The organism is Micromonospora sp. U21 (assembly GCF_018070045.1).
Taxonomy (GTDB): domain Bacteria; phylum Actinomycetota; class Actinomycetes; order Mycobacteriales; family Micromonosporaceae; genus Micromonospora.
Map to the genome: position 1 here is coordinate 1 of NZ_JAGPYK010000004.1, position 229686 is coordinate 229686.

Consider the following 229686-nt stretch of genomic DNA (forward strand, 5'->3'; position numbering starts at 1 on the left):
CTTCATGATCGACGGAGCTGGTGGGGTGGGGTGGGTCGGTCGGGGCCTGGTGGGGTGGGTGGGGTGTCGTATGGGCGTGATGGGATGAGCTGATGCAGGCGTACCGGTTGGTGCGGCGGTCCGGAGGGCCGGCGCGGGGGGACGGGGGCGTGCCTGCCGGCGGCACCGTGCCCGCCGGTAGCGGCGCGGCCGAGGGCGACACCGTGCCCGCCGGTGGGGGTGCGCTGTCCGGGGCGGTCAGTCGGGACGGGCACGAGCGAGCCGCCGGGCCCGGTGCCGCCGGGGCCGGCCGGCGGGTCGATCCGGTGCAGGCGGAGGTGGTCGCGCACACCGACGGGCCGATGCTGGTGCTCGGCGGGCCGGGCACCGGCAAGACCAGCACCCTGGTCGAGGCGGTCGCCGCCCGGGTGACCGAGGGGGTCGATCCCGAAGGGATCCTGGTGCTGACCTTCGGCCGTCGAGGCGCCACCGCACTACGCCAGCGCATCGAGGCCCGGGTGGCGCAGGACGGCCACCGGGTGCTGCGTGAGCCCCTGGTGCGCACCTTCCCGGCGTACGCCTTCGGGCTGCTCCGCCGGGCCGCCGCCGAACGGGGCGAGCCGTCCCCCCGGCTGCTCACCGGCCCCGAGCAGGATCTGATCATCCGCGAGCTGCTGGACGTGGTGGGCGAGGAGCCCGAGGACGACCCGGTCGGCTGGCCGACGGATCTGCGGCCGGCCCTGCGGACCCGAGCCTTCGCCGGCCAGCTGCGCGACCTGCTCATGCGTGCCGCCGAGCGCGGCATCGGCCCGGCCGACCTGGCCCGGCTCGGCGAGAAGCTCGGCCGTGCCGACTGGCCGGCCGCCGCGCGCTTCCTGCGGGAGTACGTCGCGGTGCTCGCGCTGCGCGACGTCAGCAACCGGGGCTCGATCGCGTACGACCCGGCCGAGCTGGTCCGGGCGGCCACCGGGTTGCTGCGCGACGACGAGGAGCTGCTGGCCGCCGAGCGCCGCCGGCTCGCTCACGTGTACGTCGACGAGCTGGCCGACACCGACCCCGCCCAGCTCGACCTGCTCTCGGTGATCGCCGGCGGCGGCAAGCCGCTGGTCGCCTTCGCCGACCCGGATTCGTCCACGTACGCCTTCCGCGGCGCCGACCCGGCCGGGGTGACCACCTTCCCGCACCGGTTCCGGACCGCCTCGGGCGCGCCGGCCGCGCAGGTGCTGCTGACCACGTCCTACCGGGCCGGGCCGGGCCTGCTCGCGGCGATCGCCCGGCTGGGCCGCCGGCTGCGGGGTCCGGCGGCGCACCGCCGGCTGCATCCGCTGCCGGACGCCCCGGCCGGCGTGGTCGAGGTGCACACGTTCCGCTCGGCGACCAGCGAGGCCGCCTGGCTGGCGCACGCGCTGCGCTCCGCCCACCTGCTCGACGGCGTGCCCTGGTCACGGATGGCGGTGCTGGTGCGGTCGACCGCGTTGCAGCTGCCCACCCTGCAACGGGCGCTGCACGCCGCCGGCGTACCCACCGTGGTGCACGGCGAGGACCTGCCGCTGCACCTGCAACCGGCGGTGGCCCCGCTGCTGCTTCTGCTGCGTTGCGCGCTGGAGCCGGACCGCCTGGACGAGGAGGCGGCGGTCGCGCTGCTGCACTCGCCGTTGGGCGGGGCGGACCCTCTGGCCGAGCGGCGGCTGCGGCAGGGCCTGCGCGCTCTGGCCCTGGCCGGCGGAGACCGGCGCCCGTCCGGGGAGCTGATCGTCGAGGCGTTGCGTGACCCGGCCGAGTTGGCCGGCATCGAGCGGCGGTGGGCGGAGCCGGCGCAGGCGGTGGCCGGGCTGCTGGCCACCGTACGGGCCGCCGCCGCCCGGCCCGGCGCGACCGCCGAGGACGTGCTCTGGGCCGTCTGGCACGCGAGCGGGCTGGCCGAACGCTGGGCGGGCGCGATCGGCCAGGGCCAACCGGCGGCCGGCGAGGGGGACCTGGCGCGGCGGCGGCGGGCCGAGGCGGCCGACCGGGATCTGGACGCCGTGCTGGTGCTCTTCGACGCGGCGGCCCGGTTCACCGACCGGCTTCCCGGCGCCCGCGCCGAGGTCTTCCTCGACCATGTGCTCGGTCAGGACCTGCCGGCGGACACCATCGCCCCGACCGCCGACCGGGGTGCGGCCGTCCGGCTCCTCACCGCGCACGCCGCCAAGGGCCTGGAGTGGGACCTGGTCGCGGTGGCCGGGGTGCAGGAGGGCATCTGGCCGGACCTGCGCCTGCGCGGCAGCCTGCTCGGCTCGGAGCGACTGGTCGACGTGCTGGCCGGTCGGTCCGTCGGCGGCGCCACCCTGGCGAACGTGGTGGGTCAGACCTCGGCGTTGCTGGACGAGGAACGCCGGCTCTTCCACGTCGCCGTCAGCCGGGCCCGATACCGGCTGCTGGTCACCGCCGTGGCGTCGGCCGCGGTGGGCGGCGACGACCACGAGGAGCAGCCGAGCCGGTTCCTGCACGAGCTGGGTCCCACCGCGCCGCCCACCCCGCCGGACGGCGCCGGGCCCGTCGACCCGCCCGCACCGCCCGGTCCGCGTACCGGCCCGCCGACCAGCGGTCCCACCGGCGGCGGCACCCCGAACGCCGCACCCACCGGCGACGGGGCCGGCACCGCGGGGGAGGACGGCGACGGGGAGCCGGACCGGCCCGGCGCGCTGCCGGTCACCCGGCCACCCCGGGCGCTCACCCTGCCGGCGCTGGTCGCCGAGCTGCGTACGGCGATCACCGACCCGGCCGCGCCGGCGTTCCGGCAGCGTGCCGCGGCGGCCGAGCTCGCCCGGCTCGCCGCGGCCGGTGTGCCCGGTGCGCATCCGGACGACTGGTGGGGGCTGCGCGCCCTCTCCGACGACCGGCCGCTGGTCGATGACGGCGAGCCGGTGCGGGTCACCCCGTCGGCGATGGAGAGCGCGTTGCGGTGCAGCCTGCGCTGGCTGCTGGAACGGCACGGCGGCAGCGGTCCGACCAGCACCGCCCAGGGCGTGGGCAACCTGGTGCACGCCGCCGCGATGCTCGCCGAGGACGCCAGCGCCGACCGGGGCGCCCTGCTCGACTACGTGGCCGCCCGGTTCGACGCGATCGAGTTGGCCGCCCGGTGGATGGCCGGCCCGGAGCGGGAGCGCGCCGAGGCGATGGTCGACAAGTTGCTGCGCTGGCTGGCCACCAACCCGCGCCGGCTGCTCGCCATCGAGCACGAGTTCGCGGTCCGCCTGGACGACCCGCACCGGCCGGTCGACCTGACCGGCCGGGTCGATCGGCTGGAAATCGACGAGGACGGGCGGCTCGTGGTGATCGACCTGAAGACCGGCAAGTCCACCGCGGTCACCGGCACCGACCTGGCCGAGCATCCGCAGCTCGGCGCCTACCAGGCGGCGGTGGAGGCGGGGGCGTTCGCCGAGTTCGGCGAGGAGTCCGGGGGTGCCGCGCTGGTGCAGCTCGGCACCTCCGCCAAGGACGCCAGGGAACAGAACCAGCCGGCGGTCGGCGAAGGCCCGGCGGCTGGCTGGGCGACCGCGCTGGTCCGACGGACCGCCGATGCGATGGCCGCTGCCACGTTCGCCGCGGTGGCCAACTCGAAGTGCCGGGTCTGCCCGGTGCGCACCAGCTGCCCGGTCTCCGGGCAGGGGCGCCAGGTCGTCGAACCGCCGACCACCCGGAGCACCCGTGAGGGCGAGGAGTGAGCGTAGCCCCGTGACCCAGCCCGCCCTGTTCGGCGCCGGTCCGGCGCCGGCGCCCCGACTCGCCGACGCCGGCCCCCGGTACACCCCGGTGGAGCTGGCCAAGCTGCTGCGGCTGCCGGCGCCCACCCGGGAGCAGGCCGCGATCATCGCCGCCCCGGTGGAGCCGCTGCTGGTGGTCGCCGGTGCCGGGTCCGGCAAGACCGAGACGATGGCCTCGCGGGTGGTCTGGCTGGTGGCCAATTCGTACGTGCGGCCGGAGCAGATCCTCGGGCTGACCTTCACCCGTAAGGCGGCCGGCGAGTTGGCCCACCGGGTACGAACCCGGCTCGACCAGCTGATTCGCCGGCTCGGTCGGCAGGGCCGGGACCCGCTGGACGACCCGCTCGCCGGCGAGCCCACCGTCTCCACGTACCACTCGTACGCCGGGCGGATCGTCACCGAGCACGGCCTGCGGGCCGGCTACGAGCCGTCCACCCGGCTGCTCACCGAGGCGTCCCGTTGGCAGCTGGTCGACCTGCTGGTGCGCAACTACGACGGCGACATGTCCGAGGTGGACCGGATGCCGAGCACCATCACCGACGCGGTGCTGGCCCTCGCCGGGGAGCTGGACGAGCACCTGGTCGCCCCGGACGAGCTGGCCGCCTGGACCGGGCGGTTCTTCGCCGAGGTGCAGTCCCGGCCGGGCCGGGTCTACGCCGACGTGCGCAAGGCGCTCGCCCTCCAGCAGACCCGGCTGCGTCTGTTGCCGCTGGTGCGGGCGTACGCCCGGCGCAAGGCGGACTTCGAGGCGATGGACTTCGCCGACCAGCTCGCCCGGGCGGCCCGGGTGGCCCGGGACCACCCGGGGGTCGGCGAGATCGAGCGGGACCGCTACCGGGTGGTGCTGCTGGACGAGTACCAGGACACCAGCCACGCCCAGGTGGTGCTGCTCAACGCGCTGTTCGGCGGCGGGCACCCGGTGACCGCGGTGGGTGACCCGTGCCAGTCGATCTACGGCTGGCGGGGGGCCAGCGCGGGCACCCTGGACCGGTTCCCCACCGAGTTCGCCCGGGCCGGCGGCCGGCCGGCCGAGGCGCTCGGGCTCACCACCAGCTGGCGCAACCGCCCGGAGATCCTCCGGGTCGCGAACGCGCTGTCCACCCCGCTGCGCGCGGCCGGCGCCCGGGTGCCGGAGCTGCGCTCCGCGCTGACCGTCCGGGACCCGATCCCGCACCGCAGTCCCGGTGGGGCGGCCGGCGGCACGGTGCACTGCGCGCTGTTGCCGACGTACGCCGACGAGGCGGGCTGGATCGCGGACAGCGTGCTCGCCGCCTGGCGCGGCGCGGCGCGGATGCTCGGCGCGGTGCCCGAGCACATCCCGGTGGCGCAGCGGCCGACCACGGCCGTGCTTGTCCGGGTCCGCAGCCAGATCCCGGCGATCGAGTCGGCGCTGCGCGAGCGCGGCCTTCCGGTCGAGGTGGTCGGGCTGGGCGGCCTGCTGGACACCCCCGAGGTACGCGACGTGGTCTGCACGCTGCGGGTGCTGGCCGACCCGACCGACGGGGCCGCGCTGCTGCGGCTGCTCACCGGCGCCCGCTGGCGGATCGGGCCGCGCGATCTGGTGGCACTGCACCGGCGGGCCCGGTCCATCGCCAACGCCCGGCGACAGGCAGCTGCCGACGACACCCCGGAGATCAGCCCCGACCTGCTGGACGAGGCGACCCTGGTGGAGGCGCTGGCCGACCTCGGCCCGGCGCAGGCGTACTCGGCGGAGGGCTTCGCGCGGCTGCGCGCGTACGGCCGGGAGTTGGCGCTGCTGCGTTACCGGCTGGACCAGGCACTACCGGACCTGATCGCGGACATCGAGCGGACCATCGGCCTGGACGTGGAGGTCGCGGTGCGGGCCGGCCGGGACGGCGCCGGCGACGCCGGCCTGGCCCGGGGGCACCTGGACGCCCTCGGCGACGTGGCGGCCCGGTTCAGCGGGGAGACGCCGGGCGCGACGCTCGCCGGCTTCCTGTCCTACCTGGCCGCCGCCGAGGATGAGGAGCGCGGTCTCGCCCCGGGCGAGGTCGAGGTGGTGGAGGGCGCGGTGCAGGTGGTCACGGCGCACGCCGCCAAGGGCCTGGAGTGGGACGTGGTGGCGGTGGCCGGGCTGAGCCGAGGGCTGTGGCCCGGGCCGGTGCGCAACTCCGACCACTGGCTGGGCGGGCTGGGTGTGCTGCCGTTCCCGCTGCGCGGCGACGCGGACGGGTTGCCCGAGCTGGCGCTGGACGAGGCGGCGGACCAGCGGGCCGTGGCCCGGGCGGTGAGCGACTTCACCGACGCGTGGCGGGCCCACGACGAGCGGGAGGAGCGGCGGCTGACGTACGTGGCCGTCACCCGGCCGCGTCGGCTGCTGCTCTGCTCCGGTTACTGGTGGGGCGAGGGGACCAAGCGCCCGCGCGGGCCGTCGGTCTTCCTGCGCGAGGTGTACGACGCCTGCCTGGACGGCGGCCCGGGGCACCTGGTCGACGCGTGGGCGCCGGAGCCGACTCCGGACGCGACCAACCCGACCGCCGAGGTGGTGCTCCGCGCGGAGTGGCCGGCAGATCCGCTGGGCGGCCGCCGGCCGGCTCTGGCCGAGGCGGCCGCGCTGGTTCGCCGCCTGATGACCGACGGCCCGGCGGACGTGGTGGTCGCCGGTGGGCCGGGCGAGCCGGAGGTCGATCCGGAGGTGGCGCGCTGGCGGCGCGAGGCGGACCTGCTGCTGGCCGAGCGGGCCGAAGTGACCCGGCTCTCCGGCGCGGTCGAGGTGGCCCTGCCCGGGCAGTTGAGCGTCACCCAGTTGGTCGCGTTGCGCCGTGATCCGGCGGCCCTGGCCCGCGCGCTGCGCCGCCCGGTGCCCACCGAGCCCAACCCGTACGCCCGCCGCGGCACCGCCTTCCACGCCTGGCTGGAACAGCGCTTCGGCGCCGACCGGTTGCTCGACGTGGACGAGCTGCCCGGCGCGGCCGACGCGGACGCGGCGCCGGACGAGGCGCTCGTCGAGCTGCAGGAGCGCTTCCTGGCCAGCGAGTGGGCCGACCGGGTGCCGGTGGAGGTGGAGGTGCCGTTCGCCACGGTGATCGCCGGGGTGGTGGTGCGGGGGCGGATGGACGCGGTCTTCGCCCGGCCGGGCGGCCGGTTCGACGTGGTGGACTGGAAGACCGGGGCGCAACCGACCGGCCCGGCGGCGGAGGTGGCCGCGGTGCAGTTGGCCGTCTACCGGCTGGCCTGGGCGGAGCTGGCCGGCGTGCCGGTCGACCGGGTGGGAGCGGCGTTCCACTACGTCCGGCACGGGGTGACGGTTCGCCCCGCCGACCTGCTGGACGTGACCGGGCTCACGGCCCTGATCGCCAAGCTGCCGGAAGATTCCGTCCAACATTGACCACGGCGCGAAAATCCGTGGTAGGTTGAACGGGTTGCAGTTTTGGTTACCAGAGACTCTGTGTGCGCCTGGCGGGATTGTGGCCCCAGGCGCTCTTTGTTGTGTCCGGAGTTCTCCGGGCGGGGCGACCAGAAGCGACAGGCGATTCGCGCATTCCCGCGCGGAGCGCTCCTCTTCGGGCTCGCAACAAGTGCGAGTCCGACGTTCCGTCAAGGAGACGAAACACATGGCTATTGGCACCGTGAAGTGGTTCAACGCTGACAAGGGCTTCGGCTTCATCACCCCGGACGGCGGCGGCGCTGACGTCTTCGCCCACTTCTCGGCGATCCAGTCCTCCGGCTACCGGAGCCTGGACGAGAACCAGCGGGTCGAGTTCGAGGTGACCCAGGGCCAGAAGGGCCCGCAGGCGGAGAACATCCGCCCGCTCTGATCTTCGGATCGGCCAGCATTACCTGTCGCGCCCTCCGGGCGTGGCGGTGACGGGACCGGCCCGCCCCGTCGTCGACCTGCGTACGCAGGCGGCGGCCCGGCGGCGGGCCGGCCCGTACCCCCTTCGGTTCGTGCTTGTGAGTCCTGGCGGCCTTTTCCGCTGGCGACAGCGCCGTCTTCGGCGCCCTCCCTCGACACGTGCCGCGTCGAGGAAGGCTTCTGCGTGACCTCTGTTATTCCTTCGTTCGCCCATACCGGTCTGGCGCCGGCGCTGCTCACCGCGCTGACCGCGCAGGGCATCACCGAGCCGTTCCCGATCCAGTCGGCCACGCTGCCCGACTCGCTCGCCGGCCGGGACGTGCTCGGCCGGGGTCGCACCGGCTCCGGCAAGACCCTCGCCTTCGGGCTTCCGCTGCTCTCCCGCACCGCCGGCCGCAAGGCCCGGCCGGGTCGCCCGCTGGCCCTGGTGCTGGTGCCGACCCGGGAGTTGGCCCAGCAGGTGACCACCGCGCTGTCCCCGTACGCCCGCGCCGTCGGGCTGCGCTGCGCCACCGTCGTCGGCGGGTTGTCGTTGCAGCGCCAGGCGGACGCCCTGCGCGCCGGCGCCGAGGTGGTCGTGGCCACCCCCGGTCGGCTGCACGACCTGATCAACCGCGGCGACGCCCGGCTCGACCAGGTCGAGATCACCGTGCTGGACGAGGCCGACCAGATGGCCGACATGGGCTTCCTTCCGCAGGTCACCAAGCTGCTGGAGCAGGTCGCGCCGCAGGGGCAGCGAATGCTCTTCTCGGCGACCCTGGACGGCGGCGTGGACCGGCTGGTCCGCCGCTTCCTGAGCAGCCCGGTGACCCACTCGGTCGACCCGGGCACCGCCACGGTCACCGCCATGACCCACCACGTGCTGCACGTCGACGCGGTGGACAAGCCCGACGCGTTGACCCGGATCGCCGCCCGCGACGGCCGCACCATCCTGTTCATGGGTACGAAGCACCGCGCCGACCGGCTCGCTCGTCAGTTGCTCTCCAAGGGGGTACGCGCGGCCGCGCTGCACGGCGGCAAGTCCCAGCCGCAGCGCACCCGGATCCTGGAGCAGTTCCGCAACGGCCAGGTGACCGCCCTGGTCGCCACGGACGTGGCGGCCCGCGGCATCCACGTCGACGGCCTGGACATGGTGGTCAACGTGGACCCGCCGACCGAGGCGAAGGACTACCTGCACCGGGGTGGCCGGACCGCCCGGGCCGGCGAGTCCGGCTCCGTGGTCACCCTGGTCCTGCCGGAGCAGCGCCGGGATGTGTCCCGGCTGATGGCCACCGCGGGCATCCGGCCCGAGTCGGTCCAGGTCCGTCCGGGTGACGGGTCGCTGGCCCGGGTGACCGGTGCCCGCGAGCCCTCCGGCGTGCCGGTGACCATCGCGGGCCCGCCGGCGTCCGCTGGTCGGGGACGCACCGCCGGTGGATCCGGCGGCTCGGTCGCCGACGGTGCCGCCCGGCCGGCGCACCGCGCGTCGGGCCGGTCCCGCCGCCCGCGCCGCCCCCGCATCGCCTGACCCGTACACAACGACCGACCCGCCCCGCTCCGGCTGGGCGGGTCGGTCTGTCTGCGGCGCGGCGCGGGCCTGGCTGCGGGGACGGGCCTTGGCCGCACGGGGTCTGACCGCACGGGCCAGGCATACGCCGGGGGCTGGTCGCGTGGGGCACCGACTCCTCGTGACGACCTTTGCTCTGCTTCAACCCACGCAACGGACACTGTCCGGATAGCGGACACCGGCTGTTGCGCCGGTTGAAGCAGAGCAAAGGCGGCCGTGTGAGCCCTCGGCCCCCGGCCTGTCGCCACGATGGCCAGGAAACCCGGGGGCGCGTTGGAGCGACGTGCGGAGACGAGGCGCCGGCCGGTCGTTACGACGTCCGGCTGCTCGTCTGAGTCGGTAATCAGCCTCGGCTGGGTCGGCTGGCCGACTGTGTTCCGACGAGCCGTGGTCGAAGCTGACCACCGGGGGGACGCCGGGCGGGGGACCCGGCACGGAAGGGGTGACCATGGCGGGCGAAGCCGGCTCGGGTGCGCTGCGCGAACTGATCCTGGTGGTCGCGGTCGCGGTCGCCGGGCTGTTGCTCGCCATGGTTGCGGCCTTCGCGCCCTGGCACGCCACCCCGGTGGGTAATGCTCCCGCCGGCCTGGTGGAGCTGCACAGCCCCGGCGACCCGGGCTCCGGCCCGACGGTCGCACACGTGGGCTGAGCAGCGGCCGGACCGACCGGTGCCGGCGGAGGGGCAGGCCCGGTCAGGATCGGTACGAGGCGTGGTCGGGTCGGCGGGGCACCGGCCCGACCACGCCGCCACCGCCCTCGCATGGCGCGGAGCGCGTAACCGCTGCGTGCGGAGACGTACACCTCACTGACCAGCCTGGTCCAGCACACCCCAGCGGCGCCGGATCGCCTTGTCCGCCGCGCCGAAGGCGGCATCCACGACCAGGCCGAGCACCAGAATGACGATCATGGTGGAGAGCAGCCAGGGCGCGTCGGACAGCTCGCGGGAGTAGGTGAGCTGGGCGCCGAGGGAGGTCTGCGAGATGCCGACCACGATCAGCTCACCAGCCATCAGGCTGCGCCACGAGAACGCCCAGCCCTGCTTGAGCCCGGCGACGATCGCCGGCAGCGCGGCCGGTGCGATCACGTACCGGTAGAGGTTGAGCCCTCGGGCGCCCAGGTTGCGGCCCGCGCGCAGGAGCAGCGGCGGCACGTAGTCCACACCGGAGATCACGCCGTTGGCGATGGACGGTGCCGCGCCGAGCACCACCACGAAGAAGATCGCCTTCTCGCTCAGCTCGAACAGCAGGATGGCCAGCGGGAACCAGGCGATCGACGGCATCGTCTGCAACGCGGTGATCATCGACCCGATGGCGGCCCGGAGCACCGTGGACCGGGCCACCGCCAGGCCGAGGAGCAGGCCGACCGCGACCGAGAAGACGTACCCGACGGCGGCCCGGCGCAGCGTGGTGAGCAGGCCCTCCCAGAGCTGTGGGCCCTGGGCCTGGGTCAGCAGCTCGCGGCCGACGACCAGCGGCCCCGGCAGCGAGTACGGCGGCTTCCAGCCCGACCAGACCACCAACTGCCAGGCCGCGATGACGATGGCCAGCGCGGCCAGCTTGGGCCAGGTGGCCGCCCACACCCGGGTGCCCCCGGAGATCTCCTTCTCGCGGCCGGCGATCTCCAGCGCGTCCAGGCCGGAGATCTGTGCGTCGGTGCGCGCCGTGCTGGTGAGGGTGTCACTCGGCATGGCGGCCCACCTCCGTACGGAGCCGCTCGGTGACCTCGGCGGCGATGGCGGCGACCTCGGGGGAGTCGATCCGCCGCGGGCGCGGGATGTCCACCGTCGTGGAGTAGATGATCCGGCCGGGTCGGCTGGAAAGCAGGATGACCCGGTCGGCCAGCCGGGCCGCCTCGCGGACGTTGTGGGTCACGAAGAGCACCGAGAGCTTGCGCTCGGACCAGATCCGTTCCAGCTCGTCGTGCAGGATGTCCCGGGTCATCGCGTCGAGTGCGCCGAACGGTTCGTCCATCAGCAGCACCGGGGTGTCCAGGGCCAGCGTGCGGGCCAGCGCGACCCGCTGCCGCATTCCGCCGGAGAGCTCGTGCGGTCGCGTACGGCCGAAGTCGGCCAGGTGCACGGTGCGCAGCAGCTCCGCCACCCGCGCGCGCCGCTCGGCCCGGGGCAGCCCGCGCAGCTTCAACGGGACCTCCACGTTCCCGTCGACGGTCAGCCAGGGAAAGAGTGCCGGCTCCTGGAACATCAGGCCGGGGCTGGCGTCGCCGGCGAGGGCGATCTGCCCACCGTTGGGCCGGTCCAGCCCGGCGACCAGGTTGAGCAGGGTGCTCTTGCCGCAGCCGGAGGCACCGACCAGGCAGACGAACTCGCCCGGCGCCACGTCCAGGGACACGCCGTCCAGGGCCAGGACGGCGTTCGCCCCGCGTCCGTACACCTTGGTCACGTCGGAGAGCGCGACCGCGGTGGTCGCGCTCCCCGGCGTCGTCGTGGTCGACGTCACGGCTGGACGACCTCGGGCTTGCCCTGGGCCCTGAGCGCGTTGTTCAGGTACGTCAGGTCGTACAGGCCCTTGAGGTCCACCGGGTCGGTCAGCTTCACCTCGACGGCGTGGTCGAGCCCGGCCTTGAGGGAGCCGGGAATCGGGTCGTTGGTGAACTCCAAGGTCGGCCACGCCTGCTTGATCAGCTTCAGGTCCAGCGGCTTGCCGGTGATCTTGCCAATTGCCGCGGAGATGGTCTGCTGGGCCTCGTCCGGCCTGCTGTTGACGAACTCGTTCGCGGCCACCTGGCCGTCGACCAGCTTCTGCACCACGTCCGGGTGTGCCTTGAGGAACTTCGTGCTGACCAGCAGGTTCGTGATGACGAACTTCCTGTCCGGCCACAGGTCCCGCTCGTCGACCAGCACCTTGCCGCCGACGTTGACCAACCGGGACACGAACGGCTCGGGCACCCAGGCGGCGTCGATCGCGCCGCTGCTGAAGGTCTCCACCGTCTGGGCGTTCTCCTGCGGCACGATCTTGACGTCGCCGCCACCCTCCTTGGTGGTGGTCAGCCCCTGCCGCCTGAGCCAGTAGCGGACCGCCACGTCCTGGGTGTTGCCCAGCTGCGGGGTGGCGACCTTCCTGCCCTTCAGGTCCTGCGGGCCGTTGATGCCCGGCTTGACGACCAGCGCCACGCCACCGGAGGCGGCGCCGGAGACGACCCGGACCGCTGCGCCCCTGGACTTGGAGAACGCGTTCACGGTCGGGTTCGGGCCGATGTAGGTGGCGTCCAGCGCACCGGAGAAGACCGCCTCGATGGCGGCCGGGCCGGCGTTGAACGTCTTCGGGTCCAGCTTCACGTTGGCGCCGAGCTTCTCGGCGAAGATGCCCTTCTCCACACCGACGACCGCCGGCGCGTGGGTGATGTTGGGGAAGTAGCCGAGGCGCAGCGTCACCGGGCCGGAGCTGCCGCCGGCGGCCTCGCTGTCGTCGCCGCACGCGGCGGTGCTGCCCAGGGTCGCCGCGCCGACCACGGCGAGGGTGGCCAGGGTGACCAACCGGCGCAGGTGGAGCCGTCTCATCGTCCATCCAATCCGCAGTATTCCTACTTACTTGGTAGGAAGAGTGGGGCAGGTCGGATGCAGCGTCAAGGCTCATCCACATGCCGGGACGTCGTGCCCCGGTGGCCGACCCGGTGGCGGCGGCTCCGCGGAGGTCGCCGTTGGTGGAGGTGCCGACGCGCTAGGGTCGATCCCGTGGCGGCGCGGAGATCCAGAATTCCAGCGACGAAGTACCCGGTCGAGCGGTTCACCCTCGACAACGGCCTGCGGGTGGTGCTCACCCCCGACCGTAGTGCCCCGGTGATCGGGGTGGCGGTGGTCTACGACGTCGGCATCCGTTCCGAGCCGGAGGGGCGCACCGGCTTCGCCCACCTCTTCGAGCACCTGATGTTCCAGGGCTCGGAGAACCTGGAGAAGCTGGCCCACTTCCGGCACGTGCAGGGCGCGGGCGGCACCTTCAACGGCTCCACCCACCTGGACTACACCGACTACTTCGAAACGCTGCCGAGCAACGCGCTGGAACGCGCGCTGTTCCTGGAGGCGGACCGGATGCGCGGCCCCCGGCTGACCGAGGAGAACCTGCGTAACCAGGTCGACGTGGTCAAGGAGGAGATCCGGGTCAACGTGCTCAACCGGCCGTACGGTGGCTTCCCCTGGCTGACCCTGCCGCCGGTCATGTTCGACACCTTCCCGAACGCGCACGACGGCTACGGCTCCTTCGACGACCTGGAGTCGGCGACCGTCGCCGACGCTGCGGACTTCTTCCGCCGCTACTACGCCAGCGGCAACGCGGTGCTGGCCGTCAGCGGCGACATCGACGTGGCGGAGGCGACCGAGCTTGTCACCCGCCACTTCGGTGACGTGCCGGCCCGCCCGGCGCCACGGCGGCCCGCCTTCACCGAGCCCGACCTGACCGCCGAGCGGCGCACCTCGTACACCGACGCGCTGGCGCCGCTGCCGGCGGTGGCCGGCGCCTGGCGGGTGCCCGACCCGGTCACCGACTTCGCCGCCTACCTGCCGTACGTGGTGCTGGCCGAGGTGCTCACCGACGGCGACGCGTCGCGGCTCGTCGAGCGGCTGGTCCAGCGCGACCGGACGGTGACCAGCCTCGGCGGGTACCTCGGCTTCATGGGTGACCCGTTCGACGTGCGTGACCCGACGGCGCTGCTGCTCCAGGCGCACCTGCCGCCCGGTGGCGACGTGGACAAGGTGCTGCGCACCATGGACGAGGAACTGGACCGGCTGGCCACCGACGGGCTGACCGAGGGGGAGCTGGCCCGGACCCAGGCCCGGATGGCGACCCACCTGCTGCGGGACACCGACGCGGTGCTCGGCCGGGCGCTGCGGATGGCGGTGCTGGAACAGCAACGCGGCGAGCCGGGCCTGCTCAACGATCTGCCCCGGCTGGTCGGCGAGGTCACCGAGGAGCAGGTGCGATCCGCCGCCGCCACCCTGCGCCCGGAGCGGCGCGCCGCCGTCGAGGTCATCGCCGGAGGTGCCCGATGACCACCACCGTCCCCACCGGCCCCCGCACGCTGCCCCCGCTCGGCCCCACCCGCAAGCTCAAGGTGCCCAAGCAGGCCGAACGCACGCTGCGCAACGGCCTCACCGTGATCGCCGTACGCCGGCCCGCAGTGCCCCTGGTCGAGCTGCGGCTCTGGGTCCCGTTCGGGCGGGCGCACCTGGCCCGCGGCGCCATGCTCTCGCAGACCATGCTCTCCGGCACCGAGTCGATGACCAGCGTGCAGATCGCCGCCGAGCTGCAGAAGGTGGGCGGCGGGCTCTCGGCCGGCGTCGACCCGGACCGGCTGATGCTCTCCGGCGCCGGCCTGGTCACCGGCCTGGACCGGATGCTGGAGTTGCTGGCCGAGGTGCTGACCGGGGCCAGCTACCCCAGCGACGACGTGGCCACCGAGCGGGACCGGCTGGTCGACCGGATCCAGGTGGCGCAGAGTCAACCGGCGCACCTGGCCCGGGAAGCGCTGCTGAAGCGGATCTACGGCCGCCACCCGTACGCGACGCAGACCCCGGAGCCCGGCCAGATCCGCGCCGTCCGGCCGGCAGCGCTGCGCACCCTGCACGCCGAGCGTGTGCATCCGGCCGGCGCGCAATTGGTGCTGGTCGGCGACGTGCAGCCGGAGAAGGCCCTGGACGCCGCCGAGCGGGCGCTCGGCGGCTGGGCCGGCGCCGGGCGCGTCGCCGAGCTACCGGGCACCCCGCCGCTGGAGCCGGGGCCGCTGCTGCTCGTCGACCGACCGGGCTCGGTCCAGTCCTCGTTGCGGATCGCGCTGCCGGCCGTGCCGCGCACGGATCCCGACCACGCGCCGCTGCAACTGGCCAACCTGATCTTCGGTGGCTACTTCTCCTCCCGCTGGGTGGAGAACATCCGCGAGGACAAGGGCTACACGTACGGCCCGCACTCGGTGATCGAGCACTCGGTGGCCGGGTCGGTGCTGGTCGCCGCCGCCGAGGTGGCCACCGAGGTCACCGGCCCGGCGTTGCTGGAGACGACGTACGAGCTGGGCCGGCTGGCGTCGCTGCCGCCGAAGCCCGAGGAGCTGGAGCAGGCCCGCCAGTACGCCCTCGGCACTCTCCAGCTCGGCATGTCCACCCAGGCCGGGCTGGCCGCGTTGACCAGCGCGTACGCCGGCAACGGCCTGCGCCTGGACTTCCTCGCCGAGTACGCGGTCCGGCTGGCGAAGGCGACCACCGACGACGTCGCGCGGGTGGCGGCCCACTACCTCGCGCCGGCCCGGGCGGCGGTCGTGGTGCTCGGCGACGCCGAGCGGGTCAGCCCGGGGTTGGCCGCGCTGACCGCGGTTCGGACCGAGCCGGTGCAGCGGTGAGCCGGAGGCCCGCGCCGGCTGCGGAGGGCGCGGCGTGAGTGGGGAGATGGCGCCACCGCTGGCCCGGTCCACGCTGGACCGGGCCGCGCACCGGCGGGGCGATGCGCAGTGGCTGACCGAGGCGTGGATGCGCGCCCGGGTGCTGCTGCTCGACTCGACCGACGAGGGGCGGACGCTGGCGCGTACCGACGCGGCACCTCCGGCGCTGGTGCTGTTCGGGGCGGCGGACGTGCCGGCCGGGTCGGAGTCGATCGCGATGTTCCTCGGTGTCGAACCGGACGGGGTGCCGGTCTTCGCGGTCGACACGCCGCTGCCGGTGCTGCCGGGCACCCGGGCGGTCAACCTGCGCGAGGTGGGCCACCTGCTCGGCGACCGGGAGGCCGGCATATTCACCACCGCGTTGGCACTGGTCAACTGGCACACCCGGCACGGCTACTCGGCGGCCACCGGAGCGCCGACCGTGATGGACGAGGCCGGTTGGTCCCGGGTGGACCGCAACGGCGGGCGGATCTGGCCGCGCACCGACCCGGCGATGATCGTTCTGGTGCACGACGGCGTCGACGGCCCGGACGGGCGCTGCCTGCTCGGCAACAACGCCGGCTGGCCGGGGACCCCGGGCGGCCGGCGCTACTCCTGCCTGGCCGGCTACGTGGAGCCGGGGGAGTCGGCGGAGGCCGCCGTGCTGCGCGAGGTCCGCGAGGAGGTGGGTATCGGGGTCGAGCGGGTCCGGTACGCGGGCAGCCAGGCGTGGCCGTTCCCCGGCTCGCTGATGCTGGGCTTCCTGGCCACCGCCGACCCGACCGATCCGGTGGAGGTCGACCCGTCCGAGATCGCGTACGCCCGCTGGTTCACCCGGCGGGAGATCGGGGCGGCGCTGGCCGGGAGGACCGTGGACGTGGGCGACGGGGCCCAGCTGATCCTGCCGCCGCCGTCGTCGATCGCGCTGTTCCTCATCCACCGCTGGCTCGACGGCTGGGTGGACGCCGACCGGTGAGCACGGTCCCGGCCCGTGGCCGCCGTTGCCGCGGCGGTCACGGGCCGGGAACACGGGCCGTCGTGGTCGGCTGGGGCGAAAACGCGGCGGGGGAGCCGGTCCGACCACGACGGACGTCTCGTGGGTCAGGTGACGGTGCGGCCGGGTCTGTGCCGGAACGCGGGTCGGGCTTCGCTCAGCGGCAGGACCTTGACCCGTTGCTTGCCGGCGCGGACCGCACCGACCGTGGCGAGTGCCCGGGCGAGCAGCAGCGCGGCGTCCCGGTCCTCGGCGTGCACGATCTGCCGGCGCGGCTCGGGGGCAGTCGTTTCGTCGCGGAGTCGATGGCCGTCCGCCCAGGCGGCGGCGATGTCCCCGTCGGCGACGGCGCGGATGTCGGTGCGAACGATCAGGAACCGCATGAGGGTCTCCGGATGAACCGCGACGGATGAGCCAGTGTGGAAGTTCCACGTATCTCGATGGCCATGTTACGCCGCGTGTTCGTCCCAGCAACTGAAACGCGCCTATTGGTTTTGAGCCTCGTCCGATCGGCGGATGGCTGCTCAGCGGGGTCGGCGGTGGGTAACGCGACGGGGCCGCCGGCAGCGCGCCGACGGCCCCGTCCCGGTCACCGGATCAGTTCAGATCGAACTGGCCCTTCTTCGCTCCGGCGATGAAGCCGAGCCAACCCGCCCGGTTGAACAGCAGCACCGGGCCACCCCGGTCCTTGCTGTCGCGCAGAGCGACCGCCGATGGGCCGGTGCCCAGCGGAGCGACCTCCACGCAGTTGGAGGTCTGGCTGCGCGTGCTGGTACGCCACGGGGCGTCCGACAGCCGGTGAGCGGGGACGGACGGCGTGTTGCGGATGTCGTTCATGGTTCTGCTCCTGATGTGAACCGCTCCGATGGGACGAGTGGTGCCGCACGCCCCGACGGAGGGTCCCCCGTGGATCACCGTTCCGTCAGCCGCCCCGAGGCCCGGCGGCGTTGGGTCGGCGCCGTTGCCGGCCCGAACGCCACTGTGGAAGGGGGCGCCGCCTCGGTCGGCCGTCCCGTCGCCTCGATCAGCCAGGAGAGGGTGTCCGAGGCGGTAAGTGCCGCCGTGCATAGCCACTCGAACACCACTTTATAGCGATTTAGTGCGATTGCCTCGGTCGACATGACGTCGGTGAACCCCCCTTCGATGGCCAGCGTCTCCGGATCGAGCGGATCGGCGAACCGGTAGAGGGAGAACGCGGTCGGCGGAAGGTACCAATTGCCGATCTGGGTGTCCCGCAGCAGCACGTGCAGCGTCACGTTGGGCAGCAGGGCCAGCTCGCAGAGCTGGCGAAGTTGCTCGTGCAGCACCTCGGGCGGGCCGGCCCGGCGGCCGAGGGCCGCCTCCTCCAACACGGCCGTGTAGCGGGGCGCGTCGGGCTCCCGGGTGAGCAGCGTCTGGCGGGCCAGCCGTGCCTGGACCTCGGTCTCGGGCTCCTCACCGGGCTCCGGTTCACCGGCGCCCTCGGCCACCTGACGGGCCGAGACGATCCGTACCTGGGCGTACCCGGGGGTCTGCAACAGCCCCGGCACCAGCACCGGGTTGTACTCGGAGATCTCCGCGCAGCCCGCCTCCAGCTCGGCCCAACTGCGCTGTTGCTGAGTCATCACCGGGAAGTTCTTCAACCAGCCCCGCATGTCACCGGCCTCGCTGGTGATCCCGAGCAACTCCTCGTGCAGTGCCGCGTCGGCGCCGTAGAGGTCGAGCAGAACCCCCACGTCCTGCGGGTCGGGCCGGCTGCGGCCGTTCTCCAGCCGGGACAGTTTCGACGCGGAGGCCCAGCCGATCCGCTCGATGACCTGATCCCCGGTGAGGCCCGCGGCCTCGCGCAGGCGGCGCAACTCTGTGCCCAACCGGCGACGACGCAGTATCGGGCTGGGTGCGGCAGGAGGCACGGTGTCCTCTTTCCCGTCGACCGCCGCAGACGCGACGGTAACTGTATGAAATTCGCCCCCCACGGTCAGTATGGACGGCGCGACCGGCGTCGGAGGTTCCGGCGGGGGCGTGTCTCGCGAAAAATGGACCTCGGGTACGCCGGACGACGGCGCGCCCCGAGGTCGCGGCCCCGTCGACCACGCCCGCCCGGGCGCGCCATCCCCGCCGGAGGGACCCATGCGCACCGTCCTGCGCCGACCCGACTTCCGCCTGCTCTTCGGGGGCCTGCTGGCCAGCATGACCGCCGAGTCGATCCTGCTGCTCGCGCTCGCGATCTGGGTCAAGGACCTGACCGGCTCCGACGGGCTCGCCGGCGCCACGATCTTCGCCGTCATCGCCCCGATGACGCTCGCGCCGCTGGTCGGCTGGTTCGTCGACCGCTACCCGCGCCGGCCCTTCTTCGTGGCCGCGAACCTGGTCACCGCAGTGCTGCTCACCCCGTTGTTCACGGTCCGGGACGCGGGCGACGTCTGGCTCGTCTACCTGGTGGCCGCCCTGTACGGCCTGTCCTACATCACGCTCAGCGCGGCGCTCAACGGGCTGATCCGGCAGCTGGTGCCGGTCGAACTGCTGGCCGAGGCGAACGGCGTGTTGCAGACCGTACGCCAGGGGCTGCGGCTGATCGGCCCGCTTGTCGGCGCGGCGCTCTACGCGGCGATCGGCGGGTGGGCGCTGGCCGCCATCGGCATGGTCGGATTTCTGACCGCGGCCGCCGTGGTGACCGCGCTGCCCACCCCGCAGCCGGCGCCGCCGACCGTACGGCTGCGCTGGCCGGCCGAGCTGGGAGCCGGGCTGCGACACCTGGCCGGTGAGCCGGCCCTGCGCCGGGCCCTGCTCGGCTACGGGTTCGGGTCGCTGGTGATGGGCTTCAGCGAGTCGCTCATCTTCGCCTACGTCGACCAGGGGCTGGATCGGGACGCCGCGTTCGTGGGCGTGCTGGTCACCGTGCAGGGTGTGGGTGGGCTGCTCGGTGGGCTCTGCTCGCCGGCGCTGGTCCGTCGGCTCGGCGAGGTCGGCACGCTGGCCGCCGGGGTCGCCTTCTTCGGGCCGGCCGCGCTCGCGCTCGCGTACCCCGATCTCCGGCTTGGGGTCGCGGCGGTGCTGCTGGCCGGCGTCTCGCTCCCGCTGACCATGGTGGGGCTGCACACGCTGATCCAGCGGCGTACCCCGCCCGGGCTGGTCGGCCGGGTCGCCGCCGCCACCGAGGCGGTGGTCAGCGGGCCGCAGGCGTTCTCCATCGGCGCGGGTGCCCTGCTGGTCGGGTTTCTGGACTACCGGGCGCTGTTCGCGCTGGTCGGGGTGGCCACCCTGGTCGCCGGTGGTTACCTCTGGCGGGGCCGGCACCTCAGCGCGCCGTCCGGCGCCCGCCCGCCCGCACCGCCGCCCGGCCCGATCCTTCCGGCGCCCCGGCGCCCGGCGGACGACGCCGACCAGCAGGTGGCGACCGGGAGTCACCGGTCACCGCGACCGTGACGGACACCGGACACGACGAGCGGCCGCCCCGGATGGGAGCGGCCGCTCGCCGAGAATGACCCGGTCGGTCAGGCGGTGAGGGTGTCCAGGTGCTGCTTGACCTGGTTGATCGAGGGGTTGGTCAGGGCGCTGCCGTCGGCGAAGCGCAGCGTCGGCACCGTCTGGTTGCCGCCGTTGACGCTCATCACGAACTCGGCGGCCTTCGGGTCCTGCTCGATGTCGACCACCTCGTACCCGATGCCCTCCCGGTCCAGCTGCGACTTCAACCGGTGGCAGTAGCCGCACCAGGGGGTGGAATACATCGTCAGCATGGTCGGGCCCTCCAACTCATCCGCCGCCGGCTTGCGGATCAAGCCGAGGCTGTTCGCTGCAACGTCCGGGACAGCTGAGATGATTCCTGGTTGTGGTGGTTCACTCAGCGTCGGAACGCGTGCTCGCCGGGCTGGACCCCGAGCAGCGCTCCGCGGTGACCGCACCCGCCGGCCCGGTCTGCATCCTGGCCGGGGCCGGCACCGGCAAGACCCGCGCGATCACCTCCCGGATCGCCCACCGGGCGCTCTCGGGCGAGATCTCCCCCCGGCACGTGCTCGCGGTCACCTTCACCGCCCGGGCCGCCGCCGAGATGCGCAGTCGACTCACCGTCCTCGGGGTGGGCGGTGTGCAGGCGCGGACCTTCCACGCCGCCGCACTGCGCCAGGTGCGCTACTTCGCCCCCCGGCTGCTGGCCGGCCGGGCCATGCCCGAGCTGCTGGACAGCAAGGTGCGGCTGGTCACCCTCGCCGCGGCCCGGGTCGGCCTGCGGACCGACCGGGCCGCCGCGAGGGACCTGGCCGGCGAGATCGAGTGGGCCAAGTCGTCGCTGGTCGAGCCGGGGGACTACGTGGTCTCGGCGGCCCGGGCGCTGCGCGACACGCCGCACGAACCGACGAAGGTGGCCGAGGTGTTCGCCGCGTACGAGCAGCTCAAGCGTTCGAACGGCGTGATCGACTTCGAGGACATGCTGCGCGCCGCGGTGTGGGGCATCGAGGAACACCCGGACGTCGGCGAGCAGGTCCGCGGCCAGTACCGGCACTTCGTGGTGGACGAGTACCAGGACGTCAACCCGCTCCAGCAGCGGTTGCTGGACGCCTGGCTGGGCGGCCGGAACGACCTGACCGTGGTTGGCGACGCCAGCCAGACGATCTACTCGTTCACCGGGGCGACCTCGGCGTACCTGGTCGACTTCCCGCGCCGGCACCGGGGCGCCACCGTGATCCGGCTGGTTCGTGACTACCGCTCCACCCCGCAGGTGGTCGGGTTGGCCAACGCGGTGATCTCCCAGGCCCGGGGCGCCGAGGCGCGGCTGCGACTGGAGTTGAGCGGGCAGCGCCCGGCCGGTCCCGAGCCGGACCTGCGGATCTTCACCGACGAGCCGGCCGAGGCGAACGCGGTGGCCGCCCGCTGCCGGTCTCTGATCGACGCGGGCACACCGGCCAAGGAGATCGCCGTCCTGTTCCGGATCAACGCGCAGTCCGAGGCGTACGAGAAGGCGCTCACCGAGGCCGCCGTGCCGTACGTGGTGCAGGGCGCGGAGCGGTTCTTCGAGCGGTCCGAGGTGCGCCAGGCGATGGTCGCGCTGCGCGCCGCCACCCGGTCGATCCCGGGGGAGACCCCGCTGCCGACCGCCGTCGTCGAGGCGCTCACCGCGGTCGGTTGGGCCCCGGACACGCCCCCGCCCGGTGGCGCGGCCCGCGAGCGGTGGGAGGCGCTGGCCGCGCTGGTCCAGCTCGCCGAGGAGTACGCGGCCACCCCGGAGGTGGTGCCGATCGGCGAGGCGGCGGCGGTCGAGCGCCCGGTCACCCTGGCCCACTTCACCGAGGAGCTGGCCCGGCGGGCCGCCCAGCAGCACGTGCCGACGGTGGACGGGGTGACGCTGGCCTCGCTGCACTCGGCCAAGGGGCTGGAGTGGGACGCGGTCTTCCTGGTCGGCCTCGCCGAGGGCACCCTGCCCACCACGTACGCGAAGACCGTCGAGCAGGTCGAGGAGGAGCGCCGGCTGCTCTACGTCGGGATCACCCGCGCTCGGCAGTGGCTCTGGCTGTCGTACGCCGCCGCGCGCTCGGCGGGCGGACGGGCCCGGCGCCCGTCGCGGTTCCTGCCCCAACTGGACCGCTCCGGCGGGACCGAGCGGGCCAACGGTGGCGCCGGTCCGGCCCGTCGCCCCGAGCGGCGCCGGACCCAGATCGTCTCCTGCCGGATCTGCGGCGCAACCCTGCTCGCCGGTCCGGACCGCAAGCTGGGCCGTTGCCCCACCTGTCCGTCCGACATCGACGATGAGCTGCACGAACGGCTGCGCGAGTGGCGGCAGCGGGTGGCCGGGGCACAGAAGGTTCCCGCGTACGTGGTCTTCACCGACGCCACCCTGATCGCGTTGGCCGAGCGACGGCCCGGTCGGCCGGAGGAGTTGATTGCCATCGCCGGCATCGGCCCCCGGAAGCTGGGCCTCTACGGGGAGTCGGTACTGGCGTTGGTGGGGGGCGCGGCAGTGGACGACGTCTGCCCGGAGAAAACTTTCGAAATCTCGTCGTAAATTCGTTTGCCCTCGCCCCGGCGCGAGGAATAGCCTCAGGACACACCACGCGAGCGGCGCCATTCCGGCTGCTCACGGGGTTGGTCCGGTCGATTCGAGGAACGTGAGGGAGGTGGCACCCGTGAAGATCTTCACCTATGAGCGTCTGGCGGCGATGCCAGCTGTCCACGCTCCGTTGTCGGCTGTCCGGGTGGCCCTCGCGGCCGCACGACCGTCGGTTCCGCAGGTGCACCAGGTTCAGGCCGAGCTGAACCTGACTGTCGCACCCATCGGAGTCGAGGGGACCAGTGGCTTCACGGGCATGGGCATCCAGGGCGCCAAGAAGCGCACGGATGTCCGCGGCGTTCCACCTCGAGGTAGACCGGTCTGACCATCAGACACCGGCTCACCTCGAGGCCGCGGAACCCGCTTACCGGGATCCGCGGCCTCAGTTTTTTGCCCCGCCGAAGTACGTCGGAATGCGATCCACGAGATCGAAGTGAGAGAGAGGTGACCGGGCGATGAGTCTGGCGTTGGCCCCCCTCGACGTGAGCGTCGAGATGGAGGCGAACCTGCCCTGCCGGAAGTTCGACCCCGACCTGTGGTTCTCCGACTCGCCTGCCGAGCTCGAGCTGGCCAAGTCGCTCTGCGGGGACTGCCCGCTGCGCGTCGAGTGCCTGGCCGGGGCGGTGGAGCGAGCGGAACCGTGGGGCGTCTGGGGCGGCGAGATCTTCGAGCGTGGCGCGGTCGTCCCGCGCAAGCGGCCCCGTGGCCGTCCGCGCAAGGAAGACGTCGCACGTGACGCCGCGCTCCGGGTCGAGGCCGAGGCGCGCCTGGCGGCCAGTGGGCTGTCCGAGGTGCGTGGCGCGGTCCGGCTGGCAGCCTGACATGTTCCCGATCCGTACCAACTACGCCGGTGTCACACCGGCAGCGAGTGAGAAGACCATGCTGCACGTACCGACTGGAGCCTTCGAGATGCAACTACTCCACGAAGCGTTGTCCCGGGCTCGAATGCGCCGGCCTCAGGCCGGTCGTACCACCACGAGCACTGAGGCAACCCGATCCGCCCGTACCGTCGCCATGACCAGCCGCAACCAGTCGGCCCGCGATCTGGGCGTTCTCTAGTACCACCCACACAGAGTGGGGCGGGTGCCACCGCCACCCGCCCCTCTCGCCGGGCCAAGGAAGGGCACCTTGTTAACAGCCGGTGCTGAACGGCCAGCGGTGCTCAGGCGACCGGGGCGAAGCCGGGCAGCCAGCGCTCCAGGATGCCCCGGTACGGCGCCTTCGCCTCCAACTGGCAGAGCACCCCGATCGACCCGAGCGTCACCCGGTGGATGAGCAGATATGACGGCGGCAGGTTGAGCTGCCGGCTGAGCTGGTACGTGGGGGAGCGGGGGCTGGCCAGTCGGGCCGCCTCGGCCCGCAGCCAGGCCCGGGTGAAGCGGAACTCGTCGGCTGCGATGGGCTCCAGCATCGGACGGAGGAAGTCGAGCACTCCCTCGGCGTCGATCTCCTCCGTGGGGCTGACGAAGCCCTCGGACCGCAGCCCCGCCACCACCCCGTCGGCGTCGTTCCGCAGGGCCAGCGCGGCGATGCGACCGATCGGCTCTGGCGTGCCCTCCGGCATCCGGGCCACCGCACCGAAGTCGATCACCCCGAGCCGGCCGTCGGGCAGGATCCGGAAGTTGCCCGGGTGCGGATCGGCGTGCAGCAGCCCGGCCCGCTGCGGTGCGGAGAGGTGCAGGGTGGCCATCAGGCGGCCGGCCTCGTCCCGCTGCTCCTCGGTGCCCTCGCGGATGATGTCCGCGAGGGGTGTGCCGGTCACCCACTCGGTGACCAGCACTCGGGGCGACGCGGAGACCACCGCCGGGATGTAGATCTCCGGGTCGTCGGCGTACGCGGCGGCGAACGTGCGCTGCGACTCGCCTTCCAGCTCGTAGTCCAGCTCCTCGGTGATCCGTTCGCGCAGCTCGACCAGGAGCGGCTTGACGTCCAGGCCGGGCTGGATGGCCCGGAACATCCCGCCGAGCCGGGAGAGCTGCTTGAGGTCGGCGAGCAGCGCGTCGCCGGCGCCCGGATACTGGATCTTGACGGCCACGTCGCGGCTGTTCGGCTCGCCCGACGGGCCGTACCCCGGCTCGCGCCACCGCGCCCGGTGCACCTGGCCGATGCTGGCCGCGGCGGCCGGGGTGTCGTTGAACTCGACGAACCTGTCCCGCCAGTCCGGGCCGAGCTGCTCGGTCAGCACCTTGTGCACGCTGGCGACCGGCAGTGGCGGAGCGGCCTCCTGGAGCTTGGTCAGCGCCTGGCGGTAGGGCGCCGCGATCTCCTCGGGCAACGCCGCCTCGAAGACCGACAGGGCCTGGCCGAACTTCATCGCGCCGCCCTTGAGCTGGCCCAGCACGCTGAAGAGCTGCTCGGCGGTGCGCTGCTGGATCTCCGCGGAGATCACGTCGGAGGCGAGCCCGGTGACGCGCTTACCCATGCCGAGGACGGTCCGACCGGCGAAGCCGAGCGGCAGAGCGGCGAGTTTGGCGGTGCGGGACACGGCCCGGCGCGGGATGTCGGTCACTCGGTCATTGTTACCGACCGGAGGGCCCCGCTGCTGCTCTGCTGGCGGGCTGGTGCCCACACCCGGTTCGGCGAGCACCCGCACGCCGGGTGCGGCGGCCAGCCCCGGCGGCGAAACCGGCCCGCTCCGGTGATCTCCGTGGCACCGCCCAGCGTCTCCGGGCTGCCGCCGTCGAGCTGCGCCAGCGCCTCTGCCAGCGCGTACCCGGTGGCTGCGAGCAGTGTGCCGGCCGCGCCGGCGGCGGCCGGCTCGGCGGCCGCGAGTTGGGCGGCGAGCCGCGGCCAGTCCGGGTCGCGGTCGGCCCGGTGCAGCTCCACGCAGTGCAGACAGGGCCCGGCGGGTGGGCGGACCAGCGGCCCGATCACCGGTACGCCCTCGCGCAGGGTGACCAGCAGGTGCGGCTGGCGGCGTTGGGCGAACCCGGCGGCGAGCAGCGCCGGAGGACGGTCGGTGCCGAGCTGGATCACCAGGTCGACCCGGGCGGTCCGACCCGGGTGGGTGCCGGTGCCCGGCGCGGCGCGGTCGAGCGCGGCCCGTACCGCCGGGGCCAGCGGGTGGCCCAGCTCGGCGGCCGGGATGCCGGTGCCGACCAGGTCGATGGGGCGTACCGGGCCGGTGAGGTGCGGAATCACCTGCCCGACGCCGGACTGGGCCAGTGCCACCGCCAGCGGTGCGCCGAGCGCTCCGGCCCCGCTGAGCAGCACTCGGGCGGCCCGCCGCCGGCGCAGGCACTGCGCGGGGGTGCCCGGCAGCCGGGCCGCGGCCAGGGCCAGCGCGCCGGCCTCCGCGGCGAGCCGGGCCCGGACCGGCCCGGTCAGCTCGCGGGGGAGCAGGCTGTGCGCGGGCACCAGCAGGCATGCCGTGCGCAGGGCGTCGAGCAGGTCACGTGCCTCATCGGCGGCGACCCGGGCGGTGGCCGCGTGGGCCAGCACGGCGCGCTCGCTGTGGGTGCCGTCGAGCAGGTCGAGCAGGTGGGCGGCGCGCGGGTTGGCCAGCTCCAGCAGCACGGCGGGCCCCGGGCCGACGCCGAGCTGGAGGGTGTGCCGGTCCCGCCAGAGCCGGCTGAGGCCGGGCAGCAGGGTTGGGCGCGGCAGGGCGGTACGACTCATGATGACGAATCGTGACCGCTTCCCTCCGCTCGGTCGATCGTTGTCCACAGGTGGTCGGGCCGCTGTCCAGCGTTGTCCACAGGATTTGCCGGGTTATCCACAACCCGCCGGTGGTGGTGTCGGTCACCCGACAGACCGTCGATGGTCCTGGTCGGCACGGTGGTGGTCACGCCCCGGAACGGCAACGGGGGCGGGGTGGCCGACGGCCACCCCGCCCCCGATTACCCGTACGCGTCAGACCTTGGCCTTGCCGAGGATGCGGTTCACTGTTGTCCCGCATACCGGACACTTGCCCTTGGCCATGTTCATTCCGGTCTTCGAGACCTCGATGTGCCCCTCGAAGTCCCGCTTCTCCTTGCACTTCACGCAGTAACCGTTGTAGGTCGTCTGGGCCTGGTCGGCCACGGTGCCCTCCTCGTCTCGTCCGCCGGTCAATGCCGTCCCGGCGGGGTGCCCGGCGGCGGGCCACAGGGGGCGCCGGCGCTGGGTCTCACTCCGCGGCCACCATCGTGACCGCTGGTCCGCGGACCCTACCCAGGTCTGGGCGGTTCCATGTCAGCTGTGCATCGACACTGTGAGCTAGTCGACGTCGAGAGTGTGCATGGCGAATTAGGTCGGATAAGTCAGTTTGGCGGGGACACGCCGGCCAAACCCTCTCAGCCACCCGTGCGGGTGCCCCCGCGGCGGCACCGGGCACAGTGATCACCTACGGTGGAGGGGGCCGGACAGGGCCGCCATCGGCGTTCACCAAGGGTGACGAGATGGCGCAGCGGCGACCCGGCCAAGAAATTTTCGGGACGCCCAGCGACCAATCACCATTTTCTGGGCGCGTGTCGCGCGGTTGACCCTTGCGGACCCCTGGTCAGTACGCATTAGCTTTCCTTCGTGACACGTAGCCGAGGCTGCGCGGGCCAGTGATGGCGGGGACGCGCAAGCCGGTCGTCGAGGTGCGGCGCAGCCAGCGCCGACGACGCACGGTGTCTGCGTACCGTGACGGTGAGCGGGTCGTCGTCCTCATCCCGGACCAGTTCTCCCGGGCCGAGGAGAGCGAGTGGGTCGACCGGATGCTGGCCCGGCTCGCCGCCCGGGAGGGTCGACTCGCCCGCTCGGACGCGGAACTGCTGGCCCGGGCCACCCGGCTGATCGACCTCTACCTCGCCGGGTACGGCGCCCAGGCGGTGCCGGCCAGCGTCCGGTGGGTCACCAACCAGAACGGCCGGTGGGGCTCCTGTACGCCCGCCGACCGCAGCATCCGGATCTCGCACCGAGTCCAGGACATGCCGGAGTGGGTGATCGACTACGTGCTGCTGCACGAGTTGGCCCACCTCATCGTGCCCAGTCACAACGCCCGGTTCTGGGCGCTGGTCGGCCGCTACCCCAAGGCGGAACGAGCCCGCGGCTACCTCGAAGGTGTAGCCGCCGCCTCCTGCGCCCCCGTCCCCACCTGACCCGTCGGCCCCGGCCCGCGGCAGGGTCGCCCACCTGGATCGACTGGTATCGGCGATGTTGCGCTGTCCACTGCGGGAGCACACTCCCGTATCGCCGACACGGAGTCGATCACGCTCAGACCGGCCGGGGCGGCCGCGGTGCGGCACCTGGCTGGGGGCCGGCCGCCCCGGCCGGGGTGCGGCGCCCGGCTGGGGGCGGCCGGGACCGGCCGGGGTGAGGCGGGCCTGGTTGGGGCAGGCGTAGGGTCGGGGACATGGCGCGGCGGGTGGTGGTGGCGTTGCTCGGACCGGTCCACTGGTCGCCGCCCGGCGTCGACCGGGCGGCCTGGCGCGCGGCGCTCGCCGAGGACGTCGTGGACCTGATCGCCACCCTCAACGAGGTGGACGTCGCCGTCGCGGTGACCCCGGCCGACCGTGCTCTGGCCGACGCGCTGGTCTGGCCCGGCACCACCGTGCACGAGGTTGCCGAGCCCACGCCGAACGCGGTGTTCCCCGCGCTGGACGGCTACGACCAGGCGGCGGTGCTCGCCGGCGACGTGCCAGACCTGCCCGCGCTGACCGTCGGCAAGCTGCTGCGTCCGCTCACCACCCGGCCGGTCGCGGTGGCTCCGGTGGAGGGCGGCGGTCCCGGCCTGCTCGGGGTGGCCGTGCGACTGCCCGTGGCGGGTTGGCTGCCTCCACTGGACCTGGACACGGCGACGCCGGCCGACGCGCGGGCCGGTGCCCCCCGACCAGGGGACGTTGCCGTCACGGCCGGTTGGCGGCGGCTGCGCGGCCCGGCCGACCTGGCCACCCTGGACCCGGCCTTCGAGGGCTGGGAGGCCACCCGCGCTCTGCTCTCGGGCTCGGGCCGGCCTGCCTGACCCGACCGCCAACCTGGCTGACCGGCGGGTCGGCCTGCCTGACCCGACCGTCAACCGGCTGACCGGCGGCTCGGCCACACAGGCCACTCAGGTTGAAGCACCCGCCTGACCAACCCGCCGTCCCGCCGCCCAGGCCCGGCCCGCGACGGACTCCGGCTGGAGTACCCGCCACAGATCAGCTGGCACGACGGAGCCGGGGCACCCGCCACAGATCAGCGGGCACCCCAGCTCCGTCGTCAGGGCTTGGCGTCGCCGTCGGTGTCGTCGGGCTGGCCCGGGGCCTTCTCCTCCGCCCCACCGGGCGCGGTGAAGTCGAAGTTGTCCAGCTCGCTCAGGTCCCACTCGTTCATGGCGAAGGCGACCGGGTCGGCGAAGTCGTCGTCCGACGGGAGCAGGTCCGGGTGGCCCCAGACGGCGTCCCGGCCGGCGATGCCGCGGTGCTCGGTGAGCGCGGCCCAGAGCGCTGCCGCCTCGCGCAGCCGGCGCGGGCGCAGCTCCAGGCCGACCAGCGCGGCGAAGGTCTGCTCGGCGGGACCGCCGGCGGCCCGGCGGCGGCGGAATGCCTCACCCAACCGGACGACGTTGGGCAGCCGGTCGCTGGCGGCGCTGTCCACCACGTGGCACACCCAGCCCTCGACCAGGGCCAACGCGGTCTCCAGTCGGGCCAGTGAGGCCTTCTGCGCCGGGCTGTCCTCCGGCGTGAAGATGCCCTCCAGGGCGATCGCCTGCATCGACTCCGGGTCGGTCGGGTCGACCCGGCCCATCGCCTCCTCGATCGCCTCCCGGTTGACCCGGATGCCCGAGGCGTACATCTCCACGGCGCTGAGGACGTGCCCGCGCAGCCACGGGACGTGCTGGAACAGCCGCTGGTGGGCGGCCTCGCGCAGCGCCACGTAGAGGCGTACCTCGTCCTCGGGCAGCTCGAGGCCCTCACCGTACGCCCGGATGTTGGCCGGGATCAGCGCGGCCGTGCCGGCCGGGCCGAGCGGCAGCCCGATGTCGCCGGCGGAGAGCACCTCCGCGGCGAGGGAGCCGAGGGCCTGCCCCAACTGCCCGCCGAAGAGCGCGCCACCGAGGGTGGCCACCATCGACTGCATCGGGCCGAGCTGGGCGCGCGCCTCCGGCGGCACCAGGTCGCCCATCGCGCCGACCATCCGGCTGGCAACCGGGTCGCAGAGCTTGCGCCACACGTCCAGCGTCTTGAAGATCCACTCATTGCGGTTCCAGGCCACCGGGGACTGGATGCCGGACGGCCATGCCGAGGCGGGCTCCAGCCACAGGTCGGCCAGGCGCAGCGCCTCTTCCACCGCGTTGCGCTCGTAGGGCGACACCGCCGGGTCGCCGGCGGCCGCCAGCTGGCTGGCCGCCACCTGCCGGGCCAGGTCCCAGTTGACCGGCCCGCTGCCCGGCGCGGAGAGCAGGTGCTGCAACTGCGACATGAACTGCTGCATCTGCGCGGGATCGTTGGGGTCTGGTGGTTGCCCACCCGGTAGCGCGAAACCGAACGGAATATCAGGCACGACGTCTACGGTACGCGCGCCGCGCCCCTGGTCGCCGCCGCTGGCGTTGCGCTGAGGGCGAAGTCGCGTGGCGCATCCGGCAGTCGGGCCCCGAGCGGTCGGTACGCTCTGCCGCATGAGACGTCGTGGCCTGACGGTCCTGCTCGGTGCCCTGTTCACCGCCCTGCTCAGCGTCGGGGTGCTCCGGGTGCCGATCCCGTACGTGGTGCTCGGCCCGGGCCCGACCGTCAACACCCTCGGCACCGCCGACGGCAAGGAGGTCATCCAGATCTCCGGGCGGGAGACGTCCACCTCCGCCGGCCAGCTCCGGCTGACCACGGTGGGGGTGCAGCCCACGGTGCGGCTCCGAGGGGCGATCGCCGGCTGGTTCTCGGACGACGAGGCGGTGGTGCCGCGCGAGCTGGTGTACCCGCCGGGGGAGTCGACGGAGCAGGTCGAGCAGCGCAACGCCGAGGACTTCAAGGTGTCGCAGACCAGCGCCGAGACCGCCGCGCTTCGCGAGCTGGGCTTCCCCGTGCAGGTGGTGATCAAGGCGGTGGCCGCGGACGGCCCGTCCGCCGGGGTGCTCAAGGTCGGTGACGTGGTCACCTCGGTCGACGGTCAGCCGGTGCCGGTGGCCTCGAAGGTCACCGAGCTGGTCCGGGCCAAGCCGGCCGGCACGGCCCTGACCATCGGCTACACCCGCGACGGCGCGCCGGCCACCGCGACGGTGACCAGTCAGGAGCAGGACGGCCGGCCGAGGATCGGCGTCGAGATCGACCAGCAGCAGCCGCACCCGTTCACGCTCGGCATCGACCTGGAGGACATCGGCGGGCCGAGTGCCGGCCTGATGTTCGCTCTGGGCATCGTGGACAAGCTGACCCCGGCCGATCTCACCGGCGGCAAGGTCATCGCCGGCACCGGCACCATCGACGACGAGGGCAACGTCGGCCCGATCGGCGGGATCGCCCAGAAACTGGTCGGTGCGAAGCGTGCCGGGGCCAAGGTCTTCCTCGTGCCGGCGGGCAACTGCGCCGAGGCGGTCCGCAATCCGCAGCCCGATCTGCCGCTGCTGCGGGTGGGCTCCTTGGACGAGGGGTTGACCGCGCTGGAGACGCTGCGGGAGGGGGGACAGCCGACCCGCTGCTGACGCGAGTGACCGGGCCCCGCCACGTTCAGGAACACCCCGTACTCTGGGTGCCTGGTCGGAGCCGATCACATTCGAGCGTGCGGAGCCAACAGTGGTCATGCGTAGCAGCAGCCCCCTACCGAGGATGAGCCGGCGCGGACGCGTCACCATCGCTGTCCTGGTCGGGGTGTTCGTGCTCTTCACCCTGCTCGGCTGGGGTGTCCAGGCCTGGACGGACTGGCTCTGGTTCGACGAGGTCCGCTACACCGAGGTCTTCACCGGCGTACTGGTCACCCGCCTGCTGCTCTTCCTCGCCGTCGGCCTCGGCATGGCGGTCATCGTCGGCGGCAACCTGTGGCTGGCCCACCGGCTGCGCCCGCGGATGCGTCCGCACTCGGTCGAGCAGGCGACCCTGGAGCGCTACCGGATGGCGCTCAGCCCGCGCCTCGGCACCTGGATCGCGCTGACCGCCGCCGTGGTCGGGCTCTTCGCCGGCCTCTCCGCCCAGAGCCGGTGGAACCAGTGGCTGCTCTTCCGTAACGGCGGCGACTTCGGAATCAAGGACCCGGAGTTCGGCGTCGACATCGGCTTCTACGTCTTCCAGCTGCCGTTCTGGCGCTACCTGCTCGGGGTCGCGTTCACCGCGGTGGTGCTGGCCGTGATCGGCGCGCTGGCGGTGCACTACCTCTTCGGCGGGGTCCGCCTCCAGGGCGTCGGGGACCGGATGAGCAACGCCGCCCGGGCCCACCTGAGCAGCCTCGTCGCGGTCTTCGTGCTGCTCAAGTCGGTCGCGTACGTGCTGGACCGGCGGGCGATGCTGCTGGAGTACAACGAGGGCGCCAAGCTGTACGGCGCCGGCTACGCCGACGTCAACGCGCTGCTGCCGGCGAAGGAGATCCTGGCCTACATCTCGATCGTGGTGGCGATCGCGATCATCGTGTTCTCCAACGCCTGGATGCGAAACCTGGTCTGGCCGGGCATCTCGCTCGCCCTGCTCGGCGTGTCCGCGGTGGCGATCGGCGGCATCTACCCCTGGGCGGTGCAGACCTTCGAGGTCAAGCCGAGCGCCAAGGACAAGGAGGCGCCGTACATCCAGCGCAGCATCGACGCGACCCGGGCGGCGTTCGGGTTGGCGGCCACCGAGACGACCCCGTACGCGGCGAACAACCTCACCCCGCCGGCCAACCTGGCCACCGACACCGCGGTGGTGTCGAACGTGCGGCTGCTCGACCCGCAGCTGGTCAGCGAGACCTACACCCAGCTCCAGCAGGTGCGCGGCTTCTACGACTTCGGTCCCAAGCTGGACATCGACCGGTACGGGGTGAACGGCAAGATCTCCGACTACGTGGTCGGCGTCCGGGAGATCAACTACGGCGAGCTGACCGACCAGCAGAACACCTGGATCAACCGGCACACCGTCTACACCCACGGGTACGGGCTGGTGGCCGCCCCGGCGAACCAGGTGGTCTGCGGCGGGCAGCCGTTCTTCGTCTCTGGCTTCCTCGGCGAGAAGACCCAGGAGGCCTGCTCCTCCCAGACCGAGCAGATTCCGGCCAAGCAGCCGCGGATCTACTACGGCGAGCGGATGGCGGCCGACGACTACGCGATCGTCGGCCAGGCCGACCCGGACAAGAAGGCCGAGTTCGACCGGCCGGTCGGTGAGGGTGGCGGCGAGTCCTACACCTACACCGGCGAGGGCGGCGTCGAGATCGGCTCCTTCACCCGGCGGCTGCTGTACGCCATCAAGGAGCAGGAGTCGAACTTCCTGCTGTCCGAGGCGGTCAACAAGGACTCCAAGCTGCTCTACGTGCGCAACCCGCGGGACCGGGTGGAGAAGGTCGCGCCGTTCCTCACCCTGGACGGCGACCCGTACCCGGCGGTGGTCGACGGCCGGGTGCAGTGGATCGTCGACGGCTACACCACGGCGGCGACCTACCCGTACGCGGAGCGGGTCAACCTCCAGACCGAGACCACCGACGAGCTGACCAACCGGGGCACCTTCCAGCTCGCCCGGGAGAACGTCAACTACATGCGCAACTCGGTGAAGGCCACCGTCGACGCGTACGACGGCACCGTGAAGCTCTACGAGTACGACGACACCGACCCGGTGCTCAAGGCGTGGAACAAGGCGTTCGGCGGTGACCTGGTGCTGCCGAAGAAGGACATCCCGGTCGAGCTGACCGAGCACCTGCGCTACCCGGCGGACATGTTCAAGGTGCAGCGCAACCTGCTCACCAAGTTCCACGTGACCAACCCGGGCGACTTCTACTCGGCGCAGGACTTCTGGCAGGTGCCCAACGTGCCGGACGCTCCGGACAGCGGCCAGAAGCAGCCCCCGTACTACCTGTTCACCCAGTTCCCCGGGCAGGAGAGCCCGCGGTTCCAGCTCACCTCCGCGGTCACCCCGAACGGCCGGCAGAACCTCGCCGCGCTGATCTCGGGGTCGTACGTCGAAGGAAAGCCCCGGCTGGAGGTGCTGGAGCTGCCGGACCAGACCCGGATCTCCGGCCCGGTGCAGGTGCACCAGCAGATGACCAACAACGCCAACATCCGCCAGCAGCTCAACCTGCTCTCCAGCAACCAGGCGCAGGTGCAGTACGGCAACCTGCTCTCGCTGCCGTTCGGCGACGGCATGCTCTACGTCGAGCCGGTCTACGTGAAGAGCAACCAGCAGGACGCGTACCCGCTGCTGCAGAAGGTGCTGCTCTCGTACGGCGACGGCGGGTCCTTCGTGGCGCTCGCCGACAACATCAACGACGGCATCAAGCAACTCGTCGAACAGGGCAAGAAGGCCGGGCAGGGCGCGCCGCCGCCCCCGACCACCGGGGGCAACCCGCCGCCGACCACCGGCGACGGCACACCGCCGCTGACCGGCGAGCTGGCCGCCGCGGCGGACCGGGTGCAGACCGCCATCACCGAGGTCCGGGCCGCCCAGACCTCCGGCGACTTCGAGCGGTACGGCCGCGCGCTCAAGGCACTGGACGAGGCGCTCACCGCCTTCCAGCAGGCTCAGCAGACGGCCAACCCGCCCGCTGCTCCCAGCGGCAGCCCGTCGCCGGGCGGCAGCGCGCCGGCGACGACACCAAGCCCGACCGCTGCCGCGGGCGGCTGACCCCCCTCTCTCGGGCAGTACCTCTCGGAGCCCTCGTCGTCGGACCGCACTGGTCCTGACGCCGGGGGCTCCGCCGTGTCCGCCTGTCGCCTCCCCGACACACTGTGGCCCGCCGGCCCGCAACCGGCGGCACCGGTCCGCCGTCCTCTTTGCAACGGGGTGCGGACGAGGGGAATCCACCGATGAGGGACGCACAGAGTTTCGACGAGTTGTACCGCGGCACCGCCCGGCGGCTGTTGCGGTACGGCTACGCGGTCACGGGCGACCACACCGAGGCGCAGGATCTGGTGCAGGAGGCGTTCGCCCGGGCCTGGCGCCAGTGGGGACGGCTGTCGGCGCATCCGGCGCCGGAGGCGTGGCTGCGGCTGGTGGTGGCCCGGCTTGCCACGGACCGCTGGCGGCGCCTGCATCGCTGGCGGGCGACGCTGAGCCGCACCGGACCGCCGCCGGACGCCCCGGCGCCGAGCGAGGACGGGGTTCTGCTGGTTCGCGCCCTCCGCCAGTTGCCGACCGCCCAGCGGCAGGCACTGGCCCTGCACTATCTCTTCGACATGTCGGTGGAGGAGATCGCCCGGGAGGCCGACGTGCCGGTCGGCACCGTGAAGTCCTGGCTGTCCCGCGGCCGGTCCCGACTGGCCGCGCTGCTGCCCGACCTCTCCACCGTGAAGCTGGAGGCGAACGATGTCAGCTGAACTTTCCGACCTCTACCGGTCGCTCAGCGCCGCTGCGGACGACCAGGAGCTTGCCCGCCCCGAGCTGGTTCGGCGGCGTGCCGACCGGCGGGCCCACGTCCGGGTCGCCGGCACCGCGCTCGCGGTGGCGGTGCTGCTCGGCGGTGTGGCCGTCGGTGGCCGGCTGGTGTTGTCGGCGGACGGCGCCACGCCGCTGCCACCGCCCGCCGACACTCCCGGTCCGTTGCCGACCTGGTCGACTCCACCCCCGTCCCTCTCCCCGTCGCCACCGTCTCCGCCGCCGTCGCGCAGTACGCCGAGCGGCACGCCGCCGGCACCCACGACGGGTGCGGCGGCTCCCCGGCCGCCAACCTCGATCCCGGACCGTGCCTTCTTCGTCCTGGCGGCCGCGAATCAGACGGGCCAGGAATCGCGGATCGAGGGGCCGGCGCTGCCGGTGCTCTGCACGGCCAGCTATCCCAGCGAGTCCACCGTGGTGCAGCGCCGCGGCCGGTACCTGGCCTACAAGCGGCCGGAAACGCCGAAGGGGTACGTGCCGGACGGCAGCTACCGGCACACCATCACCATCTACCGCCCGGGTAGTGCCGACGACGCCCTACGGGACCTGCGGCAGGCCGTCCGCGACTGCCCCAGGCAGGAGTTGCCCGACGACGGCGAGAGGACCTGGCGGCAGCGGCTGCTGGACCCGGGGAGGTACGGGGACGAGTCGGTGCTGTTCGAGATGCGGGCCCCGTTCCTGGACGTCAACGGCGAACCGTCCGGCGAGGAGGTCCGGTTGGTCCGGGCGGTCCGGATCGACGACGTGGTGACGGTGCTCTGGGAACAGGGCTGGGAGGGCACCTCCGCCGAGCGCGGCCAGGTCGACGCCGACACCCGGCGCGCGGTGGCGGCGATCGTGGACTGGCTCCACTGACGGCGGTCCGGAGAGCGGGTCGGTGGCGGGATGTGGGTCGCTTTGCGGTTCCCCGGGTCGGTGCGCTACGGTTATCGAGCCGACGCGGGGTGGAGCAGCTCGGTAGCTCGCTGGGCTCATAACCCAGAGGTCGCAGGTTCAAATCCTGTCCCCGCTACGAGAGACACACCAGATCGACAGCCCGTTTCCGGTTCGCCGGAGGCGGGCTGTCGACGTTGTCGGGCACGTGCCGGCAGCCCGCTGGTGGTCATGGCGGCCTCGCGGGCCCGGGCATCGCAGACCCCGACACCCACCTGCGCCTGGATGACGACCCCGCCGATCATCGCCCGGGCGGATGGGTTAGGGTTAACCAGTCGACGCGGGGTGGAGCAGCTCGGTAGCTCGCTGGGCTCATAACCCAGAGGTCGCAGGTTCAAATCCTGTCCCCGCTACCACTGAAAGTGCACGTCAAAGCCCGGCCCCAGATCATGGGGCCGGGCTTTTCTGATCCCCCGCCGCGCGCGTTCCGGGCGGCCGAAACACCACCGAGGGGCTGAGGCGCGCCTCATTCCCACTTCGATGATTCGGCGTGGACCGACGTGCCGAGGTTGCGCCCTTCGGCGAGGATGGGGACATGTCTTCATTCGGCAAGTGGTGGGGCCGGCTCAGCGCGGTCCTCGGTGCGGTCGTGCTGGCGGTGTTCGTGCCCGTCGCGGCCTGGGCGTCCACGGGCACCGGCGAGCTGGTGGTGGAGGCCGCCCGGCGGCGGTCCCGCGGCGGTGGCTTCGGTTTCCTCGGCCTGCTCTGCTGCCTGGTGGTGGTGGCGGTCATCGTGTTCCTGGTGCTGCGGCTGATGCGCAACCGGCGGGGTGGCCCGCCGCGCTGACCCGGCGTTGCCGCCGTTCCCGGCCGTCGGCGGCTACCTGCCGCCGGCGGCGGGCAGCCGGCCATCGCCGGTGGTCACGCCGCGAGGGCTGCGTTGGCCTGGGCGATGAAGCGGGAGGTGGCCGCGCGGGTGCCGGCGCGCCCGGCACGGATGCTCTCCGCGGCGGCGACGAGCAGGGTGCGCACCTTGGCGTGCCCCTTCGGTGGTGGCGCGGGCGCCGGCCCGAGCTGTTCGGCGATGCTGGCGTTGAACGCGGCGGCCCGCTGCTGCGCCGGGTCGGTGATGCTGCCCTCGGTGTAGCGGCGGACGGCGATGCTGGCGTTGAGTCCGCGTTCGTGACCGAGGACGGTGCCCGCCTCGCCGTTCGTGGTCAGAAAATTGATCACGTCGATGACGGTGTCCGGGTGGCGGGTGCCGCGGAACCCCGCCCAGTACATCGAAGCCCGCGCCCACTGCGCACCCGGCGGGCCCGGGAAGCCGACCAGGCCCAGCTCGGCCTCCGTGAGCCGTTGCAGCTCCGGTAGCTGGTGGGACCAGGCGAAGGACGCGGCGGTCAGCCCGCTGACCACCAGTTGCCGGGCCGGCTCCCCGCTGTCGGCCTGCTCGACCAGTGCCGCGCCCGGCGTGGCCCGCCCGCCCCGGGCGCGCTGCCACAGCTCGAACCAGCCGGTCAGCTCCTCCGCGCCGAAGCCGAGCTGGCGCCCCCGGTAGAACTCGCCGCCCTGGGCGCGCAGCCAGAGCCAGAGTGCGCGGTAGTCGCCGGATGGGTCCATGGTGCCGGCCACCCGGCCGTCGCTGGCCTCGGTGACCTGCTCCGCCCAGGCGATGTAGTCCGCCCAGGACATCCCGCCGCGTGGCTCCGGCACCCGCAGCTCCCGCAGCAGGTCCCGGTTGAAGACCACCGCCGCGAGGGTCTGCCCACCGGCCACCGCCATCGTCCGCCCGTCCACCGTGCCGTAGCGGATCAGGCTCTCCGGCAGGCCGCGCAGGTCCAACCGGTGGTCGGCGACCCGCTCGCTGAGGTCGAGGACGATCTGGCGTTGGGTGTACTCGGTCAGCACGGCGTCGTCGAGCTGGATCAGGTCCGGCACGTTGCCGCCGGCCGCCTGGGTGGCCAACCGGTCGTAGTAGCCGTCGGCGCCCTGCCAGGTGACGCGGAAGGTGACCCTGGGGTTGCGCTCCGAGTAGAGCCGCAGCACCTTCTCGGTCAGCTCGGCCCGCTTCGTCCCGCCCCACCAGAAGACCGACAGCTCGACCGGCCCGTCGTCGGTGGATGTGGCGGGGCGGTCGCTGCATCCGGCCAGCCCGCCGGCGGCGAGCAGGGGAGCACCGAGCAGCGCGCCCAGCACCCGGCGCCGGCCCGGGTCGGCATCGAGGCGGTCGATCGTGGGTCGAACAGCGGGCACGGGGTCTCCTGGCACCTGCGGGCGGCGGCGGTCGGACCATTCACGCAGGCGGTGCGGGAAGGTGTCAACGTCCGTCCGGGCACCCCTGCCCGCAACGGCGGCGTGGGTGGTCGGAGCGGGCCCACCGGCGCCGCGTGGTGTACTAGGGCGCGTGGAACTTCTGCACTCGGGCAAGGTCCGGGACGTCTACGCCGACGGCGACGATCTGATCCTGGTCGCCTCGGACCGCATCTCGATCTACGACGTCGCGCTGCCGACGCCGATTCCGGACAAGGGTCGCCTGCTCACCGCGCTCTCGCTGTGGTGGTTCGAGCAGCTCGGCGACCTGGTGCCGAATCACGTCATCTCGGCCACCGACGTGCCGGCGGAGTTCGCCGGGCGGGCGATCCGCTGCCAGCGGCTGGACATGGTCCCGGTCGAGTGCGTCGCCCGGGGTTACCTCACCGGCGGCGGCCTGCGGGAGTACGAGCGCACCGGCGCGGTCTCCGGCGTGCCGCTGCCCCGGGGGCTCGGCGAGGCGTCGATCCTGCCCGAGCCGATCTTCACGCCGTCGAGCAAGGCGCCGGTGGGCGAGCACGACGAGCCGATCACGTTCGCCGACGTGGTGGACAAGGTGGGCCAGGCCACCGCCGAGCGGCTGCGGCAGATCACCATCGACATCTACCGGCACGGGGCGGAACTGGCCGCCGACCGGGGCATCCTGGTCGCCGACACCAAGATCGAGCTGGGCTGGGCGCCGGATGGCACCCTGGTCCTCGCCGACGAGCTGCTCACCTCCGACTCGTCCCGGTTCTGGCCGGCCGAGTCGTACCAGCCGGGGCGGGTGCAGTTCTCCTACGACAAGCAGTACGTGCGGGACTGGGCCACCGGCAGCGGCTGGGACAAGCAGGGGTCGGCGCCGGACATGCCGGCCGAGGTGGTCGAGGCGACCCGGGCCCGCTACGTCGAGGTCTACGAGAAGCTCACCGGCAACCGCTGGGAGTGACGGCCGGGCCGGCGGTCACTCCACCCAGTCGAGCGTGCGCTGCACGGCCTTGCGCCAGCTGCGCAGCTCCCGGTCGCGCAGCTCCGGGGCCATGTCCGGCTCCCACTGTGCGTCCGAGCGCCACTGTTGGCGCAGGGTCGTCAGGTCCGGCCAGAAGCCGACCGCGAGACCGGCCGCGTACGCGGCGCCGAGGCAGGTGGTCTCGGTGATCCGGGAGCGGACCACCGGCACGTCGAGCACGTCGGCGAGAAACTGCATGAGCAGGCCGTTCGCGGTCATCCCGCCGTCCACCCGGAGCCGGCGCAGCGCCACGTCGGAGTCGGCGTTCATCGCGTCCACCACCTCGCGGGTCTGCCACGCCGACGCCTCCAGCGCCGCCCGCGCCAGGTGCCCCTTGGTGATGTAGCCGGTCAGGCCGGCGATCACACCGCGTGCGTCGCTGCGCCAGTGCGGGGCGAAGAGCCCGGAGAACGCCGGCACCACGTAGCAGCCGCCGTTGTCGTCGACGGTGCGAGCAAGCTCCTCCACCTCCGCGGCGGTCGAGATCAACCCGAGGTTGTCCCGGAGCCACTGCACCAGCGACCCGGTGACCGCGATCGCGCCCTCCAGCGCGTACGCCGCCGGCTGGCCGTCGATCCGGTAGGCGACCGTGGTGAGCAGGCCGTGCGTCGACGGGACCGGACTGGCCCCGGTGTTGAGCAGCAGGAAGCTGCCGGTGCCGTAGGTGCACTTCGCCTCGCCCGGCTGGAAGCAGGTCTGGCCGAACAGGGCGGCCTGCTGGTCGCCGAGCGCGCTGGCCACCGGCACTCCGGCCAGCACACCGGTGGCGGTGCCGTACACCTCGGCGGAGCTGCGGATCTCCGGCAGCATGGCCGCCGGCACGCCCATCGCGTCCAGCAGCTCCGGGGCCCAGGCCAGGGAGGCGAGATCCATCAGCATCGTCCGGCTGGCGTTGGTCACGTCGGTGACGTGCTCGCCGGTGAGCTTCCAGATCAGCCAGCTGTCCATGGTGCCGAAGAGCGCCTCGCCGCGCTCGGCGCGCTCGCGCAGGCCGTCCACCTCGTCCAGCAGCCAGCGCAGCTTCGGCCCGGCGAAGTAGGTGGCCAGTGGCAGGCCGGTGCGGGTCCGGAACCACTCCTCGCCGTACGCCGCCGCCAGTTCGCGCAGCAGCGGCCCGGTCCGGGTGTCCTGCCAGACGACCGCGTTGGCCACCGGGCGGCCGGTGGCCCGGTCCCAGACCAGGGTGGTCTCCCGCTGGTTGGTGATGCCGACCGCGGCCAGCCCGGCCGTGTCGGTGCCGGCCGTCCGCAACGCCTCCTGGACGACCTGCCGGACGTTGTCCCAGATCTCCTCGGCGTCGTGTTCCACCCAGCCGGGTCGGGGAAAGACCTGCCGGTGCTCGCGCTGGGCTACGGCGACGATCTCCCCGGCCCGGTCGAAGACGATGCACCGCGAGGAGGTGGTGCCCTGATCGATGGCGGCGACGTACTGGGGGGTCACGGCAGCACCGTACCCGGAGCCGCGGCGCGGTGCGACCGGCGTCACGGTCGGTTGCGACCTGCCGCCCTCCTGCGCCGACCGGTTCGCCTACGATGTGCGAACGTGCGTGACATCGCCGTTTTCAGTGGAACCGCCCATCCCGACCTCGCCGCCGAGATCTGCGCCCACCTGGGGGTGCCGCTGCATCCCGTGCGGGTCTCCCGGTTCGCCAACGACTGCCTGGAAGTGCAACTGCAGGCCAACTGCCGGGAGCGGGACGTCTTCCTGATCCAGCCGCTGGTGCCGCCGGTGCAGGAGCACCTGGTCGAGCTGCTGCTGATGATCGACGCCGCCCGGGGCGCGTCCGCCGGCCGGATCACGGTGGTGCTGCCGCACTACGCGTACGCCCGCTCGGACAAGAAGGACGCGCCGCGGATCTCGATCGGCGCCCGGCTCGTCGCCGACCTGCTCACCTCGGCCGGGGCCGACCGGGTGCTCGCGATGACCCTGCACTCGCCCCAGGTGCACGGCTTCTTCAGCGTCCCCGTGGACCACCTGCACGCGCTGCGCGAACTGGCCACCCACTTCCGGCGCTACGACCTCAGCAACACCGTGGTCGTCTCGCCCGACCTGGGTAACGCCAAGGAGGCCGCCGCCTTCGCCCGGCTGCTCGGCACGCCGGTCGCGGCGGGGGCGAAGCAGCGGTTCAGCGACGACCTGGTCAAGATCAGCGCGGTGATCGGCGAGGTGACCGACAAGGACGTCATCGTGCTGGACGACGAGATCGCCAAGGGCAGCACGGTCGTCGAGTTGATGGAGCACCTGCGTGGCCTGAAGGTCCGCTCGATCCGGCTGGCCTGCACGCACGGCCTCTTCTCCGGCGACGCGCTCCAGCGACTCAGCGACCAGGACGGCGTACTGGAGATCGTCTGCACCAACACGGTGCCCATCCCGACCGCCAAGCGGGTCCCCGAACTCGAGGTCCTCTCGGTGGCCCCGGCCCTGGCCGAGGCGATGCGCCGGATCCACAACGGCGAGTCCGTCTCCGCGCTCTTCGCCTGACCCCGCCACCGTGGGGGCGGGGGGTCAGTGCGGGGTGTGGTCGCGGATGGTGAGCGCCGAGGTGATGCGGACGGTGGTGCCGGCGGCGCCGGTGGCGACCTCCATGGCGTCGGTCAGCTCGCGGGCCAGCCAGAGGCCCCAGCCGCCGGCGGTGTCCGGGGCCGGCCGGCGGCGGTCGCCCAGCCGCTGCGGGCTGATCCCGTGCCCGTGGTCGGCAACCTCGCAGACCAGCATCCCCGGCTCCTGCCAGAGCCGCAGCCACCCTCGCCCGCCGCCGTGCCGAACGGCGTTGGTGATCAGCTCGTTGACCGCCAGCACGAAGTCGTCCAGCCGCTGGCCAACAAGCCCGGAGGCGATCGCGCAGGAGGTGACCGAGTGTCGGATCTCGGTCACCTGGGCCTGGTCGAAGGCCTCGGCGATCAGGAGCGCAGGTTCGATGGGCACAACCGTACGCGGTGCGTGCGGATCTGCATTCGTCATGGCCCCGTCCCGGCGGCGGATCTTGGAGAATTTCGCGGCTTTTCCACCGTACGTCAGGGTTTCTCGAACCGCACTCGCTGCCGGACGCCCGGCTGGTCCGGCTGTGGCATCCTGACCGCCATGCCGTCGCCGTCGGGTGGATTCGAGGTGCCGCTCTGGCGGGCGCTCGCGGTGTTCCGGTTCGCGTCCCTGGCGTACGTCTGCGTGCTCGCGGTGCGCGACGCCGACCGGTACGCCCACCCGTTCGCCGTCGCGGCCCTGGTCCTGGTGATGATCGCCTGGACGGTGGCGACCGCGATCGGCTACGCCCGCCCGGCCTGGCGGCGCTGGCCACTGCTGCTGGCCGACCTCGCGGTGGTGATGGCCATCGTGCTGGCCACCCCGTGGGTCGTCGGCCGGGCGGCGCTCGCCGCCGGCGTGCCCACCCTGGGGGTGGCCTGGATGGCGGGTCCGGTCCTGGCCTGGGCCGTCTCCGGCGGCCGGCGCCGGGGCACCATGGCCGCGCTGCTGGTCGCCGGCGCGGACCTGGCCACCCGGGAGCGGATCGGCCAGTCCTCGTTCACCGGGGTGATCCTGATGCTGCTCGCCGGAGTGGTGGTCGGGCACGTGGCCCGGCTCGCGGCGACCGCCGAGGAGCGGCTGCAACGCGCGGTGGAGTTGGAGGCGGCCACCCGGGAGCGGGAGCGGCTGGCCCGGGGCATCCATGACTCGGTTCTCCAGGTGCTGGCACTGGTGCAGCGGCGCGGCGCCGATCTGCCCGGCGAGGCGGGTGAGCTGGCCCGTCTGGCCGGCGAACAGGAGGCCGCGCTGCGCGCACTGATCGCCGGCACCGCGCCGGCCGGCGCCACCGCCCCGGACTCGGCCGGCACGGTGGATCTTCGGACGCTGCTCGGTCGGTACGCCTCACCGGCGGTGTCGCTCTCCGCGCCGGCCACCCCGGTGCCGCTGCCCAGGCGGGTGGCGGGGGAACTCGCCGCCGCGACCGGCGCGGCGCTGGACAACGTGGGGCGACACGCCGACGGGCGCGCCTGGGTGCTGATCGAGGACGAGGGGGCGACCGTGACCGTGTCGATCCGTGACGAGGGGCCGGGCATCCCGGATGGGCGGCTGGTGGAGGCGGCCGCCCAGGGGCGGCTCGGCGTGACCCAGTCGATCCGGGGCCGGATGACGGACCTGGGCGGAACCGTCCGGATCGTGTCGGCACCCGAGGCCGGCACCGAGATCGAGCTGACCGTGCCGAGGGCTGAGCGGTGACCCCTGTGCGGGTGATGGTGGTCGACGACCATCCGATGTGGCGGGAGGGGGTGGCCCGCGACCTGACCGAGGCCGGTTTCCTGGTGGTGGCCACCAGCGGCGAGGGGCGGCAGGCGATTCGGGTGGCCCCCGCGGCCCGTCCGGACGTGGTCGTCCTCGACCTGCAACTACCGGACATCTCCGGCGTCGAGGTGGTCGTCAGGCTGCGCGCGGCGCTGCCCGACGTGCGGGTGCTGATGCTCAGCGCCAGCGGCGAGCAGCAGAGCGTGCTGGACGCGGTCAAGGCGGGGGCCACCGGGTACCTCGTGAAGTCGACCGCGCCGGCCGAGTTCCTCGACGCGGTGCGCCGCACGGCGGCCGGTGATCCGGTGTTCACCCCGGGCCTGGCCGGGCTGGTCCTTGGCGAGTACCGCCGGCTGGCCGCCGGGCCGGGGCCGGACGCCGGGTCGACCGGGGGCGCGGAGCCCGGGGCACCGCGCCTCACCGACCGGGAGACGGAGGTGCTGCGCCTGGTGGCCAAGGGGGTTTCCTACAAGCAGATCGCACAGCGGCTCGGGCTGTCGCACCGCACGGTGCAGAACCACGTGCAGAACACCCTGGGCAAGCTGCAACTGCACAACCGGGTCGAGCTGACCCGGTACGCCATCGAGCGCGGCCTGGACGACTGACCCGGTCAGACCGAGCGCGGCGGCTCCGTCTCGTGGATGGCCAGCTCCTCGGCGGTCGCCCCGCCGCCGGCCGAACCCGCGTCGTACGCCACGGAGTCGGTCTCCTGGTCGGTGTGCGCCCCCTCGTCCGGTTCCACCAGCCGGCCCACCGTGGCGTCGGCCACCGTGCCGAGCCGGCCGTGGTCGTAGAGGGAGACCGGCGAGTTCGGGTCCGAGGTCGGACCGGCGTCCATCACGTCGGCGTCGAGCTGGGCCTCCGCCGCGGCCGCCTCGTTGTCCGCCTCGAAGGCGATCTTCGGGTCGACCGGACCGGCCAGCGGGTCGTCCACCGGGGGTTCGAAGCTCTCCCGCTGGAGCTTGTAGTCCAACGACTCACCGTCGAGCTGTTCCTCGGCGGTGGTCCCGAACCGGTCCACCGCCACCGGGGTCCGGTCGCCGGGCAGCTGGGCCGGCTCAGGGCCATCCGCCTCGCGCCCGGTGAGCACGTCGTCGTTGGCGGTCGAGTCGTCGTCGGCGGTGTCGGGCAGCCCCTCCGCCTCGGTGTCGGATACGGGGGTCGGGTACTCGTTGTCGCGCATGTCTGATCACTACCCGTTGCCCTGCCGCCGTAACCGGGGGCCGCCCGCCGTGTGCTGGTGAGCCGGACACCAGGGCGGGAACGGCCCGTCAACTGAGGGGGGCGGTTTCGTCCTCGGGGTGCAGCACGCACCAGACGACCTTGCCGTCCGGTACCGGGCTGCTGCCCCAGCGGCGGGCCACCATGTCGATCAGCAGCAGGCCCCGCCCGCCGGGCCGGGTCGGTGGGGCCAGCCCGGCGAACGCGGGCCGGAGGGGGGAGTGGTCGCGAACCGCCACGCGCAGGGTGCCGGCCTGGGGAGCCAGCCGGATGGTCATCGGGGTCCGGGCGTGCGCCACCACGTTGTTGACCATCTCGGTGATCGCGATGCTCGCCGGTTCGGCCAGCGGCCGCACGTCCCAGTGCTGGCAGCCGCTGGTGACCATCTCGCGGGCCTGCCGGGCGGCGCCGACGGTCGGGGCCAGCTCAGCGGTGAGGACCGCGGCCAGCGGCGCCGCGGCCAGCGCGCCGTCCAGGGTGGGCCAGGCCGGGACGCCGGCCAGTGCGGCGTCCGCACCGCCGGACGCGGAGACCGACGGGTCGCAGAGCAGCAGGTCCGCGGCGGGCCAGTCGGCGACCTCCCGACGGATCTCGGCGAAGACGCCCTGCCCGACCTGGTCGGCGACCCGCAACCCGCTCACGTCGGCCACCACCGGGCCGGGTCGGTCGCAGAGCAGGGCCAGCAGCGCGGCCCGGACCGTGTCGGCACCGGCAGCATCGAGCACTCCGGTCAGCCGGACCACACCGGACGACTCGTCGATCTCCACCAGACAACGCACGTCGGTCGGCATGATCGCCCCATTGTGCTCCCGGGTGACGAAGGTCGCATCCGGGCGGTCGATGAACGTCATCAGCGTGCCAACCGGGATCGGCGGGTGATCGCCGCCATCGTGCCGACCGCGGTGCCGGCGGCGGCGAGGCCGAACGCGGCGGTCATCCGTACCAGCTGCCGCCGCCGGCCGTGCCAGCCGCCGTTCCGGCGGCCCTCCGCATCGGCGTGGAAGACGTTGCCGCTGCTGTCCACCCGCGCGCCGGGGCCGAACTGGGTCCGGTGGGCGTACCAGCCGAGGGCGCGCTCCACCAGCGCCGGCGCGAGCCGCCACTGCAGGCCGAGCAGCCGGGCGGCGCCGCCGGCGTACGCCTCGCGGCGTGGCCGCCGCAGCAGCCGGACGATGGTCTCGGCGACCACCTCCGGCGGGTAGACCGGGGGCGGTGGCAGCAGCTCGCGGCCGCTGTGGTTGGCCGCGTGCCGGAAGAACGGGGTGTCCATGGTTGCCGGCAGCACGGTGCAGATGGAGATCTGGCCCCGGCCGGTGACCCGCAGTTCCTGCCGGACGGTGTCGGCCAGCCCTCGGATGCCGTGCTTGGTGGCGTTGTACGCCGACTGGTACGGCATCGCCACCTCGGCCAGCACCGAGGCGTTGTTGACCAGTACCCCTCCACCAGCCGCGCCGAGGTGCGGCAGCGCGGCCTTGATGCCGTGCACCGTGCCGAGCAGATTCACCTCCACCACCCGGCGGAACTCGGCGACCGGGATCTCGTCGAACAGCCCCACGACGCCCACCGCGGCGTTGTTCACCCACGCGTCGATCCGCCCGAACTCGGCCGCCGCCCGGTCGGCCAGCCGCTGCACCGACTCCAGGTCTGTCACGTCGGTCGGCACGGCCAGCGCCCGACCGCCCAGCTGCCGGCAGCGTTGTGCGACCTGCCGCAGCGCTGGCTCACTGCGGGCGGCCAGCACGACGGCGGCGCCCCGGCGGGCCAGCGCGTACGCCGTGGCGGTGCCGATCCCGCTGGAGGCGCCGGTGATCACCACGGTCGAGTCGTCGAGGCTGCGGGTCAGCGGCATTCCTGAGCGGTACCCCCGGCGAGGCCTGGTCATACCACCGGCCGGTGGTCGATCAACGCGGGATCGCCGCCCGGCCGGTCCGCGTCGGAGCTCTCGTGATTGTCGTGGCGCAAGTGTCGGCGGCACCTGCGGTGACTGTTCCCGATCTGCCAGGTTTCGGCTCCCGCTCACCCGGTTAATGGGACGCTCTGACCGGGAGGACCACTGCCGAGGAAAGATCGCAGGGAGGTGACCCATGCGCGTCGGCCTCGTCTGCGCGCACACCAGCTCGTACCGGCACGCCGACGGCCCGCCGGTCGGCACCCAACAGCACATCGCGCGGGTCGCCGCCGAGCTGGCCGGCCGAGGCCACGACGTCCGGCTCTACGAGCGCCGGCACGACCCAGGGCTGCCGGTGACGGTGGACGTCGACGGCTACCAGGTGCACCGGGTGCCAGCCGGCCCGCCCACGCCGTTGCCCACCGCCGAGCTGATCCCACACGTGACGGAGTTCGGTCGCTGGCTGACCGACGAGTGGGCCGGCGCCTGGCGGCCCGAGGTGGTGCACGGGCACTACTGGATCGGCGGCCTGGCCGCCGCGCACGCGGTCCGGGAGACCGACATCCCGGTTGTGCAGACCTTCCACTCGCTCGGCGTCGAGCAGCTGCGCCACCTGGGCGGCCGATACGACGGGCCGGGGGAGCGGATCCCGCTGGAACGTGCGCTGACCCGGGCCGTGGACATCGCGGTCGCCCAGTGCAACGACGAGGTGGACGAGCTGACCCGGATGGGCCTGCAACGCAGCTCGGTGGCGATGGTGCCGGCGGGGGTGGACACCGAGCAGTTCCACCCCGACGGTGAGGCGGCGCCCCGCGAGCAGCGGGCGCGGATCCTCTCCGTCGGCGGGCTCTCCCCGGGCCACGGCCAGGAGGACCTGATCCGGGCGATGCGCCTGGTCGGCGATGCCGAGCTGGTGATCGCCGGCGGGCCTGTGGTCGACCAGTTGGCCAACCACACGGAGGCGCGCCGGCTGCGCGAGCTGGCTGAGCAGGTCGGGGTGGCCGATCAGGTACGGCTCGTCGGCGCGGTGCCGCACGACCAGATGGCCACCTGGTACCGGTCGGCGGACGTGGTGGCCTGCACGCCGCACTACTCGTCGGCCGGGCGGGTCTCGCTGGAGGCGATGGCCTGCGGGGTGCCGGTGGTCGGCTACGCGATGGGCGGTCTGGCGGATGCCGTCGTCGACGAGGTCACCGGCCGGCTGGTGCCGCCCGGCGACGTGCGGGCCCTCGGGGTCTCCCTGCGCCGGCTGCTCGCCGACAACGCCGGGCGGTTCGCGTACGGCCACGCTGCGGTGGACCGGGTCCGCAGCAGCTACACGTGGGAACGGACCGGTGGCGCGCTGGAACGCCTCTACGAGCGTGTGGTGAGCCGCCGCAAACCGGTCGAAGCCTGAGCGCGGCGCCGCGCGGCGGTGCCGGACACCGGGTGGGTGCCGGTCAGCCGGGCTGGCCGACGCCCACCATGGCCCGGTCGCGGCGGCGCGCGTTCGCGTGGTGGTGCTGTGGCTCCGCGTACCGCGTCAGCCCGATCACCGAGGCGAGGGTGACCAGGAAACCCACTGCGGCCAGCCACTCCCGACCCGGCCAGATCTTGTCGTTGAGCAGCAGGAGGCCGACGATCGCCGCCGGCACCGCCCCGGCGGCGTCCATCGCGGCGACCGCGGCGGTGGTGGAGCCGCGCTGCATCGCCAGGCCCAGCAGCAGCTGACCGACGATCGAGTGGACGATGAGCAGGTAGAACAGCGGGTTGGCGAGGAACGCCTCGGCGGACGGCGCGGAGGCCAGTGGCCGGGCGGCCACCGCGGCCGAGGAGAACGCCAGCCCGGCCAGCGAGCCGAGGGCCACCGAACCGGGTGCCCCGTGCAACCGGACGGCGAAGAAGCCGAGCACCGCGATCACGCCGAGCGCCACCAGCAGGGCGACCGCCCCGGCGGTGCCGAGCTGCCGGGACGGCGCCGGCCGGGCGGCCAGAACCAACGCGGTGATCCCGCCGAAGAGCAGGGCCAGCAGCGCCACCTCGGCCACCGGTAGCCGCCACTTCAACACCAGCACGCCGAGGATGGCGGTCACCCCGAGCCCGGCGGCCACGCTGGCCTGGACCAGGAACAGCGGCAGGTCGCGCCGGGCCAGGAAAGCGAGCACGAAGCCGCCGATCTGGCAGCTCAGCCCCACCAGATACGTCCGGTGCCCGGCCAGCCGCAGCAGCAGGCCCGGATCGAAGGTGTGGTGGACCGTGGTGCGGGCCGCGGCCACCGACTGAAGCAGGTTGGCGACGCCGTACGCGACGATCATCGCCGCGAGGAAGCACCAGCCGGAGGAGACCACCTGGCGAGGATAGAGGCTGCCGGGGGTCAGCGCTCGGCTGGTCGATCGAGCCGGGCGAGGATGTCGGCGTGCAGCACACCGTTGGTGGCCACCAGGCTGCTCTCGGTGCCCGGCTCGCCGGCCGGAGCCGGTCGACCAGCCAGATCCGTGACCGTGCCACCCGCCTCCGTGATGATCGGCACCAGCGCCGCCATGTCCCACAGCGACAGCTCCGGCTCGACCATCACGTCCAGTGCACCCTCGGCCAACAGCATGTAGCCGTAGAAGTCGCCGTACGCCCGGCTGCGCCAACTGGTCCGCATCAGGTCGAGCATCGCGTCGAGCCGCCCGGCGCGCTCCCATCCCGTCAGCGACGAGTAGCAGAAGCTGGCGTCGGCGAGCCGCCCCACGGCGGAGACCCCGATCCGCTCGCCGGCGGCGGGACCCGGCCCGGCGTACGCGCCCGCGCCGAGGCTCGCCCACCAGCGTCGGCCCAGCGCCGGAGCGGACACCACGCCGACCACCGGACGGTCCGCGTCGAAGAGCGCGATCAGGGTGGCCCAGACCGGCACACCGCGGACGAAGTTCTTGGTGCCGTCGATCGGGTCGACGATCCACCGCCGACCGTCCGGGGCGCTGGCCGGCTGGTCGCCGTACTCCTCGCCGAGCAGCCCGTCGGCCGGCCGGTGCTCGGCCAGCAGCGCCCGGATCTCCCGCTCCACGGCGGTGTCCGCGTCGGAGACCGGGGTCAGATCGGGCTTCGCCTCGACCCGCAGGTCGAGCGCGCGGAACCGGGCCGTGGCGATGGCGTCGGCCCGGTCGGCGAGCAGGTGGGCGAGGTCGAGGTCATCGGCGTACCCGGTCATGCCGGCAACCTAGCCGACGCCCGGCGGCTCACTCGTCCGGGCCGCGCCGGTCGCCCTCGCCGGGACCGCGCTGGTCGGTCTCGCCGCGCTGGTCGCCCTCGCCGGCCCGGGAGGCGAGCAACCGGCGGTACGAGGCCAGCCGGCGCGGGTCGGCCTTGCCGGCGGCCACCCAGGCATCCAGCCCGCACTCGGCCGCGTCCGCCGTGTGCGGACAGTTGGGTGGGCAGTCCACGGTCCCCTCGACCAGGTCGGGAAAGCCGTGCAGCAGGCTGTCGGCGGAGACGTGGGCCAGCCCGAAGCTGCGGATCCCCGGGGTGTCGATGATCCAGCCCGGGTCGGTGTCGATGCCGGGTATCGCCGGCAGCCGCAGCGCCACCGCGCTGGTCGAGGTGTGCCGGCCGCGGCCGATCGCGCTGACCGTGCCGACCGCTCGGGCGGCGTCCGGCACCAGCCTGTTGACCAGCGTCGACTTGCCCACCCCGGAGTGCCCGACCAGCACCGACACCCGGCCGGCGAGCAGCGCGCGCAGGGCGCCCAGGTCGGAGTCGGGACGGTTGAGCACGTACGGCAGCTCCAGCTCGGTGTAGTAACCCAGCACCTCCTCCGGGCCGGCCAGATCGGCCTTGGTGAGGCAGAGCAGGGGTTCGACGTCCGCGTCGTACGCGGCCACCAGGCAGCGGTCGATGAATCCGGTGCGTGGCGGCGGGTCGGCCAGCGCGCTGACGATCACCATCTGGTCGGCGTTGGCCACCACCACCCGCTCCAGCCGGCCCTCGGCGGTGGTCTCGTCGTCGTCGGCGGTGCGGCGCAGCACCGAGCGGCGTTCGGTGATCCGGACGATGCGGGCGAGAGCGCCCTCCGCGCCGGAGGTGTCCCCGACGAGACTGACCCGGTCGCCCACCACCACCGACTTCCGACCCAGCTCACGGGCCCGCATCGCGGTGACCATGGGCAGCTCGGCCACGGCGACGCCGCGCTCGGCGCCGGCCAGCACACAGGTGTAGCGCCCCCGGTCGACGGCGATGACGAAGCCGTCCACCGCGTCGGCGTGCTGGGGCCGGGTGCGCGTACGCGGACGCGAGGACTTCCCGGGCCGGACCCGTACGTCGTCCTCGTCGTACTCCCGCCGTCTGGTCGCCAGGATCCGTCCTCCGTCGCGTCAGCTCTTGCCGGTCACCATCGCTGACCATAGTGCCGGGAACTCGGGCATGGTCTTGGAGGTACACCCGACGTCGTCCACCTCGATGCCCGGCACGGCCAGCCCGGCCACCGCGGCGGCGTGTGCCATCCGGTGGTCGTGGTAGGTGTGGAACACGCCGCCGCGCAGCGGCCGGGGTCGGATCTCCAGCCCGTCCGGCGCCTCGGTGACGTCGGCGCCGAGCGCGGCGAACTCCCGCGCCAGCGCGGTCAGCCGGTCGGTCTCGTGGCCGCGGATGTGCCCGATGCCGGTGAAGATCGACGGCGAGTCGGCCAGCATGGCCAGCGCGGTCAGTGCCGGGGTCAGTTCGCTCACGTCGGAGAGGTCGGCGGTCAGGCCGTGCACCACGCCGGAGCCCCGGACGGTCAGCCCGGTGGTGGAGAGGGTGACCTCGCCGCCCATCCGGTGCAGCAGTGAGCGCAGCTGCTCGACCGGCTGCGCGCTGCTGCGCGGCCAGCCCTGGAGGGTGACCTCACCGCCGGTGACCAGCGCGGCGGCGAAGAACGGCACCGCGCCGGAGAGGTCCGGCTCGATCTCCCAGCCGCGACCGGTGAGCGGGCCGGGCTCGACGGTCCACACGTCGGGGGTGGTGTCGTCGACGGCCGCGCCGGCGGCGCGCAGCATCTGCACCGTCATCCGCAGGTGCGGCGCGGACGGCACCGGCGGGCCGACGTGCCGCACCACGACACCCCGGTCGAAGCGCGGGGCGGCCAGTAGCAGCCCGGAGACCAGTTGGCTGGAGGCGGAGGCGTCGATCACCACCTCACCGCCGGTGATCCGGCCGGCGCCGAGCACGGTCAGCGGCAGGCTGCCCGCACCGGTGACGTCGATCCGGACGCCCAGCGAGCGCATCGCGCCGATCAGTGGGCCGAGTGGCCGGGTGCGGGCGTGCGGATCGCCGTCGAAGGTGATCCGGCCGTCGGCCAGCCCCGCCACCGGTGGCACGAACCGCATCACCGTGCCGGCCAGCCCCACGTCCACGTGCGCCGGGCCGGCCAGCGGGTGCGGCCGGACCAGCCAGCGCTCGTCGTCGCTGATCGACACGTGTGCGCCCATCGCCCGTAGGCCGGCGGCCATCAACTCGGTGTCCCGGGCGCGCAGCGGCCCGGCCAGTGTCGACGGACCGGCGGCCAGCGCGCTGAGCACCAGGGCGCGCGCGGTCATCGACTTGGACCCGGGCAGGCGCAGCGTGGCCGCCACCGGGTCGGAGGCGGTCGGTGCGGTCCACGGCTGAGGCGGCCGGGTCGCGGTCAGGTTCCCCACGGTTACATTCTGCCGTGTCGGCCGGTGGGCTGCGGCGAACGGCGGTCCTACTCCCGGTTGGCGGGACAGCCGGCGGGTCGTCGACGGGTTAGCGTGTGCCCATGTGCGGCAGGTACGCGACGACCCGGAGCTCCGGCGAGCTGAGCGCGCTGTTCGAGTCGTCCGACGACACCGACGGCCGGCTCCGGCCGGACCACAACGTCGCGCCGACCGACCCGGTGCCGCTGGTCCGGGTCACCTCGGAGGGGCACCGCAGTCTCTGCGTCGGCCGCTGGGGCCTCGTGCCGCACTGGTCGCGGTCGGCCGCCGGCGCGGCTCGCATGATCAACGCGCGGGCGGAGACGGTCGCCACCAGCCGGGCGTACGCCGGCGCGTTCGCCCGTCGCCGCTGCCTGGTCCCGGCCGACGGCTGGTACGAGTGGGTCCGCCAACCCGACGGCGGGCGGCAGGCGTACTACATGACCCCCACCGACGGCTCGGTGCTGGCCCTGGCCGGCATCTGGTCGGTCTGGGGGTCCGGGGCCGACAGCCGGCTCACCTTCAGCGTGCTGACCACCGCGGCGCTCGGCGGGCTGGCCGAGGTGCACGACCGGATGCCGGTGCTGCTGTCGCCCGAGCGGTGGTCGTCGTGGCTGGCGCCGACCGAGGAGCCGGGCCGGCTGCTCGCCCCGCCTCCGGCCGACCAGCTGGCCGGGTTGGAGATCCGCCCGGTGGGGCCGGCAGTGGGTGATGTCCGCAACGACGGGCCGCAGTTGATCGCCCGGGTGCCGCTGGCACCGATGGTGGCACCGCAGGAGCTGACCCTGTTCTGAGGCCCGTGCGCATCGTCGGGCGCCGATTTGCCGGGGTTGCGGGTGTTCGTCGCCTGGCCGTTCAGTCATCTTCCCGGCAGGCACTTGTCTCGGTGTCCGGAAGTGCGATAGAACACAGCGCCGGTAGTGGGTGTCGATTCGCACGGGGCGGACGACATCCACCGATCTTGCCGGTCCCACGGGGGAGGTGGGTGGATGACACGGGCGCGTATGCCCCGCCCGCACGAGGTGGCCGCGGCGCGGCGAGATCCGCGACTGCTGCGGGCCTTGCGGGAACGTCGAGAGGATGACGCGTGGCGCACCAGAGGCACATGCCAGAGCGTTGATCCGGAGACTTTCTTTCCGGCGCCGAACGAGCCGGCGGACGCCGCCGTCGCGCTGTGCCGCAGCTGCGACGTCCAGGGGTCATGCCTGGCCTGGGCGTTGGAGGTGGGTGACTGCCACGGCGTGTGGGGCGCCACGACGCCCCGCGAGCGGCGGGCGATGCTGGTGGCCTGGCGCGGCCAGGTCGAACCGGATCCGGACGCCGCGGACGAGGCCGGCCCGCCGGTACGGGACCGTCTGCTCACCCTGGTCCCGCTGAGCTGACCACAGGCCCGGTCGGGTCCCGGGTGCCGGCCGGGCAGCGCAGAATGGGTCGGTGCCGCCCAGCGACGAGATCGAGACCCCGCGCGGTCCGGCCCGGATCGACACCGACCTGCCGGACGGGCCGGCCGCCGCGCTGCTCGTGCTCGGGCACGGTGCGGGCGGCAGCGTGGACGCGCCCGACCTGCTCGCGGTGCGCGACGCGGCCGTCGCGGCCGGTCTGGCGGTGGTGCGGGTGACCCAGCCCTACCGGGTCGCCGGCCGCCGTGCGCCGGCTCCCGCCGGGCACCTCGACGAGGCCTGGACGACGGTGCTCGCTGGGTTGCGCGACCGGCAGCCGGACGTCCCGACCCTGCTGGTCGGCGGTCGCTCCAGCGGCGCTCGGGTGGCCTGCCGGACGGCCCGTGCGGTGGGCGCGGCCGGCGTGGTCGCGCTGGCCTTTCCGCTGCACCCGCCCGGGCGGCCGGAGCGCTCCCGGGCCGCCGAGTTGGCCACCGGGCTGCCAACACTGGTGGTCAACGGCGACCGTGACCCGTTCGGGGTGCCGGAGCCGGGGCCGGCCGTGCAGGTGGTGACCCGGCCGGGAGAGACGCACGACCTGCGCAGGGATCCGGCCGGCACGGCGGCCGCGGTGCTGGACTGGCTGCGCGCCCAGGGCTGGGCGGCCGGCTGATCCGGCGACCCGGGTCGGCCGGGCGAACCGTGTCCGGTGCCGGGCGCGGGTCGTTGCATCGGATGGTGCCGCCTACCGGAATCGGACGGGCGGGGCCAAATCCTCCCAGGCCCTTCCTGGTCCCAGCGCCGGCCGTTCGCCGGGGCCGGGGCCAGGAACGGGAGGGCGGGCCGGAATGCCCCACCCGTCTTCTCGCGTTACTACCCGCGGACGACTTTCTGCGAGGGGGTGACCGGTGCCGACCGAGACACGGAGCCGGGAACGGGACGAACGGGACGCCCGGCAGCTGAAGCAGTTGCTGGGTGGCCCGGACTGGCCCGCGACGGCGGGACCGGGCGGGGTGGGTGCGGTGAGCATGGGCACACCGACGGGAAGTGAATCTGTGGGCAGGCCCGTGCGCGTATCCTCGGCGGGAAAGCATCCGACGCGAGGGGATGTGCGGTTGACCACCGAGAAGACGGACGAGCGCAGGGCCCGTTTCGAGCGGGACGCGATGCCATTCGTCGATCAGCTCTACGCTGCTGGGCTGCGGATGACACGCAACCCGGCGGATGCCGAGGATCTGGTCCAGGAGACGTACCTGAAGGCGTACGCCGCCTTCCACCAGTTCGAGCAGGGCACCAACCTGAAGGCCTGGCTCTACCGGATCCTGACCAACACCTACATCAACTCCTACCGCAAGCGGCAGCGCCAGCCGATCCAGGCGCCCACGGAGGAGATCACCGACTGGCAGCTCGCCGAGGCCGAGTCGCACACCTCCAGTGGGCTGCGCTCGGCGGAGACCGAGGCTCTGGACCGGCTGCCGGACAGCGACGTCAAGGAGGCCCTCCAGCAGTTGCCGGAGGATTTCCGGCTCGCCGTCTACCTCACCGACGTCGAGGGCTTCTCCTACAAGGAGGTCGCCGACATCATGGGCACGCCGATCGGCACCGTGATGTCGCGTCTGCACCGGGGCCGTCGTAATCTGCGCAAGCTGCTCGAGCAGTACGCCGGGGAGCGTGGCTTCAGTGCGGCCCGCGCCTCGAAGGGTTCGACCGCTGCCGCTGCCGGCCGGGAGGTGTGACGTGAGCTGTGGGGAGCCGCACGAGACGGACTGCCGTGAGGTGCTCGCGGAGGTCTACCTCTACCTGGATCTGGAGTGCGCCGACGAGCGGCGCTCGCTGATCCGGCACCACCTCGACGAGTGCGGGCCGTGCCTGCGCGAGTACGGGCTCGAGCAGGAGGTGCGGGCGCTGGTGGCGCGTTGCTGCGGCAACGAGACCGCGCCGGACGAGCTGCGCGAGAGGCTGCGGGTCAAGCTCACCGAGCTGGTCGTCTTCGAGACCAGCGATTCCCGCGAACTGGCCGACTGACGTCGGCGTACCGAACGGACAAACCGGTGGCCCGGGTCGATCTCGACCCGGGCCACCGGCGTTCCCGGCGTCCGCCGGGTGGGTCTGACCGGTGACGGGCCGTCGGCCCGTCGGCCCGTTCAGGAGTTGGGACGCTTGCCGTGGTTCGCGGCGTTCTTCTTACGTGCCTTCTTCTTGCGGGACTTCTTCGCCATGCTGACCTCCTCGTGATGGGTCGGATCCGCCCTGCGCACGACCACACGCCGGTGCAGCTACCGGCGGCCCGGCGTCGGGTCCGACCCGCTGATGGTAGTGCGGCCGGCACCCGACACCTTCCCTCGGGGCGGCCGGGCACGCGAGCCGCACCGCTCCACGCCCATGGTCCGCCGCCGCATGATTGGATACGTCGGCAGGCACATCGGGAAAAGGGAGGGCCTGGACATGGCCGAGGAGATCCGCGCCGAGATGGTGGCGAACGTCTGGAAGGTCGTCGCGTCGGCCGGCGACACCGTGTCCGAGGGCGACACCCTGGTGATCCTCGAGTCGATGAAGATGGAGATCCCGGTCATCGCCGAGTCCGACGGTGTGGTCAAGCAGCTCGCCGTCAACGAGGGCGATGTCGTGCAGGACGGCGACCTCATCGCGGTGATCGATTGAGCGGCCTGCTGGTCCGGCGCGCCGACCCGGGCGACTTCCCGGCGGTGGCCCGGCTGACCGTGGCCGCGTACGAGGCGGACGGCCAGCTCAAGGGCGAGCACGGATACGGCGCGGTGCTGGCCGACGTGTCGACCCGGGCGACCAGTGGTGAGGTGCTGGTCGCGGTGGACGAGGCGACCGGCGCGGTGCTCGGCTCGGTCACCTTCGTGCTGCCGGGCACCCCGTTCGCCGAGCTGTCCGGCCCGGGTGAGTCGGAGTTCCGGATGCTCGCGGTCGACCCGGCCGCGCAGGGCCGGGGCGTTGGCGCGGCGCTGGCCCGTGCGTGCGTCGACCGCGCGGCCGAGCTGGGCTGCACGGCCGTGGTGATCTGCGTCCGTGCGGGGATGGCCGTCTCGGCGCACCGGCTGTACGAGGGGCTCGGCTTCGTCCGTTACCCGGAGAAGGACTGGGCGCCGGTGGCGGGCGTGGACCTGCTCGGCCTGCGTCTGGAGCTGCCCCGGGGCTGAGCCGCCGGGCGGTCAGCCCTGCGGGCTCCCCGGCGCTGCCGGGGTCCCACTCTCGTCGGGCTCCGCGCCGATCGCGGCCAGCAGCTCGTCGGCCACCTCCAGGGCGATCCGGCGGCGCTCGTCGTCGGTGATGTGCGGCGCCCGGACCGCGAACCAGCTGCTGTGCACCGCGAACAGCGACAGCGCGGCGCGCAGCTGGGCGGCGGGCGAGTCGTCGCCCCGGCAGAGCGCGTTGGCCAGCTCCATCATCCGGCCGCGCATCTGCTGGCCGGCGGCGAGGCTCTTGAGCACGGTCTGGTTCTGCTCGAAGAAGCGCATCACCGACGGCTGGTCGCCAGCGAACATCGTGTCGGCGTACCGGGTGATCAGCGTGCGCCGGGTGGCCAGGGTCGCCGGCTGCGACGCGGCCCAGGCGGTCAGCGCGTCCATCCGCTCCAGCCGGTCCTCGACGAAGCTGGCGACGATGTCGTCCTTGCTCTTGAAGTGGTAGTAGAGCGCCGCCTTGGTGACGTTGAGGCGCTCGGCGATCTCGCGCAGCGAGGTCTTCTCGTACCCCTGCTCGGTGAAGAGCTCCAGCGCGACGGCCTTGATCCGCTCGCGGGTGCCACCTGCGCTCTCCCTCACCCACGCCCCCAATTGGCTTGACCGTCAGTTGGTGCCCAACTTACCGTGCGGCTAGTAAGGTGACTAGCCGGGCGACAAGTAAGTATGGCAATCCTCGGGGGGAGCTTACCCATGACTCAGGCAACCCAGGCCGGCGCGCGACCCAACGTACGGGTCGTGCTGTTCGGGCTGATGATCGCAATGATGCTCGCGATGCTCGACAACATGATCGTCAGCACCGCGCTGCCGCGAATCGTGGGCGAGTTCGGGGGCCTCGACCACTTCACGTGGGTGGTCACCGCGTACGTTCTCGGCACCACCGTCTCCACCCCCATCTGGGGCAAGCTCGGTGACCTCTACGGGCGCAAGTCGGTCTTCCTGACCTCGGTCGGCATCTTCCTGCTCGGCTCCGCGCTCTGCGGCATGGCCGGCTCGGGCATGTTGGGCGGTCCCCAGGACGGCATGGTGCAGCTCATCGCCTTCCGGGCCGTGCAGGGTCTGGGCGCCGGTGGGCTCATGGTCGGCGTGATGGCGATCATCGGCGACCTGGTCCCGCCGCGCGAGCGCGGGCGCTACCAGGGCATGATCGCCGGCATCATGGCCATCGCCATGGTGGCCGGGCCGCTGGTCGGCGGCTTCATCACCGACCACCTCTCCTGGCGCTGGGCGTTCTACGTGAACCTGCCGCTGGGCGGCGTCGCGCTGCTTCTGCTGATCACCACCATGCACCTGCCGAAGTACCGCACCGAGCACCGGATCGACTGGCTCGGCGCAGGCCTGCTCTCGGTCGGCATCACCGCGATCGTGCTGATCACCACCTGGGGCGGCAACGAGTACGACTGGACGTCCCCGCAGATCCTCGGCCTGGCCGTGCTGTCCGTGCTCGCGCTGGTGGCGTTCGGCCTGGTGGAACGCCGTGTCGCCGAGCCGATCCTCCCGCTGGCCCTCTTCGCCAACCGCAACTTCGCACTGATCTCGCTGATCGGCTTCCTGCTCGGCTTCGCGATGTTCGGCGCGATGAACTTCCTGCCGCTCTACCAGCAGACCGTGCAGGGGGCCTCGGCGACCAACAGCGGCCTGCTGCTGCTGCCGCTGATGTTCGGCATGCTGGTCGTCTCCCTGGTCATCGGGCGGGCGATCACGAAGACCGGCCGGTACCGGGCGTACCCGATCATCGGTGGCGTGGTGATGACCGCGGGCATGGCACTGCTGACGCTGCTCGACACCGACACCAGCAAGCTGCAGTCCTCGCTGTACATGGTCGTGCTGGGTGCCGGCATGGGCTTCCTCATGCAGACCTCCATGCTGATCGCGCAGAACAGCGTGGAGCAGAAGGACCTCGGCGCGGCCAGCGGCGCGGCCACCTTCTTCCGGTCGATCGGCGGCTCGTTCGGCATCTCCCTGTTCGGCGCGATCTTCGCCAGCCGGCTGGCCGTCTCCAGCGCGGGCGGCGCCTTCGGTGGCGAGGGCGGCGGGATGGATCTGGAGAAGCTCAAGGAGCTGCCCGCCCAGGCGCGTGAGCTGGTGCTCGGCGGTCTCGCCGACGCGATCTCAAACGTCTTCCTCTGGGCGGTGCTGTTCACCATCGCGATCCCGGTGCTCGCCTGGTTCATCAAGGAGATCCCGCTGCGCACCGCGAACGAGGTGCCGGCACAGGCCACCCCCGAGGAAGAAGCCGAGATCGCTCTCGGCCGGGCCACGGTCGCCTGACCCCGACACCCACCCACGCCGCGTCGTCCCCTCCGGGGACGGCGCGGCGCGTCGTTCACGAGGTCGCGAGTACCGGGGGTCAGGGGCGGCGGCGCGAGGCGGTGAGGCGTCGCCAGAGGCGCCGGAGCGGGTTGCGGGGACGCGGAAGCCGGGGTGGCGCTTCGCCGAGCAGTTCGCTGGCGAGCGTGGCGGTGGCCGGGTCCAGTGCCGGGGCGGCCAGCGCCAGGTGGGCCAGGGAGACGGCGATCGGAACCGGCCGCGCCCGGGCCACCGCTGCCGCGTCGGCCAGCCGCTCGGCCACCACCCGGGCCACGTCCGATCGCACCGCCGGATCCACCCAGGCGGCGGTGACCAGGGCGAACAGTGCCGCCTCGGTGACCCAGTCCTCCACGCCCCAGACCAGGTCGACGAGCACCCGGCGCCGGGTCGAGTCCTCCCACGGCTCGTCGGTGCGGTGGTGCAGCAGCCCCTGGCAGGCCCACACCTGCACGCCGCGTACCCAGACCGACGGGTCCTGCGCGGCCAGCAGTCGGCCCAGCGCGTTGGCCGGCGCCGCCGGCGGATGCACCAGCAGCCCGAGGAGGTCGGCCACGTCCAGGCCGGCCAGGCCCACCGCCGCGTCGTAGGCAGCCGGCGGGTGTGGCCACGCCGGGTGGGCGACCTGCCCGATCCGCTCGACCGCCGCCGCCGAGGGTGCCGGCAGCGCGGGCGTCGGGACGATGCCCGCGTAGTGCCACAGGCGTCGGGTGGACGCCCGCCGCGGCTCCCGCGGGTCCGGCTCCGGCGTGCCGGCGACCTCGATCCGCAGCCCGGGTGCCACCGACGTGGCCGTCCGGACGGCGCTCGGCGGGGCTGCCGCCGTCAGGCGTACGGCACTGCCGAGACCGTTGTCGTCGTCGGCCACCGCCTGGCGCAGGGCGTCGAGCAGCGGACCGCCGGCCGGCGTCAGCTGGCCGAGCCAGGGCCGACCCCGGCAGCACTGGGCCAGATCGCCGTGCTCGTGGCTGTCGTCCGGGTGGTCACGGACGAAGTCCGCGAGCGCGACCAGGTGGGCGAGGTCGCCGTCGCGCTGGTGCCGCAGGCGGTGTGCGGTGTGCACCGCGCAGTCGAACGACGGGTCCCGGGCCAGCGCCCGCTCGGTCCACTCCAGCGCCTCGTCCAGCCGGCCGGTCTCGGCCAGAGTGCCGGCGATGTCGGCGTAGATGGCCAGGTCGTCGGGGTCCAGCGCGACGGCCCGGCCGAGGGCCGCGAGGGCGTCGCGGGTGCGGCCAGCGCTGCGGTACGCGTACCCGAGCCAGACCTCGCCCATCTTGGACGGCTGGGACCGGACACCTCGGGTGGCCCAGCGGATCGCCAGCGTGACCTCGCCGAGCCGCCTGGCCAGCGCGGACGCCGCGCCCAGCAGCAGACCGTGCTCGGGGCGGACGGTGACCGCGTTGCGGGCCAGCGTGAGGTACGGCGCCAGCGCGCCCCGGCCGACGCGCGGCACCGGGTCGGGCAACGCGGCACAGACCTGCATGAGGACCCGGGCGATGTGCTCCGGGTCCAGCCGCTCGGCCAGCTCGGGGGCGATCACCCACGGCACGCCGGCCCACTCCGTGCCGGGCGCGTACCCGGTGGCCGCGGCCAGCAGTTCCAGCCCCTCGGCCGGACGACCCGCGGCGGCCAGCAGGTGGGCGCGGGCGACGACCGCGCCGACGAAGGTGTGGTGGTTGATCGGGAAGAGGTCGAGCCCACCCCCGCCGACGGCGGCCAGCCGGGCCAACGTCTCGTGCACCTCCGGCAGGGTCGGTGCCCGGGCCAGCGCGCCGGCGAGGTGGCCGGCGGCGTGGTGGAGGTCGCCCTCGTCCAGTGCCAGCCGGGCCAGGGCCAGCTCCTCCGTCGCGGAGAGCGCGGGGTCGTCCCTTCCCTCGGGCACATCGTCCTCTCATCGCAGCGACACCGGGTGAAGCGGGACAAGCCTAGTTGATATTGGGACGCTTCGGTGATCAACTGCGCACTGCTGCTCGTTCGATTGCTCTGCTCAGATCAAAGGTGCAAGACTGAGCAGGAAACGCGCGGAAATCGCGCAAGAGGGGAGTGTCCGTGACGCGTGCAGGGGCCGGGATGGCCGCCGACATCGAGGAGCAGCCGGCCGGCTACGCGCGCCTGCTCTCCACCGCCAACGCCGGGGACGTCGCCCGGGTGGCGGCCGCCGTCGCCGAGCGTCGGCCGCGGCACGTGGTCTTCACCGCCCGTGGCACCTCCGACCACGCGGCCCTCTACGGGGCGTACCTGGCCGAGATCCGGCTCGGGCTGCCCGCCGGGCTCGCCTCGCCCAGCGCGGTCACCCTGTTCGGCGCCCGCCCCGACCTGTCCGACGCGCTGGTCGTCGGGGTCAGCCAGAGCGGCGGCTCGCCCGACCTGGCCGAGGTGCTGCGCGCCGCGCGGGCCTCCGGCGCGCTGACCCTCGCGGTGACCAACGCCCCAGGGTCCCCGCTGGCCGAGGTGGCCGAGCTGAGCATCGACATCGCCGCCGGGCACGAGCGGGCGGTGGCCGCCACCAAGACGTACACCGCCGAGCTGCTCGCTCTGCTGATGCTCGTCGAGGGGATCCGCGCCGGCGACGGCGTGCTGCCGGCGGCCGAGCGGGAGGCGCTCGCCGCGCTGCCCGAGCTGGCCGCCCGCACCCTGGCCGACGACACCCCGGCGCAGCTCGCTCCGCGCTACCGCTTCGCCCGCCGGCTGGTCACCACCGGGCGCGGGTACGCCTACCCGACCGCACGGGAGGCCGCCCTGAAGCTGATGGAGACCTCGTACCTACCGGCTCTCGCCTTCTCCGGCGCCGACCTGTTGCACGGTCCGCTCGCGATGACCGACCCGGAGGTCCCGGTGCTCGCCGTGGTCGGCTCGGGCCCGGGCGGCCGGTCGATGGGCGAGGTGCTGCCCCGCCTCGGCGAGCGCCGCGCCGACGTGGTGGTGGTCGGCTCCGCCGACGTGCCGGGCGCCACCCGGCTCGCCGTTCCCGAGGTCGACGAGCGGTACGCCCCGCTGCTGGACATCCTGCCGTTGCAGCGGCTGGCGTTGGCGTTGGCGCTGACCCGGGGCGAAGATCCGGATGCGCCGCGCGGGCTGAAGAAGGTCACCGCGACGATGTGAGACGCGGCGTGGCACGCTGGTCATCGTGTCCACGCTGCGCGACCTCGCCGAGGAGCACACCCATCTCCGTCCGGCCGACATCGACCACCTGCATCGGATCGCCGGCGACTGGCAGTTGCTCTCCGACCTGTCCTTCGCCGATCTGCTGCTCTGGGTGCCGGTCGACGCGGACGGCACGTTCCTCTGCGTCGCCCAGGTCCGTCCGACGACCGCGCCCACCGCGTACCAGGACGACCAGGTGGGGCGGATCGTCGGCGGGCCGGAGGTGGCCCACCTGGGTGTGGCCTACTCCCAGGGCCGGATCTGGCGGGAGGGCGACCCGGTCTGGTACGGCGACGTACCGGCCCGCCACGAGGCGATCCCGGTCCGGCTGCGCACCGCCGAGGGGGAGGCCGGCGAGGTGATCGCCGTGGTCGGCCGGGACACCAACCTCTCCACCGCGCGTACCCCCAGCCAGCTGGAGCTCAACTACCTGACCACGGCCGACGACCTGGCCCAGATGATCGCCGACGGCACCTTCCCGCCGCCCCGACACCCGGGCGAGACCACCTCCGCGCCCCGGGTCGGCGACGGCCTGGTCCGGCTCGACGCCGGCGGCAAGGTCACCTACGCGAGCCCGAACGCGCAGTCCGCGTACCGCCGGTTGGGCTACGCCTCCCACCTCGTGGGGGAGGATCTGGCCGCGCTGCACCGCCGGCTGGCGGGCGACCCGCTGGACGGCACCGAGGCGGCGAACGGCATCCTGGCCGCGCTGCGCGGCGAGGCGCCGCCCCGGCGGGAGATCGACGCGCGTGGCGCCACGATGCTCACCCGGGCGTTGCCGCTGATGCCCGCCGGGGTTCCGATCGGCGCGCTGGTGCTGGTCCGGGACATCACCGAGGTCCGCCGGCGCGACCGGGCACTGATCACCAAGGACGCCACCATCCGGGAGATCCACCACCGGGTGAAGAACAACCTCCAGACGGTGGCCGCGCTGCTGCGGTTGCAGGCCCGCCGGGTGGCCATGCCGGAGGCCCGGGTCGCCCTGGAGGAGTCGGTCCGTCGGGTCGCCTCGATCGCCCTGGTGCACGAGACGCTCTCCATGTCCAGCGACGAGGCGGTCGAGTTCGACGGCATCGTCGACCGGGTGGCGAGCGCGGCGACCGAGGTCGCGGCGACCGAGGTGAGCGTCGGCATGCGCCGGCGGGGCAGCTTCGGCGTGCTGCCGGCGGAGATCGCCACCTCGCTGGTGATGGTCCTCAACGAGTTGCTCCTCAACGCCGTCGAGCACGGTTTCCCACCGGCCGACGAGGGGGACGCCTCCGACGTGGTGCCCGCCGTGGTTCGCGGTACCGATCCGTCGGCCCGGCCGGAGGTGGTGGTCTCGGCGCACCGGTTCCGCAAGATGCTGCACGTCTCGGTCGCGGACAACGGACGCGGGCTGCCGCCGGACTTCGACGCCGAACGTGGCAGTCGGCTCGGCCTCCAGATCGTCCGCGCGCTGGTCACCGGGGAGCTGCGCGGCACCATCGAGCTGCGCGCCGGTGCCAACGGCGGCACGGAGGCGGTGCTGGTCGTACCGCTGGCTCGCAGCGCGCCCGAGGGCCGCTCGCAATCCTGACCTGCGACTCCCGCCGGCGCCGGGTTCCGCTCGGGCGGCTCGGCTCCGGGCGCAGGTGTGTGGGTGAGGGTTATACCTGTGAGTCATATATACCTCTGCGGTATAACGCTCACCCAGATGGCCGTGACCCGACGGGCCCGCGGCCGGCGCGCCCGCACGACGGGCGGTCAGTCAGCGGCCGGGACGGCCGGTCAGCAGGGCGACGGTCAAGCCGGGTCGCTGCCAGACACGTGCGCTGGTGAAGTCCGCGCGCAGCGCGTCGCCCTTGGCGCCCGGCACGGTGGCCAGCGGCTCGGCGTGCCGCCCGGCGACGACCAGCCACACCCGTGGCGTGCCGGCCAGGCATCGCGCCGGTCGCGGGCACTCGGCGGCCCACAGGTCGCCCCGACGGACCTCGTCCTCGGTGACCAGCACGTCCCGCGGCGGGTTCCCCAGGTGGTACTCGACGCCCAGATCGAGGAAGAGCCAGCTGTCCCGGGGCGAATAGACCACGGCGTCCCCGGGCCGCTGCCCGTCGGCGATCACCCGGGCGGCACCCGCGTAGTCCACCGGCGCGCTGCGCGGCCACTCATGGGTCCGCCGCAGCGCCGCCTGATCGGGCAGGCCGAGCAGCCCGGTGAGGGCCACCACGGCCAGCGCGGCCGGCGCGGCCACACCGGCGAGCGCCGCGCCGGCCAGCAGGCAGGCGAAGGGCACCACGAAGACCAGGTACCGAGGTACCCACAGCGGCACGACCGTGCCGGCGGTGAAGAGCAGCAGTACGGGCAGCAGGACCGCACTCAGCGGTAGCAGGGCCCGTCGCCCGAGGCGTGCCGCGCCGAGCGCGGTGAGGCCGACCAGCAGGCCGCCCACCAGACTGCTCTGAGCCACCCCGCCGGGCAGCGCGCTCAGGTCGTCCAGCCGGGCGGGGTCGACCCAGTCCAACTGCCGGGAACGCTGCGTGCCGGCCTTCAGCAGCAGCGGGCCGACCAGCAGCGCGGCCGGCAGCAGCGCCACCACCCACCGCCACGCTCGCCGATCCGGGCGATCCGGGCGATCCGACCTGTTCGCGCCGGCCGCTTCCGACCCGGCCACTCCGGCTGCGGCGCGGCCCCGCCACCCGGCGATCAGCACGACCAGCGCGTGCGCGACGAGCAGGGTCAGCGCGATCAGATGGGTGAGCCCGAGCGCGGCCACGGCGGCGGCGTACCCCGCCCACCGGGCCCAGCCCGGCCGGCGCAGCGCGGTCACCAGCAGCAGGGTGGCGAGGACGGCGAGCGCGGTGGCCAGGGCGTACGGGCGGGCCTCCTGGCCGTAGCGGGAGGTGCCGGGGAGCAGCGCGAAGAGCAGCCCGGCGGACAGACCGGTACGCCCGTCGACCAGCCGCGCGCCGAGGACGGCGAGCAGCCCTGCGGCGGCGGCCATCGCCAGCGCCGCCGGCGCGCGCAGGGCCACCGTGGAGTCGCCGACGAGCGCGAGCCAACCGTGCATCAGCAGGTAGTACGGGCCGGCGGCGGCGTCGATGGTGGCGGCCAACCGGGCCAGGTCGCCCGGTGACCGGGTGGCGGCGCTCCAGGTGGCCAGCTCGTCGCGCCAGAGCTGGGCCGAGCCCAGCCCGGTGCCGGTGACAGCCAGGGTCAGCACCGCCGGAGGAAGCCAGACCGGAACGCGGCGCAGCCGGGCCCGCGCCGTTTCGGTCGACCTTTCGGACAATATGCCCACGGCCCGAGCCTGTCACGGCCAGCCCGGCCCGTGATGTGGGATCCGGCACGCGCACATTGGCCGGCCCCCATGCGGTGTGGCAGCATGAGCCCCATGACCGCCGCTGTCGTCCGCCGCTTCGTGGCTCGTCGCCACGTCGATTACGGCCGCGTGCGCAGCGCGATCTGTCCGGCTCACTGACGACGCCCGACCCATCTGTCTCGGGCGCGCTCCGCGCCGGCTGTCTCAGACACCGTTGTCCCGCCCGCTCTCGACGGGCCGGCCGCCGCGCCCCGCGCCCGCCCCGAGGCACCGCAGACAACGGAGGACGCCGCGATGGCGGTCAGCAGCATCCCGGCCCGTTCCGAGGACCCGCCGGCCCGCCCCGCCCGGGCGGCGACGCGCCGGCCACGGGGTGAGGGTCAGTGGGCGCTCGGCCACCGCGAGCCGCTCAACCCCAACGAGCGGATGAAGAAGGACGACGACCCGCTCAACGTCCGGGCCCGGATCGAGACCATCTACGCGCACCGCGGCTTCGCCTCCATCGACCCGCAGGACCTGCGCGGCCGGTTCCGCTGGTGGGGCCTCTACACCCAGCGCAAGGCGGGCATCGACGGTGGGCGCACCGCCGTGCTGGAGCCGCACGAGCTGGAGGACGAGTTCTTCATGCTCCGGGTCCGCATCGACGGCGGCCAGCTCAGCCTGGCCCAGCTGCGGGTCATCGCGGACATCTCCCGGGAGTTCGCCCGGGACACCGCCGACATCACCGACCGGCAGAACATCCAGTACCACTGGATCCGGGTCGAGGACATGCCGGAGATCTGGCGTCGGCTGGAGTCGGTCGGCCTGCAGACCACCGAGGCGTGCGGCGACTGCCCCCGGATCGTGCTGGGCAGCCCGGTCGCCGGGGTGGCCCGCGACGAGCTGCTCGACCCGACGCCGGCGATCGACGAGATCGTCGCCCGGTACGTCGGCGACAAGCAGTTCTCCAACCTCCCCCGCAAGTTCAAGACGTCGATCTCCTGGCTGGTGGACACCCCGTACGAGTCGAACGACATCGCCTTCCTCGGCGTCGACCACCCCGAACACGGCCCCGGCTTCGACGTCTGGGTCGGTGGTGGCCTCTCCACCAACCCGATGCTGGCCCAGCGGCTCGGCGTCTGGGTGCCGCTGGCCGAGGTCCCCGACGTGTGGGCCGGCGTGGTCGGGATCTTCCGCGACTACGGCTACCGGCGGCTGCGCAACCGGGCCCGGCTGAAGTTCCTGGTGGCCGACTGGGGCGTGGAGCGCTTCCGCGAGGTTTTGGAGAAGGACTACCTCGGCCGGACGCTGCTCGACGGCCCGGCGCCGGACCTGCCGGCGAAGCCGATCGACCACGTGGGGGTGCACGAGCAGGCCGACGGGCGGCACTACGTCGGGGCCGCCCCGGTCGTCGGGCGGGTCTCCGGCGGGCAGCTCGCCCAGCTGGCCGACGTGGTCGAGGCGCACGGCAGCGACCGGGTGCGGCTCACCCCGTACCAGAAGCTGCTGGTGCTCGACGTGCCGTCGGAGCGGACCGAGTCGTTGGTCGACGCCCTGCGCGGGATCGGCCTGGAGGCCCGGCCGTCGGCCTGGCGGCGCGGCACCATGGCGTGCACCGGCATCGAGTACTGCAAGCTCGCCATCGTCGAGACGAAGGCCCGCGGCGAGGAGCTGGTGGCTCGGCTGGAGCAGCGGCTGCGCGACTTCGACGCCGGCATCTCGATCCACATCAACGGCTGCCCGAACGCCTGCGCCCGCACCCAGGTTGCCGACATCGGGCTCAAGGGCCAGCTGGTGGTCGGCCCGGACGGTCGGCACGTCGAGGGCTTCCAGGTGCACCTGGGCGGCGGCCTGGGCATGGCGCAGGGGCAGACCGCCGGCTTCGGGCGCAAGCTGCGCGGCCTGAAGACCACCGCCGACGAGCTTCCCGAGTACGTGGAACGACTGGCCCGCCGCTACCTGGCCGGCCGGAGCGAGGGCGAGACGTTCGCCAACTGGGTGATCAGAGTCGACGAGGAGGAACTGCGATGAGCAGCGAGAACCGAGCGGCACCTCTGTACTGCCCGTACTGCGGCGAGGAGGATCTGCGGCCGCACGAGGCGGGGCACGGCGCCTGGGAGTGCCACGCCTGCGCCCGGGTCTTCTCGGTGAAGTTCACCGGGCTGCTGTCGCGGGCGGTGACCCGATGAGTCTGGTTTCCGCGGCCGGCCTGGGCCTGGTCGGTCCGGGCGGTCCGACACCGGCCGATCCGGCCCGACGCAGCCCCGACGAGCTGCGGGCGCTGGCCGAGCAGGCGGGTCGGGAGCTGGAGGGCGCCCCGGCGCTGGAGATCGCCCGCTGGGCGGCGCAGACCTTCGGCGACCGGCTCTGCGTCACCAGCTCGATGGCCGACGCCGTGCTGGCGCACCTGGTGTCCCGGGTGGCCCCCGGGGTGGACGTGGTCTTCCTCGACACCGGCCTGCACTTCCCGGAGACCCTCCGAGTGCGGGACGAGGTGGCGCGGACGCTCCCGGTGAACGTCCGGTCCATCCGGCCTCGACTCACCGTCGGTCAGCAGGATGGCCAGTACGGTCCTCGGCTGTTCAACAAGTCGCCCGACGACTGCTGCCAGCTGCGCAAGGTGGAGCCGCTGGAACGGGCGCTGACCGGGTACGACGCCTGGGCCGCGGGCCTGCGTCGGGACGAGTCGCCGACCCGGGCCAACACGCCGGTGGTGACCTTCGACGGGCGGCGGGGCAAGGTCAAGGTCAACCCGATCGCGGCCTGGTCGCAGGGCGATGTGGACGCCTACATCGCCCGCTGGAACGTCCCGGTCAACGAGCTGTTCAAGCAGGGTTACGGCTCGATCGGCTGCTGGCCGTGCACCCGTCGCACCAAGGCCGGCGAGGACGCGCGGGCCGGCCGGTGGGCGATGTTCGAGAAGACCGAGTGCGGCCTGCACGCCTGACCTCCCCGTTGACGACCCCGACCGGCCTCCGCACGGCCGGCGGCGCGGATCCGGTGGTGCTGGTCGCACACGGCAGCCGCGACCCCCGCGCAGCCGAGGCCACCCGGGCGCTGGGCCGGGCGGTGTCGGCGGCCCGTCCGGGCACCCCGGTGTGGACGAGCTGGCTGGACCACACCGAGCCCGGACCGACCGAGGTGCTGCGTGGATTGGCGGTGGCCGGCCATCGTCGCGCGGTGCTGGTGCCGCTGCTGCTGACCGCCGCGTACCACCATCGGGTCGACATACCGGCGGCCGTCGCCGCCGCGGCGCAGGCCGGGCCTCCGCTGGCGGTACGGGTGACCGACGTGCTCGGTCCGGCGGACGGAACGGTGGACCATGCTCTGCTGACGGGGCTGCGGCGCCGGCTCGGTGAGTCGTGCACGGGTCGCTTCGACGCGCTGGTGCTGGCCGCGGCGGGCACCCGGGACGCGGGGGCGCGTGGCTCGGTGGGCCTGGTGGCGGACGCGCTCGGCGCGGAGTTCGGGGTGCCCTGCCGGGTGTCGTACGCCTCGGCGGCCCCGCCGGCGACCGGCGTCGCGGTGGCCCGGCTACGGACGGTCGGTGCTCGCCGGGTGGCGGTCGCCGGGTACTTCCTGGCGCCGGGCCTCTTTCACGACGCGGTTGCCGAGGCGGCCCGGGCGGCCGGCGCGGTGGCGGTGGCCGACCCGTTGACCGACGCCCCGGAGCTGGTCGAGTTGGTGCTGCGGCGGGTCGACGAGCGGTCCGGTCGCTGCGACGAGCGGTCCGCTCGGCGCGTCTCGGCGTCGGCGGTGTGACCGAGGTCGCTGGCTGCGAATGATCAGAGTACGGGGCAGCGGGTACCCGTGGTCAGTGGACGTTGCGGTCGGGCGGGTAGGTCAGGTGCGTGAGTTCGCGCGCCGGCGTGTGCGGTGTGGCGCGTCGGCGGGGGCAGGACAGCGGAACGCCCCGGCGGGCGGACCCACCGGGGCGTACAGCTGTGTCGTGGGATCAGGCGGAGTGAGCGCGCAGCACCCGGAGGCCACCGCGACGCTTGACAGCGCGCCGCTCCTCCTCGCTCATTCCGCCCCAGACGCCGGCGTCCTGACCCGACTCGAGCGCCCACTGCAGGCACTGGTCGGTCACGGAGCAGCGCCTGCAGACGGCCTTGGCCTGCTCGACCTGCAGGAGAGCCGGTCCGGACGTCCCGATAGGGAAGAACAGCTCCGGGTCCTCGTCGCGGCAGACAGCATGGTGACGCCAGTCCATGGCGGCAACACTCCTCATTCTGGATGGGGTGGCAATTATTGCTTGTAGTGCTTTTCCTATATGCATCCGCAGTGCCGATGGTGACAGTTCGCGTCGGTCCATTCGGCAGTGCGTGAGCAGGCAGTTAGTCCCGGGGACCTGCTGGAACAGCTCAACCTGACGAGCATATCCAGGCAATGTCCCGGTAACTCAAGTTCGCTTGTGAATACTTTCACGAACACTCGCGATGTCAAGGGTGACGCTCGGAAAAACTCCGGGCGGTGAGCAAGCCCACAACCCATTTGTCCGGGTTTCAGCGCCTTCCTGGTTACCCGCCGTGCCACAGTCGAGGATCAATATAGTACAGTCCACGTGACATTGCTGACATTTCCGGCACCTGCCCCTCGGTGTGGCGGCGACCGCGTCGGTGCAGTTGTGGTGGCCGCGTCGACCTAGGGCAGTACCCGAGACCTAGCAGATTACTCTCAGTGCGGCGGGAACGGATGTGAATCTGACTTTCTCCCGCTCGCCCAGGTAGTCGCCGTCCAGCTGGAACGCCTGCGGGCGGCTGGAGAGCAGGGTGAACTCCGCCGTGTCATGGAGTCGTAACACCTGCCGGCCGCGTGGATCCGGCCGCCGAGACAGGAACTGCGTCACCGTCCGTGTCGTGCTGGCCACCCGCAGCTGACGCAACGCCAGCACGTCCAGCCCGAGGTCGAACGACGCCTCCGGGTTCGGGTTGATCTCCCGATCGCCCAGGTACGTCCACGGCGCGGTGTTCTGGATGATGACCGTGGCCAGCTCGCCCTCCGCCGGCTCGCCGGGACGCTCCAACGTGATCGCCGGGTGCCGCCGGTCCGAGGCGAGGAAGTACTGGTTCATGATCGAACGCAGGTAGAGGCTCGGAGTGGAGACGCGTCCCCGGCGGCGCGCCTGCTCCACCCGGTGGATCACCGCGGCGTCCAGGCCGAACCCCGCGCAGAAGGTGAAGTAGCGGTCGTCCGCGCGACCCAGCCCGATCGTCCGGTGCCGACCCAGACGCAGCCCTTCGAGGATCATGCTGGTCCCCTCCGGCCACTCCCGGGGCAGGCCCAGCGCGCGGGCGAACACGTTGGTCGAGCCACCCGGAACGGTCGCCAGCGCGGGCAGTCGCTCCGCCAGCGTGGCACCATCGGCGCCGGCGGGTGGCTCGGCCGTCATCAGGCCGTTCACCACCTCGTTGACAGTGCCGTCACCACCCAGGGTGACGACCAGGTCGACCCCCTCCGCGGCGGCCTCCCGGGCCAGCGCCATGGCGTGCCCACGCCGGCGGGTGTAGCGCACGCTGAGGTCGACTTCGCTGCGCAGCGCCCGGACAAGCACGTCCCGGCTGCGTTCGCTGGTGGTGGTGGCCTTCGGATTGACCACCAGGACGGCCCGCATGGGCGGCACTGTACCTCCCGGTAGCCCGGGTATCGTGGCGCGCGTGACCATCGACTCGGCCCCGATTCCCGTCACGCTCCGCTGGGCGGTCCGGCTGCTGTGGGCGGAGGCGGTCGCCGTCGGGTTGATCGCCGCCTGGCTGGTCTGGGCCGATCTCACCGCCGCCACCAGCGATCTGCTGTCGGCGCTGCTGGTGACCGCGTTCGCCGTCGGGGCGGCGGCCGCGCTCTGGGCACTGGGCCGCGCGCTGCTGCGCCGTCAGGCCGGTGCGCGCGCCCCCGCGATCGTGCTCCAGCTGATGCTGCTGCCGATCGGGTGGTTCATGATCCAGGCCGGGCTGGGCTGGCTCGGCGTGCCGCTGATGGCACTGGGCCTCGGCGTCAGCTGGCTGTTGGTCAGCCCCCCGACGACCCGGGCCCTCGGTTTCGAATGACCGCACTCGGCGTGTGACGAGGCGACGGGTCGGTCAGTAGCCGCCGGAGCGGCGGGTGAGCAGCGAGATCGTCGCCCGGCCCTCGGCGGCCGTGGCGGACGCCGACGTGGTCAGCGCGGTGAGCACCTTCCAGGCGAAGGACGACTCGGCGGGCAGCGTGGCGCCACCCACGGTCGGCACGGTCACCTCGACGGTCAGCGCGTCCTCGGTGACCGAGAACCGGCACTCCAGCTCGGCGTCGCGGGTGGCGATCGCGAGCAGCATGGCGCACGCCTCGTCGACCGCGATCCGCAGATCCTCGATCTCGTCGAGCGCGAACTGCAACCGGGCCGCGAGACCGGCGGTGGCGGTGCGGAGCACGCCGAGGTAACCGCCGTCGGCGGGCACCGTGAGGTGCACCACGTCGTCGTCGGTCGCTGGCTGGCCGGTCAGTTGAGTCACGCCTCATCCCCCCGGTCGGGGACTCTACCCGGTCAGCCGCCCGGACGCGTGCCGGCGGCGGTGGCCTGGCTGGCGAGGTCGCGCAGTGCGTCGCCGCTGAGCCGGTAGGGGACCCACTCGCTCATCTGCTCCGCGCCGATCGAGGCGTAGAAACCGGCGGCGGGGTTCCAGTCGATCATCCACCACTCCAGCCGCCGGTAACCGCGTCGTACGCAGAGGTCGGCCAGGGTGGCGAGCAGCAGCCGACCCGCGCCGGTGCCCCGGGCGGGCGGTCGGACGTAGAGGTCCTCCAGGTAGATGCCGTGCACTCCCGCCCAGGTGGAGAAGTTGAGGAACCACAGCGCGAAGCCGATCGGCTGGTCGTGCTCGTCGACCGCGACGTGGCCGAAGAGCGCCGGCGCGGTCCCGAACAGGGCCGAGGTCAACTGCTCGGTGGTGAGGTGGCACTGGTCGGCGGCGCGTTCGTACTCCGCCAGCTCGTGGACCATGGCGACGACGGCCGGCACATCCTGAGGACGTGCCGGCCGGATCGTCGGGGTGACGGGTGAGGTCACGCCTTCTTGGTCTCCCAGAAGATCTTCGAGATGTCGTCGATCTTCTGCAGCAGCTTGTCGGCGGTGGCCGGGTCGAGGCTGCCCTTGACCCCAGCCGAGCCGGCGAGCTTGGTGGCCTCGTTGAAGAGCTGGTGCAGCTGCGGGTACTTCTCGAAGTGCGGGGGCTTGAAGTAGTCGGTCCAGAGCACCCACAGGTGGTGCTTGACCAGCTCGGCGCGCTGCTCCTTGATGATGACCGCCCGGGTGCGGAACTCCGGGTCGGTGTTCGCCTGGTACTTCTCGCAGATCATTTTGACCGACTCGGCCTCGATCCGGGCCTGGGCCGGGTCGTAGACGCCGCACGGCAGGTCGCAGTGAGCGCTCGCGGTGACGCGGGGCGCAAGGATGCGCGGAAGTCGCATCGGGATCCTCCATGGGAAGTTTGCGATGATCAAAGGCGACATTACTCCTGGGGATGCTCCCCGAAGTGGGTGGAGGTGAAACCAGTGCGGGCCGATCACCCGGCGGAGGCGCCCCGGCTGCGGGGGCCGCTGACCGCTGTCCTGGTGACCGGCCCGTCCATGGCACCGACGCTGCGGCACGGCGACGCGGTGCTGGTCCGCCCCTGCGGTCGGCCGATCCGCCCCGGTGACGTGGTGGTCGCGGTCTTCCGGACCCGCCCCGAGCTGCTGGTGGTGAAGCGGGCGGTCCGGCCGCAGGGCGGTGGCTGGTGGCTGCGCGGGGACAACGACCTGGTCATCGACGACTCCCGGGCGTACGGGGTGGCCGACGTGCGGGGGCGGGTGGTGGCTCGCTACTGGCCGCGCCCCGGACGGGTCCCGCGTCGACCGTTATGACCCTGCTCACATCCGAGTGGCAGTGTCGACACTATGCTCGGAAAGTGCCCGGGTGACCCCCCGCACCGCGTGCCACCGCTCGCCGCCCACCTCGCGGCCGGGCCGGCCGCCCCGTCTGCTCGACAGATCCTGGAGTCACCGCCATGCCTTCGTCCACCGTGGACCCCGCTGATCCCGTCTTCCAGCTGCACCGGGGCGGCAAGATGGCCGTCACCTCGACGGTGCCGCTCACCAGCCGGGAGGACCTCTCCCTCGCGTACACCCCGGGGGTGGCCCGGGTGTGTGAGGCGATCGCCGCCGACCCCGGCCTGGTCGACGACTACACCTGGGTGTCGCACACCGTCGCGGTGGTCACCGACGGCTCGGCGGTGCTCGGGCTCGGCAACATCGGCCCGCGTGCCGCCCTGCCGGTGATGGAGGGCAAGGCGGTGCTGTTCAAGCAGTTCGCCGGGGTCGACGCGGTGCCGGTCTGTCTGGACACCCAGGACGTGGACGAGATCGTCGCGGTGGTGCGGGCGCTGGCCCCCTCGTTCGGCGGGATCAACCTGGAGGACATCAGCGCACCGCGCTGCTTCGAGGTGGAGCGTCGGCTCGACGAGGCGCTGGACATCCCGGTCTTCCACGACGACCAGCACGGGACGGCGATCGTGGTGCTCGCCGCGCTGCGCAACGCGGCCACCCTGCTCAACCGCAAGCTCGGTGACCTGCGGGTCGCGGTGAGCGGCGCCGGCGCGGCCGGCGTGGCAGTGACGAAGATGCTGGTCGCCGGGGGCGTCAACCCCGACCAGGTGGTGGTCTGCGACTCCAAGGGGATCATCGGCCGGCACCGCACCGAGCTGACCGGCACCAAGGCCGAGCTGGCCGCGACCACCAACGCCGAGGGCCGCCGCGGCGACATCACCGAGGCGCTGCGCGGCGCGGACGTGCTGATCGGCGTCTCCGGCGGGCAGATCCCGGAGGCCGCGGTCGCCGGCATGGCGCCCGGCGGAATCGTGTTCGCGCTGGCCAACCCGACCCCGGAGGTGCACCCCGAGGTGGCTGCCCGGCACGTCGCGGTGGTCGCCACCGGGCGCAGCGACTACCCCAACCAGATCAACAACGTGCTCGCCTTCCCCGGTGTGTTCCGGGGCGCGCTGGACGCGCGCGCCACCCGGATCACCGAGGGGATGAAGATCGCCGCCGCGGACGCCATCGCCGGGGTGGTGGCCGAGTCGCTGACCGCCGAGGCGATTGTCCCGTCGCCGCTGGACCCGCGCGTCGCGCCGGCCGTCGCCGCGGCGGTCGCCGAAGCCGCCCGCCGCGACGGCGTCGCCCGCCGGTAAGGAAGGACACCTTCTTAACGCCTCCTGCATAAGAAGGGGCCCTTCCTAACATCTCGTGCCTGGGGAGGCCCTTCTTAACCGGCGCTCAGCTTGTTACCGTGCCGATCATGCGTGCTGCCTTTGCCTCCCGCTTCGACGACGCCGATCCGCTCGCCGCGCTCACTGTCGGTGAGCGGCCCGAGCCGACCCGCCCGGCCGACGACTGGGTGACCGTGCAGCTGCGGGCCACCTCGCTCAACCACCACGACCTCTGGTCACTGCGCGGGGTGGGGCTCACCGAGGCCCAGCTGCCGATGATCCTCGGCTGCGACGCGGTCGGCGTGGATCCGCAGGGCAACGAGGTGGTCGTCTACCCGGTGGTGGTCACCCAGGGTGACCCGCGCGGGGTCTCCATCCTCTCCGAGTACTTCCCCGGCACCCTGGCCGAGCGGGTCGCCGTACCCCGGTCGAACCTGGTCCCGCTGCCCGACGGGATGGCGGCGACCGACGCGGCCTGCCTGCCCACGGCCTGGCTGACCGCGTGGCGGATGCTGACCACCAAGGGCCGCGTCGATGACGCCGACAGCGTGCTGGTGCAGGGCGCGGGCGGCGGCGTGGCCACCGCGGCCGTCGCCCTCGCCGTCGCGATGGGCAAGCGGGTGTACGCGACCAGCCGCGACGCCACCAAACGGGATCGGATCACCGCGCTCGGCGCCACCGCCGTGGAACCCGGTGCCCGGCTGCCGGAACGGGTCGACGTGGTGATCGAGACGGTCGGCGCGGCCACCTTCGAACACTCGATGAAGTCGGCCGCGCCGATGGCCCGGATCGTGGTCTCCGGCGCCACCGCCGGTCACGAGCCGTCGGTCAATCTCCGCCGGGTCTTCGCCATGCAGCTGGAGATTCTGGGCACCTCGATGGGCACGCCCGGCGAGCTGTACGAGCTGCTGGCGTTCTGCGCCGACAGCGGCGTGCGCCCGGTGGTGGACAGCGTCGTCCCGTTCAGCCGGGTCGAGGACGCCTTCGCCCGGCTGTACTCCGGTGACGCCTTCGGCAAGGTCGTGATCGACCACACCGCCTGACGCCGCGGCGCCTCGGCGCGCTGGCCGGTCAGAGGTGATCGTCGAAGGTGGCGATGTCGCCGCGCGTGGCGTCGGTGGAGATGCGGCCCTTGGCCGCCGGGTCGCCGTAGAGCGTCCAGCGGAGGAACTCGACGGAGGTGTCCGAGACCACCCGCAGCGCCGCACCGTCGTTGAGCAGGGCCCGCCCGTGGTCCCCCTTCGGCAGGCTCAGCATCGCCTTCGGCCACGGCACCTTGTCGTACGCGGCCCGGCCTGCCGCGTAGTCGACCACCTCGTCCAGCTCGCCGTGCACGAACAGCTGGGGCGCGGCCGCGCCGGCGAACGCCGTACCCACGCCGAGCGCCGTGCCGGCGAACACCACACCGGCGTCCAGCCGTTCGTCCCGGCTGGCGGTGAAGAGACCGATGGTGGTCACCCCGCCGGCCGAGTGCCCGGCGGCGGCCACCCGGTCGGCGTCCAGCCGGCCGCGCAGCGGATCGGCGGCCTTGTCGTCGAGCGCCAGCACCTGTGACAGCGCGTACGAGACGTCGGCCGGCTGGTTGAGAACGTCGAGGATGTTGCCGTCGCCGCCCCGGGCGGTGTGCGGGAAGGCTGGCGCCGCCACCACGAAGCCCGCCGCCGCCCACCGGGTCAGCAGCGTGGCGTAGTCGTCCGGCCGCCCGCCCAGGCCGTGACTGAACATCACCACGGGGAACCGGCCCTCCGCGGCCGCCGCCGACCGCCTGGCCGCGCCGCCGGTCTCCCCGGCCGCCGGATACCAGAGCGTCACCGGCAGCGCCCGGCCGTCCCGGTTCAGCTTGAGCTGGCGTACGCCGACGGCGAAGGCTCGCTGTGGCGCGGTCCCGGCGGGTACCCGCGGAGTCGCCGAGGCGATGGAGGAGGGCTCGACCGGCGCTGGCGCGCTCTGGACCTTGCGTGCGTCCGCGGAGCAGCCGACCAGGCCGGCCGTGAGCAGGGCGCTGGCCAGCAGCGCGGGGGTGACGCGACGGGACATGAATCCAATTGTGCCTTGCCGGGCTGACCCGCCTGGCCGGGTTTGGCGTGGCGTGGCCGCGCGGTGACCCAGCGCTCAACCTTGCAGGGCCGGCGGGCGTCAACGGGCCGGGCGGGACTCGTAGTGGGTCAAGGTGGGGGTGCGGGCGTCGGCGGGGAGGCGGGCGCCGGCTGCGCCGTCGTCGTAGAGGGTCCAGCGGAGAAAGTCGGTGGTGGTGGCGAGGACCGGGGCGAACCCCGGTTGACCCGGGGTGAGGTACGCGCCGTGGCCCTGGCCGAGCAGGTTGAGAAAGGCGGCCGGCCCGGGGGTGCGCCCGTACGCGGCCCGGCCGACCGCGACCGGCACCACCGGGTCGGCCGTGCCGTGCACGAAGAACACGGGCGCGGCCGGTCCGGCGAAGCTGCCGGGCAGTCCGCCCCCGGCGATCACGATCCCGGCGCGCAGCCGGGCCGGGTGCCCCTCGGTGAACATGCCGGCCGTGGTGAAGCCGCCGGCCGAGTGGCCGGCGGCGGCGATCGACGCCAGGTCCAGGTGGCCGGCGAGCGGATCACCGGGGTCGGTGTCGAGGCGGCTCAGGTGCCGAATGAGCCGCCAGCAGTCGGCCGGCTGGTTGCGGACGTCGGCCCGGGTGAACCGGGCGGCACCGCGCCGGGTGTGCGGGAACGCGGGAGCGGCCACCACGAAGCCGGCCGCCGCCCAGCGGGTGGTCAGCCCGGCGTGCAGCCCGGGCAGGCTGTCCAGGCCGTGGCTGTAGATGACCACCGGGAACCGCCCGGCGGCCACCCCGTCGGACGACGCCGGGTACCAGATGGTCACCGGCAGGGGGCGCGCCGAGCGGGAATCGAGGGTGAGCGTACGCACGCCGACGACGTACGACCCCTCGGGCGCCCGGCGCGCCGACGGCGGCCCGTCCGCCACGGCGGTGGACCCGTCCGCCACGGCGGTGGCCGGCGCGCAACCGGCCAGCAGCGCTGTCACCAGTACGGCGATCAGCCGCCCCGCCCCCATCGTTCCACGGTAGGTGCCCGGGTGTGGGCAGCGACCCCGCCGTCCGGCCCGGCTGTACCCGCCGGCCGGGTCGGGTCAGCTCCGCCGGCCGGGTCGACACCGCCGTGCCGGATGGGCGGGGGCGGTGCGCCGCGACCTGCTTCGCTAGGGTCACCGGCATGCCTGAGAACTACACCGACCCCAGCGGCAACACCGAGGCGTTCCGCACGTTCACCCAGACGCCGGAGGCCACCGCGCCGGCGGAGTCCCCGTCACGCCCGCCGCTGATCATCGGTGCGGCGGTGGTCGCCGTGCTGCTGGTGGCCCTCGTCGCCTGGCTGGCGCTGCGCTGAGGCTGCCGGCCCGGGCGCTGACCGGCGCCGAGGTACCCGTGTTGACGGGCCGCCGGAGTGCCGTCAGCCGGCCTCGACCACGGCCCGGGCCTGCCGGGCGATCTCCCGTTCCTCGTCGGTGCGAATGACGCAGACGGTCACCTCGGCGCCCTCGGGCGAGATCACCCGGTCACCCTTACCGGCGTTGCGGGCCGGGTCGACGGTGATGCCGAGCCGGTCCAGCCCGGCCAGCGCGGCGGCCCGGACCGGCGCCGCGTGCTCGCCGACCCCGGCGGTGAAGGCGATCGCGTCGACCCGGCCGAGCAGCGCGTAGTACGCGCCCACATAGCCGGTGATCCGCCGGCAGTACACGTCGAAGGCCAGTTCCGCAGCCTGGTCCCCGGCCGCCCGGTGCTGGAGCACCTCGCGCATGTCGTTGACGCCGGTCAACCCGAGCAGGCCGCTGCGGTGGTTGAGCAGGTCGTCGATCTCGTCCACCGACAGCCCACCCTCCCGACGCAGGTGGAAGATCACGGCCGGATCCAGGTCGCCGCTGCGGGTCCCCATCACCAGCCCCTCCAGAGGGGTCATGCCCATCGAGGTGGCGACGCTGCGGCCGTCCGCCACCGCGCAGGCGCTGGCCCCGTTGCCGAGGTGCAGGGTGATGGTGTTGAGCTGCTCGTACGGGCGGCCCAGCAGTTCGGCGGCGCGCCGGGAGACGTACGCGTGTGAGGTGCCGTGGAATCCGTACCGGCGGATCGCGTACCGATCGGCGGTGTCCCGGTCGATCGCGTAGGTGGCGGCGGCCTCGGGCAGGGTGTGGTGGAACGCGGTGTCGAAGACGGCGACCTGCGGAACGTCCGGGAGCATCTCCCGGGCCACCTCGATGCCGGCCAGGTTGGCCGGGTTGTGCAGCGGGGCGAGCGGCACCAGGTCCCGGATCGCGGCCAGCACCGCGTCGTCGACCACGACCGGCTCAGTGAACGTCCGGCCGCCGTGCACCACCCGGTGCCCGACCGCCGCCAGCACGCTCAGGTCCTGCCCGGCCAGGATCTGCCGGACGGCGCTGGTATGGTCCGCCGGGCCGCCACCAGGTTCACCGACCCGCTCGACGGTGCCCTGGTCGAGCACCCGGTCACCGTCGTAGCGGCGCCACTTGACCGATGACGACCCACAGTTGAGCACCAGCACCCGACTCACGAGGCCTCCCCGGTGGCCGCCTGGATGGCGGTGATCGCCACCGTGTTGACGATGTCCGGCACGGTAGCGCCCCGGGACAGGTCGTTCACCGGCCGGCGCAGGCCCTGCATCACCGGGCCGACGGCGACCGCCCCGGCGGAGCGCTGCACCGCCTTGTACGTGTTGTTGCCCGTGTTCAGGTCCGGAAAGATGAAGACCGTGGCCTGGCCGGCGACCGGGCTGCCCGGCAGCTTGGTCGCCGCCACCGCCGGGTCGATCGCCGCGTCGTACTGGATCGGCCCCTCGACCAGCAGGTCTGGCCGGCGTTCCCGGACCAGCGCGGTGGCCGTGGCGACCTTCTCCACGTCCGCGCCGGCCCCGGAGCTGCCGGTGGAGTACGACAGCATCGCCACCCGGGGCTCGATGCCGAACCGGGCTGCGGTGTCGGCCGACGAGATCGCGATGTCGGCGAGCTGGGCGGCGTCCGGGTCGCGGTTGACCGCGCAGTCGCCGTAGACCAGCACCCGGTCGGCGAGCAGCATGAAGAAGACGCTGGAGGCCACCGAGACCTCCGGCAGGGTTCGGATGATCTCGAACGCCGGCCGGATGGTGGCGGCGGTGGTGTGCGTCGCGCCGGAGACCATGCCGTCGGCCCGCCCGGTGGCCACCATCAGGGTGCCGAAGTAGTTGGGTTGGGCGACGATGTCGTGCGCCAACTCGGCGGTGACGCCCCGGTGGGCGCGCAGTTGGGCGTACTCGGCCGCGAAGTCGTCCCGCCACCCGCTGGTGACCGGGTCGACCACGTGCGCGTCGCCGAGGTCGACGCCCAGCTCACGGGTACGCCGGGCGATGTCGTCCGGCCGGCCGAGCAGGGTCAGCTCGACCACCCCCCGACGGAGCAGGATCTCCGCCGCGCGCAGGATCCGCTCGTCGGCGCCCTCCGGCAGCACCAGGTGGCGGCGCTGCGACCGGGCCCGGTCGATCAGTTCGTTCTCGAACATCAGGGGGGTGACCCGGGTCGACCGGCTGACGCGCAGCCGGCGGGCCAGGTCGTCGGTGTCCACGCAGCGCTCGAACGCGCCGAGCGCGGCCTCCACCTTGCGCGGGTTGGCCGCGCTGGGCCGCCCCTCGATCCGGCTGGACGCGGCCACCGTGTCGTAGCTGTCACTGTGCACGGAAAGCACCGCCAACCCGGTGTTCAGCCCCTCCACCAGCCGCATCACGCGAGGGTCGGGCTGCTCGCCGAGGGTGAGCACCAGCCCCGCCACCGACACCTGCCCGGCCACGTGCGCGGCGCTGGCGGCGACGAGCAGGTCGGCGCGGTCCCCGGGGGTGATCACCAGGGCGCCCTCGGTGAGGTGGTCCAGCAGCGTGGGCACGTGTGCGGCGCCGACGACGAAGTCCAGCACGTCCCGCCCGAGCGCGGCGTCGTCCCCGGCAAGCAGGGTGGCGCCGAGCGCCGCGGCCACCTCGGCCACCGTCGGCGCCGACACGCTCGGAACCTCCGGGATGGCGTACGCCGGCACCGGCAGCTCGGGCAGGGCCATCGGCCCGGGCACCCGGTTGGCGATCACCGCGAGCACGGTCGCGCCCAGGTCGGCCAGATCGTGGTACGCCCCCCGCACGGCGGCCGCGACGGCCGCCGGCTCCTGCCCGAAGCCGTCCACCACCGGCACCACCACGCTGCCGAACTCGGTGGCCAGCCGGGCGTTGAAGGCCAGCTCCCGGGGGCGGGCCGGGTCGCCCGGGTCGTCGAAGTCGCTGCCCACCACGACCACCGCCGGGCACTGCCGCTCCACCGCCCGGTAGCGCTCGACGACGGCGGAGATCAGCTCCTCCCGCCGACCGTCGGCGACCAGGGCGGTGGCCTCGGCGTAGCTCATCCCCGCCAGCTCGGCCAGCGGCTGCTCGACCCGGTAACGCTCGCTGAGCAGGGCGAGGATCGGGTCCGGGCCGGCGTCGGCGACCAGTGGCCGGAACACGCCGATCCGCCCGACCTGGCGGGACAGTAACTCGGCCAGCCCGAGGGCGACGGTCGACTTACCCCCGCCCGATCCCACACTCGTCAGATACACACTCCGGGCCACGTCCCCACCCTAGAAGATCGCGCACCCTCCGACCCAGGCCCTCCGACCCTCACCCCCGAGGGCTTTCCCCGCCCTCTTCGTTGATCATGAAGTTGTTGCCGCGACACGCCGACGACACGCGCAATAATCATGATCAACCTGGGGTGGGGTGAGGGCGTTACTCGTCGTCGGGGTCGTCGAGGCGGGCCAGGTAGGTGGCCAGGCGCTCGATGGGGGTCTCGAAGTCGGGGTTGAGGTCCACAAAGTCGCGCAGGCGTTCCCCGAGCCACTCCAGGGTCACCTGCTCGTCGCCCCGGCGCTCGACCAACTCCTCTATACCACGGTCGGTGAAGTACATCGGAACGTCCTCGCTCCTCAATGATGCGTCTCTGATGCGTCTCTGATGCGCGGGCGGGAAGGCCGCCGGTCCCGCCCGCGGGGAGCGGGCGGGACCGGGGGTGTCGCAGGGATGGGTGGAGCTTAGGGGCGGGGGAGTGCCGCCTCGATCAGGGCGTTCTGCTCGACCTCGTGCGTCTTGGCCGAGCCGACCGCCGGGGCGGCCGCGGCCGGGCGGGAGATCCGCCGCAGCCGGACGTCCGTGAGGTGCTCCAGGAGGTTGAGCGCGACGAACGACCAGGCGCCCTGGTTGGCCGGCTCCTCCTGCACCCAGGCGAAGTCCTCCGCGTTCGGGTACTGCGCCAGGGCGGCCCGGATCTCCTCCACCGGCAGCGGGTACAGCTGCTCGATCCGGATGATCGCGGTGTCGGTGACGCCGCGCTCCTGCCGGGCCTGGAACAGGTCGTAGTAGATCTTGCCGGAGCAGAGCAGCACCCGCTTCACCGCCTCCGCCGCCGGGGCGGCCGTGTCGCGCAGCACCGGCTGGAAGGTGCCGGTGGTGAAGTCCTCCACCGACGAGACGCAGAGCTTGTGCCGCAGCAGCGACTTCGGCGTGAAGACCACCAGCGGCTTGCGCTTCGGCGACAGGGCCTGGCGGCGCAGCAGGTGAAAGTAGTTCGCCGGGGTGGTCGGGATGGAGACCCGCATGTTGTCCTCGGCACACATCTGCAGGAACCGCTCGGGGCGGCCGGAGGTGTGGTCCGGGCCCTGACCCTCGTGGCCGTGCGGCAGCAGCAGGGTGACCGCCGAGCGCTGACCCCACTTCACCTCGCCGGAGGAGATGAACTCGTCGATCACCGACTGGGCGCCGTTGACGAAGTCGCCGAACTGCGCCTCCCAGGCGACCAGCGCGTTGATGTTCTCCACCGAGTAGCCGTACTCGAAGCCCATCGCGGCGTACTCGCTGAGCAGCGAGTCGTGCACGAAGAACCGGGAACGCTCACCGTCGCCGGTGAGCGACTTCAGCGGCAGGTAGTCGTCGCCGGTGCGGGCGTCGACCACGGAGGCGTGCCGCTGGACGAACGTGCCGCGGCGCGAATCCTGACCGGCGAGCCGGACGGTGACCCCGTCGTGCAGCAGCGCCCCCAGCGCGATGATCTCGCCGAAGCCCCAGTCGATGTTGCCCTCGACGGACATCTTGGCCCGCCGGTCGAGCAGCTGCTGGATCCGCTTGTGCGGGGTGAAGCCCTCCGGCAGGTTGACGTGCGCCTCGCCGATCGCCTTCACCACGGCCGCGTCGGTGGCGGTGTCGACCTGCGGCTCCGGCTCCTCCTCACGGCGCGGCCGGTTGAGCTGGCGCGGCGCCGAGGCGGCGTCCCGGGTGGCCTTGAAGACCCGCTCCAGCTGCGACTGGTAGTCGCGCAGCAGCTCCTCCGCGTCCTCCACGGTGATGTCGCCGCGACCGATCAGCTCCTCGGTGTAGAGCTTGCGGACCGAGCGCTTGGAGTCAATGATCTTGTACATCTGCGGGTTGGACATCGACGGGTCGTCGCCCTCGTTGTGCCCGCGCCGGCGGTAGCAGACCATGTCGATCACGACGTCCTTGTTGAACGTCTGCCGGTACTCGAAGGCCAGCCGGGCCACCCGGACCACGGCCTCCGGGTCGTCGCCGTTGACGTGGAAGATCGGCGCCTGGATCATCCGGGCCACGTCGGTGCTGTAGAGGCTGGACCGGCTGTACTCCGGGGCGGTGGTGAAGCCGACCTGGTTGTTGACCACCACGTGCACGGTGCCGCCGGTGCGGTAGCCGCGCAGCTGCGACAGGTTGAGCGTCTCGGCGACCACGCCCTGCCCGGCGAACGCGGCGTCACCGTGCACCGCCAGCGGCAGCACGGTGTAGCCCTCCAGCTTGAGGTCGATCCGGTCCTGCTTGGCCCGGACGATGCCCTCGAGCACCGGGTCGACGGCCTCCAGGTGCGACGGGTTGGCCACCACGGACACCTTGACCGCGTGCTCGCCGTCGGGGGTGGTGAACTTGCCGTTCTGGCCCAGGTGGTACTTCACGTCGCCGGAGCCCTGCGTCGAGCGCGGGTCCAGGTGTCCCTCGAACTCCGAGAAGATCTTCTCGTACGGCTTGCCGACGATGTTGGCCAGCACGTTGAGTCGACCACGGTGCGCCATGCCGATGACGACCTCGTCCAGCCCGTTCTCGGCGGAGGACTCCAGCACCTCGCCGAGCAGCGGGATCAGCGACTCGCCGCCCTCCAGCGAGAAGCGCTTCTGGCCGACGTACTTGGTCTGCAGGAAGGTCTCGAACGCCTCGGCGGCGTTGAGCCGGTTGAGCACGTGCTTCTGCTCGTCCGGGGAGGGCTTCTCGTACTTGCGCTCGATCCGCTCCTGGATCCAGCGCCGCTCCTCCGGGTCCTGGATGTGCATGTACTCGATGCCGACCCGGCGGCAGTACGAGTCGCGCAGCACGCCGAGGATCTCGCGCAGCTTCATCCGCTGCCGGCCGGCGAAGCCGTTCACCGGGAACTCGCGGTCGAGGTCCCACAGGGTCAGCCCGTGCTGGAGCACGTCGAGATCCGGGTGCTTGCGGATCTTGAACTCGAGCGGGTCGGTGTCGGCCATCAGGTGCCCGCGCACCCGGTAGGCGTGGATCAGCTCGTGCACCCGCGCGGTCTTGTTGATCTGACCCTCGGAGTTGACCGCGACATCGCGCATCCAGCGCACCGGCTCGTACGGGATGCGCAGCGCGGTGAAGATCTCGTCGTAGAAGCCGTGCTCGCCCAGGATCAGCTCGTGCATCACCTTGAGGAACTCGCCGGACTGCGCGCCCTGGATGATCCGGTGGTCGTACGTGCTGGTCAGCGTGATGATCTTGCTGACCGCCAGCTCGGCGAGGGTGGCCTCGGACATGCCCTGGTACGGCGCCGGGTACTCCATCGCGCCGACGCCGATGATCGCGCTCTGCCCCTGCATCAGGCGCGGCATCGAGTGCACGGTGCCGATGCCGCCCGGGTTGGTCAGCGAGATTGTGGTGCCGGAGTAGTCCTCCATGGTCAGCTCGTTGCGCCGCGCCCGCCGGACCACGTCCTCGTACGCCTGCCAGAACTGCCGGAAGTCCATCTGCTCGCAGCCCTTGATGGAGGGGACCACCAGGTTGCGGCTGCCGTCCGGCTTCGCCAGGTCGATCGCGATGCCGAGGTTGACGTGCGCGGGGCGGACCACCGCCGGCTTGCCGTTGGCCTCGGCGAAGGAGTTGTTCATCTCCGGGTGCTGGACCAGCGCCCGGACCATCGCGTAACCCACCAGGTGGGTGAAGCTGACCTTGCCACCGCGCCCACGGGCGAGGTGGTTGTTGATCACGATGCGGTTGTCCACCAGCAGCTTGGCCGGGACCGCGCGCACGCTGGTCGCGGTGGGCACGCTCAGCGAGGCGTCCATGTTCTGGACGATCTTCGCGGCGACCCCGCGCAACGGCGTGGTCTGCGGGCCGTCGGCGGTCGGCGCGGCGGCCTTCGCGGCCGGCTTCGCCGGGGCCGCCTTCGCCGGGGCGGCGGCCTTCGCCGGGGCGGGTGCTGCGGCGGCGGCCTTGGCCGGTGCCGGCTGCGCGGCGGCCGGCTTGCTGGCCGCCGGCTTCGCCGCGGCGCTGGGCTGGCTGACCGAGGCGGCCGCCTCGGGCTGGCCGTCCGGCTCCGGCGCCGCGGCCGGCGTGCCCGCCGACTCACCGCCCCGCGGGGTGGCGGCGCCCGGCGCCGGTCGGTAGTCGGCGAAGAAGTCGTGCCAGGCCGAATCGACGCTCGTTGGGTCGGCGAGGTAGCGCTGGTACATGTCCTCGACGATCCACTCGTTCGGGCCGAAACCCGCCAGTGGGTTATCCTGCGAAGTCTGCTGGGTCGACACGGCCGGTAATCGCCTCTTTCACGCGGGTTTGTGTGTCACGCGGTGTCCGTCGCGCCCGGTTCGGAGCACGGACAGGACGGCTCCCAGGCTACGCCGTACGGATCCCGCAGGCATTTCCGCCTCGGCCGCGTGGTCCGTTTCACAGAAGATGCCAGAAGTTCAGCAAGTGCTGCGGGTCCGTTCGGTGGCTGCTAGGGCGTGGGCGGCCAGCGCCGGCGATTGAGTACGGGTACGGATGTCCGCCCGGCCACTCCTCGACAGGATCGGCCGCATGGATGGCACGGGGGCACGGGAGCGGTACGGCAGGAGCATGGCGGTCGCGTTCGGCTGGTACGCCACGGCGATCGCGGCGGTGGTGGTGGGTACGACCAGCGTGCCGAGTGCACCACGCCAGGACTGTTCGGCGATGTTCAGTTGTCTCTCTCCGCTGGAGTCGCTGGCGCTGGCCGGGCTGGTCTGGGGTGGGCCGGTGCTCGTCGGGTTGCTGATCGTCACGGCGGTGGTCAACGCGCTGGTCGTCCGCCATGTCTCCTCGGTGGTGCTGGCCGGCACCGTGTCCGTGGCGGTCACCGCGCCGGTCTGCGCCGTCGTGGCCGCCATCTACCTGGGCCGCTCATGAAGCGGCTCGGCCTGGGCGGGCTCTTCTTCGGCTGGCTCTACGGGGTGCCGTTCCTGCTCCTGGTGGGCCTGATCCGGCGGACGTCGACGCCGTACACACCGACGCACGACGCGGCGCGGGCGTTCGGCGCGACCACCAACGCCCTGCTGACCGCCGGGCTCGTGCTGAACGCCGTGCTGCCGCTGGCCGGTCTGCTGCTCGCCGGGTGGGCGGGGGAGCGGGGCTGGCGGCGGCACTTCGGCTGGGCGCTCGGCGGGATGGCGCTGCTCTACCTGGCGGTGGCGCTCGCCGGCAGCATGGCGACCAGCACCCTGGTCGGCCACACCCCGGCCGACGATGAGCCGGACCCGCCGGTCGGATACTGCGTCCCGATCAGCGGCGGCCGGGGCTGCCCGGGCGGCTGAGCGGGCACGGGGACCAGAGCGGGGAATTGCGAGAACGCGGCACCCGGGGTGGCGGCCGAGCCGCCGCCACCCCGGGACCGTCCGGTCAGGAGATGTCGCGCCGGCGCATCAGCAGGGTGCCGACCACGCCGGTGATCACCGCGTACCCGATCAGCACGGCGGCGCCGGCCCAGCGCGGCGGGTTGCCGGGGATGTCCGCCCCGGTGACCATCAGCGACGAGGCGAGCGACGGCACCAGCAGTTGCAGGTTGTTGATCCAGTCGCCCCAGCGGGCGGCCAGGATGCTGATCACCACGATGGCGCCGATCGAGCCACCCAGGTAGAGCAGGATGCCGGTCACGGTCGCGCCGATCTGGCTGCGGATCAGTACCCCGATGCCGACGCCGAACACCCCCCAGAGCAGGTATGCGAGCAGGTTCAACCCGATCGCTCGCCAGGCCGCGTCGTTGCCCAGCTGTGAGCCCACTCCGACCGCGTTCAGCACCGCCGCGCCGGCGATCAGGTTGAGCGCGGTGGTGAACAGCCAGAACAGCAGCGCCAACACACTCGCCGCGGCCAGCTTGGCGCTCATCACGGCGGTGCGGTGCGGCGTGGTGAGGAACGTGGTGGTCACCGTCTGATGGAAGAACTCGCTGGTCACCACGATGATGCCGAGCAGCATCACGATCAGCAGGCCGAAGAACTGCCCGGTGGTGAACAGGTTCGACGAGAGCGCGTCCGGGCTGGCCGCGGCCGCCAGGGTGTCGACCTGGTCGGCTGGCACGTCGCCGAGGTTCCCGCTCGTCAGGGCGTCGGCCTGCAACCAGTTGATGAGCAGGGTGAGCGCCCACAGCGGCAGGCTGATGAGCGCGAAGATCCACCAGGTGTTGGTGGTACGGATCTTGAGCAGTTCGGCTCGGACCAGGTTCATCGGATGCCCGCCTTTCCGGCCGTCAGCTCCAGGAAGACCCGTTCCAGGTCGGGCCGTTCGGTGGTCAGTTCGTGCAGCTCGACCCCGGCGGCCAGGGCAGCCCGGCCGATCGTCGGGGCGTCCACGCCGCCGACCAGGAGGACGCCCTGCTCGTCGGTGTCGACGGTGGCCGACTGCGCCTTCAGCGCGGCGGTCAGCGCCTCGACGTGCGGGGTACGGACCCGGACCCGGGCGCTCTGCGCCATCGACCCGAGGACCTGGTCGACCGGCCCCTGGCGGACCAGCTGCCCGGCCGCGATGATCACCACGTCGTCGGCGAGCAGCTGCATCTCCGACAGCAGGTGGCTGGAGACCAGCACGGTGCGGCCCTCGTGGGCGAGGTTCTTGAGGAACCCCCGCATCCACCGGATGCCCTCCGGGTCGAGCCCGTTGGCCGGCTCGTCCAGGATCAGTACCCGGGGGTCGCCGAGCATCGCGGCGGCGATGCCGAGCCGCTGCTTCATGCCCAGCGAGTAGCCCTTGAACTTGCGCTTCGCCGCCGGGGTCAACCCGACCAGGGCCAGCGCCTCGTCGGCCCGCTGCTTGGGCAGCCCGGCCGCCGCGCAGATCACCCGCAGGTGGTTGATGCCGGTGCGGCCCTTGTGCGCGCTGGACGCCTCCAGGATCGCGCCGACGTGCCGCAGCGGGTCCGAGAGATCGGCGTACCGGTGGCCGCTGATGGTGGCCGTGCCGGCGGTCGGCGTGACCAGGTTCAGCAGCATGCGCAGCGTGGTGGTCTTGCCGGCGCCGTTCGGGCCGAGGAAGCCGGTCACCCGCCCCGGCGCCACGGTGAAGGACAGGTTGTTCACCGCCCGGACGTTCTTGTACTGCTTCGTCAGACCGGACACCTGGATCTGACCGTCGCTGGTGGGGCTTGGCTGCCCGTCAGTCATCGTTCTCCTCCCGTGTGGCGTCGAGGTACGCCGTGGCACAGCGTGACGGCCCCGAGCAACAAGGTCAATCAGGCGCGATCCGTACGCCGTGGTCCGTCTCGGGGCGGAGGCGGCTCCTCCCTGCGGACGACCGAGCGGGTCAGCGGGCGATCCAGGTGGCCCGGGCCGCGCCGATCAGCGTGCCGTCCGGTCCGTACAGGCTGGTGTGCACGAGGGCCTTGCGCCCATCGGCGCGGATCAGTGCACCGGTCACCACGCACTCGTCGCCCGGTGACGGCAGCGCGGTGACCACGGCGGCGATCCGGCCCAGCAGGTACGGGCGACCGGGCGCGAGCACCGCCCAGCCGCCCGGACAGTCCAGCGCCGCCCAGACCGTGGCATCGCTGACCTGCGCTGGCGCCCGGAACGGCGCGGCGGTCCGGCCGTCCGGCAGGCGGCCAGGAAAGATCCGCAACCCGTCGGCCCGGTGCGGGCCGCAGACGTAGCAGTCGGGGAACGGGTGCTCGACCAGGCCGGGGTAGCGTGTCGCGGCGTCGGTCGCGGTGTCCCGGTCGACCGGCGGTACGACGGCGTCCACCGCCCCGGCCGGGCGCACCTCGGCCACCAGTTCGCCGGCCGGGTCACGGACCTCGCCGTCGACCATTCTCAGCGCCGTCTCCAGCGGTGGTGGCCGGCGCAGCGTCACCTCGACCGGGCCGGGTCCGTCCGCCGCGGCGGCGAAGATTCCGGCGCTCCAGCCGCCGTTGCCGGAGCCGGACGGCCCGTTGTAGCGGGACTCGATGCGCATCGTCGACCTCCGGTGGGGCGTGCCGGCGCCGTCGCCGGGTCCGTCCGGCAGCCTCGCACGGCCGCTGTCGGGCGCATCCGCCGGCCGGCGTTCACCCGATCGACACCGGTGGTCACCGCCGATGGCAACCCGGGGCACCTACACAGATCCCATGGCCGTTCTGCATGCCGCTGGCGCACCCCTGACGACCAGCGGATACACCCTGCTGATCGCCGACGACCCGACCCAGGTCGCGGCCGCGCAACGCCTGCGTCACGAGGTGTTCGCCACCGAGCTCGGCGCCACCCTCCGCCCGGGCGAGGCCGGGCTGGACGTGGACCCCTTCGACGCCCACTGCGACCACCTGATCGTCCGCCAGGAGAGCACCGGCGAGGTGGTCGGTACGTACCGGCTGCTGCCGCCGGGCCGCACCAACCGTCGGTACGCCGAGGCCGAGTTCGACCTCGGCGCGCTCGACCCGCTCCGCGACGACCTGGTCGAGGCGGGCCGGTCCTGCGTGCACCCGGACCACCGCTCGGGCGCGGTGATCAACCTGATGTGGGCCGGCATCACCAGGTACCTGCACCTGCGTGGCTCACGCTGGCTCGGCGGCTGCGCCTCCGTGCCGGTGGCCGACGGCGGGCGGGCGGCGGCCGAGGTGTGGGCGCAGGCCCAGGCCCGGCACCTCGCGCCGCCTCCGCTGCGGGTCCGCCCGCTGCGGCCGTGGTTCGCCGAGTCGGCCGTCGTCGCCGGCCCGGTGGCCGCCGTCGATCCGGTCGGCCGCGCCGCGGTGCCGCCGCTGTTGCGTGGCTACCTCCGGCTCGGCGCGTGGATCTGCGGCGAGCCGTCGTACGACCCCGACTTCGGGGTCGCGGACTTCTACGTGCTCTTCTCGCTGGACCGGATGAACCCGCGCTACCTGCGGCACTTCCTGGGCGGGGCGGAGCGGTGACCGCCGTGCCGCACGACCTCTGGCGGCCCTCGTCCGGCTGCGACGAGGAATGCCTACCGGCGGCCGGCGAGGTGCCGACGGTCCCGGTGGCCCGCCGGGTGCTCCGGTTGGTCGCCGCGGTCGGCATGCTGCTGGCCGGGGCGGGCCTGGTGCTGCTGCTGCCCGTGCTGCCGGCGCCGAAGCGGCAGGCGGCGGTGCGCGGCTGGGCCCGGGGCACCGCGCGCGCCTTCGGCGTCCGGCTGGTGATCCGCGGCCGACTGCCCTGGCGGCGCGCGCTGCTGGTCGCCAACCATGTCTCGTGGCTGGACGTCCTCGCGGTGCTGGCGGTCGCGCCGAGCCGGATGGTGGCGAAGCGGGAGATCCGCTCCTGGCCGGTGGTGGGCCTGCTCGCGGCGGCGGCGGGCACGGTGTTCGTGGACCGGTCCCGGCCACGGGCGCTGCCGGCCACCGTGCGCCGGGTCGCCGACGCGCTGCGCGCCGGCCGGTCGGTCGCGGTCTTTCCGGAGGGTACGACCTGGTGTGCCGGGGACCGCGCGGCCGACTGCCGCCCCGGCGGGGGGTTCCGGCCCGCGACGTTCCAGGCGGCCATCGACACCGGCAGCCCGGTGGTGCCGCTGCGGCTCGTTCACCACTGCGAGGCCACCGGGACGGCCACCACGGCCGCCGCCTTCCTCGGTGCGGACACCCTGCTGCGCTCGGTGGCCCGGGTCGTCGCGGCGCGGGAGCTGGTGGTGACGGTGACGGTCGCTGCCGCACTGCATCCGGCCCGCGACGCCGACCGGCGGTTGCTGGCCCGGGCGGCCGAGTCGGCCGTACACCTGCTGCCCCCGGCGGGTGCCGCGGCGCGGGCCCGGCTTCGTCCGGTGCCCACCATGACTCCGGCCGCTCCCGTGCCGTCGCCGGCCGCCGACCGGGAACTGGACCTGGCGGCCTGAGGGGAGCGGCCGCTCGCTCCAGTGCGCGCGATACCCCTGAGGCATCAATATGACTCAGGGGTATCGCGCTCCTCGGTGCATGCCCGATCCGACTCGCGACAGTCTTGTACAGTCGCGATGTATCGCGTTACTGTTCCCCCATCGGACGCGCGTCGGCGCGTCGACCCAGGGGAGGACTCCATGACCGGATGGACGGTCGACAGCCCACAGCGGCTCACCGTGGACGGCCCGGTCACCCGGCTGGACGTCCGCCTGGTGAGCGGGCGGCTCAACGTGGTCGCCACCGATGGCCCGGCCCGGGTCGACGTCACCCGGGTCGGTCGCCGACCCGTCCTCGTCAGCCACGCCGACGGCCGGCTCACCATCCGTCAGGAGCGCGGCCGGGGCTGGGCGGACGCCCTGCGGTGGATTCGGTCGATCGCGCGGTACCCGCGGGTGGACGTCTCCGTCGCGGTGCCCGCCGACGTCACCGCCGACCTGGGCCTGGTCGCGGGCTCGCTGGTCGCCTCCGGGCTGCGCCGGCAGACGACGGTCGACGTGACCGCCGGCCAGATCACCCTGATGGGGCTGCGTGGCAGCACCTTCGCGAGGATCACCTCGGGGCCGGTGGAGGCGCTCGGCGTGGCCGGCGACCTCAGTCTGGAGACGGTCTCCGGTGAGGTGATCCTCGCCGACAGCGCCGCCGACCGGGTGCGGGCGCAGACCGTCTCGGGAGCCATCACCTGCGACCTGGACAACCCCCGCCGCAGCGAGATCCAACTCACCACCATCTCCGGCAGCATCACCGTCCGGATCCGGGAGGACAGCGACCTCGACGTACGGCTGCACACCGCCTCGGGCCGAATCACCAGCGGGTTTCCCCAGGTGCGCACCTCGACGTTCCCGCTGGCCAACAGCGCGGGGGTGCTCGGCGCCGGCGAGGGTAAGCTCTGGGCGTCCGCGACCTCGGGAAGCATCGCGCTACTCGCCCGGCCGGTGGACGACGACGAGGAGGAGCTGCCGTGACCGCCGTGTTCAGCCACGGCCGGCTCCGGCTCTACCTGCTCAAACTCCTCGACGACGGTCCGAAGCACGGCTATGAGCTGATCCGCCTGCTGGAGGACCGGTTCCTCGGGCTCTACGCGCCCAGCGCCGGCACCATCTACCCCCGCCTCCAACGGCTGGAGGCCGAGGGGCTGGTCAGCCACACCGCCGCCGGAGGCCGCAAGACGTACGGCATCACCGACGCCGGCCGCGACGAACTGCGCCAACGGGCCGGCGAGCTGACCACCCTGGAGGCGGACATCGCCGCCTCGGTGGCGGACCTCTCCACCCTGGCCGGCGAGATCCGCAGCGAGGTGCGCGGCTCGGTGCGCGACCTCAAGCGGGAGCTGAGCGCGGCCGCCCGGCAGACCCGCCGTACCCGGTGGGAGCCTCCGGCCCCGCCGCCCGGTCCGGCGGCGTCGAACGGCCCGCGCGCGGAGCTGCTCGACGAACTCGATCAGCGGTTGGCCGCGTTCACCGTCGAGGTGGGCCGGCTGGCGCGGGCCCGGCAGTTCAGCGACACCCAGCTGCGTACCGCGATCCGGCTGCTCGACGGCGCGTTGGACGGGCTGCGCCGGCTGCTGCGCTGACCGGCGCAGCCGACCCGGTCGGGGGTGGCCGACGACTCACAGGATTTTTGCAGGAAGCATCCAGCGCCGGTGCAGTCAGGTCACCGATGATGGGCACATGCCCGCTACCCAGACCGAGGCGCGACTGCTGGTCGTCGAGGACGACCCGAACATCCTCGAACTGCTCTCCGCGAGCCTGCGCTTCGCGGGCTTCGACGTGGCCACCGCGACCAGCGGCAGCGCGGCCCTGAACGCCGCCAAGGATCACCGGCCCGACCTGGTGGTGCTCGACGTGATGCTGCCGGACCTCGACGGCTTCGAGGTCATCCGGATGCTCCGCGAGGGCGGTACGCGTACCCCGGTGGTCTTCCTGACCGCCCGGGACGCCACCGACGACAAGATCCGCGGGCTGACCCTGGGCGGCGACGACTATGTCACCAAGCCGTTCAGCCTGGAGGAGTTGACCGCGCGGATCCGCGCGGTGCTGCGCCGCACCACCACCGGCGAGCAGGCCCCGTCCCGGCTCACCTTCGCCGACCTGGAGCTGGACGAGGAGACCCACGAGGTGCACCGGGCCGGGCAGCGGGTGCAGCTCTCGCCGACCGAGTTCAAGCTGCTGCGCTACCTGATGCTCAACGCCAACCGGGTGCTGTCCAAGGCGCAGATCCTCGACCACGTCTGGAACTACGACTTCCGTGGCGACGACAACATCGTCGAGTCCTACATCTCGTACCTGCGGCGCAAGGTCGACACCACCCAGCCCCGGCTGATCCACACCCTCCGCGGCGTCGGGTACGTGCTGCGCAAGCCGGCGGCGTGAACGCGGTCCAGCAGGCGAAGGGACGGGTGCGCAGCGTTCCGCTGCGGGTGAAGCTGGTCACCTCGGTGCTCGCGCTGGTCGCCGTCGCGCTTCTGGTGATCAGCTCGCTGACCGCGTACTTCCTCCGCAACTACCTGGAGGGCCAGGTCGACGGGCAGGTCCGGTCGACCGCCCAGGGCCTCGGCCAGCTGCTTCCGATGCTGCGCAGCCGTGAGGTCAACGCGATCCTGCCCAGCGACTACGTCGTAATCGTGGCCGACGAGGAGCGGGTGTACGACCCCCAATACGACACGCGAAACTTCGACCCTGACCAGCTGCCCACGTTTCCCGCCAGCCGCAAGGACTTCGAGGCGGCGGAGGGCGAGCCGCGGACAGTCATCTCACACGATCGCCTCACCCGGTGGCGGGTCTATTACGCGGCTCAACCGGATGGCTCGGTACTGGCCGTGGGTCAGCCGCTGACCGAGGTGGACCGGGCGGTGAAGCAGCTCGTCTGGATAGACCTCCTGGTCGGCGGTGCGGTGTTGATCATGCTGGCCTCGGTCGGCGCGGCGATCGTCCGGACCAGCCTCAAGCCCCTCGTCGAGATCGAACGGACGGCCGCCGCCATCGCCGGAGGTGACCTGACCCGCCGGGTGCCCGACCCGGAGGAGGGACAGGAGCATCCCACCTCCGAGCTGGGCCGGCTCTCCCGCGCGCTCAACGCGATGCTCACCCAGATCGAGGCGGCGTTCACCGCCCGTGCCGCCTCGGAGACCGCGGCGCGCTCGGCCGAGAGCGCCGCCCGGGACGCGGCGTTCGCCGCGCAGGCGTCCGAGGCGCGGGCCCGGCGATCCGAGGAGCGGATGCGGCAGTTCGTCGCGGACGCCTCCCACGAGCTGCGGACCCCGCTGACCACCATTCGTGGCTTCGCCGAGCTGTACCGGCAGGGCGCGGCCCGGGCACCGGAGCAGACCGGCGGCCTGCTGCGCCGGATCGAGGACGAGGCGGCCCGGATGGGGCTGCTGGTGGAGGACCTGCTGCTGCTCGCCCGGCTGGACCGGGAACGGCCGCTCTCGCTGGCCCCGGTGGAGCTGCCGGTACTCGCCTCCGACGCGGTGCACGCCGCCCGGGCGATCGCCCCGGACCGGCGGATCGAGCTGGAGATCGAGCCCGGCTCGGGCCCCCTCGTCGTCTTCGCCGACGACGCGCGGCTGCGTCAGGTGATCGGCAACCTGGTCACCAACGCGCTGACCCACACCCCGCCGGACGCCGAAATCAACCTGCGGTTGCGCGCCGAGCCGGGAAACCTCGCGGTGGTGGAGGTGGCCGACACCGGCCCGGGGCTCTCCCCGGAGCAGGTGGAACGGGTCTTCGAGCGGTTCTACCGGGCCGACGCGGCACGGACCCGGCGGGCGGACGGCAACACCGGCACCGGCCTCGGCCTGGCTATCGTGGCGGCGTTGGTCGCCGCCCACCACGGCACGGTCGAGGTGGTCGAGACTCCGGGCGGTGGCGCCACCTTCCGGGTCCGGCTGCCGCAGGTGCCGCAGGACGACGGCGTCGGCGAATGACTTTTCAGGCAACTTCCAGGACGGTTCCAGGTTGGTCGCAGTGGCCGGGGAGAAGGTAGTTCCATGACCGAGTTCGAGTCCGACCCGCAGCGCCGGCCGGCCCCCACCGACGCCGAGCCGTCGCACCCCACCGCCGAGCTGCCGCGCGACGAGCGCGCGCAGTCCGACTCCCCGACCACCCCTGTCCCGGTCGTCTCGACCACCGACGACGCGGCGACCGCCGCCAACCCGATGGTGCCCGCCGAGCCCACCGTGCCTGCGGGATACGCAGGCCAGCAGGCCAGCGCGCCGCCGGCCGCCGGGCACCCGACCGGGTACGAGCCACCCGCCGGCACCCACTCCGCGCCGCCGTACCCGGTCTCCGGCCAGCCGGCGCCCGGCCAGCCGGGCTACTCGCAGCCGACCGCCGCCCGGTACCCCGGCGCGCCCTGGTACCCCGGACAGCAGTCCGGCTGGGCCGGCGGGGGCCAGCCGGGCGTGGCGTACCAGCAGCACCCGGGCCACCAGCAGCACCCGGGCCACCAGCAGCACCCGGGGCAGCCGGTTCCGCCCTGGGGCCCGCAGGCCACGCCGCCCGGCACCGGGCCCCGACCCGGCCGGATCGCCAAGTTCGCCGGCGCAGGCGTCGCGGTGTTCGCCCTCATGCTCGGCTCTGGTGTGGTCGGCGGCGCGCTCGCGCTGGCCCTGGACGGCGACGGTGGCGGCGTCACCCGCACCTACTCCGCGGCTCCGGTCCTCAACAGCGCCGACCTGCCGAAGATCGCCGCCGCTGTGCAGGACAGCGTCGTCTCCATCGCCACCACCAGCGGCGAGGGCTCCGGCGTGGTGCTCAGCGCCGACGGCTACGTGCTCACCAACAACCACGTGGTCGCCTCAGCCGCCGGTGACACGGTGCAGGTGGTCTTCGCCGACGGCAAGAACGCGCAGGCGAAGATCGTCGGGACCGACCCGAAGACCGACCTGGCCGTGGTGAAGGCCAACGGGGTGAGCGGCCTCAAGCCGGCCACCTTCGGCGACAGCGACGGCATGCAGGTCGGCGACCAGGTGCTCGCCCTGGGCAGCCCGCTCGGCCTGCAGGGCTCGGTGACCGCGGGCATCCTCAGCGCGCGGGACCGCACCATCCGAGCCGGCGAGGGCCAGCCGCAGGACCCGAACCAGCAGGGGCAGGCGGTCAGCTCGATCTCCGGTCTGCTCCAGACCGATGCCCCGATCAACCCCGGCAACTCCGGTGGCGCCCTGGTCAACACCCGTGGCGAGGTGATCGGCGTCAACACCGCCATCGCCACCTCCGGCCAGAGCACCGGCAACATCGGCGTCGGGTTCGCGATCCCCAGCAACAAGGCCAAGGACGTCGCGGGCAAGCTCCAGCGCGGCGAGAAGGTCAGTCACCCGTCGCTCGGGGTCGGCGTCAATCAGGCCGAGGGCGGCGGCGCCCTGGTCGCGTCGGTCACGCCGGGCAGTGCCGCCGAGAAGGCCGGCCTCCAGCGGGGCGACGTGATCACCCGGTTCGGTGACAAGGCGGTCAACGACTCCGACGACCTGGTCGGCGCGGTGCAGGCCGGCAAGGTCGGCGATCGGGTCCAGGTGCAGTTCAAGCGCAACGGCGCCGAGAAGACGGCAACCGTGACGCTCGCCGAGACGTCCTGACCGATATCTGAACCTGCCTCCTCCCTCCGGCGGCGGGTGGCGGGGCCAAGGGGGTTGGCTCCGTCACCCGCCGCTCTTTTCCGCCCGGACGGCGGTTCACCCGGATCAGGTGAACCGCCGTCACCCGTACGGCAGGCACATTCGGCAGGCGAGCCGGCGACGTACGGGGGTGGATTGCCATGAGCACGGCGACGGATGTCCGCGACGACCAGCGGATCCAGCGCGACGTTCTGGCCGAGCTGGCCTGGGATGCGCGGCTGCAACCCAACGAGATCGGCGTGACCGTCGACCAGGGTGTGGTCACCCTGACCGGATTCGTGGACGGGGCCGCACGCGGTTGGGCGGCGATCCGCTGCGCGCAGCGGGTCCGCGGGGTCCGGGCGGTGGCCGACGAGATCGAGGTGCGGCTGCCGGGCACACCGGGGCGTACCGACGCCGAGATCGCCATCGCCGCCAGCCGGGCGCTGGAGTGGGACAGCTTCGTGCCGGCCGAACGGCTGGACGTGACCGTGGCCAACGGCTGGCTGATGCTGCGCGGTGAGGTCGAGTTCGGGTGGCAGCGCCGCACCGCCGAGGGCGAACTACGCCGGTTGGACGGCGTGCGGGGGATAACCAACCTGGTCGAGGTGCGTCCGCCGGCGCCACCGGCCGGTGAGCGGCTGCGACGGGACGTCCAGCGCGCGCTGCTGCGCACGATCGGCGCCGATCGGGTGACGGTCGAGGTGGACGGCGACACGCTGGTGCTCGCCGGGGTGGTCCGCTCGTGGTGGGAACGCGACCAGGTCGAGCGGGTGGCCTGGTCCGCGCCGGGGGTGCGGGACGTCCACGACCAGCTGCTGGTCGGCGGGTGACCGTCCGTCCTGTCCGGTTTACCGCCGACGGCACGGGGAAACCGCCGCGGACCATTCCGACCGGCGGCGACACCGGACCGGGGAGCAACGGGGAGGACTCGTGGCCGTGAACCACCCGCCCGCCGCCCGTGCCTCGGAGCGGCCATTGCGCATCGCGATGGTGGTGCCGCCGTGGCTGTCCGTACCGCCGCCCGGATACGGCGGCCTCGAGCAGGTGGTCGCCGGGCTGGTGGACGCGCTGACCGGGCACGGACACGAGGTGACGCTGTTCGGTGCCGGCGGACACCACGGCACCGCCGCCGGCGACTTCGTCTCCACCGTTCCCGAGGTCCAGTACGCGCGACTCGGCGAGTCGTTGCCCGAGCTGGCCCACCTGGCCCGGGTGAATCGGATGATCAACGCAGACGATTTCGACGTGATCCACGACCACACCACGATCGGCCCACTCGTGGCCGGTCGCCGGGCCGTGCCGACGGTGGCGACGGTGCACGGCAACCCGGTCGGGGAGTACGGCGACGTGCTCGGCGAGGTCGACCGCGACGTCGCCCTGGTGGCCATCTCGCACGCCCAGCGCCGGCTCAACCCGGTCCTGCCCTGGGCGGGCACCGTGCACAACGCGCTGGACCTGCGCGGGTTTCCGCGCAAGACCGCACCTGGCCCCGGGCCGGTGCTGTGGCTGGCCCGGTTCAGCCCGGACAAGGGCCCGGACGTCGCCATCCGGGCGTGCCGGGCGGCCGGGCTGCCACTGCTGCTGGCGGGCAAGTGCAACGAGCCGGCCGAACGCCAGTACTACGAGCAGGTCGTCGCCCCGCTGGTCGGCGACGACGTGACCGTCGTGTTCAACGCCGGCCGCGCGGAGACTCTGCGGATGCTGGTCGACGCCCGCTGCCTGATCATGCCGATCCAGTGGGAGGAGCCGTTCGGCATGGTGATGCTGGAGGCGATGGCCACCGGCACTCCGGTGGTCGCCTTCGACCGTGGCGCGGTGCCGGAGCTGGTCCGGCCCGGGGTGACCGGCCTGTTCTGCGAGCGGCCGGAGGAGCTACCCGCGGCGTTGCGGGCGGCGAAGGGGCTGGACCCGGCGGCCTGCGTGGCACACGTCGCGGAGAACTTCTCGATCGAGCGGTTGGCGTACGGCTACGAGGAGATCTTCCGACGTTTCCTCGCCCGCCAGCACGACGTCCGCGAGTCGGTCCGGGTGGCGGCCCGCTGACCGGTGCCGCCGTGGCCCGGATCAGACCCGGGCGGCACCCAGCTCGGCGATGGCGGCGTCCAGCCGCTCCGCGTACGCCGGGCTGAGGCCGCCCTCACCGAGTCGGACCGTGACCTTCTCGCGCAGCCGGGCGACCGGCGGGGTCAGCTCGTTCCGGCCGGAGCCGACCGCGGCGGTCAGGTTACGCAGCTCGTTGCGCAGGTCAAGGCCAACGTCGGCGCGGATCTCCCCGGCGGCCAACCCGGCGCTGATCAGCGCGTCGACCCGGTTGGCGGCCTCCACCAGCGTGCCCGGCCCGGCGGCGGGCGAGCCGGTGCTCCGCCCCGCGGACGGCGTCGCCGCCGGACGGGACGGCCCGGTGCCCGGCGGGCCGCTCGACCCGGTCGGCACCGGCCCGGCAGTGGGCTGCGTCCGCGGTGTCTCCCGCTGCTCGGGCAGCAGGGCCGCGACGGTCAGCGCCACGCCGACCGCCAGGACCGCCGGAATCAGCAGCAGCGCCGGCCGCCGGCGGGACCGGGCCGGCCCGCCATCGTCCGGATCCGGTACGGCTGCTCCGCCGCCCGGTCCCGTCGCCCTTTCGCCGCCGGCCACCGGGACGGGGGTTGCCGGCGGAAGGGCCAGCGTGGGTGCCGCGGTGGTGTCCGCCGGCAGCAGGTGGTCACGCAGCACAGTGGCGACCTGCCGGGCGGTCGGCCGGTCGGCCGGATCCCGGGCCAGGCTGCGCAGGCAGATCCGGGCCACCGTCGGGGGCAGCTCCGGCAGCCCGGCCAGCGTCGGCGGTGGGCCGCTGTCCAGCGCGTCGCTGAGCTGCTCCCAGGTGTCCGCCGGGTAGGGGACCCGCCCGGTCAGGGCCTCGTGCAGCAGCACGCCGAGCGAGTACACGTCGGTCGCGGGCTGGGCGGGCGCGCCGTCGAGCCGTTCCGGAGCCACGTACGCCGGGGTGCCGAACGTGCCGCCGTCCTCGTCCTCGTCGGGAGCGCCGATCCGGGTGGCGATGCCGAAGTCGAGGACCTTGACGCCCACCCAGGTCATCATCACGTTGGCCGGGGTGATGTCCCGGTGCACGATGCCGAGCCGGTGCGCGGCGGCCAGCGCGTCCGCGACCTGCGCGCCGACCTGGACCGCCTCGGCCCACGGCAGCGGACCCTCGGTGAGCCGTAGCTTCAACTCCTCACCGTTGAGGAGCTCCATCACCACGAAGGAGGTGATGGCGCCGTCCGGGGCGACGGTTTCGCCGTAGTCGTGCACCGAGGTCACGTGCGGGTGCACCAGCTGGGCGGCGGCCCGCGCCTCCTCGCGCACCATGTCCCGGAACCGGGCGTCCGCGGCCAGCGACGGTGCGAGTACCTTGAGCGCGACGACGCGGTCCAGCACCTCGTCCCGGGCGCGCCAGATGACCGACATGCCGCCGGCGCCGATCTGGTCGAGAAGCCGGTACCTGCGGTCCAGCAACCGGCCCGGATGCAGTGCTGCCTTCACGGATCGCACCTGCCTCGGGGTGGGAGCGGTATCAGGTTGCGCGAATGTCTCCCGACTGTCAACGGTCGTCACTGCCCGCCACCGATCCGCGGCGGGTGGGTGCGTCCACCACCGCGCGGCGGTGGCCGACCGGTCGGCGCAGGCCCGTGCCAGGATGGGTGGCATGGCGGGGGGACCGGTGGCGTTCGTACTCGGGGGCGGGGGAGTGCTCGGCGCGGTCGAGGTGGGCATGTTGCGTGCCCTGTTCCGCGCCGGGATCCAACCCGACATGGTGCTCGGCACCTCGATCGGCGCGGTCAACGGCGCGCTGGTCGCGGCCGACCCGTCGGAGGCGGTGACCGACCGGCTGGTCCGGCTCTGGGCATCGCCGGAGGCCAGCGAGGTGTACGGCGACTCGGTCGCGCGGCAGCTGCGCCGCTTCGCCGCCCGGACCCACCTGCACTCGCCCCGGCCGCTTCGCCGCCTGCTCGAATCCGAGCTGGGGGTGGACACCACCTTCGCCGACCTGCGGGTGCCGTTCCGCTGCTGCGCCGCGCACATCGAGCGGGCCGCCGAGCACTGGTTCGACAGCGGCCCGGTGGTGCCCGCCGTGCTGGCATCGGCCTCGGTGCCGGGCCTGCTCCCGCCCACCGAGATCGACGGTGCGCACTATGTGGACGGTGGCATCGTCAACTCCATCCCGATCGGCGAGGCGGTGGCGGTGGGCGCCACCCAGATCTTCGTTCTCCAGGTGGGCCGGATCGAACGGGAGCTGACGCCGCCCCGGCGGCCGTGGGAGATCGCGCAGGTCGCGTTCGAGATCTCCCGCCGGCACCGGTTCTTCCGGGAGCTGGCCGCGCTGCCCGCAGGGGTGGAGGTGCACGTCCTGCCGACCGGGGGGCTGAATCCGCGCGACGACACCCCGTGGGCGTACCGCGACATGGCCGCGGTGGGGCGGCGGATCAGCCGCGCGTACACCGCCTCCCGGCGCTACATCGCGACCCACGTGGAGCGGTGATGCCGCTGCCGCCCAGGTGGCTGCGCCGGTTGCTGCTCGCCCCCGGCGTGGTGCTGCTCGCGGTCACCGTGGTGACCACCCTGCCGATCTGGGCGTTGCTCGCCGCGGCCGCCTCCCCGCTGGTCCCGGGCCGGTTGCGCCCGCTGCGGCTGTTCTGGATCGGCTGCGTCTACCTGGTCTGGGACGCCGTCGCGCTGCTCGCGCTCTTCGTGCTCTGGGTCGCCTCCGGCTTCGGCTGGCGGAGCCGGTCGCCGGCCTTCCAGCGTGCGCACTACCTGCTGGCCGGCTGGTTCCTGCGGGTGCTGTTCTGGCAGGCACGCTGGACGCTGCGGCTGCGCATCGACGTGGTCGGCACCGACCCGGACACCGCGCTGCCCGGTCGGCCCGAGTTGGTGCTCTGCCGGCACGCCGGGCCGGGTGACTCGTTCATCCTGATCCACGGGCTGGTCAACTGGTTCAACCGGGAGCCCCGGATCGTGCTCAAGGACAGCCTCCAGTGGGACCCGGCGATCGATGTGCTGCTCAACCGGCTGCCCAACCGGTTCATCGCGCCGACGCCGGAGCGCGGCGAGGAGACGGTGCGCCAGGTCGGGCACCTGGCAACCGGCCTGGACGACAACGACGCATTCGTGATCTTCCCGGAGGGCGGCAACTTCACCCCCAAGCGCCGGCTGCGTGCCATCGCCCGGCTGCGCTCCCTCGGGCTGGAGCGGATGGCGCTGCGCGCGGAGCGGATGCGGCACGTGCTCGCCCCACAGCCCGGCGGGATGCTCGCCGCGCTGGACGCCGCCCCGGACGCCGGGGTCATCTTCGTCGCCCACACCGGGCTGGACCGGATGCTCACCGTCGCCGACGTGTGGCGGGAACTGCCGATGGACAAGCGGATCGTGATGCGGTTCTGGTCGGTGCCGCCGGAGGACGTACCGACCGGACGGCAGGAACGCATCGACTGGCTCTACGACTGGTGGGCGATGATCGACGCCTGGATCGCGGCCAATCGGGACGGCGCCGCGTAGGGTGCGGGCGTGGACCAGATCTGCGTGGTGACAACGGTGGTGGATGCGCGTTCGGTCGCCGACGTGCTGGCGGCCGCGGCCGTCGCCGGACGGCTCGCCGCCTGCGCCCAGGTCGGTGGCCAGGTGGACAGCACCTACTGGTGGCGGTCCGGGGTGGAGACCAGCACCGAGTGGTCGGTGCAGTTCAAGACCGCACCCGACCGGCTCTCCGCGCTCGTGGACCAGATCCGGGCCAGCCACCCGTACGAGGTTCCGGAGATTCTGGTGTCCAGAGTGGAGAGTGGCGACCCCGGCTACGCCACCTGGGTGCACGAGCACACCCGTCCCTGAGTACGCGCACTCTGGGCCGCGCCCCGGTGGGGCTTCCAGAATGACCGCGTGGATGACACCGGCTATCCCTGCCCCGCCTGCGGTGCCCCGGCCGACCTGAGCGCCGGTTGCGCCGGCTGCCGCCGCCCGCCTGATCCGATCGCCGCCGAGGTGGTCCGGCTCGGCCGGGAGGTCGCGCGGCTCGGACCGGAGGTGGAGCGGGCCCGCCGGACGTACGCCGAGCTGGCCGGGCGGCTCGCGGCCAGTTCCCGGCGGCGGGACGAGTTGGCCGCGATCGTTCGCGCCGGGTTGGCCGCGTCCGTCACGGGGCGTCCGGCGTCGTTCACGGGGCCGGGGACGCCCAGCGGCTCGGGGGTGCTCAACGAGCCGGGGTTGCCGGCGCCGGGCGCGGCGGAGACGTCGACCCGGACGGTCCAGGGCCTGCTCTTCGTCCTCGGTGGACTCCTGCTGGGCACGGCGGCGGTGGTCTTCACCGCGGTGGCCTGGGCGGCGGTGGGGGTCGGTGGACGGGCGCTGATCCTGGCGGCGGTCACCGCGCTCGCCCTGGCCGCACCGCTGCTGGCGGTCCGCCGAGGGCTGCGCGGCACGGCGGAGACGTTCGCCGCGGTGGGGCTGCTGCTGGTGGTGCTGGACGGCTACGCGGCCTGGTCGGTGGACCTGGCCGGTGTGGCCGGCTGGCCGGGCAGCAGGTACGCCGCGCTGGTCGGGGGGGCCAGCGCGGCGGTCGCCGCGGCCTACGCCCGGTGGAGCCGGTTGACCGGGCCCTGGTTCGCGGCGCTGCTGGCCGCCCAGCCGGTGCTGCCGCTGCTCGCCGTGGAGGCGCGGCCGGGTCCGGGTGGCTGGGCGCTGGTCCTGCTCGGGGTGGCGCTGCTCGACCTGGCCGTGCTGGCCGGGCTGAGAAACGGGGGAGGGCGAGCCCGGCTGACCGGCCGGGTGCTGGCCGGGGTCGGGCACGTCGCCGCGTTGGTCGGTGCCGCCGGGTGCGCCCTGGTGCCGCTGCTGCTCGGCCGGGCGGCCGATTCACCGCTGCTGGCCGGGGTGCCGATGGTGCTGGTCGCGCTGACCGGGCTCGGCGCGGCCGGGCTGGTCGGCGGACGGGCGCTGCGGGCGGTGGCCGCCGGGCTGCTGGTGCCGGTGCTCGCCGCCGCGCTGCTGCGCCCGGTGGCCGAGCTGCGGCCGTCGTTGCTGCTGGTCGCGGCGGCCACGGCGGCTCTCGGGCTGGCCGGCGCGGTACGGCTGCTGCCGGTCGGCTGGCGGACCGGCCCGCGCGCCGGGGCGCTGCTGGTCGCGGCGGGGACCGCGCAGATCGCGGTGCTGATCACCGGCGGGCTGGCGGTCGCCGCCGCCGGCCGGTCGCTGCCGCCCTGGCAGGGTGCCTCGACGGGGCCGGAGCTGGACTGGGGCTGGCAGCTGGCCCCCGCGCTGGCGTTGGCGCTCGGCGCGACAGCCCTCCTGCTGCCCCGGGACGCGCGGATGCCGCTCGCCACGGCCGGCGCGGCGGCCGTGCTGCTCGCCCTGCCCGCCGGCTGGACGGCCGCCTGGCCGGCCGTGGTGGCCGTGGACCTTCTCGGCGGGGTCGTGCTGCTGCTCGCCGTGCTGGCCCGACCGGCGCTCCGGCCGACCACGCTGTGCGCCGGGGCGCTCGGCGGCGCCGTCCTGCTCGGGCACGGCCTGCTGGTGGCCATGGCCGCTCCAGCCGGTGCCCTGGTGGCGCTCGGGACGGTCACCGTGCTCGGCCTGGCGCTGGCCGTGCGGCGGGCCGCCGGGTCGTCCCGGCGGGTGGCCGGCACGGGCCTGCTGGTCGCGCAGGTCGCGCTGCCCGGGGTCGCCGCGGTGGCGCTGTTCACCGCGGGCGCGCCGCCCTGGTGGCAGGCCCGGGCCGCGCTGGCCGCCGCGGTCCTGCCGCTGGTCGCGCTGCTCGCGACGCGTCGCCACCGAGTGGAGCTGACCGGGTACGCGGTGAGCGGTGCCGTGTTCGCGGTGAGCGTGCCCGGGCTGGCGCCGCTGGTCGTGGTGGGGAACGAGCCGCTCGCGCCGTACGCCGCGCTGGCGGCGCTGGGCGTCGCGCTCGCCGCCCGCTGGGACCTGCCGGTGACCGACGATCAGCCGGACGGGTCGGAGGAGCAGGCCACCGCGGGGGCGCCGGTAGCCGGCGACCACGAGCCGGACGGGTCGGGGACCCCGGCGGGAGCGCCGATGACCGGTCGCTCCGGCCTGCTGGCGGTGGCCGGCGTCGTGCTGACGGCGGTCGCCGTGCTGGCGGCGTTGCCGGCGCTGCTGACCGCGCTCACCACGCCGTACGGCAGCCGGGGTCCGGCCTGGTCGAAAGTTCCCACGGTCGTCGCCGACCCGACGGCGCTGCCCGGGGCGCTGGCGCTGGTCGTGCTGGCGGTGGCCGCCGTGCTGGCGGTTCGGGGGGTCCGTCCGCCGCTGCTGCGCGCGCTGCCGTTCGGCGCGGCCGCGCTGCCGGTGCTGCTCGTCGCGGTCGGCGCGCCCTGGCCGGTGCTGCCGGCCGCCGTCCTGCTCGCCGGGGTTGCCGCGCTGCTGCTCGCCGCGCTGGCCGTGCCCCGCCCGGCGCTCGCGCCGATCGCCGTGCCGGTGGGGGTGGTGCTGACCGCCAGCGGCGTGGCGGGGCTGCTGGTCACCCGGGCCGGCACCCTTGCCGCCGAGGGCGTCCTGCTGGTGGCGGCGGTGGTCGTCGCCGTCGGAGCGCGGAACGTCGAGGTGCGCGTCACCGGTTGCCTCGCCGCGGTGGGCGCGGCGTCGGCGCTGGCGGTGACCGCCCCGCTCGCCGGAGGGCTGCCGCTCCGGGCGGCGGCGTACCCGCTGTTGGCGGTGGCCGCGCTGGTCCTGGCGGTCGCCGCCGCGACCAACCCGCCGGAGTCGGCCCGCGGGAGTTCGTCGGCACGGGCCTGGGTCGGGCGGGTGCTGGATGCTGCCGCGCAGGCGGTGGCGCTGGTGGCGGTACTGCTCGCCGTCGAGGTGGCGCGGCACATCGCGACCATCTGCGTGCTCTGGGGTGTCGCCGTCGCGCTGCGGCTGCTGCGCCGGGGGGAGCCGGTCGCCCGGCGGTGGTCGTTCGCCGCCATCGCCGGCGGCAGCGAGTTGCTCGGGGCGTGGGTGCTGCTGGCAGCCGGCGGGGTGACCGTGCTGGAGGCGTACACCCTGCCGGCCGCGGCGCTCGCCCTTGGCGCGGGCCTGCTGGCACTGCGCACCCGGCCCGGCCTGACCAGCTGGCCGGCGCTCGGCCCGGGGCTGGTCGCGGCGCTGCTGCCGAGCCTGGTGTCGGTGCTGGCCGGGCCGGACCCGCAGCCGTGGCGGCGGCTGCTGCTCGGCGTGGCGGCGCTGGGCGCGGTGCTGGCCGGCGCCACCCGCCGCTGGCAGGCGCCGGTGCTGCTCGGCGGCGGGGCTCTGGCGGTGCTGGCGCTGCACGAGCTGGCCCGTGGCTGGGACCTGCTGCCCCGGTGGATCTATCTGGGCGCCGGCGGGCTGGCGTTGATCGGGCTCGCCGCGAGCTACGAGCGGCGGCGGCGCGACCTGGCCCGGCTGCGCGACGTGGTGGCCCGGCTGGGCTGAGCCGAACCGGGGGTAGGGCTCGCCCTACCCCCCATTCGGGGGTTGTCAGGGTTACTCAAAGCAACCCATACCGGGAGAGTTGACAGTGAGCCCGGGCCACCCCGGTACGGGCGTGAGCGGGAACGGGAGCAGTCCATGGCGCTCGGAGCGGTGGCGGAACCGCCGGTACGACGGCGAGGCAGTGACTACGCACAGTTGTCCCGACGGATCAGCCAGGCGGGCCTGCTGGAGCGGCGTCCCGGCTGGTACGTCGCCCGCATCCTGCTCACCCTCGGCGCCTTCGTGGCCGGCTGGGTCGCCGTGTTCCTCGTCGGTGACTCCTGGTGGCAGCTGCCGCTCGCGGCCGTGATGGCCGTGGCCACGACCCAGGTCGCGTTCCTCGGTCACGACGCCGGGCACCGCCAGATGTTCCGTCGACGCGGTCCGAGCGAGCTGGTGGGGCTGTTCGCCGGCAACGTGGCGGTGGGGATCAGCTACGGCTGGTGGGTCGACAAGCACAACCGGCACCACGCCAACCCGAACCACGAGGACGAGGACCCGGACGTCGGCGCCGGGGCCCTGGTGTGGACGCCGGAGCAGGCGCTGGAGACCAGAGGGTTCGGCCGCTGGATGGCCAAGCGGCAGGCGTACTTCTTCTTCCCGATGCTGCTGCTCGAGGGGCTGAGCCTGCACGTGGCGAGCATCCGGGCGATCGTCGGCCGGGGACCGGACGGCCGGTACAGCACCCCGATGCGGCACCGGGCGGTCGAGGCGGGTCTGCTCCTCGCGCACACCGCCGGTTACGTGGCGCTGCTGCTGGCGGTCATGTCGCCGGGGAAGGCGCTGCTCTTCGCCACCGTGCACCAGGCCCTGTGGGGCCTCTACATGGGCTGTGCGTTCGCGCCGAACCACAAGGGCATGCCGATGCCGACCGCTGAGGACGAGCTGGACTTCCTGCGCAAGCAGGTGCTGACGTCCCGCAACGTGCGGGGCAGCCGGTTCGTGGACACCGCGCTCGGTGGGCTCAACTACCAGATCGAGCACCACCTGTTCCCGAACATGCCCCGGGCCAACCTGCGCCGGGCCCAGCCGATCGTCCGCGCCTACTGCGCCGAGCAGGACATCCCGTACGCCGAGACCGGGCTGGTCGAGTCGTACCGGCAGGCCCTCGGCCACCTGCACGAGGTGGGCCAGCCGCTGCGCGGCTGAGCACCTGGGCCGCTGCGTGGCTGCGAACGTAGGTGGCGGGGGCGGTGCCGTAGGGCATCGCCCCCGCTTCGTCGTGCCTGGCCGACCGACACCCGCCACCGCTGGTCGATACCGCTCGCCGGTCCCGGTAGGGTCGGCCCATGGCAGACCTGCTCACCGCGGAAGCGGTGCGAGACGACCTGGGCGGGCTGACGGGCTGGTCGGGCGACGGCACCGGGATCACCCGCACGGTGGAGCTGCCCAGCTTCCCGGCGGCCATCGCGGTGGTCGACCGGGTGGCCGGGGCGGCCGAGGAGCTGGACCACCATCCCGACATCGACATCCGCTGGCGCACGCTGACCTTCCACTGCGTCACCCACTCGGCCGGCGGGGTCACCCACCGCGACATCGACCTCGCCCGGCGGATCGACGAGATCATCCGGAGCGCCCGATGAGGTTCGAGATCAGCAAGGTGCTGGACGCCATCGAGGGCCGGGTCTGCACGGACCCGTCGCTGGTCAGGGCGGTGCTCGACCTGGCCGAGGTGATCCGCTACCAGGACATCGACGGCGGCCGGCCGGCCAGCCTGCTGCGGCTCGGCATGGTCATCGACGCGCTCTCCCGTGAGCTGGAGGAGGACAGCGTCCAGGTGTACGCGGTGGTGCACCGGGCACTGCTCTCCGACGCCGACCTCACGTCCAACGAGCGGATGGTGGTCCGCCGCTGGGCCGACGACGGGCTCGTCGAGGTGCTCGACAACCCGGGCGACCGGATGCTGGAGGTCGCCGACCTGCTCGGGCTGCCGGTGCTCAGCCGGGTCCGCTTCGACGGGCTGCGCGGGCGGTTCCCGTGGCTGGTCGAGCAGCCTGGTCGGTTGCTCGCCCCAGTGCCCGGCGCCGGCGGACCGGCGTTCATCGCGCACGTCGGCGGCGGGCACTCGCCGGTTGCCGGCACCCGCTCACCAACCGGAGCGAAGCTGCTGGCCCGCCAGTGGCGCTGCCCCGAGCCGGGCTGCGCGCTCTTCGGTGGCGGTGGTGGGGGCGGCGCGTTCGCCGACCTCGCCCGGGTGGAGCGCAGCCCGGCCGGGCAGCCGCCGCCCGCGCTGCGCGGTGGCGTACCGACCTGCCCTCGGCACGGCGTACGGCTCGGCGACGGCGGCCCCCGGCCGCGTACGGAGGTGCTCGCGGTACGCGTCGGCGGCCTGGTCCGGCGGCGGTTCGTCCTCAGCGAGGAGCAGCCGGTGGTGGCCGGCCGGGCTCCGGACCAGGAGGGCGGGATCATGCTCGGGCAGTGGCTCAACGACGAGGCCCGACGGTGGATCAGCCGTGGCCACGTCCGCTTCGAGCTGCGGGTCGGCGAGGTCATCGTGACCGACGTCAGCACCAACGGCTCCGGCATCCGGCCGGCCGGCTCGATGGCCGAGGCGGACCGTATCGCCCTGGCCCCGCAGCAGTCCCGGGTGCTGGGTGAGGGCGACATGGTCGAGCTCTACCCCGGCGTGCAGATCGGCCGGGCCGAGGAGCTGCCCGCCGGTGCTCCGTTCACCCCCACCTCGGTGATGGCCGAGGCCCCCACCATGGCGATGCGCCTCCCCCGCGCCTGACGCCCCCGCCCGCCCCCGCCCCCGCCTTGTCGATCTAGGGCATATCGTCGCTGGCTGATCTACAACCACGACGATATGCCCTAGATCAACGGGGGCAGGGGACGGGGGCGGGACGGGGCGGGGGACGGGACGGGGGTGGGTGGTTTAGGCGGCGAGTACGGCTGCGAGCTGAGCCACCGCTAGGTCGATCTCCTCTTCGGTGATCACCAGCGGCGGGGCGAGCCGGATGGTGGAGCCGTGCGTGTCCTTGGCGAGCACGCCGCGCTCGGCGAGCCGCTCACACGCCTCCCGCCCGCTCATCAGCGCCGGGTCGATGTCCAGACCGGCCCAGAGACCGCGGACGCGTACCCCGACCAGGCCCTTGCCGACCAGCCCGTCCAGACCGGCCCGCAGCCGCTCGCCCAGCTCGGCCGAGCGACGCTGGAACTCGCCGGTGGCCAGCAGCCGGACCACCTCGATCGCCACCGCGCAGGCCAGCGGGTTGCCGCCGAAGGTGGAGCCGTGCTGGCCGGGCTTGAGCACGCCGAGCACGTCGGAGTTCGCGGCCACCGCGGAGACCGGCACGATGCCGCCGCCGAGCGCCTTGCCCAGCAGGTACATGTCCGGCACGACGCCTTCGTGGTCACAGGCGAAGGTCGCACCGGTACGCCCGAGGCCGGACTGGATCTCGTCGGCGATGAAGAGCACGTTGCGCTCGGTGCACACCTGGCGCACGCCCGGCAGGTAACCCTCCGGCGGCACCACCACGCCCTGCTCGCCCTGGATCGGCTCCAGCAGCACGGCCACGGTGTTCTCGTCGATCGCGGCGGCCAGCGCCTCCAGATCGCCGTACGGGACCACGGTGAAGCCCGGGGTGTACGGCCCGAAGTCGACGCGGGCGTCCTCGTCGGTGGAGAAGCTCACGATGGTGGTGGTCCGGCCGTGGAAGTTGCCCTCGGCCACCACGATGTTGGCCTGATCGGCGGCCACGCCCTTGACCTGGTAGCCCCACTTGCGGGCCACCTTGATCCCGGTCTCCACCGCCTCGGCGCCGGTGTTCATCGGCAGCACCAGGTCCTTGCCGCACAGCTCGGCCAGCTCCCGGCAGAAGTCGGCGAACTGGTCGTGGATGAAGGCCCGGCTGGTCAGCGTCAGCCGGTCCAGTTGGGCGTGCGCGGCGGCGATCAGCTGCGGGTGCCGATGGCCGAAGTTGAGCGCGGAGTAGCCGGCCAGGCAGTCCAGGTAACGGCGGCCGTCCACGTCGGTGAGCCAGGCGCCCTCCGCCGAGGAGATCACCACCGGCAGCGGGTGGTAGTTGTGCGCCGTCCAGCGCTCGGCGTCCCGGACCGCTCCCGGCGTCCGCAGGATGTCATCCACGATCACTTGCTTGCCTTTCCCTGACGGAGTCGCAGCGTGCAACACTTCGGTCCGCCGCCGGCCTTACGCAGCTCGGACAGGTCGACACCGATGGTCTCGTAGCCCCGGTCGCGCAGCTTGGCGGCCAGGTCGGTGGCCTGCGCGGGCAGCACCACGTGCCGCCCGTCGCTGACCGCGTTCAGCCCCAGCACCTCGGCGTCGGCCATGGTGGCGTGCACGGCGTCGGGGAAGAGCCGGCGCAGCACGGCCTGGCTGCCGGGGGAGAACGCCTCGGGCAGGTACGCCACGGTCCGCTCGTCGAGCACGGTCAGCGCGGTGTCCAGGTGGTAGAAGCGCGGATCGACCAGCTGCATGGTGATCACCGGGTAGCCGAAGACCTCCTGCAACTGGGCGTGCGAGGCGTGCGCGGTGCGGAAGCCGGTGCCGGCCAGCAGGTGGTCGCCGGCCAGCAGGACGTCGCCCTCGCCCTCGTTGACGTGCTTCGGGTCGTACATCTCGAAGCCGGCGGCCTCGAACCAGGCCCGGTAGGCCGGGGCCTCGTCGGCGCGCTGCGGGTCGCGGAACTGCACGGCCATCGCCTTGCCGTCGATCACGGTGCCGCCGTTGGCGGCGAAGACCATGTCGGGCAGGCCGGGCACCGGAGTGATCTCCTCGACGGTGTGGCCCAGGTCGCGGTACGTCTGGCGCAGCTGCTCCCACTGCCGGACGGCCAGCGCGGCGTCGACCGGCGCGCTCGGGTCCATCCAGGGGTTGATCGCGTAGTCGACGGCGAAGTACGTCGGCCGGCACATCAACAGGCGCTGGCTGGTGGCGTCCATCGTCATTGTGGTGCTCCCAGGGTCGGGCGCGCCCGGCCACCGTGGCCCACGGGCTGGCGCCGTTGCTCAACGTTATGCGGCGTGAGCGGCAGGAACCACCACCGACACTTGCGCGGACCGAACATTCGTTGCGTATGGCTGGCCCGCTGCTGCGATTCGTTGCGTGAGCGGCCGGTCGGGCCCTGGAAACGCGTCGGGGCCCCGGTGAACCGGGCCCCGGATGCACTTCAGGGGCGGCGAACCGCCGCCCCTGAAAGGGTGTTGCCCGGCCGATGAACCACCGGAGAGTTCGGGCTGCCGGCGAGCCGCCGGCTTTCGCCGGTGCACCACCGGCGAGCGGGACAGTGCCCGCTAGAAACGATCGACAAACTGTGAGTCGAGCCACTCCCGGAACCGCTGCACCCAGTCGCCGTCGGTGGTCGGCCAGTCGAACTGACCGGTCATCGCCAGCACGCCGAGCACCACCGCGGCCAGCCCGATCAGCACGCCGAACAGGGCGTCGGTCTTGCCGGCGATGTGCCGGCGGCGGGTGGCGACCAGGCCGAGCACGGCGAGCACCGCGCCGAAGGCGCCGAGCCCGATGCCGTACCCGGCCAGGGTGCCGGTCAGCACGAAGAGCGCGCCGACGACCGCGACGATCAGGCCGAGGGTGGCGAGCAGGCTGGCCCGCGGCTTCGGGCCGCGTGTCACCGGCGGCTCCGGCGCGGTGCGCTCGGGGGTCGGGTCGACCGTCCGGTCGGTCGCGACCCGGTCCGTCGTGTCGGGTCGCCGGGTCGTGCTGTCCAGGTCGGCGTCCCGTTCGGCGGTGCGCCCCATGGCCGGGGCGGTGGTGGACCGGGGCTCGCCGGCCTGCTCCGATGGCGCGGCGGCGCTGCGGAACGTCGTCTGGTCGGCGTCCCGGTCGGTGACCACCGGGCGGTCGGCGACGTCGTCCGACCGGCCGGTGTCGGTGACCGCCGAGTTCTCCCGGTCGCTGACCGGGGTGTCGCGGCCGTCAACGCGGCCGTCGAGGTTCTCGTCCCGCGTCGGTGCCGGCTCGGACCGGCGGGACAGCGAAGGAATCCTGACCACAACACACCTCCTGATGAATGCGTGGTGGCCGACGGAAAGGGTGGCATCCACGCGGTACCGCCCTGAAGTACCCGCCTGGGTGTTTCCTGACACCAGTACCGGGTACGGCCGTTGATCCGCAGGGCATGAGTCGGAATGGCTTTGGAGCTGAATCGTTGACGACATCAGCGGATGACTCGTCTGTGACATCAGCTCCACAGCCCGTCGCGCAGTGCCCGCAACCCGGCCTGCTGCACGTACAACTCCCGCTTGTCGACGGCCCGGCACTCGCCGTCAAGGGGCGGCAGCACCAGGGCTGACGGCACCGCGCAGCTCACTCGGCCCTGCCGAGCGCTGCTGGCTATCCTTCAGCCGTGCCAGAGGGACACACGATCCATCGCCTGGCGGCCCGGCACGCCGAGCTGTTCGCCGGGGACAAGCTGCACGCCGCCAGCCCGCAGGGCCGCTTCGCCGAGGGCGCCGCCCGGCTCTCCGGCGCCGTCCTGGAGGACACCGAGGCGTACGGCAAGCACCTGCTGCACCACTACGCCGGCGAGTTGACGCTGCACGTGCACCTCGGGCTGTACGGAAAGTTCGCCGACGGGCCGGGGGAGCCGCCGGAGCCGGTCGGCCAGGTGCGGCTGCGGCTGGCCAGCGACCGCCACTGGCTCGACCTGCGTGGCCCGACCGCCTGCGAGCTGCTCACCCCGCCCGAGGTGTCCGCGCTGCGGGGCCGCCTCGGGCCGGACCCACTGCGCCCCGACGCCGACCCGCAGCGGGCGTACGCCCGGATCTCCCGCAGCACGACGCCGCTGGCCGCGCTGCTGCTGGACCAGTCGGTGGTGGCCGGCACCGGGCTGATCTTCGTGACCGAGGCGCTGTTCCGGGGCGGGTTGCCGCCGACGCTGCCGGGCCGGCAGCTGACCCGGGCCGGCTGGGACGCACTCTGGGCCGACCTGGTCGGGCTGATGCGGCTGGCGGTCGAGCACGGCCGGATCGACACCGTGCGCGACGTGCACCTGCCGGAGGCGATGGGCCGTCCGCCGCGGGTGGACCGGCACGGCGGTGAGGTGTACGTCTACCGCCGCCCCGGCGCACCCTGCCACGTCTGCGGCGCCGAGGTCAGTCGCGGCGAGCTGGCCGGCCGCAACCTCTACTGGTGCCGTACCTGCCAGCCCGCCTGACCGGCCCGGTGCCCGCGGAGCCGGTCACTGCTCGTCGAGGAGCCACCGGACCACCTCGATGTGGTGCCCGACGACCGCGTCCCCGTCGAGACTCCAGGCCAGCGTGTGGCCGATCGTCCAGCCCCGGACCCGTTCCCGGTCCAGTCCCAGCTCTGCGCTGAGCCGGTCCAGCCGGTGCCGGACGGCGGCCGGGGAGTTCCATCCGGACATCGTGAATCATCGGCCGGGCGCGCCGCTGTCCGGGCCGGGGTGCCCGGTGACGGTGTGGCCAAGCAGAATTGACAGCCGACCGAGCGCCAGAGCAGGGTGGACGTGAGACAACGATGTCAACGGGCAAATGGGAGGAATCGCGCCCATGACCCTTCCCGCCCGCCGATTCTGGCCATATGTCCCTTCCCTACCCGACGGTGACCAGCTGAGATGACCGACGTGCCTAGATCCGCAGCCGAACCAACCCCTGCTCCGGCAGGATCACCGGACGTGCCCGACCTCGATCTGTTCCTCGCCGACCAGACCCACACGCTGCTCGACACGGCGCGGCGCGCGGTCCGGCCCGAGGGCGGCTTCTGGTGGCTGACCGACGACCGCACCCCGGACCGCAGCGAGCCGCTGCACACGTGGATCACCTGCCGGATGACCCACGTGTCCGCCCTCGCCCACCGCAACGGTGATCCGGAGGCGGCCGCTCTGGTCGACCACGGCGTCGCCGCGCTCAGCACGCTGCTGCGCGACGACCGGTACGGCGGCTGGTTCGGCGCCGTCGACCAGCAGGGCACGCCGACCAACGAGCGCAAGGCCGGGTACGACCACGCGTTCGTGCTGCTCGCCGCGTCCGGCGCGGCGCGCGCCGGGCGGCCCGGCGCGGACCGGCTTCTCGACGACGCGTTGAGCGTGGTGCGGGACCGGTTCTGGGACGACGGGGCCGGCGCGGTCCGCGAATCCTGGAACCGGGACTGGACGGTCACCGAGGACTACCGGGGCGCGAACAGCAGCATGCACATGGTCGAGGCGTTCCTCGCCGCTGCCGCCGCCACCGGCGACGCGAGCTGGACCGACCGGGCCCTGCGGATCGGCACCCATCTGGTACACGGGGAGGGCGCCCGGCACGACTGGCGCCTGCCCGAGCACTTCACCGCCGACTGGGCCCCGCTCCCCGACTACAACCGGGACCGGCCCGCCGACCCGTTCCGGCCGTACGGCTCGACGATCGGCCACTGGCTGGAGTGGTCCCGGCTGCTGCTCGAGCTCGAGGCGGTCCTGCCGCAGCCGCCGCGCTGGCTGCTCGCCGACGCCCGCGCCCTGTTCGCCGCCGCCGTACGGCGGGGCTGGGCGGTGGACAACGCCGACGGCTTCGTCTACACCATCGACTGGGACGACCGGCCCGTCGTCCGCTCCCGCATGCACTGGGTGGTGGCCGAGGCGATCGGGGCGGCGGTCACCCTGCACCGGCGCACCGGGGACGCGGTCTACGCCGACTGGTACCGGGTGTTCTGGGCGTACGCGCGCCGCCACCTGATCGACGACGCCGGGTGGCGGCACGAGCTGGACCCACAGAACCGGCCCGCCGGCACGGTGTGGCACGGCCGGCCGGACGTCTACCACGCGTACCAGGCCGTACTGCTGTCCCGCTCGGCCGACGCGCTCGGCGGTCCCGGCCCGCTCGCCCCGGGCGAGGTGCCCGCGTGATCGTGGTGGCGGGTGAGGCGTTGATCGACCTGGTGGTCTCCGCGGAGGGGCAGCGGGCGGTGCCGGGCGGCTCGCCGGCCAACGTGGCGGTCACTCTGGCCCGGCTGGACCAGCCGGTGCGGCTGCTGGCACGGCTCAGCACCGACGAGTACGGCCGGCAGCTCGCCGAGCACCTGACCGCCAACCAGGTGGACCTCGGCTGGGCGGTCCGCACCGGGCAGCCCACCTCGGTGGCGGTGGCCACCCTGGACGCCACCGGGCAGGCCAGCTACGAGTTCCGGCTGGACGGCACGGCGGACTGGCAGTGGACGCCGCAGGAGTTGCCCGAGCTGGCCGGGTCTCCGGCGACCGCCCTGCACACCGGGTCGCTCGCGCTCGCGCTGGCGCCGGGAGCGCAGGTCCTGGAGGACCTGCTGGCCCGCGAACGCCGCCGGGACGGGCTCACCGTCTCGATCGACCTCAACCTGCGCCCGAGCATCATCACCGACCGGGCGGGGGAGCAGGCGAGGGTACGGCGTCAGGTGAGTCTCGCGCACCTGGTCAAGGCCAGCGACGAGGACCTGGCCTGGCTCTACCCGGACCGGGCGGTGCCCGACGTGGTGGCCGAGTGGCGCGAGGCGGGCGTGTGCTGCGCGGTGGTGACCCGGGGCGCGGACGGGGCCTTGCTGCTCGCCCCGGACGGATCGATGCACGAGGAGCCGGCGGTCCGCACCACGGTGGTGGACACCGTCGGTGCCGGCGACGCGTTCACCGGCGGCCTGCTGGCCGCGCTGGCCGACCTCGACGCCCTCGGTGACCGGCCGGCCGACCGGCTCGCCGCCTTGACCGCTGCGCAGTGGGCCACGGTGCTCCGGCAGGCCGCCCTGGTGGCCGCACTGACCTGCGCCCGCCGCGGCGCGGACCCGCCCCGCCGGGTCGAGGTGGCGGCCCTGCTCGGCGCCGTCAGCTGAGGCTACGCGCCGGCCCGACCTCGGTCGGGTCGGCGCGATCGGCTGTCAGGCGGCCGGCGGGGTCAGGCCCCGACGCAGCAGCCAGGTGGGGAGCACGGTGGTCGACGGTGGGGAGTCGTCACCGGCGATCCGCCGGAACAGTCGTTCGCTGGCGATGCGGGCCAGCTCCCGGGTGTCGTACCCGACGACGGTGAGCGGCCGGGGCATCAGGTGCGCCAACTCGAAGTCGTCGAAGCCGACCAACGCGGCGTCGCTGCACCGCCGGTGCAGCTCCTGCAGGGCCCCGACGGTGAGCCGGTTGTTGCCGCAGAAGAAGGCGGTGGGCGGGTCCGGCAGGTCGAGCAGCGCGGCGACCGCCCGCCCGGCCTCCTCCGGTGCGATGAGCCGGTCGCGGACCAGCGACTCGTCGTGCTCGATCCCGGCGGCGGTCAGCGCCGCCCGGGCGCCGGCCAGCCGCTCGCGAATGGTGGGCACTGTCGGCGCGCCGAGCAGGACACCCACCCGGCGGTGCCCCTCGTCGAGCAGAGCGCCGACCCCGGCACGGCTGCCGCCCTGGTTGTCCAGCAGCACGGCGTCCGCGAGCAGCCCCTGCGGCGGCCGGTCCAGGAAGACCACCGGCATGCCCAGCTCGACCTCGCGGCGTAGGAACGAATGGTCGGGGCCGGCCGGCACCACCAGCAGCCCGTCGACCCGACGCTGGGTGAAATCCTGAAGCAGGGCGCGTTCCCGCTCCGGGTCCTCCTCGGAGGAGGCGGTGATCAGCATGGTCCCGTGCGCGGCGGCGATCTCGGCGGCGACGCTGGCGATGGTGGCGTAGAACGGGTTGGCGATCTCCTCGATGAGCAGCCCGACGGTGGCGTTGAGCTGCCGGGAGCGCAGGTTGCGGGCGATGTCGTTGCGCCGGAAGCCCAGCTCGGCGATGGCGGCCAGCACCCGGCCGACCAGTTCCTGCCCCACCGGCTCGTCGTTGACCACCCGGGAGACGGTCTTCAGGCTGACCCCGGCGTGTCGGGCCACGTCGACCATGGTCGGGCGCCGTCGCGCGGTCGGCCGGGTCGGGGTCTGCGTCATGGGGTGGTCCTCCACGGGCGGCGCGGGTCAGCGGGCGACGGCGGCGAGCACGTCGACGGCTTTTCGGGCGGCGATCAGCACCGGGTCCCAGACTGGCGCGTACGGCGGAGCGTAGCCCAGGTCGAGCGCCGTCATATCGTCCACCGTCATGCCGTTCCACAGCGCCACGGCCAGCGTGTCGATCCGCTTTGCCGCCTCGGACCAGCCGACGATCTGCGCACCGAGCAGTCGCCCGCCGGGTCGCTCGGCGATCAGTTTGACGGTCATCCGCCGGGCGCCGGGGTAGTAGCCGGCCCGGCTGGTCGACTCGGCGACCACCGAGATGAAGTCGAAGCCCGCCGCGGTGGCGTCCCGCTCGCGCAGGCCGGTCCGGCCCACCTCCAGGTCGCAGACCTTCGTGACGGCCGTGCCGATCACGCCCATGAAGGTGGCGTAACCGCCGCCGATGTTGATCCCGGCCACCCGGCCCTGCTTGTTGGCGTGCGTGCCCAGCGGTATGTGCACCGGCATCCCGCTGACCCGGTGCAGTGTCTCCACGCAGTCGCCAGCCGCCCAGATCCCGGACATACCGGGCACCCGCATCCGGCGGTCCACCCGGATCGCCCCGGTCGGCCCGAGCGGCAGCCCGGCCGCCTCGGCGAGTGCGACGTTCGGGCGTACGCCCAGACCCAGGACCACGACGTCGGTCGGAATCGGCCCCTCGGCGGTGACCACCGCGGACACCCGGCCGTCCCGCTGTTCCAGGCCGGTCACCGGCATCCCGGTGCGGATTTTGATGCCCAGGCCGCGCATCGCGTCGGCGACCAGCTCGGCAATGTCGCCGTCCACGGTCGCCATGGGCTGGTCGGCCGCCTCGACCAGGGTGACGGAGAGGCCGCGCTGGATCAGGGCCTCGGCCATCTCGACGCCGATGTACCCGCCACCGACCACCACCGCCCGGCGCGGCTGCGGCTCGCCGTCCAGCCAGTCGCGCAGTGCCGCCCCGTCGTCGAGGGTCTGCATGCCGAACACCCCGCCCGCGTCGGTCTCCGCCCACGACGGCTTCACCGGCACCGCCCCGGCGGCGTACATCAGCTCGTCGAAGCGCTCGCGGACCTCGCCGCCGCGTTCCAGGTCCCGGGCGACCACCTCGCGGCGCTCCAGGTCGATGGCGGTCACCTCGTGGCGTATCCGCACGTCGATGGTGAACTCGGAGCGGAACGTCTCCGGGGACCGGGCGATCAACTCCTCGGGGCCGGGCACCAGGCCACTGATCCAGTACGGGATGCCGCACGCCGAGTAGGAGGTGAAGTGGCCGCGCTCGAAGACCACGATCTCCAGGTCGTCACGGCCACGGCGGCGTCGGGCCTGAGACGCCGCCGACATGCCGGCGGCGTCCCCGCCGATGACGATCAGCCGTTGCGCCACGGGACCATCCTGTCACGCGGTGATCAGCCGCGGGTCTGTCGCGCCACGTCCTCCACCACGTCGATGAGCCGTCCGGTGCGGGCGAACACGGCCCGCTGCCGCGCCGCGCCGGTGCCGTGCCGGCGCAGCACGTCCAGCAGATCGGTCACCTCGGCCCAGTCACCGTGCTGCTCCAGCGCCGGTCGCATCCGTTCGACGAACCGGTCCAGCAGCTCCCGGGCCGGGCGCAGCTCGCCGGTGGTGACGTCGACGCCGTCGCCCTCCAGACCGTCGTGGGCGGCGCGCCAGTGCGCGCCGACCAGCAGGTGGTGATCGGTGGTCAGCGCCGGCCGGTCGGCCTCGACGTCCGACATGGCGGTGGCCACCATGGCCCGGACCAGCGCGGCGACCAGCACCGCGTCGTCCACCGACGGGCAGACGTCGCCGATCCGGAGCTCCACGGTCGGGTACTTCGCCGACAGCCGGGCGTACCAGTAGAGCATCCCCTCGTCGAGCATCACCCCGCTGGCGATCAACTGGCGGATCAGCCGCTCGTAGTGCTCGTGCGACTCCAGCCACGGCGTCGGCGCCACCGACGGCCAGCGCTCCCACTCCACAGAGCGCCAGCTGGCGTAGCCGGTGTCCTCGTTGCGGGCGAACGGGGAGTTGGTGGTCACCGCGTGCAGCATTGGCAGCCAGGGCCGGACGTGGTTGAGCACCTGCACGCCGGTTTCCGGGTCGGGCACGCCCACGTGCACGTGCATGCCGTTGTTGCCGGGGCCCGGGACGAGCAGCCGGAACCGTTCGACCATCCGGTCGAAGCGGGGCTTGTCCACCACCGGCGGCACCGGGCCGTCCACCGGCCCGGTGCCGATGGCCAGCAGCCGTACGCCGGCCCGCTCGGCGGCGTCGGCGAGCGCCCGGCGCAGCACGCCGAGGGAGTGCCGGATCGAGGAGAGTTCGAGGCCGGGCGGGCTGCCAATCTCGATCTGGCTGGTCTGGAACTCCCGCTCGACCTGCCCGCGCAGCTCCGCCGGCACCTGCTCGAGGACGAGGTCGACGGCGGGTACCGCGGCCCCGGTGTGCGGGTCGACGAGCAGAAACTCCTCCTCGACACCCACGGTGAGCAATTCGGTCCCCGCGGCCGTACCGCTGGGCGCCTCCGCCACCTGGCCGGTCATCGCCACCACCGTCCGTTCCTGCCGGTCGCGGTCCGTCCGCGTCGGTCGGGCGCTTGGTTACCCACCGTGGCGATGATGGGAAACGTGGCGATGGCGCGTCGGCCCGCGTGTCGGCCGGCGCTGGAGTCCCCGGCGGCCGGTCCGCGCCCGGGTGGCCGCGATTGGATCGGCTGGCATGACTCCGGGTCCTAGGCTGGAACCGTGCCGGTACCGCTGGGGCTTTTCGGGGTTGCGTGGATGTCCGCGTTCGCGCAGCTCACCCTGCTCGCGGTGCGCCCGGCTGACCTGCTCGCCGGCGCCGCGTTGACCGCCCTGGTGCTGCTCGCCGTGCTGCTCGCGGCGCGGGTGCCGGGCCGCTCGGGCGGGCCGGGTGTCGCCCGGCGCTGGACCGGGCTGCGGGCCCGCTCCCGTGATCGCCGGGTGCCCCGGCAGGTCGACCCGGACGCCGCCGGCCGGCCCCGCCCCCGCGCACCCGGGCACCCCTCGGCCGCGTAGCGCGACGCCGCCGCGCGGCCGATCCCGCCGTCATCGGTCACTCCTGCCGGGCGGACGCCGCCGCCGGAGGAGGGCCCATCGGAATCGGACCGAGGGGTTTCCCATGCTCGCCTTCGCACCACTGCACGGGGTGGTCGGTGCCGCCGGCACCGCGCTGTCCCGGCTCACCGATCTGCTCGAACCGTTGGCCGGCGGTTCGGCGACCGCCGCCGCCATCGTGCTGTTCACCATCGCCGTGCGGTTGCTGATCTCGCCGCTCACCGTCGCCCAGGTCCGCGGCGAGCGGCGCCGCGCGGCGCTCGCCCCGCAGGTGCGTGACCTCCAGCGGCGGTACGCCGCCGACCCGGCGAAGCTCCAGAGCGAGGTGTTCGCGCTGTACCGCTCGGCCGGCGCCAACCCGATCGCCGGCTGTCTGCCGTTGCTGCTCCAGGCGCCGTTCCTGCTGGTGCTGTACCGGCTGTTCACCACCAGCGAGGGCGGCACCGGGCTGCTTCAGGAGCGGCTGGCCGGGGTGCCGCTCGGCCACCACCTCGGCGACGGGCTGACCGGGGCCGCCGGTCCGCTCTTCGCCCTGCTGCTGGCCGCCCTGCTGCTGCTGGCCTGGTGGTCGTCGCGGCGGGCCCGCCGGGCGTCGGCGGCGGTCGGCACGGTGGCCGGTACGCCCACCGAGGGGCCGGGTGCGGCGACGCTCGGCCGGCTGCTGCCCCTGCTGCCGTTCACGACGGTGCTGGTGGCGCTGGTGCTGCCGCTCGCGGCGGTCATCTACCTGGTGACCACGACCGCCTGGTCGGCACTGGAGCAGGTGGTGCTCCGACGGCCGCAGACGGCGCCGACGAACGCCGATATAGATCGACGTTGACAACTGTTCCGAGGGGACGTACAACTCTGAGAGAGCGCTCTCTCGACCCGTCCCCGCAGAGAGGCATGTCCATGTCACCTCCTCCGGCGGCCACCGCCGCCCCGTCCGTCCGACGCCGCATGCTGGCGTCCGTCCTGCTCGTCGCCACCACCACCGCCCTGGCCGGGATCACCGTGACCGCGCAGGCCGCCGTGCCGCCCCCCGCCCCCGGTTGGAGCACCGTCTGGAGCGACGACTTCACCGGCGCCGCCGGCACCCGGCCGTCGGCCGCGAACTGGATCATCGACACCGGCCACAACTACCCCGGTGGCCCGGCCAACTGGGGCACCGGGGAGATCCAGAACTACACCGCCAGCACCGCCAACGTCAGCCACGACGGCGGTGGCAACCTGCGGATCACGCCGCTGCGCGACGGCGGGGGCGGCTGGACCTCCGCCCGGATCGAGACCGTGCGCAGCGACTTCAAGGCCCCGACCGGCGGTGTGCTGGCCATCGAGGGCCGGATCCAGATGCCGAACGTCACCGGCGCCGCGGCAGCCGGCTACTGGCCGGCGTTCTGGGCGCTCGGCGCGCCCTACCGGGGCAACTACCAGAACTGGCCGGGCATCGGCGAGTTCGACGTGATGGAGAACGTCAACGGCATCAACTCGGTCTGGGGAGTGCTGCACTGCGGCGTCGCCCCGGGCGGGCCGTGCGACGAGTTCAACGGCATCGGAGCGTCCCGCGCCTGCCCGGGCGCGAGCTGCCAGTCCGCGTTCCACACCTACCGGTTCGAGTGGGACGCCTCCGTCAGCCCGCAGCAACTGCGCTGGTACGTCGACGGGCAGCTCTACCACACCGTCACCCAGAGCCGGGTCGGCGAACCGGCCTGGTCGCAGATGACCTCGCACGCCGGCTACTTCCTGCTGCTCAACGTGGCGATGGGCGGGGCGTTCCCGAACGGGGTGGCCGGCAGTGGCACGCCGACCGCGGCGACCGTTCCCGGTCGGCCGATGCTGGTCGACTACGTGGCGGTGTACCGCCGCGGCGGCGGGACCACCCCGCCGCCCACCACCCCGCCGCCCGGCGGCACGAGGGACGCGTACGGGCAGATCCAGGCCGAGTCGTTCAACGGGCAGAACGGGGTGCTCGTAGAGGCGTGCGCCGAGGGCGGACAGAACATCGCCGCGCTGCGCAACGGCGACTGGGCGCGCTACGACAACGTCGAGTTCGGCTCCGCCGGGCCCCGGGACTTCGTGGCCCGGGTGGCCTCCGGTGCCGGGGGCGGGGCGAGTGGGCTGGTCGAGGTGCGGCTGGACAGTCCGACCGCCGCGCCGATCGGCAGCTTCGCGATCGGCAACACCGGTGGCTGGCAGAGCTGGCGCTCGGTGCCCGGCAACGTCAGCGGGGTGACCGGCCGGCACGCCGTCTATCTCACCTTCACCAGCGGGCAGCCGAACGACTTCGTCAATGTCAACTGGTTCACCTTCCGCCGCTGAGACGAAAGGAAGGGCCCCCTGTTAACGCCTGCGGTAGAGCAGGGGGCCCTTCTTAACACTTCACGCCCTCTGGACAGAAACAGTTAACTATCTTAATAATAAGCGGCAACGTTGACGTCCATGGATGCCCCAACCGGGCGCGGAGGGTCGCATGAAACCTGCCAGATCCCTTGTCCTGTCCCTGGTCACCGCGCTCGCCGCGACGCTCGGTGCGGCCTGGGTGGCACTGCCCGCGTTCGCCGCCGGGCCCACCGCCAGCTTCGTCAAGACCGCCGACTGGGGCTCCGGCTGGGAGGGGAAGTACACCATCACCAACGGCGGCGGATCGACCATCAACGGCTGGAGTCTCGCCTTCGACCTGCCGGTCGGCACCACCCTCGGCAGCTACTGGGACGCCCTGCTCAGCTCCGCCGGTCAGCGGCACACCTTCACCAACCGGTCCTGGAACGGCAGCATCGCTCCCGGCGCCTCGGTCACCTTCGCTTCCTGGCCAGCGGCTCCGGCTCGCCGACGGGCTGCCAGCTCAACGGCGCGCCCTGCGGCGGCGGCACCCCGCCCACCACACCGCCGCCCACCACACCGCCCCCGACCACGCCGCCCCCGACGAACCCACCACCCACCGGCGGCCTACCCAAGCACCTGCTCACCGGCTACTGGCACAACTTCGACAACCCGGCGGTCGAACTGCGGCTGCGCGACGTCCCCACCGAGTACGACCTGGTCGCGGTCGCCTTCGCCGAGGCCACCGCGACGCCGGGGGCGCTCACCTTCGGCGTCGACCCTGGGCTCGCCGCGGCGCTCGGCGGCTACACCGACGCGGACTTCACCGCCGATGTGCGCACCCTGCACTCCCGGGGCAAGCGGGTGATCCTCTCGGTCGGCGGTGAGACCGGCCGGGTCACCGTCAACGACGCCGCCTCGGCCGCCGCGTTCGCCGACACGGCCGCCGCGCTGATCGCCCGCTACGGCTTCGACGGCATCGACATCGACCTGGAGAACGGGCTCAACCCGACCTACATGGCGCAGGCGCTGCGCGCGCTCCGGGCCCGGGTCGGCGCCGGCCTGATCATCGCGATGGCACCGCAGACCATCGACATGCAGTCCCCGGCCGGCGGCTACTTCAGGCTGGCTCTGGACATCAAGGACATCCTCACGGTGGTCAACACCCAGTACTACAACTCCGGGGCGATGCTCGGCTGCGACCAGAACGCCGCGTACGCCCAGGGCACGGTGAACTTCATCGTCGCGCTGGCCTGTATCCAACTGGAGGCTGGGCTCCGCCCCGACCAGGTCGGTCTCGGCCTGCCCGCAGGTCCCGGCGCGGCCGGCGGCGGCATCGTCGCGCCCAGCGTGGTCAACGCAGCGCTGGACTGCCTGGCCCGGGGTACCAACTGCGGCAGCTTCCGGCCGCCGCGCACCTACCCCGGCATCCGTGGCGCGATGACCTGGTCGGTGAACTGGGATGTCAGCAACGGCAACGGTTTCGCCCGCACGGTCGGCCCGCACCTGGACACCCTGCCCTGACCCGCCCCGACGCCCGCACGGGGCGTCCGTACCAACCGCCCGCGCGGCCGGCGTCGCTCGGCCGCGCGGCTGGGACCGGCTGAGCGGGGTCACGGATCAGCGACCGGCGGTCACCGACCGCCGGTCGTCGCGCGCCCGGCGTCGGCGGACCTTGCGGATCACCCAGCTGACCACCATGACGACGAAGATCGCGACGATCCCGTAGTTGAACCAGTCGCTGTACCGCTCGACGTCCTGCCAGCGGCTGCCGAGCGCGTAGCCGGCGCCGACGATGAGGGTGTTCCACACCCCACTGCCGATCGTGGTGAGCAGGATGAACTCACCGAGAGGCATCCGGTTCGCCCCGGCCGGGACGGAGACCAGGCTGCGAACCACGGGCACGACCCGGCCGATCAGCACCGCCCATCGGCCGTGCCGCTCGAACCAGCGGTCGGCCTTCTCCAGGTCGTCCCGGTCCACCAGCGGGATGCGGTCCAGCCAGCGCTTGAGCCGCTCCTCGCCCAGCGCCGCGCCGAGCCAGTAGAGCGCCAGCGCGCCGACCAGCGAGCCGACCGTCGCGGCCACCACCACGAGCACCACGTTGAACCGGCCCTCGCTGGCGAGGTAGCCGGCCAGCGCCAGCACGATCTCGCTGGGGATGGGCGGGACGATGCTCTCCAGCGCCACCAGCAGCGCCACGCCGACCGGCCCCATGCTGTCGATCACGGTGGCCACCCAACCGGTCAACCCGGTGAACTTGGACGGGTCGACGTTCTGGGCGAGCGCCATGGTCGTCCTTCCGGGTCGGCAGCCGGGGATCAGATGGTCATACCCGATGGGCGCTTCGCCACACCCGCCCGTGAGCCGGGCCACGTTGCGGTGCCGGTCAGTGCTCCGGGTGCAGCGCGGTGTCGGCCGGCCCCTGCCGCCAGCCGGTGAACACCACGGTGAGGCCGGCGCGGACCGGCGCGCAGCAGAACGGCCCGGCCGTGGCCTCGGCCGCCGGGTCCAGCGGGGCGAGCCGGACCAGTCGCCACGGTTCGTCGTCCACGCGGGCCCGGACGGTCAGCGCGTCGCCGGCCCGGCTGACCCGGACGGTCACCTGCCGGCCCGACCACTCCGGAACCGGAGCCACCGACCAGTCGGAGAACTCCCGGGTCACCACCGCGCCGAGCTGTAGTTCGCCGTCGCTCACCTCGACGCCGGCTTTGATCCAGTTCCGCTCGTCCACCCGGACCAGCGCACCGGCCTGGTCGAACTGCCCGGTGAGGTCGAGCCGGAAGCTCACCTCCATGGCGCTGCCGACCGGCAACGGTGCCAGCAGGGCGGGGCCGTTGTCGTGCACGAACCCGTAGCTGGTCCGTCGCCAGAGATCGCTCTCCGCCGCCGGTTCGACGATCAGCTCGCCGGTCGGGCTCTCCTCGGCGCGGACCGGCGGATACAGCCAGCCGCCCCGGGCCCAGTCCAACGGTTCACTCGGCGGTACGAGGTCGATCTCCATGACCGGCACGGTACCGGCCGGAAAGCGACCGGCCGGGCTCGGCCGCCCGTCGGCCGGGTTTGCCGCGGTGATCGAACGGAGAAGTTCATCCGGCATGGGTGACCGTTGGTATTCCGAAGACGTCGTCTACTGCCTCGACATCGACACGTACGCCGACTCCGACGGCGACGGGGTCGGTGACATCCGTGGGCTGATCGGCCGGCTGGACTACCTGGCCCGGCTGGGCGTGACGTGCCTGTGGCTGCACCCGATCCACCCGTCGCCCAACCGCGACGACGGCTACGACGCCACCGACTTCTACAACGTGGACCCGCGCTTCGGCACCCTCGGCGACTTCGCCGAACTGCTGCACCAGGCGCAGAACCGGGGCATCCACGTGATCATCGATCTGGTGGTCAACCACACCTCCGACCAGCACCCCTGGTTCCAGTCCGCCCGCTCCTCGCCGGACTCGCCGTACCGCGACTGGTTCGTCTGGTCCGACACTGAGCCGGACGACCGGCACCAGGGCATGGTCTTTCCCGGCGAGCAGGACGAGACCTGGAGCTACGACCGCACCGCCAAGGCGTGGTTCTACCACCGGTTCTACAAGTTCCAGCCGGATCTCAACTTCGCCAACCCGGAGGTCCGGGCGGAGATCAAGAAGATCATGTCGTTCTGGCTCCAGCTCGGCGTCTCCGGTTTCCGGATGGACGCGGTGCCGTTCATCATCGAGCTGACCGAGCCGGGCAACCCGAACTCGCCGAAGGACTTCGAGTTCCTCACCGAGATGCGCCAGCACGTGCAGTGGCGGCGCGGCGACGCGGTTCTGCTGGCCGAGGCGAACGTCGAGCCGGACCAGCTGCCGACGTTCTTCGGCGACGCCGGCGGCTCCGGCAACCGGATCCACATGCTCTTCGACTTCATGCTCAACGGCCGGCTCATGCTGGCCCTGGCCCGCCAGGACCCGGAGCCGCTGGTCGAGGCGCTGCGCGACACACCGACGCTGCCCGTTGGCGGCCAGTGGGCCACCTTCCTGCGTAACCACGACGAGATCGACCTGTCGCGGCTCACCGCCGAACAGCGCAACCAGGTGTACGCGCAGTTCGGCCCCGACGAGGACATGCGCATCTACGACCGGGGCATCCGTCGCCGGCTCGCCCCGATGCTCGGCAACGACCGGCGTCGCATCGAGCTGGCGTACGCCCTCCAGTTCTCGCTGCGCGGCACGCCGGTGCTGCGTTACGGCGAGGAGATCGGGATGGGCGAGGACCTGTCGCTGCCCGGTCGGGAGGCGATCCGTACCCCGATGCAGTGGTCGTACCAGCCGAATGCCGGCTTCTCCACCGCGGACCCGGAGAAGCTGGTCCGCCCGGTGATCGACAAGGGCGAGTTCGGCTACCAGAGGGTCAACGTCACGGCCCAGCGCGGTGACTCGAAGTCGCTGCTCGCCTGGTTCGAACGCATGATCCGGACGCTGCGTGAGGCACCGGAGGTCGGCTCCGGCTCGACCACACACATCGACGTGCCGGCGCCGGCCGGAGTGCTGGCGCACCGGGCGGACGGACCGACCGGGACCATGGTCTTCCTGCACAACCTGGGCACCGACGACGTCGAGGTGGACCTGAGCATCCTTGAGGCGGAGGCCGACCTGCCGAACGACGTGCTCGCCGACCGCGGCTACGGCGAGCTGGGCAAGCTCGGCGCGGTCAAGCTTTCCGGCTACGGCTACCGCTGGATCCGGCTCTGCCGGGGCACGGCCGGCTGACGTCATGCGGGGGCGGGCCGCCGTCTCCGGTCACGCGTGACGCCCGGCCGGTCGCTGCCGGTCGGACGTCACGCGATAACCGCAGGGCGAACGGTCAGCGCACGCCGAAGGCGCGGACGACGGTCTGGCTGACCGAGTTGCCCGAGGTGTCCGTGGCGCTGGCACGCAGCGACACGTACCCCGCGCCCTTCGGCGCCCGCAGCTTCGCCGTCCAGGACCCGTCCTGCGAGCGGTCCAGCGGCTGCTTCTGCCAGTGCGCGCCGTCGTCGTACGAGATCTCCAGGGCGACCGGCCGGACGGTGCCGCAACCAGTGGCGCCGGGCAGGTGCGCGGCGGACACCGTCAGGTCGGTCCGGTCCTTCGCGGTGCCGGCGGAGTCGGTGTCGACGGAGTAGTCGAGCTGAAGCAGCGGCAGCACGCTCGACTCGACCCCGGCTGCCGCTGCCTTCGACCGGAACGTCCACTGGGTCTCGGTGCTGGTCGAATACCGGCCGGCGCTCGGGTCCTGGGCGGTCCGTACCACCAGCCGGTACGGCAGGTCACCCGTACCCGGCGCGGTGCCGCTGATCCACGTGCTGCTGCTCTGGCCGAGCAGCGTGCCGCCCTGGTACAGGTGATTGGTCTGCTCGGCGGAGTTCATCGCCATGCCGACGTGGTCGGCACCGCCCCAACCGGGCACGTCCAGGTTGAGGGTGGCTCCGGAGCGGCTGGGCAGCTTGAAGTTGTTGTTCAGATGCGGCCGTTCGATCGGCTCGAAGAACTGCTCCTCGCCGCGGCTGCCGGCCCGGTAGCTCGTCCGCGTGTCGATCTGGTACGTGTCGGAGTCGACGTACGCCTCCTGACCCCACTGGTAGAGGTCGCCTGTGGAGACCCAGTCGGTGCGGACCGGGGCGAGCGGCCGGTTGCTGGTCTGGCCGATGCCCCAGTCGGAGTACGACGGCCAGTCGAACCGGAACTCGCCACCCCGCGCCTGGGAGGTCGGGAGGGTGAAGCCGACGTCGATCCGGGCCAGCGTCTTCTTCGTCTCGGTCCGGGTCAGCTCGCGTGGGATCCGATTGTGGTACGCCTGGACCAGGTCGTACACGTAGTCGGCGACGGGCTGCGAAACGGCCTCGACCCTGGTGGACCCGCGCTGGATCTGCTGGATCAGCGCCTCGCCCTCGTCGGTGCTGAGCAGCGCCACCTCGATCGGCGTGGGGGTGAAGAAGTCGATCCTGTAGTTGCGCACCTCGCGCCACGGGTTGTCGTTCACCACCAGCATCAGCTTCGCGCCGGCGGCGGTCGCGGCGGCGGCCTGCTCGGAGTCGCTGACGTCCCAGTTGTGTCGGACCACGACCACCTTGCCCCGGGCGTCGAGCCCGGCGTAGTCGCTCGGGGCGCCATTGCCCGCGAAGACCGCCGGCAGTGTCCAACGGCCCTTCGGCAACTGGGTGGTGCCCTGCTGTCGGACCACGTCGTCGAAGTCGACCGTCGTGGTGCCGACGCTCAGCACCGGCTGTTCCTTGCGCCAGCGTGCGCCGACGTAGAAGTCGCCGTGCCGCACGTCGTGATCGGTCGGCTGGGCCCAGAAGCTGTCGTAGAAGACGCCACCGGCGATGAACGAGCGCCACCGGCCCGCCCCCTGGGACCGGTAGTAGTCCAGCCGGGTGAACGTCTCGGCGGTCTGCTGGGGCACCGACGCCTCGACCCTGCGGGCGGCCTTGCCGTCCAGCCGGACCGTGGTGTCCTTCCGCAGGTCGATGTCCGGGTCGCCGAGCAGCGCCAGGCCGAGGGAGTTCGGCCCGTGGCTGCCGGTCACGTTCAGGAAGCTCATCGCCGAGTAGACGCCCTCGGGCAGGTACAGCTGCGCCGTACCGTCCGAATCGGTCCCGACGAAGGCCGGCTCGTAGCTGCCGGGCTGGCCCAGCTCGACGACGCCGCTGACCGGCTTCCCGGAGCGGTCGGTCAGCTCCAGGCGGAGCTGGTGGTACGGCGTGAAGGTGCCGACGGCGATCGCGGTGCGGGTCAGCACGGCCCGGTCCGGCCCGGTGGCGACGACCTGACCGGTGTACCGGCTGCCGGTGCTGGCCCGGGAGGTGTCCGTGGTCAGGGTGACCGTGGCGGTGCCGTTCGCGGGCACGGTCAGTTGCGTCGCGGAGAGGCTGAACAGGCCGGCCGGCGCGGTCGCGGCGTCCAGCGCCAGACCCAGCGTGATCGGCTGGCCGGTGGTGTTGGTGTACGTCACCGGGTGCGTGCTGCCGCCCGCCTTCGTGGTGTCGTACCGCACGCTGGTGGAGACGGTGCCGGTGGCGACGACCGGGGCGCGGACCGCTGCGGCGACGTCGACCCGACCGGTGCCGGCCTGGAAGGCGTCGTACTGGGACGTGGCCCGGGTCGTGCTGACCAGGGCATCCTTGAGCTGCTGGCCGGTCCAGTCCGGGTGCTTCGCGGCGAGCAGTGCGGCGGCGCCAGCGACGTGCGGCGCGGCCATCGATGTGCCGTCCATGGTCTGGTAGGCGCCCTCGCCGGGCGCGTACTGCGACCGGGCCGCGAGCACCCCGACACCGGGGGCGGTCAGCTCCGGCTTGATGGCCTCGTCGCTGATCCGGGGACCCTGGCTGGAGAAGTAGGCGAGCTGGTCGTCGGCGTCGACCGCGCCCACGGTCAGCGCGGCGTCCGCCGCGCCCGGCGCGGCGACGGTGCCCGGACCGCCGGCGTTGCTGGCGGAGACCACGAACAGGGCACCGGTCTCGGTGCTGAGCCTGTTGACCGCCTGGCTGATCGGGTCGGTCCCGTCGCTGGGCTGGTTGGAGCCGAGGCTCATGTTGATGACGCTGGCGTCGGCCTCCCGGGCCGCCCACTCCATGCCGGCGAGGATCCAGGAGTCCTGCCCGAAGCCGGCGTCGCTGAGCACCTTGCCGATCGCCAGCCGGGCGTCGGGTGCGACACCCTTCTCCCGGCCGCCGGAGGCGGCGCCGGTGCCGGCGATGGTGGAGGCGACGTGGGTGCCGTGCCCGACCCGGTCGGTGATCTCCTCGCCGGGCACGAACACGGCGGACTCGCTGATCCGGTCGGTCAGGTCGGGGTGGGTCGCGTCGACGCCGGTGTCCAGCACGGCCACCCGCACGCCCGTGCCGGTGTCGCCTGCGGCCCACACCTCGGGAGCGCCGATCTGCGCGGTGGTGTCGGCGAGGTCGGCGCGCATCCGCCCGTCCAGCCAGATCTTGGCGATCCCGCCGGCGAAGCGTCCCTTGCCGCCGGCCGCAGGTGTCGACCTCGCGGTGGGGGCGCCGCCCGTGACCGCGGCCCAGAACTCGTCGGCCTGGTCGTGGTGCTCGCTCAGCGCGGCACCCGAGATGCTGCTCAGGGTGCGGGTGCGGGTCGCCCCGACGGGCGCGGCGCCGGCGCGCAGGCCGGCGGCGTCGGTGTACGACACGATCAGCGGCAGGTGGTCCAACCGCGCGTCGTCGTACCCGTCGGCGATCAGCTGGGTGACGTTGAACAGCCGCTTGTCCAACGTGTCCGCTGCCACGTAGGGCAGCACGGACTGGGGGTAGACGTAGAGGTCGTCCCCGGCCTCCACCACCCGTACCGGGCCCGGGGTGCCGTCTGGACGCCGTACGTCGAGGGTGCCGCCGTTGGCGCTCCGGCGGGTGGTGACCGTGTCACCGGTGATCAGGGTGACCGAGTGGGTGCCGGGTGGGGTGGGCAGGTCGGTCGCGGGTGCGGGGGTCGAGCCGGGATCGGCCGACGCGCCGGGGGCGGCGGCCGCGGCGGATGAGCCGCCGGTCGCCGCGAGGGCCGCGGAGACCACGGCGGCGAGCCAGGCTCCACGGGTACGCGAGAACTTCACGTGATGTCGTTCCTTGTCTCGTCGTCTGTTCTTCTTACTGGGGGTGACAGCGAACAGGACGGTACGCCGGAAAGATCCACTCGTATAGACAGCTCTTGTTGAGCGATGGTCATCGCTGGTGACTGCCGGTGTGGGGGTTAAGCTCCTTCGATCGACCCCAAGTTACCGGGAGGTAATCATGTCGGAGGAGCCCCGCGTCGCCATCGTCACCGGAGCCGCACGCGGTATCGGTGCGGCCACCGCCCGCCGGCTGGCCGCCGACGGGATGGTTGTCGCCGTGGTCGACATCGAGGAGGCGGCCACCAAGGAGACGGTGGACGCCATCGCCGGGGCCGGCGGCCGGGCGCTCGGCGTGGGCGCCGACGTGTCCGACCGGGCTCAGGTCGAGGCGGCCGTGGAGCGGATCGCCGCCGAGCTGGGCGCGCCCACCGTGCTGGTCAACAACGCCGGGGTGCTCCGCGACAACCTGCTGTTCAAGATGACCAACGCCGACTGGGACACGGTCATGGGGGTGCACCTGCGTGGCGCGTTCCTGGTCAGCCAGGCCGCTCAGAAGCACATGGTGGACCGCAGGTGGGGGCGGATCGTCAACCTCTCCAGCACCTCCGCGCTGGGCAACCGCGGCCAGGCGAACTACGCCGCCGCCAAGGCCGGTCTCCAGGGCTTCACCAAGACGCTCGCCATCGAGCTGGGGCCGTTCGGGGTGACCGTCAACGCGGTGGCGCCCGGCTTCATCGTCACCGACATGACCGCCGCCACCGCCGCCCGGATGAAGGTCGACTTCGAGGACCTCCAGAAGCACGCCGCCGCGGAGATCCCGGTACGTCGCCCGGGCCGGCCGGAGGACGTCGCGCACACCATCTCGTTCCTGGCCAGCGAGGGAGCGGGGTTCGTCTCCGGCCAGGTCATCTACGTGGCCGGCGGCCCCCGGAACTGACCCGTTCCCGTCGAGGGCGCTCCGTGCACGAGGGAGCGCCCTCGACGCGTACGCGGGTCGTTCAGGCGGGGTCGCGGCGGGTGCGCCAGAGCCAGAACAGGCCGAGCACCGGCAGCACCAGCGGGATGTAGCCGTACCCGCTGCCGAACTGCGACCAGACCGTCTCGTCGGGGAAGAGTTCCGGGTCGGCCAGGCTCAGGACGCCGACCGCGATCACCCCGACCAGCTCCAGTGAGCAGCAGGCCAGCGCGACCCGTCGGCCGGTGTGCCCGGCGCGGGCCAGCCCCACCGCGGCCACGATGTAGATGAGTGCGGCAAGGGCGGAGAGCAGGTACGCCACCGGCGCCTCGTCGAACCGGGTGGCGATCTGCAGACCCGCCCGGCTGGTCGCCGCGATGGCGAAGAGCAGGTAGACCGCGATCAGCAGCCGGCCCGGGCCGGTGTTCGTGGTGCGGCGGGCCGGTCGTGTCTCAACCACCGAGGACCTCCCAGGTCTGCTGCAACCGGACCACCACCACGGGGGCCACCAGGCACACCGCGCAGACGATCGCCGAACCCCAGCGGGTCGGCTCCATCCGGGCCAGCACCCAGGCCAGCGGCGGCATGCAGACCAGCGTGACGAGGTAGCCGAAGAAGGCGCCGGGCTCGCCGGGCCGGTCCCCGCCGCCGACCGCGACCAGCGCCAGCACGGTCAGCGCGAGCAGTGCCAGTTCCAGTACGGCCAGGCCGACGAACTGCACCCGGTCCGGTGGCCGGTGGCGTACCGCCGCCACCAGTGCCCACGCCGCGACGAGCAGCGACAGCACGATCGACGCCGTCGCCAGGATCCCGTCCACCGGCGAGTTGGCCGCCGCCGCACTGGTCATCGGCCCCACCCGGTCGTCGCCTCGGTCACCGGCACAGCCTACTAACCGTCGTAGTATCCGACGACGCTGCCTCGCTGTCCTTCGCCGCTCCCTGTCGACCTGCCCCTGATACGGGCAGCTCGACAGGCGCCATCAGGCCATGGCTCCGCCCGCGCGGCGCCGAGAACCTGCGGGCTCCGGTTGGTCGACCCGCCGCCGTCACGGTTGGTGGGGCGACTAGCGTGGATCACGGCCGTGGTGTCGCCGCGGTCAGGGGAAACGGCGGAGGTACACGTGCTGCGGTTCGGCTTGTTCGGCACCGGTCACTGGGCGATCGAGACGCACGGGAAGGCGCTGCACGCACACCCGGACGCGGAGTTGGTCGGGGTCTGGGGGCGCAACCCGGAGCGGGCCGCCGCGCTGGGCGAGCGGTACGGGGTGCCGGCGTTCGCCGAGGTCGACGCGTTGCTCGAGGTGTGCGACGCCATCGCTGTCGCGCTGCCGCCGAACATCCAGGCCGACATCGCGGTCCGGGCGGCCGCCGCTGGTCGGCACCTGCTGCTGGACAAGCCGTTGGCGCTCACCGTCGAGGACGCCGATCGGGTGGTCGCGGCAGCCGAGGCGTCGGGGGTCGCCTCGGTCGTCTTCTTCACCCAGCGGTTCCAGCCGAACGTGACCGCGTTCCTCGCCGCGACCGCGGCCGCCGGGGGCTGGCAGCACGGCCGGACCACCGCGTTCGCCTCGATCTTCCAGGACGGCAGCCCGTACGGCGGTTCGCTGTGGCGCCGGGAGCACGGTGCCCTCTGGGACATCGCCCCGCACGCGCTCTCCATCATCCTGCCGGTGCTGGGCAAGGTGACCCGGGTGGCCGCGATGGACGGGCCGAACGGAATGGTGCATCTGCTGCTCACCCACGACGGTGGCGCCACCAGCAGCGCCTCGCTCTCCCTGGACGCCCCGCGTGAGGCGATGGCCCGGGAGTTCGTGTTCTACGGCGAGAACGGCATCGAGACCGTCCCGATGGGCGAGAACGACCCCGCCACGGCGTTCGGCGTGGCGATCGACCAGCTCGTCGAGCAGGTGCAGACGGGCACCCGCGACCACCGCTGCGACGTCCGGTTCGGCCGCGAGGTCGTCGCGATCCTGGCCGCCGCCGAAATCGCCCGCACCGAATCCCGCACCATCGCCCTCCAGTAACCCCGCCCGTCCCACCCCCCCGCCCCCGGCCCGGGTCCTCCCCGTTGATCATGAAGTTAGCGACGTCCGGCACGGCGTGTCGTGACGCTAACTTCATGATCAACGGGGGGCCGAGGGATCGGGAGACCGCGAGGGGGAGGGCTGGAAATGGGTGGGGGTGGCGGTGGGCTTCGAGGGCGTCGGCGGGTCGCTCGCCGCGACCCTGCGCCGGCACCACCCGCCGGCTCGGGTGGCGGCGGCGCCGCGCGCCACCCGGATCGCGCCGGACACCCCGGTCGGGTACGTCTCCGGCCGGGAACAGTGGCTGGTGTTGTTCCGACTGCTGCACGCCCGCTGACCGTGCGGGGGTCAGGAGAGACTCGATAGCACGGCGTTCAGCTCTTCAGGCGACTCGATCTGCTCCGCCGGCAACGTCCGCAACATCTGCAACATCGCCGTGCTGGCCCCGTTCTCCTGGCCCCAACGGACCAGGTCCTCACGGGAGATTGGGTAGTCGAGCCCGGCCAGGTACTCCTGCAACTGAACCCCGGTGACGGTCATACCGTCCGGCTACCCGCTCGCCGCACCCGTACACCGGTCGGCCCGGCGGCCGGCGGACGGCGCGCCGCCCGGCGACACGCCGACGGTTTGCCGGAGCGGCCGCCGGGTAGCCGCGGACATGCTGGTTCAGCGGCTCGGCGCGCCGAGCGACTTCGACCCGTTGCTGGAGCGCGTCCGCGACGCCCGGGTGGTGATGATCGGCGAATCCACCCACGGCACCTACGACTACTACCGGCTGCGCGAGCAGCTCACCCGCCGGCTGATCGCGGAGTGCGGCTTCTCGTTCGTGGCGGTGGAGGGCGACTGGCCGGACTGCGACCGGGTGCACCGCTCGGTCACCGGCGCGCCGGGCGGTGCTCCGGACCCGCAGACGGCGCTCGAGCAGTTCGAGCGGTGGCCGACCTGGATGTGGGCGAACGCCGAGGTGGCCCGGTTCTGCCGCTGGCTGCGGGCATGGAACCTGGAGCGCCCGGAGAATCGACGGGCTGGATTCCACGGGCTCGACGTGTACAGCCTCTGGGAGTCGATGCAGGCGATCTTCGACTATCTGGGGGAGGAGGATCCGACCTCGCTGGAGGCGGCGCAGGACGCGTACCGGTGCTTCGAGCCGTACGGCAAGCGGGTCGAGGAGTACGGCGCGGCCAGCCGGTTCGTCTCCGCCCGGTGCGAGGAGGAGGTGGTGCGACTGCTGGCCAGGACCCGGGAGCAGGCCCTCTCCGACGGCCCGGACCGCTTCTCGGCCTGGCAGAACGCGGAGGTGGTGGCCGGCGCGGAGCGTTACTACCGGGCGATGGTGGCCGGCGGACCGGATTCGTGGAACATCCGTGACATCCACATGCAGGACACCCTGGACCGGCTGCTGGACCGGTACGGCCCGGACGCCCGGGGGATCGTCTGGGCGCACAACACCCATGTCGGGGACGCCCGGGCCACCGACATGACCGCCGACGGGATGATCAACATTGGCCAGTTGGCCCGGGAGCGGCACGGTGCCGACGCGGTGGCCCTGATCGGCTTCGGCAGCTACCGGGGTACGGCGATCGCCGCACCCCGGTGGGGCTCACCGGCCGAGGCGATGATCGTCCCGCCGGCGCGGGAGGGGTCGGTCGAGCGGCGCCTGCACGAGCTGATGCCGGAGCGGGCGGTGCTGGTCTTCGGTGGCGACGACCAGCCGGGCTGGGTCACCGGCACCGCGGACCACCGGGCGATCGGGGTGGTCTACGACCCGTCCTTCGAGTCCTGGGGCAACTACGTGCCCACCCGACTCGGCGAACGCTACGACGCCTTCATCTGGTGCGACGAGACCACGGCCCTGCACCCGCTGCCCGTCCCGGCCGCCTCCGGCGAGATGGAGACCTATCCCGCCGGCGTCTGACCGGGCCGGGCAGCGAGGGTCAGACGTGGGTCGGCGTGCGGTCCGCGAGTTCCGCGCGCAAGCCCTCGCCCTCGATGTCGACGTTCGGTAGGGCACGGGAGAGCCACCGGGGGAGCCACCAGGCACGGTCGCCGAGCAGCGACATCACCGCGGGAACGATGGTCATCCGGACCACGAAGGCGTCGATGGCCACACCCACGGCGAGTGCGAATCCCATCGACTTGATCACCGGATCCTCCAGGAAGACGAAGCCTCCGAAAACCGAGATCATGATGAGCGCGGCGGCGGTGACCACCCGGGCGCCGTGCCCCATGCCGCTGATGGTGGCCTGCCGGGCCGACTCGCCGTGCACGAAGTCCTCCCGCATCCGGGACACCAGGAACACCTCGTAGTCCATCGCGAGCCCGAAGAGGATGCCGATGAGCAGGATCGGCAGGAAGCTGATCAGCGGGCCCGGGGTGTCCAGGCCGACGAGGTCGGCGAGGTGCCCCTGCTGGAAGACCGCCACCGTGATGCCGAACGTGGCGGCGACGGTGAGCAGGAACCCCAGCGCGGCCTTGACCGGCACCAGCAGCGAGCGGAACACCAGCATCAGCAGCAGCACCGACAGCCCGACCACCAGCAGGAGGTAGACCGGCAGTGCGTCGGAGAGCTTCTCGGAGACGTCGATGCCGATCGCGGTGACACCGGTGAGCAGCACGTCCGCGTCGCGGATCCCGCCCACCGAGTCACGGATGTCGTGCACCAGCGTCTCGGTGGCCTCGTCGGTGGGGCCGGTCTTGGGCACCACTCCGAGCAGGGCGGTCCGGCCGTCCGGGCTGAGCTGCGCCGGCGCCACCGCGAGCACGTTGTCGGTGCGCTGGAGCAGCGCGGTGACCTGCGGCACGGCGGCCGAGGTGGCCTGCGGCGTGTCGCCGGCGACCACCACCGCGAGGCGGCCGGTGAAGCCCGCTCCGAAGCCCTCGGTGGTCAGGTCGTTCGACACCCGGGCGGGTGAGCCGACGGCCGCCGTGGAGGCGTCCGGCAGGGCCAGTCGCATGTCCGGCGTGGGCAGCGCGAGGAGGCCGAGGCCGAGCAGGCCGACGAGGATGACCGGTACGCGGAACCGGGTGACCAGCCGCGCCCAGCGGAAGCCGAAGCCGGACCGGTCCTCGCTCGCTGCCGCGGCAACCGGCCGGTCGGCGTCCGTGTCGTTGACCGGCCTGCCGTCGGCGGTGGCCGAGCGCAGCCGGCGGGGAAGCACCCGGCGACCGGCGAAGCCGAGCAGCGCGGGCTGGAGGGTGATGGCGACGAGCACCGCGACGGTGACCGTGCCGGCGGCGGCGAGACCCATCACCGTGAGGAACGGGATGTCCACCACGGCGAGCCCGGCCAGGGCGATGACCACGGTGGCGCCCGCGAAGACCACGGCGGAGCCGGCGGTGCCCACGGCCCGGCCGACCGCCTCCTCGGGGGACAGGCCGTCGAGCAGGTTCTGCCGGTGCCGGGAGGTGATGAACAGCGAGTAGTCGATGCCGACCGCGAGGCCGAGCATCAGCGCCAGGATCGGCGCGGTGCTGGTCAACTGGACGACGCTGCTCAGCGCGAACAGGCCGGCCATGCCGGCGCCCACGCCGATGAGCGCGTTGAGCATCGTCATGCCCGCGGCCACCAGCGAGCCGAACGTGATGATCAGGACGATCGCGGCGACCAGTACGCCGAGCGCCTCGGTGGAGCCGATCTCCGGCTCACCGCCCAGCACCTCGCCGCCCGGGGCGACCTGCCAGCCCCGTGCCTCGGCCGCCGCACCCACCTGCTCGTACGCCGTCCGCTGCTCGTCGGTCACCTCGTCCGCTCCGGTGGCGAACCGAACCTGGACCAGCGCGTACCGGCCGTTGGGCGAGACCGCGCCGACCTGGAACGGGTCGACGGCGCCGACCACGCCGGGCAGCGTCGCGGCCTGCTGGACGATCTCCTGCACCACGCCACGACCCTGCGGGCTGGCCAGCTGGCCGTCACCCGGTGCCTTGACCGCGATGGTGCCGGTGGCGCCACTGGCCGCGGGGAACTGCTGCGCGAGCAGGTCGAGCGCGCGCTGGCTCTCGGTGCCCGGCATGGTGAAGTTGCTCGCCGTCGGGCCGCGCAGGGTCGCCGCGGCCAGGCCGGCGACGACGAGTACGACGAGCCAGAGCGCGACGACGAGCCGTCGCCGGCGCAGCGCGCCCCGGCCGAGCCGGTAGAGCAGGGTGGCCATCAGGATTCCTTGTCCTCGGTCGTGGGTGGTTGGGGCAGGGAAGACTCGACGGGCTCGACGGCCCGCCGGACGAGGGTGAGCAGAGCGGGGCGCAGCTCGTCGTCGGGAACGTCGACGAACTCGGCGCACGCCTCGGGAATGCCGGCGAGCAGCACCAGCGCGCTGATCCGCGCGCCCGGCCGCTCGGAGTGCCCGGCGAAGGCGTCCCGCAGGCGTTCCGAGATCTGCTGGATGTGCGCGAAGGCCGGCTGGGCCAGCAGCTCCGGGAACTCGCCGCGGAGCAGCGCGATCTCCCGCCGGAACCGCACCGCGAGGTCGACGAAGCCCACCGCGGCGACCTGCTGGGCGGCCGCGCCGGTCAGGCCGGTGAGCCGGTCGTCGAGGTCCCGCAGCACCGCGATGGCCGGGGCCATCAGCTCGGCGAGCAGGGCTTCCTTGTTGGCGAAGTGGTAGAGCACCGTGGCCTTGGAGCAGCCGACCTCACGGGCGATGTCCTGCAACGAGGTGCCCCGGTAGCCGGTCACCGCGAACCGTCGCGCCGCCGCGGCGAGGATCTCGCCGTGCGTCTCGGACACCGCTCTGGCCATCACCGGTCCACCTCCCGCGGACCAGCATGCCTGACCGATCGGTCAGACTCTGACCGATCGGTCAGTTCATCGTGGTGGCTTTCCCCACACCCCGGTCCGGTTTAACCGGCGTGGTCGCGGTCGTACCTGGTCCGCGCCTCGGCGATGGCCCGGCGGTGCCGCTCGGCCCAGCTGGTCAGCGCCACCAGCGACTCGTAGAGCTCCAGCGCCATCGGGGTGGCGGTGTACTCCACCTTCGGCGGGACGGTGGGGTAGACCCTGCGGTGCAGCAGGCCGTCGCGTTCCAGGTTGCGCAGGGTCAGCGTGAGCATCCGACGACTGATCCCCTCGATGTGCCGCTCCAGCTCGGTGAAGCGCACCGGGCCGTTCGAGGCGGCCACCAGGATGCCGATGCTCCACTTGCCGCCGACCCTGTCGAGCACCTCGCGGACGGTGCACGCCCGGGCCTGACCCGGGGTGAACGGCACGCTTCCCGCCGCGCACGCCAGCTCGGCCTCGATCAGCGCGGGCACATCGCTGTTCCTCTGGGACATGACGGTGCCTCCTTCCGCTCTCGCTCATGGTCACAGATGATGGCGTCGGTAACAAACAATGCACCAAGGAGGCGTTCCATGGATCATGCTGTCCCGTCCCGCTGGCCGGCGCTGCTCGTACTCTGCGCCGGCAGCCTGATGATCATTCTGGACGGCAGCGTCGTCGCGGTGGCGCTGCCCGCCGTGCAGCGCGACCTGGGCTTCACCGCCGCAGGCCTGGCCTGGGTGGTCAACGCCTACCTGGTCGCGTTCGGCGGGCTGCTGCTGCTCGCCGGCCGCCTCGGCGACCTGCTCGGCCGGCGGCGGATCTTCCTGGCCGGCATCACGCTGTTCACCCTGGCCTCGCTGGCCTGCGCGCTGGCCACCGGGCCGGCCGTACTGGTCGGTGCGCGATTCGGCCAGGGCGTCGGCGGCGCGCTGGCCATGGCGGTCAGCCTCGGCATGATCGTCCGGCTCTATCCCGAGCCGGCCGAGCGGGCCCGCGCGATCGCCGTCTTCAGCTTCACCGGGGCGGCGGGGGCGTCGGTCGGCACGGTGGCCGGTGGGGTGCTCACCGAACTGGCCGGCTGGCGGTCGATCTTCCTGGTCAACCTGCCGATCGGGGTGGCCATCCTGCTCGCCGCCGTCCGCCAGCTCCCGGCCGAGCGGGGCATCGGCCCGCGCGCGGGCCTGGACCTGCCCGGCGCCCTGCTCGCCACCGGCGGACTGATGGCCACCGTGCTGGGCATCGTGGGGACCGGCGAGCACGGCTGGACCAGCCCCCGGACCCTCGGCGCGGTGGCGCTCGCGGCGCTGCTGCTCGGGGGGTTCGCGCTCCGGCAGCGGGTGGCGCCCACCCCGCTGCTGCCGGCCCGCGTGCTGCGCGTCCCCGGCCTGGTCGCGGCGAACGCCGTGCAGTTCCTCATGGTCTCCGCGTACTTCGGCTTCCAGTTCCTGCTCGCCGTGGAACTGCAACTGGTGCTCGGCCTGGACGCGGCGGCGACCGGCTGGGCCTTCCTGCCCACCCCGGTGGTGATCGCGGTGGTGTCGCTCGGCCTGGCCGGTCGGCTGATCGCCCGGTGGGGTGCCCGGGCCGTCCTGCTGGCCGGGCTCGGGCTGGCCACCGTCGGCTTCCTGCTGCTCGGCCGGCTGCCCGCCGACGGCGGTTACCTCGCCGACGTGCTTCCCGCGATGCTGATCTTCGGGGTGGCCGGCGGCCTGACCCTGCCGGCCGTCACCACGCTGGCCATGGCCGGCGCGACCGACGCGGACGCCGGGCTCGCGTCCGGGCTGGCCAACACCACCCAGCAGGTCGGCGGGGCGGTCGGGCTGGCCGCGCTGGCCACCCTGGCCGCCACGCGCGCCGACGGTCTGCGGGCCGCCGGATGGGCCGAGGTGGCGGCACTGGCCGGCGGCTACCGGATCGCGTTCACCGTCGCCGCCGCCCTGGTGGTCGCCGCGCTGCTGGTCGCGCTGACCACGCTGCCCGGTGCCCGGCCCGCCACGCTGCGCGCCGGGGCTGATCGGCACCGAAGCGCCGCGTCCAGTTGACCGACGGCACCGGGGGCGGGAGGGTGAGCGGGTGAGCGAGGCTGACGAGACGCGGGACGGGGTGGCCCTGACCAACCTCGACCACCCGCTGTCCGACCGCGACGACGCGACCAAGCGCGACCTGGTCGACTACCTCGACGCGGTCCGGGACCGGATCCTCCCGCAGTTGCGGGACCGGCCGCTGTCGGTGATCCGGGTCCGCCCCGGCCAGCCACCGTTCATGCAGAAGAACCTGCCCCGGTACACCCCGGACTGGGTCCGCCGCGTGCCGGTCTGGGCGGAGGCGTCACACCGGGAGGTCTCGTACGCCCTCTGCGACGACCGTCGCACCCTGCTCTGGTTCGCCAACCAGCGGGCGGTGGAGTACCACCCGACGCTGGCCACCGCGGCGGACCTGCACCGCCCGACCCACCTGGTGCTCGACCTGGACCCGCCGGAGGGGGACGGGTTCGGTGCGGCGGTCGGCGCCGCGCTGCTGGTCCGTCAGGCGCTCGCCGACGCCGGCCTCGCCGGGGCGGTCAAGACCAGCGGCGCCAAGGGCGTGCACGTCTTCGTGCCGATCGCCGACGGCCCCACGGCCGAGGAGTTGGCCGCCGCCACCCGGGCGGTCGCCGCCCGTGCCGAGCGGCTGGACCCGGCGCTGGCCACCACGGCGTTCATCCGGGAAGACCGGGGCGGTCGGGTCTTCGTCGACGCCACCCGGGCCGGCGGGGCGACCGTGGTGGCCGCGTACAGCCCGCGGCTACGCCCCGGGATGCCGGTCTCCTTCCCGGTCGACTGGGCCGACCTGACCGAGGTGACCCCGGCCGACTTCACCATCCGGACCGTGCCGGCGCTGGTGGCCGGGGCCGACCCGTGGGCCGCGTCGATGCCGGAGCCGCAGCCGCTGCCCGCCGACCTCGTGGCCGAGGGGCGGACCATCCCGGTGGCCCGGGTGCAGGCCATGCACGAGGGCAAGCGCCGGGCCCGCGCCCGCCGCCAGGCCGGCTGACGGTACGCCCCGGGGTGCGCCCCGACCAGTTGATGGTCTCCGCTCCCGCGGAGACCATCACCGGTGGCGACCTTTCAGCGTCCCTGCAAACGCTTCACGTTGTCGCCGAAAGTCCAGCCCTTCGACCCGTCCCAGTTCGCCGACCAGGTCATCAGGCCCTTGATGCCGGGTACGGCGTTCCACGCCTGCGTGACCAGCGACGTCGACATGTAGCCGCCACCCGCGCCGATCTGCGCGGGTAGGCCCGGAACCTGCTTGTCGTACGGCACGCGGATGGTGGTGCCCTGGATGGTCAGGCCGTTGTTCAGGCACTGCGTCTGCACCGTGAAGCCCTGCACCGTGCCGGCGGGGTACGAGTCACCGGCGCAGCCGTACATGCTGCCGTTGTAGTACTGCATGTTCAGCCACCAGAGCCGGCCGTTGTCCACGTACTTCTTGATGATCGGCAGGTACGAACCCCAGATCGAGCCGTAGACCACGCTGCCGCCGGTGACGTAGGCCGTCTCCGGCGCCATGGTCAGGCCGAAGTTCGACGGCATCCGGGCCAGCACTCCGTCGATGATCCGGATCAGGTTGGCCTGCGACGTGGACAGGGTGTTGATGTTGCCACTACCGGTCAGGCCCGTCTCGATGTCGATGTCGATGCCGTCGAAGTGGTAGGCCGTCAGGATCGGCACTATCGTCGCGATGAACCGGTCGGCGACCGCGCTGGAGCTCAGGTCGATGCCCGCCGCGGCCCCGCCGATCGACATGAGGATGGTCGCGCCGGCGGCTTTGGCCTGGCACATTTCGGCCGGGGTGGCAACCTTCACGCCGGCGTCCATGCCGTTCTCCCAGAGCACCGTGCCGTCCGAGCGGATCACCGGGAAAGCCGCGTTGATCACGTTGTAGCCGTGCTGGCTGAGCCGGCTGTCGGTGATCGGGATCCAGCCGAGGCCGGGGTGCACGCCGTTGGAGGCGCCATCCCAGTTCTCCCAGTAGCCCTGCAGCACCTTGCCGGCGGGCCGTGACTTCACCCCGCAGGTCCCACCGGTCGGTGGCGGCGTGGTCGGTGGCGGCGTGGTGGGTGGCGGCGGGGTGGTGGTGGGTGGTGGCGGCGTGGTCGGCGGCGGGGTGCCTCCCGAGCACGCGCCCAGGTCACGCCAGAGCGACGGGGTCGCGGCGGGGTTCCAGCCGGCGCCGGGGTGTGCGGTGTGGGTGACCAGAGCCTGGTAGAGCCGGCCGCCGTAGGTGACCTGCGCGCCCGCCGGGTAGGTGTTGCCCTCTGCCCAGGCCGGCGCGGTGCAGGCGGCCAGCAGGGCGGCGTCCGCCGAGGACACGGCGGCCATGCTGTTGGGGACGAAGGCGACGGCGGCCGCGAAGGTCATCGCCGCTCCGGCTACCACTGCGAGGATCCGACGGCTTCTCATGGCTCACTCCCCAGGCTTCGACGACCCGCGACTTCCACATATTGACGTTCGTGAAGTTTAATATCAAGGGTTGTTAACAGATTCGAGGAAGTTGCGGAGCGCGGCTGGCCTCGCGCCGGCGGCACCAGCGCCGCTGGCCGCATCTGCTTCGGCGCAGACGCCCTCCCTGGACGGCTGACGGCCGGACACATGGTGAAGGCCCCTGACCGGTTTACTCTGGTCAGAGGCCTTTAGGTGCTGGTTTGCTTCGGTGCCCCCGGCAGGATTCGAACCTGCGCCCCCGCCTCCGGAGGGCGGTGCTCTATCCCCTGAGCTACGGGGGCTCAGCGACTGGAGAAGACTAGCAAACCTCCTCCGTGAACGCCGAATCGGTATCCGGTGCCCCGATCGTGTCGCCGATAGCCCGATGCCCCTGGTGGTCAGGCCGCACGCGTGCCGAAGCGGTCAGGCTGCGACCGCCCGGCCGCAGCTGGGCAGCGGGTGCAGCACGATCCGCCGGGGGAGCCGGCGTGGCCACTCGTTACGCGGCCACGAGCCGTCCACGATCAGGTGGACGGTGCGCTGCTCCTCGCCGCTGAGTCGCAGCACGAAGTCGCGGCGGAGTGGCGGGTCGACGGTCGGCGTGGTGATCATGAAGCGCACCCGGCCGCGGGATGAGACGGCGGAGATCACGTCGGCCGCTGGCATGGTGCCGCGCAGCCGCACCCGCCCGATCCAGTAGACCTCGGCGAGGTGCTCCTGGGCCGCCCGGGTGATCGCCGGGTACTCGCTGCGTACCCAGCGTTCGACCGCGCTGACGCAGAGCCCACAGGCGCGCTCGCGCGGCTCCCGCGGACCCAACCCCCAGGCCCGCAGGTACGCCCCGACCGCGCCCGCGTCGAGCGGCAGGTCGAACCGGCGCTGGATGAGCGTGGTGAGGCTCTGCCGCGTCCACAGCTCCTCGTCCAGGCCGAACTCGTCGGGGTGGACGCCCCGCAGCGCGTCGATCAGTTCGAGTTCCTGTTCGCGGCTGAGCATTCCCGGCTCGCCCTGCCGCTGTCCGCGACGGACGGCTGCCACCGCCCCGTCACCGCCGATGGTGTGGCGCCGGCACCAGCTGGTGACCGAACGCCGTGCGTCTCTGAGTGCAACCCCCACGTCCTGCGCAACGAGCCCGAATCGCAACTGGTCACGATATGTGCGGAGAAAACTCTCTAAGCAACGTAATCGGTTGCACCGCTCAAAACGCCCATACGGGATGAACAGGCATAGACGGCCACAGACCGGTCATGACAACGGGCCCGCGCCCCGCCCGTGTACGGCGGTGACGCGGGCCTGGTACGCCCGTCCGGTGGATCAGCCCCTGGCCTGCGCCTGGAGCTGTCGGAGGTTGTTCAGCTCGCTCTGCTGGGTGGCCTTCATGGTCCGCGCCACCCGAAGCACCTCGGCGTTGTCAGTCTCGCCGAGCACCGCGTCGATCATGTGGATGCCGCCGAGGTGATGGTTGATCATCAGGGTCAGGAACTGCCGGTCGACCTCGATGCCCTGGGCGTCGCGCAGCGCGGCCATCTCCTGCGGGGTCGCCATCCCCGGCATCAGCCCGTTCTTCACGGTGGCCCCGTCGGACATCCACGACATCGGGGACTGCGACCCGGTGGGGCTCAGCTCCCACTCCCGCAGCCAGGTCTGCATGGCCCCGATCTCGCCCTGCTGCCCGGTGGCGATGTCGACGGCCATCTGCCGTACCTCGGGCAGCGTCGCCGACCGGTAGGCGGTCAGGCTCATCTCCACCGCCTGGCTGTGGTGCGTCGTCATGTCCCGCGCGAAGCCCGCTTCGATCGAGGTGTCACCCGGCCGGGTGAGCCCCGGGGTGAGCAGGCCGCCGGCGTACCCGAGCAGCAGGCCGACCACCAGCATGGCGGCCAGCGCCAGCAGACCGTAGCGCCGCGCCGGGGCCCGGCCGCCCTCGTCCGGGGCGGTCGGAGCCTCGTCGTGTTCGCTGTCGGTGGTGGCGGGAGCAGTCATCGCCGTCCTTACTGGGTGGGCTGCTGTTGTAGCTCACGCGGCGTGGTGCCGGTGGCGGTGATGCCCGTGTTGCACAGCGCGGTCGGCCCCTCGACGGACGCGTTCACCCGCAGGTCCTTGATGAACTCGTCGATCCGCTTGTCGTCGGCGTTGTCGACCTTGAGCTGGAAGCCCCACGCCTGGAGCGAGATCGGCTTGTCCAGGCCCTCGTACGGGCTCAACATCATCTTCTCGACGCCGCGCACCTTGCCGGCGAGCTTGTCGATCTGGTCCTGCGGCAGACCCGGCCGGTAGGTGATCCAGACCGCGCCGTGCTCCAGGCTGTGCACCGCGTGCTCACTGGCGATCGGGGCGTCGTACACGTCGCCCATGCAGTTCTGCCAGGCGGCGTTGTGCACCCCACCGACCGGCGGGGAGTACTTGTAGGTCAGCGGACCGGACTTGTGCGCCTCGTACTTCAGGCTGTCCGGGTCCGACTTGCGGATGTTGACGATGCCGTCGATGGCGTTCGCCCGCTTGTCCCACGGCTTGGCGCCCTGGAACGACGCCCAGGCCCCGTAGCCGATGATGCCGGCCGCGAGCACGCCCACCGCGACGAAGAGCGCGATCGGGCCCCAGGCCCGGCCCTGACTCACCTTGACCGGGGCAATCGGCTTACGGGGACCCTTGCCACCTGCCCGGGGGGAACCCGCCGGCTTGCCTGTCGGCTTGCCGGAACCGGCCTTGGCGCCGGACGCCGGCCGGCCTGCGGCCGGCTTCTTGCCGGTGCTGACCACGGTCGGGCGGCGCTCAGGGCCACCCGGGGTGCTGATGCTCATCGTGCCTCGTCAGGTCGGTCGGTCAGGGGAGGTGGCGGGCCGGATGACGCGCAGGGTCGCCGCCGAGTGCCCGAGTCTACCCCCGATAACATGGTTCGGTGACTCCTGCAGAACTAGCCTCGGTCGTCCTCACCGCTGCCCACGCCGTCTTCGCCGAGCGTGGCCTGGACCACGCCGCGCTGCCGGAGCGTACGGCGGTGGAGCGACCCCGCAACCCCGAGCACGGCGACTACGCCTCCACGCTCGCCCTGCAGTTGAGCAAGAAGGTGGGTGTCCCGCCCCGCGAGCTGGCCGCCGCCCTGGCCGATGAGCTGGGCCGGGCGCCCGGAGTCAAGTCGGTGGAGATCGCCGGGCCGGGCTTTCTGAACATCCGGTTGGACGCGGCCGCCGCCGGCCAGCTCGCCCGGGTGATCGTCGAGGCCGGCGCGGAGTACGGCCGCAGCGACCGACTCGCCGGCGAGAAGATCAACCTGGAGTTCGTCTCGGCCAACCCGACTGGCCCGGTGCACATCGGCGGGGTCCGCTGGGCGGCCGTCGGTGACGCGCTCAGCCGGCTGCTGCGGGCCACCGGCGCCGAGGTGGGCACGGAGTACTACTTCAACGACGCCGGGTCCCAGATCGACCGGTTCGCCCGCTCGCTGCTCGCCGCCGCCAAGGGTGAGGCCGCGCCGGAGGACGGCTACGGCGGGGCGTACATCTCCGAGATCGCCGCCGAGGTCCAGGCCCGCCGGCCGGACGTGCTGACCATGGACGACGCCGCCGCCCAGGAGGCCTTCCGGGTCGAGGGCGTCGCGCTGATGTTCGACGAGATCCGGTCCTCGCTGCGCGACTTCGGGGTGGAGTTCGACACCTACTTCAACGAGAAGGACCTGCACGACCGGGGTGAACTGGACCTCGCCCTGGCCCGGCTGCGCGAGCAGGGCCAGGTCTACGAGTCCGAGGGCGCCACCTGGCTGCGCACCACCGACTTCGGCGACGACAAGGACCGGGTGCTGCGCAAGTCCAACGGCGAGTGGACGTACTTCGCCGCGGACTGCGCCTACTACCTGGACAAGCGGGAGCGCGGTTTCGAGCGGGTCGTGATCATGCTGGGCGCCGACCACCACGGCTACATCGGCCGGATGAAGGCGATGGCCGCGTGCTTCGGCGACGACCCGGAGCGAAACCTGGAGATCCTCATCGGTCAGCTGGTCAACCTGCTGCGCGACGGCGCCCCGGTGCGGATGAGCAAGCGGGCCGGCACCGTGATCACCCTGGAGGACCTGGTCGACGCGATCGGGGTGGACGCCTCCCGGTACGCGCTCGCCCGCTACTCCAGCGACTCCCCGATCGACATCGACATCGAGCTGTGGACCCGGGCCACCCGCGACAACCCGGTCTACTACGTGCAGTACGTGGCGGCCCGGACGGCGGGCGTGGCCCGCAACGCCGCCGAGGTGGGGCTGGTCCAGGGCGACGCCGACGCCTTCCGCCCCGAGCTGCTCGGGCACGAGAAGGAGAACGAGCTGCTCAAGGCGCTCGCCGAGTTCCCGGCGGTGGTGGCCACCGCCGCCGAGCTGCGGGAGCCGCACCGGGTGGCCCGCTACCTGGAGGAGAGCGTCGCCGCCTCCTTCCACCGGTTCTACGACAACTGCCGGGTGCTGCCGTTGGGCGACGAGGAGGTCACCGACCTGCACCGGGCACGTCTCTGGCTCAACAACGCCACCCGCACGGTGATCGCCAACGGCCTGCACCTGCTCGGCGTCTCCGCTCCCGAGAGGATGTAGTACCGGATGCGTGCTCACGAAGCTGGTGCGCTGCACGGCGACATCGGCAGCCGAGGGCCGGCCTGGCTGCGTACCCCGGACAACGTCAACGCCCTGATGCCGGCGCTGTGGCCGCGTACCGTGACGCGCGGCGCCGACGGCGCGCTCGCCGTCGCGGGCCTTAGCGTCCGCGACCTCGCGACCGAGTTCGGCACCCCGGTGTACGTGCTGGACGAGGACGACCTGCGGTCACGCTGCCGGGACTTCCGGTCCGCGTTCCCGACCGAGGACGTCTACTACGCCGGCAAGGCGTTCCTCTGCCGGGCGGTGGTCCGGATGATCCACGAGGAGGGGCTGCACCTCGACGTCTGCACCGGTGGCGAGCTGGCCACCGCGCTCGCGGCCGGGATGCCGCCGGAGCGGATCGGCTTCCACGGCAACAACAAGTCGGTGGCCGAGCTGGCCCGGGCGCTGGACGCCGGTGTCGGGCGGATCATCCTCGACTCGTTCACCGAGATCGACCGGCTCACCGCGCTGGCCCGCGAGCGGGGCGTCCGCCCCCGGGTGCTGGTCCGGGTCACGGTCGGGGTCGAGGCGCACACCCACGAGTTCATCGCCACCGCCCACGAGGACCAGAAGTTCGGCTTCTCGCTGGCCGGCGGCGCCGCCGCGGCGGCCGCGTTCAAGGTTCTCGACGAGGGCGTGCTGGAGCTGCGCGGCCTGCACTCGCACATCGGCTCGCAGATCTTCGACGCCGACGGTTTCGAGGTCTCCGCCCGCCGGGTGCTCGCCCTGCAGGCGCAGATCCGCGACGCGCGCGGGGTGGAGCTGCCCGAGCTGGACCTGGGCGGCGGTTTCGGCATCGCGTACACCACCCAGGACGACCCGGCCACTCCTCAGGACCTGGCCAAGCGGCTCCGCAAGATCGTCGACTCGGAGTGCGCCGCCGAGCGGCTCGCCGTGCCGCGGCTCTCCATCGAGCCGGGGCGGGCCATCGTCGGGCCCTCCGTGTTCACCCTCTACGAGGTCGGCACGGTCAAGGACCTCGACGGCATCCGGACGTACGTCAGCGTGGACGGCGGGATGAGCGACAACATCCGTACCGCGCTCTACGACGCCTCGTACTCGGCGACGCTGGCCTCCCGCGCCTCGACCGCCCAGCCGTTGCTCGCCCGCGTGGTGGGAAAGCACTGTGAGTCCGGGGACATCGTGGTGAAGGATGAATTCCTGCCCGCCGACGTGCAGCCCGGAGATCTTGTCGCGGTGCCCGGCACGGGCGCCTACTGCCGCAGCATGGCCAGCAACTACAACCACGTGCCGCGGCCGCCGGTGGTCGCGGTGCGCGACGGCCAGGCGCGTCTGATCGTCCGGCGGGAGACCGAAGAGGACCTGCTCGCATTGGATGTTGGATGACCTCACCTGTGCGCTTGGCGCTGCTCGGCTGTGGCACGGTCGGCCAGGAGGTGGTCCGCCTGCTGCATGAGCAGGGGGCGGACCTGGCCGCCCGGATCGGCGCTCCGCTGGAGATCGCCGGCATCGCGGTCCGTCGGCTCGGCCGGGACCGCGGTGACCTGCCGATCGACCCGACCCTGTTCACCACCGACGCGCTCGGCCTGATCAAGCGCGACGACGTGGACGTCGTGATCGAGGTGGTCGGCGGTATCGAGCCGGCCCGAAGCTGGCTGGTCGAGGCGCTGCGGGCCGGCAAGAGCGTGGTCACCGCCAACAAGGCGCTGCTCGCCGAGGACGGCGTGGCGCTGCACGACGCGGCGGCCGAGGGTGGTGGCGACCTCTACTACGAGGCTTCCGTGGCCGGGGCGATCCCGCTGCTGCGCCCGCTGCGCGAGTCGCTGCACGGTGACCGGATCAACCGGGTCACCGGCATCGTCAACGGCACCACCAACTTCATTCTCTCCGCCATGGACGCCACCGGCGCCGGCTTCAACGAGGCGCTGGAGGAGGCCACCGAGCTGGGGTACGCGGAGGCCGACCCGACCGCCGACGTGGAGGGCTTCGACGCGGCGGCCAAGGCGGCGATCCTCGCCTCGCTGGCGTTCCACACCCGGGTCGGCGCGGCCGACGTGCACCGGGAGGGGATCACCGAGGTGACCGCCGCGGACGTGGCCAGCGCGCAGGCGATGGGCTGCACGATCAAGCTGCTCTGCATCGCGGCCCGCGGTGTCGACCCGGCCGGCCGGGAGACGGTCAGCGTCCGGGTGCACCCCGCGATGATCCCGCGCAGCCACCCGCTGGCCAGCGTCGGCGACGCGTTCAACGCGGTCTTCGTGGAGGCGGACGCGGCCGGAGAGCTGATGTTCTACGGCCGGGGCGCGGGTGGCGCGCCGACCGCCAGCGCGGTGCTCGGCGACGTGGTGGCGGTGGCCCGTAACCGGCTCGCCGGGGTGCGCGCGGCCAGCGAGAGCGCGTACGCCGACCTGGCGGTCCGGCCGATGGGCGAGGCGCTGACCCGCTACCACGTCAGCCTGGACGTGGCCGACCGTCCGGGTGTGCTGGCCGCGGTGGCCGGTGTGTTCGCCCGGCACGACGTGTCGATCGCGACCGTGCGGCAGGGTTCGGCCGGCGGCTCGCCCGGCCGGGACGGCGACGCCGAGCTGGTGATCGTCACCCACGTGGCGCCGGACGCCGCGCTCGCCGCGACCGTGGGCGAGCTGCGCGGCCTGGACATCGTCCGGTCGGTGACCAGCGTGCTGCGGGTCGAGGGCGGGGTGTGAGTCGTTGACCCGGTGGTGGGACGGGCCCGCTCGTCCCGCCAGGTGGGTAACCCGGGGTCTGCCGCCGGTCGCTCCGGCAGGCTGGTCCAGGGAGGCCTGATCCTCAGGTCGGCGCGACGGTTGAGGCGAGGAGAGCGACATGTGGCGGGGTCTGATCGAGGCGTACCGGGACCGGCTGCCGGTCACCGCGGCCACGCCCGTCGTCACGCTCCACGAAGGGAACACCCCGCTGCTGCCCGCGCCGGTGCTCTCCGCCCGGATCGGGTGCGACGTGCACCTCAAGGTGGAGGGCGCCAACCCGACCGGCTCGTTCAAGGACCGCGGGATGACCCTCGCCGTCTCCAAGGCGGTCGAGGCCGGCAACAAGGCGATCATCTGCGCCTCCACCGGCAACACCAGCGCCTCCGCCGCGGCGTACGCGGCACGGGCCGGGCTGACCTGCGCGGTGCTGGTGCCGCAGGGCAAGATCGCGCTGGGCAAGCTGGCCCAGGCGCTGGTGCACGGCGCGAAGCTGCTCCAGGTGAACGGCAACTTCGACGACTGCCTGGCGACGGCCGCCAAGCTCGCCCAGGACTATCCGGTCGCGTTGGTCAACTCGGTCAACATCGACCGGCTGCACGGGCAGAAGACGGCCGCCTTCGAGATCGTCGAGGCGCTCGGTGACGCGCCCGACATCCACTGCCTGCCGGTCGGCAACGCCGGCAACATCTCCGCCTACTGGATGGGGTACGCGGAGGAGCACGCCGCCGGCACCACCACCCGGGCGCCGAAGATGTACGGCTTCCAGGCCGCCGGGGCGGCACCGATCGTCACCGGCCAGGTGGTGCCCGAGCCGTCGACCATCGCCACCGCCATCCGGATCGGCAACCCGGCGAGCTGGACCAGAGCGCTCGACGCCCGGGACACCTCGGGTGGCCTGATCGCGGCGGTGACCGACCGGGAGATCCTGTCCGCGTACCGGCTGCTCGCCCGCGAGGTGGGGGTCTTCGTCGAGCTGGGCAGCGCGGCCAGCGTGGCCGGTCTGCTCCAGCAGGCCGCGGCGGGCACGATCCCGGCCGGCTCGACGGTGGTCTGCACGGTGACCGGTCACGGCCTCAAGGACCCGGAATGGGCGATCTCGACCGCGCCCGCTCCGGTGACCATCGCGAACGACCCGCTGGCCGCGGCCCGCGCCCTCGATCTGGTCTGAGCGGCCACCGCGCCAGGTGCCCGGGTGGCGACCCGGGGGCGGAACGCGGCCGGCGTTGAGACGGCAGGGGTCCGGCGGGGGTCGGGGTGATCGAGTCAGGCACACTTTCGGGTATCCCCGCCCGCATTCTCTTTCAGGAGTGAGCCAGCCCGATGTCGCTGCTCGCCAGATTCAGCCTCGCCAACCGAGGGCTGGTCGCCCTCATCGCGGTGGTGACCACGGCGTTCGGAGCGTTCGCCGTGCCGTCGCTGAAGCAGCAACTGCTGCCGTCGCTCGAATTCCCGGCCGCGTTCATCGTGGCCGCCTATCCCGGCGCCGGACCCGAGATCGTCGAGTCGCAGGTGACCGAACCGATCGAGAACGCGCTCCAGGGCATTCCCGGGCTGGACCAGGTCACGTCGACCTCCCGCGAGGGGGCGGCCACCGTCCAGGTGCTGTACGAGTTCGGCACCGACCTGGACGACGTGGTCAACAAGATGCAGACCGCGCTGAGCCGGATCGACGCCCAGCTCCCGGAGAGCGTCGACCCGCAGGTCATCGCGGGCAGCACCGACGACCTGCCGGCGGTGGTGCTGGCGGCGACCGGTGCCGCGGACGAGCGGGCGCTCGCCGAGAAGCTGCGCGCGACGGTGGTGCCGGAGCTGGAGGGCATCGAGGGGGTCCGTACGGTCGAGGTGACCGGGACCCGCGACGACGTCGTGGTGGTCACCCCGAACCCGGCCAAGCTGGCTGCGGCGAAGCTCCAGCCGACCGCGATCGGCGCCGCGCTGAAGACCAACGGCGTGTCGGTGCCGGCCGGTGCGGTCACCGAGGGTGGGCTGGCCCTTCCGGTGCAGGTCGGCACGCCGGTCGCCAACCTGGCCGACCTGCGCGGCATCGTGGTCGCCCCCGGAGCGGCCCCGGTGCGACTCGGTGACGTGGCGACCGTCGAGCAGCAGCTCGCCCCGGCCACCGCGATCACCCGGACCAACGGCAAGGACAGCCTCGGCATCGCGGTCACGGCGGCGCCGGACGGCAACGCCGTGGAGATCTCGCACGAGATCCGGGACCGGCTGGACGACCTGAAGGACGCCTCCGGCGCCGAGCTGACCGTGGTCTTCGATCAGGCCCCGTTCGTCGAGAAGTCGATCGAGTCGCTGACCACCGAGGGCCTGCTGGGCCTGCTGATGGCGGTCATCGTCATCCTGGTGTTCCTGCTGTCGGTGCGCTCGACCGTGGTCACCGCGGTCTCCATCCCGCTCTCCGTGCTGGTCGCCCTGATCGCCCTGTGGATCGGTGACTACTCGCTCAACCTGCTCACCCTCGGCGCGTTGACCATCGCGGTCGGCCGGGTGGTGGACGACTCGATCGTGGTCTTGGAGAACATCAAACGACATCTGGAGTACGGCGAGGAGAAGCGGCACGCGATCATCACCGGCGTCCGCGAGGTGGCCGGCGCGGTGACCGCGTCCACCCTCACCACGGTCGCGGTGTTCGCACCGATCGCGCTGGTCGGCGGGTTCGTCGGGCAGCTCTTCGCGCCGTTCGCGATCACCGTCACGGTGGCCCTGCTCGCGTCGCTGCTGGTGTCGCTGACCGTGATCCCGGTGCTGGCGTACTGGTTCCTCAAGCCGCGCGGTGGCACCCCGGACGACGAGGCGGTGCGACGCGTCGCGGAGGAGAAGGAACTGCGCAGCCCGTTGCAGCGGGCGTACCTCCCGGTGATCGGGTTCGCCACCCGCAAGCGGTCCACCCGCTGGATCACCGTCGGGCTGGGTCTGCTGGTGCTCTTCGGCACCTTCGGTCTGGCCCAGAAGCTGGAGACCAACTTCCTGGACGACTCCGGTCAGGACACGCTCAGCTTCCAGCAGGAGCTGCCGGCGGGTAGCGGCCTGGCCGCCACCGACGCGGCGGCCAAGCAGGTCGAGACGGTGCTCGGGCGGACCGACGGGGTCGAGACGTACCAGGTGACCGCCGGCGGCGGGGACAACCCGTGGGCCGGCGGCGGAGGCAACAACGTCGCGACCTGGTCCGTGGCGCTCGACGGGGACACCGACGCGAAGCAGATGCGTGAGGTGCTGCGCAAGGAGTTCGACACCCTCGGCACCGGGCTGGGTGAGATCAGCTTCGGCGGCGGGCAGGACGCCTCGACCAGCCAGCTGGAGGTGATCGTCCAGGCCAGTGACCCGGAGGTGCTGACCGGGGCCGCCGAGGCGGCCCGGACGGCGATGGCCGGGGTCCCGGACGTCGAGGACGTCTCCACCAGCCTGGCCGACCGGGTGCCACGCGTCGACGTGACCGTCGACCGGGTCGCTGCCGGCCGGGTCGGGCTCACCGAGACCGCGGTGGGTCAGCTCGTCTCGCAGGCGTTCCGCGGGGCGCCGCTGGGCCAGGTCACGCTCGACGGTCAGCAGCAGAACGTGGTGCTGCGGCTGGGCACGCAGCCGCCGGTGTCGGTGGAGGAGCTGCGGGCGCTGCCGGTGGGTCCGGTCAAGCTGGGCGACATCGCGGCCGTGACCCAGGGCGAGGGGCCGCAGCAGGTCACCCGGATCGACGGTGAGCGCAGCGTCTCGGTGACCGGCACGGCGACCGGCTCGAACCTGGGCGCGACGAGCCAGGAGCTGCAGAAGCGGCTGGACGCCATCGACGTGCCGGGCGCGAGCCTGACCATCGGTGGGGTCAGCGCTGACCAGGCGGACGCCTTCGGCGACCTGGGCCTGGCGGTGCTGGCGGCGATCGCGATCGTGTTCCTGATCATGGTGGCCACGTTCCGCAGCCTCACCCAGGCGCTGATCCTGCTGATCTCCATCCCGTTCGCGGCAACCGGTGCGATCGGCCTGCTGCTGATCACCGGGACGCCGCTGGGCGTGCCGGCGTTGATCGGCGTCCTGATGCTGGTCGGCATCGTGGTGACCAACGCGATCGTGCTGCTCGACCTGATCAACCAGTACCGGGCCCAGGGCATGGGGGTCCGGGAAGCGGTGGTCGAGGGCGGCCGTCGCCGGCTGCGCCCGATCCTGATGACGGCGGTCGCGACCATCTTCGCGCTGCTGCCGATGGCGCTCGGGCTGACCGGCGAGGGCGGCTTCATCTCCCAGCCACTGGCTGTCGTGGTGATCGGTGGCCTGCTCAGCTCGACGCTGCTGACGCTGATCCTGGTGCCGACGCTGTACTCGATGGTGGAACACACCAAGGAGTCGCTGCGGGAGCGACGCCACCGGCGGCGCTCCGGCGACCCGGCGGTGACCGGGCAGACCGACCCGGGGACCGCCGAGCCGGCCAGCCCGAACAAGGTGGCGGTGCCGTCCGGTGCGCCGGCGGCGACGCACGCCGAGGGTTCGCAGCCGGCGGCGGGGCGACCCGCACCGTCGGGCGCGCTGATGGAGGGCACGGACCAGTTCGAGGTGCTGCGGCTGCCCCGCAGCCGCACCTCGCCGCTGCCTCCGACGGAGCCGACCGAGTAGTCGGACCGACACCCCGGAACGCCCCCGGCGGGTTCACCTGCCGGGGGCGTTCCGGCTTCCCGCATGCCCGCACGGTTCCGAGCGGAACCGAGCGACCGGTCGTTGCTGCTCGCGGACGGTATCGAGTGCTGTCGACCGGGTAGCGTCGCGCTACGTGGCGTCCACCCTCTCGGTCCTGACCGGCAACCGGAGCTTTCGCAACCTCTTCCTCGCTGAGCTGGTCGTCTTCGGCGCCGACTGGTTCGTCATGGTGCCGCTGCTGGTGCTGTTGCCCCAGTTGACCGGCAGCGGGGTCTGGGGTGGGCTGGTGCTGGCGGTGGACACCGGCATCGTGGCGCTGCTGCTGCCGTACACCGGCACGGTGGCCGACCGGTTCGACCGGCGGAAGGTCATGATCGCCGCGAACGTGGCGGCGCTGGCGGGCGTGCTGCTGCTGCTCGGCGTCCGGAGCGCCGGGACGGCCTGGCTGGCGCTGGTGGCGATCGGCGTGGTCGCGGTCGCCAAGGCGTTCTACTCGCCGGCCGCCCAGGCGGCGCTGCCCAACGTGCTGGAGCCGCACGAGTTGGCCGCCGGCAACGCGGTGGCCGGCTCGGCCTGGGGCACCATGACGGTGGTCGGCGCCTCGCTCGGCGGCGTGCTCAGCTCGGCCGTCGGCCCGTACGCCTGCTTCTGGGTGGCGGCGGTGGGCCTGGCGCTGGCCGCGGGCCTCGCCGCGCGGATCCGCCGGCCGTTGCAGGCGCCCCGGGACGTCGACCGGCCGGTCCAGCGGACCTGGCCGGCGGTCCGCGAGGCGCTGGTCTACATCGGGCACCGGCCGCGGGTCCTGGCGCTGGTCACGGTGAAGTCGGCGGTCGGCCTGGGTAACGGGGTGCTGACGGTGTTTCCGCTGCTGGCCAGCGTCTACGGGGTCGGCTCGCTGGGCGCCGGCCTGCTCTTCGCGGTACGCGGGGCGGGAGCCCTGGTGGGACCCATTCTGATGCGTCGGGTGCTGACCAACCGGTCCTGGCTGCTGCCCGGGCTCGCGCTGTCGATGTCGCTCTACGGCCTGTCCTACCTGGGCGCGTCGGTGGTCCGCTGGTTTCCGCTGGTGCTGCTACTGGTCTTCGTGGCGCACTTCGCGGGCGGAAGCAACTGGGTGATGTCGAACTTCGCCCTGCAGGGCGAGGTGCCGGACCGGTTGCGTGGTCGGGTCTTCGCCACCGACATGATGCTCGCGACGCTGGCCATCTCGGTGAGTCAGCTGGCGGTGGCGCTGGTGGTGGACGTGGTGGACGAGCGGGTGGTGCTGGCCGGCTGCGGGCTGGTCACCCTGGTGTACGCGGTCGGCTGGCGGATCGCCACCCGCCGGCTCTCGCTCACCGATCCGATTGCCGAACCGGTTCCGGACCCGGCCGGCTGAGCTCGCCGGTCCCACGCTGCGGGCGTCGGGCCGAATCGTCGGTGCCGACCCCTAGCATGAGCCCGTGTCGACGAACTTCAGCGCCGGACCGGTCCGGGTCCGGGTCCCCGCGACCAGCGCCAACCTGGGCCCGGGCTTCGACGCGCTGGGTCTCGCCCTCGGGCTCTACGACGACCTGGCCGCCGAGGTCGCGCCGGGTGGGGTCCGGGTGACGGTGACCGGGCAGGGTGCCGGTGAGCTGCCGGACGACGACCGGCACCTGGTGGTGCGTGCGATGCGGGCCGCCTTCGACGTGCTCGGCCCCCAGCCCACGGGGCTGGTCGTGGAGTGCGTCAACCGGATCCCGCAGGCGCGCGGGCTGGGCTCCTCGTCCGCCGCGATCGTCGCCGGGGTGCTGCTGGCCCGCGCCCTGGTCGCCGACGGGGAGCGCCGGCTGGACGCGGCGGCCGCGCTCCGGCTGGCCGCCGAGATCGAGGGTCATCCCGACAATGTCGCGCCGTGCCTGCTCGGCGGCTTCACGCTCGCCTGGTCCGAGCCGACCGGCGCTCGCGCGGTGTCCCTGGCGGTCGCCGACGGGGTGCGGCCGACGGTTTTCGTGCCGGCGGAGCGGGGGTTGACCGCGACCGCGCGGGCCGCGTTGCCGGCCACCGTGCCGCATGGCGACGCCGCGTTGACCGCCGGGCGGGCGGCGCTGCTCGTGCACGCGCTGACCGCGGAGCCGTCGCTGCTGTTGCCCGCCACCGTCGACCGCCTCCATCAGGACTATCGGGCTGCGGGGATGCCGGGCACGTCGGCCCTGGTCAACGCGTTGCGAGCGGCCGGTGTGGCGGCTGTTGTCAGTGGGGCGGGGCCGAGTGTGCTGGCGCTCTGCGAGCCCCCGCCGAGCTTCCCGGTGGGAACAGACTGGCAGATCTGGCAGTTACCGATAGACGTCAGCGGTGCGCGGGTTGCCCGGGGTAGACTTGGACACGCCGAGCGGGACCCTGTTGCCGCAGGTCGGAAGAGTTGATTACGCTCTAGACCTAGCACAGCCGCGAAGCACGCGATCTCCTGCGGGGCGGCGCACCCCCGAAGCTCTCGGCGGTCAGCCCGTCACCCCTGCCAAGGCCCACGCCGCGCCGCAGTTTCCACAGGTCGCCGCAGACGGCGAGACCTGCTCACCGACGTTTGGTGAGTCGGGAAACCGACCGGCTGCTGTGTCACAGACTCCCGCGACGCGTCCTTGCGAGGCGGGTGCACCGAGGCCGCCCGGCCACCTGAGTCCGACTCCGGGCAGTCCCGGCCTTTATCGAGGGAAGGAATCCATTGAGCGACACCACCGACGTGACGTCGGATGTTTCCAACGTCGCTGGCGATGCCACCACCGCCGCTCCCGCCCGTCGTCGGCGCAGCGGCACCGGTCTGTCGGCGATGCTGCTGCCAGAGCTGCAGAGCCTGGCTGCGTCGCTCGGCATCTCCGGCACGGCTCGCATGCGTAAGGGCGAGCTGATCGCCGCGATCTCCGAGCGGCAGGGCGGCAACGCCGCCGGTACCCCTCGACCGCGGGCCGAGGTCGCGGCTGCGGCCGCTTCGACCCGCGAGGAGGTGCGGGAGACCGTGGACCGTCAGGCGGCGGAGGGACGCACCGACCAGGCGCCGGCCGAGCCGGCTGCCGAGACCGAGGGCCGGGGTCGTACCCGGCGGAGCCGGACCGCGGCGGCGGAGGCGCGCACCACTGAGGCGCGCACCGACGAGGCGGAGGCCGGCGAGCGGACCGACCGGAGCGAGAGCCGCCGGGACCGGGCTGAGCGTCCGGAGCGTGCGGAACGCACTGAGCGTGCCGACCGGGGCGAGCGTGCCGAGCGCACCGAGCGTGCCGAGCGTGCCGAGCGTGGCGATCGTGCCGAGCGGGGTGACCGTGCCGACCGGGGCGATCGTGCCGAGCGGGGCGAGCGCAACGACCGGGGCGATCGTGCCGAGCGGGGCGATCGTGCCGAGCGCAACGACCGGCCGGAGCGTGCCGACCGTGGCGAGCGGACCGAGCGCAACGAGCGTGGTGACCGCAACGACCGCAACGATCGGGGCGACCGCAACGACCGTGGTCAGCGCGCCGAGCGGGACAACGACGACGATGACGAGGGCGGTGGCCGGCGTGGCCGGCGCAGCCGCTTCCGGGACCGTCGGCGCGGCCGCGGCGAGCGCGCCGAGACCGGTGGCGACACCGGTGGGCGCGAGCCGCAGGTCAGCGAGGACGACGTGCTCGTCCCGGTGGCCGGCATCATCGACGTGCTCGACAACTACGCCTTCGTGCGGACGACCGGCTACCTGGCCGGCCCGAACGACGTGTACGTCTCGATGTCCCAGATCAAGAAGTACGGCCTGCGCCGCGGTGACGCGATCACCGGTGCGGTGCGTGCGGCCCGTGAGGGCGGCAACAGCGGCGATCAGCGGCGGGACAAGTACAACCCGCTGATGCGGCTGGACACGATCAACGGGATGGAGCCGGAGGAGGCGCGGCGCCGGCCGGAGTTCTACAAGCTCACGCCGCTCTACCCGCAGGAGCGCCTGCGGTTGGAGACCGAGCCGCACATCCTGACCACCCGGGTCATCGACCTGGTCATGCCGATCGGCAAGGGCCAGCGAGCGCTCATCCAGTCGCCGCCGAAGGCCGGTAAGACGATGGTGCTCCAGGCGATCGCGAACGCGATCACCCGGAACAACCCGGAGTGCCACCTGATGGTGGTGCTGGTGGACGAGCGGCCTGAAGAGGTCACCGACATGCAGCGGTCAATCAAGGGCGAGGTCATCGCGGCCACGTTCGACCGTCCGCCGCAGGACCACACGACGGTGGCCGAGCTGGCGATCGAGCGGGCGAAGCGCCTGGTCGAGCTGGGGCACGACGTGGTCGTGCTGCTCGACTCGGTGACCCGGCTCGGTCGGTCGTACAACCTGGCGGCGCCGGCCAGCGGCCGGATCATGTCGGGTGGTATCGACTCCACCGCCCTCTACCCGCCGAAGCGCTTCCTCGGCGCGGCTCGCAACATCGAGAACGGCGGCTCGCTGACTATCATCGCAACCGCGCTGGTGGAGACCGGCTCCATGGCGGACACGGTCATCTTCGAGGAGTTCAAGGGCACCGGCAACGCGGAGCTGAAGCTGGACCGGAAGATCGCTGACAAGCGCACCTTCCCGGCCATCGACATCAACCCGTCCGGCACCCGTAAGGAAGAGGTCCTGCTCGCACCCGAGGAGCTGGCCATCATCCACAAGCTCCGGAAGGTGCTGCACTCGCTGGACTCGCAGGCGGCGATGGATCTGTTGCTGGACCGCCTCAAGCAGTCCCGCACCAACATCGAGTTCCTGATGCAGATCGCGAAGTCGACGCCGGGAGAGTGACCATCCCCGGATGACCGACGACGAAGGGGCACGGCCACGCGGCCGTGCCCCTTCGTCATGTCCATTCGACCCCTTTGCGAGGGTGAAGTTTTCCTTCGGTTCAGTCGGTGCATCTTGAAACTTCTATTCACCATCGGGTTGACTGTCGTCCATGCGTACCCGCAGACGATCCGCCCGCCGCACCGGCGTCCTGCTGCTGACGCCGCTGCTCGCCCTGACCGGCCCGGTGCCGGCGACAGCCGCACCGCCGGCGCCGCCCATCGCCGCCCCCGTGGCCCCGTCCACCATCGCCGAGGACGCGCCGCCCGCGTCGTCCCGGTCGGCCGGCTCGGTCAGTCTGGCCGCCGACCCGGCCACCGCGACCGCCGCGACCGCCGGGGCCGACGGACTGGAGCCGGCTGACGGCCTGGAGACCACCAAGGCCACCCGGCCGGTCGCGCCAGGCGTGCAACTCACCTCCTTCGACCGGTACGACGCCGAGGGCTGGCTGCGTGCCGACGCACTCACCACCGACCTCGCCGGCGGGGCCACCGTCGACTACGTCAACTCCGGGGCCGTCAGCCGGGCCGAACCGCTGCGGGCAGCGGCGGACCGCTCGCGCGCCGTCGCCGCGGTCAACGGCGACTTCTTCGACATCAACAACTCCGGCGCCGCCCAGGGCGTCGGCATCCGCGACGGCGAGCTGATCCAGTCGGCGGTCAGCGGGCACCGCAACGCGGTGGCGGTCACCGCGGACGGGCTCGGCCGGGTGATCGAGGTGAACTTCGACGGCACCGCCACCCTGCCCGCCGGGCCGGTGCCGTTGACGCAGTTCAACAACATCGTGCAGGCCGACGGCATCGGCGCGTTCACCGAGCTCTGGGGGACGTACCCCCGGGAGCGGGCGGTCGCGGGCGCGGCCCGGATCGTCGAGGTCGTCGTGGCCGGAGGCCGCGTGGCCGCGGTGGCCGGCGCGGCCGGCAGCGGCCCGATCCTCGCCGGCAGCACCGTGCTGCTCGGCCGCGACGCTGGCGCGGACGCGCTGGCCGGGCTCCGCCCCGGTGACCCGGTGACGGTGGCCTGGCAACCGAAGCCGTCCGACGGCAGCACCCTGCACGCGGCGGTCGGCGGCGGCCAGGTCCTGGTCCGCGACGGCGTCGTGCAGAGCATCGCCGACCCGACGCTGGCACCGCGCACGGCGGTCGGCTTCACCGCCGACGGTCGTAAAATGATCATGTTGACGGTGGACGGTCGGCAGGTTGACAGCCGCGGCGTCACCCAGACCGAGATGGGCCGGATGATGGCCGAACTGGGCGCCCACCACGCGCTCAACCTGGACGGCGGCGGCTCGTCCACCCTGCTGGCGAGGGAGCCCGGCGCTCCGGCCGTGCAGGTCGAGAACGCCCCCTCCGACGGCAGCGAGCGGGCCGTGCCCAACGGCCTGGCCATCTACGCGCCGAAGGGCAGCGGTCGGCTCACCGGCTACTGGGTGGAGACCAACAGTGATCCCACCGCCGCTCCCGGCATCTCACCGGTGCGCGGCGGCCGGCCCGACCGCGTCTTCCCCGGCCTCACCCGCACCCTCACCGCGGCCGGCTACGACGAGACGTACGGTCCGGCGGCCGGCGCCCCGACCTGGCGCGCGACCCCGGCGGCGCACGGCCGGGTCGACCGCGACGGGGTGTTCCACGCCGGCGTGCCCGGGGCCAGCACGGTCACCGCGGCGCGGGGCCGGGCAACCGGCTCGCTGGGCCTCACGGTGCTCGGCCCGCTGGCCCGAATCGACTCCACAGTGGAACGCGTTGGGCTGACCGGCCTGGACGGCAACGCCCTGGTCGGTGTCGTCGGCTACGATGCCGAGGGCAACACCGCACCGATCGAGCCGGCCGACCTGACCCTCGACTACGACCGGGACCTGCTGCGGATCACCCCCACCCACGACGGCAACCTCGCCGTCACCGCGCTGCGCGAGACCGGCTCCGGGCTCGTCACCGTCCACGTCGGACGCCACAGCACCGTCCTGCCGGTCACCGTCGGGCTGACCGACGTCCCGGTGGCCGGCTTCGACGACGCCGCGTCCTGGCGGTTCAGCCAGGCCCGGGCCAGCGGCTCGGTCGCGCCGGCGCCGGGGCACACCGGCACCGGCCTGCGGATGTCGTACGACTTCAGCCAGTCCACCGGCACCCGGGCCGCGTACGCGGACCCGCCGGCCTGGATCGGGGTGCCCGGCCAGCCGCAGGCGTTCGGCATGTGGATCCACGGCAACGGCACCGGTGAGTGGCCCAGCCTGCACCTGCACGACGCCCAGGACACCCAGCACGTGCTGCGCGGCCCGCTGATCACCTGGACCGGCTGGCGGTACGTGGAGTTCGCCGTGCCGGCGGGGGTGCAGTACCCGGTGCGCGTCCGCCGGTTCTACGTGGCCGAGACCAACGCCGCCGCGCAGTACACCAGCGAGGTGGTCATCGACGACCTGGTGGCGAAGCTGCCGCCCACGGTCGACGTGCCGGCGGTGGCTCCGCGTACCGATCGGGTGGTGGTCCGCGACGGCACCGTGGACGGCGCACCCTGGCGGTTCGCGGTGCTGTCCGACGCCCAGTTCGTCGCCGCCGACCCGGACAGCGACCTGGTCGCCCAGGCCCGGCGGACGCTGCGCGAGGTGAAGGCCGCCCGGCCGGACTTCCTGCTGATCAACGGCGACTTCGTGGACACCGCCTACCCGGCCGACTTCGCCCTGGCGAAGCGGATCCTCGACGAGGAACTGGGCGACGCGCTGCCCTGGTACTACGTGCCCGGCAACCACGAGATCATGGGCGCCCCGATCAGCAACTTCCAGGCCGCGTTCGGCGCCACCTCACGGGTCTTCGACCATGCCGGCACCCGGTTCGTCACCCTGAACTCGTCCACCGGGACGCTGCGCGGCGGTGGCTTCGACCAGGTGCGGATGCTGCGCGAGACGCTGGACGCGGCGGCCGCCGACCGGCGCGTCGGCTCGGTCGTCGTCCTGCACCACCACCCGCCGCGCGACCCCAGCCCGGCGCAGGCCAGCCAACTCGGTGACCGCAAGGAAGCGGCGCTGCTGGAGCAGTGGCTGGCCGACTTCCAGCACCGCACCGGCAAGGGCGCGCTGTTCGTGGGCGGGCATGTCGGCACGTTCCACGCCGACCGGGTGGACGGTGTGCCGTACGTGATCAACGGCAACGCGGGCAAGACACCATCCACCCCGGCGGACCAGGGCGGCTTCACCGGCTGGACGGAGTTCGGCGTGGACCCGGTCACTCCGGCCGAGGCCGACCGAGCCCGGCGCGACCCGCTCGCCGAGGGGCCCCGCTGGGTGGACGCGGAGTTCCACGCGCACGTGGACCGGCTCGCGGTGAACGCCCCGGCCAGCGTCGCGGTCGGCGCCCCGGCGTCGGTCACCGCCACGCTCACCCAGCCGGGTGGGCGTGCCGTCCCGGTGACCGCCCCGGTCAGCGCGGACTGGTCCGGCTCGCCCGGGGTGCACATCGGCTCCGCGGCCGGGCTACGCCCGTGGCACGTCGCCCGTTTCGACCCGGCCACCGGCACCCTGACCGCGCTGCGCGCCGGTGCTCCCATCCGCCTGACGGTCACCGTCAACGGCATCATCGCCAACGCCACCATCAAACCCACCGGCGACTGAGTGCAAGGAAGGGCCCCTTCTTATCGCCTTGTGCATAGGAAGGGGCCCTTCTTAACAAATAAGGTGCCCTTCCTTAACTCAGAAGTCGCCGTCGGCCACCTGGAAGACGGTCAGGCCGAGGGAGCGCCACATCTGGACCACCTGGGCGCGGTCGTCGAAGACGCCGACCGTCCGGTAGCGGTCCCGGATCTCCCGGTCGTAGATTTCCCGCTTGACGATCGCGTCCTTGCGGGAGTCACCGACGGCGCGCAGGTGCAGGCCGAGGTAGGGAACCCGGACGTGCCGGGCCAGCCACGCCTCGGTGGCGGCCCGGGCCGAGGCGTCCCGCCCGGAGCAGAAGACCACGCCGTACCCGGCGGCGTGCATCGCCCGGACCGCAGCGATCACCGCCGGGTTCGGCTGGTCCTCGCCCACCCGGGTCATGTCGTACGGGCTGCGTGTGACGGCCAGCGCGACGGTGCCGTCGATGTCCACCAGGACGATCTCCGGTGGCTCGGTCGACGGCGGGTGCACGGCTGCGGGTCGTCCGGTGCGGGCCTGCGGCACCGGCAACGGCAGCGTCCGCCCTTCCAGGTAGCGCTCGTGCAGCCGGCGGATCACGTCCGCGCCGACCCGGTCGGCCTCCGGGCGGGCGGCGTCGCGGCGCAGGCACTCGTCCAGTGGCACGTCGGTGAAGTCGTGCACCTCGAACTCCGCGCCGTACCGCGCGGCCAGGTCGGCCCAGTCCCGCAGGGTCCGCGAGCGCAGGTTGGTGTCGTCCACGCAGACGTCCGCCCGGGCCCGCAGCAGCGCCTCGACCTGGGCCCGCTGCACGGTGGTCACCTGCGCCTCCGCCCACTGGGTGAAGAGCCGCTCGCCGTGCAGCATCCGGCGCAGGTCGTCGCGGTTGACCCGGACGACGGACGGCTGGAGGGTCCGGGCGAAGGTCGTCTTGCCGGACGCCGGCAGGCCCCGGGTGGCGATCAGGCGGGTCATGGGCTCCCCTCCGGCTGGGCGGGCGTACCCCCGACGGGGTACTCGGCGGCGGCCCGCCGTGTGGGTGAATGCCCGGCCGGGCGGCGGGAATGCGGACGGGGAGGCACGTGTTGACGATGCCGGACGAGGTGTGCGGCCCGATTGACGGGTCGGCTCAGGCCCATGGCACACTGGTCAATCGGCCACCGGTTCCGGTTCACGCCCGAGCCCGTCGCGCACGGCGCGACGGGCGGTGACGGCGACCCGGCGACCACCAACGAGAGGACCGAGGCGAGATGAAGGCAAACATCCACCCGGAGTATGTGACCACCGAGGTCAGCTGCTCCTGTGGCAACACGTTCACGACCCGCAGCACCGCCAAGGGCGGGGCGATCCACGCCGAGACCTGCAGCGCCTGCCACCCGTTCTACACCGGTAAGCAGCGCGTTCTCGACACCGCCGGCCGGGTCGCGAAGTTCCAGCAGAAGTACGCCAAGGTTCAGGCCAAGAAGGCCAAGTAGCTCCTCGTTCGGCGCCCGCGTCCGGTTTTCCGCCGGACGCGGGCGCCGTCCGCTTTCCGCCCTTTTCCCGGCCGGCGACCGGCAATCAATCCGGCCCGGCCGGCGCCGTACCCTCGAAGGAGCATCCCGCAGCATGAGCAGCGAGCGTCTGGCCGGTCTCCTCGACGAGTACGCGGAGCTGGAGAAGCGGCTGGCTGATCCGGCGATCCACGGCGACCAGGCGACCGCGCGGCGGGTCGGCCGCCGGTACGCCGAGCTGGTGCCGCTGTACAAGGCTGCCGGCGAGCTGGAGCAGGCGCGCGCCGACCTGGCTGCGGCCCGCGAGTTGGCCGCCGAGGATCCGTCGTTCGCTGCCGAGACCGAGGCGATCGCGGCGTCCCTGCCGGTCCTGGAGGAGCGCCTCGCCGAGCTGCTCATCCCGCGTGACCCGCACGACGCCAAGGACGTGATCGTCGAGATCAAGGCCGGTGAGGGTGGCGAGGAGTCGGCGCTGTTCGCCGGTGACCTGCTGCGGATGTACACCCGGTACGCCGAGCGGCACGGCTGGGTCACCGAGGTGATCGACGCGCAGGACTCCGACCTGGGCGGGGTCAAGGACGTCTCGCTGTCGATCAAGACCAAGGGTGTCCCGGAGGGCGGCAACGGCGTCTGGTCGCGGCTCAAGTGGGAGGGCGGCGTGCACCGGGTTCAGCGCGTCCCGGTCACCGAGTCGCAGGGTCGGATCCACACCAGCGCCGCCGGGGTGCTGGTGCTGCCGGAGGCCGAGGACGTCGACGTCACCATCGACCAGAACGATCTGCGCATCGACGTTTTCCGTTCGTCCGGCCCGGGCGGCCAGTCGGTGAACACCACCGACTCGGCGGTGCGGATCACCCACCTGCCGACGGGCATCGTCGTCTCCTGTCAGAACGAGAAGTCCCAGTTGCAGAACCGGGAGCAGGCGATGCGGATCCTGCGGGCCCGGCTGCTCGCCGCCGCCCAGGAGCAGGCCGACGCCGCCGCATCGGACGCCCGGAAGGCGCAGGTGCGTACGGTGGACCGCTCGGAGCGGATCCGCACCTACAACTTCCCGCAGAACCGGATCACCGATCACCGGATCGGCTACACCGCGTACAACCTGGATCTGGCGCTGGCCGGCGAGCTGGACGGGGTGCTGGACGCCCTGGCCGAGGCCGACCGTGCCGCCCGGCTGGCCGGCGACACCGAGCTGACCCGCCGCTGACCGCAGCGCCGCGGGTCCGCCGGCCGGCGGGGGCGCCCGGCGGCCGGGCGGTCAGCTGGCGCGCGGGCGGCTCTTGGCTCGCAGCATCGCCCGGTCGGCCTCCTCGAAGGCGACGCTGAGCGCGTCGCGTAGCCCACTCCCGGCGGAGACCTCGGCGAAGCCGATGCTCACCCCGACCGGGGTTCCCGGCACCAGCGACTCCCAGTCCTCGGCGCGGACCGCCCCTTCGATCCGGCGGGCCACCTCGGTGGCCTCGGTCATGCCGGTGTCGGGCAGCACCACCACGAACTCGTCACCGCCGTAGCGGGCCACGAAATCGCCCCGCCGCATCACCCGGTTGATCACCCCGGCGATGCGTTGCAGCACCAGGTCGCCGGAGTGGTGCCCGTGCCGGGTGTTGACCGCCTTGAAACCGTCCAGATCGCAGACGCCGATCACCACCCGCTCGCCGCGGGTGACCACGGCGGTGATGTACCGCTCCAGCCGCCGCCGGTTGGGCAGCCCGGTGAGCGGGTCGGTCAGCGCCTCGCCCTCGAACCGCGCCGCCTCGCGGCGCATCTCCTCGTGGTCGATCCGGGCGGCGATGCCGTCGATGTAGACGTCGCGCAGCCGGTCGTTGCGCTGGGCGGCGAGCCGGAAGGCCAGCCGGTCGGCCCGGTGCGCCGCCACGTGGTCTCCGGCCCGGGCCAGTGCGATGCTGCGCAGCCGGGCCGGTTCGGCCGCGCCGAGCGTCTCGGTGGACACCCGGATGGAGTCCAACCGGGTGACCGCCTCGATCGGCCGCCCGGCGGCGACGGCCAGGCAGACCTGCCCGAGTTGACGCATGTCGCGCGCCCGGGCGCTGTCCCCGCCGTGGCTGAGCAGCCGGGACGGATCGCCGTCTCCGCCGGACTCCACCCGGTCGCCGAGCGCGGCCTGCCGGGCCGCCGCGTAGCCGTACGCGGCGAGGCTGCTGGGGCGTAGCCGGCCGGCCCGCCCGGCATGCATGAACCGGGCCAGGTCGGCGGCGACGTCCCGGAGCACGCGCAGGCAGCCGTCGCTGTCGCCGTTGTGGTCCAGCGCCACGGCGTTGCGCAGCCGGATGCCGGGCGCGGCGAACGTCTCCTCCGGGATGCCGGCGGTCAGCCCCAGCTGTCGGGCGCGCTCGATCGCCCCGAGGGCGTACCCGTGGAAGCTGAGGTAGCTGTACGCCATCGCGAGGTCGTGCCAGCCCCAGGCGGTGTCCCGGTCCGGGTCCTCCACGGCGCCCAGCGCCCGGGCGGCCTTCACCAGGTGGGTGACGCAGCGGTCCAGGGCGCCCTGGTGGTGCGCGGCGAGCGCGGCCAGCGCGTTGAGGTGCCCGTGCAGATAGGGCTCGGCGAGGTCGCGGACCGCCGCCGAGGCCTCCTCGATGGCCCGGGTGAACTCCGCCGTCCGACCGAGATTGATCAGCGCGGAGAGTCGCTGCACCATCGCGTCCGCTCGCGCCGCCGGGTCCGTCGTGGTGCGGATCACCCGTTCCAGCAGGGCGTACGACTCTGCGGAACGACTGGCCTCCTGCAACGCCCGGGCGTGCGTGAGGGCGTCAACCTGGTCATCGACCCGGTCGAGCCAGCCCACTCGCGACCTCCCGTCGTGTGCGCCTCGACGCACCGGTTCGTGGCGTCGCCCGCGACGCTTCATGATTATGGCGTGACCACTCTGCCGCAACACCCCCCCGAAGGGACAGGCCGGCTCCGTCCGTCCGCCGCGGTGGCCCGGGCGGCACGGCTGCTCGCCGCCGCCGGGGTGGGCCCGGCCCGGGTGGAGGCCGAGTTGCTGGCGGCGTACGTGCTGGGGGTGCCCCGGGGTCGGCTGGCGCTCGCCGACGACCTGACCGACGATCACCTGGCCCGGCTCGACGAGCTGGTGCGCCGCCGTGCCGCCCGGGAGCCGTTGCAGCACCTGACCGGTCGGGCCGGCTTCCGGCACCTGGAGTTGGCGGTCGGCCCGGGCGTCTTCGTGCCCCGGCCGGAGACCGAGCTGCTGGCCGGCTGGGGCCTCGAGCAGGGCCGGTGCCGGCCCGACCCGCTGGTCGTGGACCTGTGCAGCGGCTCCGGCGCGATCGCTCTGGCGGTGGCGCAGGAGCTGCCGGGCGCGCGGGTGGTGGCGGTGGAGCGGTCCCCGGCGGCGCTGGCCTGGCTGCGCCGCAACGCGGCGGAGCGCGCCGAGGCGGGGGACCGCCCGATCGCGGTGGTCGAGGCCGACGTCACCGCGCCAGACCTGCTGGCCGACCTGGTCGGCCGGGTGGACGTGCTGCTCTGCAACCCGCCGTACGTGCCGGTCGACGTGGTGGTGCCGCCGGAGGTGGCCGGGCACGACCCGGCGGAGGCGGTCTTCGGCGGCGCGGACGGTCTGGCGGTGATCCGGCCGGTGATCACCCGGGCGGCGACGCTGCTGCGCCCCGGCGGCGTGATCGGGGTCGAGCACGACGACACCCACGGCTCGGCGGTGCCCGGGCTGCTCGCCGCGGACGGCCGGTTCACCGCGATCACGGGGCATCCGGACCTCACCGGCCGCCCTCGCTACGCCACCGCGTCCCGACGGGCGGACGGCCAGCACGCCCCGGGCGGGGCGGCGTGGCAGACTGACTCCTCGTGATGCTCTACGACTGCCGGTCGCCCGCCGATCGGGACCGCGGCATCGCTGCGGCCATCGAGGCGGTCAAGAACGGCGAGCTGGTCGTCCTGCCGACGGACACCGTCTACGGCATCGGCGCGGACGCGTTCACTCCGTACGCGGTCAAGGCGCTGCTGGACGCGAAGGGCCGGGGCCGGCAGATGCCGCCACCGGTGCTGATCGGCTCGCGGCACACCCTGGACGGGTTGGTCTTCTCGCTGCCCAGCGCCGCGCGGGACCTGGTGGAGGCGTTTTGGCCGGGTGCGTTGACGATCGTGGTCGAGCACTCGCCGAGCCTCCAGTGGGACCTCGGCGACAAGACGGGCACGGTGGCGGTGCGGATGCCGCTGCACCCGGTGGCGCTGGAGGTGCTGCGGGAGACCGGCCCGATGGCGGTCTCCTCGGCCAACAAGACCGGCCAGCCGGCCGCGGTCACCGCGGAGGAGGCGCGCGACCAGCTCAGCTACTCGGTGCGGGCGTACCTGGAGGCCGGGCCCTGTCCGGATCCGGTGCCCAGCACGATCGTGGACCTGACCGGCGAGGTGCCGCAGCTGCTGCGGGCCGGCGCGATTCCGCTGGAGAAGCTGCGCGACGTGGTGCCGGATCTCGTCGACGGCCGGGGGGTCTGAGTGCCCCCGTTCACCGTGCTGCACGTCTGTATGGGCAACATCTGCCGCTCGCCGATGGCGGAGCGGCTGCTCGCCCTTGCCGTGCGGGAGCGGTTGGCCCGGCGTGAGCAGGACCCGGCCCGGGCCGAGGAGCTGCTGCACAGCCACAGCGCCGGCACGGGCGGCTGGCACGCCGGCGAGGAGATGAACCCGCCGGCGGCCCGCCAGGTCACCGGCCGGGGCGGGGGCGTGGAGGGGTTCGCCGCGCGCAAGCTGCGGTCGGAGCACATCGACGCCGCCGACCTGGTCCTGACCGCGACCGCGGATCAGCAGGAGTACGTGGTTGCGCTGCGTCCGGACGCGGCGGCCCGCACCTTCGTGCTGGGTGAGTTCGGCCGTCTGCTGGCCGCGGTGGACGCCGCCGCGCTGCCGAGGGCCGAGGCGACCCCGGAGGCGGTGTACGCCCGGGGCGTGGCCCTGGTGGCGGCGGCGCACGACGCCCGGCTGGGCGCCTCGCTGCTGCCGACCGACGACCTCGATGACCCGTGGGGTCGCGGCGACCAGTGCTTCAGCCGGGTCGCGGACGAGATCGAGGAGACGGTCCACCCGCTGGCCGCCGCGCTGCTTCCCTGAGCGGCGTGCGAATTTCCTCCGGGTTTGGGCAAAACCCGGGGCGAAAGGGGCCTTCCGGGTCATTCTGAACGGGTCCTAGCGTGACCGGCTCCTGCGGGGAGAGCTGATGATCCGGGCCCATTTCGACAAACTGCTGACCGTGGTGATCGCCGGTGTGCTGGCCGGGTTGGTGCTGGCGGCGGCCGCACTGCCGGTGGCCCTGGTCTTCGGGATCGGCTTCAGCGCCCTGTCCACGCCCTACTCGGAGCTGCCGAACACGCTGCGCACGCCGCCCACCGCCCAGCGCTCCAACCTCTACGCCAACGACGGCACCACCCTGATCACCTCCTTCTACCAGGAGGACCGGGTGGACGTGCCGCTGCACGAGGTCGCGTCCGTGATGCGTCAGGCCATCGTGGCCGCCGAGGACGTCCGGTTCTTTCAGCACAGCGGGGTGGACCTGCGGGGTGTGGTGCGCGCGTTCACCGTGAACAAGCGCGACGGCCGGACCCGGCAGGGCGCCTCCACGCTGACCATGCAGTACGTCCGCAACGTGCTCAGCAGCGATCCCCGGCTGACCGAGAGCCAGCGCAGGTCGGCCACCGAGGTCACCACCGCCCGCAAGATCCAGGAAATGCGGTACGCGTTGGCGCTGGAGCGGGAGCTGAGCAAGGACGAGATTCTCACCCGCTACCTCAACATCGCCTATTTCGGCGCCGGGGCGTACGGCATCGCGGCGGCCAGCAAGCGCTACTTCTCCCGGTCCCCGGCCGAGCTGACCCTCGCGCAGGCCGCGCTGCTGGCCGGGCTGGTCCGGTCACCGGACAGCGACGACCCGATCAACGGCGACGCCGACAGCGCGCTGCACCGGCGGGCGTACGTGCTGGAGCAGCTGGTGGAGTCGAGCCAGGTGTCGGCGGACGCGGCGGCGGCGGCGCGGGCCGAGCCGTTGGACCTGCGGCCCAGCGAGACCCCGAACGACTGCACGGCCGTGCCGGACGGGCACAACGACTGGGGATTCTTCTGCGACTGGTTCACCCGGTGGTGGAGCAGCCAGCCGGCGTTCGGGTCGACCGCCGACGAGCGGCAGCGCACGCTGCGCCGGGGCGGGTTCTCCATCGTCTCCTCGCTCGACCCGGCGGTGCAGCGGGCCACCACCGAGCAGGTGCTGCGGATCTACAAGCCGACCGAGGCCCGGGCGGTGCCGACCGCGGTGGTGCAGCCCGGAACCGGTCGGGTGCTGGCGATGGCGGTGAACCGCAGCTACAGCGTGGCGGACAACCCGGCCGGGCAGAAGAACCATCCGAACACGGTGAATCAGCTGATCGCCGGCGGCGGGGCGATCGAGGGGTACCAGGGCGGGTCGACGTTCAAGCTCTTCACCATGCTGGCCGCGCTGGAGTCCGGCATGCCGCTGTCGACCGACTTCACCGCGCCGACACGGCTGCTCACGAAGTTCCCGGTGACCGGGGAGGCGAGCTGTGACGGCCACTGGTGCCCGGCGAACGCGAGCCCGTCGTCGATGGACGGCCCGCGCACCATGTGGACCGCGTTCGGACGCTCGGTGAACACCTACTTCGCCTGGCTCACCGAGCGGGTCGGCGCCGACCGGGTGGTGGAGATGGCCGAGCGGCTCGGCATCGTGCTGCGCGCCGACTCCGACGCGCGGCTGGCCCGGTACGGGGCGAAGAACTGGGGCCCGTTCACCCTGGGCGTGGCCGCGACGACCCCGCTCGACCTGGCCACGGCGTACGCCACGGTGGCGGCCGACGGGACCTGGTGCGCCCCGCTGCCGGTGGTCTCGATCACCGACTCGGCCGGCCACCCGGTCGACGCCGCCAAGCCGGACTGCCGGCAGGCCCTCGACACCGATGTGGCCCGGGCGGCCGCCGACGCGGCCCGCTGCCCGGTCGGCGACCAGTCGATGTACGGGCGTTGCGACGGTGCCACCGCACCCGGTCTGCGGGGCAGGCTCGACCGCCCGGTCGCCGGCAAGACCGGCAGCTCGGAGCGGTACGAGACGGAGACGGTGGTGGCGTTCACTCCGCAGCTCGCGGTGGCCTCGATGGCGGCGAACCCGGACGACCCACGCGACGCGGTGGGTCAGGCGGTGCAGGCCCGGATGGTGGAGGCGGTCGGCGAGGTGCTCGCCTTCGCCCTGCGCGACCAGCCGGTGCAGGACTTCGTCCCGCCGAGCGAGCGGGTCGCCTTCCAGGTCACCGGTGCCCGTGACGGCAACTGAGCCTCCGCGCCGGGCGGCGTGCGCGTTGACCCGGCCTGGTCAGCCGGTGCGCGCGGCGGGGTGATCGGGGGCCTGCTCGGCGCCGCGGGCGATGTTGCGGGCCATCCCGCCGAAGACCACCGCGTGGAACGGGGCCACCGACCCCCAGTAGGCGTGCCCGGCCAGGCCGCGCGGCAGGAAGACCGCGCGTTGCTGGTAGCGGCTGCGGCCGTTGTCGGCGGGCAGCACCCGCATCTCCAGCCAGGCTCGGCCGGGCAGCCGCATCTCGGCGCGCAGCCGCAGCAGCTCGCCGGGGACGATCTCCTCCACCCGCCAGAAGTCCAGGGCCTCACCGACCTGGAGGCGGTGCGGGTCGCGCCGGCCCCGGCGCAGCCCGACCCCGCCGATCAGTCGGTCCAGCCAGCCGCGGATCGACCAGGCGAGCGGGAACGAGTACCAGCCGTGCTCGCCGCCGACACCCTCGATGACCCGCCAGAGGTCCGCCGGCGGCGCGTCCACCGTCCGCTCCCGCAAGTCGGTGTAGGCGGTGCCGCCGGACCAGTCGGGGTCGGTGGGCAGCGGCTCGGCCGGCGCGTCCGGGCCGCTCGCGGTCGACCAGCGGGTCACCACCTGGGCGTCGCGCACCTTGGCCAGCGCCAGCGCCACCGCCTCGTCGAAGCGGGTCAGCCCGCCCGGCGGGTCGGGTACGTACCGGGCGATGTCGTGTTCGTGCGCGATCGCCTCGTGGACCAGGCTCTCCACCAGCGGGCGGGCGATGGCGTTCGGCACCGGGGTGACCAGGCCGACCCAGCGCGAGGAAAGCGACGGGGTGAGCGGGCGGACCGGCACGATGACGCGCCGACGCAGGCCGGCCACACGGGCGTAGCGCTGCATCATGTCGCGGAAGCTGAGCACGTCCGGCCCGCCGATGTCGAAGCCGCGGCTGACCTCCGGCGGCAGCGCGGTGCAGCCGGCCAGGTAGCGCAGCACGTCGCGGACGGCGATCGGCTGGATCCGGTTGCGGACCCAGCGCGGAGTGACCATGACGGGCAGTCGCTCGGTCAGGTAGCGCAGCATCTCGAACGAGGCCGAGCCGGAGCCGATGATCACGGCGGCGCGGAGCACCGCCGTGGGCACGCCGCTGGCCAGCAGGATCCGGCCCACCTCGGCCCGGGACCGCAGGTGCGGGGAGGGGACCTCCTCGTCGGCCGCCGGCTCCGGGCCGCCCAGGTAGACGATCCGGCGTACGCCGGCCGCCCGGGCCGCCGCCGCGAAGTTGGTCGCCGCGGCCCGGTCGGCCGCCTCGAAATCGGGCCGGCCCAGCGAGTGCACCAGGAAGTAGGCGACGTCCACGTCGGCGAACGCGGCGGGCAGCGTCTCCGGCCGGCTCAGGTCCCCCTGGACGATCTCCGCGGCCGACGCCCAGGGCACGTCGCGCAGCCGTACGGCCTTACGGGCCAGGCAGCGCACGGTGTGCCCGTCGCTGAGCAGCAGGGGGACCAGTCGCCCGCCGATGTATCCGGTGGCTCCGGTGACGAGGCATCTCACGGCTTCCAGTGTGCGGCCCCCTAGACTCGTTCGCTGTGGACACCGAGACGAGCACCTTCTGGGGGCCGGATTTCGCGCAGCTCAGGGCCACCGACCCGGAGATCGCCGGGGTGGTCCTCGGCGAGCTGGACCGGTTGCGCGGCGGCCTTCAGCTGATCGCCAGCGAGAACCTGACCTCGCCGGCGGTGCTGGCCGCGCTCGGTTCGACGCTGACGAACAAGTACGCCGAGGGCTACCCGGGCCGGCGCTACTACGGCGGCTGCGCCGAGGTGGACCGGGCCGAGGAGATCGGCATCGCCCGGGCGAAGGAGCTCTTCGCCGCCGAGCACGCCAACCTTCAGCCGCACTCCGGCGCCAGCGCCAACCTGGCCGCGTACGCCGCGCTGGTGCAGCCGGGGGACACGGTGCTGGCGATGGACCTGCCGCACGGCGGGCACCTGACCCACGGCAGTCGGGTGAACTTCTCCGGCAAGTGGTTCGCCACGGTCGGGTACACCGTCCGGCCGGACACCGAGCTGATCGACTACGACGAGGTGCGGGATCTGGCCCGGGCGCACCGGCCCAAGATGATCATCTGCGGCGCCACCGCGTACCCCCGGCTGATCGACTTCGCCCGGTTCCGGGAGATCGCCGACGAGGTCGGCGCGTACCTGATGGTGGACGCCGCGCACTTCATCGGCCTGGTGGCCGGCCGGGCGATCCCGTCCCCGGTGCCGTACGCCGATGTCGTCTGCGCCACCACCCACAAGGTGCTGCGCGGCCCCCGCGGCGGCATGATCCTCTGCCGGGAGTCGCTGGCCCAGCGGATCGACAAGGCGGTCTTCCCGTTCACCCAGGGCGGCCCGCTGATGCACGCGGTCGCGGCCAAGGCGGTCGCGCTGCGCGAGGCCGCCCAGCCCGAATTCCAGACCTACGCCAGTCAGGTGATCAGCAACGCCCAGGCGCTCGCCGCCGGGCTGGCCGACGAGGGGATGCGCCCGGTGTCCGGAGGCACCGACACCCACCTCACCCTGATCGACCTGCGGGAGCTGGGCGTGACCGGCGCCGAGGCCGAGGGCCGCTGTGACGCGGCGTCGATCACCCTCAACAAGAACGCGATCCCGTACGACCCGCAGCCGCCGAGGGTGGCCTCCGGCATCCGGGTGGGCACGCCCAGCGTCACCACCCAGGGCATGCGGGAGGGGGAGCTGCGGCAGGTGGCCGCCCTGATCGCGCGGGCGGTACGCGCCGATCCCGGTGCCCCGGGCGGCGCCGACGAGCTGACCCGGATCGGTGCCGAGGTGGCCGAGCTGGTCGCGGTGTTCCCGGCGTACCCCCGTGGCTGACCCCGCGGCCGCCGAGACCGGCACCGACCGGCGCTGGCGGCTGCGACACCTGCCGGTGCTGCTGGCCGCGTCGGTGGCGCTGGCCGCGGTCGCCGCGGTGGTCGGTGGCGCGACCGGTGGCGTGACGGCCGCGCTCGGCGCGGCGGTCGGGGTCGGGGTCACGGTGCTCAGCTACACCCTCACCACGGTGGTGCTGGCCTGGGCCGACCAGATCAACCCGCAGCTGCTGCTGCCCCTCGGGCTGGGCCTGTACGCGCTGAAGTTCACCCTGCTGGGTGTGGTGATGGTGGCGGTGGCGTCCACCGGCTGGCCCGGGTTGGTCCCGCTCTGCCTCGGCATCGTCGCCGGGGTGGCAGTGTGGACGGGAGTGCACATCTGGTGGCTGACCAGGGTGCACGCCCACCGGTCGCCCGCCTGACCTGGCGATCGGCCGATCGTCCCATCCATCGGACGCGCGGCAACCTGTCGGCCACCGGTCATTTTCCCAGGGGCGGAAGGGGAGTAGCGTGCCCACAGACGACGCGGCCCCCGAGATGCCCACACAACGACGGTTGTGCGGGGGGTGAGGCACAGCCTCGTCCTCCCGGCTGATATCGTTCGCCCCGTCATGGCTGGTGACCAAACCCCCCGTCCCGCCGGTGAACCGGACGACATTCCGTCCGGCGCCGGTCAGGGCTGGACCGCGCTCAGCTACCTCATCGGAGGCATGCTCGTGTGGGGTTTCATCGGCTGGCTGGTTGACCAGTGGCTCGACACCGGCGGCGTCGCCACCGGGATCGGCGTCGTGCTCGGTATGGCCGGGGGGATCATCCTGGTCGTCCGCCGACTCGGCACGCCTACTTAGGAAGGGACGCGGTGTTCGGACAGGCGAACGTTCTGGCAGCTGGCCAGGCGGCATTCCCACCCACTGTGGAGGACTTCTACCTGCCCAGCATCCTGCCCTGGGGTGCGCACGAGTCATACTGGTTCACCAAGATCACGGCGATGGTCTGGATCGCGGTCGGCGTTCTGATCATCTTCTTCCTGGCGAGCTACCGGAACCCGCAGCTGGTGCCGACGAAGAAGCAGTGGTTCGCCGAGTCGATCTACGGCTTCGTGCGGAACAACATCGCCGTCGACATGATCGGGCACGCGGGCGTGCGGTTCGCGCCGTACTTCACGACGCTGTTCTGCTTCGTGCTGCTGACGAACTCGTTCGCGATCATCCCGTTCTTCCAGATCTCGCCGAACTCGCACATCGCCTTCCCGGCGGTCCTCGCGATCATCAGCTACGTGCTGTTCAACTACATCGGCATCAAGCAGCACGGCTTCGTGAAGTACTTCAAGAACTCGCTGATCCCGCCGGCGCCGTGGTACATCCTGCCGCTGCTGATCCCGATCGAGCTCTTCTCGACCTTCATCGTCCGGCCGTTCTCGCTCGCGGTACGTCTCTTCGCGAACATGTTCGCCGGCCACATGCTTCTGCTGGTCTTCACGCTCGGCGGCTTCGCGATGCTGAGCGCCAACGCCTGGCTGGCGCCGGTCTCGGTGCTCTCCTGGGTGATGACCATCGCGCTCACCTTCCTCGAGTTCCTGGTGATCGTCCTGCAGGCCTACGTCTTCACCGTCCTCACCGCCAGCTACGTGCAGGGCGCGCTCGCCGAAGAGCACTGATCCACCGCACCAACCGTTGTCGTCCCGCGTGAGAGTCACGCGTGATAACCAGGAGGAACCACACCAATGGACGCTAGCGTTCTCGCCGCGGTAGAGGGCAGCACCGCCGCCATCGGCTACGGCCTCGCGGCCATCGGCCCGGGCATCGGCGTCGGCCTGGTCTTCGCCGCCTACATCCAGTCGACCGCCCGCCAGCCGGAGTCGTCGCGGATGACCCTGCCGTACGTCTGGATCGGCTTCGCCGTCATCGAGGCGCTGGCGCTGCTGGGCATCGCCTTCGGCTTCATCTGGGCCGGCTGATCCCGCCCTTAGACCGGGAGGTAACCATGTACTTCCTCGCCGCTGAGGGTGGTGAGTCGACCCACAACCCGATCATCCCGCTCTGGCAGGAGATCGTGGTCGGTTCGGTCGCCTTCGCCGTGCTCTGCTTCGTGCTGATGAAGTTCGTCTTCCCCCGCATGGAGCAGACGTTCCAGGCTCGGGTCGACGCGATCGAGGGCGGCATCAAGCGCGCCGAGGCCGCTCAGGCCGAGGCGAACCAGCTGCTCGAGCAGTACCGTGCCCAGCTCGCCGAGGCCCGCACCGACGCCGCGAAGATCCGCGACGACGCCCGGGCCGACGCGGAGGGGATCCGGCAGGACGTCCTCGCCAAGGCGCGGGAAGAGTCCGACCGGATCATCGCGGCCGGCAAGGACCAGCTCGCCGCCGAGCGGGCCACCATCGTGCGCGAGCTGCGTACCGAGGTCGGCACGATCGCGGTGGACCTGGCCAGCAAGATCGTCGGTGAGTCGCTGGCCGACGAGGCGCGGCGCAAGGGCACCGTCGACCGGTTCCTGAGCGGTCTCGAGAGCACGGGGGCCCGCTGATGCAGGCCGCCAGCCGGGAGTCGTACAAGATCGCGGCCGAGCGCCTCGACGCGTACGTCCGCGGCACGGAGCCGTCGGCGGTGACCTCCACCGCCGACGCCATCCTCGCCGTCGCGGCCCTGCTGCGGCGCGAGCCGCGGCTGCGCCGTGCCCTGTCCGAGCCGGCCCGTTCCGGCGAGGACCGCGGCGCTCTGCTCGGCGACATGCTGGGTGGCCGGATCGGCTCCGACGCGCTCGACCTGCTCGTGACGCTGGTCTCCGGCCGTTGGTCGGCACCGTCGGAGTTGCTCGACGGCGCCGAGCGGCTGGGCGTGGAGGCGCTGCTTGCCAGCGCCGACAAGGCCGGCGAGCTGGGCGAGGTCGAGGACGAGCTGTTCCGCTTCGGCCAGGTCGTGGCGGGCCAGTCGGCGCTGAGCAACACGCTGGCTGACCCGGTCGCGCCGGTCGAGCAGCGGGCCACCCTGGCCCGTGAGCTGCTCGCCGACAAGGCCCGCCCGGTCACCGTCCGCCTCGTCGAGGTGGCGCTCGGCGGGTTCGGGGGGCGTTCCTTCATCGGGGCGCTCACCCGGCTGGTGGAACTCGCCGCCGAGCGACGTGACCGGCAGGTGGCGTACGTGACCGTCGCGGCCCCGTTGAGTGACGAGGACGAGCGTCGGCTGGGCGCGAGCCTCACCGCGATATACGGTCGAGAGGTCTCCGTCAAGCAGACGGTCGACCCCAACGTCCTGGGTGGCGTGAGCGTGCGGGTCGGCTCCGACCTGTACGACGGCACCATCCTGCGCCGCCTCAACGAGACCCGCAACGCGCTCGCGAAGCGCTGAGCGGCTCCGCCGCCCAGCGTTGGGGCGGCTCCGCCGCCCAGCGCCCGGAATGACAGACGCCATTCGGACCGGTCGGTACTAGGTATCCCGGGCCCCTGAATTTTAAGGAAGCAGAGGATGGCCGAGCTGACCATCTCGACGGAGGAGATCCGCGGCGCCCTGGAGCGCTACGTCTCCTCCTACTCGACCGACGTCTCCCGCGAGGAGGTCGGCACCGTCGCCGACACCGGTGACGGCATCGCCCACGTCGAGGGCCTGCCCTCGACCAAGACCAACGAGCTGCTGGAATTCGAGGACGGCACGCTCGGCGTGGCGCTGAACCTCGACGTCCGGGAGATCGGTGTCGTCGTTCTCGGTGACGCCGCCAACCTGGAGGAGGGGCAGCGGGTCAAGCGCACCGACCGCGTCCTCTCCGTGCCGGTCGGCGACGCCTTCCTCGGCCGCGTGGTCAACGCGCTCGGCCAGCCGATCGACGGCCTCGGCGACATCGCCGACGAGGGCTACCGCGAGCTGGAGCTGCAGGCTCCGAACGTGATGGCCCGGCAGTCGGTGTTCGAGCCGCTGCAGACCGGCATCAAGGCGATCGACGCGATGACGCCGATCGGTCGGGGTCAGCGGCAGCTGATCATCGGCGACCGGAAGACCGGTAAGACCACGGTCGCCCTGGACGCCATCCTCAACCAGCGGGACAACTGGCGCACCGGCGACCCGAAGAAGCAGGTCCGCTGCATCTACGTCGCCATCGGCCAGAAGGCCTCCACGATCGCCTCCATCAAGGGCCAGCTGGAGGAGGCGGGCGCGATGGAGTACACGACCATCGTGGCCTCCCCGGCGTCCGACCCGGCCGGCTTCAAGTACATCGCCCCGTACACCGGCTCGTCCATCGGGCAGCACTGGATGTACGGCGGCAAGCACGTCCTGATCGTCTTCGACGACCTGAGCAAGCAGGCCGAGGCGTACCGGGCCGTGTCGCTGCTGCTGCGCCGCCCGCCGGGCCGCGAGGCGTACCCGGGTGACGTCTTCTACCTGCACTCCCGCCTGCTGGAGCGCTGCGCGAAGCTCTCCGACGAGCTGGGTGGCGGCTCGATGACCGGTCTGCCGATCATCGAGACGAAGGCCAACGACATCTCGGCCTTCATCCCGACCAACGTCATCTCGATCACCGACGGCCAGATCTTCCTGGAGACCGACCTGTTCAACCAGGGCGTCCGTCCGGCGATCAACGTCGGCACCTCGGTCTCCCGGGTCGGTGGCGCCGCGCAGGTGAAGCCGATGAAGAAGGTCGCCGGCTCGCTGCGGCTCAACCTGGCCCAGTACCGCGAGCTGGAGGCGTTCGCCGCCTTCGCCTCGGACCTGGACAAGGCCTCCCGGGCCCAGCTGGACCGCGGTTCGCGCCTGGTCGAGCTGCTCAAGCAGCCGAACTACTCGCCGTTCCCGGTGCAGGAGCAGGTCGTCTCGGTCTGGGCCGGCACCGAGGGCAAGCTGGACGACATCCCGGTGGGTGAGGTCCGGCGCTTCGAGTCGGAGTTCCTCCAGTACCTGCGGCACAAGCACGCGGGTGTGCTGGCCGGGATCGCCGACAACCAGTGGAACGACGACATCATCGGCTCCCTGGACAGCGCGATCAGCGAGTTCAAGCAGGTCTTCCTCGGCAAGGCGGACGAGCGTCGGGTCAACGACGCGCCGGCCGCGCCGCTGGAGGGCGACGAGAACCGCGAGACGGTGACCCGCTTCCGCGACGGCGCGACCGACCGCCCGGCCGAGAGCTGATCCCATGGCGGCCCAGGTACGCGTTCTTCGTCAACGGATCCGCTCGGCGAAGTCGATGAAGAAGATCACCAAGGCGATGGAGCTCGTGGCGACGAGCCGGATCGCCAAGGCCCAGGCCCGGGTGCAGGCGTCCCTGCCGTACGCCCAGGCCATCACCGGCGTGCTCACGGCGCTGGCGTCCAACGCGCGGATCGACCACCCGCTGCTCACCCCGCGCGAGCGGGTGCGGCGGGCGGGCGTCCTGCTGGTCACCAGCGACCGTGGCCTGGCCGGCGGTTACAGCTCCAACGCGATCAAGACGGCGGAGTCGCTGATCGCGCGGCTCAAGGCCGACGGCAAGGAGCCGGTGCTCTACGTCATCGGGCGTAAGGGCGTCGGGTTCTACCGGTTCCGCGATCGGCCGATCGAGGCCAACTGGACCGGGTTCAGCGAGCAGCCGTCGTTCGAGGACGCCCGCACGGTGGGTGAGACGCTGATCAAGGCGTTCACGGCCGGTGCGGACGACGTCGACGGCGGTGCCGGTGCGGACGGGGTGCTCGGCGTCGACGAGCTGCACATCGTCTACACCGAGTTTCACTCGCTGATGACGCAGAGCCCGGTTGCCAAGGTCATCGGGCCGATGCAGGTGGAGGACCGGCCCCGCTCCGAGGGGCTGCTGCCGGCGTACGAGTTCGAGCCGGAGGCGGAGGCGCTGCTCGACGCGCTCCTGCCGAGGTACATCAACACGCGGATCTACGCGGCGTTGATCGAGTCGGCGGCGAGTGAGTCGGCGGCACGGCGGCGGGCGATGAAGAGCGCCACCGACAACGCCGAGGACATGATCGAGAAGTACACGCGTGAGATGAACTCGGCTCGCCAGGCCGGGATCACCCAGGAGATCAGCGAGATCGTCGGCGGCGCCAACGCGCTGGCCGCGTCGGGAAGTGATGTGTGATGACTGCACCAGTAGAGACCAAGACGGCCACGGGTCGCGTGGTCCGGGTCATCGGCCCGGTCGTCGACGCCGAGTTCCCGCGCGACGCCATGCCGGCCCTGTTCAACGCCCTGAACGTCGACGTGAACCTGTCCGGCGGTGAGAAGACGCTGACCCTGGAGGTCGCCCAGCACCTGGGTGACAACCTGGTCCGTGCCATCTCGATGCAGCCGACGGACGGCCTGGTCCGCGGCGCGGAGGTGCGTGACCGCGGCGAGCCGATCACCGTGCCGGTGGGCGACGCGGTCAAGGGCCACGTGTTCAACGCGATCGGCGAGGTGCTCAACCTCAAAGAGGGCGAGACCCTGACCCCGGACGACCACTGGGGTATCCACCGCAAGGCCCCGGCCTTCGCGGACCTGGAGCCGAAGACCGAGATGCTGGAGACCGGCATCAAGGTCATCGACCTGCTCGCCCCGTACGTCAAGGGCGGCAAGATCGGCCTGTTCGGCGGCGCGGGTGTGGGCAAGACGGTGCTCATCCAGGAGATGATCACCCGTGTGGCCCGTAACTTCGGTGGTACCTCGGTCTTCGCCGGCGTGGGTGAGCGCACCCGTGAGGGCAACGACCTCATCGCCGAGATGACCGAGTCCGGCGTCATCGACAAGACCGCGCTGGTGTACGGCCAGATGGACGAGCCGCCGGGCACCCGGCTGCGGGTGGCGCTCTCCGCGCTGACCATGGCCGAGTACTTCCGCGACGTGAAGAAGCAGGAGGTGCTGCTCTTCATCGACAACATCTTCCGCTTCACGCAGGCCGGCTCGGAGGTCTCCACCCTGCTCGGCCGCATGCCGAGCGCGGTGGGCTACCAGCCGACCCTGGCCGACGAGATGGGCGAGCTCCAGGAGCGGATCACCTCGGTCCGGGGCCAGGCCATCACCTCGATGCAGGCGATCTACGTGCCGGCGGACGACTACACCGACCCCGCCCCGGCCACCACGTTCGCCCACCTGGACGCGACCACCAACCTGGAGCGGTCGATCTCCGACAAGGGCATCTACCCGGCCGTGGACCCGCTGGCGTCCTCGTCCCGGATCCTCGCGCCGGAGTTCGTCGGCACCGAGCACTTCCAGGTCGCCACCGAGGTGAAGCGGATCCTGCAGCGCTACCGCGACCTGCAGGACATCATCGCCATCCTCGGCATCGAGGAGCTCTCCGAGGAAGACAAGATCACCGTGGCCCGGGCCCGGCGGATCGAGCGCTTCCTGTCGCAGAACACCTACGCCGCGGAGCAGTTCACCGGCGTGCCGGGCTCGACGGTCCCGATCAAGGAGACCATCGAGGCGTTCCGCAAGATCAGCGAGGGCGAGTACGACCACTTCCCTGAGCAGGCGTTCTTCATGTGCGGCGGTCTCGAGGACCTGGAGCGCAAGGCTGAGGAGCTGATGAAGGGCTGACAGCCCGATCGGATCCGAAACAAAAAGACTGCCCCGGCCATGCCGGGGCAGTCTTTTGTTCACCTTCACGCCCTAACATCGCCGCGGTCCGTTACTCGCGGTCGTCGGTCCTGAACCAGCCGAGATACGGTCGTTCCGCGCGCTCACGTGAACGAGCGTTGATATTTGCAACCTTTCGGCTACGTGCGCCCGTCTCCTACTCGTGGGCGTAACGATCGGAGATGCTCGTGGGTAAGGCCGGCAAGAGTGGCCGCAAGCCGTCCATCTGGCGGGGCGTGCCGCGCTGGGCCAGGGTGTGCACGGTGTTCGGCACCGTGCTGACCATGCTCAGCGGGGCGGTGCTGGTCGGCACCGAGGTGCTGATGGCCCGCTACGAGGGCGCGGTCGGCAAGGCCGACCTCTTCGGCGACCAGGCGGCCGGGGCCCAGGCGAAGAAGTCCGACATCAAGGGCCCGCTCAACATCCTGCTGGTCGGCATCGACCCGCGTACGCCGACGGCGGCGCCACTGGCCGACTCGATCATGGTGTTGCACGTGCCCGCGACGATGGACCGGGCCTATCTGTTCTCGATGCCGCGGGACCTCTACGTGCACATCCCGCCGTTCAAGAAGGCCAACTTCAACGGCGAGACAACGAAGATCAACGCCGCCATGTCGGTGGGCAGCCAGGTGCCAGGGGGAAACCCCGACGCGGCGCGGGGCTTTGAGCTGCTGGCCACCACTGTGCAGAACGTGACCGGCATAAAGCGGTTCGACGCAGGTGCGATCATCAACTTCACCGGCTTCCAGAAGATCGTCGACGCCATGGGCGGCGTCGACATGTACATCGAGCGGGACGTGAAGTCCGAGCACAAGCAGCCGGACGGTAAGCCGCGGCCGGGCAACACGCAGGGCGAGGGCTACGTCGGCCCGCAGGCGGTCTACAAGAAGGGCAACCAACACCTCAGCGGGTGGCAGGCGCTGGACTACGTCCGGCAGCGCTACCCGAAGAACGGTGTCCTGGACTCTGACTACGGCCGGCAGCGTCACCAGCAGCAGTTCGTCAAGGCCATGGTCGGGCAGGCGTTCAGCGCCGACGTGGTGTCCAACCCGATCAAGCTGGACAAGGTCCTCCGCGCCGCCGGTCAGTCGCTGATCTTCAGCGGTCGCGGCAACAGCGTGATCGACTTCGGCATCGCTCTGAAGAACATCCGGCCCAACACGATCCAGATGATCAAACTCCCCGGCGGTGGAGTCTTCGACGGTAAGAAGTACAAGGGCGAGCAGTTCAAGCCAGGCGTCTCAGACTTCTTCACCGCCCTGCACAATGAACAACTGGACCCGTTCCTGCTGGAGCACCCGGACTTCCTGAACAAGACCAAGTAGCCGTGGCGTAGCTCTCCCCACCCGCCTTGGGGGCGAGTTCGCGTCAGGACTAGACTTTCGGCAATCCGCCGCCGCAGCAAGGAGACAGCGTGGCACAGCAGCTTCACGTCGAGCTCGTCGCCGTCGAGGAGAAGGTCTGGTCCGGTGACGCCGAGATGGTCGTCGCCCGGACGACCGAGGGTGAGCTGGGTGTCCTGCCGGGGCACGCGCCGCTGCTCGGCCAGCTCGCCGAGCCCGGCCAGGTCCGCATCAAGCTGGCCGGCGGAGAGCAGATCTCCTACGACGTGGCCGGCGGCTTCCTCTCGGTGAGCGCCGACGGCGTCACCGTGCTGGCCGAGAGCGCAACCCCGGTCTCCTCGCAGAGCCACTGAGCCGTACCGGGGATGGAGATCGTCGAGGGAATCGGGATCGGCGTCGCCGTTATTCTCGCTGCGCTCCTCATCCTCTTCGTCCGGCGCGCCCTGGTCACCCGGAGCGGTGGCATCATTCGGCTCAGCGTCCGGGTCTCCACCATGCTCGACGGCCGCGGCTGGTCGCCGGGCTTCGGCCGGTTCGCCGGTGACGAGCTGCGCTGGTACCGGATGTTCAGCTTCGCGCTGCGGCCCAAGCGGGTGCTCTCCCGCAAGGGGCTCGCGGTGGAGCGCCGCCGGTTGCCTGAGGGCCAGGAACGCCTCTCCATGCCGGCCGACTGGGTGATTCTCCGCTGTACCATTCACCACGCACCGGTGGAGATCGCCATGGCGCGGTCGACAGTGACCGGTTTCCTCTCCTGGCTCGAGGCCGCCCCTCCGGGGGCGGTCTCGCCGCGTATGGCCTCCCAGGACTGGCCTGCTGCCTGAGCCGCTCTTCTGTGGTCGCTCTTCTGGGTTTCCGGGGGAGCCCGCCCGGCTCCGGACGGTCAGGCTTGATCCCTGCGCCGGGCGGGCTCCCCCGGAAACCCGTCGTTGCCACTGTGCGTCGTTCCGGCACCGGCTTTCACCACCTGCCGTTACCGGTGTGGTTGAGTCCCGCCTTCTCGGTGGTCGGGGCGGGTTGATCGACTCGGTTTTCTTGAATTCGGGCTGTCCTGCTGGTCGGGATGCTCCTGTTTCATGAGCCCGAGTGGATCAAGCCTCGGCTACGCGTGCCGGCGTCGAGATCGGGAACCCACACCTGGACGTGGTGCGGCGCGCCGACGCTCAGCGCTTACCGCCCGGCACCCATAGCACATCTCCCGCCGGATTTGCCGTTCTTGACAGGATAAAGAGCAGATCGGAGAGCCGGTTGAGATACTTTGCCGGGAGCGGGCTGGTCCGTTCCGGATCGTGGCTGACCAGCGCCCACGCTGCCCGTTCGGCACGCCGGGCGATGGTCCGCGCCACGTGCAGCAGCGCCGCGCCCGCGGTGCCGCCGGGGAGGATGAAGGAGTCGAGCTTGCTCAGGCGTGCGTTGTACTCGTCGCACCAGCCCTCAAGGCGCTCGACGTACTCCTCGGTCACCCGCAGCGGCGGGTACTTCGGCTCCGGCTCGACCGGCGTGGACAGGTCCGCGCCCACGTCGAACAGGTCGTTCTGGATCGATGCCAGCACGGCCCGCAGTTCCTCGTCGAGCTGGCCCAGGGCCAGCGCGACGCCGATCGCCGCGTTGCACTCGTCGACATCCGCGTACGCGGCGATCCGTGGATCGGTCTTCGGCACCTGCTCGTTGTTGCTCAGCCTGGTCATGCCGGCGTCGCCGGCCTTGGTGTAGATGCGCGTGAGGTGGACGGCCATGACGCACAGCCTACGGATACCGGACCTGACGATCCCGGCGCGCCCGGACACCACCGCCGGCTGGCCGGCGGTGGTGGGCCCCGGGAACGCGGGCGATCCGGCGGTCAACGATGTCGATGTCATCCGGGTTTGCGGCGGCGCCCGGCTGACCGGCACCGTGCATGTGGTGGGCGCCAAGAACTCGGCGTTGAAGTTGATGGCCGCCGCGCTGCTCGCTCCGGGCCGCAGCGTGATCACCAACGTCCCGCGGATCACCGACATCGCGATCATGGGGGAGGTGCTGCGCCGGCTGGGCTGCGACGTGCGGTTCGACGCGGATGACCCGGTCGATCCGATGGTCGCGCGGGGCGGGGCGGCCCGATCCCGATCGGTGATCATCGACGTACCCGAACAGCCGGGCGCGGACGCGGACTACGACCTGGTCCGCCGGCTCCGCGCGTCGATCTGCGTGCTCGGCCCGCTGCTGGCCCGCCGGGGGTACGTGCGGGTGGCCCATCCGGGCGGCGACGCGATCGGCTCGCGCGGGCTGGACATGCACGTCTCCGGGCTGACCCGGATGGGCGCGGACATCTCCGGTGAGCACGGGTTCGTCATCGCCGCCGCACCGCACGGGCTGCGCGGCGCGGACATCGTGCTGGACTTCCCCAGCGTGGGCGCGACCGAGAACCTGGTGATGGCGGCGGTGCTGGCCCAGGGCACCACGACGATCGACAACGCCGCTCGGGAGCCGGAGATCGTCGACATCTGCACCATGCTCAACCAGATGGGCGCGCGGATCTCCGGCGCTGGAACGTCCGCCCTGCGGATCACCGGCGTACCCGGGCTGCGCCCGGTGCGGCACGCCACGGTGGGGGACCGGATCGTCGCCGGCACCTGGGCGTTCGGCGCGGCGATGACCCGTGGCGACGTGACGGTGACCGGGCTCGACCCGGCCTTCCTGGAGGTCGCGCTGGACAAGGTGGTGGCGGCCGGCGGCCTCGTGGAGACCCGGGGAGACGGTTTCCGGGTGCGGATGGACGACCGGCCCCGGGCGGTCGACGTGGTGACGCTGCCGTACCCGGGCTTCGCCACCGACCTGCTGCCGATGGCGATCGGCCTGGCCGCCGTCAGCGACGGTGCCTCGTTGATCACCGAGAACATCTTCGACGGCCGGTTCATGTTCGCCAACGAGATGATGCGCCTCGGCGCGGACATCAAGACCGACGGGCACCACGCGGTGGTCCGCGGCCGGGACCGTCTCTCCGGGGCGCCGGTGCGGGCCACCGACATCCGCGCCGGGGCCGGGCTGATCATCGCCGGGCTCTGCGCCGACGGGGTCACCGAGGTCTCCCACGTGCACCACGTCGACCGGGGCTACCCGGACTTCGTGGCCGACCTGCTCGCGCTCGGGGTGGACGTCGAGCGGGGGACGACGCCGGAGGAGCCGGCACTGGAGATCTGACGCCAACCGGGGCTGCCGGGTCTCCCGACAGCCCCTTAGCCGTCGTTCAGGCTCGCCGACTAGGGTGCAGGCAGGCACTCAATCGCAGCGAGGGAGAAGCAGATGGCGGGTCGACTCGCGGTCGTCGGGGCCGGGCTGATGGGCTCCGGCATCGCCCAGGTGGCGGCGCAGGCGGGCTGGCAGGTGACGCTGCGCGACCTGGACGACGCGGCCACCACCCGGGGCCTCGGCGGCATCAGGAAGTCGCTGGAGAAGTTCGCCGAGAAGGGCAAGATCGAGGCGTCCGAGGTCGAGGCGACGCTCGCCCGGATCACCCCGACCACCGACCTGGAGGCGGCGGCGGACGCGGACATCGTGGTCGAGGCGGTCTTCGAGCGTCTGGAGATCAAGCACGAGGTGTTCCGCGCGCTGGACAAGATCTGCAAGTCCGACGCGGTGCTCGCCACCAACACCTCGGCCATCCCGGTCACCCAGATCGCCGCGGTCACCGAGCGGCCCGAGGCGGTCGTCGGCACCCACTTCTTCTCCCCGGTGCCGATGATGCAGCTGTGCGAGCTGGTCCGCGGCTACAAGACCAGCGACGCCACGCTGGCCACCGTACGGGCCTTCGCCGAGGAGATCGGCAAGACGGTGGTGGTGGTCAACCGGGACATCGCCGGCTTCGTCACCACCCGGCTGATCTCCGCCCTGGTGGTGGAGGCGGTCAAGCTGGTCGAGTCCGGTGTGGTGTCGGCGGAGGACCTGGACACCGCCTGCCGGCTGGGCTTCGGGCACGCGATGGGCCCGCTGGCCACCACCGACCTGACCGGCGTGGACGTGCTCCTGCACGCCTCGAAGAACATCTACACCGACACCGCGGACGAGAAGTTCTTCCCGCCGGAGCTGCTCCAGCGCATGGTCACCGCCGGCGACCTGGGCCGCAAGACCGGCAAGGGTTTCTACACGTACTAACCCCCCCCGCCCCGCCTCGCCCCGCCCCGCCGACTCTCCCGCCCCGCTTCTCGCGTCGATCTAGGACTAGTCGCTGTCGTTGGAGATCAACAAACGGCAACGAGCCCTAGATCGGCGGGGCGCGGGGCGGGGCGGGGCGGGGCGGGGCGGCGCGTGAGGCGGGGTCAGCCGTCGCGCTTGGTCGTCCAGCGGAAGGTGGTCAGGCAGAGCACGACGCCGATCACGCACCACAGGGCCAGTACCACCGCGACGCGGCCCAGCTCGAACGAGCCCCCCGGCTCCTGTGCCCCGAAGCTCGACGGCAGGAAGACCGACCGCAGCCCCTGGCACATCCACTTGAGCGGGAACAGCGCGGCGACCTGCTGCATCCAGGTGGGCAGGTCGGTGAAGACGAAGAACACCCCGGAGATGAACTGGAGCACCAGCGCGACCGGGGTGACCACCGCGGAGCCGCTGCGCGCGGTGCGGGCAAGCGACGAGATGGCGATGCCGCACAGGGTGCAGGCGGTCACCCCGAGCACGGCGACCCAGCCGAAGGTGAACCACTTCCCGGCGGTACCCGGCAGGTCGAGGTCGAACAGCGCCACCGCGACCGCGAGCAGCAGCGCGGTCTCGGCGATGCCGATCGCCACCACCATGATCACCTTGCCGGCGAACCAGACCCACTTCGGCATCGGCGTGCCCCGGTAGCGCTTGAGCACGCCCCGGTCCCGCTCGATCGGGATCCAGATGCCGAGGTTCTGGAAGCTCACCGTCATCAGGCCGGTCGCGATCATGCCGGTGATGAAGTACTGGGTGAACTTGACCCCTCCGCCGATCGTGCCGTGGAAGATCGACGCGAAGATCAGGATCATGATGATCGGGAAGCCCATCGTGAAGACGACGGACTCCCGGCTGCGCAGGAACTGGGTGATCTCCAGCCGGCCCTGCCGCAGGGCGAGCCCTCCAGCGCCCGGCCGGCGGCCCCGGGTCGCGGCGACCGGCGTCGCCGGCTTCGTCGTGGTCGTCATCGCGCGTGTCCGATCATCGTGAGGTAGACGTCCTCCAGGGTCGGCCGGGTCACGGTGAGCCCGGGGACCTCGCCGCCGTAGCGCACGGCCAGGTCGGCCACCAGGGCCGTCGGCGTCGCGGTTTGCGCAAGCTCCGGCGTCCCGTCCGGGGTACGCCAGGAGACAGTCGCGAGGGCCTCCTGACGGTTGCCCAGCCGGTTCGGCGCGGACACCTCGACCAGTCGTCCGCCGGTGATCACGCCGACGCGGTCGGCCAGCGCCTCCGCCTCGTCCAGGTAGTGAGTGGTCAGCACGATGGTGGTGCCGGCCGCTGCGAGGTCGCGGATCAGCTCCCAGAACTCCCGGCGGGCCTCCGGGTCGAAGCCGGTGGTCGGCTCGTCGAGGAAGAGCAGCTCGGGGCGGCCGATGATGCCCAGCGCCACGTCGAGGCGGCGCTTCTGCCCACCGGAGAGGGTGTGCGTGCGGGCCTTCGCCTTGCCGGCCAGCCCGACCCGCTCGATCACCTTGTCGGGATCGTCGGCGTCGGGATAGAAGCCGGAGAAGTGCCGGATCACCTCGGCCACGGTCAGCTCGTCGAACTCGCCGGTGCCCTGGAGCACGATGCCCACCCGGGATCGCCAGCCGGCGTCCGGGTGGGCCGGGTCCGCGCCGAGCACGGTGACCTCGCCAGCGTCCCGGCGTCGGTAGCCCTCAAGGATCTCCACGGTGGTGGTTTTGCCGGCGCCGTTCGGGCCGAGCAGGGCGAACACCTCGCCGCGGTGGACGTCGAGGTCCACACCCGCCACGGCCACGTTGTCGCCGTACGCCTTGCGCAGCCCCCGGACGGAGATGGCCAGCTCGTCATCCATGGCGTCCAGTGTGCGTCCTGGCTGGGGAGGTGCGGCGCCCGGGGTGTGGCGGTCCGGACCACTGCGGGCGCTTCGCACCCGGACGTCCGCGACATGGACCTGTGTGGTTTTCCACAACCCGTTTTACTGAACGGTAACTTAGACTCCGGCCATGGATGAGAAGGCATCTTCGGGGCGGTTGCCCGAGCGGGACCGCCCGTGGGTGATGCGCACCTACGCCGGCCACTCGTCGGCCGCCGCGACCAACGCCCTCTTCCGTCGCAACCTGGCGAAGGGGCAGACCGGTCTCTCGGTCGCCTTCGACCTGCCCACGCAGACCGGGTACGACCCCGACCACGAGCTGGCGGCCGGTGAGGTTGGCCGGGTCGGTGTGCCGGTGGCTCACCTCGGCGACATGCGGGCGCTCTTCGACGGTCTCCCGCTGGCCGACATGAACACCTCGATGACCATCAACGCCCCGGCGATGTGGCTGCTCGCCCTCTACGGCACCGTGGGGCTGGAGCAGAACGCCGAGCTGGCCCGCTGTGCCGGCACCACGCAGAACGACATCATCAAGGAGTACCTGTCCCGGGGGACGTACATCTTCCCGCCGGCGGCGTCGCTGCGGCTCACCGCCGACGTGGTTTCGTACACGCTGCGCGAGATGCCGCGGTGGAACCCGGTCAACATCTGCTCGTACCACCTCCAGGAGGCCGGTGCCACGCCGGTGCAGGAGGTCGGCTTCGCGCTGGCCACCGCGGTCGCCGTGCTCGACGCGGTCCGTGACTCCGGCCAGGTGCCCGCCGAGCGGATGGGTGACGTGGTGCAGCGGATCTCGTTCTTCGTCAACGCCGGGGTGCGGTTCGTGGAGGAGATCGCGAAGATGCGCGCGTTCGGCGTGCTCTGGGATGAGATCACCCGCGACCGGTACGGGGTCGGCGAGGCCAAGCAGCGCCGGTTCCGTTACGGCGTGCAGGTCAACTCGCTCGGCCTCACCGAAGCGCAGCCGGAGAACAACATCCAGCGCATCGTCCTGGAGATGCTCGGCGTCACGATGTCCCGCGACGCCCGGGCCCGCGCGGTACAGCTGCCCGCCTGGAACGAGGCGCTCGGCCTGCCCCGCCCGTGGGACCAGCAGTGGTCGCTGCGGATGCAGCAGGTCCTGGCGTACGAGTCGGACCTGCTCGAATACCCCGACATCTTCGCCGGCTCGCACGTGATGACCGCGCTGGTCGACGAGATCGTCACCGGTGCCCGGGTCGAGCTGGACAAGGTGCTGGAGCTGGGCGGCGTGGTGGCCGCCGTGGAGACCGGCTACCTCAAGAGCGCGCTGGTCGCCTCGCTGGCCGAACGCCGTGGCCGGATGGAGTCCGGCGCCGACGTGGTGGTCGGCGTCAACCGGTTCACCGAGACCGAGCCCTCCCCGCTGACCGCGGCCGGTGCTGAGGCGGTCGAGCAGGTCGATCCGGCGGTCGAGGCCGCCGCCGCGGACGGCGTACGCCGGTGGCGGGCCGACCGGGACGCCGCGGCCGTCGACGCGGCCCTGGCCCGGCTCCGCGCGGACGCCGCGACCACCACGAACCTGATGCCGGCCACGTTGGAGTGCGTGCGGACCGGCGTGACCACCGGCGAGTGGGCAGGCGCGCTGCGCCAGGTCTTCGGCGAGTACCGGGCGCCCACCGGGCTGGCCGGCGCCACCGGCACCAGCGGCGACCCTGGCCTCGCGGCCGTCCGCGAGCGGGTCACCGCCACCGCCCGCGAGCTGGGCAGCGGCCGGCTGCGGCTGCTGGTTGGCAAGCCCGGCCTGGATGGGCACTCCAACGGCGCCGAGCAGATCGCGGTACGCGCCCGCGACGCCGGATTCGAGGTCGTCTACCAGGGCATCCGGCTGACCGCCGGGCAGATCGTCGCCGCCGCCGTGGAGGAGGACGTCGACCTGGTCGGGCTCTCCGTGCTCTCCGGCTCGCACCTGGCGGCCGTGCCGGCCGTGCTCGACGGGCTGCGCACCGCCGGCCGGGCGGACCTGCCGGTGGTCGTGGGCGGCATCATCCCCGCCGGTGACGCCGACACGCTGCGGGCCGCCGGGGTGGCCCGGGTCTTCACTCCGAAGGACTTCGCCCTCACCGGCATCATCGACGACCTGGTGACGGTCATCCGCCGCGCCAACGACCTGCCCTGACCGTGGCGGGTGTGGCAGGTCAGCGGCCGTCGTAGGTCATGCAGTCGGCCATGTCGTTGTCCGGGCCGACCCTGATGGACGAGGCGTGACACTCGAGCTGCTCATTGTGCCGGCAGTCGGACCGCTGGCACGCGCCCACCTGAGCGATCAGGCTCTCCACACCGCCGCGCACCGGCGACTCGACGAAGGTGTGGCAGTGCGCGTGATCCATGCTGCCGATCGTGATCGCGAAGGCGTGACAGTCTCCGGCGTCGTTGTATGCGCAGGCTACGACCACGCACTCCTGGACTCGGGGCATCTCCATCGCTGCGGTCATGCCGACCTCCTCTAGGCTCTTGCCCGATCGTAGGCTTTTGCCGGCTTCGTGACCCTGGCTATACCGGGACGGGGATCAGGTGTGCGGGTTGCCGCTGGGTCGTTGACCGGCGTGCCGGTGTGCTCCTTGTGCGTTGCGTTGCGTCGTGGGTGGGGCGGGGCCGGCCGTGCCCGGCTCCGGGCGGTCAGGCTTGATCCCTGCGCCGGGCACGGCGGGCCCCACCCCGTCGGTGGTCGCCGTCCGTCGTGATCCGTCCGCTGAGTCCGGCGAGGCCATCCGGGCGGCGATGCCCATCCCTCCCGATGGCTACGTGAGGGCGATGAATCCCATCCGGTTGGGCGATCATCGGTTCCGATCCCGCGGTCTGGCCGGCAAGCCCCGATCCCGGCGGGTTGTTCAGTCCGTTCCGATCTCTGCGAGGGTCCGGCATGCCGTCCCGGATTGTTCGGTCCGGTCCAGATCTCTGCGCGGGTAGGGCAAGCACGATCGGCGGGAATCGCCATCGGTTCCGATCCTCGCCACGTGCGGTGAGTCCCATCCGGGTGGTCGCCGGTCCTTTTCGGGTCCCTGAGCGGGGTTCCGGCAAGCCCCGATCCCGGCGGCGATCGTTGTCCGTCCTGATTCCTGCGCGAGGCGCGGTGTGTCCTGTCCGGTCGGGTCGTCGTCTCGCGGTGATCCCTGTGCCTGGGCGCATCCCGCCGACGGCTGCCGGCCCGATCCCTGTTTGGACGTGGCCCAGACCCACCGAGTCGGGCGGTCGGTGGGGTGAGCGCTATACCTGTGAGTCATACATATGCCTCTGAGGTATACCGCTCATCGACCACTTCGCCTCCGGATCGCCCCTGCCCGGGGTGATCGACTCGGTATCGCGGATGTCGCGGTGTCCACGGCCACCGGATGCCCCGATATCGCCGATACCGAGTAGATCACCCCCAAACCGGCGCATCCGACGCCGGAACGCCCGGTGATCTCGTGGCGGGTGTCCGGTATCGGGGGTTTCTGGGTTGTGACCGGCTGCATCCGTGGGGTGGAATCGTGGCGGGCCGGGGGTCGTTACATACCCTGACGATCGCAGCACCACCGGTCCGCCACCCGCCCCCGTGGGTTGGCAGCAGGGCCGGCCGCCAGGTCCCGCCCCCGCAGGTTGGCAGCGCGGCCGGGGTTGGAATGCCCGCGAGGTGCGTGGTCGTTGCAGAGTCCCTGACCGACCGCACCAGCACCCTCGAACGGGGTGCCTGTCGGATGGGCCAGTCCTGGAATGGGCCCGGCCCGGCGGTCGTTACACACAGTCCCGGCGCCACGAGCCCCCCGGCTTGTAGGCCGCCGACCTAAGACTTTCCCCCCTTGTGTTGAAAGCGCCGGACGAGGTGCTCGCACCCGCGTGCCGTTTCCCCTGTTGGCGGTGGGTGTCTACCCCCTTGAAGGAGCTGACCCCTGATGAACACGATCATTCGTAAGAGCGTGCTGTCGGTTGCTGGTCTCGCGTTCGCCGGTGGTGTCTTCGCCGGTCCGATCGCCGCCACCGCCGCCACCCCGGTCGAGGGCAAGCCGGTCGCAGTCGCCGTGCAGAAGGCGCAGGGTGCGCAGTCGCGCATCGACCTGAACGACGAGCAGAGCGGCAATGTCAAGGCGATCATCGCCGCGACGAAGAAGGCCGGGCTGCCCGAGCGGGCCGCGGTGATCTCGATCGCCACCAGCCTGCAGGAGTCGAAGCTGGAGAACCTGGGTCACCTCGGCGACCGCAACGACCACGACTCGCTGGGCCTGTTCCAGCAGCGCCCCAGCTCGGGTTGGGGCACGCCGGAGCAGATCACCGACCCCGAATACTCCACCACCGCGTTCCTCAAGGGCCTCAAGCAGGTCGACGGGTGGCAGGACATGGCGTTGACCGACGCCGCGCAGACCGTGCAGGTCTCGGCCTACCCCGACGCCTACGCCCAGTGGGAACAGCAGGCCACCGACCTGGTCGCCCAGCACTGGAACAGCTGACCCAAGCAGCACCTGCGTGACACCGACCGCTGGCCGGCACCCCCACCCCCGGGGCGCCGGCCAGCGGCATGTCTGGATCTGGCGGGAGCCGCCACGGCCACGCGGTCTCGTCAGACGCGGAAGCCGGCGGCGCGGGCGGCCTCGCGTTCCCGGCGGCGCTCGGAGCGTCGGCGCAGGAACCAGTAGACGAATGCCACCAGGCCGAGCAGGAAGGCGAGCACCAGCACCGGCAGGATGATCGCCACCAGGGAGACCACCACGCTGGTGGCGTCCTCGGCGGTGCTGGCCACCGGGGCACCGAACCCGGCGGTGGTCGCGTTGACGACCGGCCGCGCGGCGGACTTGAGCAGGTGTACGCCGAACGCGAGCAGAACGCCGGTGACCACGGGCACCCACTGGTGCGACGAGAAGAAGCTCCCCGGGTCGGTGACCGTCACCGTCTCCGACGAGGATCCGGCGCCGAAGGCCAGGCCGCCGGCGGTGGGTCGGACGACGGTCTGCACCACGTCGTTGATGTGGTCGACCACCGGCACCTTGTCCGCCACCATCTCGACGGCGAGCAGCAGGGCCAGGATGGCGATGACCCAACCGTTGCCGAGCCACGTCCAGCCGCTCGGCAGGTCGATCAGGTCGGTGTAGCGGGCGAGCAGACCGAGGGTGAGCAGGGGTATGTACGCGTTCAGCCCCGCCGAGGCGGCGAGACCGGTACCGGTGAGGACTTCGAGCACCGTCTCAGCATCCCATCGACGCGCCAGTGCCGCTCGCTGGCGACCGGGGGGTGCTCGGCTACCCTCGTCGGGTGCGGTTGGTCATTGCGAAGTGCTCAGTGGACTACGTCGGACGGCTCTCGGCTCACCTGCCGCTGGCGACCCGGCTGTTGATGGTGAAGGCGGACGGGTCGGTGTCCATCCATGCCGACGACCGGGCGTACAAGCCGTTGAACTGGATGAGCCCGCCGTGTCGGCTGGAGGAGGCTCCCGGCGTGTGGCGGGTGGTCAACAAGGCCGGCGAGGAGCTGCGGATCACCCTGGAGGAGATCTTCCAGGACACCTCGTACGAGCTGGGGGTGGATCCCGGCCTGCGCAAGGACGGGGTGGAGGCGCACCTCCAGGAGTTGCTGGCGGCCAACCCGAGCGCTTTGGGCGACGGGTACACGCTGGTCCGCCGCGAGTACATGACGGCGATCGGCCCGGTCGACCTGCTCTGCCGGGACGCCAACTCCGGCGCGGTGGCGGTCGAGGTCAAGCGGCGCGGTGAGATCGACGGCGTCGAGCAGCTCACCCGCTATCTCGAACTGATGAACCGCGACCCGCTGCTCAGCCCGGTCACCGGAGTCTTCGCCGCTCAGGAGATCAAGCCGCAGGCACGGGTGCTCGCCGCCGACCGGGGCATCCGGTGCGTCGTCGTGAACTACGACAACCTGCGCGGCATCGAGAAGGACGAGCTGACCCTCTTCTGACCGGCTCACTCCCCGGTCCGCACCGCGATCAGCGACCTCGGCAGGCCGGCCACCCGCTCGACGAGCATCCGCGAGTCGGGGAAGTAGCGGTAGGGCGTCTGCACCCAGTGCCGGTCGGCCAGCGAGCGGACGGCGGCGGCGAACCGCAGCCGGCGTTCGCGCCACATCCGACACTCACCTGCCGTACATCGCCTTGATGACCTTGACGAGTCGGGCCACGTCGGTCGGGGTCCGCTCGAAGGTCATGGACGGCAGCAGCGACCGGGCCCGCCGGCGGGTGATCGCCTTGGCCCGGCCGAACTCGCGCAGCCCGTCCTCGCCGTGGATCCGCCCGAAGCCGGAGTCACCGACCCCGCCGAACGGCAGCGTGGACATCCCGGCGAAGGTGAGGGTGGAGTTGACCGACGCCATCCCGGAGTGCAGCCGCCGGGCGATGGCGACCGCGCGCCGCCGGCCGAAGACCGAACCACCCAGGCCGTACGACAGCGCGTTGGCCCGGGCGACGGCCTCGTCGGCGTCGCGGACCCGGCTGATGGTGAGCGTCGGCCCGAAGGTCTCCTCGCGGACGGCGGCCGACTCCTCCGGCACGTCCACCAGCACGGTCGGGTGCACGTACGGCGGCTGCACCGCGTTCGGGCCGCCGAGCACGGCGCGCCCGCCGGAGCTGACCGCGGCCTCGATGTGGCGGCGGATCACATCGACCTGGCCGGGCATGGTGATCGGGCCGATGTCGGTGCCCTCCGGCCCGACGGTCAGCCGGCCGGCGCGGGCCACCACCTTGTCGACGAAGGTGTCGAAGACCTGGTCGACGGCGTACACCCGCTCGATGCCGATGCAGGTCTGGCCGGCGTTGGTCATGCCGCCCCAGACGCACGCCTCGGCGGCGGCGTCCAGGTCGGCATCGCTGTCGACGATCATGGCGTCCTTGCCGCCGCCCTCGATCAGCACCGGGGTCAACGTCTCGGCGCAGGCGGCCATGACCTTGCGGGCGGTGGCGGTGGAGCCGGTGAAGGCGAGCTTGTTCACCCCGGAACGGCAGAGCGCCGCGCCGACGTCGCCCAGCCCGTGCACGGCGGTGAAGATCGGTTGCTCGGGTACGACCTCGGCGAAGCTGTCCACCAGCCACTGGCCGACCGCGGGCGTGTACTCGCTCGGCTTGAGCACGACGGCGTTGCCGGCGGCCAGCGCGTACGCGGCGGAGCCGATCGGGGTGAAGACCGGATAGTTCCACGGCCCGATCACACCGACCACGCCGTACGGCTGGTATTCGAGGTGCCCGGAGAACTCGGCGAGGATGAGCCGGGACCGGACCCGGCGCGGGCCGAGCACCCGGCCGGCGTTGCGGGCGGCCCAGTCGATGTGCTCGATCGCGGTGACGATCTCGACGATGGCGTCGGCGACCGGCTTGCCGCCCTCGACGTGCACCAGCTCGGCGAGCTGCTCGATCCGCTTGGCGAGCAGGGCGCGCCAGCGCAGCAGCCGTTCGCGACGGCCGGTGAAGCCCAGCCCGGCCCACCATTCGCTGGCGGCGCGGGCGCGGTCGACGGCCCGCCGGACGTCGGCGTCGGTGGCGACCGGGAGGCGACCGGCCTCGACGCCGGTGGCCGGGCTGGTGGAAACCAGTTGGCCCGCCTCGATGACCGGGTTGCCGGGGACATGCACAGCCGTCATGGCGGAAGTCTAGACCCGAAGATTACTCGTCGGTAGGGCGCGATTCGGCCCGGCGGGGCGGGAGTCGCACCCGGCCGCCCGCTCGTTGATCAGGGCAGGTCAGGCCCTCTGCGTCGGATCCCGGCCGCCCGAACCGTGGAACGGGAGATGACCGGGAGGTGGCGAGGAGCTGACCGGCTGGTCGGTACTGGCGATTACCGTCTGATGGCAGGCTGACGCGCGGAGTAGTGGTGTGGGGTGGAGGGCTGACTGTCCATGGAGGAACATCCGGAACTGATGCCGCTGTTGACGGTCGCGGGTGGGCCGATGCGCGGGGCGAGCTTTCGGCTGCGGGCCGAGTCGCAGGTGATCGGTCGGGCGCCGACCGGGCACGTCGTCATCAACGACCCGCACCTGAGCCGGCAGCACGCGGAGGTGTGGCTGGCGCCGGACGGCCCGTCGCTGCGGGACCTGGGCTCGACCAACGGCACCTGGCTCAACGACCGCCGGATCACCGAGGTGGAACTCCTCTCCGACGGCGACGTGATCCGGCTCGGCCGCACCGAGCTGCGCCTGTTCGATCCGGGAGTGGCCCACACCGATCCGGTCGGGCTCAGCTTCGGCCCGTCCCGGCGTGACGTCCGGCCGACGCTGCCGCTGCCGCTGGCCACCCCGCCCACCGCACGCCGCTGAGTGAAAGGAAGGGCCCCTTGTTATCGCGAGGCGATAACAAGGGGCCCTTCCTTTCACCTGACCGCACGTTGTGCTTGGTGCGGGCCACACCCGGGGCGCATCCCGGATGGTTGTCGGGCACCTGGACCGGCGTGGACCGGCGTGGCAGCATGCCGCGGATGGAGACCGAGCAGCGGACCGTGACGGCGAACGGCATCACCCAGGCGGTACGGGTGGCCGGCCCGCCGGACGGCATCCCGGTGCTGCTGATCCACGGCAACTGCTCATCCGGGCTGTTCTGGGAGCCGCTGGTCCGACGGCTGCCGCCGACGCTGCGGGTCGTCGCCCCGGACCTGCGCGGTTACGGCGCCTCCGAGACCGCCCCGGTGAACGCGACCCGGGGCCTTCGGGACTTCTCCGACGACGTGGCCGCCCTGCTGGACGACCCGACGCTCTTCGGCACCGCCGACGCCCGCCCGGTGGTGGTGGGGCACTCCCTCGGCGGGGGCGTGGCGATGCGACTGCTGGTCGACCACCCGCACCGGGTTGGCGCGCTGCTGCTCGCCGCTCCGGTCTCCCCGTACGGCTTCGGTGGCACCCGCGACCTGGCCGGCACGCCGACGACACCCGACTTCGCCGGCACCGGCGCCGGCACGGCGAATCCGGACTTCGTCGCCCGGCTCACCGCGGGCGATCGCGGCACCGACGCCCCGACCAGCCCGCGTGCCGTGCTGCGAGCCACCTATGTGGCCGATCCGGCGGCGCTGGGCAGCGACGAGGAGTTGCTGCTCGACACCCTGCTCTCCACCGCCACGGGCGACGACAACTACCCCGGCACGGCGACGTCCTCGGACAACTGGCCGGGCACGGCGCCGGGGGAGCGCGGGGTGCTCAACGCTCTCGCGCCGACCTGGTTCCGGCTCGCCGACGAGCTGGTGGCCGTCGCCGACAAGCCTCCGGTCACCTGGGTACGCGGTGACGCCGACGCGATCGTCTCGGACACCTCACTGTTCGACCTGGCGTACCTGGGCTCGCTGGGCGTCGTACCCGGCTGGCCCGGCGAGGCGAAGTGCCCACCGCAGCCGATGGTCGGCCAGACCCGGGCGGTGCTGGAGCGGTACGCGGCGGCCGGCGGCGCGTACCACGAGGTGGTGCTGCCCGGCTGCGGGCACAGCCCCCACCTGGAGCGTCCGTCGGAGTTCGTCGCGGAGCTGCTGGCGCTGACCACCGTCCCGGCCAGCTGAGCGCCCCGGCGGCGTCGTGGGTGAAATATCCCACGGCGTCTCGACAACCGATCGTCACGTGGCAGACTCGCGCGCATAGCCTTAGCGGCCGTTCAGTGGCCGTGCGGAGTGTCTGGGGAGGCCGGTCGTGGCGCGCGAGTTCAGCACCGTGGGTGTGGTGGGGCTGGGCACCATGGGTGCCGGCATCGTCGAGGTCTTCGCCCGCAACGGCATCGACGTGGTGGCGGTCGAGATTTCCGAGCCGGCGCTGGAGCGTGGCCGGGTCACCCTCACCGGCTCCACGGACCGGGCGGTGGCCAAGGGCAAGCTCGCCCCGGAGGACCGGGACGCGCTGCTCGACCGGGTGCACTTCGCGGTCGGGCTGGACGCGCTGCACTCCGTCGACCTGGTCATCGAGGCGGTGCCCGAGCACCTGGACCTCAAGCAGCGGATCTTCGCGGAGCTGGACCGGGTCTGCCGGCCGGAGACCATCCTGGCCACCAACACCTCGTCGCTGAGCGTCACCGAGATCTCGGTGGCCACCACCCGGCCCAACCAGGTGATCGGCATCCACTTCTTCAACCCGGCGCCGGTGATGAAGCTGGTCGAGGTGGTCCGCACCGTGGTCACCGCGCCCGAGGTCGTCGCCGACGTGGAGGCGCTCTGCGCCCGGCTCGGCAAGGTGGATGTCACCATCAACGACCGGGCCGGCTTCATCGCCAACGCGCTGCTCTTCGGCTACCTCAACCACGCGGTCGGCATGTTCGAGTCGCACTACGCGACCCGGGAGGACATCGACGCCGCGATGAAGCTCGGTTGCGGCCTGCCGATGGGTCCGCTGGCGCTGATGGACCTGATCGGCCTGGACACCGCGTACGAGATCCTGGACACCATGTACCGGCGCGGCGGGCGGGACCGCCGGCACGCCCCGGTGCCGCTGCTCAAGCAGATGGTGACCGCGGGGCTGCTGGGCCGGAAGTCCGGCCGGGGTTTCTACACCTACGAGCGGCCCGGCTCGCCGGTGGTCGTACCCGACGAGGCGACGCCGCTGGCCACGGAGGCCGCGCTCGCCGACGGCGCGCGCGCCATCGCCAAGGTGGGCGTGGTGGGTTCCGGGACGATGGCCACCGGCATCATCGAGGTCTTCGCGAAGGCCGGCTACGAGGTCATCTCGGTGACCCGGGGCGCGGAGAAGTCGGCGAAGGTCTGCGAGGCGGTGAAGACCTCGCTGAACAAGGGCGTGGTGCGCGGCAAGCTCGCCGAGGCCGACCGGGATGCCGCGCTGGGCCGGATCAGCTGGTCCGCGACGCTCGACCACCTCGCCGACGTCGACCTGGTGGTCGAGGCGGTGGTCGAGGAGCTGAGCGTGAAGAAGGCGCTCTTCGCCAGCCTCGACGAGATCTGCAAGCCGGGCGTGGTGCTGGCGACCACCACCTCCTCGCTGCCGGTGATCGACGTGGCGATGGCCACCCACCGGCCCGCCGACGTGGTGGGGCTGCACTTCTTCAACCCGGCGCCGATCATGCCGCTGGTCGAGCTGGTCCGCACCATCCGCACCTCCCCGGAGACCACCGCGACCGCACGGGCGGTCTGCGCCGCGCTGGGCAAGACCGGTGTGGTGTGCGGCGACCGGTCCGGGTTCATCGTCAACGCGCTGCTCTTCCCGTACCTCAACGACGCGGTGAAGATGCTGGAGGCCAGCTACTCCACGGCCGACGACATCGACCACGCCATGAAGCTGGGCTGCGGCTACCCGATGGGCCCGTTCGAGCTGCTCGACGTGGTCGGGTTGGACGTCTCGCTGGCCATCCAGCGGGAGCTGTACCTGGAGCTGCGCGAGCCGGGCTTCGCGCCCGCGCCGCTGCTGGAGCACCTGGTCACCGCCGGCTACCTGGGCCGCAAGACCCGCCGGGGCTTCCGCGACCACTCGCACCGCTGACCGGTCAACGCCGGAGGGTGCCGACGGCGTCTGCATGGTGTGACCTTCGAGGAGTACGTCGGCAGCCGGGGCCCGTCCCTCGTCCGGCTTGCTCGATTACTGACCGGTGACGAGCACCGGGCCGAGGACCTCACGCAGGAGGTGCTGGCCCGGGCGTACGTGCAGTGGCGCAAGATCGCCCGAGCCGACCGGCCCGACGTGTACGTGCGACGGATGCTGGTCAACGCCAACATCTCCTGGTGGCGCCGCCGGTCCAACCGGGAACTGGCCACCGACAACTTCGCCGACCGTCCGCACCGGGGCGACCTCGGCGGCGAGGCGGCCGACCGGGACGAGATATGGCGCCTGGTTCTCGACCTGCCCGACCGCCAGCGGGCGGTGCTCGTGCTGCGCTACTACGAGGACCTCGACGACGCGACGATCGCGCAGATCCTGGACTGCTCGCCGGTCACCGTCCGCACCCACGCGATGCGGGCGCTCGCCAACCTCCGGGAGCGCTGCGGCGTCCCGACGACGAACGGGAGCCGGCCGTGACCGACCTCGACGAGCGGATCGTCCTGACGCTGCGGGAGCGCGCCGAGGGCCCGGTGGACGCCGACCGACTGCTGGTCGGCGCGGTGGTTCGGGGGCGGGCGCGGGTTTGCCGGCGGCGTGCCGCCGCTGGCGCGGTCCTGAGTGTGGTCGCCCTGCTCGGCGTTGGCGTGGTCGCCGGCCCGGTGGCCCGCCTGCCCGGCCTGGGCCCCGCGATCGCCCCCGGCCTGCCCGGCCCGGCCGAGGCGGCGGTGCCCCTCGTGCCGCCGCGGGTCGACGGTGCTCCCGGCGCGGCGGCCCGGCCGGACCGGATCGGCAAGGACCCGGCCCTGCTGCACATCGGCCTCGCCCCGGGCGGCCCCCGGTTCCTGGAGTGGAACGTGGGCGGCGGCAAGGAGACCGCGAAGCTCGACGTGGGCGGGCGGACGGTCACCGTCGAGCTGACCTCGGTCGACGTGTTGCAATCCGTCGGAGCCTGGAACATGCCGCCGCTTCAGGGCCCCACCGGCAACCGCTACGACGGTTCCGTGGGCCACACCGACGGGCCCGACGGTGTGCCGATCTGGCGGCGCTACTGGCAGCCGGCACCCGGCGTGTACGCCGGAGCCAGCGTGGCAGGCCCGGACGAGGGCCCGCTGCACGACGCGGCCGCGGCGCTGCGGCTTGATGCGGCGTACGGGTGCAACGGTCCGCTGCGGTTGACCGACCTGCCGGCCGGTGCCCAGTTCACCGGCTGCTGGATGGTGGTGGGCACCTTCCCGGCCGCGTACGCGGTGATGATGCACGTCATCGACTACGACCGGAAGACGTCGATGTTGGTCGAGTTGCAGTACGCCGGCACCACCACGACGAGCCACGCGACAGCGAACCGGACGATCGGGGGTAGGCCCGGCCATTTCGACCCTGACCGCAAGAGGCTTTCGCTGCTCGACATTCCCCGCGCCCAGCTGAGCGCCACCCTCAGCTCCGACAAGACCTTCACCGAGGCGGAGGCGGGCACCGTGCTGGTCGGGGCGCGGGTCGCCGAGTACCTGGACCAGCCCGCGACCTGGTGACCGCCGCTCGGGCCGTACCACCCGGCGGACCGTACGCTTGGTGACTGTGAGCCCCCGTCGCAACCGTCCCCGCCGGGACGAGAACGCCAACCTGGACGCCGATCGGGTCCGGCAGGGCGTCGCCTCGGTGCAGCAGTGGACCGACGGCGCCTGGCAGGTACGCGGGATCGGCGCGGGCGCGTCGATCAAGACGTACCGCTGCCCGGGCTGTGACCAGGAGATCCGGCCCGGGGTAGCGCACCTGGTGGCCTGGCCTGCGGACGGCCTGGGTGACCTGACCGACCGGCGGCACTGGCACAGCGGCTGCTGGCGGGCCCGGGACCGGCGCGGCCCGGCGGTACAGCGCGGCCGGGGCACCCCGCGCTACTGACCGACCCGGCCAGGGCGCCTCGCGCCACGGCTGAGCGATCTGGATCACCCTGTTCACGCCCGGGCGGGCGGCGGCGGCGACTTCGGGACAGACTTGACCGGTGAGCACACCGATCCGCGCGTCGTCGATCCTGCCCGGCCGCCGGGAGGACATCGAGCTGCACACCGCCGACGGCCTGCGGCTGGTCGGCGAGCTGGCTCTGCCGGTCGACCGGGCGCCGGTGGCCACCCTGGTCTGCCTGCATCCGCTGCCCACGCACGGCGGGATGATGGACAGCCACGTGTTCCGCAAGGCGGCCTGGCGGCTGCCCGCGCTGGCCGACCTGGCCGTGCTCCGGTTCAACACCCGGGGCACCAGCAGCCTGCGCGGGACCAGCGAGGGCGCCTTCGACGCCGCCGTCAGCGAGCGCTACGACGTGGCCGCCGCCATCGAGTACGCGGAGTTCGCCGAGCTGCCGAACATCTGGCTGGTCGGCTGGTCGTTCGGCACCGACCTGGCGCTGAAGCACGGCTACGACCCGGCGGTCGCCGGGGCGATCCTGCTCTCCCCGCCGCTGCGCTTCTGCACCCCGGAGGAGTTGGCCGTCTGGGCCGGCTCGGACCGGCCGCTGGTGGCCCTGGTGCCGGAGTTCGACGACTACCTGCGCCCGACCGAGGCGCGGGAGCGCTTCGCCGCGGTGCCGCAGGCCGAGGTGGTCGGGGTGCCCGGCGCCAAGCACCTCTGGGTCGGCGACGCGGAGACGGTGCTCGACGAGATCGTCCGCATCGTGAACCCCGCGGTCGACGTGCCACTGCCGAGGACCTGGGACGGCCCGATGGAGGCCGGCGACGTGAGCGCGTACGCCGACCGGACGGTGGCATCGTTCGCCGACACGCCGGTACCCGGGCCGTCCGCCGGCCGGGCCGACTGAACCGACCCGGTTCGGCTCAGCGGGTCTCCTGGCGGGGGAGCACCACCTCGCGCAGGATCAGTTGCAGCGCCGCCACCGTGGGGATGGCGATCAGCGCGCCCACCACGCCCAGCAGCGCCACCCCGAGCAGCGCGGCGAGCAGGGCGGCCACCTCGTTGACCTCCACCGAGCGCCGCATCACCTTCGGGTAGATCAGGTAGTTCTCCACCTGCTGGTAGATGAGGAAGAACACCGCGCAGGCGATGCCGACCGGCAGGCTGGTGGCGAAGCCGACCAGGCTCACGATCACCGCCCCGAGGGAGGCGCCGATCTGCGGGATCAGGTCGGTCACCGCGACCACCACGGCCAGCGCGAACGGGTACGGCAGCCCGACGATCAGCGCGAAGACGAAGGTGGTCGCCCCGGCCAGCACCGCGATGCTCAGCGCGCCGACCATGTAGGCGCCCACCTTGGTCAGGATCTCGTCGCCGATCAGCTGGACGCGTTCCCGCCGCGAGCGGGGCACCAGCGCGTACCCGAGGGAGCGCAGCCGGTTGAAGTACGCCAGGAAGTAGATGGTCAGCACCAGCACGGTCAGCGCCCGGAACACCGTGCCGAAGATCAGTTGGGCGCCGCCGAGCACCCCGCCGAGCGCCCGGCCGACGGTGCCCGCGTTGACCGCGCCCTGCACCCGCTCCACCAGGTCGTACCGCTCCACCAGGTCATTGACCGCCGGGTTGCGGCGCAGCTCCTCGACGTAGCTGGGCAGCTGGTCGATGAACTGCCCAGACTGGGTCACGATCGGCGGGACCAGCGCCACCACGCCGCCGCAGAGCAGCAGCACCAGGGTCAGCGCGACCACCGCGACCGCCAGGCCGTGGGGGAGCCCCCAGCGGCGTAGCCGGGCCACCGCCGGGTAGAGGCCGACCGCCAGGAAGAGCGCGATCACCACCAGCAGCAGGATGCCGCCGGCGTTGCGAATCCCCAGATAAAGGGTGTACGCCAGCAGCACGCCGAGCGCGCCCGTGAAGCCGATCAGGAAGCTGCTGCGCCGCAGCGGACGCCCCGGCGTGCCGAACTTTCCGGACGGGACGGCCGGCGGCTCGTCCGGGTCGACGTCCGGGTCGGGGATCGGCACCGGGCGTGGCGTCTCGGCTGGCGGGGGACCGGCCGGCGGGGGACCGGGTGTTGCGTCCGGATCGTCGGCCGACGGGCCGTGCTGCGGCACCAGGGACCTCCCGGGTCAGACGGTGGGGCGACGGGCGACGGCGACGAACGCCCGCCAGGCGGCCGGCGCGAACACCAGCACCGGGCCGCTCGGGTCCTTGCTGTCCCGCACGCCCACCACCCCGGGCAGATTGTCCGCCACCTCGACGCACTCGCTGTTACCGCTGCGACTGGAGGTGCGCCAGACCGCGCCAGTCAGGTGCATGAGTCCACTGCTTCCTTCATGAGGTCAATCGAATGCCGGCGGGAGAGCGCTTCGTTCCGAACCGTCTCCCATCGTGAGAGCAGCGTAGCTACGTCACCATCGCCGTCAACCACGACGCCGGCAAGCTGATTCTCGAGGTTGCCGACCCACCCGCCGTCCGCACCGCGCGCGAGCGTGAAGGGCCCGGACATGCCGACGTGAAGCCCGACGTCGGCGGGAATGACGTGCACGCTGACCTGCGGACGTTGGGCGCATGCGATCAGATGGGTGAGCTGTTCGAACATGAGCCCGCGCATGTGCTCGGCAGCATGTCGCACCGCATGTTCGTCGACGACGGCGATCAGCTGCGGTGGGTCAGGCTGCGTGAGGATGGCTTGTCGGTCCAGCCGGGCGTGCACCCGACGCTCCACCTCGTCGTCGCTGAGCATGTCGTCGCAACGGATGACCGCGCGTGCGTAGTTCTCGGTCTGGAGCAGGCCGGGGATCAGCGTGGGCTGGAAGCAGCGCAGCTGGCGGGCGGTGCGCTCGGCGTCCAGCCAGGGCCGGAACCAGCTCGGCTGGCCGTCCCGCTCGGCGAGCTTGAGCAGGTAGACCAGCAGGCCGCCGGTGGCCAGCACCTCGTCGGCGCGGGCCAGGAAGAGCCGGTCCAACGGACGCTGACCCAGCTCCAGCGCGGACACCATCGAGCCGGAGTAGTGCACCAGCCGGCCGAATTCCTCCTGGCTCATCCCGGCGGCGGTTCGCAGCCGGCGCAGTTGAGCGCGGATCATGTCGGCCGTCGGCGCGGCGTCGCCTTCCACAGTGCCTCCGCAGGTCCGCAGGTCGTCTCCACCGGCCCGCCCGGCGGATCGCGCCACCGACGCAGTCACGCCTCTGGGAGCGCCGACGCCTTCCGACCGTAGCGGTGTGATCAGCAGACTGTCACGTACCGGATCCTTCGCCGGTCACTCCGGTCCCCACCGCGCCGGGCCCGCCGTCACCCGGCGGCGCGCGTCCCGTGCCCCAGTCGAGGAGGTACCCCATGCCCAGCTCCTGCCGTGCCGGCCCCCTCGGACGGTCCCGGACCGCCGGGACGGCGCCGAGGTCGTCCGCCGGCTGCCCGCCGGACTCCGGCAGACCTCGCCGCGCCCGTACGCCGATGGCCGGGCTGCCACAGCCACGGCTCGGGCCGTACCCCGCGCATCCCCGAGCCTGCGGTGACCGGACGCCGCACACTCCGCTGCGACCGATGTGGTGCTGCCGGGCCGACGGCCGGCCGTGGCCGTGTGCCGAGGCCCGGCTGCTGCTCAAGGCGGAGTTCGACGCGGACCCGGCGGCCCTGACCATCTACCTGGCCGGGCTCTATCACGAGGCGGCACACGACCTGTACCAGCTCAACCCCTACGACGGGCCGACGCCACGGGAGCTGTTCGAACGCTTCGTGGCGTGGGGCCCGTTCCGCCGCCCGGTGATCGACCCGCCCTCCGACCCGGCTTGGCCCTGACCCGCCCTGTGGTGACCGGAGTTGACGGCTCCCGGGAGCGGTGGTGACTGCCACCGACCCGGACTGACCGGCCGTTATCCGTTCGGCCGGTCCGGCCCGGCTCGCGACAAGCAGATCTTGGACAGTTTCCGTTCACGGGTAGCGGAAACTGTCCAAGATTGCCGTGGCCGGTGCGCGCGGTGCGGGTGAGCCCCCGGGGTTGGCGCAGAGGGTGTCGCAGTGCCGGTCAGTCCTTCTCGACGGTGACCCTGCTGGGCTTGGCGCTGCGCTCCTCGGTGGTCGGCTTGGTGGGCCGCTTGCCGTTCTCGCTGTTGCTGATGAGCTTGGTTGGGGTGGCGCCCCGGCCGTCCTCGCTCGGTCCGGCGGGCACGGTCACCTCGACCTCCACTTCGGCGCTGGCCTCGCCACCGTCGACGCTGGTCAGCGGCTCGGCCACCGGCCGGGTCGAGCCGTCCCCGGTGACCGGCGCACTTGGCGTCCGGCCGTCGCCAGCAACGGGGCCGGTGGCGTTCTGCAACCGCAGTTCGGCCACCTGCCGCTGGAGTTCGTCGGACTCCTGCCGGGACTTCCAGGTCTCCTGGCGCAGGTCGGCGAGCTGCTGCTGGGCCTGGGCGATCTCCAGCATCACCTGGGCGAGCTGCTGCCTGCCGGCCGCCGCCTCCTGCTGGGTGGCCGCCAGATGCTGCTGGGTGGTGGCCAGGTGCTGCTGCGTGGTGGCCGCGTACTCCTCGAACTGGCGGCGGGAAGCCGCGACGTGCTCGTCCGCCTTGCGGCGCTTGTCGCCCGCCTCGGTCTCGGCCCGGCTCAACAGCTCGGCGGCCTCCTCCTCGGCCCGCAGGCGCATGGTCAGCGCGTCCTGCTCGGCCGCCTGGCGGACCGCTGCGGCGCCCTGCTCGATCTCGTTCCTACGGCTGGTGTACTCCGTCTCCAGCTCGTTCTTGCGGCTGGAGTACTCGGTCTCCAGCTGGTCGCGACGGGTGGTGAAGCCCGTCTCCAGCTCCTGCTGGCGGCCGCTGAAGGTGGTCTCCAGCTCCTGCTGACGACTGGTGAACCCGGTGTCCAGCTCCTGCAGGCGGGACTTGTACTGCTTTTCCAGCTCGTCGCGGCGCTTGGCGAACTCCTGCTCGGCGGCGGACCGCCGCTGGGCCAGCTCCCGGTCGGCCGTCTCCCGTCGGGAGTTGACCTCCTGCTCCACCCCGGCCCGCCAGGCGCCCAGCTCCTGCTGGGTCTGCGCCCGGGCGTGCTGCACGTACGCCTCGGTCTCGCTGCGCATCCGCTGCACGTACGACTCGGTTTCGGCTCGGCTGCGCTTGGCCGACTCGGTGGCCTGCGTGACCAGCCGCTCCGCCTCCTGCTGAGCCTTCGCCCGGGTGGCCCGCCCGGCCATCGAGGCGTCATCAATGATCTGCTTGGCCTCCCGCTGCGCCTTGGCGTGGGTGGCCCGGCCGGCCTCGGTCGCGGTGTCAGTGAGCCGCTTAACCTCCTGAAGGGCCTTGGCGTGCACCTCCTTGGCGGCCTCGCGCAGCTCGCTGGCCTCCTGCCGGGCCGTGGCCAGCGCCTCGCGCGCCGTCTCGCGCAGCTTTGTGGACTCCTGCTGGGCCCGGGTGTGGATCTCCTTGGCGGTGTCGCGCAGCTGGGTGGCCTCCTGCTGGGCCTTCGCCAGCGCGTCCTGCGCCGTCTTGCGCAGCTTCGCCGACTCGTCCTTGGCCGACCGCAGCGTCGACTCCGCCTCGGTGCGCAGGGCGGCGCTTTGCCGCTCCTCCTCCGCACGCCGCGCGGCGAGGGAGATCTCGAAATCCTTCAATGCCCGGGCGGCCTGCTCGCGGGCCTCCTCGATGATGTGCTCAGCGGCGGCGCGACGGGCCTCGATCTCCTCGTTCGCCGCGGACAGGATCTGCTCCGCCTGCTCCTCGGCGAGGGTGAGGATCGACTCGACCCGGGGGCCGAGGTGCCGGAACGAGGCGCGGTCCACCACGTTCATCTGCTTGCGCACCTGGGCGATGTCCCGCTGGAGCACCTCGACCTGGCCGGCGAGCTTGTGGATCTGTGTGTACGCCTGTTCCCGTTCGGCGGCGAGGGTGGCGATCTCGTGCTCGGCACGCGCCACGTACCGGTCGACCTGTCGTTTCTCGTAACCCCGCAGAGCGGACTCGAAGCTGGGCTCCGTGGTCACGTCCCCGCCGAGTGCGAACAGTTCCTCGCCGTGCGACATGCCCCCATCCTCACACGCATCGGGCCCTGCTGGGGCGATACGGACGCCCCTTGTGGGACCTACTTCACTTGGTTCGCAGACCGGGATGTCAAGGAATGGGAAACGCATACGGCGCGAGACAACGCCGGTCACCCGGTGTCACCTCGCGCCGTCGATGCCCCGACCTGACGCCTCGCGTCAGCCGGCGGTCTCCGCGGTGACCCGCTCCTGACCGCCGTCGGCCTTCTTGGCTTCCGGCTTCGCCGCCGGAACCCCGGGGACGATGCCGGCGAGCCCGGAGAGCATCTGACCGAGCTGCGAGGTGACCGCGTCCTTCTGCCGGGTGAGGTCCTCGACCTCGCGGCGGGCGGCCTGGGTGGTCAGCTCCGCCTCGGTGCGGGCCTCGGTGAGCAGGCGCTGCGACTCGGCCTTGGCCTCGTTGAGCGTCTTCTCGGAGAGCGCCTTGGCCTTGTCGATCGTCTCGTTGGCGCTGCGCTCCGACTCGACCCGGCGGGCCTCGGCGCGCTGCTCGATCTCCTTGGCGCGCTCCTGCGCGGCCCGGGCCCGCTGCTCGGCCTCGCTGACCATCTTCTGGGTCTGCGCCACCTGGGCGGCGTGCCGCTCGGACTCCTCGCGCTCGGACTTCTCGCGCCGCTCGGCCAGCTGGAGCTCCAGAGCCTGGAGGTCCTTGTCGCGCTTGTCCCGCGCGTCGGTGAGCAGCTTGGTCGCCTCGGCGCGCTTCTCCTCGGCCTCACGGGCCGCCTTGGCCCGCTGCTGGGTGATCTCCCGCTCGGCGGTGGCCCGGAGGGTGGCCACCTCCCGCTCCACGGTCGACTTCAGCTCGGCCACCTCGTGCGCGGTGACGGTACGCAGCTGCTTGGTCTCGCGGTCGGCGTCGGCGCGCAGCGTGTCGGCCTCGCGGCGGGCCTGCACCCGGACCTCGGCGGCCTCACGCTCGGCGGCGGTGCGCAGGTTGCCGGCCTCGCGCTCGGCGCTGGCCTTCATCGCGGCGGCCTCGGCGCGGGCCTTGTCGGTGATCTCACGAGCCTCGAGGCGGGCGGCGGAGAGGATGCCCTCCGACTCGCGCTTGGCCTCGTTGCGGTGGTCGTTGGCCTGCTCCTCGGCGAGCCGGAGAATCTGCTCGACGCGGGTGCCGAGCCCGGAGAGGGTGGGCCGGCTGTTCTCCTCGAGCTGCTTGTTCGTGTCGGTGAGCTTCTGCTCCAGCGCACTCATGCGCTGCTCGGCTTGGCGGAGCCGACGCTGGGCGTCGTTCATCCGCTGCTCGGCCTCGGCACGGGCCTGCTCGGACTGGGTCAGCGCGGCGGTCATCCGGCCGAGGAAGTCGTCGACCTGGTGGGTGTTGTATCCGCGCAGGCCAACGGTGAAATCTGGCTGCGAGTTCGCGTTATCGAAGAACGCGAGAGGGGAGGACTGCTGCTGGGGCATTGGGACATACTGGCAGACGCCCCAGGGTGCTTCGCAAGAGCGGTGCGCAGCTTTCGTGTCCTCTTTACATGGTCAACTTCCGCGCTCGACGAGGCCGGACCAATGGGCGATCTTGGCAGGTCCCGGGCGGGTCGGACGCCACGCAGCGTGACGCGGAAAAGAGCCACGGGACGTGCCCGTGGCCCTTTGTTCGATCCGGGTGGGTATCCCGCTAATGGCGTTCGAAGAACAATGGCCGTTCACCGCAATGGCCGCCCGGTGCTCGTCCGTCCGGCCGACGGCCCGGTCAGTGCCCCCGGAACCGGTTGATCGCGTCCTCGTGCCTGGCCCGCAGTTCCCCGTCGCGCACGCCCAGCCCGTCGGCGGGGGCGAGGCAGCGCACGCCGACCTTGCCCTGATGGGCGTTGCGGTGCACCTCGTACGCCGCCTGCCCGGTCTGCTCCAGCGGGTAGGTCCGGGACACCGTCGGGTGCACCTTGCCGAGCGCGACCAGGCGGTTGGCCTGCCACGCCTCGTGGTAGTTGGCGAAGTGGCTGCCGACGATCCGCTTGAGGTGCATCCACAGGTAGCGGTTGTCGTACTGGTGCTGGAAGCCGCTGGTGGAGGCGCAGGTGACGATGGTGCCACCGCGCCGCGCCACGTAGACGCTCGCACCGAAGGTCTCCCGGCCCGGGTGCTCGAAGACGATGTCCGGGTCCTCGCCCCCGGTCAGCTCGCGGATCCGCTCACCCAGGCGCTTCCACTCGTCCGGGTCCTGGGTCTGCTCGTCCTTCCAGAACCGGAAGCCCTCCTCCGCCCGGTCGATGACCAGCTCCGCGCCCATCCGGCGGCACAGCTCGGCCTTCTCCGGCGAGGAGACGACGCAGACCGGGATCGCCCCGCCGTTCAGCGCCATCTGGGTGGCGTACCCGCCGAGGCCACCGGAGGCGCCCCAGATCAGCACCACGTCGCCCTGCTTCATGTTGGCCCCGTGGTGCGAGACGAGCTGCCGGTACGCGGTGGAGTTGACCAGCCCCGGGCTGGCCGCCTCCTCCCAGGTCAGGTGCCGCGGCTTGGGCATCAGCTGGTTGGCCTTGACCACGGCCAGCTCGGCCAGCCCGCCGAAGTTGGTCTCGAAGCCCCAGATCCGCTGCTGCGGGTCGAGCATGGTGTCGTCGTGCCCGGCCGCGTCCTCCAGCTCGACGGAGAGGCAGTGGGCGACCACCTCGTCGCCGGCGGCCCACCGGGTCACCCCGGGGCCGGTACGCAGCACCACGCCGGCCGCGTCCGAGCCGACCACGTGGTACGGCAGGTCGTGCCGGCGGGTCAGCTCGGAGACCCGGCCGTAGCGCTGGAGGAACTTGAATGTGGGCACCGGCTCGAAGATGCTGGTCCACACCGTGTTGTAGTTGATCGCGCTGGCCATCACCGCGACCAGCGCCTCGCCCGGACCGAGCTCCGGCGTCGGCACCTCCTGCACGTGCAGCGCCTTGCGGGGGTCCTTGTCCCGGGTGGCCATGCCGTCGAACATCCGGGCCTCTTCGGCGCGGACGACCACGCCCCGGTAGCTCTCCGGAACGGGCAGCCCGGCGACGCCGGCAAGCTCGCGGTCCGGATCGCTCGATTCCTCCGCCGCCATGATCGCTTCGAGGATGTCCTGCACGGTGACCTCCGGTTCGTCCGCACCCGCACGGGCCCGGGTGCTGCCATCGTCGGCGCCGGTGGGCGCGACCGCCATGTCGGCATTCGACACATCCGGCACCGGTCGCGCTCCTGTGGGCCGGGACGTTACTGAACGGTAGCTAAAGCGGGAAGTCTTCTGTGAAAAACTGCATCCGCCGATGCGTGAAGGTGTCCGGCCACCCCGCCAACCGCGCACTCACGTGCTCGCCCGCCGCGATTCCCCCGCCCCCGCCCGCCCCCGATCCCCGGCGATGCGGGGTGGCCGGGCGCTGCGCGGCGGCCGGAACAGTGGGCGGTGCGACCGGGCGGTACGCGGTGCGACGGGGCGAGGTGCGGCGCGGTGCGCGCTGCGACCGGCGGTGCGCGGTGCGCGGTGCGACCGGCGTTGGGTGCGGTCGGCGGTGCGGGGCGGTCGGCGGTGCGGGGCGGGCGGTCGGCGGTGAGGTGCGGTGCGGTCGGCGGTGCGGGACGGTCGGCGGTGCGGTGCGGTGAGGTGCGGCCGGCGGTGCGGTGTGCCTGTCGGTGCGCGTGGCGCGGTCGGTCGTGGCAGCAACTTCAGGGATGTAGTGGCCTCAACGCCGGCGGAGGCCCCTATATCCCTGAAGTTGTGCGGATCTTGGCAGCGTGGGCTGGGGCGCGGCGTGCGCGCGGCGCCGGGGCGCGCGGCGTCGAGGCGCGGTGCGGGCGCGCGGTGCGGGCGCGCGGGGCGGGCGCGCGGGGCGGGGGAAAGGCGACGCGGGGCGCGGGGCCGGGGGGAATGCGGCGCGGCACCGGGGGAACGCGGCGCGGGGGGAGAGGTCTCGGGGCGTACGACCGGGCGCCGCGACGCTTGATCGACTCGCTTTCAGCGATGTGGCGGTGTCCGGGTCGTCTGGACACCGCCACATCGGCGACTGGAGTTGATCAAGCGTCGCCGGCGAAGAGCGGCGTTCCGGGGCGTTCAGTGGGTGGTGGCGGGTTCGACGAGTTCGACCAGGACGCCGCCGGCGTCCTTGGGGTGCACGAAGTTGATCCGGGAGTCCGCGGTGCCGCGCCGTGGTGCGTCGTAGAGCAGCCGCATCCCGCGCGCCCGCAGCGCGGCGCAGGCCGCGTCGATGTCCACCACGGTGTACGCGACCTGCTGCACGCCCGGCCCGTTGCGGTCCAGGAACTTGGCGATCGTCGACTCCGGGGTGAGCGGGGCGAGCAACTGCACGCAGCCGCCCTCGGCGGTCGGCCCGACGGCCAGCATCGCTTCCCGGACGCCCTGCTCGGCGTTGGTCTCGGTGTGCACGCAGCGCATCCCGAACGTCCGCTGGTAGAAGTCGATCGCGGCGTCCAGGTCGGCCACGGCGATCCCGACGTGGTCAATCTTGCGAAGCCCGATGTCTGTGACGTAGTCCGCACCGGGCTCGGCGGGGGAGTTCTCAGCCATGGCGCTAGTCTGGCCGAACAATCGTTAAGGCGTACAGCTCGGCACCCCCCTCGGAGGCAGGCATGGCTTCGGTGATCGTCAGCGGCGCGCGGACCCCGATGGGGCGGCTGCTGGGCAACCTCAAGGACCTCCCGGCCACGAAGCTCGGCGGGATCGCGATCAAGGCGGCGCTGGAGCGCGCCGGTGTCAGCCCGGACCAGGTCCAGTACGTGATCATGGGGCAGGTGTTGCAGGCCGGCGCCGGCCAGATCCCGGCCCGCCAGGCGGCGGTCGAGGCGGGCGTGCCGATGTCCGTGCCGGCGCTGACCATCAACAAGGTCTGCCTCTCCGGCCTGGACGCGATCGCCCTGGCCGACCAGCTCATCCGGGCCGGCGAGTTCGACATCGTGGTGGCCGGCGGCATGGAGTCGATGACCAACGCCCCGCACCTGCTGCTCGGCCAGCGCTCGGGCTACAAGTACGGCGACGTGGTGGTCAAGGACCACATGGCGCACGACGGGCTCAGCGACGCCTGGGACTGCTGCTCGATGGGCGAGTCCACCGAGCGGCTCGGCACGAAGCACGGCATCTCCCGCGAGGAGCAGGACGCCTTCGCCGCGGCCAGCCACCAGCGGGCCGCCGCCGCCCAGAAGAACGGCCACTTCGCCGACGAGATCACTCCCGTGGTGATCCCGCAGCGCAAGGGCGACCCGCTGGTGATCAGCGAGGACGAGGGCATCCGCCCGGACACCAGCGTCGAGTCCCTGGCCAAGCTGCGTCCCGCGTTCGCCAAGGACGGCACCATCACCGCCGGCAGCTCCTCGCCGATCTCCGACGGCGCCGCCGCGGTGGTCGTGATGAGCATGGCGAAGGCCAAGGAGCTGGGGCTGACCTGGCTGGCCGAGATCGGCGCGCACGGCAACGTGGCGGGCCCGGACAACTCCCTGCACTCGCAGCCGTCCAACGCGATCAACCACGCCCTGAAGAAGGGCGGCCTGAGCGTCGAGGACCTGGATCTCATCGAGATCAACGAGGCGTTCGCCCAGGTCGGCATCCAGTCCACCCGTGACCTGGGCATCAGCCCGGACAAGGTCAACGTCAACGGCGGGGCGATCGCGCTGGGGCACCCGATCGGCATGTCCGGCGCCCGGCTGGTGCTCACTCTCGCGCTCGAGTTGAAGAGGCGCGGCGGCGGCACCGGCGCGGCCGCGCTCTGCGGCGGCGGCGGCCAGGGGGACGCCCTGATCATCCATGTTCCGGGAAAGGCTGAGACCAACCAGTGAGTGAAGCGGTCGAGCACGTTCCGGCGGCCGGCGCATCGTCGGTGCGCCGGAGCCGGGACGTACCTCTGCTGGTCGAGCGGGCCCGCGCGGGTGATCCCCGCGCGGTGGCCCGACTGATCACGCTGGTCGAGAACGGCGACGAGCTGCTGCCGGAGATCGCCGCCGCCCTGGCGCCGTACGCCGGGCAGGCCCAGGTGGTGGGGTTGACCGGCTCGCCCGGGGTGGGCAAGTCGACCACCACCAACGAGCTGGTCCGCGCGCTGCGAGCGCGCGGGCACCGGGTCGGCGTGCTGGCGGTGGACCCGTCCAGCCCGTTCACCGGCGGGGCGATCCTCGGCGACCGGGTGCGGATGCAGGACCACGCCACCGACCCGGGCGTCTACATCCGGTCGATGTCCAGCCGGGGGCACCTCGGCGGGCTGGCCGCGGCGACACCGCAGGCGGTCCGGGTGCTGGAGGGCGCCGGCTGCGACGTGGTGCTGGTGGAGACCGTCGGCGTCGGGCAGGCCGAGGTGGAGGTCGCCTCGTTGGCCGACACCACGCTGGTGCTGCTCGCGCCGGGTATGGGTGACGCGATCCAGGCGGTCAAGGCCGGCATCTTGGAGATCGCCGACGTGTTCGTGGTCAACAAGGCCGACCGGGACGGCGTCGACGCCACCGTGCGTGACATCCAGGGCATGATCGCCCTCGGTGAGCGCGGCCCGGGCCAGTGGCGACCGCAGGTGGTCCGTTCGGTCGCCGCGCGTGGTGAGGGCATCGACGACATCGCCGCCGCCATCGACAAGCATCGTGGCTGGCTGGTCGAGCACGGTGAGCTGCGCCGCCGCCAGGAGGCGCGGGCCGCCGCCGAGATCGAGGCCATCGCGCTCGGCGTGCTCCGCGCCCGGATCGGTTCACTGCGCGACGGCACCGAGCTGCAGACGCTGGCCGCCAAGGTCGCCGAAGGCGCCCAGGACCCCTACGCGGCCGCAGACCGCCTGCTATCCCAGCTAGCCCGCTAACAGCCCCCCGGGCCGCCCCGCCGGCCGGCCCCGCCCCCCGCGCCCCCGAACCCTGCGTCGATCTAGGGCGCATTGTCGTGAGTGGATCTCCACAAGCGACGATAGTCCCTAGATCGACGAGGCAGTAGGCTCGCGGACGCGCGGGGTGGTTCGTGTGCGGCGGGAGGACGGCAGCGTGGATGAGAGCGGGGAGCGGGACGTGAGCGACGAGGCGACGCGGGAGCTGACCACGGTGCCGGCGGTGGCTGGCGGGACGACGCAGGTCTCCGACGAGGTGGTCGAGAAGATCGCTGTCGCGGCGGCCCGCGCGGTGCCCGGGGTGGCCGAGCTGGGCGGGGACGTCGCCCGGTTCCTCAACTCGGTCCTCGACCGGGTCGGGCTGGACCAGGTGGGCGATGCCCGGCGGGGCTGCTCGGCGCACGTGACCGGGGACGCCGCCGTGGTCAACCTGGTGCTGGTCATCCAGGCCGGCCAGCCGGTGCCGGAGATCACCGGGCAGGTGCGGGCCCGGGTCACCGAGGCGGTCGAGGCGTACGGGCTGCGGGTGGACGAGGTCAACATCCGGGTCGACGACGTGGCGATGGGCGGGCCGGCGACTCCGGCCGTCTGACCGTCGGGGCAGCTCAGGTTACCCGCCGGTACGACGTGACTTAGCGATCGTTCAGGCAAGGGCTCTACACTCGACGTGCAGTCGAGGACCGAGGAGGAGCCCTGCGCATGGACGCCGACGAGATCGCCGCCGGACGGGCACGCTGGCAGGCCCGGTACGACTCCGCGCGCAAGCGGGACGCGGACTTCACCACGCTCTCCGGGATGCCGGTCGAGCCGGTCTACGGGCCGCCCGAGGGCGCCGCCTACCCGGGGTTCGAGCGGATCGGCTGGCCGGGCGAGTACCCGTACACCCGGGGCCTGTACCCGACCGGCTACCGCGGTCGGACCTGGACGATCCGGCAGTTCGCCGGCTTCGGCAACGCCCAGCAGACCAACGAGCGCTACAAGATGATCCTCGGCGCCGGCGGTGGCGGCCTCTCGGTCGCGTTCGACATGCCGACCCTGATGGGCCGCGACTCCGACGACCCGCAGGCGCTCGGCGAGGTCGGCCACTGCGGCGTCGCCATCGACACCGCCACCGACATGGAGGCGCTGTTCGACGGGATCGACCTGGCCGGCGTCACCACCTCGATGACCATCTCCGGCCCGGCCGTGCCGGTGTTCTGCATGTACCTGGTGGCGGCCGAGCGGCAGGGCGCCGACCTGTCCAAGCTGGACGGCACCCTGCAGACCGACATCTTCAAGGAGTACATCGCGCAGAAGGAGTGGCTCTTCGACCCCGAGCCGCACCTGCGCCTGATCGGCGACCTGATGGAGTACTGCGCCGGGGAGATCCCGCGCTACAAGCCGCTGTCGGTCTCCGGCTACCACATCCGCGAGGCCGGCTCGACCGCCGCGCAGGAGCTGGCGTACACCCTGGCCGACGGTTTCGGCTACGTGGAGCTGGGCTTGAGCCGCGGGTTGGACGTCAACGTCTTCGCGCCGGGGCTCAGCTTCTTCTTCGACTCGCACCTCGACTTCTTCGAGGAGATCGCCAAGTTCCGGGCCGCCCGGCGGATCTGGGCCCGTTGGCTGCGCGAGGTCTACGGAGCGACCAGCGAGAAGGCGCTCTGGCTGCGGTTCCACACGCAGACCGCCGGGGTGTCGCTGACCGCCCAGCAGCCGGTCAACAACGTCGTACGCACCGCCGTCGAGGCGTTGGCCGCGGTGCTCGGCGGGACCAACTCGCTGCACACCAACGCGCTGGACGAGACCCTGGCGCTGCCCACCGACGAGTCGGCCGAGATCGCCCTGCGTACCCAGCAGGTGCTGATGGAGGAGACCGGCGTGGTCAACGTGGCCGACCCGCTCGGCGGCTCCTGGTACGTGGAGGCGCTGACCGACAAGATCGAGGCCGAGGCGGAGGAGATCTTCGCCCGGATCCGGCAGCTCGGTGGGGAGGGGCCGCACCAGATCGGCCCGATGACCTCCGGCATCCTGCGCGGCATCGAGGACGGCTGGTTCACCGGGCACATCGCTGAGTCGGCCTTCGTCTACCAGCAGGCGCTGGAGAAGGGCGACAAGAAGATCGTCGGCGTCAACTGCCACACCGGCACGGTCGCCAAGGAGCTGGAGATCCTGCGCATCTCACACGAGGTGGAGCTGGAGCAGCGCCGGGTGCTCGCCGAGCGCAAGAGCGCCCGGGACGAGTCCGCGGTCCGCGCGGCGGTCGCCCGGATGGTCGACGCCAGTCGCACCGACCAGAACATGATCCCCGCCATGCTCGACGCCGTCCGCGCCGAGGCGACCCTCGGCGAGATCTGCGACGCCCTTCGCGCCGAGTGGGGCACCTACCGGGAGCCCGCCCGCTTCTGACCCCGTTCCGCAACCCCGTCGATCGTGCACTTGTGCCCCGGCAGATGCCGCAGATGCCGCCTCTCCGGGGCAGAAAGTGCATGATCACGGGGTTGGGGCGGTGCGGGTGAGAGTTGCAACGTCCCAGTTGCGGGTGAGCGGAGATCGCGGGCTCACGTGCGAGACTAGGTAACCATGAGCGACCCACGGATCACCTCGTCGATCTTCACCCGCGGCGCGGTCGACCTCAGCACGCTGCGCGGCCCCGCACCAGCCAGTACCCGCCCCGGCACACCCCCGCAGGGCGGCCCGTCCGCCGGCAGTCCCGGCGCGCCCACCGCTGCCGGTAACGCCGCCGTCGTCGACGTCACCGAGGCGACCATCCAGTCCGACGTGCTCGAGCGGTCGATGGCCATGCCGGTCATCGTCTTCTTCGGCGCGGCCGGCTTCCCGGAGAGCGACGAGTTCGCCCCGGTGCTGGAGCGGCTGGCCGCCGAGAGCGGCGGCACGTGGGTGCTGGCCCGGGTCGACGTGCAGGAAAACCCCCGGATCGCCCAGATGTTCCGGGTCCAGGGCATCCCCATGGTCTACGCGGTGGTCGGCGGCCAGCCGATCGACGCCTTCTCCGGCGTGGTGCCCGAGGCGCAGCTGCGCCAGTGGATCCAGGCCGTACTCAAGGCCGGCGGCGTGGCCGTCGCAGAGCCGGAGGACCCCCGCCTCGACGAGGCGGACGACGCGCTGATGAGCGGCGATCTGGACGCCGCCGAGCGGGCGTACCGCAAGATCCTGGCCGACAGCCCGGCGGACGCCGCGGCCGAGGCCGGCCTGGCCCAGGTCGGGGTGGCCCGCCGCGTTGCCGGCGCCGACCCGGCAACCGCGCTGGCCGCCGCCGAGAGCGCCCCCGACGACGTGGCGGCCCAACTGCTGGCCGCCGACATCGAGGTGCTCAGCGGCCTGGCCGAGCAGGCGTACGCCCGGCTCGTCGGCCTGGTCCGGCGCACCGCCGGCGAGGACCGCGAGACCGTACGCCAGCACCTGGTCTCGCTGTTCACCATCGCCGGCCCGGATGATCCGGCGGTCGCCTCGGCACGCCGGGCCCTGGCCAGCGCCCTGTTCTGAGTTCACAGCACGCCAGCGCGGGCCGGCGTTCCGGCCGGCCCGCCCGACCACCGAGGACGGGAGCTCATGATGCGCCGGATCGCCGTCCTCGACGCGCCGACAAATCTCGGTCTGCGGCCACCGACGTCCACCTCGGTCCCGGGCTGCGCCAAGGCGCCCGGTGCGCTGCGCGACCACGACCTGCTGGCCCGACTGCGGGCCCGCGACGCCGGCTGCATCACCCCACCCCGGTACGACCCGGGTGACTGGCGGCCCGGCGACGGGGTGTGCCACGCCCGGGAGATCGCCGACTACTCACTGGCGCTCGCCGAGCGGATCGGCTCCATCATCGACCGGGGGGAGTTCCCGGTGGTGCTGGGCGGCGACTGCTCCGTGCTGCTCGGCTCGGCGCTGGCCATGCACCGCCTCGGAGAGGCGGTCGGCGGGCGGATCGGGCTGGTCTTCGTGGACGGTCACTCCGACTTCCGGCACCCCGGCAACGCCTCCTACGTGGGCGCTGCGGCTGGCGAGGACCTGGCCCTGGTCACCGGGCGGGGGCAGGCCGACCTGGCCGCGCTGGAGGGGCGCCGACCCTACTTCCGCGACATCGACGTGGTGGTGCTCGGCATCCGGGCGCAGGACGAATACCGGCTCGACCTCCAGGCTGCCGGGATCGTCACCCGGCCGGTGCCCTCGCTGCGCGCCGAAGGCGCCGCCCGGACGGCCCAGTGGGCGCACGAACAGCTCGCCGACTGCGCGGGCTACTGGGTGCACATCGACGTGGACGTGCTCGACCCGGCGGTGATGCCCGCCGTGGACGCGCCGGACCCGGGCGGGATCGCCTTCGCCGAGCTGGAGATCCTGCTCGCCGGCCTGGTCGACACCCCGCACTGCCTCGGCGTCGAGCTGACCGTCTTCGACCCCGACTACGACCCGGACGGCTCCTACGCGGCCGAGATCGTCAACACCGTGGTGGCCGGCCTGGCCCCGGTCACCGCCCCCGAGGCGGTGCCGCCCCGGTTGCTGTCGGCCCGGCCGGCCGCCCCCACCCCACGGCGCGGCAACGGCCGGCCCGCGGTCGTCACCGAGCGACCCGACGAACCGCGTCCCGCGACCGGCGACGAGGCCGATGCCGAGCCCTCCGGTGCCCGTCCGGCGGCGGGCCGGCTGCCCCTCGGCGGCGCGGCCCCGGCCGAGCCGGAGCCGCTCGGCATCCTCGGTCCGGTCCACTCGGAGCCGGCCGGCATCCCGGCTCCGGTCGAGCGGGAACCGGTCGGCCCACCCGCGTCGGCCGGCCCGGGCCTGCTACGACGACCCTCGCCAACCGTCCCGGAGCCCACCGACCGCTCCAACGCGGACACTGCCTGACCACTCCGCCCTGAGGGCGGTCGGGTTGGTGTGATCGAACGGTATCGGCGATATCGGGGTGTCCAGGTGTCTCGGACACCCCGATATCAGCGACCCGGAGTGGATCACCGCCCAGTCGGCGCTTGGAACTGGCGGATCAGCGGGCCGGGAGGGCGCGCAGGAAACGCTCGGCGATCGGTACGGCGGACGCGGTGCTGGCGCCGCCCTTCTCCACGAAGACGGCGAACGCGACGTCACCCCGCCAGCCGACGAACCAGGCGTGCGTGTGGGCCGGGTTGTCGTCGTACTCGGCGGTGCCGGTCTTGCCGTACACCTCGCCACCCGGCACGTCCCTGAGCGCGCTGCCGGTGCCGGCGGTGATCACCTCGCGCATCATGGTGCGCAGCGCCTCGACCGACTCGCGCTTGAGCGGCTCGCCGGCCGCGGCCGGCTTGGCCGGCGCCGGGTCGACCAGCAGCTTCGGCTGCTCGAAGCGGCCCCGGGCGACCGCGGCGGTGGCGCCGGCCATCGCCAGGGGGCTGACCAGTGTGGTGCCCTGCCCGAACGAGGCGGCGGCCTGCTCGGCGAGGCTGCCGCCCGCCGACACCTTGCCGGTGAACGCGTCGGTGCCGAGGTCCCACTGCCCCTCCAGGCCCAGCGAGCGGCCGGCGGCGGCCAGCCCGTCGCCGCCCAGCTTCGGGGCCAGCGCGGCGAACGCCGTGTTGCAGGACTTGGCGAAGTCGGTGCGGAACGGCACCGAGCCGAGCTGGAAATTGTCCGAATTCTTGAACGACCGACCGTCGACGGTGAAGGTCTTCGGGCACTGCACCGGCCCGTCCAGCGTGACCGCGCCGCGGTCCAGCAGACCCAACGCGCTGACCATCTTGAACGTCGACCCCGGCGGCACCTGGGCGGTGAAGGCCAGGTTCTCCCCGGCCGGCCCGGGCCCGTTGGCCGCGGCGAGCACCGCACCGTCGCTGATCCGCACCGCCACCAGGGCGGACCGGCGCGGCTCGGCGCGCAGCGCGCCGTCGGCCGCGTTCTGGGCGGCCACGTCCAGGGTGGTCTTCAGAGGCTGACCGGGCTGCGGCTCCCGACGGAACAGCTCGGTGCCGGTGGGCGCCAGCTTGCCGTCCTCGGCGGGCCGCTCGACCACGACGGTCAGCCCCGGGCCGCCGCGCAACCGCTCGTCGTAGCGGCCCTGCAGTCCGCCGTGCCCGACGAGGTCACCGGCGACGTAGCGGTCGGGGTGCGCGGCGAGGTCGTCGGCCTGCGCCGGGTCGACCGTGCCGAGCAGCGCGCGGGCGAACTCCCGGGTCGGCGCCAGGTCGAGCTTGTCGGACACGAACTTGGTGCCGGGCAGATCGTAGATCCGAGGCTTGATCTGCCGGTACGCCTCCTCGCGCAGGGTCACCACCTCGACGAGAGCGCCCGGCTCGGCCTTGGCCACCCGGTCGGGCAGGTCGGACAGGTCGACGGCGGGGACCAGGGCCGGTCGGATCGCCTTGAAGCCCGAGCCGAGATCCTTGACCAGCTTCTTGATGTCGGTGACCTGGTTCGGCTGCACACCCACGCGGACCACCGGGCGGGGCGCCACGATCGGCTGCCCGGCCTGGTCCAGCAGCCCGGCCCGGGGGCCGGTGTCGCGGCGCAGCCCCATCCGGTCACCCTTGGTCAGCTGCTCGTGCACCACCCGGGGCTCCCACATCACCTGCCACTGGTCGTCGTCGCCCTTGACGAGCCGCAGCTCCCGGTCGTACGCCCAGCGGGTCTCACCCGGCAGCTTCCACTCCACCCGGATGGGCGCGGTCGCGATGTCGGCGGTGACCTTCGGCTCACCCCGGCGGGTCAGCGTGGGCGGGGTGGCCGCCAGCTCGCCGGAGAGCTCCGTGATCTCGCGCGTCACCTCGGCCGCCGGCAGTTTGGCGCCGGTCGTGTCGACCAGGCCGACCGCCTGAAGGTCGCCGCCGCGCCAGCCGGCGAGGAAGGCGTCGACGCTGCGCTGCGGCCCGTCCTCGCCGGAGCAGGCGGCCAGCAGACCGGCGGTGAGCAGGGTCGCGGTGAGGGCGGCGACCCTCCGCCGGTGGTTCGGCCGGTGGGGCCGGGGGTACGACAGGGGCATGGAGCGGGTCCTTCCGATCTCGGACTGCCCCTGCACGGTAGTACGCGACCGCTGTCCCCAGCGTCCCGTAGTGCCGCCCGACGTGCGGAAAGACGGACCGCGCCGGTGTGATGAACATCGCGTGGCGGGGTATCCCGCAACCGGCCAACCTCGGACCCGCAACGGGTGAAAGGACAGAGTCCCGATCCGGACGTCCGGCCAGTGGTCCGCCGACGAAGGTGCAGAGCGGTAGGGCCTAGGCTGGGCGGCAGAGTGACCCACAACGCGGTGGGTCGAGGGGAGTGGCACCGATGGACCGGCGTCCGGCGATCAAACCGGAACCCGACCTCCGGCAGGATGACTCCGGCCGGGACGACGACAGCTTCGATTCGGCGACCGACGGGGACGGCTACGGCCGGCTCGACTCGGGAGTGACCGGGCTGACCGGGTCGAGCATCGACACCATCTACGATCTGGGCCTGCCGACCGAGGCGTTGGCCGACGACGTGGAGGACGCCGAGCTCGACGAACCGGTGCCCAACGCGGAGCGCCTGGTGGCGCAGGCTGTCGCGCTCGCCGGGGACGACCACGACGCGGCGACCCTGGTGGGACGCTTCTGGCGGTTCGCCCCGGACGAGGAACTGGTCGGCTTCACGGCGGAGGAGATGCTCGACGCTGCCCGCGCGCACCGGGACCTCGCCCAGCAGCGGGTGCCCGGCGAGCTGAAGCTGCGGATCCACGAACCGCACGCGGACCAGCACCACACCGTCGTCGAGATCGTCACCGACGACATGCCGTTCCTGGTCGACTCGGTGACCGCGCTGCTCAACTCATACCACCTGGACGTGCACCTGCTGGTGCACCCGCTGGTCGTGGTCCGGCGCGAGCCGCTGGGCCGGCTCACCGAGGTCTCCGCGGACGTGGAGCCGGACGACGCGATCGCCGGCGACATCATCGAGAGCTGGATGCGGATCGAGATCGACCCGGTCCGGGACGCGGCCGAGCGTGAGCGGCTGCGCCGCGAGCTGCAGCGGGTGCTCACCGACGTGCGGGAGGCGGTGGAGGACTGGCCGAAGATGCGCCAGCGCGCCCTGGCCCTGGCCGACGAGCTGGCCGCCGCGCGGACCTCCGACAACCGCCCGCCGGTGCCGGAGAAGGACATCACCGACTCGGTGGAGCTGCTGCGCTGGCTCGCCCAGGACCATTTCACCTTCCTCGGCTACCGGGAGTACCGGTTGGTGGATGCTCCCGGCGGCGACGGCGCGGAGGTGGTCGACGGTCAGGCCCTGGAGGCGGTGCTCGGCACCGGTCTGGGCATCCTGCGGTCGGATTCGCCGGAGGCCCGTTCGCTGGCGTCGATGACGCCGGAGGCCCACGAGAAGGTGCTGGAGAAGCGCCTGCTCATCATCACCAAGGCCAACTCGCGGGCCACCGTGCACCGCTCGGCGTATCTGGACTACATCGGCTTCAAGATCTTCAACGAGGCCGGTGAGGTGATCGGCGAGCGTCGCTTCCTGGGGCTGTTCTCCACCGCCGCGTACCGGACCAGCGTGCGGGAGCTGCCGGTGGTGCGCCGCAAGGTGGCCGAGGTCCTGGACCGCTCCGGCCTGAGCCGTCGCAGCCACTCCGGCAAGGACCTGCTCCAGATCCTGGAGACCTACCCGCGCGACGAGCTGTTCCAGATCAAGACCGACGACCTGTACCACGCGGTGATCGGCGTGCTGAGGATGGCCGGCCGTCGCCAGCTGAGGGTCTTCCTGCGTCGGGACGCCTACGGGCGTTTCATCTCCTGCCTGATCTACCTGCCCCGGGACCGGTTCACCACGCAGAACCGGCTACGGATGCAGGACATCCTGCTGCGCGAGCTGAACGGTGTCGGGGTGGACTACACCACCCGGGTCACCGAGTCGATGCTGGCCCGGGTCCACTTCATCGTCCGCACCGACCCGACCCGGCCACCCGGCGAGATCGACGCCGACCTGCTCGCCGAGGAGCTGGCCGACGCGACCCGCCTCTGGGACGACGACTACCGGCTGGTGCTGGAGCGCAAGCTCGGCGACGAGCAGGCCAAGCACCTGTTCGCCCGGTACGCCGACGCGTTCCCGGAGGGTTACAAGGATGGGCACACGCCGTACGAGGCGATGAAGGACCTGGCCAAGCTGGAGCTGCTGGAGGAGCCCGGCCAGCTGGAGATGCACCTGTTCCGCAAGCAGCTCGCCCCCCGGCCCGGCACCCGGGTCCCGGGGGCCGACCTGATCGAGGCGATGGACGTCCGGTTCAAGGTCTACCGGTACGGCGAGCCGATGATGCTCTCCGCGGTACTGCCGGTGCTGCACTCGCTCGGCGTCCGCGTGGTCGACGAGCACCCGTACGAGGTGGACCGGGTCGACGGCCGGATCTACCTCTACGACTTCGGCCTCATGCTGCCCGAGGGGCACCAGGAGCTGGCCGAGGTGCGTCCGCACGTGGAGAACGCGTTCGCGGCGGCCTGGCGCGGCGAGGCCGAGGTGGACCGGTTCAACGAGCTGGTGCTGCGCGGCGGGCTGACCTGGCGACAGGTGGTGGTGCTGCGGGCGTACGCGAAGTACCTGCGGCAGGCCGGTACGGTCTTCTCGCAGGACTACATGGAGCAGACCTTCATCGCGTACCCGAAGGTCGCCGCGCTGCTGGTGGAGCTCTTCGAAACCCGGTTCGCGCCGGGTGAGCTGAGCGCGGAGCAGCGCCAGCAGCGCAGCGGTGAGCTGGTGGAGACGATCCGGGGCGCGCTGGACGACGTTGCCAGCCTCGACCAGGACCGGATCCTGCGCTCGTACCTGACGCTGATCGAGGCGACCCTGCGGACCAGCTTCTACCAGAAGCCGGTCGGCGGGCGGCCGAAGGCGTACGTGGCCTTCAAGCTCGATCCGCAGGCCATTCCGGACCTGCCGGCCCCGCGGCCGAAGTTCGAGATCTTCGTCTACTCGCCCCGGTTCGAGGGTGTGCACCTGCGGTTCGGGCCGGTGGCCCGGGGCGGGCTGCGCTGGTCCGACCGTCGGGAGGACTTCCGCACCGAGGTGCTCGGCCTGGTCAAGGCGCAGATGGTGAAGAACACCGTGATCGTGCCGGTGGGCGCCAAGGGTGGCTTCGTGCTCAAGCAGAAGCCGGGCGACCGGGACGAGGCGGTCGCCTGCTACCAGGAGTTCGTCGGCGCGATGCTGGACGTCACCGACAACATCGTCAGCGGGCAGATCGTGCCGCCCGCCGACGTGGTGCGCCACGACGGCGACGACCCGTATCTGGTCGTGGCGGCGGACAAGGGCACCGCGACGTTCTCCGACATCGCCAACGAGATCTCCATGGCCCACAACTTCTGGATGGGCGACGCGTTCGCCTCCGGCGGTTCGGCCGGCTACGACCACAAGAAGATGGGCATCACCGCCCGGGGCGCCTGGGAGTCGGTCAAGCGGCACTTCCGGGAGCTGGGCCTGGACACCCAGACCCAGGACTTCACCGTGGTGGGTGTCGGCGACATGTCCGGCGACGTGTTCGGAAACGGGATGCTGCTCTCGGAGCACATCCGGCTGGTGGCCGCCTTCGACCACCGGCACATCTTCCTGGACCCGGACCCGGACGCGGCGACCTCGTACGCGGAGCGCCGGCGGCTGTTCGACCTGTCCCGGTCCTCGTGGGAGGACTACAACCCGGAGCTGATCTCGGCGGGCGGCGGCATCTTCTCGCGTACCGCCAAGTCCATCCCGATCACGCCGCAGGTCCGGGCGGCCATCGGCCTGGACGACGACGTCACGCAGATGTCGCCGCAGGAGCTGATGAAGGCGATCGTGACCGCGCCGGTGGACCTGTTCTGGAACGGCGGCATCGGCACCTACGTCAAGGCGTCGAGCCAGACCAACGCCGAGGTGGGCGACAAGTCCAACGACGCGATCCGGGTGGACGGGCGCAGCCTGCGCTGCCGCGTGGCGGGCGAGGGCGGCAACCTGGGCTGGACCCAGCTCGGCCGGATCGAGTACGCGTTGACCGGTGGCCGGATCTACACCGACTTCATCGACAACGCGGCCGGGGTGGACACCTCCGACCACGAGGTGAACATCAAGATCCTGCTGAACACCGCGGTCGCCGACGGGGAGCTGACCACGGCTGCCCGGGACGAGCTGCTGGCCGAGATGACCGACGAGGTCGCGGAGCTGGTGCTGCGGGACAACTACGACCAGGCCCGGGCGATCAACAATGCCCAGGCCCAGGCCGCCTCGCTGCTCCCGGTGCACCGGCGGATGATCAATGATCTGGAGCGCTCGGGCGCGTTGGACCGGGCACTGGAGGCGCTGCCGCCGGACGAGGAGCTGGCGGTCCGCAACGAGTCCGGCCTGACCGCGCCGGAGTTCGCGGTGCTGCTCGCGTACGTGAAGATCGTCCTGGAACGGGAGATCCTCACCGAGGGGCTGGCCGACGAGGAGTGGACGACCGAGGTCCTGGTCAACTACTTCCCGACTCCGATGCGCGAGCGGTTCGCCGACCGGATGGGCCGGCACCGGCTGCGCCGGGACATCGTCACCACCGTGCTGGTCAACGAGGCGATCAACCGGGGCGGCATCTCGTTCGTCTTCCGGGTGGTCGAGGAGACCGCGGCCAGCGCGGCCGACGTGATCCGGGCCTATGTGGTGGTCAGCGAGGTGTTCGGGCTGCGCGACCTGTGGGAAGCGGTCGAGGCGCTGGACAACAAGGTGGCGCCGGAGCTGCAGACCAGCGTCTACCTGGACACCCGGCGGCTGCTCGACCGCGCGGTGCGGTGGCTGGTGTCCAACCGGCGCTCGCCGATCGACGTACCGGGTGAGATCGCCCGGCTGCGCGACGGGGTGGCCCGGCTGCTGCCGGGGCTGGAGGAGCTGTTCTACGGCACCGAGCGGCAGGCCATCGCGGCGCACATCGACTCGATGACCGAGCGTGGGCTGCCGCGTGAGCTGGCCGAGCAGGCGACCCGGTTGATGTACAGCTTCGGCCTGATGGACGTGGTGGAGACCGCGACCCGCAGCGGGCGGGACGTGGGCGAGGTGGCCTCGGTCTACTTCGTGCTCTCCGACCTGTTCCGGGTGGACTCGCTGCTGTCGAAGATCTCCCTGCTGCCGCGGGAGGACCGTTGGCAGACGTTGGCCCGGATGGCGCTGCGCTACGACCTGTACGCCGCGCTGGCCGCGCTCACCGCGGAGGTGCTCGGCTCCACGCCGGATCAGCTGCCGCCGCACGAGCGGGTGCAGCAGTGGGAGCAGTCGAACGCCACCTCGATCCACCGGGCGCGCCGGGCGATGGGGGAGTTCGACGAGTCGCGGGCGGATCTCGCCGCCCTGTCCGTGCTGCTGCGCCAGATCCGCACCCTGGTGCGGACCTCCGCCGCCGCCTGATCAGGTACGCCGGACGCGGTCCGGCCGGTCGGGTCACCCCGACCGGCCGGACCGGGTTCGCTGTCGCGGGTCACTCCGCCAGGGTGGCGAAGACGACCACGTTGTCCGGGTAGCTCTTGGCGGCCTGGTCGAACTGACCGCCGCAGGTGACCACCCGGAGGCCGGGCCGGTCGTTCGGCCCGTACACCAGCTCGGTGGGGAAGGACGCCTTCGGGTACGACTTCACCGAGTCGACCCTGAAGGCGACCGGTTGGCCGTCCGCGCGCCGCACGGTGATGGTGTCGCCGGGGACGAGAGAGCCGAGGTCGAAGAAGACGGCCGGGCCGAGCTTCGCCGAGTCCACGTGCCCGACGATGACCGCGTTACCGGTCTCGCCGGGGCTCGCGCCCGGCTCGTACCAGCCGGCCTGGTCGGCCTGCTCCAGCGGGGGGACCTGGACGGTGCCGTCCGGGTTGGTGCCCAGCGACATGATCGTCGCGTTGACGCCGATCTTGGGGATCTCGATGCCGGTCGGGGCGGACCGCGCCAATCCCGCCGGAACGTCCCCGTCGGCGGCAGGTTCACCGTCGACCGGCGGGGCTTCCGTGCCGGTGACAGCCGGTCCGGTGACCTCGGGACCGGCCTGGGCCAGGGGCTGCGGCGGGCGGGGAGAGGGCGTGGTCTTCAGCGCGGCGCCGATCATGCCAGCACCGATCATGGCGAGGGTGACGACGACGACCGCGCCGGCGGCGCGCCACGGTTTCCCGTGACGGCCGCCGGCCCGTGTCGTCGTCACGTCAGACGAGCGAACCATCGGTCCGCCGACGACGCATCAGCACGATCCCGCCCAGCGCGGCAGCGCCGAGCAGGCTCGCCCCACCGGTGGCCAGGCCACGGTCGGTGCCGGTGCTCGCGCCCCCGTCACCACCGTCGACCCCGCCGCGGGGCAGCACGACGAGCTCACCCTCGCCGCACGAGCCCTTGAGCTCGTAGCGACCCGGGCGGGCGTCCTTGTCGACCTTGGCCTCGCCGTAGTAGACGAAGTCCCGCTTGTGCTCCCAGCGGTCCTCGTCACGGTCCTTGCCGTTGTCGCCGCGGTCGCCGCGGTCCTTGCCGTGGTCGTCACGGTCCTTGCCGTGGTCGTCACGGTCCTTGCCGCGATCGCCGCGCTCGTCCGAGCCGTACCCGTCACGGTCCTTGCCGTTGTCCGAGCCGTACTCGGAGCCGTTGTCCTTGGACTCCCAGCCCTTGTCCGAGCCGTACTCGTCGTGGTCCTTGGACTCCCAGTCCTTCTTGTCCTCGTCCTTGGAGTCCCAGTC

Annotated in this window: 200 protein-coding genes, 3 tRNA genes and 3 pseudogenes (1 of these 206 only partly in view); 125 read left to right on the forward strand and 81 right to left on the reverse strand. The window is 72.6% G+C overall.

Annotated elements, in window-relative coordinates; translation table 11 throughout:
- Positions 1 to 92 precede the first annotated feature (92 nt).
- The 5 genes from KBX63_RS06375 to KBX63_RS06395 all read left to right on the forward strand — a co-directional run bounded on the left by KBX63_RS06375 (position 93) and on the right by KBX63_RS06395 (position 9737).
- A complete protein-coding gene (locus KBX63_RS06375) occupies positions 93 to 3686 on the forward strand; it encodes an ATP-dependent DNA helicase (protein WP_210909254.1) in 3594 nt (1197 codons plus the stop codon).
- 10 nt (positions 3687 to 3696) lie between these two features.
- Positions 3697 to 7074, forward strand: a complete 3378-nt coding sequence (locus KBX63_RS06380; RefSeq protein WP_210909256.1) for an ATP-dependent DNA helicase — start codon at positions 3697 to 3699, stop codon at positions 7072 to 7074.
- A 226-nt stretch (positions 7075 to 7300) separates the two neighbouring features.
- Positions 7301 to 7504: a cold-shock protein gene (locus tag KBX63_RS06385; RefSeq protein WP_007464836.1), complete on the forward strand. Its 204-nt coding sequence runs from the start codon at positions 7301 to 7303 to the stop codon at positions 7502 to 7504.
- A 222-nt stretch (positions 7505 to 7726) separates the two neighbouring features.
- The gene (locus KBX63_RS06390; protein WP_210909261.1) at positions 7727 to 9049 is read left to right on the forward strand and encodes a DEAD/DEAH box helicase; all 1323 of its coding nucleotides are present in this window, start codon (positions 7727 to 7729) and stop codon (positions 9047 to 9049) included.
- 487 nt (positions 9050 to 9536) lie between these two features.
- Complete coding sequence (locus tag KBX63_RS06395) at positions 9537 to 9737, forward strand: hypothetical protein (RefSeq protein ID WP_210909263.1); 201 nt, start codon at positions 9537 to 9539, stop codon at positions 9735 to 9737.
- 153 nt (positions 9738 to 9890) lie between these two features.
- On the opposite strand, the gene KBX63_RS06400 is transcribed toward KBX63_RS06395, so the two are convergent.
- Genes KBX63_RS06400 through KBX63_RS06410 form a run of 3 tightly spaced genes read right to left on the reverse strand, consistent with a single transcriptional unit; the run spans position 9891 to position 12605 of the window.
- A complete protein-coding gene (locus KBX63_RS06400; protein ID WP_210909265.1) occupies positions 9891 to 10775 on the reverse strand; it encodes an ABC transporter permease in 885 nt (294 codons plus the stop codon).
- Complete coding sequence (locus tag KBX63_RS06405) at positions 10765 to 11544, reverse strand: ABC transporter ATP-binding protein (protein ID WP_210909267.1); 780 nt, start codon at positions 11542 to 11544, stop codon at positions 10765 to 10767. The genes KBX63_RS06400 and KBX63_RS06405 overlap by 11 nt, the downstream gene beginning before the upstream one ends.
- Entirely contained in the window at positions 11541 to 12605 is a 1065-nt protein-coding gene (locus tag KBX63_RS06410) for an ABC transporter substrate-binding protein (RefSeq protein ID WP_210909269.1), read from the reverse strand. Before KBX63_RS06410 ends, KBX63_RS06405 begins: the two co-directional genes overlap by 4 nt.
- Before the next feature lie 174 nt (positions 12606 to 12779).
- On the opposite strand from KBX63_RS06410, the gene KBX63_RS06415 reads away from it, so the two are divergent.
- From KBX63_RS06415 to nudC, 3 genes are read left to right on the forward strand one after another with little or no spacing between them, the layout of a single operon-like run.
- Positions 12780 to 14090, forward strand: coding sequence for a pitrilysin family protein (locus KBX63_RS06415; protein WP_210909271.1), 1311 nt, complete (start codon positions 12780 to 12782; stop codon positions 14088 to 14090).
- On the forward strand, positions 14087 to 15430 hold the full coding sequence (locus KBX63_RS06420; protein ID WP_210909273.1) for a pitrilysin family protein: 1344 nt from the start codon (positions 14087 to 14089) through the stop codon (positions 15428 to 15430). Before KBX63_RS06415 ends, KBX63_RS06420 begins: the two co-directional genes overlap by 4 nt.
- 46 nt (positions 15431 to 15476) lie before the next feature.
- On the forward strand, positions 15477 to 16424 hold the full coding sequence (gene nudC, locus KBX63_RS06425; RefSeq protein ID WP_210910139.1) for an NAD(+) diphosphatase: 948 nt from the start codon (positions 15477 to 15479) through the stop codon (positions 16422 to 16424).
- 125 nt (positions 16425 to 16549) lie between these two features.
- Here nudC and KBX63_RS06430 read toward each other — a convergent pair whose 3' ends face one another.
- The 3 genes from KBX63_RS06430 to KBX63_RS06440 all read right to left on the reverse strand — a co-directional run bounded on the left by KBX63_RS06430 (position 16550) and on the right by KBX63_RS06440 (position 18334).
- Positions 16550 to 16825: a hypothetical protein gene (locus KBX63_RS06430; protein WP_210909275.1), complete on the reverse strand. Its 276-nt coding sequence runs from the start codon at positions 16823 to 16825 to the stop codon at positions 16550 to 16552.
- Between the two features lie 214 nt (positions 16826 to 17039).
- Positions 17040 to 17279 (reverse strand): DUF397 domain-containing protein, encoded by a 240-nt coding sequence (locus KBX63_RS06435; RefSeq protein ID WP_089019109.1) that lies wholly within the window; start codon positions 17277 to 17279, stop codon positions 17040 to 17042.
- Positions 17280 to 17353: 74 nt separating this feature from the next.
- Complete coding sequence (locus tag KBX63_RS06440; RefSeq protein ID WP_210909277.1) at positions 17354 to 18334, reverse strand: helix-turn-helix transcriptional regulator; 981 nt, start codon at positions 18332 to 18334, stop codon at positions 17354 to 17356.
- Positions 18335 to 18551: 217 nt separating this feature from the next.
- On the opposite strand from KBX63_RS06440, the gene KBX63_RS06445 reads away from it, so the two are divergent.
- Positions 18552 to 19847 carry an MFS transporter gene (locus KBX63_RS06445; protein ID WP_210909281.1) on the forward strand — a complete coding sequence of 432 codons (1296 nt, stop codon included), beginning with the start codon at positions 18552 to 18554 and terminating at the stop codon, positions 19845 to 19847.
- A gap of 68 nt (positions 19848 to 19915) precedes the next feature.
- Here KBX63_RS06445 and KBX63_RS06450 read toward each other — a convergent pair whose 3' ends face one another.
- Positions 19916 to 20158, reverse strand: coding sequence for a mycoredoxin (locus tag KBX63_RS06450; RefSeq protein WP_210909283.1), 243 nt, complete (start codon positions 20156 to 20158; stop codon positions 19916 to 19918).
- A gap of 92 nt (positions 20159 to 20250) precedes the next feature.
- On the opposite strand from KBX63_RS06450, the gene KBX63_RS06455 reads away from it, so the two are divergent.
- The 3 genes from KBX63_RS06455 (at position 20251) to KBX63_RS06465 (ending at position 23282) form a co-directional block, all read left to right on the forward strand.
- Positions 20251 to 22416, forward strand: coding sequence for an ATP-dependent DNA helicase UvrD2 (locus tag KBX63_RS06455; protein WP_210909284.1), 2166 nt, complete (start codon positions 20251 to 20253; stop codon positions 22414 to 22416).
- Positions 22417 to 22537: 121 nt separating this feature from the next.
- On the forward strand, positions 22538 to 22786 hold the full coding sequence (locus KBX63_RS06460) for a hypothetical protein (RefSeq protein ID WP_121652695.1): 249 nt from the start codon (positions 22538 to 22540) through the stop codon (positions 22784 to 22786).
- A gap of 130 nt (positions 22787 to 22916) precedes the next feature.
- Positions 22917 to 23282 (forward strand): WhiB family transcriptional regulator, encoded by a 366-nt coding sequence (locus KBX63_RS06465; protein WP_074314263.1) that lies wholly within the window; start codon positions 22917 to 22919, stop codon positions 23280 to 23282.
- 341 nt (positions 23283 to 23623) lie between these two features.
- Here the strand turns inward: KBX63_RS06465 and KBX63_RS06470 are convergent, their stop codons facing one another.
- From KBX63_RS06470 to KBX63_RS06480, 3 genes are all read right to left on the reverse strand, one after another.
- Complete coding sequence (locus KBX63_RS06470) at positions 23624 to 24970, reverse strand: AarF/ABC1/UbiB kinase family protein (RefSeq protein ID WP_210909285.1); 1347 nt, start codon at positions 24968 to 24970, stop codon at positions 23624 to 23626.
- Positions 24967 to 26079: a TOMM precursor leader peptide-binding protein gene (locus KBX63_RS06475; protein ID WP_210909287.1), complete on the reverse strand. Its 1113-nt coding sequence runs from the start codon at positions 26077 to 26079 to the stop codon at positions 24967 to 24969. The genes KBX63_RS06470 and KBX63_RS06475 overlap by 4 nt, the downstream gene beginning before the upstream one ends.
- A 234-nt stretch (positions 26080 to 26313) precedes the next feature.
- Positions 26314 to 26484 (reverse strand): DUF5679 domain-containing protein, encoded by a 171-nt coding sequence (locus KBX63_RS06480; RefSeq protein ID WP_208869694.1) that lies wholly within the window; start codon positions 26482 to 26484, stop codon positions 26314 to 26316.
- A 512-nt stretch (positions 26485 to 26996) separates the two neighbouring features.
- On the opposite strand from KBX63_RS06480, the gene KBX63_RS06485 reads away from it, so the two are divergent.
- Together KBX63_RS06485 and KBX63_RS06490 are read left to right on the forward strand one after the other, a co-directional pair.
- Complete coding sequence (locus KBX63_RS06485; protein ID WP_210909288.1) at positions 26997 to 27527, forward strand: M48 family metallopeptidase; 531 nt, start codon at positions 26997 to 26999, stop codon at positions 27525 to 27527.
- 254 nt (positions 27528 to 27781) lie between these two features.
- Entirely contained in the window at positions 27782 to 28390 is a 609-nt protein-coding gene (locus tag KBX63_RS06490; protein WP_210909290.1) for a hypothetical protein, read from the forward strand.
- Between the two features lie 236 nt (positions 28391 to 28626).
- Here KBX63_RS06490 and KBX63_RS06495 read toward each other — a convergent pair whose 3' ends face one another.
- A complete protein-coding gene (locus tag KBX63_RS06495; RefSeq protein WP_210910141.1) occupies positions 28627 to 29841 on the reverse strand; it encodes a zinc-dependent metalloprotease in 1215 nt (404 codons plus the stop codon).
- Positions 29842 to 30025: 184 nt separating this feature from the next.
- On the opposite strand from KBX63_RS06495, the gene KBX63_RS06500 reads away from it, so the two are divergent.
- The 7 genes from KBX63_RS06500 to KBX63_RS06530 all read left to right on the forward strand — a co-directional run bounded on the left by KBX63_RS06500 (position 30026) and on the right by KBX63_RS06530 (position 36600).
- Positions 30026 to 31039, forward strand: a complete 1014-nt coding sequence (locus KBX63_RS06500; RefSeq protein ID WP_210909292.1) for a PDZ domain-containing protein — start codon at positions 30026 to 30028, stop codon at positions 31037 to 31039.
- Between the two features lie 97 nt (positions 31040 to 31136).
- Complete coding sequence (locus KBX63_RS06505) at positions 31137 to 34130, forward strand: UPF0182 family protein (RefSeq protein ID WP_210909294.1); 2994 nt, start codon at positions 31137 to 31139, stop codon at positions 34128 to 34130.
- A 182-nt stretch (positions 34131 to 34312) separates the two neighbouring features.
- Positions 34313 to 34822, forward strand: coding sequence for a SigE family RNA polymerase sigma factor (locus KBX63_RS06510; protein WP_210909296.1), 510 nt, complete (start codon positions 34313 to 34315; stop codon positions 34820 to 34822).
- Positions 34812 to 35735, forward strand: a complete 924-nt coding sequence (locus tag KBX63_RS06515) for a hypothetical protein (protein WP_210909297.1) — start codon at positions 34812 to 34814, stop codon at positions 35733 to 35735. Before KBX63_RS06510 ends, KBX63_RS06515 begins: the two co-directional genes overlap by 11 nt.
- 83 nt (positions 35736 to 35818) lie before the next feature.
- A tRNA-Met gene (locus KBX63_RS06520) sits at positions 35819 to 35892 on the forward strand.
- Between the two features lie 200 nt (positions 35893 to 36092).
- A tRNA-Met gene (locus tag KBX63_RS06525) sits at positions 36093 to 36169 on the forward strand.
- 179 nt (positions 36170 to 36348) lie between these two features.
- Positions 36349 to 36600, forward strand: a complete 252-nt coding sequence (locus tag KBX63_RS06530; protein ID WP_210909299.1) for a hypothetical protein — start codon at positions 36349 to 36351, stop codon at positions 36598 to 36600.
- Between the two features lie 74 nt (positions 36601 to 36674).
- Here KBX63_RS06530 and KBX63_RS06535 read toward each other — a convergent pair whose 3' ends face one another.
- On the reverse strand, positions 36675 to 38006 hold the full coding sequence (locus KBX63_RS06535; RefSeq protein ID WP_210909300.1) for an extracellular solute-binding protein: 1332 nt from the start codon (positions 38004 to 38006) through the stop codon (positions 36675 to 36677).
- 151 nt (positions 38007 to 38157) lie between these two features.
- Here KBX63_RS06535 and KBX63_RS06540 point away from each other — a divergent pair, with 151 nt between their 5' ends.
- Entirely contained in the window at positions 38158 to 38991 is an 834-nt protein-coding gene (locus KBX63_RS06540) for a phosphoribosylaminoimidazolesuccinocarboxamide synthase (protein ID WP_210909302.1), read from the forward strand.
- A 15-nt stretch (positions 38992 to 39006) separates the two neighbouring features.
- Here the strand turns inward: KBX63_RS06540 and glpK are convergent, their stop codons facing one another.
- Entirely contained in the window at positions 39007 to 40491 is a 1485-nt protein-coding gene (gene glpK / locus KBX63_RS06545; RefSeq protein ID WP_210909303.1) for a glycerol kinase GlpK, read from the reverse strand.
- A 102-nt stretch (positions 40492 to 40593) separates the two neighbouring features.
- On the opposite strand from glpK, the gene KBX63_RS06550 reads away from it, so the two are divergent.
- Complete coding sequence (locus tag KBX63_RS06550) at positions 40594 to 41532, forward strand: ribose-phosphate pyrophosphokinase (RefSeq protein ID WP_210909304.1); 939 nt, start codon at positions 40594 to 40596, stop codon at positions 41530 to 41532.
- Positions 41533 to 41556: 24 nt separating this feature from the next.
- On the opposite strand, the gene KBX63_RS06555 is transcribed toward KBX63_RS06550, so the two are convergent.
- Positions 41557 to 42012 carry an ATP-binding protein gene (locus KBX63_RS06555; RefSeq protein ID WP_210909306.1) on the reverse strand — a complete coding sequence of 152 codons (456 nt, stop codon included), beginning with the start codon at positions 42010 to 42012 and terminating at the stop codon, positions 41557 to 41559.
- Between the two features lie 120 nt (positions 42013 to 42132).
- Between KBX63_RS06555 and macS the strand changes: the two genes are divergently transcribed.
- Both macS and KBX63_RS06565 read left to right on the forward strand, forming a co-directional pair.
- Complete coding sequence (gene macS, locus KBX63_RS06560) at positions 42133 to 43266, forward strand: MacS family sensor histidine kinase (protein ID WP_210909307.1); 1134 nt, start codon at positions 42133 to 42135, stop codon at positions 43264 to 43266.
- A gap of 14 nt (positions 43267 to 43280) precedes the next feature.
- Positions 43281 to 43934 (forward strand): response regulator transcription factor, encoded by a 654-nt coding sequence (locus KBX63_RS06565; RefSeq protein ID WP_210910143.1) that lies wholly within the window; start codon positions 43281 to 43283, stop codon positions 43932 to 43934.
- Between the two features lie 5 nt (positions 43935 to 43939).
- On the opposite strand, the gene KBX63_RS06570 is transcribed toward KBX63_RS06565, so the two are convergent.
- From KBX63_RS06570 to KBX63_RS06580, 3 genes are all read right to left on the reverse strand, one after another.
- Positions 43940 to 44512, reverse strand: a complete 573-nt coding sequence (locus KBX63_RS06570) for a DUF5709 domain-containing protein (protein ID WP_210909313.1) — start codon at positions 44510 to 44512, stop codon at positions 43940 to 43942.
- Between the two features lie 88 nt (positions 44513 to 44600).
- Positions 44601 to 45401 carry an ATP-binding protein gene (locus KBX63_RS06575; protein ID WP_210909315.1) on the reverse strand — a complete coding sequence of 267 codons (801 nt, stop codon included), beginning with the start codon at positions 45399 to 45401 and terminating at the stop codon, positions 44601 to 44603.
- The gene (locus tag KBX63_RS06580) at positions 45401 to 46399 is read right to left on the reverse strand and encodes an SDR family oxidoreductase (protein WP_210909323.1); all 999 of its coding nucleotides are present in this window, start codon (positions 46397 to 46399) and stop codon (positions 45401 to 45403) included. The genes KBX63_RS06575 and KBX63_RS06580 overlap by 1 nt, the downstream gene beginning before the upstream one ends.
- A 235-nt stretch (positions 46400 to 46634) precedes the next feature.
- Here KBX63_RS06580 and KBX63_RS06585 point away from each other — a divergent pair, with 235 nt between their 5' ends.
- Positions 46635 to 47834: a glycosyltransferase gene (locus KBX63_RS06585; protein ID WP_210909335.1), complete on the forward strand. Its 1200-nt coding sequence runs from the start codon at positions 46635 to 46637 to the stop codon at positions 47832 to 47834.
- On the opposite strand, the pseudogene KBX63_RS06590 reads toward KBX63_RS06585, so the two are convergent.
- The 4 genes and pseudogenes from KBX63_RS06590 to aroA all read right to left on the reverse strand — a co-directional run bounded on the left by KBX63_RS06590 (position 47792) and on the right by aroA (position 52071).
- Positions 47792 to 48732, reverse strand: a pseudogene (locus tag KBX63_RS06590) (hypothetical protein). The gene KBX63_RS06585 and the pseudogene KBX63_RS06590 overlap by 43 nt on opposite strands.
- A 59-nt stretch (positions 48733 to 48791) precedes the next feature.
- Entirely contained in the window at positions 48792 to 49610 is an 819-nt protein-coding gene (hisN, locus tag KBX63_RS06595) for a histidinol-phosphatase (protein ID WP_210909350.1), read from the reverse strand.
- Between the two features lie 28 nt (positions 49611 to 49638).
- The gene (gene rsgA, locus KBX63_RS06600; protein ID WP_210909353.1) at positions 49639 to 50649 is read right to left on the reverse strand and encodes a ribosome small subunit-dependent GTPase A; all 1011 of its coding nucleotides are present in this window, start codon (positions 50647 to 50649) and stop codon (positions 49639 to 49641) included.
- A gap of 120 nt (positions 50650 to 50769) precedes the next feature.
- Positions 50770 to 52071, reverse strand: a complete 1302-nt coding sequence (aroA, locus tag KBX63_RS06605; RefSeq protein ID WP_210909356.1) for a 3-phosphoshikimate 1-carboxyvinyltransferase — start codon at positions 52069 to 52071, stop codon at positions 50770 to 50772.
- Positions 52072 to 52172: 101 nt separating this feature from the next.
- Between aroA and KBX63_RS06610 the strand changes: the two genes are divergently transcribed.
- The 5 genes from KBX63_RS06610 (at position 52173) to rsrA (ending at position 55493) form a co-directional block, all read left to right on the forward strand.
- A complete protein-coding gene (locus KBX63_RS06610) occupies positions 52173 to 52883 on the forward strand; it encodes an SOS response-associated peptidase (protein ID WP_210909359.1) in 711 nt (236 codons plus the stop codon).
- A 195-nt stretch (positions 52884 to 53078) separates the two neighbouring features.
- Positions 53079 to 53471, forward strand: coding sequence for a WhiB family transcriptional regulator (locus KBX63_RS06615; RefSeq protein WP_210909362.1), 393 nt, complete (start codon positions 53079 to 53081; stop codon positions 53469 to 53471).
- Between the two features lie 52 nt (positions 53472 to 53523).
- On the forward strand, positions 53524 to 54141 hold the full coding sequence (locus KBX63_RS06620; protein WP_210909374.1) for an alpha/beta family hydrolase: 618 nt from the start codon (positions 53524 to 53526) through the stop codon (positions 54139 to 54141).
- A 235-nt stretch (positions 54142 to 54376) separates the two neighbouring features.
- Complete coding sequence (locus tag KBX63_RS06625; protein WP_210909387.1) at positions 54377 to 55204, forward strand: sigma-70 family RNA polymerase sigma factor; 828 nt, start codon at positions 54377 to 54379, stop codon at positions 55202 to 55204.
- 1 nt (position 55205) lies between these two features.
- Positions 55206 to 55493 (forward strand): mycothiol system anti-sigma-R factor, encoded by a 288-nt coding sequence (gene rsrA, locus KBX63_RS06630; protein WP_030336658.1) that lies wholly within the window; start codon positions 55206 to 55208, stop codon positions 55491 to 55493.
- A 119-nt stretch (positions 55494 to 55612) separates the two neighbouring features.
- Here rsrA and KBX63_RS36660 read toward each other — a convergent pair whose 3' ends face one another.
- The gene (locus tag KBX63_RS36660; protein WP_374102192.1) at positions 55613 to 55726 is read right to left on the reverse strand and encodes a 50S ribosomal protein bL37; all 114 of its coding nucleotides are present in this window, start codon (positions 55724 to 55726) and stop codon (positions 55613 to 55615) included.
- A gap of 181 nt (positions 55727 to 55907) precedes the next feature.
- On the opposite strand from KBX63_RS36660, the gene KBX63_RS06635 reads away from it, so the two are divergent.
- Together KBX63_RS06635 and KBX63_RS06640 are read left to right on the forward strand one after the other, a co-directional pair.
- The gene (locus KBX63_RS06635) at positions 55908 to 56129 is read left to right on the forward strand and encodes a biotin/lipoyl-binding carrier protein (protein WP_210910145.1); all 222 of its coding nucleotides are present in this window, start codon (positions 55908 to 55910) and stop codon (positions 56127 to 56129) included.
- On the forward strand, positions 56126 to 56635 hold the full coding sequence (locus KBX63_RS06640; RefSeq protein ID WP_210909389.1) for a GNAT family N-acetyltransferase: 510 nt from the start codon (positions 56126 to 56128) through the stop codon (positions 56633 to 56635). Before KBX63_RS06635 ends, KBX63_RS06640 begins: the two co-directional genes overlap by 4 nt.
- A gap of 12 nt (positions 56636 to 56647) precedes the next feature.
- Here KBX63_RS06640 and KBX63_RS06645 read toward each other — a convergent pair whose 3' ends face one another.
- Positions 56648 to 57259 carry a TetR/AcrR family transcriptional regulator gene (locus KBX63_RS06645; protein WP_210909392.1) on the reverse strand — a complete coding sequence of 204 codons (612 nt, stop codon included), beginning with the start codon at positions 57257 to 57259 and terminating at the stop codon, positions 56648 to 56650.
- Positions 57260 to 57370: 111 nt separating this feature from the next.
- Here KBX63_RS06645 and KBX63_RS06650 point away from each other — a divergent pair, with 111 nt between their 5' ends.
- A complete protein-coding gene (locus KBX63_RS06650) occupies positions 57371 to 58948 on the forward strand; it encodes an MDR family MFS transporter (RefSeq protein WP_210909395.1) in 1578 nt (525 codons plus the stop codon).
- 79 nt (positions 58949 to 59027) lie between these two features.
- On the opposite strand, the gene KBX63_RS06655 is transcribed toward KBX63_RS06650, so the two are convergent.
- On the reverse strand, positions 59028 to 60866 hold the full coding sequence (locus KBX63_RS06655) for a tetratricopeptide repeat protein (protein WP_210909419.1): 1839 nt from the start codon (positions 60864 to 60866) through the stop codon (positions 59028 to 59030).
- Positions 60867 to 61054: 188 nt separating this feature from the next.
- Between KBX63_RS06655 and KBX63_RS06660 the strand changes: the two genes are divergently transcribed.
- Both KBX63_RS06660 and KBX63_RS06665 read left to right on the forward strand, forming a co-directional pair.
- Positions 61055 to 62086 (forward strand): SIS domain-containing protein, encoded by a 1032-nt coding sequence (locus KBX63_RS06660; RefSeq protein WP_210910147.1) that lies wholly within the window; start codon positions 61055 to 61057, stop codon positions 62084 to 62086.
- A 25-nt stretch (positions 62087 to 62111) separates the two neighbouring features.
- Positions 62112 to 63686 carry a sensor histidine kinase gene (locus KBX63_RS06665; RefSeq protein WP_210909432.1) on the forward strand — a complete coding sequence of 525 codons (1575 nt, stop codon included), beginning with the start codon at positions 62112 to 62114 and terminating at the stop codon, positions 63684 to 63686.
- A 171-nt stretch (positions 63687 to 63857) separates the two neighbouring features.
- Here the strand turns inward: KBX63_RS06665 and KBX63_RS06670 are convergent, their stop codons facing one another.
- Positions 63858 to 65387, reverse strand: coding sequence for a glycosyltransferase family 39 protein (locus KBX63_RS06670; protein WP_210909435.1), 1530 nt, complete (start codon positions 65385 to 65387; stop codon positions 63858 to 63860).
- Between the two features lie 315 nt (positions 65388 to 65702).
- Here KBX63_RS06670 and KBX63_RS06675 point away from each other — a divergent pair, with 315 nt between their 5' ends.
- From KBX63_RS06675 to KBX63_RS06690, 4 genes are read left to right on the forward strand one after another with little or no spacing between them, the layout of a single operon-like run.
- A complete protein-coding gene (locus KBX63_RS06675) occupies positions 65703 to 67418 on the forward strand; it encodes a nitrite/sulfite reductase (protein ID WP_210909438.1) in 1716 nt (571 codons plus the stop codon).
- A complete protein-coding gene (locus KBX63_RS06680) occupies positions 67415 to 67576 on the forward strand; it encodes a hypothetical protein (RefSeq protein WP_167517323.1) in 162 nt (53 codons plus the stop codon). The genes KBX63_RS06675 and KBX63_RS06680 overlap by 4 nt, the downstream gene beginning before the upstream one ends.
- On the forward strand, positions 67573 to 68334 hold the full coding sequence (locus tag KBX63_RS06685; RefSeq protein ID WP_210909441.1) for a phosphoadenylyl-sulfate reductase: 762 nt from the start codon (positions 67573 to 67575) through the stop codon (positions 68332 to 68334). Before KBX63_RS06680 ends, KBX63_RS06685 begins: the two co-directional genes overlap by 4 nt.
- Complete coding sequence (locus KBX63_RS06690) at positions 68316 to 69149, forward strand: sirohydrochlorin chelatase (RefSeq protein WP_374102193.1); 834 nt, start codon at positions 68316 to 68318, stop codon at positions 69147 to 69149. The genes KBX63_RS06685 and KBX63_RS06690 overlap by 19 nt, the downstream gene beginning before the upstream one ends.
- A 193-nt stretch (positions 69150 to 69342) precedes the next feature.
- Here the strand turns inward: KBX63_RS06690 and KBX63_RS06695 are convergent, their stop codons facing one another.
- Positions 69343 to 69600, reverse strand: a complete 258-nt coding sequence (locus KBX63_RS06695) for a WhiB family transcriptional regulator (RefSeq protein ID WP_007072794.1) — start codon at positions 69598 to 69600, stop codon at positions 69343 to 69345.
- A 450-nt stretch (positions 69601 to 70050) separates the two neighbouring features.
- A complete protein-coding gene (locus tag KBX63_RS06700; RefSeq protein WP_210909444.1) occupies positions 70051 to 71001 on the reverse strand; it encodes a diacylglycerol kinase family protein in 951 nt (316 codons plus the stop codon).
- Between the two features lie 43 nt (positions 71002 to 71044).
- Between KBX63_RS06700 and KBX63_RS06705 the strand changes: the two genes are divergently transcribed.
- Entirely contained in the window at positions 71045 to 71434 is a 390-nt protein-coding gene (locus tag KBX63_RS06705; RefSeq protein ID WP_074314192.1) for a hypothetical protein, read from the forward strand.
- Positions 71435 to 71467: 33 nt separating this feature from the next.
- Here KBX63_RS06705 and KBX63_RS06710 read toward each other — a convergent pair whose 3' ends face one another.
- From KBX63_RS06710 to sodN, 3 genes are read right to left on the reverse strand one after another with little or no spacing between them, the layout of a single operon-like run.
- Positions 71468 to 71875 (reverse strand): ATP-binding protein, encoded by a 408-nt coding sequence (locus KBX63_RS06710; RefSeq protein WP_210909446.1) that lies wholly within the window; start codon positions 71873 to 71875, stop codon positions 71468 to 71470.
- 32 nt (positions 71876 to 71907) lie between these two features.
- Positions 71908 to 72429, reverse strand: a complete 522-nt coding sequence (locus tag KBX63_RS06715; RefSeq protein WP_210909449.1) for a GNAT family N-acetyltransferase — start codon at positions 72427 to 72429, stop codon at positions 71908 to 71910.
- Positions 72426 to 72830, reverse strand: a complete 405-nt coding sequence (gene sodN / locus KBX63_RS06720; protein WP_210909452.1) for a superoxide dismutase, Ni — start codon at positions 72828 to 72830, stop codon at positions 72426 to 72428. Before sodN ends, KBX63_RS06715 begins: the two co-directional genes overlap by 4 nt.
- An 84-nt stretch (positions 72831 to 72914) precedes the next feature.
- On the opposite strand from sodN, the gene KBX63_RS06725 reads away from it, so the two are divergent.
- From KBX63_RS06725 to KBX63_RS06735, 3 genes are all read left to right on the forward strand, one after another.
- Positions 72915 to 73265: a S24/S26 family peptidase gene (locus KBX63_RS06725; RefSeq protein WP_210909454.1), complete on the forward strand. Its 351-nt coding sequence runs from the start codon at positions 72915 to 72917 to the stop codon at positions 73263 to 73265.
- A gap of 143 nt (positions 73266 to 73408) precedes the next feature.
- Positions 73409 to 74587: an NADP-dependent malic enzyme gene (locus KBX63_RS06730; protein ID WP_210909457.1), complete on the forward strand. Its 1179-nt coding sequence runs from the start codon at positions 73409 to 73411 to the stop codon at positions 74585 to 74587.
- A 98-nt stretch (positions 74588 to 74685) separates the two neighbouring features.
- The gene (locus KBX63_RS06735; protein ID WP_210909460.1) at positions 74686 to 75648 is read left to right on the forward strand and encodes a zinc-binding dehydrogenase; all 963 of its coding nucleotides are present in this window, start codon (positions 74686 to 74688) and stop codon (positions 75646 to 75648) included.
- 28 nt (positions 75649 to 75676) lie between these two features.
- On the opposite strand, the gene KBX63_RS06740 is transcribed toward KBX63_RS06735, so the two are convergent.
- Complete coding sequence (locus KBX63_RS06740) at positions 75677 to 76642, reverse strand: dienelactone hydrolase family protein (protein WP_210909463.1); 966 nt, start codon at positions 76640 to 76642, stop codon at positions 75677 to 75679.
- 99 nt (positions 76643 to 76741) lie between these two features.
- Positions 76742 to 77650, reverse strand: a complete 909-nt coding sequence (locus tag KBX63_RS06745) for an alpha/beta hydrolase (protein WP_210909466.1) — start codon at positions 77648 to 77650, stop codon at positions 76742 to 76744.
- Positions 77651 to 77808: 158 nt separating this feature from the next.
- Here KBX63_RS06745 and KBX63_RS06750 point away from each other — a divergent pair, with 158 nt between their 5' ends.
- Entirely contained in the window at positions 77809 to 77982 is a 174-nt protein-coding gene (locus tag KBX63_RS06750; RefSeq protein ID WP_210909468.1) for a hypothetical protein, read from the forward strand.
- Between the two features lie 63 nt (positions 77983 to 78045).
- Here KBX63_RS06750 and KBX63_RS06755 read toward each other — a convergent pair whose 3' ends face one another.
- The 4 genes from KBX63_RS06755 to KBX63_RS06770 form a co-directional block, all read right to left on the reverse strand.
- On the reverse strand, positions 78046 to 79161 hold the full coding sequence (locus tag KBX63_RS06755; protein WP_210909471.1) for an acetate/propionate family kinase: 1116 nt from the start codon (positions 79159 to 79161) through the stop codon (positions 78046 to 78048).
- Positions 79158 to 81227, reverse strand: a complete 2070-nt coding sequence (gene pta, locus KBX63_RS06760; RefSeq protein WP_210909474.1) for a phosphate acetyltransferase — start codon at positions 81225 to 81227, stop codon at positions 79158 to 79160. The genes KBX63_RS06755 and pta overlap by 4 nt, the downstream gene beginning before the upstream one ends.
- A gap of 157 nt (positions 81228 to 81384) precedes the next feature.
- Positions 81385 to 81564: a DUF6104 family protein gene (locus KBX63_RS06765; protein WP_074314166.1), complete on the reverse strand. Its 180-nt coding sequence runs from the start codon at positions 81562 to 81564 to the stop codon at positions 81385 to 81387.
- 122 nt (positions 81565 to 81686) lie between these two features.
- Positions 81687 to 85448 (reverse strand): multifunctional oxoglutarate decarboxylase/oxoglutarate dehydrogenase thiamine pyrophosphate-binding subunit/dihydrolipoyllysine-residue succinyltransferase subunit, encoded by a 3762-nt coding sequence (locus KBX63_RS06770; protein ID WP_210909477.1) that lies wholly within the window; start codon positions 85446 to 85448, stop codon positions 81687 to 81689.
- Between the two features lie 271 nt (positions 85449 to 85719).
- Between KBX63_RS06770 and KBX63_RS06775 the strand changes: the two genes are divergently transcribed.
- Entirely contained in the window at positions 85720 to 86067 is a 348-nt protein-coding gene (locus KBX63_RS06775) for a hypothetical protein (protein WP_210909487.1), read from the forward strand.
- Complete coding sequence (locus tag KBX63_RS06780) at positions 86064 to 86471, forward strand: hypothetical protein (protein ID WP_210909489.1); 408 nt, start codon at positions 86064 to 86066, stop codon at positions 86469 to 86471. The genes KBX63_RS06775 and KBX63_RS06780 overlap by 4 nt, the downstream gene beginning before the upstream one ends.
- Before the next feature lie 85 nt (positions 86472 to 86556).
- Here KBX63_RS06780 and KBX63_RS06785 read toward each other — a convergent pair whose 3' ends face one another.
- The 3 genes from KBX63_RS06785 to KBX63_RS06795 all read right to left on the reverse strand — a co-directional run bounded on the left by KBX63_RS06785 (position 86557) and on the right by KBX63_RS06795 (position 89100).
- Entirely contained in the window at positions 86557 to 87381 is an 825-nt protein-coding gene (locus tag KBX63_RS06785; protein ID WP_210909491.1) for an ABC transporter permease, read from the reverse strand.
- On the reverse strand, positions 87378 to 88313 hold the full coding sequence (locus KBX63_RS06790; RefSeq protein ID WP_210909494.1) for an ABC transporter ATP-binding protein: 936 nt from the start codon (positions 88311 to 88313) through the stop codon (positions 87378 to 87380). Before KBX63_RS06790 ends, KBX63_RS06785 begins: the two co-directional genes overlap by 4 nt.
- A gap of 139 nt (positions 88314 to 88452) precedes the next feature.
- Entirely contained in the window at positions 88453 to 89100 is a 648-nt protein-coding gene (locus tag KBX63_RS06795; RefSeq protein WP_210909497.1) for a hypothetical protein, read from the reverse strand.
- A 151-nt stretch (positions 89101 to 89251) separates the two neighbouring features.
- Here KBX63_RS06795 and KBX63_RS06800 point away from each other — a divergent pair, with 151 nt between their 5' ends.
- The 9 genes from KBX63_RS06800 (at position 89252) to KBX63_RS06840 (ending at position 98642) form a co-directional block, all read left to right on the forward strand.
- Positions 89252 to 90031 (forward strand): GNAT family N-acetyltransferase, encoded by a 780-nt coding sequence (locus tag KBX63_RS06800; protein ID WP_210909500.1) that lies wholly within the window; start codon positions 89252 to 89254, stop codon positions 90029 to 90031.
- Positions 90028 to 90966 (forward strand): 1-acyl-sn-glycerol-3-phosphate acyltransferase, encoded by a 939-nt coding sequence (locus KBX63_RS06805; RefSeq protein ID WP_210909502.1) that lies wholly within the window; start codon positions 90028 to 90030, stop codon positions 90964 to 90966. The genes KBX63_RS06800 and KBX63_RS06805 overlap by 4 nt, the downstream gene beginning before the upstream one ends.
- 180 nt (positions 90967 to 91146) lie before the next feature.
- Positions 91147 to 91971 carry a DUF4097 family beta strand repeat-containing protein gene (locus KBX63_RS06810; protein WP_210909514.1) on the forward strand — a complete coding sequence of 275 codons (825 nt, stop codon included), beginning with the start codon at positions 91147 to 91149 and terminating at the stop codon, positions 91969 to 91971.
- Positions 91968 to 92579, forward strand: coding sequence for a PadR family transcriptional regulator (locus KBX63_RS06815; protein ID WP_210909516.1), 612 nt, complete (start codon positions 91968 to 91970; stop codon positions 92577 to 92579). The genes KBX63_RS06810 and KBX63_RS06815 overlap by 4 nt, the downstream gene beginning before the upstream one ends.
- A gap of 97 nt (positions 92580 to 92676) precedes the next feature.
- On the forward strand, positions 92677 to 93378 hold the full coding sequence (locus KBX63_RS06820) for a response regulator transcription factor (RefSeq protein WP_030336721.1): 702 nt from the start codon (positions 92677 to 92679) through the stop codon (positions 93376 to 93378).
- Positions 93375 to 94931, forward strand: coding sequence for a HAMP domain-containing sensor histidine kinase (locus KBX63_RS06825; protein ID WP_210909519.1), 1557 nt, complete (start codon positions 93375 to 93377; stop codon positions 94929 to 94931). The genes KBX63_RS06820 and KBX63_RS06825 overlap by 4 nt, the downstream gene beginning before the upstream one ends.
- 63 nt (positions 94932 to 94994) lie before the next feature.
- Positions 94995 to 96578 carry a trypsin-like peptidase domain-containing protein gene (locus KBX63_RS06830; protein ID WP_210909522.1) on the forward strand — a complete coding sequence of 528 codons (1584 nt, stop codon included), beginning with the start codon at positions 94995 to 94997 and terminating at the stop codon, positions 96576 to 96578.
- 179 nt (positions 96579 to 96757) lie between these two features.
- Positions 96758 to 97429, forward strand: coding sequence for a BON domain-containing protein (locus KBX63_RS06835; protein ID WP_210909524.1), 672 nt, complete (start codon positions 96758 to 96760; stop codon positions 97427 to 97429).
- 157 nt (positions 97430 to 97586) lie between these two features.
- A complete protein-coding gene (locus tag KBX63_RS06840) occupies positions 97587 to 98642 on the forward strand; it encodes a glycosyltransferase family 4 protein (RefSeq protein ID WP_247661885.1) in 1056 nt (351 codons plus the stop codon).
- A gap of 21 nt (positions 98643 to 98663) precedes the next feature.
- Here KBX63_RS06840 and KBX63_RS06845 read toward each other — a convergent pair whose 3' ends face one another.
- The gene (locus tag KBX63_RS06845; RefSeq protein ID WP_210909529.1) at positions 98664 to 100121 is read right to left on the reverse strand and encodes a serine/threonine-protein kinase; all 1458 of its coding nucleotides are present in this window, start codon (positions 100119 to 100121) and stop codon (positions 98664 to 98666) included.
- Positions 100122 to 100284: 163 nt separating this feature from the next.
- Here KBX63_RS06845 and KBX63_RS06850 point away from each other — a divergent pair, with 163 nt between their 5' ends.
- The 7 genes from KBX63_RS06850 to KBX63_RS06880 all read left to right on the forward strand — a co-directional run bounded on the left by KBX63_RS06850 (position 100285) and on the right by KBX63_RS06880 (position 108810).
- Positions 100285 to 101118 carry a patatin-like phospholipase family protein gene (locus KBX63_RS06850; protein WP_210909531.1) on the forward strand — a complete coding sequence of 278 codons (834 nt, stop codon included), beginning with the start codon at positions 100285 to 100287 and terminating at the stop codon, positions 101116 to 101118.
- Positions 101118 to 102134, forward strand: coding sequence for a 1-acyl-sn-glycerol-3-phosphate acyltransferase (locus KBX63_RS06855; RefSeq protein WP_210909534.1), 1017 nt, complete (start codon positions 101118 to 101120; stop codon positions 102132 to 102134). The genes KBX63_RS06850 and KBX63_RS06855 overlap by 1 nt, the downstream gene beginning before the upstream one ends.
- A gap of 9 nt (positions 102135 to 102143) precedes the next feature.
- Complete coding sequence (gene cutA / locus KBX63_RS06860; RefSeq protein ID WP_089019179.1) at positions 102144 to 102464, forward strand: divalent-cation tolerance protein CutA; 321 nt, start codon at positions 102144 to 102146, stop codon at positions 102462 to 102464.
- A gap of 48 nt (positions 102465 to 102512) precedes the next feature.
- On the forward strand, positions 102513 to 106040 hold the full coding sequence (locus KBX63_RS06865) for an SCO7613 C-terminal domain-containing membrane protein (protein WP_210909537.1): 3528 nt from the start codon (positions 102513 to 102515) through the stop codon (positions 106038 to 106040).
- 135 nt (positions 106041 to 106175) lie between these two features.
- Positions 106176 to 107228: an acyl-CoA desaturase gene (locus KBX63_RS06870; protein WP_210909540.1), complete on the forward strand. Its 1053-nt coding sequence runs from the start codon at positions 106176 to 106178 to the stop codon at positions 107226 to 107228.
- A gap of 140 nt (positions 107229 to 107368) precedes the next feature.
- Entirely contained in the window at positions 107369 to 107662 is a 294-nt protein-coding gene (locus KBX63_RS06875; RefSeq protein ID WP_210909542.1) for a 4a-hydroxytetrahydrobiopterin dehydratase, read from the forward strand.
- On the forward strand, positions 107659 to 108810 hold the full coding sequence (locus KBX63_RS06880) for an FHA domain-containing protein (RefSeq protein ID WP_210909544.1): 1152 nt from the start codon (positions 107659 to 107661) through the stop codon (positions 108808 to 108810). Before KBX63_RS06875 ends, KBX63_RS06880 begins: the two co-directional genes overlap by 4 nt.
- A 144-nt stretch (positions 108811 to 108954) precedes the next feature.
- On the opposite strand, the gene rocD is transcribed toward KBX63_RS06880, so the two are convergent.
- The 3 genes from rocD to KBX63_RS06895 all read right to left on the reverse strand — a co-directional run bounded on the left by rocD (position 108955) and on the right by KBX63_RS06895 (position 112055).
- Complete coding sequence (gene rocD / locus KBX63_RS06885; RefSeq protein ID WP_210910151.1) at positions 108955 to 110169, reverse strand: ornithine--oxo-acid transaminase; 1215 nt, start codon at positions 110167 to 110169, stop codon at positions 108955 to 108957.
- On the reverse strand, positions 110169 to 110984 hold the full coding sequence (ddaH, locus tag KBX63_RS06890; protein ID WP_199723515.1) for a dimethylargininase: 816 nt from the start codon (positions 110982 to 110984) through the stop codon (positions 110169 to 110171). The genes rocD and ddaH overlap by 1 nt, the downstream gene beginning before the upstream one ends.
- Positions 110985 to 111335: 351 nt before the next feature.
- A complete protein-coding gene (locus KBX63_RS06895) occupies positions 111336 to 112055 on the reverse strand; it encodes a DMT family transporter (RefSeq protein WP_307871639.1) in 720 nt (239 codons plus the stop codon).
- 353 nt (positions 112056 to 112408) lie between these two features.
- Between KBX63_RS06895 and KBX63_RS06900 the strand changes: the two genes are divergently transcribed.
- Complete coding sequence (locus KBX63_RS06900; RefSeq protein ID WP_210909547.1) at positions 112409 to 113218, forward strand: Fpg/Nei family DNA glycosylase; 810 nt, start codon at positions 112409 to 112411, stop codon at positions 113216 to 113218.
- A gap of 24 nt (positions 113219 to 113242) precedes the next feature.
- Here KBX63_RS06900 and KBX63_RS06905 read toward each other — a convergent pair whose 3' ends face one another.
- Positions 113243 to 113428 (reverse strand): hypothetical protein, encoded by a 186-nt coding sequence (locus KBX63_RS06905; protein WP_247661843.1) that lies wholly within the window; start codon positions 113426 to 113428, stop codon positions 113243 to 113245.
- A 210-nt stretch (positions 113429 to 113638) separates the two neighbouring features.
- Between KBX63_RS06905 and KBX63_RS06910 the strand changes: the two genes are divergently transcribed.
- Complete coding sequence (locus tag KBX63_RS06910) at positions 113639 to 114904, forward strand: AGE family epimerase/isomerase (RefSeq protein ID WP_210909550.1); 1266 nt, start codon at positions 113639 to 113641, stop codon at positions 114902 to 114904.
- On the forward strand, positions 114901 to 115854 hold the full coding sequence (locus KBX63_RS06915) for a carbohydrate kinase (protein WP_210909553.1): 954 nt from the start codon (positions 114901 to 114903) through the stop codon (positions 115852 to 115854). The genes KBX63_RS06910 and KBX63_RS06915 overlap by 4 nt, the downstream gene beginning before the upstream one ends.
- 45 nt (positions 115855 to 115899) lie before the next feature.
- Here the strand turns inward: KBX63_RS06915 and KBX63_RS06920 are convergent, their stop codons facing one another.
- The 3 genes from KBX63_RS06920 to KBX63_RS06930 are packed head-to-tail and all read right to left on the reverse strand — an operon-like array spanning position 115900 to position 119492.
- The gene (locus tag KBX63_RS06920) at positions 115900 to 116925 is read right to left on the reverse strand and encodes a LacI family DNA-binding transcriptional regulator (protein WP_210909555.1); all 1026 of its coding nucleotides are present in this window, start codon (positions 116923 to 116925) and stop codon (positions 115900 to 115902) included.
- Positions 116926 to 116952: 27 nt separating this feature from the next.
- The gene (locus tag KBX63_RS06925; protein ID WP_210909566.1) at positions 116953 to 118332 is read right to left on the reverse strand and encodes an FAD-dependent oxidoreductase; all 1380 of its coding nucleotides are present in this window, start codon (positions 118330 to 118332) and stop codon (positions 116953 to 116955) included.
- Positions 118333 to 118355: 23 nt separating this feature from the next.
- The gene (locus KBX63_RS06930; protein ID WP_210909569.1) at positions 118356 to 119492 is read right to left on the reverse strand and encodes a glutamate--cysteine ligase; all 1137 of its coding nucleotides are present in this window, start codon (positions 119490 to 119492) and stop codon (positions 118356 to 118358) included.
- Between the two features lie 237 nt (positions 119493 to 119729).
- Between KBX63_RS06930 and KBX63_RS06935 the strand changes: the two genes are divergently transcribed.
- The 4 genes and pseudogenes from KBX63_RS06935 to KBX63_RS06950 all read left to right on the forward strand — a co-directional run bounded on the left by KBX63_RS06935 (position 119730) and on the right by KBX63_RS06950 (position 123848).
- The gene (locus KBX63_RS06935) at positions 119730 to 119987 is read left to right on the forward strand and encodes a DUF6412 domain-containing protein (protein ID WP_210909571.1); all 258 of its coding nucleotides are present in this window, start codon (positions 119730 to 119732) and stop codon (positions 119985 to 119987) included.
- 103 nt (positions 119988 to 120090) lie between these two features.
- Entirely contained in the window at positions 120091 to 120846 is a 756-nt protein-coding gene (locus tag KBX63_RS06940) for a YidC/Oxa1 family membrane protein insertase (protein ID WP_210909573.1), read from the forward strand.
- A 71-nt stretch (positions 120847 to 120917) separates the two neighbouring features.
- Positions 120918 to 122324 carry a carbohydrate-binding protein gene (locus KBX63_RS06945; protein ID WP_210909585.1) on the forward strand — a complete coding sequence of 469 codons (1407 nt, stop codon included), beginning with the start codon at positions 120918 to 120920 and terminating at the stop codon, positions 122322 to 122324.
- A 151-nt stretch (positions 122325 to 122475) separates the two neighbouring features.
- Positions 122476 to 123848: pseudogene (locus KBX63_RS06950) on the forward strand (chitinase).
- Positions 123849 to 123944: 96 nt separating this feature from the next.
- Here the strand turns inward: KBX63_RS06950 and KBX63_RS06955 are convergent.
- Both KBX63_RS06955 and KBX63_RS06960 read right to left on the reverse strand, forming a co-directional pair.
- On the reverse strand, positions 123945 to 124616 hold the full coding sequence (locus KBX63_RS06955; RefSeq protein ID WP_210909588.1) for a DedA family protein: 672 nt from the start codon (positions 124614 to 124616) through the stop codon (positions 123945 to 123947).
- A 97-nt stretch (positions 124617 to 124713) separates the two neighbouring features.
- On the reverse strand, positions 124714 to 125328 hold the full coding sequence (locus tag KBX63_RS06960; protein WP_210909591.1) for a DUF1349 domain-containing protein: 615 nt from the start codon (positions 125326 to 125328) through the stop codon (positions 124714 to 124716).
- 94 nt (positions 125329 to 125422) lie between these two features.
- On the opposite strand from KBX63_RS06960, the gene KBX63_RS06965 reads away from it, so the two are divergent.
- The gene (locus KBX63_RS06965; RefSeq protein WP_210910155.1) at positions 125423 to 127075 is read left to right on the forward strand and encodes an alpha-amylase family protein; all 1653 of its coding nucleotides are present in this window, start codon (positions 125423 to 125425) and stop codon (positions 127073 to 127075) included.
- A gap of 94 nt (positions 127076 to 127169) precedes the next feature.
- Here the strand turns inward: KBX63_RS06965 and KBX63_RS06970 are convergent, their stop codons facing one another.
- Positions 127170 to 130907 carry a S8 family serine peptidase gene (locus tag KBX63_RS06970; protein ID WP_210909593.1) on the reverse strand — a complete coding sequence of 1246 codons (3738 nt, stop codon included), beginning with the start codon at positions 130905 to 130907 and terminating at the stop codon, positions 127170 to 127172.
- A gap of 178 nt (positions 130908 to 131085) precedes the next feature.
- Between KBX63_RS06970 and fabG the strand changes: the two genes are divergently transcribed.
- Entirely contained in the window at positions 131086 to 131844 is a 759-nt protein-coding gene (fabG, locus tag KBX63_RS06975) for a 3-oxoacyl-ACP reductase FabG (RefSeq protein ID WP_210909596.1), read from the forward strand.
- Between the two features lie 61 nt (positions 131845 to 131905).
- Here fabG and KBX63_RS06980 read toward each other — a convergent pair whose 3' ends face one another.
- Together KBX63_RS06980 and KBX63_RS06985 are read right to left on the reverse strand one after the other, a co-directional pair.
- Complete coding sequence (locus KBX63_RS06980; protein ID WP_210909599.1) at positions 131906 to 132322, reverse strand: hypothetical protein; 417 nt, start codon at positions 132320 to 132322, stop codon at positions 131906 to 131908.
- Positions 132315 to 132710 (reverse strand): hypothetical protein, encoded by a 396-nt coding sequence (locus tag KBX63_RS06985; protein ID WP_210909611.1) that lies wholly within the window; start codon positions 132708 to 132710, stop codon positions 132315 to 132317. Before KBX63_RS06985 ends, KBX63_RS06980 begins: the two co-directional genes overlap by 8 nt.
- A 273-nt stretch (positions 132711 to 132983) precedes the next feature.
- On the opposite strand from KBX63_RS06985, the gene KBX63_RS06990 reads away from it, so the two are divergent.
- Entirely contained in the window at positions 132984 to 133886 is a 903-nt protein-coding gene (locus tag KBX63_RS06990) for a Gfo/Idh/MocA family protein (protein WP_210909614.1), read from the forward strand.
- Positions 133887 to 134043: 157 nt separating this feature from the next.
- Positions 134044 to 134223, forward strand: a pseudogene (locus KBX63_RS06995) (ErmE/ErmH/ErmO/ErmR family 23S rRNA (adenine(2058)-N(6))-methyltransferase); the annotation flags it as partial.
- An 11-nt stretch (positions 134224 to 134234) separates the two neighbouring features.
- Here the strand turns inward: KBX63_RS06995 and KBX63_RS07000 are convergent.
- Complete coding sequence (locus tag KBX63_RS07000) at positions 134235 to 134426, reverse strand: DUF2795 domain-containing protein (RefSeq protein WP_210909617.1); 192 nt, start codon at positions 134424 to 134426, stop codon at positions 134235 to 134237.
- A 118-nt stretch (positions 134427 to 134544) separates the two neighbouring features.
- On the opposite strand from KBX63_RS07000, the gene KBX63_RS07005 reads away from it, so the two are divergent.
- On the forward strand, positions 134545 to 135801 hold the full coding sequence (locus KBX63_RS07005) for an erythromycin esterase family protein (RefSeq protein ID WP_210910157.1): 1257 nt from the start codon (positions 134545 to 134547) through the stop codon (positions 135799 to 135801).
- A gap of 19 nt (positions 135802 to 135820) precedes the next feature.
- Here the strand turns inward: KBX63_RS07005 and KBX63_RS07010 are convergent, their stop codons facing one another.
- The 3 genes from KBX63_RS07010 to KBX63_RS07020 form a co-directional block, all read right to left on the reverse strand.
- Entirely contained in the window at positions 135821 to 138034 is a 2214-nt protein-coding gene (locus KBX63_RS07010) for an MMPL family transporter (protein WP_210909618.1), read from the reverse strand.
- A complete protein-coding gene (locus KBX63_RS07015) occupies positions 138034 to 138621 on the reverse strand; it encodes a TetR/AcrR family transcriptional regulator (RefSeq protein ID WP_210909621.1) in 588 nt (195 codons plus the stop codon). The genes KBX63_RS07010 and KBX63_RS07015 overlap by 1 nt, the downstream gene beginning before the upstream one ends.
- Before the next feature lie 101 nt (positions 138622 to 138722).
- Positions 138723 to 139154, reverse strand: a complete 432-nt coding sequence (locus tag KBX63_RS07020) for a helix-turn-helix domain-containing protein (RefSeq protein WP_247661844.1) — start codon at positions 139152 to 139154, stop codon at positions 138723 to 138725.
- Positions 139155 to 139232: 78 nt separating this feature from the next.
- Between KBX63_RS07020 and KBX63_RS07025 the strand changes: the two genes are divergently transcribed.
- Together KBX63_RS07025 and KBX63_RS07030 are read left to right on the forward strand one after the other, a co-directional pair.
- The gene (locus KBX63_RS07025) at positions 139233 to 140684 is read left to right on the forward strand and encodes an MFS transporter (protein WP_210909624.1); all 1452 of its coding nucleotides are present in this window, start codon (positions 139233 to 139235) and stop codon (positions 140682 to 140684) included.
- Between the two features lie 31 nt (positions 140685 to 140715).
- Positions 140716 to 141675, forward strand: coding sequence for a DNA polymerase domain-containing protein (locus tag KBX63_RS07030; RefSeq protein ID WP_210909627.1), 960 nt, complete (start codon positions 140716 to 140718; stop codon positions 141673 to 141675).
- A 74-nt stretch (positions 141676 to 141749) separates the two neighbouring features.
- Here KBX63_RS07030 and KBX63_RS07035 read toward each other — a convergent pair whose 3' ends face one another.
- The 5 genes from KBX63_RS07035 to KBX63_RS07055 all read right to left on the reverse strand — a co-directional run bounded on the left by KBX63_RS07035 (position 141750) and on the right by KBX63_RS07055 (position 145906).
- The gene (locus KBX63_RS07035; protein ID WP_210909630.1) at positions 141750 to 143084 is read right to left on the reverse strand and encodes a carbohydrate-binding protein; all 1335 of its coding nucleotides are present in this window, start codon (positions 143082 to 143084) and stop codon (positions 141750 to 141752) included.
- 251 nt (positions 143085 to 143335) lie between these two features.
- Positions 143336 to 143407, reverse strand: a tRNA-Arg gene (locus KBX63_RS07040).
- A gap of 121 nt (positions 143408 to 143528) precedes the next feature.
- Complete coding sequence (locus tag KBX63_RS07045) at positions 143529 to 144221, reverse strand: winged helix-turn-helix domain-containing protein (RefSeq protein WP_210910159.1); 693 nt, start codon at positions 144219 to 144221, stop codon at positions 143529 to 143531.
- Positions 144222 to 144419: 198 nt separating this feature from the next.
- Entirely contained in the window at positions 144420 to 145088 is a 669-nt protein-coding gene (locus tag KBX63_RS07050; RefSeq protein WP_210909633.1) for a DUF305 domain-containing protein, read from the reverse strand.
- Positions 145089 to 145096: 8 nt separating this feature from the next.
- Positions 145097 to 145906 (reverse strand): DUF3105 domain-containing protein, encoded by an 810-nt coding sequence (locus KBX63_RS07055; protein ID WP_210909636.1) that lies wholly within the window; start codon positions 145904 to 145906, stop codon positions 145097 to 145099.
- A gap of 98 nt (positions 145907 to 146004) precedes the next feature.
- On the opposite strand from KBX63_RS07055, the gene argS reads away from it, so the two are divergent.
- The 9 genes from argS to KBX63_RS07100 all read left to right on the forward strand — a co-directional run bounded on the left by argS (position 146005) and on the right by KBX63_RS07100 (position 163429).
- Positions 146005 to 147672 carry an arginine--tRNA ligase gene (gene argS, locus KBX63_RS07060; protein WP_210909639.1) on the forward strand — a complete coding sequence of 556 codons (1668 nt, stop codon included), beginning with the start codon at positions 146005 to 146007 and terminating at the stop codon, positions 147670 to 147672.
- A gap of 6 nt (positions 147673 to 147678) precedes the next feature.
- Positions 147679 to 149064, forward strand: coding sequence for a diaminopimelate decarboxylase (gene lysA, locus KBX63_RS07065; RefSeq protein ID WP_210909642.1), 1386 nt, complete (start codon positions 147679 to 147681; stop codon positions 149062 to 149064).
- An 8-nt stretch (positions 149065 to 149072) separates the two neighbouring features.
- Positions 149073 to 150383 (forward strand): homoserine dehydrogenase, encoded by a 1311-nt coding sequence (locus tag KBX63_RS07070; RefSeq protein WP_210910161.1) that lies wholly within the window; start codon positions 149073 to 149075, stop codon positions 150381 to 150383.
- A 139-nt stretch (positions 150384 to 150522) separates the two neighbouring features.
- Positions 150523 to 151572 (forward strand): threonine synthase, encoded by a 1050-nt coding sequence (gene thrC / locus KBX63_RS07075; protein WP_210909645.1) that lies wholly within the window; start codon positions 150523 to 150525, stop codon positions 151570 to 151572.
- 152 nt (positions 151573 to 151724) lie between these two features.
- Positions 151725 to 155015 (forward strand): efflux RND transporter permease subunit, encoded by a 3291-nt coding sequence (locus tag KBX63_RS07080; protein ID WP_210909648.1) that lies wholly within the window; start codon positions 151725 to 151727, stop codon positions 155013 to 155015.
- A 154-nt stretch (positions 155016 to 155169) separates the two neighbouring features.
- Positions 155170 to 156414 (forward strand): MFS transporter, encoded by a 1245-nt coding sequence (locus KBX63_RS07085; protein ID WP_210909651.1) that lies wholly within the window; start codon positions 155170 to 155172, stop codon positions 156412 to 156414.
- Positions 156415 to 156478: 64 nt separating this feature from the next.
- Positions 156479 to 157423: a homoserine kinase gene (thrB, locus tag KBX63_RS07090; RefSeq protein WP_210909653.1), complete on the forward strand. Its 945-nt coding sequence runs from the start codon at positions 156479 to 156481 to the stop codon at positions 157421 to 157423.
- A gap of 296 nt (positions 157424 to 157719) precedes the next feature.
- Entirely contained in the window at positions 157720 to 159789 is a 2070-nt protein-coding gene (rho, locus tag KBX63_RS07095) for a transcription termination factor Rho (RefSeq protein WP_210909656.1), read from the forward strand.
- 151 nt (positions 159790 to 159940) lie between these two features.
- Positions 159941 to 163429 carry a phosphodiester glycosidase family protein gene (locus tag KBX63_RS07100; RefSeq protein ID WP_210909660.1) on the forward strand — a complete coding sequence of 1163 codons (3489 nt, stop codon included), beginning with the start codon at positions 159941 to 159943 and terminating at the stop codon, positions 163427 to 163429.
- Positions 163430 to 163507: 78 nt separating this feature from the next.
- On the opposite strand, the gene KBX63_RS07105 is transcribed toward KBX63_RS07100, so the two are convergent.
- The gene (locus KBX63_RS07105) at positions 163508 to 164404 is read right to left on the reverse strand and encodes an AAA family ATPase (RefSeq protein ID WP_210909663.1); all 897 of its coding nucleotides are present in this window, start codon (positions 164402 to 164404) and stop codon (positions 163508 to 163510) included.
- 275 nt (positions 164405 to 164679) lie between these two features.
- Between KBX63_RS07105 and rpmE the strand changes: the two genes are divergently transcribed.
- Positions 164680 to 164904 carry a 50S ribosomal protein L31 gene (gene rpmE, locus KBX63_RS07110; protein ID WP_030333150.1) on the forward strand — a complete coding sequence of 75 codons (225 nt, stop codon included), beginning with the start codon at positions 164680 to 164682 and terminating at the stop codon, positions 164902 to 164904.
- Between the two features lie 133 nt (positions 164905 to 165037).
- Positions 165038 to 166126, forward strand: a complete 1089-nt coding sequence (prfA, locus tag KBX63_RS07115; RefSeq protein WP_210909666.1) for a peptide chain release factor 1 — start codon at positions 165038 to 165040, stop codon at positions 166124 to 166126.
- 51 nt (positions 166127 to 166177) lie between these two features.
- Here the strand turns inward: prfA and KBX63_RS07120 are convergent, their stop codons facing one another.
- Positions 166178 to 167725 carry a diguanylate cyclase gene (locus tag KBX63_RS07120; protein ID WP_210909673.1) on the reverse strand — a complete coding sequence of 516 codons (1548 nt, stop codon included), beginning with the start codon at positions 167723 to 167725 and terminating at the stop codon, positions 166178 to 166180.
- A gap of 72 nt (positions 167726 to 167797) precedes the next feature.
- Here KBX63_RS07120 and prmC point away from each other — a divergent pair, with 72 nt between their 5' ends.
- The 4 genes from prmC to KBX63_RS07140 all read left to right on the forward strand — a co-directional run bounded on the left by prmC (position 167798) and on the right by KBX63_RS07140 (position 172225).
- Entirely contained in the window at positions 167798 to 168745 is a 948-nt protein-coding gene (gene prmC, locus KBX63_RS07125; protein ID WP_210909675.1) for a peptide chain release factor N(5)-glutamine methyltransferase, read from the forward strand.
- Positions 168745 to 169392: an L-threonylcarbamoyladenylate synthase gene (locus tag KBX63_RS07130; protein ID WP_184188202.1), complete on the forward strand. Its 648-nt coding sequence runs from the start codon at positions 168745 to 168747 to the stop codon at positions 169390 to 169392. Before prmC ends, KBX63_RS07130 begins: the two co-directional genes overlap by 1 nt.
- Positions 169393 to 170004: a phosphotyrosine protein phosphatase gene (locus KBX63_RS07135; RefSeq protein ID WP_210909677.1), complete on the forward strand. Its 612-nt coding sequence runs from the start codon at positions 169393 to 169395 to the stop codon at positions 170002 to 170004.
- 106 nt (positions 170005 to 170110) lie between these two features.
- The gene (locus KBX63_RS07140) at positions 170111 to 172225 is read left to right on the forward strand and encodes a transglycosylase domain-containing protein (RefSeq protein ID WP_210909685.1); all 2115 of its coding nucleotides are present in this window, start codon (positions 170111 to 170113) and stop codon (positions 172223 to 172225) included.
- A 39-nt stretch (positions 172226 to 172264) separates the two neighbouring features.
- On the opposite strand, the gene KBX63_RS07145 is transcribed toward KBX63_RS07140, so the two are convergent.
- Positions 172265 to 173752, reverse strand: a complete 1488-nt coding sequence (locus tag KBX63_RS07145; RefSeq protein WP_210909688.1) for an SDR family oxidoreductase — start codon at positions 173750 to 173752, stop codon at positions 172265 to 172267.
- A 35-nt stretch (positions 173753 to 173787) separates the two neighbouring features.
- Here KBX63_RS07145 and glyA point away from each other — a divergent pair, with 35 nt between their 5' ends.
- The 13 genes from glyA to KBX63_RS07210 all read left to right on the forward strand — a co-directional run bounded on the left by glyA (position 173788) and on the right by KBX63_RS07210 (position 184760).
- Entirely contained in the window at positions 173788 to 175077 is a 1290-nt protein-coding gene (gene glyA, locus KBX63_RS07150; protein ID WP_210909690.1) for a serine hydroxymethyltransferase, read from the forward strand.
- Positions 175070 to 175495 (forward strand): hypothetical protein, encoded by a 426-nt coding sequence (locus KBX63_RS07155; protein WP_210909691.1) that lies wholly within the window; start codon positions 175070 to 175072, stop codon positions 175493 to 175495. The genes glyA and KBX63_RS07155 overlap by 8 nt, the downstream gene beginning before the upstream one ends.
- Positions 175496 to 175684: 189 nt before the next feature.
- Positions 175685 to 175921: an AtpZ/AtpI family protein gene (locus KBX63_RS07160; protein WP_030488045.1), complete on the forward strand. Its 237-nt coding sequence runs from the start codon at positions 175685 to 175687 to the stop codon at positions 175919 to 175921.
- 11 nt (positions 175922 to 175932) lie between these two features.
- The gene (gene atpB / locus KBX63_RS07165) at positions 175933 to 176730 is read left to right on the forward strand and encodes a F0F1 ATP synthase subunit A (RefSeq protein WP_210909698.1); all 798 of its coding nucleotides are present in this window, start codon (positions 175933 to 175935) and stop codon (positions 176728 to 176730) included.
- Positions 176731 to 176796: 66 nt separating this feature from the next.
- The gene (locus KBX63_RS07170) at positions 176797 to 177030 is read left to right on the forward strand and encodes an ATP synthase F0 subunit C (protein ID WP_030488047.1); all 234 of its coding nucleotides are present in this window, start codon (positions 176797 to 176799) and stop codon (positions 177028 to 177030) included.
- A gap of 26 nt (positions 177031 to 177056) precedes the next feature.
- On the forward strand, positions 177057 to 177596 hold the full coding sequence (locus KBX63_RS07175; RefSeq protein ID WP_121654097.1) for a F0F1 ATP synthase subunit B: 540 nt from the start codon (positions 177057 to 177059) through the stop codon (positions 177594 to 177596).
- On the forward strand, positions 177596 to 178417 hold the full coding sequence (locus KBX63_RS07180) for a F0F1 ATP synthase subunit delta (protein ID WP_210909700.1): 822 nt from the start codon (positions 177596 to 177598) through the stop codon (positions 178415 to 178417). Before KBX63_RS07175 ends, KBX63_RS07180 begins: the two co-directional genes overlap by 1 nt.
- A 117-nt stretch (positions 178418 to 178534) precedes the next feature.
- Positions 178535 to 180187, forward strand: a complete 1653-nt coding sequence (atpA, locus tag KBX63_RS07185) for a F0F1 ATP synthase subunit alpha (RefSeq protein ID WP_210909707.1) — start codon at positions 178535 to 178537, stop codon at positions 180185 to 180187.
- A gap of 4 nt (positions 180188 to 180191) precedes the next feature.
- Positions 180192 to 181121, forward strand: a complete 930-nt coding sequence (locus KBX63_RS07190) for a F0F1 ATP synthase subunit gamma (protein ID WP_210909709.1) — start codon at positions 180192 to 180194, stop codon at positions 181119 to 181121.
- Positions 181121 to 182557, forward strand: a complete 1437-nt coding sequence (atpD, locus tag KBX63_RS07195) for a F0F1 ATP synthase subunit beta (RefSeq protein ID WP_210909711.1) — start codon at positions 181121 to 181123, stop codon at positions 182555 to 182557. The genes KBX63_RS07190 and atpD overlap by 1 nt, the downstream gene beginning before the upstream one ends.
- 221 nt (positions 182558 to 182778) lie before the next feature.
- Positions 182779 to 183921 carry an LCP family protein gene (locus tag KBX63_RS07200; protein ID WP_210909713.1) on the forward strand — a complete coding sequence of 381 codons (1143 nt, stop codon included), beginning with the start codon at positions 182779 to 182781 and terminating at the stop codon, positions 183919 to 183921.
- A gap of 89 nt (positions 183922 to 184010) precedes the next feature.
- On the forward strand, positions 184011 to 184292 hold the full coding sequence (locus KBX63_RS07205) for a F0F1 ATP synthase subunit epsilon (RefSeq protein WP_210909715.1): 282 nt from the start codon (positions 184011 to 184013) through the stop codon (positions 184290 to 184292).
- 12 nt (positions 184293 to 184304) lie between these two features.
- Positions 184305 to 184760 (forward strand): DUF2550 domain-containing protein, encoded by a 456-nt coding sequence (locus KBX63_RS07210; protein ID WP_210909717.1) that lies wholly within the window; start codon positions 184305 to 184307, stop codon positions 184758 to 184760.
- Positions 184761 to 185099: 339 nt separating this feature from the next.
- On the opposite strand, the gene KBX63_RS07215 is transcribed toward KBX63_RS07210, so the two are convergent.
- Positions 185100 to 185672: a cob(I)yrinic acid a,c-diamide adenosyltransferase gene (locus tag KBX63_RS07215; RefSeq protein ID WP_210909719.1), complete on the reverse strand. Its 573-nt coding sequence runs from the start codon at positions 185670 to 185672 to the stop codon at positions 185100 to 185102.
- On the opposite strand from KBX63_RS07215, the gene murA reads away from it, so the two are divergent.
- Together murA and KBX63_RS07225 are read left to right on the forward strand one after the other, a co-directional pair.
- Entirely contained in the window at positions 185671 to 187113 is a 1443-nt protein-coding gene (gene murA, locus KBX63_RS07220) for a UDP-N-acetylglucosamine 1-carboxyvinyltransferase (RefSeq protein WP_210909728.1), read from the forward strand. The genes KBX63_RS07215 and murA overlap by 2 nt on opposite strands.
- Before the next feature lie 102 nt (positions 187114 to 187215).
- Positions 187216 to 188064, forward strand: a complete 849-nt coding sequence (locus KBX63_RS07225) for a 3-hydroxyacyl-CoA dehydrogenase family protein (RefSeq protein ID WP_210909730.1) — start codon at positions 187216 to 187218, stop codon at positions 188062 to 188064.
- 164 nt (positions 188065 to 188228) lie between these two features.
- Here the strand turns inward: KBX63_RS07225 and KBX63_RS07230 are convergent, their stop codons facing one another.
- The gene (locus KBX63_RS07230; RefSeq protein ID WP_210909732.1) at positions 188229 to 189074 is read right to left on the reverse strand and encodes an ABC transporter permease; all 846 of its coding nucleotides are present in this window, start codon (positions 189072 to 189074) and stop codon (positions 188229 to 188231) included.
- Positions 189071 to 189922 (reverse strand): ABC transporter ATP-binding protein, encoded by an 852-nt coding sequence (locus KBX63_RS07235; RefSeq protein WP_210909734.1) that lies wholly within the window; start codon positions 189920 to 189922, stop codon positions 189071 to 189073. Before KBX63_RS07235 ends, KBX63_RS07230 begins: the two co-directional genes overlap by 4 nt.
- A gap of 151 nt (positions 189923 to 190073) precedes the next feature.
- On the opposite strand from KBX63_RS07235, the gene KBX63_RS07240 reads away from it, so the two are divergent.
- Positions 190074 to 192080, forward strand: a complete 2007-nt coding sequence (locus tag KBX63_RS07240) for a protein meaA (protein ID WP_210909736.1) — start codon at positions 190074 to 190076, stop codon at positions 192078 to 192080.
- A 19-nt stretch (positions 192081 to 192099) separates the two neighbouring features.
- On the opposite strand, the gene KBX63_RS07245 is transcribed toward KBX63_RS07240, so the two are convergent.
- Positions 192100 to 192396, reverse strand: a complete 297-nt coding sequence (locus KBX63_RS07245) for a DUF1540 domain-containing protein (protein ID WP_074314020.1) — start codon at positions 192394 to 192396, stop codon at positions 192100 to 192102.
- Positions 192397 to 193833: 1437 nt separating this feature from the next.
- On the opposite strand from KBX63_RS07245, the gene KBX63_RS07250 reads away from it, so the two are divergent.
- Positions 193834 to 194385, forward strand: a complete 552-nt coding sequence (locus tag KBX63_RS07250) for a hypothetical protein (protein ID WP_210909738.1) — start codon at positions 193834 to 193836, stop codon at positions 194383 to 194385.
- A 110-nt stretch (positions 194386 to 194495) separates the two neighbouring features.
- Here the strand turns inward: KBX63_RS07250 and KBX63_RS07255 are convergent, their stop codons facing one another.
- Positions 194496 to 195113 carry a DUF4126 domain-containing protein gene (locus KBX63_RS07255; protein WP_074314018.1) on the reverse strand — a complete coding sequence of 206 codons (618 nt, stop codon included), beginning with the start codon at positions 195111 to 195113 and terminating at the stop codon, positions 194496 to 194498.
- 71 nt (positions 195114 to 195184) lie between these two features.
- Between KBX63_RS07255 and nucS the strand changes: the two genes are divergently transcribed.
- Complete coding sequence (gene nucS / locus KBX63_RS07260; RefSeq protein WP_210909739.1) at positions 195185 to 195844, forward strand: endonuclease NucS; 660 nt, start codon at positions 195185 to 195187, stop codon at positions 195842 to 195844.
- Positions 195845 to 195849: 5 nt separating this feature from the next.
- Here the strand turns inward: nucS and KBX63_RS07265 are convergent, their stop codons facing one another.
- Positions 195850 to 196011, reverse strand: a complete 162-nt coding sequence (locus tag KBX63_RS07265; protein ID WP_210910214.1) for a hypothetical protein — start codon at positions 196009 to 196011, stop codon at positions 195850 to 195852.
- Positions 196012 to 196018: 7 nt separating this feature from the next.
- On the reverse strand, positions 196019 to 197515 hold the full coding sequence (locus tag KBX63_RS07270; RefSeq protein ID WP_210909741.1) for an aldehyde dehydrogenase family protein: 1497 nt from the start codon (positions 197513 to 197515) through the stop codon (positions 196019 to 196021).
- 255 nt (positions 197516 to 197770) lie between these two features.
- On the opposite strand from KBX63_RS07270, the gene KBX63_RS07275 reads away from it, so the two are divergent.
- The 7 genes from KBX63_RS07275 to KBX63_RS07305 all read left to right on the forward strand — a co-directional run bounded on the left by KBX63_RS07275 (position 197771) and on the right by KBX63_RS07305 (position 204194).
- The gene (locus KBX63_RS07275) at positions 197771 to 198187 is read left to right on the forward strand and encodes an FHA domain-containing protein (protein WP_074314014.1); all 417 of its coding nucleotides are present in this window, start codon (positions 197771 to 197773) and stop codon (positions 198185 to 198187) included.
- Positions 198188 to 198336: 149 nt separating this feature from the next.
- A complete protein-coding gene (locus KBX63_RS07280) occupies positions 198337 to 199410 on the forward strand; it encodes an alpha/beta fold hydrolase (RefSeq protein ID WP_374102195.1) in 1074 nt (357 codons plus the stop codon).
- A gap of 127 nt (positions 199411 to 199537) precedes the next feature.
- The gene (locus KBX63_RS07285; protein WP_210909745.1) at positions 199538 to 201328 is read left to right on the forward strand and encodes a 3-hydroxyacyl-CoA dehydrogenase family protein; all 1791 of its coding nucleotides are present in this window, start codon (positions 199538 to 199540) and stop codon (positions 201326 to 201328) included.
- Positions 201329 to 201367: 39 nt separating this feature from the next.
- Complete coding sequence (locus KBX63_RS07290) at positions 201368 to 201862, forward strand: SigE family RNA polymerase sigma factor (protein WP_210909747.1); 495 nt, start codon at positions 201368 to 201370, stop codon at positions 201860 to 201862.
- Positions 201859 to 202914 (forward strand): hypothetical protein, encoded by a 1056-nt coding sequence (locus KBX63_RS07295; RefSeq protein ID WP_210909749.1) that lies wholly within the window; start codon positions 201859 to 201861, stop codon positions 202912 to 202914. The genes KBX63_RS07290 and KBX63_RS07295 overlap by 4 nt, the downstream gene beginning before the upstream one ends.
- A 46-nt stretch (positions 202915 to 202960) precedes the next feature.
- On the forward strand, positions 202961 to 203284 hold the full coding sequence (locus KBX63_RS07300; RefSeq protein WP_307871640.1) for a hypothetical protein: 324 nt from the start codon (positions 202961 to 202963) through the stop codon (positions 203282 to 203284).
- A 100-nt stretch (positions 203285 to 203384) separates the two neighbouring features.
- Positions 203385 to 204194 (forward strand): alpha/beta hydrolase, encoded by an 810-nt coding sequence (locus KBX63_RS07305; protein WP_210909753.1) that lies wholly within the window; start codon positions 203385 to 203387, stop codon positions 204192 to 204194.
- Positions 204195 to 204210: 16 nt separating this feature from the next.
- Here KBX63_RS07305 and KBX63_RS07310 read toward each other — a convergent pair whose 3' ends face one another.
- Genes KBX63_RS07310 through KBX63_RS07320 form a run of 3 tightly spaced genes read right to left on the reverse strand, consistent with a single transcriptional unit; the run spans position 204211 to position 206375 of the window.
- Entirely contained in the window at positions 204211 to 205401 is a 1191-nt protein-coding gene (locus KBX63_RS07310; RefSeq protein ID WP_374102194.1) for an AI-2E family transporter, read from the reverse strand.
- Between the two features lie 15 nt (positions 205402 to 205416).
- A complete protein-coding gene (locus tag KBX63_RS07315; protein ID WP_210909755.1) occupies positions 205417 to 205605 on the reverse strand; it encodes a DUF397 domain-containing protein in 189 nt (62 codons plus the stop codon).
- A complete protein-coding gene (locus tag KBX63_RS07320) occupies positions 205596 to 206375 on the reverse strand; it encodes a helix-turn-helix transcriptional regulator (protein WP_210910170.1) in 780 nt (259 codons plus the stop codon). The genes KBX63_RS07315 and KBX63_RS07320 overlap by 10 nt, the downstream gene beginning before the upstream one ends.
- A 368-nt stretch (positions 206376 to 206743) precedes the next feature.
- Here KBX63_RS07320 and KBX63_RS07325 point away from each other — a divergent pair, with 368 nt between their 5' ends.
- Positions 206744 to 207088 (forward strand): hypothetical protein, encoded by a 345-nt coding sequence (locus KBX63_RS07325; RefSeq protein ID WP_210909757.1) that lies wholly within the window; start codon positions 206744 to 206746, stop codon positions 207086 to 207088.
- Between the two features lie 226 nt (positions 207089 to 207314).
- Here KBX63_RS07325 and KBX63_RS07330 read toward each other — a convergent pair whose 3' ends face one another.
- From KBX63_RS07330 to mce, 4 genes are all read right to left on the reverse strand, one after another.
- Positions 207315 to 209300: a hypothetical protein gene (locus KBX63_RS07330; protein ID WP_210909758.1), complete on the reverse strand. Its 1986-nt coding sequence runs from the start codon at positions 209298 to 209300 to the stop codon at positions 207315 to 207317.
- Positions 209301 to 209477: 177 nt separating this feature from the next.
- Positions 209478 to 210725, reverse strand: coding sequence for a DivIVA domain-containing protein (locus KBX63_RS07335; protein ID WP_210909760.1), 1248 nt, complete (start codon positions 210723 to 210725; stop codon positions 209478 to 209480).
- Between the two features lie 286 nt (positions 210726 to 211011).
- The gene (gene ccrA, locus KBX63_RS07340) at positions 211012 to 212367 is read right to left on the reverse strand and encodes a crotonyl-CoA carboxylase/reductase (RefSeq protein WP_210910172.1); all 1356 of its coding nucleotides are present in this window, start codon (positions 212365 to 212367) and stop codon (positions 211012 to 211014) included.
- Between the two features lie 960 nt (positions 212368 to 213327).
- On the reverse strand, positions 213328 to 213801 hold the full coding sequence (gene mce, locus KBX63_RS07345; RefSeq protein ID WP_210909762.1) for a methylmalonyl-CoA epimerase: 474 nt from the start codon (positions 213799 to 213801) through the stop codon (positions 213328 to 213330).
- A gap of 62 nt (positions 213802 to 213863) precedes the next feature.
- Between mce and KBX63_RS07350 the strand changes: the two genes are divergently transcribed.
- The 6 genes from KBX63_RS07350 to KBX63_RS07375 all read left to right on the forward strand — a co-directional run bounded on the left by KBX63_RS07350 (position 213864) and on the right by KBX63_RS07375 (position 220915).
- The gene (locus tag KBX63_RS07350; RefSeq protein ID WP_210909769.1) at positions 213864 to 215063 is read left to right on the forward strand and encodes an acetyl-CoA C-acetyltransferase; all 1200 of its coding nucleotides are present in this window, start codon (positions 213864 to 213866) and stop codon (positions 215061 to 215063) included.
- A complete protein-coding gene (gene meaB / locus KBX63_RS07355; RefSeq protein WP_210909771.1) occupies positions 215060 to 216064 on the forward strand; it encodes a methylmalonyl Co-A mutase-associated GTPase MeaB in 1005 nt (334 codons plus the stop codon). The genes KBX63_RS07350 and meaB overlap by 4 nt, the downstream gene beginning before the upstream one ends.
- 199 nt (positions 216065 to 216263) lie before the next feature.
- On the forward strand, positions 216264 to 216674 hold the full coding sequence (locus tag KBX63_RS07360; protein ID WP_210910173.1) for an Asp23/Gls24 family envelope stress response protein: 411 nt from the start codon (positions 216264 to 216266) through the stop codon (positions 216672 to 216674).
- A 107-nt stretch (positions 216675 to 216781) separates the two neighbouring features.
- Complete coding sequence (locus tag KBX63_RS07365) at positions 216782 to 218470, forward strand: methylmalonyl-CoA mutase (RefSeq protein WP_210909773.1); 1689 nt, start codon at positions 216782 to 216784, stop codon at positions 218468 to 218470.
- A 174-nt stretch (positions 218471 to 218644) separates the two neighbouring features.
- Entirely contained in the window at positions 218645 to 219568 is a 924-nt protein-coding gene (locus KBX63_RS07370) for a tetratricopeptide repeat protein (RefSeq protein ID WP_210909775.1), read from the forward strand.
- Positions 219569 to 219634: 66 nt separating this feature from the next.
- Positions 219635 to 220915 carry an arginase family protein gene (locus KBX63_RS07375; protein WP_210909777.1) on the forward strand — a complete coding sequence of 427 codons (1281 nt, stop codon included), beginning with the start codon at positions 219635 to 219637 and terminating at the stop codon, positions 220913 to 220915.
- A 136-nt stretch (positions 220916 to 221051) separates the two neighbouring features.
- Here KBX63_RS07375 and KBX63_RS07380 read toward each other — a convergent pair whose 3' ends face one another.
- Positions 221052 to 223016 carry a penicillin-binding transpeptidase domain-containing protein gene (locus KBX63_RS07380; RefSeq protein ID WP_210909779.1) on the reverse strand — a complete coding sequence of 655 codons (1965 nt, stop codon included), beginning with the start codon at positions 223014 to 223016 and terminating at the stop codon, positions 221052 to 221054.
- Between the two features lie 290 nt (positions 223017 to 223306).
- Between KBX63_RS07380 and KBX63_RS07385 the strand changes: the two genes are divergently transcribed.
- On the forward strand, positions 223307 to 228388 hold the full coding sequence (locus tag KBX63_RS07385; protein ID WP_210909781.1) for an NAD-glutamate dehydrogenase: 5082 nt from the start codon (positions 223307 to 223309) through the stop codon (positions 228386 to 228388).
- 70 nt (positions 228389 to 228458) lie between these two features.
- Here KBX63_RS07385 and KBX63_RS07390 read toward each other — a convergent pair whose 3' ends face one another.
- Together KBX63_RS07390 and KBX63_RS07395 are read right to left on the reverse strand one after the other, a co-directional pair.
- Positions 228459 to 229163, reverse strand: a complete 705-nt coding sequence (locus tag KBX63_RS07390) for a class F sortase (RefSeq protein WP_210909783.1) — start codon at positions 229161 to 229163, stop codon at positions 228459 to 228461.
- A gap of 1 nt (position 229164) precedes the next feature.
- A protein-coding gene (locus KBX63_RS07395) for a hypothetical protein (RefSeq protein ID WP_210909785.1) crosses the window boundary here: on the reverse strand, positions 229165 to 229686 show its end. The gene runs 741 nt beyond the window's last position; only the last 522 of its 1263 coding nucleotides appear in the window; its start codon lies off the right edge, out of view; its stop codon occupies positions 229165 to 229167.

Excerpts from the sequence above, each read along its gene's own strand:
- KBX63_RS06585 (WP_210909335.1), top strand. The coding sequence starts at position 46,635 with ATGCGCGTCGGCCTCGTCTGCGCGCACACCAGCTCGTACCGGCACGCC.
- KBX63_RS06400 (WP_210909265.1), bottom strand. The coding sequence starts at position 10,775 with ATGCCGAGTGACACCCTCACCAGCACGGCGCGCACCGACGCACAGATC.
- macS (WP_210909307.1), top strand. The coding sequence starts at position 42,133 with ATGCCGTCGCCGTCGGGTGGATTCGAGGTGCCGCTCTGGCGGGCGCTC.
- KBX63_RS06615 (WP_210909362.1), top strand. The coding sequence starts at position 53,079 with ATGACACGGGCGCGTATGCCCCGCCCGCACGAGGTGGCCGCGGCGCGG.
- KBX63_RS07050 (WP_210909633.1), bottom strand. The coding sequence starts at position 145,088 with ATGACTGCTCCCGCCACCACCGACAGCGAACACGACGAGGCTCCGACC.
- KBX63_RS06730 (WP_210909457.1), top strand. The coding sequence starts at position 73,409 with ATGCCTTCGTCCACCGTGGACCCCGCTGATCCCGTCTTCCAGCTGCAC.
- KBX63_RS07105 (WP_210909663.1), bottom strand. The coding sequence starts at position 164,404 with ATGACCCGCCTGATCGCCACCCGGGGCCTGCCGGCGTCCGGCAAGACG.
- KBX63_RS06555 (WP_210909306.1), bottom strand. The coding sequence starts at position 42,012 with ATGACGAATGCAGATCCGCACGCACCGCGTACGGTTGTGCCCATCGAA.
- KBX63_RS06420 (WP_210909273.1), top strand. The coding sequence starts at position 14,087 with ATGACCACCACCGTCCCCACCGGCCCCCGCACGCTGCCCCCGCTCGGC.
- KBX63_RS06870 (WP_210909540.1), top strand. The coding sequence starts at position 106,176 with ATGGCGCTCGGAGCGGTGGCGGAACCGCCGGTACGACGGCGAGGCAGT.
- KBX63_RS06855 (WP_210909534.1), top strand. The coding sequence starts at position 101,118 with ATGCCGCTGCCGCCCAGGTGGCTGCGCCGGTTGCTGCTCGCCCCCGGC.
- KBX63_RS06745 (WP_210909466.1), bottom strand. The coding sequence starts at position 77,650 with ATGGGGGCGGGGCGGCTGATCGCCGTACTGGTGACAGCGCTGCTGGCC.
- KBX63_RS07375 (WP_210909777.1), top strand. The coding sequence starts at position 219,635 with ATGATGCGCCGGATCGCCGTCCTCGACGCGCCGACAAATCTCGGTCTG.
- hisN (WP_210909350.1), bottom strand. The coding sequence starts at position 49,610 with ATGACCGGGTACGCCGATGACCTCGACCTCGCCCACCTGCTCGCCGAC.
- KBX63_RS07160 (WP_030488045.1), top strand. The coding sequence starts at position 175,685 with ATGGCTGGTGACCAAACCCCCCGTCCCGCCGGTGAACCGGACGACATT.
- KBX63_RS07100 (WP_210909660.1), top strand. The coding sequence starts at position 159,941 with ATGCGTACCCGCAGACGATCCGCCCGCCGCACCGGCGTCCTGCTGCTG.
- KBX63_RS06780 (WP_210909489.1), top strand. The coding sequence starts at position 86,064 with ATGAAGCGGCTCGGCCTGGGCGGGCTCTTCTTCGGCTGGCTCTACGGG.
- KBX63_RS07210 (WP_210909717.1), top strand. The coding sequence starts at position 184,305 with ATGGAGATCGTCGAGGGAATCGGGATCGGCGTCGCCGTTATTCTCGCT.
- atpA (WP_210909707.1), top strand. The coding sequence starts at position 178,535 with ATGGCCGAGCTGACCATCTCGACGGAGGAGATCCGCGGCGCCCTGGAG.
- KBX63_RS07180 (WP_210909700.1), top strand. The coding sequence starts at position 177,596 with ATGCAGGCCGCCAGCCGGGAGTCGTACAAGATCGCGGCCGAGCGCCTC.
- KBX63_RS06435 (WP_089019109.1), bottom strand. The coding sequence starts at position 17,279 with ATGAACGACATCCGCAACACGCCGTCCGTCCCCGCTCACCGGCTGTCG.
- KBX63_RS06880 (WP_210909544.1), top strand. The coding sequence starts at position 107,659 with ATGAGGTTCGAGATCAGCAAGGTGCTGGACGCCATCGAGGGCCGGGTC.
- KBX63_RS06530 (WP_210909299.1), top strand. The coding sequence starts at position 36,349 with ATGTCTTCATTCGGCAAGTGGTGGGGCCGGCTCAGCGCGGTCCTCGGT.
- KBX63_RS06485 (WP_210909288.1), top strand. The coding sequence starts at position 26,997 with ATGGCGGGGACGCGCAAGCCGGTCGTCGAGGTGCGGCGCAGCCAGCGC.
- KBX63_RS07235 (WP_210909734.1), bottom strand. The coding sequence starts at position 189,922 with ATGGATGACGAGCTGGCCATCTCCGTCCGGGGGCTGCGCAAGGCGTAC.
- KBX63_RS06495 (WP_210910141.1), bottom strand. The coding sequence starts at position 29,841 with ATGCAGCAGTTCATGTCGCAGTTGCAGCACCTGCTCTCCGCGCCGGGC.
- KBX63_RS06875 (WP_210909542.1), top strand. The coding sequence starts at position 107,369 with ATGGCAGACCTGCTCACCGCGGAAGCGGTGCGAGACGACCTGGGCGGG.
- KBX63_RS06945 (WP_210909585.1), top strand. The coding sequence starts at position 120,918 with ATGTCACCTCCTCCGGCGGCCACCGCCGCCCCGTCCGTCCGACGCCGC.
- KBX63_RS06750 (WP_210909468.1), top strand. The coding sequence starts at position 77,809 with ATGCCTGAGAACTACACCGACCCCAGCGGCAACACCGAGGCGTTCCGC.
- KBX63_RS06820 (WP_030336721.1), top strand. The coding sequence starts at position 92,677 with ATGCCCGCTACCCAGACCGAGGCGCGACTGCTGGTCGTCGAGGACGAC.
- KBX63_RS07190 (WP_210909709.1), top strand. The coding sequence starts at position 180,192 with ATGGCGGCCCAGGTACGCGTTCTTCGTCAACGGATCCGCTCGGCGAAG.
- KBX63_RS06410 (WP_210909269.1), bottom strand. The coding sequence starts at position 12,605 with ATGAGACGGCTCCACCTGCGCCGGTTGGTCACCCTGGCCACCCTCGCC.
- KBX63_RS07380 (WP_210909779.1), bottom strand. The coding sequence starts at position 223,016 with ATGCCCCTGTCGTACCCCCGGCCCCACCGGCCGAACCACCGGCGGAGG.
- KBX63_RS06575 (WP_210909315.1), bottom strand. The coding sequence starts at position 45,401 with ATGACGTTCATCGACCGCCCGGATGCGACCTTCGTCACCCGGGAGCAC.
- KBX63_RS06445 (WP_210909281.1), top strand. The coding sequence starts at position 18,552 with ATGCGCACCGTCCTGCGCCGACCCGACTTCCGCCTGCTCTTCGGGGGC.
- KBX63_RS07025 (WP_210909624.1), top strand. The coding sequence starts at position 139,233 with ATGGATCATGCTGTCCCGTCCCGCTGGCCGGCGCTGCTCGTACTCTGC.
- lysA (WP_210909642.1), top strand. The coding sequence starts at position 147,679 with ATGCGTGCTCACGAAGCTGGTGCGCTGCACGGCGACATCGGCAGCCGA.
- KBX63_RS06675 (WP_210909438.1), top strand. The coding sequence starts at position 65,703 with ATGGCGGTCAGCAGCATCCCGGCCCGTTCCGAGGACCCGCCGGCCCGC.
- KBX63_RS06965 (WP_210910155.1), top strand. The coding sequence starts at position 125,423 with ATGGGTGACCGTTGGTATTCCGAAGACGTCGTCTACTGCCTCGACATC.
- KBX63_RS06810 (WP_210909514.1), top strand. The coding sequence starts at position 91,147 with ATGACCGGATGGACGGTCGACAGCCCACAGCGGCTCACCGTGGACGGC.
- KBX63_RS06935 (WP_210909571.1), top strand. The coding sequence starts at position 119,730 with ATGTCCGCGTTCGCGCAGCTCACCCTGCTCGCGGTGCGCCCGGCTGAC.
- KBX63_RS07015 (WP_210909621.1), bottom strand. The coding sequence starts at position 138,621 with ATGGCCAGAGCGGTGTCCGAGACGCACGGCGAGATCCTCGCCGCGGCG.
- KBX63_RS06955 (WP_210909588.1), bottom strand. The coding sequence starts at position 124,616 with ATGGCGCTCGCCCAGAACGTCGACCCGTCCAAGTTCACCGGGTTGACC.
- KBX63_RS06830 (WP_210909522.1), top strand. The coding sequence starts at position 94,995 with ATGACCGAGTTCGAGTCCGACCCGCAGCGCCGGCCGGCCCCCACCGAC.
- KBX63_RS07170 (WP_030488047.1), top strand. The coding sequence starts at position 176,797 with ATGGACGCTAGCGTTCTCGCCGCGGTAGAGGGCAGCACCGCCGCCATC.
- KBX63_RS06650 (WP_210909395.1), top strand. The coding sequence starts at position 57,371 with ATGACTCAGGCAACCCAGGCCGGCGCGCGACCCAACGTACGGGTCGTG.
- KBX63_RS07330 (WP_210909758.1), bottom strand. The coding sequence starts at position 209,300 with ATGTCGCACGGCGAGGAACTGTTCGCACTCGGCGGGGACGTGACCACG.
- nudC (WP_210910139.1), top strand. The coding sequence starts at position 15,477 with ATGGCGCCACCGCTGGCCCGGTCCACGCTGGACCGGGCCGCGCACCGG.
- murA (WP_210909728.1), top strand. The coding sequence starts at position 185,671 with ATGACGCACAGCCTACGGATACCGGACCTGACGATCCCGGCGCGCCCG.
- KBX63_RS07055 (WP_210909636.1), bottom strand. The coding sequence starts at position 145,906 with ATGAGCATCAGCACCCCGGGTGGCCCTGAGCGCCGCCCGACCGTGGTC.
- thrC (WP_210909645.1), top strand. The coding sequence starts at position 150,523 with ATGTGGCGGGGTCTGATCGAGGCGTACCGGGACCGGCTGCCGGTCACC.
- KBX63_RS06700 (WP_210909444.1), bottom strand. The coding sequence starts at position 71,001 with ATGCGGGCCGTCCTGGTGGTCAATCCGAAGGCCACCACCACCAGCGAA.
- fabG (WP_210909596.1), top strand. The coding sequence starts at position 131,086 with ATGTCGGAGGAGCCCCGCGTCGCCATCGTCACCGGAGCCGCACGCGGT.
- KBX63_RS07175 (WP_121654097.1), top strand. The coding sequence starts at position 177,057 with ATGTACTTCCTCGCCGCTGAGGGTGGTGAGTCGACCCACAACCCGATC.
- KBX63_RS07140 (WP_210909685.1), top strand. The coding sequence starts at position 170,111 with ATGATCCGGGCCCATTTCGACAAACTGCTGACCGTGGTGATCGCCGGT.
- KBX63_RS06450 (WP_210909283.1), bottom strand. The coding sequence starts at position 20,158 with ATGCTGACGATGTATTCCACCCCCTGGTGCGGCTACTGCCACCGGTTG.
- KBX63_RS07215 (WP_210909719.1), bottom strand. The coding sequence starts at position 185,672 with ATGGCCGTCCACCTCACGCGCATCTACACCAAGGCCGGCGACGCCGGC.
- KBX63_RS07225 (WP_210909730.1), top strand. The coding sequence starts at position 187,216 with ATGGCGGGTCGACTCGCGGTCGTCGGGGCCGGGCTGATGGGCTCCGGC.
- KBX63_RS06920 (WP_210909555.1), bottom strand. The coding sequence starts at position 116,925 with ATGACGCAGACCCCGACCCGGCCGACCGCGCGACGGCGCCCGACCATG.
- KBX63_RS06795 (WP_210909497.1), bottom strand. The coding sequence starts at position 89,100 with ATGCGCATCGAGTCCCGCTACAACGGGCCGTCCGGCTCCGGCAACGGC.
- KBX63_RS07335 (WP_210909760.1), bottom strand. The coding sequence starts at position 210,725 with ATGCCCCAGCAGCAGTCCTCCCCTCTCGCGTTCTTCGATAACGCGAAC.
- KBX63_RS06905 (WP_247661843.1), bottom strand. The coding sequence starts at position 113,428 with ATGTCCGGATGGAACTCCCCGGCCGCCGTCCGGCACCGGCTGGACCGG.
- KBX63_RS06385 (WP_007464836.1), top strand. The coding sequence starts at position 7,301 with ATGGCTATTGGCACCGTGAAGTGGTTCAACGCTGACAAGGGCTTCGGC.
- KBX63_RS06565 (WP_210910143.1), top strand. The coding sequence starts at position 43,281 with ATGGTGGTCGACGACCATCCGATGTGGCGGGAGGGGGTGGCCCGCGAC.
- KBX63_RS07280 (WP_374102195.1), top strand. The coding sequence starts at position 198,337 with ATGCCGCGGATGGAGACCGAGCAGCGGACCGTGACGGCGAACGGCATC.
- KBX63_RS06580 (WP_210909323.1), bottom strand. The coding sequence starts at position 46,399 with ATGCCGCTGACCCGCAGCCTCGACGACTCGACCGTGGTGATCACCGGC.
- KBX63_RS07130 (WP_184188202.1), top strand. The coding sequence starts at position 168,745 with ATGCTCTACGACTGCCGGTCGCCCGCCGATCGGGACCGCGGCATCGCT.
- KBX63_RS06775 (WP_210909487.1), top strand. The coding sequence starts at position 85,720 with ATGGATGGCACGGGGGCACGGGAGCGGTACGGCAGGAGCATGGCGGTC.
- KBX63_RS06680 (WP_167517323.1), top strand. The coding sequence starts at position 67,415 with ATGAGCAGCGAGAACCGAGCGGCACCTCTGTACTGCCCGTACTGCGGC.
- KBX63_RS06910 (WP_210909550.1), top strand. The coding sequence starts at position 113,639 with ATGACCGACGTGCCTAGATCCGCAGCCGAACCAACCCCTGCTCCGGCA.
- KBX63_RS07385 (WP_210909781.1), top strand. The coding sequence starts at position 223,307 with ATGGACCGGCGTCCGGCGATCAAACCGGAACCCGACCTCCGGCAGGAT.
- KBX63_RS06475 (WP_210909287.1), bottom strand. The coding sequence starts at position 26,079 with ATGAGTCGTACCGCCCTGCCGCGCCCAACCCTGCTGCCCGGCCTCAGC.
- KBX63_RS06765 (WP_074314166.1), bottom strand. The coding sequence starts at position 81,564 with ATGTACTTCACCGACCGTGGTATAGAGGAGTTGGTCGAGCGCCGGGGC.
- KBX63_RS06610 (WP_210909359.1), top strand. The coding sequence starts at position 52,173 with ATGTGCGGCAGGTACGCGACGACCCGGAGCTCCGGCGAGCTGAGCGCG.
- KBX63_RS06835 (WP_210909524.1), top strand. The coding sequence starts at position 96,758 with ATGAGCACGGCGACGGATGTCCGCGACGACCAGCGGATCCAGCGCGAC.
- KBX63_RS07200 (WP_210909713.1), top strand. The coding sequence starts at position 182,779 with ATGCTCGTGGGTAAGGCCGGCAAGAGTGGCCGCAAGCCGTCCATCTGG.
- KBX63_RS07245 (WP_074314020.1), bottom strand. The coding sequence starts at position 192,396 with ATGACCGCAGCGATGGAGATGCCCCGAGTCCAGGAGTGCGTGGTCGTA.
- KBX63_RS07230 (WP_210909732.1), bottom strand. The coding sequence starts at position 189,074 with ATGACGACCACGACGAAGCCGGCGACGCCGGTCGCCGCGACCCGGGGC.
- KBX63_RS07315 (WP_210909755.1), bottom strand. The coding sequence starts at position 205,605 with ATGCACCTGACTGGCGCGGTCTGGCGCACCTCCAGTCGCAGCGGTAAC.
- KBX63_RS06985 (WP_210909611.1), bottom strand. The coding sequence starts at position 132,710 with ATGACCAGTGCGGCGGCGGCCAACTCGCCGGTGGACGGGATCCTGGCG.
- prfA (WP_210909666.1), top strand. The coding sequence starts at position 165,038 with ATGAGCAGCGAGCGTCTGGCCGGTCTCCTCGACGAGTACGCGGAGCTG.
- mce (WP_210909762.1), bottom strand. The coding sequence starts at position 213,801 with ATGGCTGAGAACTCCCCCGCCGAGCCCGGTGCGGACTACGTCACAGAC.
- rpmE (WP_030333150.1), top strand. The coding sequence starts at position 164,680 with ATGAAGGCAAACATCCACCCGGAGTATGTGACCACCGAGGTCAGCTGC.
- KBX63_RS06500 (WP_210909292.1), top strand. The coding sequence starts at position 30,026 with ATGAGACGTCGTGGCCTGACGGTCCTGCTCGGTGCCCTGTTCACCGCC.
- KBX63_RS06375 (WP_210909254.1), top strand. The coding sequence starts at position 93 with ATGCAGGCGTACCGGTTGGTGCGGCGGTCCGGAGGGCCGGCGCGGGGG.
- KBX63_RS07350 (WP_210909769.1), top strand. The coding sequence starts at position 213,864 with ATGGCTTCGGTGATCGTCAGCGGCGCGCGGACCCCGATGGGGCGGCTG.
- KBX63_RS06490 (WP_210909290.1), top strand. The coding sequence starts at position 27,782 with ATGGCGCGGCGGGTGGTGGTGGCGTTGCTCGGACCGGTCCACTGGTCG.
- sodN (WP_210909452.1), bottom strand. The coding sequence starts at position 72,830 with ATGCGACTTCCGCGCATCCTTGCGCCCCGCGTCACCGCGAGCGCTCAC.
- KBX63_RS07000 (WP_210909617.1), bottom strand. The coding sequence starts at position 134,426 with ATGACCGTCACCGGGGTTCAGTTGCAGGAGTACCTGGCCGGGCTCGAC.
- KBX63_RS06940 (WP_210909573.1), top strand. The coding sequence starts at position 120,091 with ATGCTCGCCTTCGCACCACTGCACGGGGTGGTCGGTGCCGCCGGCACC.
- KBX63_RS07270 (WP_210909741.1), bottom strand. The coding sequence starts at position 197,515 with ATGACGGCTGTGCATGTCCCCGGCAACCCGGTCATCGAGGCGGGCCAA.
- KBX63_RS06465 (WP_074314263.1), top strand. The coding sequence starts at position 22,917 with ATGAGTCTGGCGTTGGCCCCCCTCGACGTGAGCGTCGAGATGGAGGCG.
- KBX63_RS07325 (WP_210909757.1), top strand. The coding sequence starts at position 206,744 with ATGGCCGGGCTGCCACAGCCACGGCTCGGGCCGTACCCCGCGCATCCC.
- KBX63_RS07010 (WP_210909618.1), bottom strand. The coding sequence starts at position 138,034 with ATGGCCACCCTGCTCTACCGGCTCGGCCGGGGCGCGCTGCGCCGGCGA.
- KBX63_RS07240 (WP_210909736.1), top strand. The coding sequence starts at position 190,074 with ATGGATGAGAAGGCATCTTCGGGGCGGTTGCCCGAGCGGGACCGCCCG.
- KBX63_RS06660 (WP_210910147.1), top strand. The coding sequence starts at position 61,055 with ATGGCCGCCGACATCGAGGAGCAGCCGGCCGGCTACGCGCGCCTGCTC.
- KBX63_RS06790 (WP_210909494.1), bottom strand. The coding sequence starts at position 88,313 with ATGACTGACGGGCAGCCAAGCCCCACCAGCGACGGTCAGATCCAGGTG.
- KBX63_RS07035 (WP_210909630.1), bottom strand. The coding sequence starts at position 143,084 with ATGAGAAGCCGTCGGATCCTCGCAGTGGTAGCCGGAGCGGCGATGACC.
- KBX63_RS06960 (WP_210909591.1), bottom strand. The coding sequence starts at position 125,328 with ATGGAGATCGACCTCGTACCGCCGAGTGAACCGTTGGACTGGGCCCGG.
- KBX63_RS06695 (WP_007072794.1), bottom strand. The coding sequence starts at position 69,600 with ATGGACTGGCGTCACCATGCTGTCTGCCGCGACGAGGACCCGGAGCTG.
- KBX63_RS07275 (WP_074314014.1), top strand. The coding sequence starts at position 197,771 with ATGGAGGAACATCCGGAACTGATGCCGCTGTTGACGGTCGCGGGTGGG.
- KBX63_RS07020 (WP_247661844.1), bottom strand. The coding sequence starts at position 139,154 with ATGTCCCAGAGGAACAGCGATGTGCCCGCGCTGATCGAGGCCGAGCTG.
- ddaH (WP_199723515.1), bottom strand. The coding sequence starts at position 110,984 with ATGGACGCCACCAGCCAGCGCCTGTTGATGTGCCGGCCGACGTACTTC.
- KBX63_RS06510 (WP_210909296.1), top strand. The coding sequence starts at position 34,313 with ATGAGGGACGCACAGAGTTTCGACGAGTTGTACCGCGGCACCGCCCGG.
- KBX63_RS06515 (WP_210909297.1), top strand. The coding sequence starts at position 34,812 with ATGTCAGCTGAACTTTCCGACCTCTACCGGTCGCTCAGCGCCGCTGCG.
- KBX63_RS07370 (WP_210909775.1), top strand. The coding sequence starts at position 218,645 with ATGAGCGACCCACGGATCACCTCGTCGATCTTCACCCGCGGCGCGGTC.
- KBX63_RS06505 (WP_210909294.1), top strand. The coding sequence starts at position 31,137 with ATGCGTAGCAGCAGCCCCCTACCGAGGATGAGCCGGCGCGGACGCGTC.
- KBX63_RS07080 (WP_210909648.1), top strand. The coding sequence starts at position 151,725 with ATGTCGCTGCTCGCCAGATTCAGCCTCGCCAACCGAGGGCTGGTCGCC.
- KBX63_RS06850 (WP_210909531.1), top strand. The coding sequence starts at position 100,285 with ATGGCGGGGGGACCGGTGGCGTTCGTACTCGGGGGCGGGGGAGTGCTC.
- KBX63_RS06840 (WP_247661885.1), top strand. The coding sequence starts at position 97,587 with ATGGTGGTGCCGCCGTGGCTGTCCGTACCGCCGCCCGGATACGGCGGC.
- KBX63_RS06570 (WP_210909313.1), bottom strand. The coding sequence starts at position 44,512 with ATGCGCGACAACGAGTACCCGACCCCCGTATCCGACACCGAGGCGGAG.
- KBX63_RS06395 (WP_210909263.1), top strand. The coding sequence starts at position 9,537 with ATGGCGGGCGAAGCCGGCTCGGGTGCGCTGCGCGAACTGATCCTGGTG.
- KBX63_RS07250 (WP_210909738.1), top strand. The coding sequence starts at position 193,834 with ATGAACACGATCATTCGTAAGAGCGTGCTGTCGGTTGCTGGTCTCGCG.
- KBX63_RS06930 (WP_210909569.1), bottom strand. The coding sequence starts at position 119,492 with ATGACCGGCCAGGTGGCGGAGGCGCCCAGCGGTACGGCCGCGGGGACC.
- KBX63_RS06740 (WP_210909463.1), bottom strand. The coding sequence starts at position 76,642 with ATGTCCCGTCGCGTCACCCCCGCGCTGCTGGCCAGCGCCCTGCTCACG.
- KBX63_RS07265 (WP_210910214.1), bottom strand. The coding sequence starts at position 196,011 with ATGTGGCGCGAACGCCGGCTGCGGTTCGCCGCCGCCGTCCGCTCGCTG.
- atpD (WP_210909711.1), top strand. The coding sequence starts at position 181,121 with ATGACTGCACCAGTAGAGACCAAGACGGCCACGGGTCGCGTGGTCCGG.
- KBX63_RS06685 (WP_210909441.1), top strand. The coding sequence starts at position 67,573 with ATGAGTCTGGTTTCCGCGGCCGGCCTGGGCCTGGTCGGTCCGGGCGGT.
- KBX63_RS07005 (WP_210910157.1), top strand. The coding sequence starts at position 134,545 with ATGCTGGTTCAGCGGCTCGGCGCGCCGAGCGACTTCGACCCGTTGCTG.
- KBX63_RS06430 (WP_210909275.1), bottom strand. The coding sequence starts at position 16,825 with ATGCGGTTCCTGATCGTTCGCACCGACATCCGCGCCGTCGCCGACGGG.
- KBX63_RS06785 (WP_210909491.1), bottom strand. The coding sequence starts at position 87,381 with ATGAACCTGGTCCGAGCCGAACTGCTCAAGATCCGTACCACCAACACC.
- KBX63_RS06800 (WP_210909500.1), top strand. The coding sequence starts at position 89,252 with ATGGCCGTTCTGCATGCCGCTGGCGCACCCCTGACGACCAGCGGATAC.
- KBX63_RS07320 (WP_210910170.1), bottom strand. The coding sequence starts at position 206,375 with ATGATCCGCGCTCAACTGCGCCGGCTGCGAACCGCCGCCGGGATGAGC.
- KBX63_RS07365 (WP_210909773.1), top strand. The coding sequence starts at position 216,782 with ATGGACGCCGACGAGATCGCCGCCGGACGGGCACGCTGGCAGGCCCGG.